Source organism: Burkholderia anthina, assembly GCF_902498995.1.
In the GTDB taxonomy this organism is placed as follows: Bacteria; Pseudomonadota; Gammaproteobacteria; order Burkholderiales; family Burkholderiaceae; genus Burkholderia; species Burkholderia anthina.
The window spans coordinates 55,701-282,873 of sequence record NZ_CABVLY010000001.1; the positions used below are offsets into that span (position 1 = coordinate 55,701).

Below are 227,173 nucleotides of genomic sequence, written 5' to 3' on the forward strand. Positions count from 1 at the left end.
GGTCGAGGTCGTCCGCGAGTACCACCATCGTTTCGAAAACGAGGTGTTCTTTCCGAGCCTGCGCGAGTCGCGCGGTCTGCCGCGCCTGCGGGCGATGCTGGCGCGATGGATCGAGAAGCGCATCCAGGAGGTGACGACTGGCTGCATCTACATCAGCGGCGCCGTCGAGTACGACGACCGGCCCGACAGCCCCGTGCGCGAGCAGTTGATCGCGAGCGTGACCGCCTGGCGTGCCGCGTTGCTGCGCGCCATTTCGCAGGCGAAGGAAGAAGGCCATCTGCGTGCGGATTCCGATCCGGACCTGATGCTCTTCGAGCTGTACAGCTTCACGCTCGGCCTGCATCACGACGCCCGCTTCCTGCATTCGCCGGATGCCGTGCGCCTCACGTGGGCCGCGCTGGAAAAGACGATCGTTTCGTATCAGAGCGAGAGCCGTTAGCGGCGCGGAACCGCCCGCCGGGAGCTCGAGCCGTTTTGCCCACCTTTGGAGAGAGTCATGGGACAGTACGCCGCGCCGCTGCGCGACATGCAATTCGTGTTGCACGAGCTTCTGAACGTCGAAGCCGAGGTCAAGCAAATGCCGCGGCATGCGGACCTCGACGCCGACACGATCAACCAGGTCCTCGAGGAAGCGGGCAAGTTCTGCTCCGAGGTGCTGTTCCCGCTGAACCAGGTCGGCGACCGCGAAGGCTGCACGTATGAAGGCGACGGCGTCGTGAAGACCCCGACCGGCTTCAAGGAAGCGTACCAGCAGTACGTCGAGGCCGGCTGGCCGGCGCTCGGCTGCGATCCGGACTACGGCGGCCAGGGCCTGCCCGCGTTCGTGAACAACGCGCTCTTCGAAATGCTGAACTCGGCGAACCAGGCATGGACGATGTATCCGGGCCTGTCGCACGGCGCCTACGAGTGCCTGCACGCGCACGGCACGCCGGAACTGCAGCAGCAATATCTGCCGAAGCTCGTGTCGGGCGAATGGACGGGCACGATGTGCCTGACCGAGCCGCACTGCGGCACCGACCTCGGCATCCTGCGCACCAAGGCCGAACCGAACGTCGACGGTTCGTACTCGATCAGCGGCACGAAGATCTTCATTTCGAGCGGCGAGCACGACATGTCGAAGAACATCATCCACCTCGTGCTCGCGCGCCTGCCGGACGCGCCGCAAGGCACGAAGGGGATCTCGCTGTTCATCGTGCCGAAATTCATTCCGGACGCCGCGGGCGAGCCGGGCGAGCGCAACGGCATCAAGTGCGGCTCGATCGAACACAAGATGGGCATCCACGGTAACTCGACGTGCGTGATGAACCTCGACGGCGCGAAGGGCTGGATGGTCGGCGAGCCGAACAAGGGTTTGAACGCGATGTTCGTGATGATGAACGCCGCGCGCCTGGGCGTCGGGATGCAGGGCCTGGGCCTCACGGAAGTCGCCTACCAGAACTCGCTGACGTACGCGAAGGAACGTCTGCAGATGCGCTCGCTGACGGGCCCGAAGGCACCGGACAAGCCGGCCGACCCGATCATCGTGCACCCGGACGTGCGTCGCATGCTGCTTACGCAGAAGGCCTACGCGGAAGGCGCGCGCGCGTTCACGTACTGGTCCGCGCTGCAGATCGACAAGGAGCTGTCGCACGGCGACGAAGCGGTGCGCAAGGAAGCGGCCGATCTCGTCGCGCTGCTCACGCCGATCATCAAGGCGTTCCTGACCGACAACGCGTTCGAGTCGACCAACCACGCGATGCAGATCTACGGCGGCCACGGCTTCATCTCCGAGTGGGGCATGGAGCAGTACGTGCGCGACGCGCGGATCAACATGATCTACGAGGGCACGAACTCGATCCAGTCGCTCGACCTGCTGGGCCGCAAGGTGCTCGGCGACATGGGCGCGAAGCTGAAGAAGTTCGGCAAGCTCGTCACGGAATTCGCGGAAGCCGAAGGCGTGAAGCCGGAGATGGCCGAGTTCATCAACCCGCTCGCCGACATCGGCGAGAAGGTGCAGAAGCTGACGATGGAAATCGGCATGAAGGCGATGCAGAACCCGGACGAAGTCGGCGCTGCCGCCGTGCCGTACCTGCGCACCGTCGGCCACCTGGTGTTCTCGTACTTCTGGGCGCGCATGGCACGCCTCGCCCTCGACAACGAAGCGTCGGGCGATCCGTTCTACAAGTCGAAGCTCGCCACCGCGCGCTTCTACTTCGCGCGCCTCCTGCCCGAGACGGCGTCGACGATCCGCGCCGCGCGCGCCGGTTCGAAGACGATGATGGAAGTCGACGAATCGCTGTTCTGACGCGAGTCCGGGCGGTGCGCGCCGCGCGCCGCCCGAACGCAACGGTTCCTGGTACTCACTTCGCCGTGCAGCCTTCACAACCCGCGCTGCACGACACTATCCGGAGACATCCCGTGAGCAATTTCCTGATTCGCAAGGTCGCCGTGCTGGGCGCCGGCGTGATGGGCGCGCAGATCGCCGCGCACCTCGTCAACGCGCGCGTGCCGGTGCTGCTGTTCGACCTGCCGGCCAAGGAAGGCCCGAAAAACGCGATCGCGCTGAAGGCGATCGAGAACCTGAAGAAGCTGTCGCCCGCGCCGTTCGGCGTGAAGGACGACGCGAAATACCTCGAAGCCGCGAACTACGAAGACGACATCGCGAAGCTCGCCGAGTGCGACGTCGTGATCGAAGCGATCGCCGAGCGGATGGACTGGAAGCACGACCTGTACAAGAAGGTCGCGCCGCACATCGCACCGAACGCGATCTTCGCGACCAACACGTCGGGCCTGTCGATCACGACGCTGTCCGAAGGTTTCTCGGACGAGCTGAAGTCGCGCTTCTGCGGCGTGCACTTCTTCAACCCGCCGCGCTACATGCACCTCGTCGAGCTGATCCCGACCGCGCATACGCGCCCGGAGATCCTCGACCAGCTCGAAACCTTCCTGACGAGCATCGTCGGCAAGGGCGTCGTGCGTGCGAAGGACACGCCGAACTTCATCGCGAACCGCGTCGGCATCTTCTCGATCCTCGCGGTGATCACCGAGGCCGCGAAGTTCGGCCTGCGCTTCGACGAAGTCGACGACCTGACGGGCAGCCGCCTCGGCCGCGCGAAGTCGGCGACGTTCCGCACCGCGGACGTGGTCGGCCTCGACACGATGGCGCACGTGATCAAGACGATGCAGGACAACCTCGCCGACGATCCGTTCTTCCCGGTCTACCAGACGCCTGCCGTGCTCGCCGAGCTGGTGAAGCAGGGTGCGCTCGGCCAGAAGACGGGCGGCGGGTTCTACAAGAAGGAAGGCAAGGCGATCAAGGTGCTCGACGCGAAGACGGGCAGCTACGTCGACGCGGGCGCGAAGGCCGACGAGACCGTCGGCCGCATCCTGAAGCGCCCGCCGGCGGAACGCCTGAAGCTGCTGCGCGAGACGGACCATCCGCATGCGCAGTTCCTGTGGTCGATCTTCCGCGACGTGTTCCACTACATCGGCGTGCATCTCGAATCGATCGCCGACAACGCGCGCGACGTCGACCTCGCGATCCGCTGGGGCTTCGGCTGGAACGAAGGCCCGTTCGAAGGCTGGCAGGCCGCCGGCTGGAAGCAGGTCGCCGAGTGGGTGCAGGAAGACATCGCGGCCGGCAAGGCGCTCGCGAACGTGCCGCTGCCGTCGTGGGTGCTCGAAGGCCCGGTCGCCGAGAAGGGCGGCGTGCACACCGCCGAAGGCTCGTGGGCGCCGGCATCGAAGCGCTTCGTGCCGCGTTCGGACCTCGCCGTCTACGACAAGCAGGTATTCCGCGCGCCGCTCATCGGTGAAACGGGCGCCGATCCGAAGACGTACGGCAAGACGCTGTTCGAAACCGACGCGGTGCGCGCGTGGGTCGACGATCGTGCCGGTGAAGACGACGTCGTGATCGTGTCGTTCAAGTCGAAGATGAACACGATCGGACCGAGCGTGATCGACGGCCTCGTGCAGGCGATCGAACTCGCGGAGAAGGATTACAGGGGCGTGGTGATCTGGCAGCCGACGTCGCTGAAGCTCGGCACGCCGGGCGGCCCGTTCTCGGCCGGCGCGAACCTCGAAGAGGCGATGCCCGCGTTCATGATGGGCGGCGCGAAGGGCATCGAGCCGTTCGTGAAGAAGTTCCAGGAAGGCATGCTGCGCGTGAAGTACGCGAACGTGCCGGTCGTCGCGGCCGTGTCGGGCATCGCGCTCGGCGGCGGGTGCGAGCTGATGCTGCACAGCGCGAAGCGCGTCGTGCACGTCGAGAGCTACGTCGGTCTCGTCGAAGTGGGGGTCGGCCTCGTGCCGGCGGGCGGCGGCCTGAAGGAAGCGGCGCTGCGCGCGGCGGATGCCGCAACGGCCGCGAATGCGACCACCGACATTCTGAAGTTCGTCACGAAGTCGTTCGAGAACGCGGCGATGGCGAAGGTGTCGTCGTCGGCGCACGATGCGCGTGCGATGGGCTACCTGAAGCCGTCCGACACGATCGTCTTCAACGTGTTCGAACTGCTCGACACCGCGAAGAAGGAAGCCCGCGCGCTGGCCGCCGTCGGCTATCGTGCGCCGCTGCGTGCGAAGGACGTGCCGGTGGCAGGCCGTTCGGCGATCGCGACGATCAAGGCATCGCTCGTCAACATGCGTGACGGCCGCTTCATCAGCGACCACGACTACCTGATCGCGAGCCGCATCGCCGAAGCCGTGTGCGGCGGCGACGTCGAAGCCGGCAGCCTCGTCGACGAGCAGTGGCTGCTCGCGCTCGAGCGCCGCGCGTTCGTCGAGCTGCTCGGCACGCAGAAGACGCAGGAACGGATCATGGGCATGTTGCAGACCGGCAAGCCGGTGCGTAACTGAGCGAGCAGACAAGGAGTCTGAAATGAGCAAACAACTGCAAGACGCATACATCGTCGCCGCCAGCCGCACCCCGATCGGCAAGGCCCCGCGCGGTGTCTTCAAGAACACGCGCCCCGACGAGCTGCTGGTTCACGCGATCAGGTCGGCGGTCGCGCAGGTGCCGGGCTTCGACACGAAGCTGATCGAGGATGCGATCATCGGCTGCGCGATTCCGGAGGCCGAGCAGGGCCTGAACGTCGCCCGGATGGGCGCGCTGCTCGCCGGCCTGCCGCAGACGGTCGGCGGCGTGACGGTCAACCGCTTCTGCGCGTCGGGCATCACCGCGCTGGCGATGGCGGCCGATCGCATCCGCGTCGGCGAATCGGACGCGATCTTCGCGGGCGGCTGCGAATCGATGAGCATGGTGCCGATGATGGGCAACAAGCCGTCGATGTCGCCGCACATCTTCGATCGCAGCGAAGACTTCGGCATTGCATACGGGATGGGGCTGACCGCCGAGCGCGTCGCCGAGCAGTGGAAGGTGAGCCGCGAAGACCAGGACGCGTTCTCGGTCGAATCGCACCGCAAGGCGCTCGCCGCGCAGCAGGCCGGCGAGTTCGGCGACGAAATCGCTGCCTACACGCTCACCGAGCGTTTCCCGAACCTCGCGACAGGCGAAGTCGACGTGAAGACGCGCGAGATCGCGCTCGACGAAGGTCCGCGCGCGGATACGTCGATCGAAGGCCTCGCGAAGCTGCGCACGGTGTTCGCGAACAAGGGCTCGGTCACGGCCGGCAACAGCTCGCAGACGTCGGACGGCGCGGGCGCGCTGCTCGTCGTGTCGGAGAAGGTGCTCAAGGAATTCAACCTGACGCCGCTCGCGCGCTTCGTGAGCTTCGCGGTGCGCGGCGTGCCGCCGGAAATCATGGGCATCGGTCCGAAGGAAGCGATTCCGGCCGCGCTGAAGGCCGCGGGCCTGAAGCAGGACGACCTCGACTGGATCGAACTGAACGAGGCATTCGCCGCGCAGTCGCTGGCGGTGATCCGCGATCTCGGCCTCGATCCGTCGAAGGTCAACCCGGTCGGCGGCGCGATCGCGCTCGGCCACCCGCTCGGCGCGACCGGCGCGATCCGCGCGGCGACCGTCGTGCACGGCCTGCGTCGCCGCAACCTGAAGTACGGGATGGTCACGATGTGCGTCGGCACCGGCATGGGTGCGGCGGGCATCATCGAACGCCTGTAAGCGGAGCGGGACTGTAGCGATCACGGTGCGCGAGCCACGAGCTTGCGCACCGTTTTTCATTCCGGAAGAGGACAGACCAAGGAGACGGTTGTGGCCGAAATTCAAGTGGAACGCGCCAACGGCGTGATGACGATCACGATCGCGCGTGCGGCGAAGAAGAACGCGCTGACGGCGGCGATGTATCAGACGATGGCCGATGCGTTCGCCGACGCGCAGGAAGACAAGGCAATCCGCGCGATCCTGCTGCGCGGCAGCGACGGCAACTTCAGCGCGGGGAACGATCTCGAGGATTTCCTGAAAACGCCGCCGAAGGACGAAAACGCGTCGGTGTTCCAGTTTCTCGCGCGCATCAGCAGCGCCAGCAAGCCGGTCGTCGCCGCGGTGCCGGGCATCGCGATCGGCGTCGGCGTGACGATGCTGCTGCACTGCGATCTCGTCTACGCGGCCGACACCGCGACGTTCTCGCTGCCGTTCGCGCAGCTCGGGCTGTGCCCGGAAGCGGCGTCGAGCGTGTTGCTGCCGCGTCTGGCCGGCCACCAGGTCGCCGCTGAAAAGCTGCTGCTCGGCGAAGCGTTCGATGCGCTGGAAGCGCACCGGATCGGCATCGTCAATCGCGTGCTGCCGGCGGCCGAACTCGACGCATTCGCGGCGAAGCAGGCTGCGAAGCTCGCGGCGCTGCCGGCGTCGTCGCTGCGCGTGACGAAGGCGCTGCTGAAGGATACGGGCGGCGTGGCGGTTGCCGCGCGGATGGCAGAGGAAGCCGGCCACTTCGCCGCGATGCTTCGTGCGCCGGAAGCGCGCGAGGCGATGACGGCGTTCTTCGAAAAGCGCAAGCCGGATTTCCGTCAGTTCGACTGATATAGCGGGCCGCGCCGGCGATGCGTGGCCGGCGCGCGCGGCCGGCCGGGGTCAGGCCGTCCCGTAATCGACGTGGCCGGTTTCCCGGCAGAAGCTGACCAGCCGCAACCCGGCCGCCTTCGCGATGCCGATCGCGAGCGACGACGGCGCGGAGATCGTCGCGACCATCGGGATGCCGACCCGCGCCGACTTGCGCACGAGCTCGTAGCTCGCGCGGCTCGACAGGAACACGAAGCCGTCGGTCGCGTCGGCGCGCGACAGCACGAGCGCGCCGATCAGCTTGTCCAGCGCGTTGTGGCGGCCGACATCCTCGAACGCCATCCGGATCGCGCCTGTTGCGTCGCACCACGCAGCCGCGTGCAGGCCGCCGGTGAGTCGCGTGAGCGCCTGGTGCGCGGGCAGCCCGTGGGCCGCGCGGGCGAGCGCGTCGGGCGCGAGGCGGGCGAGAAAGCCGGTATCGGGCACGCGTTCGGGCGCGAGGTCGAGCAGGTCGATGCTCTCGATGCCGCACACGCCGCAGCCGGTGCGCCCCGCGAGCGCGCGACGCCGGTCCTTCAGCGCGGCGAACGCCTGCTGGACGACCTCCAGATGCACCTCCGCGTGCGGCAGCGGCGCGTCGGCGTGCAGGATCACCTCGATGTCCTTGATGTCGCTGCCGCGCGCGACGATCCCTTCCGATATCGCGAAGCCGACCGCGAATGCTTCGAGGTCGAGCGGCGTGCACATCATCACCGCATGCGAGATGCCGTTGAAGACGAGCGCGACCGGCCATTCCTGGCCGACATAGTCGTGCGCGGTCTCGACCGCGCTGCCGCGCGTGCGGCGCACGGACAGCTCGATCGCGCCGCTCGGCTCGTCTCGCGGTGCATCTTGCGGTTCGTCGCGCAGTGGGGCGCGCAGTGGGTCGGATTGGGTCGGATTCACGAGCACTCCCGTTGATTCGAAGCAGTGCGGCGGCGATCGCATTCGCCGCTCGCGCGCAGAGGTTCTAAAATACCTCAGGCAGGCCGGCCGCGCCGGCATCCGCCACTCAGGTAACGACCATGGGACTCAGCGACGCTCCGCTGCTATTCAATTTCGAACACGATTCGTCGGAAAACCTGACGTACATCCCGATGATCGTGCGTTTCAATCTCGACCGTTTCGGTCTGCGGATTTCACTGGAGCAGTGGCAACTGCTGCCGCTCGAGGATCGCAAGCTGCTCGCGCGCTTTCCGGCCGACGACGACACCGCGATCGAGCCGAACTTCGATCACGCGTTGTTCGAGATGCTGCGCACGCATGCCGACCTCGAGCCGTCGTGGTTCCAGCCGGACGATCAGCCGGCCTGGCGCGGAACCGACACGGTGCCGGATGCGCTGGTGCAGCAGAGCGCGCTGGCCGGGCTGCCGGCGCCGGCCCTTGCGCAGTGGCAGCGGCTCGCGCCGTTCCAGCGCTACGTGCTGATGAAGCTGTCGCGCAAGCCGAAGCTCAATCACGACTTCCTGCCCGCGATGCGGGAGTTCGGGCTGACGGCCACGCACTGACGGGCCGCGGTGCCGCGCCGCAGCGCGGCGCGCGCATTACAGCGGCGGCAGCGACCGCGGCTTGCGGTCGGCGCCGGTCGCGACGTAGGTGAGCGTCGCTTCGGTGACCTTCACGATTTCGCCCATCAGGCGCATGCGTTGTGCGTACACCTCGACGTCGACCGTCACCGACGTGTTGCCGGTGCGCGTGATGGTGGCGTAGAAGCTCAGCAGGTCGCCGACGAACACCGGCTGCTTGAACACGAACGAATTGACCGCGACCGTCGCGACGCGGCCGTTCGCGCGCTGGCTGGCGGGGATCGAGCCGGCGATGTCGACCTGCGACATGATCCAGCCGCCGAACACGTCGCCGTGGACGTTTGCGTCGTGCGGTTGCGGGACGACGCGCAGCGCGGGCTGCTTGTGCGGGAGCTCGAGGGTCGAATCGGTCATGGCGGGTGCTTTCATCCTGTAATAAATGCGCCGCCACGCGCACGACAGCCGGCGAGGCCGCCGGCAGCGGCGCGAAGCGGCTTCTGCGACAATACAACGTTCGCAAATTGTACGAGAAAGCGCGCCAGTCGGTCGCCGCCGCACGCGCCCGACACACCGCCGATCCTTCCCCCATGCGCCGATTTCCTGCTTCCGGCGAGCCCGCGCCGGCTTCGACCGGGCCTCGCAACGACTGGCAGACCATCCGGTCGTTGCTGCCGTATCTCGCTACCTACAAATGGCGCGTCGCGCTCGCGCTCGGCTGCCTGATCGGCGCGAAGGTCGCGAACCTCGGCATGCCCGTCGTGATGAAGCGCATCGTCGATCATCTGTCCGCCGTGCAGCAGCTCACCGCGCTCGGCCGCGCCGAGCACTCGGCCGGCATCGTGCTCGCGGGCGGCGTGGGCCTGCTCGTCGTCGCGTATGCGTTCGTGCGGCTGTCGACGTCGCTGTTTACCGAGCTGCGCGAAATCCTGTTCTCGAAGGTCACCGAGAGCGCGGTGCGCCAGCTCGCGCTGCAGGTGTTCCGGCATCTGCACGGGTTGTCTTTGCGCTTTCACCTCGAGCGCCAGACGGGCGGCATGTCGCGCGACATCGAGCGCGGCACGCGCGGGATCCAGCAACTGATTTCCTATTCGCTGTACAGCATCCTGCCGACGCTCGTCGAAGTCGGGCTCGTGCTCGGCTTCTTCGTGGTCAAGTACGAGGCGTACTACGCGTACGTGACGTTCGCGGCGCTCGTCACGTACATCGTGTTCACCGTGAAGGTCACGAACTGGCGCACGCACTTTCGCCGCACGATGAACGAGCTCGACTCGCGTGCGAACTCGCGCGCGATCGATTCGCTGATCAACTACGAGACGGTGAAGTACTTCGGCAACGAGGAGTGGGAAGCGCAGCGTTACGACGAGAACCTGAGGCGCTACCGCAAGGCCGCGATCCGCTCGCAGAACTCGCTGTCGGTGCTGAACTTCGGCCAGCAGGCGATCATCGGCACGGGGCTCGTGTTCATCCTGTGGCGGGCGACGCAGGGCGTGCTGGCGGGCAAGCTGACGCTGGGCGATCTCGTGCTGATCAACACGTTCATGCTGCAGCTGTACATTCCGCTGAATTTCCTCGGCGTCGTGTATCGCGAGCTGAAGCAGAGCCTCACCGACATGGACCGGATGTTCGGGCTGCTGTCGGCCGCGAAGGAAGTCGCGGATCTTCCCGATGCGCGGCCGCTCGCGGTGGCCGGCGCGCAGGTGCGCTTCGAGCACGTGAACTTCTCGTATGAAGCGTCGCGCGCGATCCTGCACGACGTGACGTTCACGATCGACGCGGGCACGACGACCGCGGTGGTCGGCCACAGCGGTTCGGGGAAGTCGACGCTGTCGCGGCTGCTGTTCCGCTTCTACGATCTCGACCGCCAGACGGGCGGCGCGATCCGGATCGACGGTCAGGACATTCGCGACGTCACGCAGGATTCGCTGCGCGCGTCGATCGGGATCGTGCCGCAGGACACCGTGCTGTTCAACGACTCGATCTACTACAACATCGCATACGGCCGGCCGACCGCGAGCCGCGACGAAGTAATCGCGGCCGCGCGCGCCGCGCACATCCACGACTTCATCGAAAGCTTGCCGAAGGGCTATGACACGCCGGTCGGCGAGCGCGGACTGAAGCTGTCGGGCGGCGAGAAGCAGCGCGTCGCGATCGCGCGCACGCTGCTGAAGGATCCGCCGGTGCTGCTGTTCGACGAGGCGACGTCGGCGCTCGATTCGCGCTCGGAGCGAGCGATCCAGCACGAGCTCGACCAGATCGCGCGGCATCGCACGACGCTCGTGATCGCGCACCGGCTGTCGACGGTCGTGCATGCGCAGCAGATTCTCGTGATGGACCACGGACGCATCGTCGAGCGCGGCACGCATGACGAACTCGTGCGCGCCGACGGGCTGTATGCGCAGATGTGGGCGCTGCAGCAGCAGCGCGCGGCGGCGGGCGGGGAAGCGGCCGAGGCCGCGTGAGCGTGGGTGCCGCGCGAAGCGGTGCGCGGCGGGAGCGGGTGGTTGGCCGTTCGTTCGCTCGGTAGCGGGTGGCGCAGCGGTGTCGCGGTGTCACGACGTCACGACCGGGTGACCCGGTGGCGCGTTCGCAGCCTGAACCCGGCTCGGCGGGGCCTTCAGCGGCCTGTCGGGCCATCGGCCGGCGAACCGGCGAACCGGCGGCCGGCGCCCGGCCGCGAAACGATCAGCCCGCGGCGGCGCGCAGCCGCGCGTCGAGCTCGCCGAGCTGCGCGGGCGTCCCGACGTTCTCCCAGATACCTTCATACAATTCGCCGGTCGCACGGCCGGCCTCGATCGTCGCCTTGAAGTAGGGCGACAGCGCGCGGTGCGTGCCCGGCACGATGTCGCGGAACATCCGCGTGTCGTACACGCCGATGCTGCCGAACGTCACGCGCGGCGTGCCGGCGAGCGACAGCCGGCCGTCGTCGCGGAGCACGAAATCGCCGGCCGGATGGAACGGCGGGTTCGGCACCATCACGAGATGCATCGCGGGCGCGTCGAGCGCGGCCATCTGCGCGGCGCGCGCGGCGAGCGTCCGGTAGTCGAATGCGCAGTACACGTCGCCGGCAACCGCCGCGAACACCGTCGGCCGGCCGTCGCGTTCGAGCAGCGGCAGCGCCTGCGCGATGCCGCCGGCAGTTTCCAGCGCGTCGCCCTCGGCCGAATACGCGAGCCGCACGCCCCAGCGCGAACCGTCGCCGAGCGTGGCCTCGAGCTGGTCGCCGAGCCATGCGTGGTTGATCACGATCGTCTCGATGCCCGCGCGTGCGAGCGCTTCGATCTGCCAGACGATCAGCGGCTTGCCGCCCGCTTCGAGCAGCGGCTTCGGGCGGGTGTCGGTGAGCGGGCGCATCCGTTCGCCGCGCCCGGCGGCGAAGATCATCGCCGTGGTCAGGGGAGTGCTCATGTTCGGCCGGGTATCAGAACGGTAGAGGGCGGTCAGAACGTATAGCCGACGTCGGGCGCCGCCTTGTCCTCGAGTTCATCGAGCAGCTTCGCGAACGGCACGAGCGGGCGGTAGCGCAGCGCGACCTTGCGCGCATAGGTCAAAAAGCGCGGCAGGTCGTTCAGATAGTGAGGCTTGCCGTCGCGGTAGTTGATGCGCGCGAACAGGCCGAGGATCTTGATGTGGCGCTGCAGCCCCATCCATTCGAGCTGACGGTAGAACTCGCCGAAATCCGGGTCGACCGGCAGGCCGGCCTTTTTCGCCTTCTCCCAGTAGTACGCGAAGCAGTCGAGCTCGAACGCCTCGTCCCAGCTGATGAACGCGTCGCGCAGCAGCGACACGACGTCGTACGTCAGCGGCCCGTACACGGCATCCTGGAAGTCGAGCATGCCCGGGTTCGGCTCGCAGACCATCAGGTTGCGCGGCATGAAGTCGCGCAGCATGAAGCCTTGCGGCTGCGCATGGGCGCTCGCGACCAGCAGCGCGAAGGTGCGGTCGAGCGTGCCGCGCATCGCGTCGGTCACGGGCTTGCCGAGGTGCCGGCCCACGTACCACTCGGGCAGCAGCTCCATCTCGCGGCGCAGGAACGCTTCGTCGAACGGCGGCAGCACGTCGGGCTTCGAGCTCAGCTGGAAGCGGATCAGCGCGTCGAGCGCGTCGCGCATCAGCGGGCGGGCGGCGAGCGGGTCGGCCGGATCGAGCACCGAGATGTACGACGTGCGGCCGAGATCGGTCACGAGCATGAAGCCGGCATCGAAATCGTGCGCCAGCACGTCCGGCACGTGGTCGCCGGCCGCGGCCAGCAACTGCGCGACCTGGACGAACTCGCGGCACTTCTCGGGCGGCGGCGCGTCGACGGCGATCAGCGCGCCGCCGGGGATCGTGGCAGACGCGACACGGAAATAGCGGCGGAAACTGGCGTCCGACGAGGCGGGCGCGAGCGTCGACAGATCGAGGGCGTAGCGCCCGGCGAGCGGGTGCAGCCACGCGGTGAGCGCTTCGAGGCGGGCGTCGGGCTGGGATGCGGCGGATGGGGGCGTCATGAAACTCGGAGGAGGGGGGAACGTCTTGCCATATAATACCCCACGACTTTTTTGACGCGCCCCGCGTCAGCTTCCGCCGTGCAGGTCCGCCGCCTGTCGCGCCGCTCGCCCGATCGCCTCCCTCGTTTGCGCTCAGCCGCAGTCGCGGTTCGACGGTGCGGCCGGCCGCGCGCGAATGTGCCATGTAGGTACGGTTGACAAGGGGCGATTCGCCAAACGATAGATGCCGCCCAAACCGCTATTCCCGAATGTCTTCCCCGGTGACGGGGCGCCGCGCAAACGGCGGCTCGCGCTCGCGCTCCTGGCCGTGCCCGGCCTCGTGCCGGCCGTGTCGTACGCGCAGCTGTCGGGTGCGGCCGCGCAGCCGCAGCCGCTCGATTCGCCGTGGGATCTGCGTCTCGCACCCCAGCTCGAGGATCATCCGCTGAAGGACGGCGCGAAGCCGGCCGCCTTCGTGATCGCCGACCATACGAGCGGCACGGCCGATCAGGACCTGGCCGCGAAGGGCTCGGCCGAGCTGCGGCGCGGCGACGCGGTCGTGAAGGCCGACGCGATCCACTACGATCAGGATACCGACATGGCCGATGCGTACGGCCAGGTCCGGGTGGTCAACAACGGCACATCGTTCGCGGGCCCCGAAGCGCATCTGAAGATCGAGGCGAACCAGGGCTTCATGACGGCGCCGAAGTACCACTTCAACGTGACGGGCGGATCGGGCAGCGCGGAGCGCGTCGACCTGCTCGACAGCGAGCGCTCGGTGTTCGTGAACGGCACCTACACGGCGTGCCAGTGCTCGACGAATCCCGCGTGGTACATCAAGGGCAGCCGTTTCGACTTCGATACGGGTGCCGACGAAGGCACCGTGCGCAACAGCGTGCTGTTCTTCCAGGGCGTGCCGATCTTCGCGAGCCCGTGGATGACGTTCCCGTTGTCGGGCGAGCGGCGCAGCGGCCTGCTGCCGCCGACGTTCTCGATGAACTCGAACAACGGGTTCGAGCTGACGCTGCCGTACTACTTCAACATCGCGCCGAACCGCGACCTGACGCTCACGCCGCGCATCATCTCGCGGCGCGGCGTGCAGACCGAGGCGACGTTCCGCTATCTGTCGCCGACGTATTCGGGCACGTTTACGGCGAATTACCTGCCGGATGACCGGCTCGCGCACCGCGACCGCTACGCGATCTACTGGCAGCACCAGCAGAACTTCGGCGGCGGTTTCGGCGGCTACGTCTACTTCAACAAGGTCTCGGACAACACGTATCCCGAAGACCTTGGGTCGATGAACCAGTTCATCAACGGGACGCAGACGCTGTACCAGCAGGAAGCCGGCCTCACGTACAACAAGGGCCCGTGGTCGGTGCTCGCGCGCTATCAGCACTGGCAGACGCTGCCGCCGTCGATCGCGCCGTACAGCCGCGAGCCGCAGTTGAACGTGAAGTACACGAAGTACAACGTCGGCGGCTTCGACTACGGCGCGGAAGCCGACTATTCGCGGTTCCGCATCACGACCGCCGATTCGACCGAAGGCGACCGCGTCGTCTTCAACCCGTACCTCTCGTACGGCGTGTACGGCCCCGGCTACTTCGTCGTGCCGAAGGTCCAGTACCACTTCGCGTCGTACGACCTGAACTACCTGTCGTCGAGCACGCCGAACAGCCCGAAGCGCTTCACCGAGTCGATCCCGACCGTGAGCTTCGACTCGGGCCTGATCTTCGACCGCTCGGTGCGCCTGTTCGGCCAGGACTTCATCCAGACCCTCGAGCCGCGCCTGTACTACGTGTACACGCCGTATCGCGACCAGTCGAACGCGCCGCTGTTCGACACCGCGGAGTCGGACTTCGGGCTCGCGGAGATCTACCAGCCGAACACGTTCGTCGGCAACGACCGGATCGCGGACGCGAACCGGATCACGGCCGGCCTGACGTCGCGCTTCATCGATCCGCGCACCGGCGACGAACGCGCGCGCTTCGTGATCGCGCAGCAGTACTACTTCGCCGACCAGCGCGTCACGCTGAACTCGGGCCAGACCGCGGTGCAGGCGCGCCACTCGGACCTGATCGTCGGCGCCGCGCTGAAGCTCGGCTCGGGCTTCATGTCCGAGACGGCGTTCCAGTACAACCAGAACAACAACCAGCTCGTGAAATCGAGCGTCGGTTTCGGTTACAGCCCGGGCGAGCGCCGCGTGATCAACGTCGGCTATCGCTACACGCGTGCGAACACGACGCTCGACGGCCAGCCGATCAACCAGTTCCTGGTGTCCGCGCAGTGGCCGCTTACGCGCCGTCTGTACGCGATCGGCCGTTTCAACTACGACCTGGCCGGAGATCGCGTGGTCGACGGTCTGCTCGGCTTACAATACGACGCGGATTGCTGGGCGCTCGGGGTCGGGGTCCAGCGGTTTGCGAACGGCGTGAATACGTCGGGGCAGCAGAACTCGTCGACGCGTTTCATGATGCAGCTGACGCTCAAGGGCCTGTCGACGGTGGACAACGGCCTCGTCTCGGCATTCCGCGCCGGGGTGCCGGGCTACACGCCGCTGCCGTCCGCGCCGCCGCCGATGTCCCGCTTCAGCAACTACGAGTAACGCCGGCTTGTCTGCACCGGTCAGCACGATTTCAATGGAGTATCAGTGGCAATGAAGAAAACCCTTCGTTTCGCGGCAGTCGTGTCCAGCCTCGCCGCGTCCGCCGCGCTGCTCGCCGCTGCGCCGGCCGCGGCGCAGGCGCTCGGTTCGCAAGGCGCGCAGCTCGCCGACGAAGTCGTCGCGGTCGTCAACAACGACGTGATCACGGGCCGCGAACTCGACCAGCGCGTCGGCCTGATCTCGCGCCGGCTGCAGCAGCAGAACGCGCCCGTGCCGCCGGCCGACCAGCTGCGCGCGCAGGTGCTGAACCAGATGGTGCTCGAGCGCATCCAGGTGCAGAAGGCGAAGGACGACGGGATCCGCGTCGACGATGCCACCGTGCAGTCCACGCTGCAGCGCCTCGCGCAGGCGAACGGGATGACGCTCGACCAGTATCGTGCGCGCATCGAGGGGCAAGGCGTGCCCTGGAGCATCTTCACGAACGATGCGCGTACCGAACTGATGCTGTCGAAGCTGCGCGAGCGCGAAGTCGACGGCAAGATCACCGTGTCGGACGCGGAAGTCGCGAACTACATCGCGAGCCAGCGCGGGCCGAGCGCATCGCAGCAGCAGGACCTGCGCCTGGAGCACATCTTCATCAAGGCGCCGACCAACGCGCCGCAGCCGGAGATCGAAGCCGCGCAGAAGAAGGCTGAAGCGTTGCTGCAGCAGGCGACGTCGGGCGCCAATTTCGAGAAGCTCGCGAAGAGCAATTCGGAAGCGGACGACGCGAAGAAGGGCGGCGACCTCGGCTTCAAGGCGCCGGGCGCGCTGCCGCCGGACGTCGTCGCAGCCGCATCGAAGCTGCGCCCGGGCCAGGTCAACCCGACGCTGATCCGCGTGCCGGACGGCTTCGAGGTCGTGCGTCTGGTCGATCGCCGCGAGAGCCAGGGCACCTCGGCCGCGGCGCCGAAGATCGTGCAGACGCACGTGCGCCACATCCTGCTGCGCGTGGGCGAAGGCAAGTCGGAAGGCCAGGCGCGCCAGCAACTGCTCGACATCCGCAAGCAGATCGAGGCCGGCGGCGATTTCGAGAAGTTCGCGCGCACCTACTCGCAGGACGGTTCGGCGTCGCAAGGCGGCGACCTGGGCTGGATCAGCCCGGGCGAGACCGTGCCTGAATTCGAGCGCGCGATGAACAACCTGCAGGACGGCCAGATCAGCCAGCCGGTGCGTACCGAGTACGGCTATCACCTGATCCAGGTGATCGGCCGTCGCGACGCGGAAGGTTCGGTGCAGCAGCAGATGGATATCGCGCGTCAGGCCATCGGCCAGCGCAAGGCCGAGCAGGCGTATGCCGACTGGCTGCGCGAGCTGCGCGATTCGTCGTACGTCCAGTACAAGATCAGCGGCATGGGCCCGGCGAACTGAGCGAGCGCCAGATGACGACACCCGCGCTGCAGATCGCGATCACGACCGGTGAGCCCGCGGGTGTCGGTCCGGAGCTGACCGTGCAGGCATTGCAGGACGCCGCGCGGCGCTGGCCGGATGCACATTTCACCGTGCTCGGCGACGCCGCGCTGCTCGATGCGCGCGCGGCGGCCGTCGGCGCCGACCGGGCGGTGCTTGCCGGTGGCAGTCAGGGCGGCCAGGTGTCGGTCGCGCATCACGCGCTCGCCGCGCCCGCGCAGGCGGGCACGCTCGACGCGGCCAACGGCCGCTACGTGCTCGGGCTGCTCGATGCGGCGATCGACGGGGCGGTGGCGGGGCGGTACGACGCGATCGTCACCGCGCCGCTGCAGAAGAGCACGATCAACGATGCCGGCGTGCCGTTCACCGGCCACACCGAATATCTTGCGGAACGCACGCACACGCCGCGCGTCGTGATGATGCTGGCGGGCACCGGCGAGCGGCCGCTGCGCGTCGCGCTCGCGACGACCCACCTGCCGCTGAAGGACGTATCGGCCGCGCTGACGATCGACGGGCTCGTCGAGACGCTCGCGATCATCGATCACGATCTGCGGCGCGACTTCGGTCTCGCCGCGCCGCGCATCCTCGTCACGGGGCTGAACCCGCACGCGGGCGAGAACGGCTATCTCGGGCGCGAGGAGATCGACGTGATCTCGCCGGCGCTCGCGCGCGCGAAGGCGCAGGGCATCGACGCGCGCGGCCCGTATCCGGCCGACACGCTGTTCCAGCCGCGCTACCTCGCGGATGCCGACTGCGTGCTCGCGATGTTCCACGATCAGGGCTTGCCCGTGCTGAAGTACGCGACGTTCGGCGAGGGCATCAACGTCACGCTCGGGCTGCCGATCGTCCGCACGTCGGTCGATCACGGCACCGCGCTGGATCTGGCCGGCACGGGCCGCGCGGATCCGGGCAGCATGGTCGCCGCGCTCGACACGGCCGTCACGATGGCGCGCCATCGCCGCGCGTCCTGACGCGCCGCCCTTCGCGGCCTGACTTTATTCGTCGTATTTTTCGTTTTTCTCAGTCGATGTCGAACAGCAGACAGCACCAAGGCCACTTCGCGCGCAAGCGCTTCGGGCAGAACTTCCTCGTCGATCACGGCGTGATCGACTCGATCGTCTCGACGATCGGCCCCGCGCGCGGCCAGCGGATGGTCGAGATCGGCCCCGGGCTCGGCGCGTTGACGGGCCCGCTGATCGAGCGGCTCGCGACGCCCGAGTCGCCGCTGCACGCGGTCGAACTCGATCGCGACCTGATCGGCCGCCTGCAGCAGCGCTTCGGTGCATTGCTGGAGCTGCACGCGGGCGATGCGCTCGCATTCGATTTCCGCTCGCTCGCGGCGCCCGGCGACACGCCGTCGCTGCGCATCGTCGGCAACCTGCCGTACAACATTTCGAGCCCGCTGCTGTTTCACCTGATGTCGTTCGCGGACGCGGTCATCGACCAGCATTTCATGCTGCAGAACGAAGTCGTCGAGCGGATGGTTGCGGAGCCGGGCACGAAGGCATTCTCGCGGCTGTCGGTGATGCTGCAGTACCGCTACGTGATGGAGAAGATGCTCGACGTGCCGCCGGAATCGTTCCAGCCGCCGCCGAAGGTCGATTCGGCGATCGTCCGGATGATTCCGTACGCGCCGCACGAACTGCCGGACGTCGATCCCGTGCTGCTCGGCGAAGTCGTTACGGCCGCGTTCTCGCAGCGCCGCAAGATGCTGCGCAATACGCTGGGCGACTATCGCGAGACGATCGATTTCGACGCGCTCGGCTTCGATCTCGCACGGCGTGCGGAGGATGTCAGCGTGGCCGAATACGTCGGCGTCGCGCAGGCGCTTGCGGTGGTGCGCAAGGCCGCCGGCTGATCGCAGCGCGCGGCGCGCGCCACGTCGATGTTCACGAGGCTGCCCCACGGGGCAGCCTTTTTTATTGTCCGGACGTCGCGGCAGGCCGGGCGCGCATCACGCCCGCCGACGCGGCGGCGTGTTGACGAGTGCGATGCCGGTCAGCACCAGCGCGGCCGCGGACATGAAGCGCCAGCCGACCGACTCGCCGAGCAGCAGCACGCCGAACGCGACGCCGAACAGCGGCGACAGGAACGTGAACACGGACAGCCGCGATGCGCTGTAGCGCGTGAGCAGCCAGAACCACGACAGATAGCTGACGAACGCGACGATCACCGACTGGTAAGCGAGGCTCGCGAGCGCAAGCGGCGTGACGCGTGCGAACGACGTTTCGCCGAGCACGGCCGCGAGCCCGACCAGCACGACGGCCGATACCGCGAGCTGGTAGAACAGCGTCTTGCTCGCGCTCGCGCGTGCGAGCGACGTCGAGCGCACGACGACGGTCGTCGCGGCCCACATCGCGCCGCCGAGGATCCCGAGCGCGTCGCCGGCGAGCCCGGCCAGCACCGACGCGCCGGGTGCGCTTGGCTTCAGGAAGCCGTCCGCGAACGCGAGCGCGATGCCGGCGAAGGCGAGCGCGACGCCGGCCCACTGCATGCGCTGCAGCCGCTCGCCCGGCGCGAACAGATGCAGGCCGAGCGCCGTGAAGCACGGCGCCGTATACAGGAAGATCGCCATGTGCGATGCGCTCGTCAGCGTCAGCCCGAAGAACACGCAGATGAACTCGCCGGCGAACAGTGCGCCGGCCGCGATACCCGCGCCGAGCGTGCCGTCCGCGCGAAACAGCGGTGTGTGGCGCGAGCGGGCCCAGCCCCACAGCAGCAGTGCGGCGATCACCGAGCGCAGTCCGGCCTGGAACATCGGCGGGATGGCTGCGTTCGTGCTCTTGATCGCGACCTGCTGGAAGCCCCAGATCGCGCAGAGCAGCAGCATGACGCCGACGGCGCGCGTGTCGAGCGCGCGGCGCACGGGCGAAGCGGCGAGCGCGCTCATCGGCGGGCCTCGGCGCAATGACGGGAAGACGACGGCAGGCGGACGGCGCGGACGGTGCGCTCGAATCGGCGGTTTCGCACGGGAGGCAGTGTGGCTGAATGAAGGGGGTGAGTCGCGTTTCCGCGGCGGGCGGCATGCCCGCTTTTAGTGCGAGGTGGGACGATGTTACCCGATCGGCCGCGGTGCCGGGGCGCGTCGCGCCTGATGGTTTCCACGGGCGTGCGGGCGGCGGTGCCGCGCACCGATGCGCGATATCGGCCGGTGGCGCACGGGGCGTGCGCGGCGAGATTCACGCGACTCCGGTAGAATTTCCGGTTCTGGAAAGGCCCCACAGGAGTACAACACATGCGTTTGCTGCATACGATGCTGCGAGTCGGCGATCTCGACCGCTCGATCAAGTTCTACACCGAATTGCTCGGCATGAAGCTGCTGCGTCGCGAGGATTATCCGGACGGCAAGTTCACGCTTGCGTTCGTCGGCTATGAAGCGGAAAGCACGGGCACCGTGATCGAGCTGACCCACAACTGGGATACGCCGTCCTACGATCTCGGCAACGGCTTCGGTCACCTGGCGCTGGAAGTCGAAGACGCGTACGCGGCCTGCGACAAGATCAAGGCGCAAGGCGGCAAGGTCACGCGCGAAGCGGGCCCGATGAAACACGGCACGACCGTGATCGCGTTCGTCGAGGATCCGGACGGCTACAAGATCGAGTTCATCCAGAAGAAGGCGCACTGAGCGCCGGATGAGCGGTTCGCGGCGCATTGCGCGCCGCGGGCAACGAAAACGGGCGATGCGGGGTTCTCCGCATCGCCCGTTTGGCGTTTACGTCGTACCGATACCGGTAGCGTTACAGCGACGGCAGCAGCTCGGGCGGATGATGCTTGAGCGTGTGCCGCGCTTCGCGGAATTCCGGAAAGATCGATTCGACCGTCTGCCAGAAGGCCGGGCTGTGGTTCATTTCGCGCAGGTGCGACAGTTCGTGCGCGACGACGTAGTCGATGATCGACATCGGGAAATGGATCAGCCGCCAGTTCAGCCGGATCTTGCCGTCGCTCGAGCAACTGCCCCAGCGCGTCGCGGCCGACGACAGCGCAACCATCGAATACGTGACGCCGAGCTTTTCCGCGTAGACGACGAGACGTTCGCCGAAGATCCGCTTCGCTTCGTTCTGCAGCCAGCCCTGCACGCGATCCTTGATCTGTTGCATGTCCGCCTGCACGGGCAGCGGCAGCGACAGTCGCAGTGCATCGGCGTCGAACGCGAGGGCGCCCGCGCCGAGTGCGATCGTCACCGTCTTGCCGAGATACGGGAGTTGCGCGCCGTCGCGCCAGTCGATTTGCGGCAGCGCGCGCTGCTCGGTGCGGGTCTTCCATTCCGCGAGCTTCGCGAAGATCCAGCGCTGCTTCTCGGCGATCGCCGCTTCGATGTCGGCGAGCGTGACCCAGCGCGGCGCGGTGATCGACAGCCCGCTGCCGTCGATCGTGAAGCCGATCGTGCGGCGCGCCGAGCGCTTCAGCCGGTATTCGAGCACGCGGCTGTCGAGCGCGAACGTGCGGACGCGGGAGCGATCGGGCGCGCGGCCCGGGTCGAGCGGGGTGGTGGGCGCGGCGGCCACCGGCGTGGCTTCAGGCTGCGTCGGCGTGGGCGGTGCGGCGGGCGCCGACGGTGCGGCAGCCGGCCCGTCGAAGAGTGGCAGATCCATCTGGCGATGATCGAGAGCCACGACGGCAGGCCGTGGCCGCGGACGCTTTTTCATCAATTCGCTTCGTTTCGTCGTACGCAACGGCGGCAATCCGGGGGATTCAGACGCGCGCGGCATCGCGCGTACCCGCATTGCCCGGCTCGCGATAAGAATCCGGGTCGATGCGGCGCATTTCCGCTTCGATCCATGCTTCGACCTGCGAGTTCAATACGTCGGGCGTTTTGCCTTCGACCGGAATCGGCTTGCCGATCGACACGGTGACCACGCCCGGGAATTTCGTGAATGAATTGCGCGGCCACACGCGACCTGCATTGTGCGCGATCGGCACGACCGGTGCGCCGGTTTCGATCGCGAAGCGCGCGCCGCCCGTCTTGTATTTGCCCTGCTTGCCGACCGGCGTGCGCGTGCCTTCCGGGAACATGATCATCCATGCGCCTTCCGACAGGCGCTTCTTGCCCTGGCGGATCACCGACACGAAGGCGTTCTTGCCTTCCTTGCGGTTGATGTTGACCATGTGCAGCAGCCCGAGCGCCCAGCCGAAGAACGGCACGTACAGCAGCTCGCGCTTGAACACGTAGCAGAGCGGCTTGGGCATCAGCGCCGGAAACGCGAGCGTCTCCCACGCGGACTGGTGCTTCGACAGCAGCACGGCCGGGCCGTCGGGCAGGTTCTCCATCCCTTCGATCCGGTAGCGGATGCCGTTCAGCCAGCGCACGACCCACAGCGTCGACTTGCACCAGCCGGCCGCCATCCAGTAGCGCGCGTCGGGACGCATGAACGGAAACGCGATGAAGCACGCGGTGGCGTACGGCACCGTGTACACGATGAAGTAGAGCAGCAGCAGCAGGGAGCGGACGAAGCGCATCGGCGTGGGTCTGACAGTAAGGAGGATGCGCGCGGCGCCCGCATCACTCGTGTTCGTGTGAAAGGAAATCCAGGGCGAACGCGCGCAGGTCGTCGTGGACCTTCGTGCCGTCGGGCAGGTTGCCCGCGGCGAGCGTCTTCTTGCCCTTGCCGGTCAGCACGAGGTGCGGCTGGAAGCCGACCGCGACGCCGGCCTGCAGGTCGCGCAGCGAATCGCCGACGACCGGCGTGTGATCGGGATCGATCTCGAAGCGCTCGGCGATCATCTGCATCATGCCGGGTTTCGGCTTGCGGCAGTCGCAGTGATCCTCGGCCGTGTGCGGGCAGAAGAACACCGCGTCGATGCGCGCGCCGACCGCGGCCGCCGCGCGATGCATCTTCAGGTGCATCTCGTTGAGCGTGGCCATGTCGAACAGCCCGCGACCGATGCCGGACTGGTTGGTCGCGACGACCACGCGATAGCCTGCGTGGTTGAGCCGTGCGATCGCCTCGAGGCTGCCGGGCAGCGCGATCCACTCGTCGGGCGTCTTGATGAACGCATCCGAATCGACGTTGATCACGCCGTCCCGGTCGAGGACGACGAGCTTGCGGTTGGGGCTGGTCGGCATCGTTCGGCCTTTATGCGGCGAGCTTCGAGATGTCGGCGACGCAGTTCATCTGCTGGTGCAGCGCGAACAGCAGCGCGAGGCGGTTCGCGCGCAGCGCGGGATCCTCGGCATTGACCATTACGTCGTTGAAGAACGTGTCGACCGGTGCGCGCAGCGCGGCGAGCGCGGACAGCGCGCCCGTGTACGCACGTGCTTCGAGCTGCGACTGCACGTGCGGCGTCACGGCCGTGAGCTGTTCGTGCAGCGCCTTTTCGGCCGCTTCGACGAGCAGCGTCGGCTGTACCGCGCCGTTCGCGCCGCCTTCCGACTTCTTCAGGATGTTCGAGATCCGCTTGTTCGCGGCCGCGAGCGCTTCGGCTTCCGCGAGACGCGTGAATTCGCGCACGGCGTCGAGACGCGCGACGAGATCGTCGACGCGGGTCGGGTTCAGGCTCAGCACCGCGTCGACTTCGCCGGCCGTGTAGCCGCGTTCGCGCAGCAGGCCGCGCAGGCGATCCATGAAGAACGCGAAGATCGCATCGGTCGACTCGGCGACGCCCGGCACGCCTTCGAAGCGCGCGTGGGCCGTGCGCAGCAGCGACACGAGATCGAGCGGCAACTGCTTCTCGAGCAGCAGGCGCAGCACGCCGAGCGCGTGACGGCGCAGCGCGAAGGGATCCTTCTCGCCGGTCGGCGCGAGGCCGATGCCCCAGATGCCGACGATCGTCTCGAGCTTGTCGGCGAGCGCGACGGCGGTCGATACCGGCGTGGTCGGCAGCGCGTCGCCGGAGAAGCGCGGCTGATAGTGCTCGGCGCATGCCAGCGCGACGTCGTCGGGTTCGCCGTCGTGACGCGCGTAGTACGTGCCCATCGTGCCCTGCAGTTCCGGGAACTCGCCGACCATGTCGGTCAGCAGGTCGGCCTTCGCGAGGCGCGCGGCGCGCTTCGCGTGCGCGGCATCGGCGCCGATCGCGGGCGCGATTTCACCGGCCAGCGCTTCGAGGCGCTCGACGCGCGCGAGCGCCGAACCGAGCTTGTTGTGATAGACGACGTTCGCGAGCAGCGGCACGCGCTCGGCGAGCGGCTTCTTCTTGTCCTGCTCGAAGAAGAACTTCGCGTCGGCGAGGCGCGGGCGCACGACGCGCTCGTTGCCTTCGATGATCTCGCCCGGCGTCTTCGTCTCGATGTTCGACACGATCAGGAAGCGCGAGCGCAGCTTGCCGCCCACGTCGGTCAGCGCGAAGTACTTCTGGTTCGTCTGCATCGTGAGGATCAGGCATTCCTGCGGAACCTGCAGGAATTCATCCTCGAAGCGGCACGGGTAGACGACCGGCCATTCGACCAGCGACGTCACTTCGTCGAGCAGCGATTCGGGCATCACGACGGTGTCGCCGTTCGCGTGCTCGTTCAGTTGCGTGCGGATCGTTTCGCGGCGATCGGCGAAGTGCGCGATCACGCGGCCCTTGTCGCGCAGCGTGTCGGCATACGCATGCGCATGCTGGATCGCGACGAGGCCGTCGGACAGGAAGCGGTGGCCGAGCGTGGTGTCGCCGGCATCGATGCCGAACGCGGTGACCGGCACGACGCGATCGTCGTGCAGCACCGTCAGGCGGTGCACCGGCCGCACGAATTTCACGTCGGAGCCGTCCGGGCGCTGGTAGGTCATGAACTTCGGGATCGGCAGCTTCGCGAGCGCTTCGTCGAGCGCGGCCTGCAGCCCGTCGGCGAGCGTTGCGCCGGCCGCCGAATAGTTGACGAAGAACGCTTCGGCCTTGCCGTCCTGCGCGCGCTCGAGATCGGCGATCGTCAGGTTCGGGTGGCCGAGCGCCGCGAGCTTCTTCGCGAGCGGGGCGGTCGGCTTGCCTTCGGCGTCGAGCGCGACCGACACGGGCAGGACCTTTTCGCGGACCTGCTTTTCAGGCGCGACGGCGCGCACGTTCTGCACGACGACCGCAAGGCGGCGCGGCGTGGCGTAGCGCTCGAATACGAGTTCGCCTTCGATGAGGTCGCGCGCGGCGAGGCGTTGTGCGACACCTTCGGCGAATGCGTCGCCGAGGCGCGCGAGGGCCTTCGGCGGCAGCTCTTCGGTCAGCAGTTCGACGAGCAGGGGGGCGGGATGATTGTGCGTCATGTCTGGAATAAATCTCGTCTCGTCAGTCCTGATCGATCTTGCGTTCGACCTTCAGCGGCGGCGCCCATGCCGGTTGTGCGGCGTCCTGGGCGTCGGTGGTGAGGCCCGGCACGCCCGGCGGGTTGCCGAGCATCGGGAAGCCGAGCTTCTCGCGCGAGTCGTAGTAAGCCTGCGCGACGAGACGCGACAGCGCGCGGATGCGGCCGATGTACGCCGCACGTTCCGTCACCGAGATCGCGCCGCGCGCGTCGAGCAGGTTGAACGTGTGGCCGGCCTTCAGCACGAGTTCGTACGCGGGCAGCGCGAGCTGCGCGTCGATCATTTTCTTCGCTTCCGCTTCGTAGCTGTTGAAGAACGTGAACAGCAGGTCGACGTTCGCGTGCTCGAAGTTGTAGGTCGACTGCTCGACCTCGTTCTGGTGGTAGACGTCGCCGTACGACAGGCGGCGCAGCTCGGGGCCGTTCGGGCCTTGCTCTTCCCACTCGGTCCAGACCAGGTCGTACACGTTCTCGACCTTCTGCAGATACATCGCGAGGCGCTCGAGGCCGTACGTGATCTCGCCGAGCACCGGCTTGCATTCGAGGCCGCCGACTTCCTGGAAATACGTGAACTGCGTGACTTCCATCCCGTTCAGCCACACTTCCCAGCCGAGGCCCCATGCGCCGAGCGTCGGGTTCTCCCAGTCGTCCTCGACGAAGCGCACGTCGTTCTGCTTCAGGTCGAAGCCGAGTGCCGCGAGCGAGCCGAGGTACAGGTCGAGGATGTTTTCCGGCGCCGGCTTGAGCACGACCTGGTACTGGTAGTAGTGCTGCAGGCGGTTCGGGTTCTCGCCGTAGCGGCCGTCCTTCGGGCGGCGCGACGGTTGCACGTAGGCGGCGCGCCACGGCTCGGGGCCGACCGCGCGCAGGAACGTGTGGACGTGCGACGTACCCGCGCCGACTTCCATGTCGATGGGCTGGAGCAGGGCGCAACCCTGCTTGTCCCAGTAGGACTGCAGCGTCAGGATGATTTGCTGAAACGTAAGCATGAAGAGCCTTCGTGGCGCTGGCGCTCCGTTGCGGGCGGCGCTCCGGGCGGGGCCCGGAGGGTCGGCTCGCGCGGCGGCGCGGCTTGTTAGTGTGCTGAAACGTGCAATTTTACCGGATCGGCGACCGGATGCGGCCGGAACGCGGACGAAGGGGCCGTCGACGGTATTTTCGCCGCATTCGTGCGGGGCGCCGACGCGCCCGGCGCGGCCTCGGGCGCTGCGTCGCGACGGCGTTCGCGATGCGCTTGCGGCAGCGGTTCCCGCGGGCGTTAAGATGCGCGTATCGCGGTGCGCGCGGCCGTTGTCGCGCGACCGATTGCCGATTTCCGGAGCGCATGGACGACTCGAACGACCTCCTCATTCCGCTGCTGCCGCCGCTGCTCGCGCTGCTCGGCCGGGCCGCCGACGCGCACGCGCGCGGCGAGCGCGCCGCGTACGATCTGTGGCTGAGCGCCGCCGGTCATCTGCACGCGACCGACATGACCGCGCTCGCGCGGCTGACCTCGACGCTGGTTGCGCGGCAGCGCAAGGCCGACGCGCTCGCGCTGGCCGAATGCGCGGCGCGCCTTCACCCGGGCGCGGGCGCCGGCTTCAATCACGGCTACGCGCTGCAGATGCTCGACCGTCACGCCGACGCCGTCGCGCCGTACCGCGCGGCGTTCGCGTTCGACCCCGGCTGGCCGTCGCTGCGCAACAACCTCGCGGTCGCGCTGCGTCTGTCGGGCGGCGATCGCCACGAGGAAATCGCGCTGCTCGCCGCGGCCGTGGAGGCCGATCCGCACGACGTGCAGGCGTGGATCAACCTCGTCGTCGCGCGGCTCGCGATGCAGGATCTCGACGGTGCGCTCGTGTGCGCCGCACGGCTCGCGGAGATCGCGCCCGACAACGCGCTCGCGCTGAACAATATCGCGATGACGATGAAGGAGGCGCAGCGCTGGGACGACGCCGAGCGCTACGCGACGCGCGCGTGCGAGCTGGCGCCCGACGACGCGGCGTTCCGTTTCAACCTCGCGATCATCCAGCTCGTGCGCGGCAACTACGCGGACGGCTGGCGCAGTCACGAGGCGCGCTGGGACGGTGCCGGCGAACTGCGCGGCCGCCTGCCGGTGCTGCCCGGCCCGCGCTGGCGCGGCGAGCCGCTCGCGGGCAAGACGCTGCTCGTGTGGGGCGAGCAGGGGCTCGGCGACGTGCTGCAGTTCAGCCGCTACGTCGCGCCGCTCGCCGAGCGCGTGCACCGCGAGGGCGGCCGGCTCGTCTGGAACACGTTCCCGCAGGTCGGCATGCTGATGGCGCGCAGCCTCGGCGCGCACGCGGACGCGTTCAGCGCGGGCGGCGGCGTCGACGCGCTGCCGCCATTCGACTACGAAGTGCCGCTGATCGGCCTGCCGCTGCTGCTCGGGACGCAGGCGTCGACGCTCGATGCATCGGTGCCGTACCTGCACGCCGAGCCGCGCGCGCGCGACGCGTGGCGCGCGCGGCTCGCGGGCGACGGCCGGCTGAAGGTCGGGCTCGTGTGGACGGGCAGCGCGGGGCACCAGCGCAACCCGTTCCGGCGCGTCGGGCTCGAGCGCTATGCGAGCGCGTTTCGCGGCATCGACGGTGTCGCATTCCATTCGCTGCAGCCGGGCGCGGAAGCGGACGTCGCCGCGGCGCGCGCGGCCGGCTTCGCGATCGACGACCACACGGCCGAACTGAAGAGTTTCGACGATACGGCCGCGTTCATCGGCGCGCTGGATCTGGTGATCACGGTGTGCACGTCGGTTGCGCACCTGGCGGGCGCGCTCGGCGCGCGCACGTGGGTGCTGCTCGACGTGAATCCGCACTGGCCGTGGCTGCTCGAACGCACGGACAGCCCGTGGTATCCGACTGCCACGCTGTACCGGCAGCCGGCGTTCGGCGCATGGGCGCCGGTGATGGACGCGCTTGCACGGGATTTGCGCGGGGTGGTGGAGGAGGCGAAGCGCAAGCGTTGACCGGCGCTTCGAAGGAATCACGCCGAGGCTTCGGCACCCGGGGCCGAACCGCAGGCCGGGGCAGCGGCCGCCGCGCAGCGCGCGACGGCCGCCCGATGCGTCAGGCGTTGCGGTCGTCGCCGGCCTTCGCGCCGTTGCGGCGGCGCAGGCCGGGCCCGAACGTGAAGCCGAACGCGAGCAGCACCAGCGACACCGCGAGCACGATGTTGTTGCCGCTCGTCACGTACGGCGTGAAGCCGCTCGTGCCTTCGATCCGCACGTCGAGCGAGCCGATCGTGAACGGCTTCAACTGGCCGAGCACGCGGCCGTGCGCGTCGATCGCGGCCGTCATCCCGGTGTTGGTCGAGCGCAGCATCGGCCGGCCCGTTTCGAGCGCGCGCATCCGCGCGATCTGCAGGTGCTGGTCGAGCGCGATCGTGTCGCCGAACCACGCGAGGTTCGTCACGTTGACGAGCACGCCGGGCGGTTGCGGATTGTCGCGGATCGTCGCGGCGATTTCCTCGCCGAACAAGTCCTCGTAGCAGATGTCGGCCATCACCGGCTGGTTGTGCACGAAGAACGGCTTCTGCACCGGCGCGCCGCGCGCGAAATCGCCGAGCGGCATCTTCATCAGGTCGACGAACCACCGGAAGCCCCACGGGATGAATTCGCCGAACGGCACGAGATGGTGCTTGTCGTAGTGATAGATGTCGCGCGAGTGCGGCGTCACGCCGTACAGGCTGTTCGTATAGTCGACGTAGCGGCCGTCCGGCGTCACCGACGCGCCGACCGCGCCGAACAGCACGGCCGAGCCCGTCGTGTCGCTGAACTTGCGGATCGCGACGGCGAACGGCTCGGGCAGTTCCTGGATCATCACCGCGATCGCGGTCTCCGGCGTGACGATCAGGTCGGCCGGCTTCTCGACGATCATCTGCTGGTACATCTTGATCGCCGCGTCGATGCCCGCTTCCTCGAACTTGATGTCCTGCTTCACGTTGCCCTGCAGCAGCCGCACGGTGAGCGGCGCGTTCGCGGGCACGGTCCACGTGGCCTGCGACAGCCCGAGGCCGGCGGCGACCAGCGCGACGGCGATGGTGGCCGGCGCGGCAATCCGCACGCGCGCGTTGCCGCCGGCGCCTTGTTCGTCCGCATTCGCGGGCGCGCGGCGCGCGGCGACGAGCGCCTGCACGACCAGCGCGGCGAACAGCGCGAGCACCCAGCCGATCCCGTACACGCCGACGACCGGCGCGAAGCCCGCGAACGGGCCGTCGACCTGCGGGTAGCCGCTCGCGAGCCACGGGAAGCCGGTAAACACGGTGCCGCGCAGCCATTCGCCGAGCGCCCACGCGCTGGCGAACGCGAATGCGCCGTGCCAGGTCGGCGAGAACGGCCGCGGATCGGGGGTACGGCGATGCCACGCATGGCCCGCGCAGAACGACCACAGCCCGGCCGAGAACGCGGGGTACAGCGACAGGTACAGCGAAAACAGCACCAGCGCGCCGCCCGCGAGCGGCGCCGCCATTTCGCCGTATACGTGCATGCTGATGTAGAGCCACCAGATGCCGCTGATGAAGTTGCCGAAGCCGAACGCGCCGCCGGTGAGCGCGGCGCCGCGCCAGCTCGACGTGCGTGTCAGCTGCGCGAAAAACCAGACGAATACGACGAGCTGCAGCCAGCCGCCATGCGGCGTCGGCGCGAAGCCGAGCGTATTGGCCGCGCCGGCGAGCAGCGCGGCCGGGTAGTGCCAGCGCGGCAGCGCGCGGCCGGGCGCCGGCGCGAGAAGACCGCCAGCCGGGCGGGACGGGATCGGATCGTCCATGTGAAGCGGAAGGGGGCGAGCGGTTGAAGGAGGCGCGGCCGGCGCGAGACGGTCAGTCCTCGTGCGAGGCTTCGGCGCGGCGGCTCGCGAGCGGGTTGCGGCGCACCAGCAGCACGTGGACCTGGCGCGCATCGCCGCGCTGGATCTCGAACACGAGGTTGCCGAGCTGCAGCTTCTCGCCGCGATGCGGCACGCGGCCGAAATGATGGGTGATCAGGCCGCCGATCGTGTCGACTTCGTCGTCGGGGAAATCGGTGCCGAACGTCTCGTTGAACTGCTGGATCTCGGTCAGCGCGCGCACGCGGTAGCGGCCGTCCGGCCCCGAGATGATGTTGCCGGCTTCTTCGTCGAAGTCGTATTCGTCCTCGATGTCGCCGACGATCTGTTCGAGCACGTCCTCGATCGTGATCAGGCCCGCGACGCCGCCGTATTCGTCGACGACGATCGCGAGGTGGTTGCGGTTCACGCGGAAGTCGTGCAGCAGCACGTTCAGGCGCTTCGATTCGGGGATGAACACGGCGGGACGCAGCATCCCGCGCACGTCGAATTCCTCTTCGGCATAGAAACGCAGCAGGTCTTTGGCGAGCAGCACGCCGATCACGTTGTCGCGGTTCTCCTCGTACACCGGGTAGCGCGAGTGCGCCTTCTCGAGGACGAACGGGATGAAGTCTTCAGGCTTGTCCGCGATGTTGATCGCGTCCATCTGTGCGCGCGGCACCATGATGTCGCGGGCGCACAGGTCGGACACCTGGAACACGCCTTCGATCATCGACAGCGAATCGGCGTCGATCAGGTTGCGTTCGTGGGCGTCCTGGAGGATTTCCAGCAGCTCGGTCCGGGATTCCGGCTCGGGCGAGATGAAGTCGGTCAGGCGCTCGAGCAGCGAGCGCTTTTCTTGCGGTTTGTCGGTTAGCTTACGACTGGGATACGAATCGTTCATGGTGGTGCGCCCGGGTCATGCCGGGGCGCGCTGTCACGGAGTAGGCAAGGATACACCAAGGGCATGGCGCGGCCGTGTCACACCGGCCGTCCGGCCGGGCTCAGGCGGCTCGCGCGAGCCCCGCTCGGGGACGGCCATGCCGCGCACGGCGCCGTCCTTCGTCTCCATCCTATCTCAGAAAGGGGCGCCGGGGCAGCGGCGGCAAAAATGCGTGCACCGGCGGTGGCCGGCCGCTCGGGCGGCAGCGCGGCACGGCGGCATTTCGTCGCGCCGCGCCGGCGCGGCTTCAGAAGCGCATGCCGGCCGAGCAGCCGCCGGCGGCCGCGCCGTTGGTCGCGGCGCCGCCGCAGCCGAACAGGCCGCAGCCGGACAGCGCGACGCTCGCGGCGACGATCAGCGCGGCGAGCCTGCAGCGCGAACGGCGTGACGGTTGCCGCGGAGCGGTTTGGGGTCCGGATGCGCGTCCCGCGCCGACGACCGCCGGCGGGACGCCGATGTGCCGGTCGGACGTTACCGGCATCGCGCGAGCAGCCCTTCGAGCGCGCGGTCGGGGATGCCGCTCGCGCGCAGCGCGTCCACGGTGCGGCTCACGTAGTCGAGCGTCGTCCCGTAGCGGCCGGCCGCGCAGTCGAACACCTCCTTCACGACCGGGTCGGTCAGCTTGCCGGTGTAGGTCGGCACGTCGCGGCGCATCACGAACGCGAGCGCGTTCACGCGTTCGCCGGTCTCGAGCGAGCACGGCAGCCATGCGGGCCGGTACGAGCCCATCGGCATTTCGCGCTTCCACAAGGTTTCGAGATGCGGCTGCGCGGTGGGGCCCGCGAGCCGGAATGCGATGCCCGAGCACGAGCCGCCGCGATCGAGCGCGAGCACGAGCCCCGGACGTTCGGGCGTGCCGCGGTTCACGCGCGACCACAGGTAGAGCCCGCGATGGTAGCCGTGCACCTTGCCGCGCACGGCGGCGACGGTCGGCAGCCCGGGGTTCCAGATCAGCGAGCCGTAACCGAACAGCCACAGATCCTGCTGGCCGTCCCAGTCGCGCATCGTGTGCGCGAGCGACGCCGTGAGCTCGTCTTCCGTCAGCAGCCGTCCGTCGCCGATCGACGGCGGGTAGGCGGGCGGCAGTATCGCGGCGTGGTGCATGGTGCAGGCGGTGCTTACTGGTACGGGTTCGGGAAGCCCAGTTTCGCGAGGATGTCGACTTCGAGCGCTTCCATTTCGGCCGCGTCCTCGTCGCTCGTCTCGTGATCGTAGCCCTGCGCGTGCAGCGCGCCGTGCACCAGCAGGTGCGCGTAGTGGGCCGTGAGCGGCTTGCCCTGTTCGTGCGCTTCCTTCTCGACGACCGGGCAGCACAGCACGAGGTCGCCGATCACGGTGCCGTCGGGCGCCGCGTCGTACGCGAAGGTCAGCACGTTGGTCGGATAGTCCTTGTGGCGGTAGCCGGCGTTCAGCGTGCGGCCTTCTTCCTCGCCGACGAAGCGCACGGTCAGCTGCGCGCTGGCGAACAGCGCCGGCTCGATCCACTCGGCGATCAGCTTGCGCTTGGGGAGCGCCTTGCGCACGTCGCCGGCGATCTCGTCGCCGTACTGCACGGACAGGTCGAGTTCCGGTTCGCGCAGTTCGGCTTCCAGTTCCTCTTCGCGCGGCGCGAGCTCGGCGCCCACGTGCAGCGTCACGCTGTCGTAGTGCTCGGGCTGCAGCGCGAGCTTCGCGCGCATCGCCGGGTCGTTGTGCTGCGCGACGATCGCGACGGCCGCCTCGCCCGAGCTGCCCGACAGGTCGAACATCAGGCTGCGGCCGTCCGGGAAGTCGATTCGCAGTCCTTGTGCGCTGATGGTCCGGGCTTTGCCCTTCGCATCGAACAGCGAAACACGGGGGGAATCGGGCGCGGCGGACTGGTCGCGACCGGACTTGCGGGAGCGGGAAGATTTCATGACGGGTGAGGCGATTGGGACGCGTTGAGGATACACCAAACGGCCGATCGCACCCGAATTCGAACCGGCCGCGCGCGGGCGAAAAAAAGCCCGGCGCGCCGTCGGGCGGGCCGGGCCGTTGGCCGGTGCTTCACGCGTCCTTGTGCTGAGCGTGGAAGTCGTCGTAAGCCTCGACGATGCGCGCGACGAGCGGGTGGCGCACGACGTCCGCGCTCGTGAAGCGCGTGAGCGCGATGCCGCGCACGCCGCCGAGCACCTGCTGCGCCTCGACGAGGCCGCTCTTGTGTCCGCGCGGCAGGTCGACCTGGCTGGTGTCGCCGGTCACGACGGCCTTCGAGCCGAAGCCGATCCGCGTGAGGAACATCTTCATCTGCTCGGGCGTGGTGTTTTGCGCCTCGTCGAGGATGATGAACGCGTGGTTCAGCGTGCGGCCGCGCATGTACGCGAGCGGCGCGATCTCGATCATCTGGCGCTCGAACATCTTCGCGGTCTTGTCGAAGCCGAGCAGGTCGTACAGCGCGTCGTACAGCGGGCGCAGGTACGGGTCGACCTTCTGCGCGAGATCGCCCGGCAGGAAGCCGAGCCGCTCGCCGGCCTCGACGGCCGGGCGCGTCAGCACGATCCGCTTGACCTGGTCGCGCTCGAGCGCGTCGACCGCGCATGCAACCGCGAGGTAGGTCTTGCCGGTGCCGGCCGGCCCGATGCCGAACGTCACGTCGTGCTGCAGGATCTGCTTCAGGTATTCGCGCTGCGCGGGCGTGCGGCCGCGCAGGTCGGCGCGCCGCGTGTAGAGCTTCGGCGCCGGTTCCTCGTCGGGATTGTCGTCGTCGATCTGCACGCCCGGTTCGTCGAACGGATGATCGGGATCGCCGCGGAAACGCACGTCGAGCGTGTCCTGGCGGCCGTTGCCGGCGGTGTGACGCACTTCGACCAGCGCGAGCTGGATGTCGTCGACCGACAGCGGATCGCGCGAACGGTTGTAGAAGTTCTCGAGTGCGGCGAGCGCGAGCTTTGCGCCGCGCCCGCGGATCGTGATCCGGTGGCCGCGCCGCGCGAGCGTGACGTCGAGCGCCTGTTCGATCTGCCGCAGGTTCTCGTCGAGCGGGCCGCAGAGATTGGCGAGGCGCGCGTTGTCGTCGCGCGGCGCGGTGAATTCCAGTGCTTGGACGGTCTTCAAAGTAGCGTCGGGCTCCTGTTGAGCGTCAATCGGTCAGTGGGTGGCCGCGCTCGCGTCGTCGCTCACGAGCAGCAGCTCGCCGCGCAGCGAGTGCGGGTACGCATGGTTGATCCTCACGTCGATCATCTGGCCGATCAGGCGCGGGTGCGACGCGAGCGGCGCCGGGAAATTCACGACCCGGTTGTTCTCGGTGCGGCCCGACAGTTCGTTCGGGTCCTTGCGCGACGGACCCTCGACGAGGATCCGCTCGACCTTCCCGACCATCGACTGGCTGATGCGTGCGACGTTTTCCTCGATGGTCGCCTGCAGATGTTGCAGGCGTTTGAGCTTCACTTCGCGCGGCGTGTCGTCGGCGAGGTTCGCGGCCGGCGTGCCGGGGCGCGGGCTGTAGATGAACGAGAAGCTGGTGTCGTAGCTCATGTCGTGCACGAGCGCCATCATCTTGTCGAAATCGTCCTCGGTCTCGCCGGGGAAGCCGACGATCATGTCGGTCGACAGCGACAGGTCCGGGCGGATCGCGCGCAGCTTGCGGATCACCGACTTGTATTCCAGCACCGTGTAGCCGCGCTTCATTGCCATCAGGATGCGGTCGGAGCCGTGCTGGACGGGCAGGTGCAGGTGGCTCACGAGCTTCGGCACCTTCGCGTACGTGTCGATCAGGCGCTGCGTGAATTCCTTCGGATGCGACGTCGTGTAGCGGATCCGCTCGATGCCGGGGATGTCGGCTACGTATTCGATCAGCGTCGCGAAATCGGCGATCTCGGCGGAGCCTGCCGTCAGCGCGCCGCGGTAGGCGTTCACGTTCTGGCCGAGCAGCGTGACTTCGCGCACGCCCTGGTCGGCGAGGCCGGCCACTTCGGTCAGCACGTCGTCGAGCGGGCGCGACACTTCATCGCCGCGCGTGTACGGCACGACGCAATAGCTGCAGTATTTCGAGCAGCCTTCCATGATCGACACGAACGCGCTCGGCCCCTCGACGCGCGCGGGCGGCAGGTGGTCGAACTTCTCGATCTCGGGGAACGTGATGTCGACCTGGGCACGGCCGCTCGCGCGGCGCTGGTCGATCATCTGCGGCAGGCGGTGCAAGGTTTGCGGGCCGAACACGAGGTCGACGTACGGTGCACGCGACACGATCGACGCGCCTTCCTGGCTGGCGACGCAGCCGCCGACGCCGATCAGCAGGCCCGGTTTCGCTTCCTTCAGCTCGCGCACGCGGCCGAGGTCGGAGAACACCTTTTCCTGCGCCTTCTCACGCACCGAGCACGTGTTGAACAGGATGATGTCCGCGTCTTCCGGGGTATCGGTCTTTTCGAGGCCTTCGGCCGCATTGAGCACGTCCACCATCTTGTCCGAGTCGTACTCGTTCATCTGGCAGCCGAAGGTCTTTACGTAAACTTTCTTGGTCATGGGGATTCGCCGTTCGCAGTGGTTGACCTGGGGGCGTCGTCAAGGGTGAATCGGGACGGCTGCTGCCGGAGCAGCGGCTCGGGCCGGCGCCTGCCGGCGCCGAAGGGCGGACCGGGGCGCGCAGCGCGCGTCGAGCCTGTCGTGAACTGCGGTGAAAAGCCGTCGGGAAAGCCTTCCATTATAGCTTTACGCGCTGCCTGGAGCGGCCGGCGGGTTGCAGCCGCGCGACGCCGTTCGTCATGCTCCGACCCCGAAACGGCACGTGGCCAGCCGCGGCGGCGGTCGTCAGCGGAGCAGGTCGTCGTGCGCCGCTTCCTCGCGCGCGAAGCGTTCGACGAGGAAGTCGAGCAGCACGCGCACGCGCGGCGCCATGTAGCGCTTGCCGGGATAGATCGCGTGCAGCGGCGCGCTCTGGTGCCGCCAGTCGGGCAGCAGGACCTTGAGCCGCCCGGCGCGGATGTCGTCGGCGACATCCCAGATCGAGTTCAGCACGATGCCGCGCCCGCGCAGCGCCCACTCGCGGGCGAGGCCGCCGTCGTTGGTCTCGAACGCGGTGGCGAGCGGCACCGTGCAGGTCTGCGTGTCGTCGCCGCGCGTGAAGCGCCACGCGTTCATCGGCCCGGACGCTACCGTGATCACGTTGCAGGGAAAGCGGGCCAGATCGTGCGGATCGCGCGGCTCGCCGTGGCGTTCGACGAACGACGGCGCCGCGCACGGCACGCGCCGGTCCGCGGCGAGCCGGCGGGCGATCAGCGCGCCGTCGGGCGGCGCGGCGAAACGGATCGCGAGGTCGATTTCGTCCTGCCACAGGTTCACCGTCGAGTCGGACGCCGTCAGCGAGAACGTCACGTCCGGGTAGCGCGCGGTGAATTCGTCGAGCCAGTCGAGCAGCCGGCGGCGGCCGAAATCGGACGTCGCCGACAGCCGCACCCGGCCGCCGACGACGTTGCGGCCGGCCTGCAGCAGCGCGTTTGCGTCGTCGAGCGCCTGCAACGCCTGCCGGCAGCCGTTCAGGTACAGGCGGCCCTCGTCGGTGAGCCGCAACCGCCGGGTCGAACGGTCGAACAGCCGGGTGGCGACCGCCGCCTCCAGCTTCGCGAGGCGCGCGCTCGCGGCGGCCGGCGTGAGGTTCAGCTTGCGCCCGGCGGCGGACAGGCTGCCCAGTTCCGCCGCCTCGACGAACAGCCGGATATCGCCCAGTCGATCCATCGGATTTTTCACTGTTTTTTGAAAATGGTTCAAATGCCACGCCAATTATCAAAGATAGGCGTATTCGGGACAATGCGCGCACATCCTCTTTTTGTGCGGTGCGGCACCGATCCGACGCCGCATCCGCCGCCTTCCGGAGAACGTCATGCCCATCCCGTTACTGGCGCTCGCGATCAGCGCGTTTGCCATCGGCACCACCGAATTCATCATCATGGGGCTCCTGCCCGAAGTCGCGCACGACCTCGCCGTGTCGCTGCCGTCGGCCGGGCTGCTGGTCACCGGCTACGCGCTCGGCGTCGCGGTCGGCGCGCCGCTGCTCGCCGTGCTGACGAGCCGCATGCCGCGCAAGGCCGCGCTGCAACTGCTGATGGCGATCTTCATCGTCGGCAACGTGCTGTGCGCGACCGCGTCCGGCTACGCGATGCTGATGGTCGCGCGCGTCGTCACGTCGTTCGCGCACGGCTCGTTCTTCGGGATCGGCGCGGTGGTCGCCGCGTCGCTCGTGCCGGCCGACAAGCGTGCGAGCGCGATCGCGCTGATGTTCACCGGCCTCACGCTGTCGAACGTGCTCGGCGTGCCGTTCGGCACGTTCGTCGGCCAGTTGCTCGGCTGGCGCGCGTCGTTCTGGATCGTCGCCGCGCTCGGCGTGCTGTCGCTCGGCGGCGTCGCGCTGCTGGTGCCGAACCGGCACGACAGCGGGCCGGTCGGCCTTGGCCGCGAGGTGCGCGTGCTGAAGGAGCCGCAGGTGTGGCTCGCACTGCTGATGACCGTGCTCGGCTTCGGCGGCGTGTTCGTGGTGTTCACGTACATCGCGCCGATTCTCGAGAGCGTGTCCGGCTATTCGCCGCGCGCGGTCGCGCTGATCCTCGTGCTGTTCGGCGCGGGGCTGACGATCGGCAACATGCTCGGCGGCAAGCTCGCCGACCGCGCGCTGATGCCGTCGCTGCTCGCGATCCTCGTCGCGCTGATGGCGGTGATGGCCGTGTTCGCGAAGACGAGCCACCTGCCGGTCGCGGCCGCCGTGACCGTGTTCGTGTGGGGGATCGCCGCGTTCGCGACGGTGCCGCCGCTGCAGGCGCGCGTGGTCGAGAAGGCCGCGAGCGCGCCGCATCTCGCGTCGACGCTGAACATCGGTGCGTTCAACGTCGGCAACGCGGGCGGCGCGTGGCTGGGCGGGCTCGCGCTGGAACACGGCTTCGCACTCGACGCGTTGCCGTGGGTCGCCGTCGCGGTGACGTTCGCGGCGCTCGTCGTCACGTGGATCGCGATGCGGCTCGATGCGCGCACACCGGCGTGCGGTGCGGCACCGGCGGCGCATTGAGCGGTGTGACGACCGGCGCATCGACCGGCGCCTCCTTCGGTGCCGGATCGACGCCGCAGCGGCAGGAAAAGGTTCGCGAGAAACGCATTCCTCCGCGATGCTGATAACGGTGTGAAGATAACTTCGTTTGCCGGCCGGGGGGCGGGTGATAGCGTCTCGATACGCGCTGTTCGTGGCGCAACCCGATTCCGGTTTACCCCATTTGCAGGGCCGCGCGGCGGCCCGGAGGCAATGCTATGTCTTCACCCCTGGCGCTGGTGCGCGGCGTGTCTTCCTTCGAGTCCGGCGATGCCGCCGACGCGCGGACGTCCGCGTCGCTCGATGTCCTCGAGCAGGTCGTCGGCGTGAACCTCGCGCGCTTGCGCGCCGAGCGGCAACTGTCGCTCGATGCGCTCGCGCGGCTGTCCGGTGTATCGCGTGCGATGCTCGCGCAGATCGAGTCGGCGCGCAGCGTGCCGTCGATCAAGGTGCTCTGCAAGATCGCCGCGGCGCTGAAGGTGTCGGTCGCCGCGTTTCTGCGCCGGCACGCGGTGAACGGCTTCGAGCACCTGGCGGCCGAGCGTGCGTCGCGCGTCGTCAGTTCGAACGGCCGTTTTTCGGCACGTGCGCTGTATCCGGAAGGCGAACCGGCCGCCGCCGAGTTCCACGAGCTGCGGATCGCGCCGTTGCATACGGAGCCCGGCGCGCGCCGCGCGCCCGGCACGACGGTGAACCTGGTCGTCAGCGAGGGGACGCTCGAAGTCAGCGTGCACGATCGCCGCCAGTTGCTCGCGACCGGCGACGCAATCGTGTTCGACGCCGACCAGCCGTACAGCCTGCGCAACCCGGGCGACAGCGAAGCGCGCGCGTTTCGCGTGACGGTGAGCCCCGAGGTGCCGCCGCGCTGGCTCGTGCCCGACGCCGCACACGCGGCCGGCTGATGTTTCGGCCGAAGCCGGGCTCGCGCCTGTCGCGTTCCGGACGGGCGCCCGGCGCCCGGTATCGGTCGTTTGGACGATGCCGTTAGACGGCGTCGTCAGTAAGGTTTTAGGTGTGGTTCGCTGCGCGGTGCGCGCAGCTGATGTATGCTTGGCCCGCCGGTCACGGGTAGCCCCCGGCCGGCATCAGTGCGTCTTCAGGGCGGGGCGAAATTCCCCACCGGCGGTAGGCTGGCGAAAGCCGGCGAGCCCGCGAGCGCCCGCGCATCCGCGCGGGGTCAGCAGATCTGGTCGAATGCCAGAGCCGACGGTCACAGTCCGGATGAGAGAAGATGTGCAGATAGTCATGTCCGTCAGGGCCGCTTTGCCATCCGTGCGAAGCGGGTTGTCGTTCTGTCTGTTTGCAATGCCCTGAAACGTTTTTCGCCCAAATCGTCTTTGCGAGGAGCGTTTCACATGTCCTTGATGTCCGTTTCGTCGGCACCGTCCGACGCCTTTGCCGATCTTCCGTTGCTCGATTCCGAACCGGTGCCGCCGCGCATCGCCGCCGCGCTCGACGCGATGCGCGCGGGCCGTGCCGTCGTGTTGCAGGACGATCACGACCGCGAAAACGAGGCCGACCTGATCGTCGCCGCCGAGCGCATCACGCCCGAGACGATGGCGCTGCTGATCCGCGAATGCAGCGGCATCGTGTGCCTGTGCCTGACCGACGACCAGGTGCGCGCGCTCGAGCTGCCGCCGATGGTGCAGACCAACGAGAGCCGTAACGGCACCGCATTCACCGTCTCGATCGAGGCGCGCGAAGGCGTGCACACCGGCGTGTCCGCGGCCGACCGCGTGACGACGATTCGCGCGGCGATCGCCGACGATGCGAAGCCGTACGACATCGTGCGCCCCGGCCACGTATTCCCGTTGCGTGCGCAGCCGGGCGGCGTGCTGGCGCGCCGCGGCCATACCGAAGGCACGGTCGACCTGTCGATTCTCGCGGGCCTGAAGCCGGCGGGTGTGCTGTGCGAGCTGATGAATCCGGACGGCACGATGACGCGCGGCGACGACGTCGAGCGTTTCGCGCAGCAGCACGGTCTGCCGATGCTGACGATCGCCGAGCTGGTCGAATTCCGCGAGGCGCTGGCGGCTGCGCGCGAGCGTTGCTGCGAACCGGCCTGACGGGGAGGGCAGCGGGGGAAGACAGCGGGCGCATCGATGCGCCCGCGACAGACACGGCGTGCGCGCATCGGCGCACGCGCGCCGGCCGTCAGGACTGCACGTCGCCGAATTCGCCACGCTGGCCGGCCGCGACGAGCGCCGGCAGTTCATCCATCTTGCGCATGATCCGCGTGATGCCCATCGCGTGCAGCGCGTCCGCGTAGTTGTCGGGGATGTGGCTCGCGCCGACGAACGCGATCGTCTTCATCCCGGCCGCGCGTGCGGCGTTCAGGCCCGATACGCTGTCCTCGACGACGATGCAGCGCGCCGGCGCGACGCCAAGTGTTTGCGCTGCATGCAGGTACACGTCGGGGTAGGGCTTCGGCCGCGCGACCTGCTCGGAGCTGAACACGCGCTCGCCGAAGATTTCGGTCAGCGACGCGCGCTTCAGCGAGTTGCGTACGCGCACGAGCCGACTGTTCGAGACCACCGCGGCCGGCAGGCCGACCTTCAGCAACGCATCGCGCACGCCGGTGATCGGCGCGAGCGACTGAGCGAGCGCGATCTCGATGTTGTGCTCGATGGTTTCGATGAAGTTCTCGGGCATCCGGATCGCGAAGTGCGCTTCGAGTCCGGCGAGAAAGCGGGATGTCTGCTGGCCGAACGCGGATTTTGCGGCGGCTTCGAAATCGATGTGCGGGAACGTGGCGGACAGCGTTTCGAGCAGGACGCGGTCGGCGATGACTTCGCTGTCGACGAGGACGCCGTCGCAGTCGCAGATGAGGTGATCGAGCATGATGGTGAAGAAGCGGGGTGTCGGCGACGCCGATCATGCCGCCATGATACGTGCTTTCGCCGATGCGCCGCGAGCCGTTCGGCCGGCCGCTTTCACCGTCGCGTCGATCCCGTGCCGCTCACGCGTGGCGCGGATGCGGGTCGAGCGCGCGATCGACGCGACGCCGGCGGCGGTTGCTGTCCGGGTGCGAAGCGGAAGCCTTTGGTGCCGGCCGCGGGCGATCGGTGGCGGCGAAGGTGCGAGGGCAGGAGAATGCGGGTCGCGCGCGGCAACCGATGCCGCGCGCCGAATGTGGCGAATGTGAAGAATCGCAGCGCGATCAGGCCATCGCGTGCAGATGCAGATACAGGCCGGCGGCCGCGGCGCCGCCGAGCAGCGGGCCGATCACCGGCACCCACGCATAGCGCCAGTCGCTGTCGCGCTTGCCGGGGATCGGCAGCAGCGCATGCATGATGCGCGGCGACAGGTCGCGCGCCGGGCTCATCGCATAGCCGGTCGGGCCGCCGAGCGAGATGCCGATGCCGAGCACCAGAAGGCCGACGGGCAGCGCGTCGAGCGCGCCGAGGCCGACTTGCGGCGAGGCCAGATACAGCACGCCGAGGATCAGCACGAACGTACAGATCGCTTCGGTCAGCACGTTGTGCGTGACGCTGCGGATCGCGGGCGCCGTGCAGAACACCGCGAGCTTCAGGTCGGCGTCGACTTCCTTCGCGAAGTGCTGACGATACGCGAGCCACACGAGCAGCGAGCCGGCCATCCCGCCGAGCATTTGCGCGAGGATGTAGCCGCCGACTTTCGACCACGCGAACTTGCCCGCGAGCGCAAGGCTGATCGTCACGATCGGGTTCAGGTGCGCGCCGCTGAACGACGCGGTCACGTAGACGGCGACGAATACGGCCATCGCCCAGCCCATCACGATCACGATCAGGTCCGCGCCTTTGCCCTTGGTCTTCGCCAGCAGCACGTTTGCGACCGCGCCGTTGCCGAGCAGCACGAGGATTGCAGTGCCGATGAATTCCGCAATATAAGGTGACATGATTTGTCTCTCGTAAGTCGCGGCGGACTCGCGCGCTGCGCGGTCCGCCGATGTTGTTGTATTTCTCTGGATTGTTTGCGATTACTGTGCGTCGTCGGCCCACGCCTTGGCGGCGCGCACCGCGCGCTGCCAGCCGGCCATGCAGCGTTCGACCTGCTCCTTCGGCATCGACGGCGAGAAGCGGCGATCGAGCTGCCACTGGCTGCGCACTTCGTCGAGGTTCTTCCAGTAGCCGATCGCGAGGCCCGCGAGGTAGGCCGCGCCGAGCGCGGTCGTCTCGGTGATCTGCGGACGCACCGCGTCGACGCCGAGCAGGTCGGCCTGGAACTGCATCAGCAGGTTGTTCGCGCTTGCGCCGCCGTCCACGCGCAGCTCGCCGATGCTGATGCCCGAGTCGGCTTCCATCGCGGCCAGCACGTCGAGCGACTGGTAGGCGATCGCGTCGAGCGCCGCGCGTGCGAGGTGCGCGGACGTCGTGCCGCGCGTGACGCCGAACACCGAGCCGCGCGCCCGTGCGTTCCAGTGCGGCGCGCCGAGGCCCGCGAACGCCGGCACGAGATAGACGCCGTCGGTGTGCGGCACGCTCGCGGCGAGCGCTTCGATTTCGGCGGCCGTCTTGATGATGCCGACGCCGTCGCGCAGCCACTGCACGACCGCGCCCGCGATGAAGATGCTGCCCTCGAGCGCGTACTGCACGTCGTCGCCGATCTGCCATGCGATCGTCGTCACGAGGTTGTTCTTCGACTCGATCGGCTTGTTGCCGGTGTTCATCATCAGGAAGCAGCCGGTGCCGTAGGTGTTCTTCACCATGCCCGAGGTCGTGCACATCTGGCCGAACAGCGCCGCGTGCTGGTCGCCGGCGATGCCCGCGAGCGGGATCTTCGACGCGAACACCGTGGTCTTCGTGTGGCCGTAGATTTCCGACGACGCCTTCACTTCCGGCAGCATGCTGCGCGGGATGTCGAGCAGTTCGAGCAGCTCGCCGTCCCACTCGCGCGTGTGGATGTTGAACAGCATCGTGCGCGACGCGTTCGTCACGTCGGTCACGTGCAGCTCGTGCTTCGTGAAGTTCCACACGAGCCAGCTGTCGACGGTGCCGAAGGCGAGCTTGCCCTGGCGCGCCTTCTCGCGCGCGCCCGGCACGTTGTCGAGGATCCAGCGGATCTTGGTCGCGGAGAAGTACGAGTCGATCGGCAGGCCGGTCTTCGCGCGCACCTTCGCTTCGAGGCCCTGCTTCTTCAGCGAATCGCAGAAGTCGGCGGTGCGGCGATCCTGCCAGACGATCGCGTTGTACACGGGCTGGCCCGTCTCGCGATCCCAGACGATGGTCGTCTCGCGCTGGTTGGTGATGCCGATCGCGGCGATCGACGTGCCGTTCAGGCCGGTGCGCGTGACCGCCTCGGCGGCGACACCCGCTTGCGTCGACCAGATTTCCTGCGGGTCGTGCTCGACCCAGCCGGGTTGCGGGTAGATCTGTTCGAATTCCTTCTGGGCGATCGATACGATGTTGCCCTGGCGATCGAACAGCATTGCGCGGGAGCTCGTCGTGCCCTGGTCAAGCGCGAGGATGTACTGATCCTGCATGTCTCTCATCTCCATCCGTGGATTGGCGTAGTTGTGATGCGCGCCGCGTGTGGCGGCGCGTCGGTGAATCAACGTCGGTAACGCAACTGCTACTGCAATCGGAATCAGGCGTGCGGCGCGTGCGCGGCGGCGAACCAGGCGTCGACCGCGGCCGTCACGGCGTCGAGCGTGCCCGGCGTGACGTGCAGGCCGAGCTTCGAGCGGCGCCACAGCACGTCCTGCGCGCAGGTCGCCCATTCGACGTCGCGCAGGTAGCGCAGTTCGGCGTCGTGAATGCCCGGTGCGATTTCCGCGCCGAGGTCGGCGAGCGACTTCGCGCCGTCGATCACGCGCTCCGCACGCGTGCCGTACGCACGCGCATACCGGCGCGCAAGCGCGGCAGGCAGCCACGGATGGCGTTTCGCGAACGCGGTGGCGAAGGCGTCGAACTTCGCGTTCGCGATGTCGCCGCCCGGCAGCGGGGCGCCGGCCGTCCACGTCTTCGCGTCGCGGCCGAGCGCGCGGCACAGCATGTCGCCGGCTTCTTCGGCGAGCTTGCGGAACGTCGTGATCTTGCCGCCGAACACCGACAGCAGCGGCGCGCCGGCGCCGTCGTCCATCTCGAGGCGGTAGTCGCGCGTGACGGCCGATGCGTTCGCCGCGTTCTCGTCCTCGAGCAGCGGGCGCACGCCCGAATAGGTCCAGTGCACGTCGGCCGGAGAGATCTTGCGCTTGAAGTAGCGGTTGATCGACTCGCACAGATACTGCGTCTCGTCGCGGTCGATCGCGACCTTCGCGGGATCGCTCGTGTACTCGACGTCGGTCGTGCCGATCAGCGTGAAGTCGTGTTCGTACGGAATCGCGAAGATGATCCGCTTGTCCGGGTTCTGGAAGATGTAGGCGTGGTCGTGATCGAACAGGCGCCGCGTGATGATGTGGCTGCCCTTCACGAGCCGCACGCTGTGATGCGCGCCGCGGCCGAGCGCGCCGTGCAGCACGTCGCCGACCCACGGGCCGGCCGCGTTCGCGACCGCACGCGCGTGCACGACGCGGATCGAACCGTCCGCGTGCTGCAGCCGGGCTTCCCATTCGTCGCCGTGGCGTTCGGCGGATACGAGCTTCGTGCGCGTCAGGATCTCGGCGCCGCGCTCCTGCGCATCGAGCGCGTTCAGCACGACGAGGCGCGCGTCGTCGACCCAGCCGTCCGAATACACGAAGCCGCGCTTGATCGAGTCGATCAGCGGCGCGCCGGCCGCATGGCGGCGCATGTCGATGCCGCGCGAGCCCGGCAGCAGTTCGCGTTTCGCGAGGTGATCGTAGAGGAACAGGCCGATGCGGATCAGCCACGCCGGCCGCAGGTTCGGCATGTGCGGCATCACGAAGCGCAGCGGCCACATGATGTGCGGCGCCGCGCGCAGCAGCGTCTCGCGTTCCTGCAGCGCTTTGCGCACCAGTCCGAACTCGTTGTATTCGAGATAGCGCAGGCCGCCGTGAATCAGCTTCGTGCTGCACGACGACGTGTGCGACGCGAGGTCGTCCTGCTCGCAGAGCAGGACCGACAGGCCGCGGCCGGCCGCATCGCGCGCGATGCCCGCGCCGTTGATGCCGCCGCCGACGACGAGCAGATCGTAGCGATTCGGTTGGGTCACCCTGCTGTCCTTATCGTTTGATGGAAATTGGCGAACATGAAATGTTCGAATTCGAAATTTAACGAACGAAATCGAAAAAGTAAAGTTCGAAAAAGCGGGGCCAGTAGCGCGCGACGCGATCCCGGACGATACTGGCGGAATCGACCGTTTCGCGAGGTGAATCATGCGTATTGGGATGTGGGCCGGCGCGTGCGCCGTCGTTCTGGCAGGCTGCACCACCGGCACGCCGCCGCTGGCCGGCAACTGGCGTGCGCCGTCGTTCGTCGACCTGCAGACGTCGTGCGGCGGCGCCGCGCGCGACTGGGGCGCGGACGCGCAGCCGGTCTATTCGACGCTGTACGACGCGTACGTCGCGAAACGGTATCGCGGGCTGACGCAAGCGAACTATTGTGCGTTCGTAAACGAACTTTCGACGCGCTATGCGGCGCCGGACGCGGCGGGGCGCGCCGGCTGGGTCGCGTATTTCAACGGCGCGCGTGCGCAGGCGGTGAGCTGGCGGGCCGCGGTCGATCCGACGCTGCGCGGCGGCTGACGCGGGAAAGCTGCGGGAGGCGGAACGAGCGGGGAACGCGGCACGGCCGGGAATCCGGCCGGCGCGCCCGGGTCAGGAACAGCGGGACTTCACGAATAGCGGCATTTGATCGATCGCAACGCGGCGTCGCCGGTTTCGGTCACGCAGTACTTGCGTCCCGATCCCAGCCCTTCCAGTCGCACGAGCTGCTGTTCGAGCAGCGCGTCGAGTTCATCGCGATCCATGTCGCCGTGATCGGGGGCGTCCTTCACTAGCAGTAGCGTGGCGAATTCATGCGGACTCAGCATCGTTCTCTCCATGGCAACCGGTTTGCCCGCGCGGCCGGCGCAAACGCCGGTGCGCGATACCCCGCGGGGTATGGCTTGGGGGGAAAGCTGTATTCGCCGGCCTTGAGATTCGCACACGCCTTGGCACAGGCGGATCGGGCGAACGGGCCGGGGAACTGGAGTCTAGTCGAGCGCGCGGGCAACGACAAATCGTGCCCCGTTAATTTTCAGTTTGACAGGCACGCCTGCTGCAAGCGGTTCGGCTGGCGCGCCAACTTCTTGATTTCACTTGAGGTTTTGGGTGCGGTGCAGCATCGCAACCGTCATTCGGCGACGTACACCTGGGTGCCGGCGGCCGCGATCGCGTCGGCCATCTCGGGCGGCAGCGGCTTGTCGGTGAAGAGCGCATGCACCTGGCTCAGATGCCCCTGGCGCACCAGCGCGGGGCGGCCGACCTTCGAATGGTCGGCGACGAGATAGACGGTGCGCGCATGCTGCATGATCGCTTCGGCGACGCGCACCTCGCGCGTGTCGAAGTCGCGCAGCGTGCCGTCGGCCTCGATCGCCGACGTGCCGATGATCGCGTAGTCGACCTTGAACTGGCGGATGAAGTCGATCGCGAGTTCGCCGACGATGCCCTTGTCCCACGGCCGCACGATGCCGCCCGTGATCAGCACCTCGCAATCGGGGTAGCCGCTCATCATCGACGCGACATTCAGGTTGTTCGTGATCACGTGCAGCCCGTGATGGCGGTTCAGCGCGCGCGCGACTTCCTCGGTCGTCGTGCCGAGGTTGATGAACAGCGATGCCTGGTCGGGGATGTGCGACGCCGCGAGCGCCGCGATGCGCCGCTTCTCGTCGTGGAACATCCGCTGGCGCGCGGTGTACGACACGTTCTCCGAGCTGGTCGGCAGGCTCGCGCCGCCATGGTAGCGGCGCAGCAGGTTCAGGTCGGCGAGCCAGTTCACGTCGCGGCGGATCGTCTGCGGCGTGACCGCGAAGTGCGCGGCGAGATCGTCGACGGTCACGAAGCCGTCGCGCTGCACCCATTCGAGCAATTCCTGCTGGCGCGCGTTGAGGGTGAGGCGAGGATCTCGGGTCATGGCTCGGCGGTCGGATCGTAAGGCGGAGCGGCTATTGTAAGGGCGGGAAGGGCGTTCGACCGGCCTGCCGCGCACGGTTGCCGGCGATTCATGCGCAAATCGCATGGATTGATGTGACAAATGAATTTGCATGATTGCCCGGATCGCGCTGCAATGGCGGATTGCCCGCACGCGCGGGCGCGCGTTCATTTCAGCTTTCGACGAGGTAGAACCGATGACTGGCTTCAACTGGCAGAACCCGTATCCGACGACCCGCATCCCGGTGTTCGCACGCAACGTCGTGTCGACGTCGCACCCGCTTGCCGCGCAGGCCGGGCTGCGGATGCTGTGGAAGGGCGGCAACGCCGTCGACGCGGCGCTGGCCGCCGCGGCCGCGATCACGGTGGTCGAGCCCGTATCGTGCGGGCTGGGCGGCGATGCGTTCGCGCTGGTGTGGGACGGCGAGCGGCTGTCGGGGCTGAATGCGTCGGGCGTCGCGCCTGCCGCGTGGAACCCCGACTATTTCCGCAAGCGCCACGGCGAGGGCGCGAACGGCATCGCGAACAAGCCGACGCGCGGCTGGGATACCGTCACGGTGCCGGGCGTGATCGCGGGCTGGGAAGCGCTGCATGCGAAGTTCGGCTCGCTGCCGTTCGCGGATCTCCTCGAGCCGGCGATCGAGATCGCCGAGCGCGGCTATGCGGTGTCGCCGATCGTCGCGCACAAGTGGGCGGCCGCGGTGCCCGAGTTGCAGGGGCTGCCGGGCTTCGCCGAGACCTTCATGCCGCGCGGGCGCGCGCCGCTCGTCGGCGAACGCATGTGCCTGCCGGGCCATGCGCGGACGCTGCGCACGCTCGCGAAGGAAGGTGCGCGCGCATTCTACGAGGGCGCACTCGCCGAGCAGATCGCGGCGTTCTCGCGCGAAGGCGGCGGCGCGCTGACCGAAGCCGACTTGCGCGCGTACCGGCCGGAATGGGTCGAGCCGATCGGTAAGCGCTTCGGCCGCCATACGATTCACGAGATTCCACCGAACGGGCAGGGCATTGCCGCGCTGATCGCGCTCGGCATCGCCGAGCAGGCGGGCGTGACCGAATGGCCCGTCGATTCTGCCGACTCGCAGCACCTGCAGATCGAGGCGATGAAGCTCGCGTTCGCGGACGTCTATCGCTATGTCGCCGATCCGCGCGCGATGGAAGTGACGCCCGAGCAGATGCTCGACGACGCGTATCTCGCGGCGCGCGCGAAGCTGATCGACCGCTCGCGCGCGACGCACTTCGCGGCCGGCCGGCCGCATTCGGGCGGCACGATCTATCTGTCGGCCGCGGACGAGCGCGGGATGATGGTGAGCTTCATCCAGTCGAACTACATGGGCTTCGGTTCGGGCCTCGTCGTGCCCGGCGCCGGCATTGCATTGCAGAACCGCGGGCACGGCTTCTCGATGGACCCGGCGTCGCCGAACGTCGTCGCGGGCGGCAAGCGGCCGTTCCACACGATCATCCCGGCGTTCGTCACCGAGGAAGCGAACGGCCGCACCGAGGCCGTGATGAGCTTCGGCGTGATGGGCGGCGACATGCAGCCGCAGGGCCATCTGCAGACCATCGTGCGGATGCTCGGCTACGGGCAGCAGCCGCAGGCCGCATGTTGCGCGCCGCGCTGGAAGGTCAATCGCGACTTCACGCTCGACGTCGAGGCGACGATGAACCGCGACACGGTCGATGCGCTCGCCGCGCGCGGCCATACGATCAAGTCGATCGACGACCCTTACATGGATTTCGGTTCGGGGCAGTTCGTGTGGCGCCTCGATCCGGACGATCCCGAGCGCGGCTACGTGGCCGCGAGCGACAGCCGTCGCGACGGGCTGGCGGCCGGTTTCTGACGGAACGCTTCCAGTCTCGTGGCACGACGGGCGGCCGGATGGCCGCCCGTTTCGTTTGGTGCGCCCCGCGGCGCGCACGTCAACGGGGCGGCGTCGAAGGACTCGTCTAACGAACGGCAACACGGGGCGTGGAACTGCGCTTCCCGGGCATGGTCAGTGCTTGAAGCACGAACATCAAAGTCCGGCTAAGATGCCTGAATGGTTCGGCCGGACCAACTCACTATAAACGCAAGCAAGACGCCGCCTGCAGGATGGCCGGCGCCCGTGCCGGAGGCATGGGCGGCCCGAGCGCGCGACGACTGGGAGCGAACCACCATGCACACCGAAACGACACATGTCATGCCGTGGCGAATCGAGGACATCGACCTGAACCGGATCGATCGTCAGCGCGCCGCCGCGAACGAGGATCTGCTGCTGCTGTTGTGCGCATCGTCGTTCATCGAGAGCGGCTCGGATCTCTACACGAGCAATCTGAGCCAGTTCTTCAACGACGATCCGGAAGTCTCCGCATGGCTCAACAATGCATGGGAGCACGAAGAATTGCAGCATGGCCGCGCGCTGAAGGCGTACATCGCGCACGTGTGGCCCGAGTTTGACTGGGACACGGCCTTCGCGAATTTCTTCGAAGAGTATTCGAAGACCTGCTCGGTCGAGGCATTCGAGAAGACGCGCGCGCTCGAGATGGTCGCGCGCTGCGTCGTCGAGACGGGCACGGCCACGCTCTATCGCGCGATCAACGAATGCTCCGACGAGCCCGTGCTGAAGGAAATCACCGACAACATCCGCACGGATGAAGTGCGCCACTACAAGCACTTCTTCAAGTTCTTCAAGAAGTACAACCAGGTCGAAGGCAACGGCCGGCTCGCGGTCCTGGGCGCGCTGGCGCGTCGCGTGATGGAAATCAAGAACGAGGATTCGGAGATCGCGCTGCGCCACGTGTTCGCGATGCGCTACCCGGATCGCGTCGGCGACAGCGAATACAACCGCGAACGCGCGGCGCGCATCAGTTCGCTCGTGCGGCGCAACGTGTCGGCCGACATGTGCGTGAAGATGCTGTTGAAGCCGCTCGACCTGCCCGCGAAGATCCAGCCGAGCATCCACTATCCGCTCGCGAAGATCACGCGGCACGTGTTCCTGCGCTGATCGCCCGATTGCCACGGCGCGGTTCATCGCGGCCAGGCTGCCGCATCTATCTGCTCCGACCGAGGCCCCCCATCATGACCGACTCCGATCGCCACGCGCTGGAGCAATGGACGTTCGACGCGTGGCCGCCGGCCGTCGTCGAACTATTCGACGGCAGCGCGCCCGAGCGCCATGCCGATGTCGCCGCGTCGCTGATCGTCGCAACCGGCGACGGCCAGCTGCGCACCACGCTGCTGAGCGTCGGCGAAGTCTATGCGCGCGACGCGCACACGCTGCTGCTCGCGCTGTGGCCGCAATCGCGGGCGGCGCGTGCGCTCGTGCAACGGCGCGCGGCGGCGCTCACGCTCGTCGTGGACGGCGCGTTCCTGCAGGCTCAGTTGAAAATCGATCCGCTCGAAGGAGACTTCGGCGGACTGGCCGGATTCGCTGCGATGATCGCGCACGGCGATGCGCAGCGGGTCGGCTATGCGCGTCTCGCGACGGGCGTCACGTTTGCGCTGGAAGGGGCGCGCACCGAGGTGCTCGCACGCTGGCAGCGCCAGGTCGAGCACCTGCGGCGCGCGGCCGCGCGGCTTCAGTGGCCGCGCTGACCGCTGCGCGACGAACGATTGCGGTTCGCGTGCGCGGCATTGCCGTTCGCGGGACGGGCACCGTTGCCGGCGGCCGGGCGACCGCTGCCGTTACCACCGTTACCGCTCGCGCCGCCTGCCGCGCGCGGCTTCGCCGCCTTCGCGGCCTTCGGCTGCGCGTTGCCGTCGCGCTTCGCGGCCGGCTGGCCTGAGCCGCCTGCACGCGGCTGGCGATTGCCGCCACCGCCACCACCGCTGTTGCCGCCGCGTGGCTGCTGGCCGCGGCGCTGCTGGATCGGCTCCGGCTTCGCGGTCGGATCGGGTTCGAAGCCCGCGATCACTTCCTGCGGAATCTCGCGCTTGATGAGCCGCTCGATGTCGCGCAGCAGTTGCTTCTCGTCGACGCATACGAGCGACACGGCTTCGCCGGTCGCGCCCGCGCGGCCCGTACGGCCGATCCGGTGCACGTAATCTTCCGGCACGTTCGGCAGGTCGAAGTTGACGACGTGCGGCAGTTGATCGATGTCGATCCCGCGTGCGGCGATGTCGGTCGCGACCAGCACCTGCAGCGTGCTGCTCTTGAATTCGGCGAGTGCGCGCGTGCGCGCCGACTGGCTCTTGTTGCCGTGGATCGCCATCGCGCTGATGCCGTCCTTCGTCAGTTGTTCGGCGAGCCGGTTCGCGCCGTGCTTCGTACGCGTGAACACGAGCACCTGGAACCAGTTGTGTTCGCGGATCAGGTGCGTGAGCAGCTCGCGCTTGCGATCGCGGTCGACCGGATGGATCTTCTGCGCGACGCTTTCCGCGGTGGTGTTGCGGCGTGCGACTTCGATCAGCGCGGGCGAATCGAGCAGGCTGTCGGCGAGCGACTTGATCTCGTCGGAGAAGGTGGCCGAGAACAGCAGGTTCTGGCGCTGCGGCGGCAGCTTCGCGAGCACGCGCTTGATGTCGTGGATGAAGCCCATGTCGAGCATCCGGTCGGCTTCGTCGAGCACGAGGATGTCGAGATCCGACAGGTCGATCGTCTTTTGCTGCATGTGATCGAGCAGGCGGCCCGGCGTCGCGACGACGATGTCGACGCCGCGCTTGAGCGCATCGATCTGCGGATTGATGCTGACGCCGCCGAACATCACGGTCGAGCGCAGCTTCAGGTATTTGCCGTATGCACGCACGCTTTCCTCGACCTGCGCGGCGAGTTCGCGCGTCGGCGTGAGGATCAGCGCGCGCACCGCGCGCTTCGCGCCGCGGTGCTCGGCGTAGAACGTGTGCAGGCGCTGCAGGATCGGCAGAGTGAAGCCGGCGGTCTTGCCGGTGCCGGTCTGTGCGCCGGCGAGCAGGTCGCCGCCGCCGAGGACGGCCGGGATCGCCTGTTGCTGGATGGGGGTCGGCGATGTGTAGCCGAGCTCGTTGACCGCCTTGACGAGCGGTTCGGCCAAGCCGAGAGATTCGAAAGACATAGATACCACTCTTGAGTTTTATGATCGGCGACGCCTCGCGCGGCCCGCGCGGGGAACTGGCGTCGCAAAAAGCAAAGGGGCGCGGCTGCGGTTTCCCGCAGCCGCGCCCCCGTCTGTGTCGCGCGTTATTTAGTCAAGCGGCGCGGAACGCAGGTCGCTCACCTGTTGCGGCGAGATCGGCGTACCGTTGTTGCCCCACGACATCCGGATATACGTGACGACTGCCGCGACTTCCTGGTTCGACAGCGACTGTGCGAACGGCGGCATCCCGTACGGACGCGGATTCTTGAACGTGCTCGGCGGATAGCCGCCATTCAGCACCATGCGGATCGGGTTGACTGCCGATTCCATCACGATCGAATGGTTGCCTGCCAGCGGCGGATAGGCCGGCGGCTTGCCCGAGCCCGTTGCCGCGTGACAGGTCGCGCAGTTGTCCGCGTAGATCTTCTTGCCCTGGTCGAACAATGCATTGCCGAACTGCTTCGACGGCTCGTACTGCATATTTTTCGGCGCTTCAGCCTTCTGCGGGATCGACTTCAGGTACGTCGACATGGCGCGCGTATCTTCGTCGCTCATGTACTGCAGGCTGTTGTGCACGACGTCGGCCATCGGGCCGAACACCGCGCCCTTGTTCGACACGCCGGCCTGCAGCAGGTCGGACAGCTCCTGCACGTGCCAGTCGCCGAGGCCGAGTTCCTTGTCGTTCGTCAGCGACGGCGCATACCAGTTCTGCAGCGGAATCAGGCCGCCGGCGAACGCCGACCCCGTCACCGGGCCGCCCATCATGTTGATCGACGTGTGGCACATCGAGCAGTGGCCGAGGCCTTCGACGAGGTACGCGCCGCGGTTCCATTCGACCGACTTCGTCGGATCCGGCTTGTACTCGCCTTCCTTGAAGAACAGCGTGCGCCAGCCGATCAGCAGGTTGCGGTTGTTGAACGGGAACTTCAGTTCGTGCGGGCGGCTCGGCACCGACACCGGCGCGACCGAACGCAGGTATGCGTAGATCGCGTCCGAATCGGCGCGCGTGACCTTCGTGTAGCTCGCGAACGGGAAGCCCGGGTAGAGCAGGCTGCCGTCCTTCGAACGGCCGGTGTGCATCGCGCGGTAGAAGTCGTCCGATGTCCACTTGCCGATACCGTCGGTGTCGTCCGGCGTGATGTTCGGCGTGTACATCGTGCCGAACGGCGTCGCCATCGGCAGGCCGCCCGCGAACGACTTGCCGCCGCGCACGGTGTGGCACGCGATACAGTCGCCGACGCGCGCGAGGTATTCGCCCTTCTTGATCAGCGCGGCCTGGTCGGCCGGCGTGGCCGCGACGGCAGCAGCGCCGTGCAGCGTGTCGTTGCCCGGCCACAGGACCGGGACGAGAGCGGCGGCCGCGACGATGGCGGCAGCCGAGAGTGCAAACAGGGACTTGCGTTTCATTGTGTCTGTCTCCCTTGCCTTATTGCGGTTCGCTGCCGCAGGCGAGCGGAGTCTTCATCGAACGCGCCGGAGCCGGCACGGGGTTGGCGGGCGCCGGCTGAGCCGCAAGCCATGCGGTCACTGCCGTCACGTCTTCGTCGGACAGCTTCGACGCGATCTCGTGCATGCAATCGGGTGCCTTCGCGTGGCGGTTGCCCGAGCGCCATGCGCCGAGCTGTGCGCTCAGGTAGTCGGCGTGCAGGCCGACGAGGCCCGGGATCGCCGGCTGCATGCCGGTCAGCCCTGCGCCGTGGCAGGCCACGCAGGCCGGCAGCTTGCGGGACGGGTCGCCTTGCGTGACGAGCTGCTTGCCGCGCGCGAGCGTGGCGGCCGGCAGCGTCGGCTTGGCCGGCGCCGGGTACGGCGGACGCTCGGCCGAGAAGTGCTCGGCGATTTCCTTCAGGTAATCGTCGTTCAGGTACGTCAGCAGGTAGTTCATCGGCGGGTACTTGCGCCGGCCGTCACGGAAATTGACGAGCTGGTTGTACAGGTACTCGGCGGGCTTGCCGGCAAGCCGCGGGAAATAGTCGTTGTCCGTGCCCTGGCCGTGAACGCCGTGACATGCGGTACAGCCGCGCACACGCTCGGCCATCGTATCGGGTGCCTTGAGCGGCGCCTGCTGGGCGTGCGCTTGCTCGGGCTTGGTCTGCGCTTGGGCAGCGCTCATAAGGCCCGCGCTGCCGATCAAGAGAACGGCGAGCAACGGACGGAAGAGGCGTCTTGAAGACACACGAGACTCCATGTTTATTCGTCGGGGACCTGTCCGGGCTACGATCGGCTCGGCGCGTGGACGGCAGGACAGCCGGGCTGCTGCGACGCGGCATTCTATCATCGATGGGTAATGACGGCTATTTGGCAAAAGGACGTCAGTTCCTGTCTGTTTGCGACTTGCGACAATTTGACGCGGTTTGGGCGCCGGCAGTGTGAACCGGCGTGCGCTTTGACCATCGAAGACCGTACACTCGCGGGTCGCGCGGCGCCGCCTCCGCCGCAGATCCAGTCATTTCTCCCGTTTCCGGAATCATCGATGACGTTTTTTACCATGCCGTTGCCGTCTTCCCGCCGTTGTTCCGCCTGCCGCCGCATCGCCGGCCAGCCGTTCTCGGGAGGGCGCGCACGATGAGGATCGACAGCTTGTGGATCGGGCAGGTCGCGCTCGCGGCGCTGATGGACGCAACGTTCGCGATGGCGGTCGGCTCGGCGCTGCTCAAGGCGTGGCTCGGCAAGGACGGCGCGCGGCCGGTCGTCGCGCCGTCGCACCCCGCATGGCTGCGCGCGCAACATTCGCTGGTCGCGGCGGCGCTGGCGCTCGTGCTCGCCGATCTCGGCTGGCTGGTGTACGAGGCGGCGTCGATGAGCGGCGCGGGGCTCGGCGGCGCGTTCGCCGCGATTCCCGTCGTGCTCATGCAGACCCATGCGGGCTTCGCCTGGAGCGTCGCGTTCGCCGGCGCCGTGGTGCTCGCGATCGTCGCGCTGGCCAAGCCCGACAGCCCGCTCGCGCATGCGGTGCTGTGGCTCGCGGTGATCGTGGTCGCGGGCGGCAAGGCGTCGCTCGGCCATGCGGCCGACACGGGCCCGCTGTCCGCGGCGGTCGGCGTGCAGACGCTGCACCTGCTCGCCACCGCGGTGTGGGGCGGCCTCGTGCTCGCGGGCGGGCTCGCGGTGCTGCCGGCGCTCGGCTCGTCGGTCGCGCGCGGCGCGCTGATCCGCGTCGGCCAGCACCTGTCGCGCACGTCGATGATCGCGGTCGTGTTCGTGCTCGCCACCGGCGTGCTCAATGCGCTGCGCGGGCTCGGCGGCTCGCTCGCGCCGCTCGACGGCAGCACGTGGGGCCGCGTGCTGTTGCTCAAGCTGCTGCTCGTCGTGCTCGCGCTCGTGCTCGGCGGGCTGAACCGCTTCTCCGCGCTGCCGCGCCTGCGTCGCACCGCGTCGACCGAGGATGCGCACACGTTCCGCAACATCCTGCATCTCGAAGCGCTGACGATGATCGGCGTGTTCGTCGCGGCCGCCGTGCTGTCGTTCAGCGTGCCGGGCTTCGCGGCGCTCGGCTGACGGTACGTCCGGCGCGGTGCGCGGCGGCGTGGCCCGCGCGTGCCGCGCACGCAAAAACGGCCGCCTGGTCGGGCGGCCATCTCGAAACCGGCGGCGCGGCATGACGGCCGCGCAATCCGGCTTGTCTCGCCACTTTCACCGCTTTCACCATTCGGCGACGCTGCCGTCCGCGTGACGCCACACCGGGTTGCGCCAGCGGTGGCCCGTCTTCGCCATCTCGCGCACCTTCTCCTCGTTGACGTCGATGCCGAGCCCCGGGCCCTGCGGGATCGCGACGAAGCCGTCTTCGTAGCGGAACACCTCCGGGTTGCGCAGGTAGTCGAGCAGGTCGTTGCCCTGGTTGTAGTGGATGCCGAGGCTCTGCTCCTGGATGAACGCGTTGTAGCTGACCGCATCGAGCTGCAGGCACGCGGCGAGCGCGATGGGCCCAAGCGGGCAGTGCAGCGCGAGCGCGACGTCGTAGCTTTCCGCGAGCGTCGCGATCTTGCGGCACTCGGTGATGCCGCCCGCATGCGATGCGTCGGGCTGGATGATGTCGACGTAGCCGCCGGCGAGGATGTGCTTGAAGTCCCAGCGCGAGTAGAGCCGCTCGCCCAGCGCGATCGGCGTGCTGGTCTGGTTGACGATGTCGCGCAGCGCCTCGGCGTTCTCCGACAGCACCGGTTCCTCGATGAACATCAGCTTGTACGGGTCCAGTTCCTTCGCGAGCACCTTCGCCATCGGCTTGTGCACGCGGCCGTGGAAATCCACGCCGATCCCGACGTGCGGGCCGACCGCGTCGCGCACCGCCGAGACGTTCGCGATCACCTGCTCGACCTTGTCGTAGGTGTCGACGATCTGCAGCTCCTCGGAGCCGTTCATCTTCACGGCCTTGAAGCCGCGCTCGACCACCGCGCGCGCATTGTTCGCGACGTCGCTCGGGCGATCGCCGCCGATCCACGAATACACCTTGATCCGGTCGCGTACCTGGCCGCCCAGCAGCGCGTGCACGGGCACGCCGTGATGCTTGCCCTTGATGTCCCACAATGCCTGGTCGACGCCCGCGATCGCGCTCATCATGATCGGGCCGCCGCGGTAGAAGCCGGCGCGATACATGACCTGCCAGTGATCCTCGATCAGCAGCGGGTCGCGGCCGACGAGGTAGTCGGCGAGCTCTTGCACGGCGGCCTCGACCGTGTGCGCGCGACCCTCGACGACCGGCTCGCCCCAGCCGACGATCCCTTCGTCCGTTTCGATCTTGAGGAACAGCCAGCGCGGCGGGACGACGAAGGTTTCGAGGCGGGTGATTTTCATGTCGGGAGTCTCCAGGAGTGACCGGCGCGGACGTGCGGGTACCGCGCCGGTCGCGTACGTTGCGGTTATCCTAGCGTAGGCGGATAAAAAATAGTATTAATAGCATTATTGCGCAGATAGTGGGCAACCGGCGGCACGTCCGCCAACGGAGAACGATCATTCAACGCGACCTGCATGGACAGACGGCTTTCCAGCTTGCGACCGCGATCTTGCGCGGCGACTATCCGCCCGAATCGCTGCTGCCGAGGGAACCCGAGCTGATGGAGATGTTCGGTGTGAGCCGCACGGTGCTGCGCGAGGCGCTGCGCACGCTGACGTCGAAGGGGCTCGTCGAATCGCGGCCGAAGGTCGGCACGCGCGTGCGGCCGCGCCGCGCGTGGAACCTGCTCGATGCCGACCTGCTCGACTGGTATGCGCGCGTCGCGCCGCCGCTCACGTTCGCGCTGAAGCTGCAGGAGATGCGCGAGATGATCGAGCCGCACGCGGCCGCGCTGGCCGCGCGCGCACATGGCCCGGGCGGCTTCGATGCGATCGAGGACGCGGTGCGTGCGATGGCCGCCGCACGCAACATCGACGAATGGGTGCGCGCCGACCTGCGCTTTCACCTGAGCGTGCTGGAGGCCGGCGGCAACGAACTGCTGGTGCCGCTTGGCGCGCTGATCGACCGCACGCTGGAAGCGCAACTGCATCTGAATGCGCGGCGCGCGCACGTGTTCAACGCGTCGCTCGCCGAGCACACGGCCGTCAGCGATGCGATCCGCGTGCGTGACGAGGACGGCGCGCGCCGCGCGATGACGACGCTGCTCGCGGTGACGCGCGCGCGGATCGAGATGTCGTGACGGGCGCGGCGCCGGCGCGCCGTCAGGCGTTCGCGCAGCCGCCGGGCTTCAGCACGCGTTGCGTCGACGCCGGGTATTTCGCGAGCAGGCTCGCCGGCCGGCGCGGGCGCGCGACCAGATCGCCGCCGCAGTTCGGGCAGCGGCCCTTCAGCACGTCGTCGGCGCAGCTCGCGCAAAAAGGCTGGCCGCCCGCGTACACTCAAACGTACAAATACGTGCCTCCGCCGAATCGGGCGGCAGATCCTTGTCGCAGCATTCGCAGCCGGGGCGCAGTTCGAGCATGGCGGTTTCCTCGTGATCGGAGCGGTTCGGGACGGCCGTCGCCGGACATTGCGCACGGTGCGGCTGCGCGCTACTGTACGCGCTTGAGTCGGCCCGGCCAACGGTGTCCCGCCGGGGTGCCGTCGACGCGCACGGGCTGCCTCGGGAGACGACCATGCTTTATCGCGGAAGCTGTCACTGCGGCGACGTGAAGTTCGAGGCGGAAGGCGACCTGCAGGGCGTGATGGCCTGCAACTGCTCGATCTGCCAGCGCAAGGGTGCGTTGATGTGGTTCGTGCCGCGCGAGCACCTGAAGCTGCTCACGCCCGACGAGAACCTCGCGACCTACATGTTCAACAAGCACGTGATCCGGCATCGCTTCTGCAAGCGCTGCGGGATTCACCCGTTCGGCGAGGGCACTCATCCGAACGGCACCGCAATGGCCGCGATCAACGTGCGATGCCTCGAGGATGTCGATATCGACGCGCTGCCTGTCACGCACTTCGACGGCCGCTCGCACTAGCGCCGGCAGCAGCGTGAGCCGGCCTCGGACGGCGCGTCGTCGCGCGAGTGCCCGTTGCCGTCAGGACGGCTCGACCGGCGCCGGCATTTCGGCCTGCGGCGCCGGGCCTGTCGTGCGCGTGCCGGCCTCGGCCGGGCGCTCGATCAGCGGCGCGAGCGCCGGCGCCATCGACTTCAGCAACTGCACGGCCATCGCGCTCGTGAAGTCGTAGCGGGCCGCGTACGGCTCGTGCGCGGTCGCCGTCAGCACGCCGAAGAAGCGGTCGCCGAGCACGAACACGAACGTGCCGCTGCGATTGACCTTGCGCGACTCGATCAGCCGCGCGCCGCGCGCATACACGTTGAAGCGCTGGTCGCCCGTCCCCGTCTTGCCGTACACCGCCAGCGTCTTGCCGTCGGGCAGCGTGAGGCCGCCCGCAAGCCGCCGCCCGGTGCCGCTGAGCACGACGTCGCGCAATAGCGTGCGCGACACGTTGACGATCTCCGGCGACAGCGTCGGTTGCGGTTGCGCGGCCGCGCGCACGAAGCGCGTTTCGTACGGCGTGCCCTTCGCGAAGTCCAGGCGCGTGATCGTCTCGGTCGGTGCCTTCTCGCCGTGGTCCGCGATCAGGCCGATCAGTTTGGCGAGCGCGTCGGGCTGGTCGCCCGATGCGCCGATCGCGGCCGCATACGACGGCGTGACGTTCGCGAACGGATAGCCGAGCGCGCGCCACGCCTTCGTGATTTCCGCGTACGCCCGCAGCTCGACCATGCGGCGGATGCGGCGATCCTGGGTCGCGTGGTAGCGCGTCTTGTACAGCCACGAATACGTGTAGAAGCGCGCGTCGTGGCTGTCGCGCTGCACGTCGGCGAGCGGTGCGTCCGGGTGCGCGCGCAGGTAGTTCAGCGTCCACAGCGCGAGCGGGTGGACGCTCGCGATATAGCCGCGGTCGTTCAGGTTGAAGCGGTCGATCGCGTATTTCGCGTAGAGCGCGGCGAGATCGTCGTCCGACAGCGACGCGGCCGGCGTGCCCTTCAGTTGCGCGCGCATCTGCGCATCGAACCACGCGAGCGATTCGTTCGGCGCGACGCTGCGCAGCACCGTCGCGATCTTCGGCGGCGACTTGCGCACGTCCTGCAGCATCAGCGCGAGCGCGTCGTCGGGGGCCTTGCCCGCATAGCGCGTGTAGTAGCGCTTCACGTAGACCTGGCTTTCGCCGTCGACGAACTGCGCGAGGTAATGCCGGCGCTGTTCGGGATCGTCGAGCCATGACGACGACGGGCCGGCCGCCTTCAGCATTTCGTAATGGACGATGTCGCGCATCAGCCGCACGAACACGAGGTTGACCGAATGCTCGAACGCGGCGTGCAGCGTCATGATGCGGCCGTTGTCCGACTTGTCGAAGTTCGAGAACACCTGCGCGCCGCCGCCTGTGTAGAACACGTCGGGGCTCGCCGAGTACTTGCGCTCGACCGCCGCGTCGAGCATCGCCTGCAGCGAGCGGTCGCGCGTATGCGACAGGTAGTCGAGCGCCCAGCGCGACAGCGCGTCGACCGGATCGGGCTTCACCTGCGCGAGCTGCGCGTTCGACAGGCCGGCGTAGCGTGCGTGCAGGTCGGACATGATCTGCAGGTAGGTGATCAGCGTGCGCAGCTTCGCGGTCGAGCCGAGGTTGATGCGCCCGCCGCGATTCACGTCGAACGGCTCGTTCACGCTGTCGGTCTGTACGCGCAGCATGTTCGCGCCGTTGCGATGCTCGTACAGCGTGAAGCTGTACGTCAGGTGCGACGGATCGTCCTTCGGCGCGAGCATCTCGAAGCCGTACAGGCCGGCCGCCTGCGCGCCGTCGCGGGTCGACGCCTGCGCGAGCCGTTGGGCGACGGCCTGCTGCACGCCGTTGTCGAGCGTGCTGGTCGCCTGCAGGTCGAGCTGGTCGAGCTGATACAGGTCGCTGATGCCGAGCACCGACAACAGCGATGCGCGCGCCGACGTCACGGCCTTGCGCGACACGAACGACTGCACGTGCGCGGCGGCCGGCGGCGCGCTGCGCTCGATTTGCGCGGCGAGCGCCGCATCGCGCAGCGCGGGCGAGATCACGCCGCCGCTCGACAGCAGCCGCAGATAGCTGTCCGTCAGCTTCTGCAGCGCCGGATAGCCGCGATTCAGGAAGTACGACGGCGCGCGCTGCGCGATGATCAGCGACAGCACCTCGCGGAACGTCTTGCCCTGTTCGTCGACGTTGTCGCCGGAGGTCGGCGCGGACAGGATGCGGTTCACGTCGTTGAAGTCGCGCCCGTACCAGGCGGCCAGGCCGTCGCCGATACCGGTGATTTCGCCGATGTGCGGACGCGCGGCGAGCGGCACCGAGTTCAGGTAGCGCACCAGGACCGTGCGGCGCGCGAGCATCGTCTGCGGGCCGTTCATGTACGCGAGGATCGACGCGGACGCGATCTGCCGCAGCTTCTCGGGCGGCGTCGCGGTGCGCCCGTTCGGCGAATGGCGGAATTTCTCGATCTGCGTGGCGAGCGTGCTGCCGCCCGGGCGCGCCTGGTGATGGTTGACGACGTGCATCGCCTGGTCGGCGAGCGCGCGGCTGAAGCGGCCCCAGTCGATTGCCGGATTGCGGTTCGGCTGGGTCGGGTCGAGCAGGTAGCGATCCTCGATGAACATCAGCGAGTTGGCGACCACGGGCGGCACCGTGTCGAAATCCGCGTACACGCGCTGCGGGAACACCGTCGCGAACAGCGGCGAGCCGGTCGAGTCGAACAGCATCAGCCCGGTCTGGTCTTTCTCGTCGTAAGGCAGGAACAGGCCGCGATCGGCGAGCGACAGCATCCGGTCGGAGTCGCGCGCCTGCTGGCCGACGACGAAGCCGCGCGCGAGCAGGCGCTGCTGGAATACCGGAATCATCGAATAGCCGAGCCGCGCGTCGTACGGGCCGTTCGCCGGGAAGCGGATATGGTCGCTCGGCCCCGGCTCGACGGTGTAGCCGATGTCGCGGGTGAGTTCGGACAGGTAGTGCGCCTGCAGGCGCGACGTCTCGATCTCGGTCTGTACGACGCGCGCAATGATCGCGATCGCGATCACCAGCGCGGCCAGCAAAGACCATTTGATCCACGTCCAGACCGATGCACTACCGGTCACGCGCGGCAGGATGCGATTCAGCGGCCGATTCATGGCGGCGTCTCCCTGAAGGCGCGGGCTCCGGCCGCGCCCCTCATTAAGGATTAGTTTAGTCCTCAACCGCGGGCTGCCAAGAGCGGTTCACTACGGAGATGCACCGACGCAACACGTGTGCCCGAGCCGCGCGAAGCAGGGGGCGGGAGCCGCCGGCGCCCCGGTTGGCGTGCCGTTGCGGCCGTGCGGGGAGGTGCGCAACGGGCCGGATCGATGCCGGGAAATGGTGCGCGATTACACCCTTCATTCACCTGACGAAATGGTCGATCAGGTGATCGGCGAAGAGCCGGCCTTGCGCGGAAAACGGCGCGGGCCCGGGTGCGCGATATTCATCCCGGGTGCGTCGAGCCCTCCGATACGAGGTCGACGTGGCGACCCACGATCGTGACTTCCGACACGATGGCCGGATGCCGCGTCTTGAACGCATCGATCGCGGGGGCGGGCACGTGCATGCCGAACATGACGGGGGCGGCGATTGTCAGCGACCCGGTCGGCTCGCGGCGCAGCGACGCGATCGTTTCCTCGACGCGGTCGAAATTATCGACAAATTTTCGCGGAATGCAGGTGCGATTCGATCCGGCTCGATTCGATTCGAACGGAACGCGTCGCTATCGCCACAGCAGCTTCGCGGGATCGTACCGGCGCACGGCTTCGACGAAGCAGTGGATCAGGTAGTCGCATGCGAGCGTGTTCAGCGCATCGCGCCGCGTGAGCACGCCGGCCGACACGGCCGGAATCGTCTCCTCCACGTCGATCGTGACCATCCGCTCGCGTATCCAGTCGACTTCCATGAAGTGCTTCGGCACGCACGACACGGTGTCGGTGTGCACCGACAGCGAGAACGCCGCGCTGAACGACGTGCATTCGACGATCGGCTGCGGCGCCGGGTAGCCGTGCGCGACGAACACGTTCTGCAGCAACCGGCCGATGCTTTCCGGCGACGTGTTGAGCACCCACTGCGCATCCTGCAGCTGCGCGAGCGACGTGCAGTGGCGCAGCGGATTGCTCGCGCGCGTCATCAGGATCAGCTCCGATTCGAGCAGCGGCCGGAACGTGAATTCGGGCGACAGCCGCGTCGCATCGACGATCGCGATCACGAAATCGAGCGAGCCGTCGCGCAGGCGCGGCAGTGCCGTGTCGAGAAAGCCTTCGCGCACGTCCAGGCGGATCGTCGGCATCCGCTGGCGGAATGCGTCGAGCGCGGCCGGCAGGAAGCCGAGCGACATCAGCGGCGTCAACGCGCACGCGAGCGCGCCTTCCGTGCCGCCCGACAACTGGATCACGTCGTCGCGCGCATGCTGCATTTCCGCGAGGATCAGCCGCGCGCGTGCATGGACGGCCTGCCCGAAGCGCGTGAGCTGCGCGCCGCGCGCGTTGCGCGTGACGAGCGGCACGCCGAGGTCTTGCTCGAGTTCGCGGATCGCCTTCGTGAGCGCGGGCTGCGACAAATGGATGGCGCGCGCGGCGGCGCGCAGGCTGCCGTGTTCGGCGATGGCGGCAAGCGCGCGGAGCTGGTGATGTTTCACGGCGTGGCGGGGCGCGGCAGCAGTGGCGACGTTCGTATCCTACACCGCGCCGGCGCGGGAAAAACACGTGATAACCATGCGTTATCACGATCGAAAAATGTCGCTCCGGGCTGCGTATTTTGAATGCCTAGACTGCATGCGCAGGCCGTCGAACGGGCCGCGCACCAGACACGCACAACCAGTACGGAGACACACCTTCATGAAGGCGCCCCGAGCGGACAGCATGTTCGGCGGGCATGTCGGCGACGCTGCCGCATCCCCGTCCAATCGCCAGCTGATCGTCGCAATCACGATCGGCAACGGCCTCGAATTCTTCGATCTCACCGTGTTCAGCTTCTTCGCGGTGCTGCTCGGCAAACTGTTTTTTCCGGCCGCGTCCGCGCAGCAGCAATTGCTGATGTCGGTCGCGACGTTCGGCGTCGGCTTCATCGCGCGGCCGCTCGGCGGCGTCGCGATCGGGCTCGTGGCCGACCGCTTCGGCCGCGTGCCGGCCATGAACCTCACGCTCGTCACGATGGCGCTCGGCACAGGGATGATCGGCATTCTGCCGACCTATGCGCAGATCGGCGTCGCGGCGCCCGTGCTCGTCGTGCTCGCGCGGCTGCTGCAGGGTTTTTCGGCCGGCGGCGAAGTCGGCGTATCGACGTCGCTGCTCGCCGAGCGTGCGCCGCCCGGCGAACGCGGCTACTACACGAGCTGGCAATTCGCGAGCCAGGGCGCCGCGGCGCTGGCCGGCTCGTTCGTCGGCTTCCTGCTGTCGTATTTCCTCGAGCCGGCCGCGCTCGAATCGTGGGGCTGGCGCGTGCCGTTTCTCGCCGGTGTGCTGATCGCGCCGGTCGGCCTGTATCTGCGCGCACGCTTCAATGCGATCGAGCAGCATGCGCCGGCCGCCGCTGCGCGACGCTCGTCCGCGGTGCTCGGCACCGTGCTGCGGCGCGACGGCGGCGCGGTGCTGACCGCGCTCGGCCTCGTGGTCGGCGGCACGGCCGCGCACTTCATCGTCCTCTATTACATGTCGACGTACGCGATCCGGGTGCTGCACCTGCCGATGGATACCGCGCTGTGGTGCGGGATCCTGTCCGGTGCGGTGATGTTCGTCGCCGCGCCGATCGGCGGACGCCTGTCGGACCGCGTCGGCAGCAAGCGTGTCGCACTGTGGACGCGCGTGGCGCTGACCGTGCTGATCCTTCCGGGCTTCTGGCTGATCCGCGCGGTGCCGTCGATCGCGACGATGTACGCCGTCGTGATGCTGCTCGCCGCGCTGCATTCGATCAACGCCGGCGCGAACGGCGTGATCCTCGCGGAGCTGTTTCCGAAGGGCACGCGTGCGACCGCGCTGTCGATCGCGTATGCCGGCGGCGTATCGATCTTCGGCGGCTTTGCGCAGTTCATCGTCACCTGGCTGATCGGCACGACCGGCAATCCGGCCGCGCCGGCGTGGTACGTGATCGTCTGCGGTGTGCTGTCGCTCGTCGCACTCGTGTTTGCGTCGGACCGAAGCGATCAGGATGACTGATCGTTATTCTTATTCTTCCATTCGCCCCATGACTACTACCGTTCCGTTTTCGTCGTCGCCTGCCGACGTCGCCGCCGGCGACCTGTGCGACCTGCCCGCACGCACGATGCTCGAGCTGCTGAAGTCCCGGCAGATCGGCGCGTGCGACCTGCTCGATGCGCATCTCGCGCGAATCGCGACGGTCAATCCGCGCGTGAATGCGCTTGTCACCCTCGTCGATCCCGATGCGCTGCGCGCCCGGGCGCGCGAGCTCGATGCGCGCTGGATGCGCGGCGAATGGCAGGGGCCGCTGCACGGGCTGCCGGTGTCGCAGAAGGATCTGACCGCGACGCGCGGCGTGCGCACGACCTTCGGTTCGCCGTTGTTCGCCGATCACGTGCCGCAGCATGACGCGCTGATCGTGCGCCGCTGCGCGAGCGCCGGCGCGCTGATGATCGGCAAGTCGAACACGCCGGAATTCGGCGCCGGCTCGCATACGTTCAACGAGGTGTTCGGCACCACGCGCAATCCGTGGGACCTGACGCGCTCCGCGGGCGGCAGCAGCGGCGGCGCGGCGGCCGCGCTCGCATGCGGGATGAATCCGCTCGCGTGCGGCAGCGACATGGGCGGCTCGCTGCGCAACCCGGCCGCGTGGAACAACGTCGTCGGGCTGCGGCCGTCGTCCGGCCGCGTGCCGCGTGCACCGGACCTCAACGGCTGGGCGACGCTCGGCGTCGACGGGCCGATGGCGCGCGATGTCGCCGATACCGCGTTGCTGCTGTCGGCGATCGCCGGGCCGAGCGGCGAAACGGCGACCGAAATCGCGGAGCCGGGCGCGCGCTTCGCGCAGCCGCTCGAACGCGATTTCCGCGGCACGCGGATCGCGATGTCGCGCGGTCTGCCCGGCGTGCCGGTCGATCCCGAGATCCGGCGCGCGGTGGACGCGCAGGCGCGCGTATTCGCGTCGCTCGGCTGCGAAGTCGAATTCGACGACCCCGATCTCGCCGAAGCCGAGGACGTGTTCCGGATCGAGCGCGCGTGGATGATCGGCACGCTGGTCGACGGTTTCGACGAGCGGCAGCGCGCGGCGCTGAAACCCGAGCTCCTCGACGAATACCGGCTGCATCGCTCGCTCACGGCCGCGGATCTCGGCCGCATGTTCGTGACGAAGACGCGCCTGTTCGAACGGATGCGCGCGTTCATGCGGCGCCATGCGTTCTACGTGCTGCCGACGACCCAGGTGATGCCGTTCGACGCCGCGCTGCGCGCGCCCGCCGATGTGCTCGGCATCGCGAATACCTCCTACATCGACTGGATGCGCGTGTGCTGGCTGCTGTCGTCGACCGAGGCGCCGATCCTGTCGGTGCCGTGCGGCTTCTCCGCGACCGGCTTGCCGATCGGCATGCAGATCGTCGGCCGCTACCGCGACGACTGGGGCGTGCTGCAACTCGGCCATGCGTACGAAGTCGCGGCCGGCCGTTGCTGGACGCCGCCGCCCGTCGTCATCGACGCACTGCGCTGACCATTTTTCCCGGCTGACACCGGACCGTTCCGGTTCGTGCCGGCAGGCCGCGCGCCTGCGGGGGGCGCGCACGCCTGCGTTTGGCCATTCGACCCGCGCAATGGAGATCTCTCGATGAAAAAACGGCTGTTGGCAGGCGCGGGCGTCGCGCTGATCGCGGGTGCGGCGCACGCACAGAGCAGCGTCACGCTGTACGGCATTATCGATGAAGGGCTGACCTACACGAGCAATGTCGCGTCGACCGGTGCGAACGGCACGGTAAGCGGCAAGCCCGCGCTGCGGTTGCTGGGCGGCGTGCAGCAGGCAAGCCGCTGGGGGCTGCGCGGCAGCGAGGATCTCGGCGGCGGACTGGCGGCGGTCTTCACGCTCGAGAACGGGTTCGATCCGAGCACCGGCAAGCTCGGGCAGGGCGGGCTGATCTTCGGCAAGAAGGCGTTCGTCGGGTTGTCGGGGCCGTTCGGCACCGTGACGCTCGGCCGGCAGTACGACACCAACGTCGACTTCCTCGGCCCGCTCGAGGCCGCCGCGCTGTTCGGCGGCTACATGGTTGCGCACCCCGGCGACCTCGACAACGTGAACAACGCGAACTCGACCAACAACGCGATCAAGTTCACGAGCAACGACTACGGCGGGTTCCGCTTTGCGGCGATGGTCGGGATCGGCGGCGTGGCGGGCGCGGCGACGCGCGACCAAGTGTGGTCGGCGACCGTCGGCTATACGCGCGGGCCGCTCGCGGTGGCGGCCGGCTACCTGAATGCGCGCAACCCCAACGTGTCGTTCTTCGGCACGACCGGCAGCCCCGCGCCGACCGTGGGCGGCGTGCCCGGCAACAACATGCTGTCGCCGGTGTATTCGGGCTATGCATCGGCGCGCGCGCTGCAGGTCGCGGCGGTGGGCGGCACCTACGCGATTGGCGCGGTGACGCTCGGCGCGATGTATACGAACACGTCGTTCCGCCAGCTCGGCGACCTGTCGTCCGGACCGAACCCGGGCGGCGTGTCCGGCAACGCGGTGTTCAACAACGCCGAAGCGAGCGTGCGCTACCAGTTCACGCCCTATCTGTTCGGCGGCGTCGCGTACGACTACACGCGCGGCGGCGGCGTGAACGGACGTGACGGCGCGACATATCATCAGGTCGCGGCCGGGCTCGATTATTTCCTGTCGAAGCGTACGGACGTCTATGTGACCGCCGTCTATCAGCACGCGTCGGGCACCGATTCGACGGGGTATGCGGCCGTCGCGGCGATCAACGGCCCGGGCGCGTCCGCGAACGACCGGCAGCTGGAGGCGCGCATCGGCATGCGGCACAAGTTCTGACGTGCCGAGCCGGACGGTGGAGATCGGCCGCACGGTGATATCCTCGCGAAACGCCCGCGACCGACGGGCGGATACCGATTGCCCGCACGCGGCCCGATGCTGCGTTGCGCGGCGTTTCCGAGGGAGAGCCGAACATGAGCCGAAAATTCATTCTGAAGGGCGACACGACCGACCATGGCGGCGTCGTGCTCGACGGAATCGCCAATTCGTCGTTCGACGGCCGCGAGCTTGCCTATCTCGGCGCGCCGGTGTTCTGCGCCACGTGCAAGACCCAGGGCGTGATCGTGTCGGACGGCGGCGAGCGGACGATGACCGTGATGGGCAAGGTCGTCGCGCTCGAACACGACCTGTGCCAGTGCCTGTGCACGCCGCAACCGAAGCTGATCCCGTCGCAGGGCACGGGGACCATCTCGGGCTGAAGCCCGTCGTCAGACGCTGCCTTCGGTCTCGATCACGAGGATGCGCGCTTCGCCGAGCGGGTGCGCGACGTGTTCGGTGCCGACCGTCGCATGGAAAACGTCTCCCGTTTCGAGCACCGCCGCATGCTCGATGCCCGCTTCTCGATAGCGCATCTCGACACGGCCGTCGAGCACCGCGAACACTTCCTCGCCGTCGTTCACGTGCCATCGGTACGGCTGATCGGTCCAGTGCAGACGGACCGTGATGCCGTTCAGGTTCGCAATGTCCAGTGCACCCCATGGGCGCTGCGCGGTGAACGCGCGACTGCGGACGATGTTCATCGATGGATCCTTGCGTGCTGATACGTCGACAGGCAGGCGGACGGACGGTGCCCGCCTGCGGGATGCCGTTTGCTCGGGATCAGCGCGACATCGCACGCAACGCGGCGTCGACGATCTGCCTGCGCTTCTCCAGACCGGCCGCCGAGCGTTCCGTCACGCGCTTCAGGACCGATGCCGGTGCGGTATCCGGCGAGCCTGCATTGAACGGTGGCGCCGGCGCGTATTCGAGCGCGAGCTGGATCGACTGCGCCTCTTCGTCGCCGGCCAGCTCGGCGGCGATCGTCAATGCGAAGTCGATGCCGGCCGTCACGCCGCCGCCGGTGATCAGGTTGCCGTCGCGCACCACGCGTTCGCGCACGGGCACCGCGCCGAGCGGCTCCAGCAGCGAATGAAAGGTCCAGTGCGTCGTTGCGCGGCGTCCGCGCAGCAGGCCGGCCACGCCGAGCAGCAGCGCGCCCGTGCAGACCGACGTCACGTAGCGCGCCGTGGCCGCGCGCTGCTGCACGAACGCGATCGTTTCGGCATCGAGCAGCAACGCGTTGATTCCGATTCCGCCGGGCACGCAGATCACGTCGAGCGGCGGGCAGTCGTCGAACGTGCAGGTCGGCGCGAGCGCGAGGCCGCTGCTCGACGCGACCGTGTCGCGCGATTTCCAGACGAGATGGACGGCCGCGTCGGGCAGCGACGCGAGCACGTCGTGCGGGCCGGTGAGATCGAGTTGCTGGACGCCCGGAAACACGAGAAGGCCGATATGCAGGGTCATGCGAACACTCCGGATGGAAGGGGAACGCGCCGCGGCCGGCGCACGATGGACAGATCGATTCTAGGCGCGTAGTGTCTGGCGAAATTGCCATATCGCCCACGTTTTCAGCCAATCGCCATGTCCGCTGCGCCACGCTCGATCCTGGTCCTCGCGTTTCCCCGTGCGCAACTGCTCGACGTGACCGGGCCGCTGCAGGTGTTCGCTTCCGTCAACGAGCTCGCGCAGGAGCGCGGCCAGCCCGCACCGTATGCGCCGCGCGTCGTCGCCGCCGACGCGGGGCCGATCGAGACGTCGTCCGGCCTCGTCGTGATGGCCGATTCGCTGCGCTCGGCCGGACGGCCCGATACGGTGATCGTGGCCGGCGGCAAGGGTGTGCAGGCGGCGTCGCGGGATGCGCGGATGGTGCGCTGGGTCCGGCAGCAGGCGCAGCGCGCACGACGTGTCGCGTCGGTCTGCACCGGCGCGTTCCTGCTTGCCGAGGCCGGCTTGCTCGACGGGCGGCGCGCGGTCACGCACTGGGCGCGCTGCGACGAATTCGCGGCGCGCTACCCGAACGTGCGCGTCGAAGCCGATCCGATCTTCATCCGCGAAGGCGCGTTGTGGACGTCGGCCGGCGTGACGGCCGGCATCGATCTCGCGCTCGCGCTCGTCGAGGAGGATCTCGGGCGGGCGGTCGCACTCGACGCCGCGCGTGAACTCGTCGTGTTCCTGAAGCGGCCGGGCGGACAGGCGCAGTTCAGCGCGATGCTGTCGATGCAGCGCACCGACGATCGCTTCGGCGAACTGCATGCGTGGATCGCCGAGCATCTGGCGGCCGACCTGTCGGTGCCGGCGCTGGCCGAGCGCGTCAGCATGAGCGAGCGCAGCTTCGTGCGCCACTATCGCGCCGAAACCGGCCGCACGCCGGCGCGCGCGGTCGAGCAGATCCGCGTCGAGGCTGCGCAGCGTCTGCTCGGTGAAACCACGTGGCCCATCAAGCGAATTGCCACGCGCTGCGGCTTTGGTTCCGAAGAGACGCTGCGGCGCAGTTTCGTGCGCGTGCTTGGCGTGTCGCCGCAGGGCTATCGCGAGCGGTTCGTGCGGTAACGGCACCGATGCGCCGTTGGCGGCCGCGTGCGATTGCCGGGGGCGGAACGATTGCGGTGTCGAACTGAACGCAGGTCGATCACTTTCGAGTCCGAAACGCTGCGACTATTCAGAAGTGGAGAACAATAGGCGGGGGCTTGTGCCGTGCCCGCGGCGCGCTCTATTCTGTTTCGTTGGCGATTCGAAGGGGGCGCAGCATGGACCGCATCCAGGCAATGGAAGTTTTCACCCGCGTGGTCGACGCGAACAGCTTTACGCGCGCGGCCGACACGCTCGCGATGCCGCGCGCGTCGGTAACGACCATCATCCAGAATCTCGAGGCGCTGCTCGGCGTGCGCCTGATGCACCGGACGACGCGCCGGCTGTCGCTGACGCCGGAGGGCGCCGCGTACTACGAGCATTGCATGAAGATCATTTCGGAGATCGCGGAAGCCGACGCGAGTTTCCAGACCGGCAACCGCAAGCCGAGCGGCGTGCTGCGCGTACACATGCCGAGCTCGCTCGGGCGGCGCGTCGTGCTGCCCGAGTTGTCGCGCTTCCGGCAGCGCTATCCGGACATCACGCTCGATCTCGGCTTGTCGGACCGCTACGTCGATCCGGTCGAGGAGGGCATCGACTGCATGATCCGGGTCGGGCCGCTCGAGGATTCGTCGATGGTCGCGCGGCGGATCGGGATGCTCAAGCGCGTGACCTGCGCGTCGCCCGACTATCTGGCGCGCCATGGCGAACCGCAGGAGATCGCCGATCTCGCCGATCACCATGCGGTGAATTTCCGGGCGAGCCACGGCGCGCGCGCGATTCCGTGGGTGTTCATGATCGAGGGCAAGCCGGTCGAGGTGCGGATGAACGGCAGCGTGACCGTCAACGATTCGGATGCGTACGTGACGTGCGGGCTCGAAGGGTTCGGGATGATCCAGCCGACGCTGTTCATGGTGCTGCCGAACCTGCTCGATGGTTCGCTCGTCGAAGTGCTGCCCGACTGCAATCCGAAACCCAAGCCGATCTCGATCGTGTATCCGCACAACCGGCATCTGTCGCAGAAGGTGCGCGTGTTCGCGGACTGGATCGCGGAGTTGTTCGAATCGACGCCGGCGCTGGAAGGCGGGGAGAACTGGCGAGGGAAGGTGCGGGCGGAGGTGCCTGAGTCGCAGCGCGGGGCGGTGGTGGCATAGCGCGCAACATGCGCGTGACCTGAAAGACGGGTGACGCGCGATACCCGCTTGCGCCGGATGAGACAATGAAAAAAGCCGCTGATCCTTGCGGAACAGCGGCTTTTCGCATTTGGTGGCGAATCAGGGACTCGAACCCCGGACCTGCGGATTATGATTCCGTCGCTCTAACCGACTGAGCTAATTCGCCGAAGACTTGAATTATGTAGATGTGCCGCCCGGCTGTCAACACCTTTTTCCATCTTCCCTGAAAAAAAGTGCCGGCGGCCCGTTCGGGCCAGGATAGCGGGCGGGGTGCCGCCCGCTATCCTGCCTCAATCCTGCGCGTAGATATTGGAGTCCTTCGTCTCCTTGACGAACAGCAGGCCGATCACGAACGTGACCAGCGCGATCACGATCGGATACCAGAGCCCCGAGTAGATGTCGCCCTTCGCCGCGACGATCGCGAACGCGGTCGCCGGCAGGAAACCGCCGAACCAGCCGTTGCCGATGTGGTACGGCAGCGACATCGACGTATAGCGGATCCGCGTCGGGAACATCTCGACCAGCATCGCGGCGATCGGGCCGTAGACCATCGTCACGTAGATCACGAGGATCGTCAGGATCACGATCGTCATCGGCCAGTTGAGCTGCGCCGGATCGGCCTTGGCCGGATAGCCTGCCGCCTTCAGCGTCGACGCGAGTGTCTTGTCGAACGCCGCGCCCTGCGCCTTCGCATCGGCCGCCTTGCCGTCATAGGCCGGGATCACCGTGTCGCCCACCTTGATCTCGGCGGTCGCGCCCGCCGGCGCCGCGACGTTCTCGTAGTTCAGGCCGGCCTTCGCAAGCGCGCCCTTCGCGATGTCGCACGAGTTCGTGAACTTCGACGTGCCCACCGGGTTGAACTGGAACGAGCAGGTGGCCGGGTCGGCGACGACCGTGATCGGCGACTTCTGCGTCGCGAGCTCGAGCTGCGGGTTCGCGTAGTGCGTGAGCGCCTTGAACAGCGGGAAGTAGGTGAGCGCCGCGATCAGGCAGCCGGCGAGAATGATCGGCTTGCGGCCGATCCGGTCCGACAGCGAGCCGAAGAACAGGAAGAACGGCGTGCCGATCAGGAGCGCGAGCGCGATCAGGATGTTCGCGCTGGAGCCGTCGACCTTCAGCGTCTGCGTGAGGAAGAACAGCGCGTAGAACTGGCCCGTGTACCAGACGACGGCCTGGCCGGCGGTCAGGCCGACGAGCGCGAGGATCACGATCTTCAGGTTCTTCCACTGGCCGAATGCTTCGGTCAGCGGCGCCTTCGACGTCTTGCCTTCCGCCTTGATGCGCAGGAACACCGGCGATTCGTTCAGCTGCATCCGGATCCACACCGACACCGCGAGCAGCAGGATCGACGCGATGAACGGCACGCGCCAGCCCCAGTTGCCGAACGCTTCCTCGCCGATGAAGGTGCGCACGCCGAGGATCACGAGCAGCGACAGGAACAGGCCGAGCGTCGCGGTCGTCTGGATCCACGCGGTGTAGAAGCCGCGCCGGTTCGCCGGTGCATGTTCGGCGACGTAGGTTGCCGCGCCGCCGTACTCGCCGCCGAGCGCGAGGCCCTGCAGCAGCCGCATCGCGATGAAGATCACCGGAGCGGCGATGCCGATCGACGTGTAGCCGGGCAGGAAGCCGACCACGAACGTCGAGATGCCCATGATCACGATCGTCACGAGGAACGTGTGCTTGCGGCCGACGAGGTCGCCGAGCCGGCCGAACACGATCGCGCCGAACGGTCGTACGGCGAAGCCGGCCGCGAAGCCGAGCAGCGTGAAGATGAACGCGGCGGTCGGATTGACCCCGGAGAAGAAGCTCTTGCTGATGTAGGCCGCGAGCGAGCCGGCCAGGTAAAAGTCGTACCACTCGAACACGGTGCCGAGCGACGATGCGAAGATCACCTTCTTTTCTTCGCCCGTCATCGGCGAGTGCGAAATTTGCCCGCCTAACGTTGCCATGAATCGTCTCCAAGTCCCTTGATATAGATATGCGGCCGCCTTGGGTGGGCGGGCCTGTCGACGATTATTGGCAGGGAAACTTACGGCGCACTGACTCGCGCATGCAAAACGACTGCGCGTTAACCCGCGAAGAACCGGCTGCTTCGCGTCCCGATCGTGTCGCGAACGGGCGATAAAACGGCGGTTTCGAAGCGATCGCGCCGGCCGGGCGGGATGGGCCCGGCGCGCGTGTCAGGATGGATCGGGCGCGGCGCCCGACAGCGGCAGGCTGATGCGCACGAGCGTGCCGGCGAGGCGCGGCGCGTGCTGATAGACGTGATCGTCGAGCGTCAGCGTGCCGCCATGCTGCGCGGCGATTTCGCGCACGATCGCGAGCCCCAGCCCGCTGCCGTCGCCTTCGCGGCCGAGGATCCGGTAGAAGCGCTCGACGACGCGCTCGCGTTCGCCGGCCGGGATGCCGGGCCCGGTATCCTCGACTTCGAGATGCACGCGCCGCGCCGCATGGTCGGCGCGCACGCGCACGGTGATTTGACCGCCTTCGGGCGTGTAGCGGATCGCGTTGTCGACGAGGTTGCCGAGCATCTCGCGCAGCATCACGGGATGGCCGTCGACGTCGAGCGGCGCGTCGTCCTCGGGGCCTTCGTAGCCGAGGTCCATCCGTTTCGCGAGCGCGGCCTGCACCCAGTCGCGCACCGTGCGCCGCGCGAGCGAGCCGATCTCGACCGGCTCGAACGTCAGCCCGCTCGCACGGTTCTCGGCGCGTGCGAGCGCAAGCAGTTGCGTGACGAGCCGTGCGGCCTGCTCGGAGCTCGTCGCGATCTGCTCGAGCGAGCGCTGCACGTCGGGCGGCACGGGGTGGCGCAGCGCGAATTCGGCCTGCGTGCGCAAGCCGGCGAGCGGCGTCTTCATCTGGTGCGCGGCGTCGGCGATGAAGCGCTTTTGCAGCGCCATGTTCTGTTCGAGGCGCGCAAGCAGGTCGTTGAACGACGTGACGAGCGGCTCGATCTCGGGCGGCGCGCGCTGCGCCTCGACGGGCGACAGGTCGTCGGGCCGCCGCGCGCGGATGTGCGCCTGCAGCGCGTTGAGCGGCGCGAGCCCGCGCGACAGCCCGAACCACACGAGCAGGATCGCGAGCGGCAGGATCACGAACTGCGGCAGGATCACGCCCTTGATGATGTCGTTCGCGAGTGCATTGCGCTTGTCGAGCGTCTCGCCGACCTGCACGAGCACCGGTTGCGTGTCGCTCGACTGCGGCAGCGCGACGGTCGTATACGCGACGCGCACGTCGTTGCCGCGCAGCAGGTCGTCGCGGAACACGACGACGCCCGGCGGCGGGCGATCCTCGTCGCGCGGCAGCGGCATGTCGGCTTCGCCCGCGACCAGTTCGCCGCGCGTGCCGAGTACCTGGAAGTAGACGCTGTCGACGTTGTCCGCGCGCAGGAAGTCGCGTGTCTGCTGCGGCAGCGTCAGCTCGGCGACGCCGTTGACCGGATGGATCTGCCGCGCGAGCACATATGCATTGGTTTCGAGCGCGCGGTCGAACGGGCCGTTCGCGATCGTCTTCGCGACGAGATAGGTGACGGCGATGCTCATCGGCCACAGCAGCAGGAGCGGCGCGAGCATCCAGTCGAGGATTTCGCCGAACAGCGAGCGGGGGCGCGCGGCTTCGGGCGTGTCGATTTCGTCGGGTGGCGCGAACGGGTTCTCGTAGCGCGCGTCGCGCGCCACGTCGGCGGCGGACGGCTGCTCGCCGCTCGGATGACGGGAATGGGACGGCGTGGCCATCGCGGCGACGGCCGGGGTCAGCGCAGCGGCGTGCCGGCCGCCGTGGGCTGGGGCGCTGCCGTGTCGGCCGGCGCCGCGGGTGCGACTTTCTCGAGGCAGTAGCCGAGGCCGCGCACGGTGGAGATCCGCACGCCGCTCGGCTCGATCTTCTTGCGCAGCCGGTGCACGTACACTTCGATCGCGTTGTTGCTGACTTCCTCGCCCCATTCGCACAGATGGTCGACGAGCTGCTCCTTCGACACGAGCCGGCCGATGCGCTGCAGCAGCACTTCGAGCAGGCCGAGTTCGCGCGCGGACAGGTCGAGCACGCGCTCGTTCGCATACGCGATGCGGCCGACCTGGTCGAACGCGAGCGAGCCGTGGCGCACGACGGTCGGGCCGCCGCCCGCGCCGCGCCGGGTCAGCGCGCGCACGCGCGCCTCGAGCTCGTTGAGCGCGAACGGCTTGGCCATGTAATCGTCCGCGCCGAGATCGAGCCCCTTCACGCGCTCGTCGACGCTGTCGGCGGCGGTGAGGATCAGCACGGGGAGGTTGGAGTTGCGCGCGCGCAGGCGCCTCAGCACGTCGAGCCCGGACATTTTGGGCAGCCCGAGATCGAGGATCAGCAGGTCGAAAGCCTGCATCGACAGCGCGGTATCGGCGTCGACGCCGCTCTTCACGTGGTCGACCGCATAGCCCGATTGGCGGAGTGACCGGGTGAGGCCGTCCGCGAGTATGCTGTCGTCTTCGGCGATGAGAATTCGCATGTTGCTGACCGGTGGCCGGCGGGGCGTTCGCGCCGGCGCGGCTGTCTCCGAAGTTATTCGTGTACGACGCAACCCGCATTGCGGGCTTGCATAAAACACTGTTTTTTTATACAGTGTCTGCATTCGTGGGCGGCGCTTGAAAGCGGGCGCGCCTCTAACAGACGCTGCTCATCATAGCAAAGGACGATTCATGGAAGATAGCAAGAAGGGCTCCGGGATGACCGCCGAGAAGAGCAAGGCGCTGGCGGCCGCACTCGCGCAGATCGAGAAGCAGTTCGGCAAAGGGTCGATCATGCGGATGGGCGACGGTGAAGCGACCGAAGACATCCAGGTCGTCTCCACGGGCTCGCTGGGTCTCGACATCGCGCTCGGCGTCGGCGGCCTGCCGCGCGGCCGGGTGGTCGAGATCTACGGTCCGGAATCGTCGGGTAAAACCACGCTCACGCTGCAGGTCATCGCCGAACTGCAGAAGCTGGGCGGCACGGCAGCCTTCATCGACGCCGAGCACGCGCTCGACGTCCAGTACGCGTCGAAGCTCGGCGTGAACGTGCCGGAGCTGCTGATCTCGCAGCCGGACACCGGCGAGCAGGCGCTCGAAATCACCGATGCGCTGGTGCGCTCGGGCTCGATCGACATGATCGTCATCGACTCGGTCGCGGCGCTCGTGCCGAAGGCCGAAATCGAAGGCGAGATGGGCGATTCGCTGCCGGGCCTGCAGGCTCGCCTGATGTCGCAGGCGCTGCGCAAGCTGACGGGTACGATCAAGCGCACGAACTGCCTCGTGATCTTCATCAACCAGATCCGGATGAAGATCGGCGTGATGTTCGGCAACCCGGAAACCACGACGGGCGGCAACGCGCTGAAATTCTATGCGTCGGTGCGTCTCGATATCCGCCGGATCGGCTCGATCAAGAAGAACGACGAGGTGATCGGCAACGAAACCCGCGTGAAGGTCGTCAAGAACAAGGTGTCGCCGCCGTTCCGCGAAGCGATCTTCGACATCCTGTACGGTGAAGGCATTTCGCGTCAGGGCGAGATCATCGATCTCGGCGTGCAGGCGAAGATCGTCGACAAGGCAGGCGCCTGGTACAGCTACAACGGCGAGAAGATCGGTCAGGGCAAGGACAACGCGCGTGAATTCCTGCGCGAGAATCCGGAAATCGCCCGCGAGATCGAAAACCGCATTCGTGAATCGCTCGGTGTCGTCGCAATGCCGGATGGCGCAGGCAACGAAGCCGAGGCGATGGACGAAGAAGAGTGATGGTCGGGCGCCGAGGTCAGGCTGGCGAACCGGAGCAGAGCGACGCGCCCGAAACGGCGGGCCGTTCCGGCCGGCGAACCGGGTCCTCGGGCACCAACCGGCGGGTCGCGGGCAGTCAGGCCGCGAACCGCACCGCGACGAGGGCATCCGACGATGCCCTCGTTTCGTTTCAGATTGCCGCGCCGGTCGACCCGTTCGACGACGACGAATCGTTCGACGCGCACGACCGGCCGCGCCGTCGCGTGTCCGGCGTCAGCTTCCCGGGCGAGCGCGCAGCCGGTGCCGCGGCGCCGGTTGCGGAAGACGTCTATACCCGCAGCAGCCAGCATCCCCGTCGCACGCGCCGCGCGTCCGGTGCTTCTTCCGGCGATGAGCCGGGCGCGAGCGCGCGCAAGTCGTCGAAGCCGCCGCGTTCGCTGAAGGGCCGTGCACTCGGCTATCTGTCCCGGCGCGAGTACAGCCGCGCTGAACTCGCACGCAAGCTCGCGCCGTACGTCGGCGAGGACGAATCGGTCGAACCGGTGCTCGATGCGCTGGAAAAGGACGGCTGGTTGTCCGATGCGCGCTTTGCCGAGAGCCTCGTGCATCGCCGTGCATCGCGTGTCGGGGTCGCGCGCATCGTCAGCGAACTGAAGCGCCATGCGGTCGGCGACAGTCTCGTCGAGGAAGTGAATGCACAATTGCGCGAGACCGAGTTGACACGCGCGCAGGCCGTCTGGCGCAAGAAATTCGGTGCACTGCCGCAAACGCCGGCCGAGCGTGCGAAGCAGGCGCGCTTTCTTGCCGCGCGCGGCTTCTCGAGCGCGACCATCGTGAAATTGCTGAAAGTCGGCGACGATTTCCCGATCGACGACTGACCGGTCCAGTCACGCGCGCGGCGCGCGATTTTGCTGCAATGCAACCATCGATGGACAGCGGGGAATACCCGCCGTCGCGGCAGGCTGCCTCAAATACCCAATATGCTAAAATCCATGGGTTTTCCTCTTCGGCCTCAACCTCCAGCATGCCGCTATCCGAGCCCGTGCCCCGTCAGTTGCGACATCGACGCGCAATCCGAGCGGAAGCTTACGAGCGCGGCGACGGCTTGTGGGACATCGAAGCCTGCCTGACCGACCACAAGCCGCGCGATGTCGCGCTTGCGTCGGGCATCCGGCCCCAGGGCCTGCCGATCCACGAACTCTGGCTGCGCGTGACTATCGATCGTGACCTCAATGTCGTCGACGCCGAAGCGTCTTCGGAATGGGTTCCCTATCCCGGTCACTGTCAATCCGCCCCGCCTGCCTATCGGGCCCTCATCGGGCTCAATCTCTTCCGCAATTTCCGCCGCAACGCGAACCGGCTGCTCGCCGGCGTCGCAGGCTGCTCCCATCTCACCGAACTGTGCGCCGTGCTGCCGACCGCAGCGATCCAGGCGTTCGCCGGTGACGTATGGAACGTGCGCGAAGAGGGCGGCGAAGGGCCGGATCACGACGCCGCGCACGCCGAACCGCCTTTCCAGCTCGGCCGCTGCCGGGCGTTGCGGTTCGACGGCGAGGTCGTGCGGCAGTACTACCCGCGCTGGTATGGCGCGGGCCGGCCGGACGTGCCCGGTGATGGCAGCACGAAGGAATGAACGGAAATCATTCGAAGAAGCGTCTTAAGCGACATTTCATCCAACTCTCAGACTGAAGGGAATCACGCATGAAGATTCACGAGTACCAGGGTAAGGAAATCCTGCGGAAATTCGGCGTCGCGGTACCGCGCGGCAAGCCGGCGTTCTCGGTTGACGAGGCCGTCAAGGTGGCAGAAGAGCTCGGCGGCCCGGTATGGGTCGTGAAGGCTCAGATTCACGCGGGTGGCCGTGGCAAGGGCGGCGGCGTGAAGGTGGCGAAGTCGATCGAGCAGGTTCGCGAATACGCGAACCAGATTCTCGGCATGCAACTCGTCACGCACCAGACCGGTCCGGAAGGCCAGAAGGTCAACCGTCTGATGATCGAAGAAGGCGCCGACATCAAGCAGGAACTGTATGTCAGCCTCGTCGTCGATCGCGTGTCGCAGAAGATCGTTCTGATGGGTTCGAGCGAAGGCGGCATGGACATCGAAGAAGTCGCCGAAAAGCACCCGGAACTGATCCACAAGGTCATCGTGGAACCGTCGACCGGCCTGCTCGACGCGCAAGCCGACGACCTCGCCGCGAAGATCGGCGTGCCGGCTGCTTCGATCCCGCAAGCGCGCGCGATCCTGCAAGGCCTGTACAAGGCATTCTGGGAAACCGACGCGTCGCTGGCTGAAATCAACCCGCTGAACGTTTCCGGCGACGGCAAGGTCACCGCACTCGACGCGAAGTTCAACTTCGACTCGAACGCGCTGTTCCGCCATCCGGAAATCGTCGCGTACCGCGATCTGGACGAAGAAGATCCGGCTGAAATCGAAGCGTCGAAGTTCGACCTCGCGTACATCTCGCTCGACGGCAACATCGGCTGTCTCGTGAACGGCGCAGGCCTCGCGATGGCGACGATGGACACCATCAAGCTGTTCGGCGGCGAGCCGGCGAACTTCCTGGACGTCGGCGGTGGCGCGACGACCGAGAAGGTCACCGAAGCGTTCAAGCTGATGCTGAAGAACCCGGGCCTGAAGGCGATCCTCGTGAACATCTTCGGCGGCATCATGCGCTGCGACGTGATCGCCGAAGGCGTGATCGCCGGTTCGAAGGCCGTGAACCTGAACGTGCCGCTCGTCGTGCGCATGAAGGGCACGAACGAGGACCTCGGCAAGAAGATGCTGGCCGATTCGGGCCTGCCGATCATCTCGGCGGACAGCATGGAAGAGGCTGCGCAGAAGGTTGTCGCGGCTGCCGCAGGTAAGTAAGCGGGCGCTAATGAACACGCATGGCGGCGCGGTTTGCACGCGACGCCAATCGAACAGAGGTCAAAATACATGTCGATTCTGATCAACAAGGACACGAAGGTCATCACGCAGGGCATTACCGGCAAAACCGGTCAGTTCCATACGCGCGCCTGCCGTGAATACGCAAACGGCCGCGAAGCATTCGTCGCGGGCGTGAACCCGAAGAAGGCCGGCGAAGATTTCGAAGGCATTCCGATCTACGCAAGCGTCAAGGAAGCGAAGGCAGAAACCGGCGCAACCGTGTCGGTCATCTACGTTCCGCCGGCAGGCGCAGCGGCTGCGATCTGGGAAGCGGTCGAAGCCGACCTGGATCTCGCGATCTGCATCACGGAAGGCATTCCCGTCCGTGACATGATCGAAGTGAAGGACCGCATGCGTCGCGAAGGCCGCAAGACGCTGCTGCTCGGGCCGAACTGCCCGGGCACGATCACGCCGGACGAACTGAAGATCGGCATCATGCCGGGTCACATCCACCGCAAGGGCCGCATCGGCGTCGTGTCGCGTTCGGGCACGCTGACGTATGAAGCCGTTGCACAGCTGACGGCGCTGGGCCTCGGCCAGTCGTCGGCAGTCGGTATCGGCGGCGACCCGATCAACGGTCTGAAGCACATCGACGTGATGAAGATGTTCAACGACGATCCGGATACGGACGCGGTCGTGATGATCGGCGAAATCGGCGGTCCGGACGAAGCCAACGCCGCCGAGTGGATCAAGGACAACATGAAGAAGCCGGTCGTCGGCTTCATCGCGGGTGTCACGGCGCCTCCGGGCAAGCGCATGGGCCACGCCGGCGCGCTGATCTCGGGCGGTGCGGATACGGCCGAAGCGAAGCTGGAAATCATGGAAGCGTGCGGCATCACCGTCACGCGCAACCCGTCGGAAATGGGCCGTCTGCTGAAGAAGGCGCTGTAATTTCCGTCTGGTTCACCCCGCAGAAAACGCCGGCCATGCCGGCGTTTTTTGTTATGCTCGACGAAATGATTTTGTAAGGACCGGGCAGGCTCGATGCGTGTCTCGGCGATGAACCGGGTCGCCTGTCCGACAGTCGTTGCCCCGCACCGGATACCGCTCATGCTTGAATTCCTGACGTCGCTGCACTGGGGCGCCGTGCTTCAGATCGTCATCATCGACATTCTGCTCGGCGGCGACAACGCGGTCGTGATCGCGCTCGCGTGCCGCAACCTGCCGGCCAGCCAGCGGCTGCGCGGCATCGTGTGGGGTACGGCCGGCGCGATCCTGCTGCGTGTCGCGCTGATCGCATTCGCGGTCGTGCTGCTCGACGTCCCGTTCCTGAAATTCGGCGGCGGCCTGCTGCTGCTGTGGATCGGCGTCAAGCTGATGGTGCCGGACGCCGACGCGCACGACAACGTGAAGCCGGCCGACCGGCTGTGGGACGCGGTGAAGACGATCGTGATCGCCGATGCGGTGATGAGCCTCGACAACGTCGTCGCGATCGCGGGCGCGGCCGAACAGGCCGATCCGTCGCACCGGCTTGCGCTCGTGATCTTCGGGCTCGTCGTCAGCGTGCCGATCATCGTGTGGGGCAGCACGCTGGTGCTGAAGCTGCTCGACCGCTTTCCGATCGTCGTCACGTTCGGCGCGGGGTTGCTCGGCTGGATCGCGGGCGGGCTGATCGTGCACGACCCGGTGGCTGATCGCTGGCCCGTCCTCGATACGCCGGCCGCGATCTACGGCGCGAGCGTCGCCGGCGCATTGTTCGTCGTGGCGACCGGTTACGCGCTCAGGCGCCGTCGCGGCGTTCCGCACGCGCACTGACGTTGGCCGTCCGGCCGAGTGCCGGATTCGCAGCCCGCTGGCTACGATCGAAACGCCTGCCTGGATCGGCAGGCGTTTTTCGTTTCCGGAGCCTGTCATGTTCGAAGCCTTTTCCGTTTCCCTGTTTCGTCGTCTTGCCGCCGATCTGCGGCGCGCCCATCGGACGGTGCCGCGCTGGCGGCCGGCCGGCTTCACGCTGATCGAACTGATGATCGTGCTTGCGATCGTCGGCGTGATCGCGGCCTATGCGATTCCCGCGTACCAGGATTACCTGGCGCGTTCGCGTGTCGGCGAAGGGCTCGCGCTCGCGTCGTCCGCGCGGCTCGCGGTCGCCGACAACGCCGCGAGCGGCGCGAGCCTCGACGGCGGCTACAGCCCGCCAGCGGCCACCCGCAACGTCGAATCCGTCGTCATCGACAGCGAGACGGGCCAGATCACAGTGGCATTCACGACGCGCGTCGCCGCGGCCGGTGTGAATACGCTGGTGCTGGTGCCGTCCGCGCCCGACAAGGCCGATACGCCGACCGCGCGCGTGCCGCTTAAAAAGGGCGCGATGCAGGCCGGCGCGATCGCATGGGAATGTTTTGCCGCCGGAAAGGACGCGTCGTCGCTGCCGGCGCCGGGTGCCGGCCCGTTGCCTGCGGAGGCTGCGACGTTGCCCGCGAAATATGCGCCGGCGGAGTGCCGCGCGTAGCATCGGCGGCGATGCGGGCCGGCGCAGCCCGGCGGGCATGGTGCGGCCTTTGCCGCGCCTGCCGGCCGCGCGGGTCGTGTGCCTGTCGTGCGATGGCGCGACAGGCCCGCACAGAGCAGGGAAAGTTTTGTATAGTGCGCCGGTTGCTGACATCCGGTTCGCTCATGCCCACTACTTTTTCCCGTTCGTTGCCGCTCGTTGCACTGGCTGTCGCCCTGATCGTGCCGTACGCGATCACGAATCACACGTATCCGATCCCGACCTTCTATTCAGAGTTTGCCGCGCTGGTGCTGTATATGCTGGTGGGCGTCTCCGTCGTGCTGCTCGCGGGCACGGGCCGCCCGGCCCAGCCGTTTGCCGCGCCGGCTGCTTTCGGCGCGCCGCTCGGGTTTGCGGCGGTGCTGATCGCGCAGGTTGCGCTGATGTCGCTGAAGGTGCCGTCGATGAACTGGCTGGCGGTCGGCTATCTCGCCGCGGCGCTGGTCGCGATGCAGGCCGGCTACACGCTCGCGCGCGAGGGGCTCGCGGAAGCCGTCGCGCGGATGATGGCCGGCGCGCTGCTGATCGGCGGGGTGTTCGCCGTTGCCAGCCAGATCGTGCAGTTGTTCCATCTCGAGTCCGTGGTGGCACCGTTCGTCGTCTCGTACAACATCACGGTCGATCGCCGCCCGTACGGCAACATGGCGCAGGCGAACCACCTGGCGACCTACATCGCGTTCGCGCTGGCGGGGGCGCTGTATCTGGTACAGACGCGCCGGCTTGCCGTCTGGGCGTGGCTTGCGTTGTCGATCGTACTGTCGGTCGGTCTCGCGCTGACCGTGTCGCGCGGGCCGTGGCTGCAGGTCGCGGTGATGGTGGTCGCGGGTTTCTGGATGGCGTGGCTCGAATCGCGCCGCGAGCCGGGCAACCGGCGCGCATGGCTGATGCCGGTCGTGCTCGCGGTGGCGTTCGTCGCGGTGAACGTCGCGGTGCGCTGGGCCAACGTGCATTTTCATCTGGGGCTCGCCGAGTCGGCGGCCGACCGGATGCGCGACGCCGGGCAGATCGCGCCGCGCCTCGCGCTGTGGAAGTACGGTCTCGCGATGTTCCGCGAGCACCCGCTGCTCGGCGTCGGCTGGGGCGAGTTCCCGTCGTACCAGTTCGCGCTCGTGCGCACGCTCGGCGGCGTCGAGATCGCGAACAACTCGCACGACATCTTCATCGACCTGCTCGCGAAGTCCGGGGTCGTCGGCCTCGGCGTGCTCGTCGTCGCGCTCGTGACGTGGTTCGTGCGTGCGGTGCGCGCGCCGCAGTCGAGCACGCGCGTGTTCGGCCTCGCGCTGATCGGTGTCCTGCTGATGCATGCGCTCGTCGAGTACCCGCAGCAATACATGTTCTTCCTGCTGCCCGCGATGTTCGTGATCGGTCTGCTCGAAGCGAAGCCGCTGCGAATCCTGCCGGGCCGCGCGGCGTTCGGGCTGTTCGCGGTGCTGTCGGTCGGCGGCGTGCTGGCGGCGGTGCCCGTCCTGCGCGACTACCAGCGTGCGGAAGTGCTGTATTACGGCAACGATCCGGCCGCGCAGTACCGCGACGCGCCGTCGCGGCTGTTCGGCGCGTGGGGCGACTACGGAGCGGCGACGCTGCTGCCCATTTCGCCGGACAACCTGCCGCTCAAGCTTGTCGCGCACGAGCGTGCGATCGCACTGCTGCCCGGCGAGACGGTGCTGCGTCGCTATGCAGTGCTGCAGGCGATGGCCGGTCGCGAAGCCGATGCGCTCGACACGGTTGCGCGCCTGCACGTGTTCGCGAAGGAATTGAAGGACTGGCCGCAGCAACTCGCGTCGCTGTACAAGCTGTGCGATCAGCAGCCGTCGTTGAGCGCGTTCAAGGCCGCCGTCGTCGCGAAGTACGGGGAAGTGCCGCCCGACGCGGACGACGACGACTCGGACGACGATTCCGACTGAAGCAGGTCGGCGCCGGGCGGGGCATCCCGGCGTGTTTCGTCTCGCGATGAAACAGGGAAGCGGTGACGCGCCGAAGCGATGCGGCGATTGCTTCTCGTCGCGAATGGATGCGGGCCGGAACTGGCCTGATTCGCGTCAACCATTGTCAAATCGCCGCCATGGGCGGGGCGGTGCGTGCACAATGCGCGAAAGCGGTCGCGTGCATGGTTGCCCGTTGCGGGCCGCCGACGCGAAAGCAGCCCCGAGACATATCAGGGGAACCCGCCGAGCAGGATCGCGACCGATGCAACCATCGGTCGTGCGGCCGTAACGGGGCGCCGGTCCGATGGCCGCGGCGCAGGGCGATGCAGGCGATGCGGCCAAGTGCGGCCCGCCGGCGCGGCATTCGTCCGCAACAGTGCTGAAGAACGATATTCGACCATGGCTCTCCGCTCTACCTACCTGATCCTGCCTGCCGTCGCGGTGCTGTTTTCCGGCTGCGCGATGCTGTCGTCGTCGCAGGAAAGCAAGCTCACCTGCCACATCCCGCGTGCCGTCTACCCGGATGCCGCGAAGCCGCTCACGCGCCCGGTGACGGTGCTGGTGCGCGCGCTGATGACGACGTCGGGCGAAGCGCAGAACGTCACCGTGACGACGAGCAGCCGCAATGCGGCGGCCGACCGCGCCGCCGTCGATGCGATGACGCATGCGACCTGCGTGCAGACGGGCGCTACCGCGAATCCGTTCCTGCTGACCCAGCCGTTCGTATTCGAACCGCGACACGCCGATTGATGCGAGGGCGGTGCGGACAATCAGGCCGCATCGCCCTTGTTTCGAACGAACCTCAGTGCTGCGGCATCGGGTTCGCGCCGTGTGACACGTCGGCTCGGCTGCATTGCGCAGCCCGAGCATCGTGAATCCGTTGTGTTCCTGTCGAATCAGCACGTAGCGCCGCGCGACCGCATTTCCGTCCTTGCCCGTCAGGTCCAGTTCGACCTGGAAGCGGTCCTTGCTGTCCGAGCAACCGCGCACCGGGCCGTAGGCGAAACCGATATCGGGCGTGTTGCTTTCCGCGTTGAACGCCCTGCGTGCGATCAGAAGGTCCGCTTCTTCAGCGTGAATGCGTGCAGCCAGTACAGCGTGTTGGTCTGTGCGTCGAAGTAGCCGCCTTGTGCGACCTTGTCGGTCGCCTGATCCCACGACTTGCCGGCGTCGGTGCTGCTGAACGTCAGGTCGATCGGCGCGCCGCCGCGGCCTCCCGAGTTCGGGTCGGTTGCGTAGACGAGCAGGAGACCGCCGCGACCGACGCTCAGGCTGTCGAGCCTGAGCGTCTCGTCGAACGTGCGCAGTTGATGCACGGACTCGGGATGGTCGTTCGTCCACGTGGAAATGGCGCCCGTGCGGCGGCCGTTGTCGCGCACCTCGCCGTTCTGCGGCTTGTCGAGACGCGACAGCGCGTACAGCGAATAGCGTGCCGCCGGTCCCGGCGTCGTATCGAGCGCGGTGACGACCTGGCCCGGCAGCTCGGTATCGGTCACGAATGCGTGTTGTTCCCAGTCGAGCCGGTCGATCATGCTGCGCGCCGGCGTTTCCGCCGTCGGCGCGACGGAGTAGGCGATGCGCAGCACACCGTCAGGGCCGAGACTGACCGCATTGAAATTCTTGCGCGTCTTGCCGGCGACGTGCGCATCGGCCGGCACGTCGATTGCCTGCCATGTGGTTCCGCCGTCCGCCGTTCGCCATACGCGAGGCCCCCAGCCGATCGCGTAGCCGCGCTGCGGATCGAGGAAGAGCAATTGGCCGATGTTCTGGCTGTCGGGCCATTGCAGCTGCGACCACGTTTGGCCGCCGTTGAGCGACTTCCACAGCTTCGTCGTTTGCGGCGCATCCCCGCCGCGTGCCTCGGGGGCCTTGTAGTTCATCCATGACGTGCTGAGGAACTGAACCGACCAGTCCGGCGAATACCACCACGCGGCATTCTGGCCGACCTGCTGGAACTGGCGCTTCATCCCGCCGTCGATGGTTCCGCGGAAGAAGCTGATCGTCATGCGGTTCAGCAGCTCGCCGGTGTCGTTCATCCATGCTTCGGTCGGCTCGGGCCGCTGCGGTTCGTTCGATTCCGCCGTGGGCTTGAACGTCACCTCGGGATTGGCGAGCTTGACGCTCATCACGTCGTTGCCCTTGATGCGGAAGTTGCCGCCGCCATACGGCGTGTCGTTCCGCATGAAGTTTGTCGAAATCGTTTCCCAGCCCGTCGCCATGTTTACGTACCCGTATGTTCCAATGGCCAGGGCAACGAGACCCCCGGCGATCCATTTCCAGCGCTTGTGTTTTTGCATGTCACTTTTTCAGCAAGCGATCCAGTGCGCGGCTGACTTCGTCGGCCGTGTCCGAACCCCATTCGCGTGCCTTGTCGGCCGCGTCCGAGCCCCACTTGTGGACCTGATCGACCGCTTCCGCGCTCCAGTCGTGCGCTTTTTGCTTGGCGACAGGGATACCCGCATCCCACGCTTGCTTGATCGTCCGTCCATCGCCCCATTCCTGCATGTTTGGCCGCCTGCCAATCTTCACGAGGTCCTGGACCGGCAGACCGGCCAGCCCTCCATCCAGATAGGCGAGCGGGTGTGTGACGAAGGCGAAGGTCTTGAACGTTTCACCATTCTGGTCCACCTCCAGCTCGTATCGCTCCACCTGCATCGAAAGATTGCCATTTCCGGGCTTCGCGCTATTGAATGCGATCTGGTCTCCCTGCATGTTCTGCTGCAACCCGATCTCGATGTACCGCTGAAGCCACCACCGGGCGTTTTCCAGCCATTTCTTCCCTTTTGCCGTGAGCGTGGGATAAAGATTCTGGCCGTAGTCCGAACAATAGTAATAGCCGTAACTCACGTAGTAATCGGGCGGTTTGTGCCCGCACCCGATATGACGCATCATGAAATTGCCGTGGCGCGACCAGTCGGAATCCTTGCTTCCCAGTTCGATCAGCTTCTCCCGCCGATGCAGCAGGCGGCGAGCGACTTCCTTGTCTTTCCACGGATCCCATGACGTCGCGAACTTCTTGACGGTCTCCCATGTGCTCGACGTGCTGACTTTCTCGACCGTCTCCCAGTACTCGCCGTGCAGCGGCTGATAGTAGAACGGGCAGGTGCCGACGATGGAATCGGCGGCCGGCGGCGCGTACTTGTCGCAGATATGGATATCCACCTTCGGCCGATCCTTGTACCCCGTCGGCGTCAGCATCCCCGAGCCGGCGCCCAGTACGTTCTTGTCCTGTTGTCCGTCAGCCATTCGATTTCCCCAGAAACTTGACGACGACGTCGTGCGGCACGTGGCTCTGCGTGAGCCCCGTCTCGCCTGCCGCATTGGTGACGCCTTCCGAGAGCAGCGTGCCGTTCGAGAACATCTGGTAGCGCGTGTTCGCGACCGGAATGTCCGTGCCGGCCCAGTGCGCAATGAATGCCTGATCGTAGTTGCCGCTGGAGTTCGGCAGCGTCGGCATCGTTTGCGACAGGTGCGTGGGGCCGTTGAACGCGTGTTGCGCACCCTTGATGTCGATCTTGCCGGGTGCGTGTACTTCGATGTTGCCGTCCGCGATGCGGATGTACGCACCGCCGGACGTCAGCAGAATTTCCTTCGCGGCGGCGCCTTCGATCGACTGCGTGACCGCCACCAGCTTCAACGCCTTCTGCGCGGTCAGTTCGATGTTGTCCGCGTGCGCCTGGATCTCGACCTTGCCCTTGCCGGCGAACAGCTTCATCCCCGCGTTCTGCGCGAACAGGCTGATCCGGTCGAGGACACTCGCGATCAGCGACTTCCCGGCCGCGACGTGCGTGCTCTGCCCGCTGACGAGGTTGACGTGCTGGTCCGCGGCGAGATGCGCGGACTGTTGCGTCGACATCCCGATGCCGGCCGGGCTGCCGAACAGCATCACGGGCTCCTTGAACGCATTGGCGCTGCCGGTTCCGCCGCCGGCGGTCCGGCCGCCCGACGCGCTGCCGCTCACGCTGTTCTGCGTCGCATCGGTGAACTGTTTCAGCGCCGCATGGCCGGTATCGAGCGATTCGGCCTGATGCTGCGTGCCGACATCCGACATGGCCTCCATCAGGCCTTCCGCGCGGACGAGCTGCTGTTGCGTTTCCTGAACGTCGAGCGGCTGGCTGGCCGGCTGCTTCGGGTGCGTCGTGACGTACAGCCCGCGGTTCGCGCGCACGGCGCCGTAGGCATCCGAGCGCAGGTCGAAACCGCTGCCGAGATAGCTGCCGCGATTGTTGCCGGTGTGATCGATCAGGTAGCCGAGGTGCAGGTGCGCATGGGTCTGGCTGCTGTACAGATGCACGCGGTTCTGCGACGTCGCGTCGTCGAGTACCAATTGGTTGTAGCCGGCGCCCGCATATTCCTTCGACCGGTATCCGGACAGGATTCCGTTGCTATGCCATTGCGGACTCGTCGCGCCGTTGTAGACCTTGCCGACGATGATCGGACGATCGCAGTCGCCGCCGAGGAAGTCGACCAGCACTTCCTCGCCGCTGCGGTGCGGGTGAACGGCGCCATAGCCGTTGCCCGAATCGGACGCGGTGGCACGCAGCCAGCACGACGCCGTTTCGTCGCCGTCGTTCAGGCGGTCCCAGTGGAAGCGGACCTTGACCCGGTTGAGCTCGTCCGTGTGGACCTCTTCACCCTGCGGGGCGACGACGATCGCCGATTGCAGGTGCATGGGCGGTTTCGCATGCTCGAACGGGCTGCGGAACGGCACCGTCGTGCGCTGCGCTTCGACGCGGATCTGAAAGAAGCCCTCGCTGCCGTCGGGATGACGCACGCGCGACAGGTCCGTATCGGCTGCCTGCACGATGCCGCCGATCTCGGCTTGCAGGCTGTGCGGGAAAACGGCCGGCTCGTCGGCCACCGGCAGGTTGTTGACGATGACCCACGCCGTCTCGATCACGGCGAATTCGCGCTGCGCGACATCGTCCTTGTCGTGTTCGGGGTGATCCGCCAGCTCGAACGTGCGTCCGGCATCCATGCGCCGCACGCCGCCGACGCCATGAAAGCGCTTCGCGTGCGACTCCTGTTCCTCCATCCACGTCTTCGACAGATGGTCGCCGCGGGACTGCTCGAGGTACGTGTACGCACCGGTGTATTCGTAGACTTCGAGCTGCTGCGGCAGGTCGCCCTGATTCGCGATCGTCGGCGTATGGGTGGCTTTCGGATTCGACGCGGTCGGCGGCTGCTTGTAGTCGAACGTGCGGGTGGCGTGCGCGACGCTTCGCAGCGTGCGCGTACCGGAGAACTGGACGAGCGTGTCGGCCTCGTCGCCGGTACCCGCATGATGAAAGCGCACCGTTCGCGGCGCCAGTGCGGGCAACGCGTCGATGCGATCGACGACGACGAGCCGGTGCGACTTGCCGTCCTGGTCCTGCTGCCAGAAGCCGTACAGGCCTTCGGATTCCATCAGGCGGTGGACGAAATTCCAGTCGTCCTCGTATTGCATGCAAAACGAGCGGGACGGCAGCGGCCGGGAGAGTGTGAAGGTGAAGCGCCCCTTGGCCTGCGGATGCTGGTTCAGCACGTCGGCGATGATGTCGTCCGCGGACCGGTCCTGCCAGATGCGCTGGTCGCGGCGGAACTTCAGGAAGTGCAGGAACGAAGCGAAGACGATCTGGTAGTGCGTGACACCGCTGTCCGAGCCGAGCCGGCGGGCCGAATGCACGTAGCCGTGGTGGGGCGCGTACGACAGGTCGGCCTGCTGGATCCACAGCGTCACCGGCTGTGCGATCAGCTTCTTGAGTTCGAGGTTGTCGGATACCGAAACGGCGTCGACCGTGAACTCGAAATGACGGCCGAGTCGTGACCGTCCCGCGACGCGGTGCGGCAGGAGGACGTCGGTGCCGAGCGGCGTATCCAGTTTGACTAGGCGCTCATGCTGAACCGGGCCGGCCAGCAATGCGCTTCTTAACGCTTGCGAATTCATCACCAGTGCTCACTCTTTTTTGTGCTGGTCGCACGCTCTCTCGTGCGGAATCCGGTCATTGTATGAGATAACCGCGCGCTATCCCGAATTTGCGGGCCGGCGGCGTTCCGGCCGGTCAGCCGGCGGGGTCCTCCGCCTTCCAATCCCCCGACTTCCCGCCGCGCTTCTCCCGCACGCTCACGTCGGTGATCACCATCCCGCGGTCGACCGCCTTGCACATGTCGTACACGGTCAACAACCCGACCTGCACCGCGGTCAGCGCCTCCATCTCGACACCGGTCCGGCCGAACGTCTCGACCTGCACGACGCAGTGCACGCCGGGCAGCGCGTCGTCGAGCTCGAAGTCGACAGCCACGCGCGTCAGCGCGAGCGGGTGACACAGCGGAATGAGGTCGGCGGTGCGTTTGGCACCCTGAATCGCGGCGATGCGCGCGACGCCGAGCACGTCGCCTTTCTTCGCCTTGCCGTCGCGGATCAGCGCGAACGTCGCGGGCAGCATCCTGATCGTGCCGCGCGCGATCGCGATGCGTCGGGTTTCCTGCTTGCCGCCGACGTCGACCATGTGCGCGTGGCCGGCGGCGTCGAAATGGGTGAGTCCTGACATGTCTTGCTCCGATCTCATGCGTCGCGGCCGGTCGATCCACCGCATCCGGCGCCGTGCCGCGGTCGCATGCAACGTTTCAACGGGCGCCTATCATAGCAGCGGCATGCGTGACGCCGGGGGCGCAGAACACCCGTCCGCCGCACGAAACAGTCGTGATCGCACCGTTACAATGACCGGAATCTTCAGACCAAACGCCGTGAAGCGTGCCGGGCGCGCGGGACGGCGTCGCTTTCAACCTGCCATGCGTGTCAAACCGTTGCTTGCCGTGTTGCTGTCGGCGGCGCTCGTGCTACCGCCGAGCAGCCATGCACAGCGCGCGTCCGCGCCGCCGCTCGAGCCGGCGACCGACGCGGCGCCGTCGATTTCCACGGTGCCGTCCGGCATCGCGACCGGCGTATTCGGCACGTACGGCGGCGCGGAAAGCCGCTTCTCGGGCGCCGGCGGCACATCGGCGCCCGCTGCGAACCTGCGTGCACCGCTGCGCGCGCTGGAGCTGCCCGATCTCGGCGACGGCTCCGGCGGCTCGCTGACGCCGCAGGCCGAGCGCCGTCTCGGCGAGCGCGTGATGCGCGAGGTGCGGCGCGACCCGGACTATCTGGACGACTGGCTGGTGCGCGACTACCTGAACGCGATGGCGGCGCGGCTCGCGGCCGCAGCCGCGGCGCGCTTCATCGGCGGCTACACGCCGGACTTCGAACTGTTCCCGGTGCGCGATCCGCAGATCAACGCATTCTCGATGCCGGGCGGCTTCATCGGGATCAACAGCGGGCTGGTGGTGACGACGCAGACGGAGTCGGAGCTCGCATCGGTGGTCGGCCACGAGATGGGGCACGTGCTGCAGCGGCACATCGCCCGGATGATCGGCGCGAACGAGAAGACCGGCTACACCGCGCTCGCGACGATGCTGCTCGGCGTGCTGGCTGGCGTGCTCGCGAGAAGCGGCGATCTCGGCAGCGCGATCGCGGTGGGCGGGCAGGCGTATGCGGTCGACAACCAGCTGCGTTTTTCGCGTTCGGCCGAGCGCGAGGCCGATCGCGTCGGCTTCCAGCTGCTCGCGGGCGCAGGCTATGACCCGTACGGCATGCCGGGCTTCTTCGAGCGGCTCGATCGCGCGTCGATGGGCGACGCGGGGGTGCCGGCCTATGCCCGCACGCACCCGCTGACGGGCGAACGGATCGCCGACATGGAGGATCGCGCGCGCCGCGCGCCGTACCGGCAGCCGCGCCAGTCGGCCGAATACGGCTTCGTGCGGGCGCGGCTGCGGATCCTGCAGAACCGCGCGCCGACCGACATCGCGGCCGAGGCGCACCGGATGCAGCTCGAGATCGACGAGCGCACCGCGCCGAACGTCGCGGCGAACGAGTACGGCATCGCGCTCGCGAACACGCTGCTCGGCCAGTACGACGCGGCCGACAAGGCGCTCGCATCGGCACGCAGTGCGTTCGATGCGCGCGAGCGGCGCGAGGACGATCCGGACGCGAGCTCGCCGAGCCTCGACGTGCTGGCCGCCGACATCGCCCGCGGCGCGGGCCGGACCGACGACGCGGTGCGGCTCGCGGCGCTCGCGCAGCACCGCTGGCCGGCGTCGCACGCGGCGATCGTCGCGCATCTGCAGGCGCTGCTGGCCGCCCGCCGCTTCGCCGAAGCGCAGGCGCTCGCGCGCACGCAGGCGAAAGCGGACCCGGAGCAGCCGGACTGGTGGAACTACCTCGCGAAGGCGAGCGACGGCAAGGGCGACGTGCTCGCGCGGCGCCGCGCGCTTGCGGAGAAACTGGCGCTCGACGGTGCGTGGCCGTCGGCGATCCGGCAGTTGAAGGAAGCGCGCGACGCGAAGGACGTGTCGTTCTACGACCAGTCGATCATCGGCGCGCGGCTGCTGGAATTCGAGGCGCGCTACAAGGAAGAGCGCGAGGACGAGAAGAACGGCCGCGGGTAGCGGCCGTCAAGCGGGCAGTGGCGGTGGCAGGGCGGGGCGCGCTTCAGCTTTCGCTGCCGCCATCGGCTGCGTCGCGCGCCCGCTGCGCGGGACTTGCGACGAAGCCGAACGCCGCAGGCACGTCGGCGCACGCGAGACTGCCGAGCGGCAGCGTGCGCCCGTCGCGCCAGCGCAGCACGGGCGGTGTCGCGTCGAAGTCCGCATGATCGGCGAACAGGCCGAGGTCATGGTCGTGCAGTGCCGCGACGCGCGGCGGCGTGCCCGCGTCGCGAAACAGCACGCCGCCTGCATCGTCGAGCCACGCGGCGTCCGGTTCGAACGGCGTACCCGTCTGGTCGGCGAGCGTGAGCTGTCCGTCGCGCTCGGCGAGGCGCACGACCCACGGCGTATAGGCGAGCTCGACGTACACGCGCTGCGGCCCGTTCTGGAAGAACCACTGGCCGTGCGCATCGCATTCGTAATTGCGTCCGATGAACGCGTTCAGCGCCGCGTGCCGGATCGGCGAGCCGAGTTCGCCGGCGGCCTGCGCGGCGTCGTCGCGCAGCCGCCATTCGCCGCGCCGGTCGAGCAGCAACCAGCCGGTGCAGTGCGGCACGTTCGGCCATTTGGCGAGTGACTGCCTGACGATGTCATCCATGGTCGACGAATTTCGAGCAATAGCCGAACACCCGCGCCGACAGCCAGTCGAGGCGGCCGGGGAACGGCCCGGTCATGAATCCCGCATGGCCGCCGTGCGCGGGCTGGTCGAGTTCGACGGCCGGCGAGACGTCGGCGGTGCTCGGCAGCGCGGATTCGGGCAGGAACGGATCGTTGCGGGCGTTGAGAATCAGCGTCGGGACGTCGATCGCGGGCAGCAGCGGGCGGGTCGTCGCCTGTGTCCAGTAATCGTCTGCATCCGCGAAGCCGTGCAGCGGCGCAGTCACGACTTCGTCGAAGTCGCGCATCGTCACGGCGCGCAGCATCGCGTCGCGATCGAACAGCCCCGGATACTGATCGAGTTTCGTGAGCGCCTTGCGCTTGAGCGTCTTCAGGAAGCTGCGCGTATAGACCATCGCGAAGCCCTGCGACAGCGCGCGGCCGCCCGCATGCACGTCGATCGGCGTCGAGATCGCGGCGGCGGCGTGCACGATCGACGTGTCGCTGCGGTGCTCGCCGAGCCAGCGCAGCAGCACGTTGCCGCCGAGCGACACGCCGGCCGCGACGATCGGCCCGCGATGCTGCGCGGCGAGCCGGCGCAGGATCCAGTCGACCTCGGCGCTGTCGGCGAGATGGTAGAACCGCGGCTGCCGGTTGATCTCGCCGCTGCAACTGCGAAAGTGCGGGACGACCGCATGCCAGCCCTTCGCGCGCGCGGCGGCCATCATCGCAAGCGCGTAGTGCGAGCCGGAACTGCCTTCGAGGCCGTGGAACAGCACGAACAGCGGCGCATCGGGCGGCGGTGCCGCGCTGTCGAGATGCGCGACCCAGTCGAGATCGATGAAGTCGTGGTCGGGTGTTTCCCAGCGCTCGCGCCGGTATGCGACGGCCGGGCGCCGCGCGAACAGGGCGGGCACGATGGTTTGCGCATGGCTGTTCGGCAGCCAGCGTGGTGCGCGATAGCGCAGTGAATCGTCGTCGGGGGCCGGGGCCCCGGTCAGCGGCGAGGTGGGCGGAGAAGCCGTACTCATGATCGCCCCGCTAATGCGTTGCTTCGTTCTTCGTCAGTGCAGCGGACCCTGCCCGTGACGGATCTTCGCGGCGAATTGTCCGGCCGCTTGTTCGGGAATCGGGCTCGCGTGGATGTGCGCGATGCGCCACTCGCCGCGTTCGTGGATCATCACGTACGTGGCGAAAACCATGTCGGGGTCGGCCGTCAGGTCGGCCTGCTGATGCGCTTCGGCGATCGTGTAGACGACGGTGCCGAGGCTGTCGTACACGCGGATGTCGAGCGGTTCGATCGTCACCGGACGCGTCGCGAGCCGGTTGGCCAGCCCGCTGCGGATCTGGTCGAGGCCGTGCAGATGCTCGCCGTCGGCCCAGACGCAACTGGCGAAATCCTCGTCGATCCACAACCCCAGCAGCGCGTCGAGATTGGCATCGGCGACGGCCTGGTAGTAGGCGTTCAGCGTATCGGCAGCGGCTTCGAAGAGGCGGGCAAAACGTGGCATCGGGGTTATCTCTCGCGCGCGTCGCGCGCCGTATTCAGCACGGCGGCCCGCGTGAGGCCGCCGTACACCGGTGAATCGGATTGCCCGGCGCGTCGTGCGACGCTGCCGGCCAGGGTCAGCGCTGCCCGACGAGCATGCCGCGCAAATCGCCGAATACCTGCTCGGGACCGAGTTCGCGCAGGCAGTTCAGATGGCCAAGCGGGCACTCGCGTTCGAAGCAGGGACTGCATTCGAGATGCAGCCATTGTACCTTCGCCAGCTCCGACAGCGGAGGGGTGTGGCGCGGATCGGTCGATCCGTACAACGCGACGAGCGGCCGGCGCAGCGCGGCGGCGACGTGCATCAGCCCCGAATCGTTGGTGACGACTCCGTTCGCACGCGCGATCAGCGCGCAGGCCTCGGACAGCGACGTCTGCCCGCACAGGTTCCGCACGTTCGGCGCGTGGTCGGCGATCGCCTGCGCGGCGGCCGAATCCTTCGGCGAGCCGAGCGCGACGATCTGCGTGTACGGGAACGACTGGTGGACGATCGTCGCGAGCGTCGCGAAGTGCTCGGGCGGCCAGCGCTTGGCCGGGCCGTATTCCGCGCCGGGGCAGAACACGACGAGCGGCTTGCGCGTATCGAGATTGAAGCGCGCGGAGACGCGCGCCGTCTCGTTCAGGTCGGCGTCGAGGCGCGGCGGCGGCAGCGTCTTCATCGACTCGGGCAGCTTCGCGCCCGGCGCGTATGCGAGCGCCGCGTAGTGGGTCGTCATCGGCGGACGCTCGCCCGACTTGTCGGGGTTCGCGTGCCGCACGTTCAACAGTCCGTAGCGGTGCTCGCCCGTGTAGCCGATCCGCAGCGGAATGTTCGCGAGCCACGGGATCACCGCCGACTTCAGCGAATTCGGCAGCACGTACGCCGCGTCGTAGCCGACGTCGCGCAGGTCGCTCGCGAGCTGCCAGCGACGCAGCAACTGCAGCTTGCCGTGCGCGAGATCGGTCGCGTAGACATCGTGGATCTCGGGCATCCGCTCGAGTACGGGCGCGACCCAGGTGGGCGCGACGGCATCGATCGCGATACGGGGATGGAGTTTCTTCAGCAGCGCAAAAAGCGGCTGCGCCATCAATGCGTCACCGATCCAGTTCGGTGCGATAACCAGCGCTCGACGCATCAGGTCGACTTCCGATGTCGTAATGAAGCACGGCGCGCGGGCGCCGCGTTCGGGTTGTCAGAACAGGAAAAGGGCGGCGCGCCGGATGTCCGGCGGCGCCGCCTCGCGAGCGGCGGGCCCGCAGGCCCGGCCGACCGGGCTCAGTGGCCCTTGACCACCTCGCCGTCGCGCAGCTTGTAGCGCGTGCCGCAATACGGGCAGCGCGCTTCGCCGTGCGAGACGTCGATGAACACGCGCGGATGCGCGTTCCAGCGCGTCATGGCCGGGTTCGGGCAGTAGGCGGGAAGATCCTTGGCCGTCAGCTCGACCAGCGGCATTTCCTTGATTTCACTCATGAGACGTTCTCTTATCACTCTTTTGTGGGGGCGGTCGGTGCGGTAGCGCGCTCAGACCTTCGTCAGCCAGTGCGCGTATTTCGCGTTCTTGCCCGACACGATATCGAAGAATGCCGACTGGAGCTTTTCGGTGACCGGGCCGCGTGCGCCGCTGCCGATCGTGCGGTTGTCGAGTTCGCGGATCGGCGTGACTTCGGCGGCCGTGCCCGTGAAGAACGCTTCGTCGGCCGTGTAGACCTCGTCGCGCGTGATGCGCTTCTCGATCACCTCGATGCCGGCGTCCTTCGCGAGCGTGATGACCGTGTCGCGCGTGATGCCGTCGAGGCACGACGCCAGGTCGGGCGTGTACAGCTTGCCGTTGTTGACCAGGAAGAAGTTCTCGCCCGAGCCTTCCGACACGTAGCCGTCGACGTCGAGCAGCAGTGCTTCGTCGTAGCCGTCGGCGGTCGCTTCCTGGTTCGCGAGGATCGAGTTCACGTACCAGCCCGACGCCTTCGCGCGCACCATCGACACGTTCACGTGGTGGCGCGTGAACGACGACGTCTTCACACGGATGCCTTTCGCGAGGCCGTCCTCGCCGAGGTACGCGCCCCACGGCCATGCGGCGATCGCGACGTGGATCGTGTTGCCCTTCGCCGACACGCCGAGCTTTTCCGAGCCGACCCAGATGATCGGGCGCAGGTAGCACGACTCGAGCTTGTTCTCGCGCACGACTTCGAGCTGCGCGGCTTCGAGCGTCTCGCGATCGAACGGCACGTCCATCTGGAAGATCTTCGCCGAATTCTGCAGACGTTTCGTGTGCTCGGGCAGGCGGAAGATCGCGGTGGCGCCGTCGGCCGTCTTGTATGCACGCACGCCTTCGAAGACGCCCATGCCGTAGTGCAGCGTATGGGTCAGGACGTGGATCTTGGCGTCGCGCCAGTCGATCAGCTTGCCGTCCATCCAGATCTTGCCGTCGCGGTCGGCCATTGACATAGGATTCTCCTGGAAGCAGTGGGTGCTGCGGGTGGTGTGCGGCGTTGAGCCGGAAAGACGCTTATTTTAGCGTCATTTGGGGTTGAGCCGGTCGGTCGGCGCGGGGCCGGCGCTATAATCGTCCGGCACCGATTCCAATAACGACGGGCCGTGCCGGCAGGAGACGCCGGAGCCCGGACGAACCGCCCGCTGCGGCCCGCTTTCCCATGCTCGCTCGATTGTCCGCCACCGACCGCTTCGCGCTGATCCAGGGCGCGCGCGACTATTCCCCGACGTTGATGGCGATCCTGTCCTGGGGGCTCGTCACCGGCATCGCGATGAGCAAATCGGTGATGACGCTCGGCCAGGCGAGCGCGATGTCGATCTTCGTCTACGCGGGCTCGTCGCAACTCGCGGTGCTGCCGCTCCTCGTCGCGAAGCTGCCGATCTGGACGGTCCTGCTCACGGCCGCGATGGTCAACATGCGGTTCGTGATCTTCAGCGCCGGGCTTGCTCCCCATTTTTCCTACCTGCCGCTGTGGCGGCGCCTCGCGATCGGCTATTTCAACGGCGACGTGATCTACCTGCTGTTCCAGAAACAGGGCTTCGCATACGGCCACGTGCCGGGCAAGGAAGCGTACTTCTGGGGGATGGCGCTCGCGAGCTGGGTGTCGTGGCAGGTGTCGTCGCTCGCCGGCATCCTCCTCGCGAGCTTCTTTCCCGCGAGCTGGGGGCTGGAGCTGGCCGGCACGCTCGCGCTGATTCCGATCATGGTGGCGGCGGTCGCGAACCGCTCGACGCTCGCGGCCGTCGCGGTCGCGGGCATCGTGTCGCTGATCGCGTTCGACCTGCCGTACCGGCTCGCGCTGCCGCTCGCGGTGCTCGCCGCGCTCGCCGCCGGCTGCACGGCCGATTTCTTCGTCGAACGCGCCGACTGGCGGCGCATCCGCACCGAAACCGTGCACGAAAAGGAAATCGAATGAGCGCGACCGACATCTGGATCGTCATCGTCGGGATGACGATCGTCACGGCGGTCACGCGCGCGCTGTTCCTGATCGGCGGCGAACGCACCGTGCTGCCCGAGCGCGCGCAACGCGCGCTGCGCTATGCGCCGGCCGCCGCGCTCGTCGCGGTCGTGCTGCCGGACGTGCTCGAAACGCCCGCCGGAATCTCGTTCGCGCTGTCCAACCATCCGTTCTATGCGGCGCTCGCCGGCCTCGGATGGTTTTTGTGGCGGCGCAGCATGCTCGGCACGATCATCATCGGGATGCTCGTCTTCACCGTGCTGCGGTTGATCTTCTGACGCTTCGCCGTGCCGGCCCGCCGTGCGCGGGCCGCCCGGATGCCTGCATTGTTGCGTTGCGGCAATGTGTCGGACATCGCACACGATCCCAAATAGGCGGAATTCGCCGCCGCGCGGGTCAGTCTGCCGGGTGGATCGGCTAGAATGCCCGTTCGAGATTTTTTACCCGTGCGCGTCATGCGAACCGCCAGCCACGGCCGCATCCGGCGCCCTTTCGCGGCAGCCCGCGCACGTTTCAGCGTGAACCCCCTTTCCCCATCCACTACTTCAATCTGTTCAACATGAGCCAAGTCAAGCGTCTTACCGACCTGATCGCCGCCGGCCAGCTTGCCGGCAAGCGGGTGTTCATCCGCGCCGACCTGAACGTCCCGCAGGACGATCACGGCAACATCACCGAGGACACGCGCGTACGCGCGTCCGTGCCGGCCATCCAGGCCGCGCTCGACGCCGGCGCGGCCGTGATGGTCACGTCGCACCTCGGCCGTCCGACCGAAGGCGAATTCAAGCCGGAAGACTCGCTCGCGCCGGTCGCGAAGCGCCTCGCCGAACTGCTCGGCCGCGATGTGCCGCTCGTCTCCAACTGGGTCGAGAACGGCGTGAACGTCGCGCCGGGCCAGGTCGTGCTGCTCGAGAACTGCCGCGTGAACAAGGGCGAGAAGAAGAATTCCGACGAGCTCGCGCAGAAGATGGCGAAGCTCTGCGACGTGTACGTGAACGACGCGTTCGGCACCGCGCACCGCGCGGAAGCGACCACCCACGGGATCGCGAAGTACGCGCCGGTCGCGTGCGCGGGCCCGCTGCTGGCCGCCGAACTCGACGCGCTCGGCAAGGCGCTCGGCAACCCGGCGCGTCCGCTGGTCGCGATCGTCGCGGGTTCGAAGGTGTCGACCAAGCTGACCATCCTCAAGTCGCTGGCCGGGAAGGTCGACCAGCTGATCGTCGGCGGCGGCATCGCCAACACGTTCATGCTCGCGGCCGGCCTGCCGATCGGCAAGTCGCTCGCGGAAGCCGATCTCGTCGCCGAGGCGAAGGCGATCATCGACGAAGCGCGCGAGCGCGGCGCGTCGGTGCCGATCCCGACCGACGTCGTGACGGCCAAGGAATTCTCGCCGACGGCTGCGGCCACGGTGAAGCAGGTCGCCGACATCGAAGCGGACGACATGATCCTCGACATCGGCCCGGATACGGCCAAGGCGCTCGCCAGCCAGCTCGAGAAGGCCGGCACGATCGTGTGGAACGGTCCGGTCGGCGTATTCGAATTCGACCAGTTCGGCAACGGCACCAAGACGCTCGCCGAAGCGATCGCCAAATCGTCCGCGTTCTCGATCGCGGGCGGCGGCGACACGCTCGCGGCCATCGCGAAGTACGGCATCCACGACCAGGTCAGCTACATCTCGACGGGCGGCGGCGCCTTCCTCGAGTTCCTCGAGGGGAAGAAGCTGCCGGCGGTGGAAGTGCTCGAAACGCGGGCGGCCTGAGCGTGGCGGCGCGCGCAGGGTTGACCAAGGCCGCGCGCTCCGCGAAAGCGGAGCAGCCGGCCGGCGCGGGCAAGCGCAAACGCGCGCCCGCGCGGGCGAACTCAGCCCCGCGCGCACCGGCGGCCGCCGGCGACGCGGCCGTGCAGCACCACGAGATTCAGAACAAAGCGATGCCGGACGCAAGTACCGGCACGCCCCCCGGAACGGCCGCCGCTGGGCCTGCCGACTCCGGCTCTCGCAGCGTTTCACCCAGCGCATCCACCTTGATCCAGATGAGGAGTTTCATGCAGCGCGCCACCAAGATAGTCGCCACGATCGGCCCGGCTTCCAGTTCGCCGGAGATTCTGCTGCAGATGATGCAGGCGGGCCTCGACGTCGTGCGGCTCAATTTTTCGCACGGCACGGCCGACGATCACCGCCAGCGCGCCGACATGGTGCGCGAGGCCGCCCGCAAGGTCGGCCGCGAGATCGCGATCATGGCCGACCTCCAGGGCCCGAAGATTCGCGTCGGCAAGTTCGAGAACGGCAAGACGACGCTCGTGCCGGGCCAGGCCTTCATCCTCGACGCGGGCTGCGAGCTCGGCAACGACGAGCGGGTCGGCCTCGACTACAAGGAGCTGCCGCGTGACCTGAAGCCGGGCGACCTGCTGCTGCTGAACGACGGCCTGATCGTGCTGACCGTCGAGCGCGTGCTCGGCGAAGAGATCCATACGATCGTCAAGGTGGGCGGCGAGCTGTCGAACAACAAGGGGATCAACCGCCAGGGCGGCGGCCTGTCGGCGCCCGCGCTGACCGCGAAGGACATGGAAGACATCCGCACGGCGATGTCGCTCGGCGCGGATCTGGTCGCGGTGTCGTTCCCGAAGAACGCGACCGACATGGAAATGGCGCGCCAGCTCGCGAACATCGCGGGCGCGCCGTACGGCATCAAGCCGAAGATGATCGCGAAGATCGAGCGCGCGGAAGCGATTCCGGCGCTGCAGAGCATTCTCGACGCGTCCGACGGCATCATGGTCGCGCGCGGCGACCTCGCGGTGGAAGTGGGCAACGCGGCGGTGCCGGCGCTGCAGAAGCGGATGATCCGGATGGCGCGCGAGTCGAACAAGCTCGTGATCACCGCGACGCAGATGATGGAATCGATGATCCACGCGCCCGTGCCGACCCGCGCGGAAGTGTCGGACGTCGCGAACGCGGTGCTCGACGGCACCGACGCGGTGATGCTGTCGGCCGAGACGGCCGCCGGCAAGTACCCGGTCGTCACGATCGAAACGATGGCGGCCGTGTGCGTCGAGGCGGAAAAGTCCGAAGAGGTCGAGCTGGACAAGGATTTCCTCGACCGAACGTTCACGCGGATCGACCAGTCGATCGCGATGGGCGCGCTGTTCACCGCCTACCACCTGGGCGCGAAGGCGATCATCGCGCTGACCGAATCGGGCGCGACCGCGCTGTGGATGTCGCGTCACTACACGCACGTGCCGATCTTCGCGCTGACGCCGCGCGTCGGCAGCGAGCGCACGATGGCGCTGTACCGCAACGTGACGCCGCTGCACGTCGACTTCAACAGCGACCGCGACTCGGCGCTGCAGGCCGCGCTCGAGATCGTCGTCAAGCAGGGCTACGTCCAGCACGGCGACATGGTCGTGCTGACCGTCGGCGAGCCGATGGGGCAGGCGGGCGGCACCAACACGCTGAAGATCGTGCGCGTCGGCGAGCATTATTGAACGTCGGCGTGCCACCGGCCGGTCGATCGGCCGGCCGCCCGAACTGATCGGGCACCGTTTTTGACGAAAGCCGCGCGGGGTACGATGCCCCGCGCGGCTTTTTTTCTGTTTTTTGCCCGGATTGTGCCGTGCGAAGGTAACAAATTGCGAGCACGCGCCGCCTGGCGGTCGGAATCGGAGGCGCTTCGCGATAAAATGCGGCTATTCGACGCTCAGCCGCGCCGCGCCACCCCGGTTTTGCCGGGAGCGAGCGCCGCGCCGGCGTCAGGGCGCACCGGTTTTCATTCCAAGGAGTTCCACAATGCCTCTCGTATCAATGCGTCAATTGCTGGACCACGCGGCAGAGCACGGTTACGGCCTGCCGGCCTTCAACGTGAACAACCTGGAGCAAGTCCAGGCGATCATGGCGGCGGCGGACCAGGTCGGCGCGCCCGTGATCATGCAGGCATCGGCCGGCGCGCGTAAGTACGCGGGCGAGCCGTTCCTGCGCCACCTGATCGAAGCGGCGGTCGAGTCGTATCCGCACATCCCGGTCGTGATGCACCAGGATCACGGCCAGTCGCCGGCGGTCTGCATGGGCGCGATCCGCAGCGGCTTCACGAGCGTGATGATGGACGGCTCGCTCGAAGCCGACGGCAAGACGGTTGCGTCGTACGAGTACAACGTCGACGTGTCGCGCAAGGTCGTCGAAATGGCGCACTCGATCGGCGTGACGGTCGAAGCCGAACTCGGCGTGCTCGGCTCGCTCGAGACGATGAAGGGCGACAAGGAAGACGGCCACGGCGCGGAAGGCACGATGACCCGCGAGCAGCTGCTGACCGATCCGGAGCAGGCCGCCGACTTCGTGAAGCTCACGCAGTGCGATGCGCTCGCGATCGCGATCGGTACGTCGCACGGCGCGTACAAGTTCTCGAAGAAGCCGACGGGCGACATCCTGTCGATCCAGCGCATCAAGGAAATCCACGCGCGCATCCCGAACACGCACCTGGTGATGCACGGTTCGTCGTCGGTGCCGCAGGAACTGCTGGCCGAGATCCGCGAATTCGGCGGCGACATGAAGGAAACCTACGGCGTGCCGGTCGAGGAAATCCAGGAAGGCATCAAGCACGGCGTGCGCAAGATCAACATCGACACCGACCTGCGTCTCGCGATCACCGGTGCGATCCGCCGCTACATGTTCGAGAACCCGGGCAAGTTCGATCCGCGCGACTACCTGAAGCCCGCGCGCGAAGCGGCGAAGAAGGTTTGCGTCGACCGCTACCTCGCGTTCGGTTGCGAAGGCCAGGCCGGCAAGATCAAGCCGGTGTCGCTCGACAAGATCGCCGAACAGTACAAGTCCGGCGCGCTCGCGCAGGTCGTGCGCTGAGACTGTAGTACGATTGCCCCGCCCGATGCTGCCCGGTTCCGTCATCGGGCAGGGGCGGGCAGCCCGGTTGCCGGATCCGATCCGGCCCCGGGCAGCCGTTCCGTCCGGCCGAACGAGGGCCGGCCGGCAACCGCCCGGGCGCCGTCCCGGCCGGTTCGCCGACGTATTGCAAGACCGCCGTTCCCGCCTGCCGCGGGGAACGGCGTTTCCCTTTTTGTTTGGCTCCTTATCTGCGAAAAGACGATGTCTACCCTCTACGAATCCACGCTCCGCTCGCTGCCGCTCCTCGGTCGCGGCAAGGTCCGCGACAACTACGCGGTCGGCAACGACAAGCTCCTGATCGTCACGACCGACCGTCTGTCGGCATTCGACGTGATCATGGGCGAGCCGATTCCGAACAAGGGCCGCGTGCTGAACCAGATGGCGAACTTCTGGTTCGACAAGCTCGCGCACATCGTGCCGAACCACCTGACGGGCGACGCGCCGGAAGCGGTCGTCGCGGCCGACGAGGTCGAGCAGGTCAAGGGCCGCGCGGCGGTCGTCAAGCGCCTCGAGCCGATCATGATCGAAGCGGTCGTGCGCGGCTACCTGGCCGGCAGCGGCTGGAAGGAATACCAGGCGTCGGGCTCGGTGTGCGGCGTGCAACTGCCGGCAGGGCTGCAGAACGCGCAGAAGCTGCCGGAGCCGATCTTCACGCCGGCCGCGAAGGCCGAGCTCGGCGAGCATGACGAGAACATCACGTTCGAGGAAACCGAGCGCCGCATCGGCACCGAGCTGGCCGCGACGATCCGCGACATCTCGATCAAGCTGTACAAGGAAGCGGCCGACTACGCGGCGACGCGCGGCATCATCATCGCCGACACGAAGTTCGAATTCGGTCTCGACAACCACGGCAAGCTGTACCTGATGGACGAAGTGCTGACGGCCGATTCGTCGCGCTTCTGGCCGGCCGACCAGTATCAGGTCGGCACGAACCCGCCGTCGTTCGACAAGCAGTTCGTGCGCGACTGGCTCGAGGCGCAGCCGTGGGGCAAGACCGCGCCGGCGCCGGCGCTGCCGGCCGACGTCGTCGAGAAGACGGCCGCGAAGTATCAGGAAGCGCTCGAGCGCATCACCGGCCAGCCGCTTGCCTGACAGAAGGAACGTACGAAATGAGTGAAGTCCAGACCGCCCACACGCACAGCGCGCCGCTCGTCGGCGTGCTGATGGGCTCGAGCTCCGACTGGGACGTGATGAAGAACGCGGTCGCGATCCTGCAGGAATTCGGCGTGCCGTACGAAGCGAAGGTCGTGTCCGCGCACCGGATGCCCGACGAGATGTTCGACTACGCGGAGAAGGCGCGCGAGCGCGGGCTGCGCGCGATCATCGCGGGCGCCGGCGGCGCCGCGCACCTGCCCGGCATGCTGGCCGCGAAGACCACGGTGCCGGTGCTCGGCGTGCCGGTCGCGAGCAAGTACCTGAAGGGCGTCGATTCGCTGCACTCGATCGTTCAGATGCCGAAGGGCGTGCCGGTCGCGACGTTCGCGATCGGCGAGGCCGGCGCGGCGAATGCGGCGCTGTTCGCGGTGTCGATCCTGTCCGTCACGTCGGTCGACTACGCGAACCGGCTTGCCGCGTTCCGCGTGCGCCAGAACGAAGCCGCGCACGCGATGGTGCTGCCGCCGCTGGCATGACGGCACCGGCGGCCGCCCTGCCATTCCAGCGGCCGCTTGACCCTCCTACTGCGGCGGGCAGCGCCCGCCGCGACCGATCACTGACATGACCGCAACTCCTGATTCCGTTTCCCCGATCCTGCCCGGCGCGTGGCTTGGCATGGTCGGCGGTGGCCAGCTCGGCCGCATGTTCTGCTTTGCCGCCCAGTCGATGGGCTATCGCGTCGCCGTGCTCGATCCCGATCCGACGAGCCCGGCCGGCGCGGTCGCCGACCGTCACCTGCGCGCAGCCTACGACGACGAAGCCGCACTCGCCGAGCTGGCGGAACTGTGCGATGCCGTGTCGACGGAATTCGAGAACGTGCCGGCCGCGAGCCTCGATTTCCTCGCGCGCACGACGTTCGTCGCGCCGGCGGGCCGCTGCGTCGCGGTCGCGCAGGACCGGATCGCGGAGAAGCGGTTCATCGAAGCCTCGGGCGTGCCGGTCGCACCGCACGTCGTGATCGAATCGGCCGCGGCGCTCGCCGCGCTCGACGATGCCGCGCTCGACGCGGTGCTGCCGGGCATCCTGAAGACGGCACGGCTCGGCTACGACGGCAAGGGCCAGGTGCGCGTGAGCACCGCGCGGGAAGCGCGCGATGCGCATGCAGCGTTCGGCGGCGTGGCATGCGTGCTCGAAAAACGCCTGCCGCTGAAATACGAAGTGTCGGCGCTGATCGCGCGTGGCGCTGACGGCCGCTCGGCCGCGTTCCCGCTCGCGCAGAACGTGCACCACAACGGCATCCTCGCGCTGACGATCGTGCCGGCGCCGGCCGCCGATGCCGCGCGCGTCGCAGAAGCGCAGCAGGCCGCCGTGCGGATCGCCGATACGCTCGGCTACGTCGGCGTGCTGTGCGTCGAATTCTTCGTGCTGGAAGACGGCTCGTTCGTCGCGAACGAGATGGCGCCGCGCCCGCACAATTCCGGCCACTACACGGTCGATGCGTGCGCAACGAGCCAGTTCGAGCAGCAGGTGCGCGCGATGACGCGCATGCCGCTCGGCAATCCGCGCCAGCATTCGCCGGCCGCGATGCTGAACATCCTCGGCGACGTGTGGTTCCCGAACGGTGCGGCCGAGGCCGTCACGCCGCCGTGGGACACCGTCGCCGCGATGCCGGCCGCGCACCTGCATCTGTACGGCAAGGAAGACGCGCGCGTCGGCCGCAAGATGGGCCACGTGAACTTCACGGCCGAGACGCGCGACGAAGCCGCCGCCGCGGCCACCGCGTGCGCGCAGCTGCTGCACGTGCCGCTCGACTGAGGCGCCGGCCGATGTCCATCGATCTCCCGAATGGCGTGACGCCTGCACAGATCGACGCGGCCGCCGCGCTGCTCGACGCGGGGCAACTCGTCGCGTTCCCGACCGAAACCGTCTACGGGCTCGGCGGCGATGCGGCGAACCCCGAGGCCGTCGCGCGCATCTACGCGGCGAAAGGGCGCCCCGCGAACCATCCGGTGATCGTGCATCTGCCGCCCGGTGGCGATCCGGGCTACTGGGCCGCCGACCTGCCCGCCGATGCGCGGGCGCTGATCGCTGCGTTCTGGCCGGGCCCGCTGACGCTGATCCTGAAGCGCCATGCGCGCATTCCGGACGCCGTGAGCGGCGGGCAGGATTCGGTCGGGTTGCGCTGCCCGTCGCATCCGGTCGCGCAGGCGCTGCTGGCCGCGTTCAGCGCGCGGCGCGGCGGCCACGGCGGGGTGGCCGCGCCGTCCGCGAACCGGTTCGGGCATGTGAGCCCGACCACGGCGCAGCACGTGCGCGACGAATTCGGCGACACGGTGCACGTGCTCGACGGCGGCGCATCCGAAGTCGGCATCGAGTCGACGATTCTCGATCTGTCGCGCGGCTTCCCGGCGCTGCTGCGCCCGGGCCACGTGACGCCGCGGCAGATTGCCGACGTGCTCGGCCGCGCGCCGCAACTGCCCGACGGCAGCGACGCGACCGCACCGCGCGCGTCCGGCACGCTGAAGGCGCATTACGCGCCGCGCACGCCGCTCGCGCTGCTGCCGTTCGACGCGCTCGAGGCGCTGCTCGCGGCCGCGCAGACCGATGGCGAACGCGTCGCGCTGGTCGCACGCGCATCGCGCGCGGGGCATTGGGCGCAGGCCGACGGCGTGCATTTCGTCGCGGCGCCGGAAGATCCGCGGGCCTATGCGCGCGATCTGTACGGCATGCTGCGTGCGCTCGATCGTGCGCAGGTCGCGCGCATTCTCGTCGAGAAGCTGCCCGAGACCGTCGAGTGGATCGCCGTCAACGATCGCCTCGGCCGTGCGGCCGCGGCATTCGAAGCGCGCGACTGACGCAGCCGGCCTCGACCGGCCACGAACAAAAAACGCCCGACCGGTTCACGAACCGGTCGGGCGTTTTCGTTTGCGCGCGCGGCGGGTCGCTTACTTGCCGACGCCCGATGCCGCGATCTGCTTCTCGACGTACTGCGCGAACAGCGCGTGCAGATGCGTCGTCGGGTGGACCGTATCGGCGAACATGTAGGTCTGGTCCGCGTTGGCGGTCGTGTAGGTCTGCGGCGAGCAGAACAGCGACGAGCCGAAAGCGCTCGCGTCCGCGACGCCGTATTGCGTTGCCGCCGCGACCATCGCCTTCAGGTTGCACGCGGTGTCGGTGTTCGACACGGTGAAGCCGTTCGCCTGGTAGTTGGCCGCGATGCCGTCCTGCCACGTGAACGAATCGACCACCGCATACTTCGTCGCGTCGACCTTCAGCGCGGCCAGCGTGCCGACCAGCGTCTGGTTGAACAGCCCCGACAGTTGCGTGAACGCGGCCTGCGTGCCGCCCTGCAGCGCGAGCGGCGTGCCGCCGATGTCCGGCACGTTCGCGACGAACACGTGCGTCGCGCCGGACGCGACGATCTGCTGGACGAGGGCGGCGAGCTGCTGCGCGGCCAGGCCGATCGCCTGGGCGGCCGCGAGTTGGGCTGCCGGCGTGTTGCCTTGCGCCTGCGCGACTTGCGCCTGATAGAAGATGTCGTTCGCGCCGCCGTTGATCAGCACGATCTGGCCTGCGTTGAAGCTGCCGTGCTGCGACAGGTATTGCTTGACCTGGTCGGCGATCGGCGTCGTGGTGGCCTGCGCGTAGTCCGCGTTCGGCACGCTCGCATCCGCGTGGCCGATGCCCGGCTGCAGCGTCACGCGCGAGCCGCCCTGTGCATAGCCGAGGCCGCCCGTGGCCTGCAGCGGAATGCCGAAGCCGCCCTGGTTCGCGGGCTGCAGCGTGTCGCCGTAGTACTGCGCGACGTCCTGCGTCCATACCTGGCCGGGGTTGGTCGTGAAGCGGCCGCCGCCGAAGCCGAGCTTGATCTGCGAGTAGGTGCCGGTGTCCGACAGGCTGTCGCCGAACGAGACGATCTGCATCTGTACGCCGGACGGCGGCGTGTTCGATGCGCTGCTGTTGTTGTCGTCGCCGCCGCCGCATGCGGCGAGCAATGCGAGCGCGGCGCCCGCGATCGCGACCTGCGCGGTGCGCAGCAGGCGTTGCCGGTTGCGCGACGGGGTGCGTTGTTGTGATTGCATCGATGGATCTCCTCGTAGATATGGCCCATCTGCCGCGTGTCTCCTCGGGTAAAGGCTGCGCGGCGGCCGTTGGCTGAAGCGGTTTATTGGTCGCGCACGGCCGCAAGCGGCGTGGTGCGCGGATCGTGGTTTGCGGCCTCGGCGATCTGCGCATGATAAGCGCTCGCCCATTCGGGCGGGCCGAAAATCGCGCGCAGCTTGTTGCGCCATCCTTCGACGTGCAACGCGTCGGCCGCCATCGACACCCACTCGTGAAACGTCGCGACGAGCGGGTTGTTCGAGCCCAGCGGCTCGACGATTCCGTATTGCGGCGGGTCGTCGGGCGATTCCTCGACGTAGCTGCCGAACAGGCGATCCCAGATCACGAGTACACCTGCGTAATTGCGGTCGATGTAGCGCGGATTGCGCGCGTGATGCGCGCGATGGATCGACGGCGTGTTGAGCACGTATTCGAGCCAGCCGAGCTTGCCGATCGCCTGCGTGTGCACGAAGAACTGGAACGCGAGATTGATCAGCACGACGCCGACGATCTGCTGCGGCGGAAAGCCGAGCAGCGCCAGCGGCAGCCAGAACACCCACATGCCGGCGACGGGATACATCAGGCTCTGCCGGAACGCGGTCGAGAAATTCATTCGCTCGGACGAGTGGTGCACGACGTGCGCGGCCCACAGCCAGCGCACGCGATGGCTCGCGCGATGGAACACGTAGTAGAGCAGGTCCTGCCCGACGAACAGCACGGCGAACGACAGCCAGCCGTCGTGCCACGTGAACAGCCGGAAATGCGTGTAGCAGTACGCATAAACGGGAATCACGAACAGCCACGCGAGCTTGTCGGCGCCCTGGTGCATCAGCGCGAGCGCCGCGTTGCACAGCGTGTCGCGCCACGCATAGACAGGGTCCTGCGCACGTGTGCGGGCGAGGTGCCAGGCTTCCCAGCCGATGCAAAGCAGGAAGACGGGCGCCAGCGCGAGCAGAAGCAATTCGACGTCGAATCGCATGGACGTGTCTCCTCCTTTCCCCTGCAAGCCGTGAGGCCGGGCGCGTGGCCCGTTGTAGATATCGGTCAGGCCAACAGCCTACGCAATCGCCACGCGCTAGGCGAGGGGGCAGCGTAGAGGGTTCCCTCTGAGGACAGGGTTTCTACGGAAGCCGCGCGGCACGGGCGCGGGCGGTGTGGCCCCGTTTTGTGCGCAGGGCCTGCGCGGGGGCTGCGACGCATCGGCGACGGCGGCCGTTTCAAACCGCGCGCGGCGATTCAGGGGGGGCGGGGCGGCGGCTGATTGCCTGCCGGGCCCCGGGGTGAGGTGCCGCGCCGTCGCCGGCGCGAGCCGATGACGCGGCGTCAGTGCGCGCCTGCGTAGATCCATTCGAGCAGCGTGTCGTGTGCGGCGCGCGCGGCTTCGGCGTGATCGTCGTTGATGAAGCTGACGACGATGTAGCTCTGGCCGTCGGCGCCTGCCACGTAGCCCGCGATCGCGCGCACGTCGCGCAGCGTGCCGGTCTTGATGTGCGCGTTGCCGAGCACGCCGGCGTTGGTCAGGCGGTTCTTCATCGTGCCGTCGATGCCGGCGATCGGCAGCGAATCGACGAACGCCTGCGCGACGGGGCTCGCGTTCGCGGCCTGCAGCAGCGCGGCGAGCGACAGCGCGCTCACGTGCTCGTCGCGCGACAGGCCCGAGCCGTTCCGGAGCTCGAGGTCGGGCATCGCGATGCCGTTCTTCTGCAGGAACGCGTGCACCACGCGGCTCGACTGTTCCGGCGTCGCGGGCGGCCTGCCGGCGACCGCGCCGATCGTCAGGAACAGGTTGCGCGCCATCACGTTGTTGCTGAACTTGTTGATGTCGTAGACGATGTTGCCGAGCACGGGGCTTTGATGCACGGCGAGCGGACGCGCGTTGCCCGGCACCTTGCCTTCGCTGACCGGCCCCGCGATCGTGCCGCCGTCCTGCTGCCACAGCGCGAGGAAGCCGCGCGCGAAGAACGTCGTGTGATCGAGGATCGCGAGGTTGGTCGTATGCGCGCCGCAGCGCAGCGGATAGTCGCCGGCGAACGATGCCGTCATGATCCCGCCGGTGCCGGTCGACAGCGTCGGGCGCGCGGCGTCGGCGGCCGCATCGCACGAGCCCTTGCCTTCGTGCAACTGGTTGTCGATCGACAGGTCCGCGAGCGGCGGCAGCACGTCGACGGCCACCTTGCCGTCGTCGCCCGGCGTGACCGTGAACGACACAGCCTTGAACGCATACAGCAGCGGATCGGGGCCGACGTTGTACGGCGCGCTCACGTCGTCGTCGAACGACGGCAGGTCGCGCGTCGACGCCGCGAAATAGCTCTTGTCGAGCACGAGGCCGCCGGCCACGCGCTTGATGCCGGCCTTGCGGATCTTGTCGACGAGGTCGATCAGCTCCTCGGGCACGAGCTTCGGATCGCCGGTGCCCTTGATGTACAGGTTGCCCTGCAGCGTGCCGTCCGGATCGACCGGGCCGTCCGCATACGCGGTGGTGCGCCAGCGGAAGTCGGGGCCGAGGATCGACAGGCCGGAGAAGGTCGTGACGAGCTTCATCGTCGACGCCGGCAGCATCGGCCGGCTGGCGTTCCACGCGATCAGCGGCTCGGGGTTGCCGACCTGCTCGACGACAACGCTCATCGCGGACGCCGGCACCTTCGCGCGCTGCAGCGCGACGAGCACGGACGCCGGCAGGCCGGCCGCGCGCGCGGCCGGCGACACGACGACGCTCTTGTGGGCTTCCTTGTGTGACTTCTTGCGGGCTTGCGCGGACGGTGCGAAGGCAAGGGCCGCGCAGGTGGCGACGACGGCAGCGGTGCGCAGGCAGAGGCGGGCGCGGGGCGCGAGCCGGGCGGAAAGATCGGAAATCGGCATGGGCGAATACGGGAAAAGCACGAAACTCGGGCGGGGCGCGCGCGGCGCCGGAGCGCACATTGTAGAGACAAGTCCGCACACGTCCCTTGCAATCCGCCTTTCTGTTGCATTGCAAGGAGCGCCGGCAATTCGCGGCGCTACAATGGACGCCATGTTTCACTCGTCCCATGGACTCCTGTTCCGATGCGCATTCTGCTTGTCGAAGACGACCGGATGATCGCGGAGGGCGTGCGCAAGGCGCTGCGCTCCGACGGCTTCGCGGTCGACTGGGTGCAGGACGGCGACGCGGCGCTCACCGCGCTCGGCGGCGAGACGTACGACCTGCTGCTGCTCGATCTCGGCCTGCCCAAGCGCGACGGCATCGACGTGCTGCGCACGCTGCGCGCGCGCGGGCTGTCGCTGCCGGTGCTGATCGTTACCGCGCGTGACGCGGTCGCCGATCGCGTGAAGGGGCTCGACGCCGGTGCCGACGATTACCTCGTCAAGCCGTTCGATCTCGACGAGCTCGGCGCGCGCATGCGTGCGCTGATCCGTCGCCAGGCGGGGCGCAGCGAGTCGCTGATCCGCCACGGCGCGCTCACGCTCGATCCCGCGTCGCACCAGGTGACGCTCGACGGCGCGCCCGTCGCGCTGTCCGCGCGCGAGTTCGCGCTGCTCGAGGCGCTGCTCGCGCGGCCCGGTGCGGTGCTGTCGAAGAGCCAGCTCGAGGAGAAGATGTACGGCTGGGGCGAGGAGATCGGCAGCAACACGGTCGAGGTCTACATCCACGCGCTGCGCAAGAAGCTCGGTTCGGACCTGATCCGCAACGTGCGCGGGCTCGGCTACATGGTCGTCAAGGAAAGCTGACGCGTGCGGTCGATTCGTCATCAATTGCTGATCTGGCTGCTCGCGATCGTCGTCGCGGGCGTGGGCATCGCGGGCTGGCTGATCTATCGGCAGGCGCTCGCCGAAGCGAACGAGCTGTTCGACTACCAGCTGCAGGAAATCGCGGCGGCGCTGCCGTCCGAGCCGTTCTCGCAGGTGTTCGGCTCGCGCACCAACGGCGACGAAGGCATCGTGATCCAGATCTGGAATCGCAACGGCGTGCTGATGTACTTCTCGCATCCGCGCGCGCCGATCGCGCCGCGCGCGGAGCTGGGCTTCTCGACCGAGCGCACCGATCGCGGCGAATGGCGCGTGTACGGTGCGATCGTCGGCGACAACGTCGTGCAGCTCGCGCAGCCGCTGTCGGTGCGCAACCGGCTCGCGGCGAACGTCGCGCTGCGTACGCTGTGGCCGCTGATCGTGCTGCTGCCATTCCTCGGCGCGGCCGTCTGGATGATCGTCGGGCGCGGGCTCGCGCCGCTCGCCCGCGTGACGCGCGCGGTCGAGGCGCGCCGGCCGGAGGCGCTCGATCCGTTGCCCGACGCGCGCCTGCCGCTCGAGGTGCAGCCGCTCGTGCGCGCGTTGAACGGGCTGCTCGCGCGGCTGTCGGCGGCGCTCGACACGCAGAAGGCATTCGTCGCCGATGCCGCGCACGAACTGCGCACGCCGCTCGCGGCCGTGCAGATCCAGGCGCAGCTCGTCGCGCGTGCGAAGGACGACGCGTCGCGCCGCGAGGCGGTCGCCGATCTGCAGGACGGCGTCACGCGTGCGACGCGTCTCGCGGAGCAGTTGCTCGCGCTGGCGCGCGCCGAACCCGACGGCGCCACGATGCGCGAGCCGGTCGACCTGCAGGCGCTGCTCGCCGAATGCGTGGCCGCGCATGCGCCGCTCGCGCAGCGGCACGACATCGATCTCGGCTTCGAGGAGACGCGCGCGGCGACCGTCGTCGCGGACGTCGGCGCGCTGCGCGTGATGTTCGGCAACCTGCTCGACAACGCGGTGAAGTACACGCCCGACGGCGGCCGCATCGATGTTTCGCTGATGCGCGACGCGGCCGGCCGCGCCTGCGTGCAGATCGGCGACAGCGGGCCCGGCATCCCGGCCGACGAGCGCGAGCGCGTGTTCGACCGGTTCTACCGCGACAGCTCGGCGCGCTCGCGCGCCGACGTGTCGGGCAGCGGGCTCGGGCTCGCGATCGTCAAGCGCGTGGCGGCACAGCAAGGCGCAACGGTGTCGCTCGGCGACGCGGCCGCGGGCGGCCTGCTCGTGAGCGTCGTGTTCCGCGACGCCGGGATCCCGGCGCCGGCGCCCGAATCCGTCTGAAGAACGGCGCCGGTGGTCCGGCGCCGACCGGCTTAAGCCCCGCTTGAGGCCGATTAAGCCTCCTTTAAGTCAGGGTCGTTACGCTGCGTCCTAACAAAGAGGAGGTCCTACGATGAATACCCGATTCCTTGCGCGCGGTGCCGTCGCGGTCGCCGTGGCGGCCGCCCTGTCCGCCGGCTATGTCGCAGGCACCCGCCGTGCCGATCCGCAGATCATCACGCCCGCGCAGGCGGCCGCGCTGATGCCGGCCGAGGCCGCGGCGAAGACCGGCATTCCCGATTTCTCCGGGCTGGTCGAAACCTACGGCCCGGCCGTCGTGAACATCAGCGCGAAGCATGTCGTGAAGCAGGTGTCGCGACGCGTGCAGCAGCCGCAGCTGCCGATGGATCCGAGCGATCCGTTCTACCAGTTCTTCAAGCACTTCTACGGCCAGGTGCCGGGCATGGGCGGCGACGCGCAGCCGGACGACCAGCCGAGCGCGAGCCTCGGCTCGGGTTTCATCATCAGCCCCGACGGGTACATTCTCACCAACGCGCACGTGATCGACGGCGCGAACGTCGTGACGGTCAAGCTGACCGACAAGCGCGAGTACAAGGCGAAGGTCGTCGGCTCCGACAAGCAGTCCGACGTCGCGGTGCTGAAGATCGACGCGAGCGGCCTGCCGATCGTGAAGATCGGCGACCCGGCGCAGAGCAAGGTCGGCCAGTGGGTCGTCGCGATCGGTTCGCCGTACGGCTTCGACAACACGGTCACGTCGGGCATCATCAGCGCGAAGTCGCGCGCGCTGCCCGACGAGAACTACACGCCGTTCATCCAGACCGACGTGCCGGTGAATCCCGGCAACTCGGGCGGCCCGCTGTTCAACCTGCAGGGCGAGGTGATCGGCATCAACTCGATGATCTACTCGCAGACGGGCGGTTTCCAGGGCCTGTCGTTCGCGATCCCGATCAATGAGGCGATCAAGGTCAAGGACGAGCTCGTGAAGACGGGCCACGTGAGCCGCGGCCGCCTCGGCGTCGCCGTGCAGGGCCTCAACCAGACGCTCGCGAGCTCGTTCGGGCTGCAGAAGCCGGACGGCGCGCTCGTCAGCTCGGTCGACCCGAACGGCCCGGCCGCGAAGGCCGGCCTGCAGCCGGGCGACGTGATCCTGGCGGTGAACGGCTCGCCGGTTGCCGATTCCACGTCGCTGCCCGCGCAGATCGCGAACCTGAAGCCCGGCTCGAAGGCCGACCTGCAGGTGTGGCGCGACAAGGCGAAGAAGTCGATCGCCGTGACGCTCGGCGCGATGACCGACGCGAAGCTGGCGTCGAACGACGGCAGCCCGGTCGAACAGGGGCGCCTCGGCGTCGCGGTGCGTCCGCTCACGCCGCAGGAGCGCAGCGCCGACAACCTGTCGCACGGGCTGATCGTGCAGCAGGCCGGCGGTCCGGCTGCCAGCGCGGGCATCCAGCCCGGCGACGTGATCCTCGCGGTCAACGGCCGCCCGGTCACGAGCCCCGAGCAGTTGCGCGATGCGGTCAAGGGAGCAGGCAACAGTCTTGCTCTGTTGATTCAGCGCGATAATGCACAGATCTTCGTGCCGGTCGACCTGAGCTGACCGGCGGCCGTTGCGGGCCGGCCTGGCCGGCCCCGGCGGGCGCCGCCGTCGTTCGGCCCCGTGGTGCTGTGTTCCGACCCAAAAGGAGAGAGCCATGCAATATCTACGCAACGTGTCCCGATTTGCCGTCGCCGCGGCGCTGGCCGCGGGCCTCGCAGCCGCCGCGACCGGCGCGTACGCGCAGTCGGACGGCTTGCCCGCAGCGAGCCAGCAGGGCGATGTGAGCTACGTGTCAGGCGGCATCGGCAAGGATCAATCGACGGCATTCGAGCGCAACGAGGCGGCGTGGCCGCTCGCGCTGCGCTTCACCGGCAAGGGCGGTGAATATCTGGCCGACGTCCACGTGCGGATCGTCGACGGCAAGAGCAACGAAGTGCTGAAGACGGACGCACGCGGGCCGTACATGCTCGTGAAGCTGCCGCCGGGGCACTACACCGTCCATGCGTCGTACCAGGGCAGCGACGAGTCGCGCGCGGTCACGGTCGGTTCGAAGGGCGGCGCGAAAGCGGCGTTCCAGTGGAGCGCCCAGTAAATTGTCGGCGCGGCCCCGTCCGGGGTCGCGCAATCGGACGAAGTTTCGCCCATAATGAAAGCCACGGCTGCGTGCCGTGGCTTTTTCGTTTCCAGCGCCCGGCCTGCCCGCCGGGGCCGCCCGAAGGAGAAACGATGTCCGATTCCCCTCGCCTCGAAATCGTGCCGAACCGCCATCGCGTGCGGGTGATTCATCGCGGCATCACGTATGCCGATTCGCAGGGTGCGCTGACGGTGCGCGAAGCGGGTTTGCCGGACATTCACTATCTGCCGCGCGACGACGTCAATATGCGCCGGCTGGTGAAGTCGGGCGTCACGACGGCCTGTCCGTTGAAGGGTGAGGCCGTGCATTTCGATTTGCAGACCGAAGACGGCGTGATCGAGAACGCCGCATGGAGTTACGAGGAACCGCGGGAGGCCGCGTCCGCGCTTGCGCACTACGTTGCCTTCGACGCCGCACGGATCGACAGTCTCGTCGAGACATCCTGATGCGGCACGCGTTCATCGGGGAGGCATCATGGAACTGAACGACACGTTACGCGTACCGCTCGCGCCGGCGATCGTGCGGGACGCGCTCGAGGATCTCGCGCTGCTGCGGGCGAGCTTCGACCATTGCGAATCGTTCGTGAAGCTGCCGCACGGCGAGTTCGCGCTGACGATCACGGTGCCGCTCGGTCCGCTGCGCGCGCGCTACGACGTGCGCGCGCATTCGGCCGGCGAGCAGGGCGATGCGGAAGGGCGGCCGCGCCGCGTGCTCAACTTCAAGGCGCGGGCCGACGGCCTCGGGGCGCTGCGCGGTCAGGTCGAGCTCATGCTGCTGCCGGACGACGATGACGCCGATGCGACGCGCATCGACTACGTGGTGTGGGCGACCGCGAGCGGGCCGCTCGCCGAATTGCCGGCGCGGCAGATCGAGAACGCGCTGCGCGAATGGACCGACGATTTCTTCCGCGAATTCTGCGCGGTCGTGCAGGCGAAGCACGGACTCGTGCCGAACCGTGCGCGCCCGGGCCCGCAGCGTCGCCAGCACGTGTTCCTGCGGCCCGCGTCGATCATGGCCGCGACGAAGCGTCCGCTGCCGCCGCACGTGGGCGGCGCGCTGAGCGGTCGCGCCGCCAGTGCGCTCCATCATCGCGAATCCGGCCCGTTGCCCGTGTGGGTATGGGCGGCGATCATCGTGTTCGTCGCGCTGCTGCTTTACGCGGCGCGCTGGATCAACGGCGCCTGAACGCGCAGGCTGGTGGCCGGCCGCCGGCGGTTGCCGCGGCGGCCGCTACCGTCGCGCGTCGGTCCCGGCGCCGCGAAATTCCTTCCGATAGGCCGACGGCGACGTGCCGAGCGCGCCGGCGAAATGCTGGCGCAGCGACACGCTCGACCCGTACCCGGCCGCCTGCGCGATCGCATCGATCGATTGTCCGGTGGTTTCCAGCAGATGCTGCGCGCGCGTGAGCCGCTCCGCCTGCAGCCACGCGGTGACGGTCGTGCCGGTGGCCTGGCGGAAATGGCGCGTGAACGTGCGCCGGCTCATCAGCGCGCGGTCGGCGAGCGAATCGACGCTGTGCGCGACGTCCAGATGCGCGCGCACCCAGTCGAGCAGCGCCGCGAGCCGCGCGTCGCGCGGATGCGCGGCGACCGGCTGCGGCACGTATTGCGCCTGCCCGCCCTGGCGGTGCGGCGGGATCACGAGGCGGCGGGCGATCTGGTTCGCCGCGTCCGAGCCGAAGCGGCGGCGCACGACGTGCAGGCAGCAGTCGAGCCCCGCGGCCGTGCCGGCCGACGTCATCAGGTTGCCGTCGTCGACGTACAACACGTCGGGATCGAGCTTCACGCGCGGAAAGCGCTGCGCGAAATCGTCGGCCCACGCCCAGTGCGTCGTGGCCGGCCGCCCGTCGAGCAGCCCGGCCGCGGCGAGCACGTACGCGCCGAGGCACAGGCCGACGAGCTGCGCGCCGCGCGCGGCGGCTGCACGCACCGCGTCCAGCATCGCGTCGGGCGGCGCTTCGTCCGGGTCGCGCCATGCCGGCACGATCACGATGTCCGCGTCGTCGAGCGCATCGAGCCCGTACGGCGCGGTGATCGTGAAGCCGCCAGTCGTCGACAGCGGCCCGCGCTCGGCCGAGCACACGCGAAACTCGAACGCGGGCGTCGCGGCCGCATCGCGTTCCTTGCCGAACACGACGGACGGCACCGACAGGTGGAACGGGCTGATGCCGTCGTACGCGATCACGGCGACGACGGTCGGGGCAGGGGCAACGGGCGACGCAACGGCGCTCATGGCGGGCTCCGGGAGGGTGATGGCCCGATTCTATCGAAGAATGGCAATCGGGCCACTGTCCGCGTGCGCGGCACGATCCGACAATGCATCGCATCGCGCCGCCGGCCGCACCGTTCCGGAGCGGGGCGGCGCCGCCGAACCTGGAGCCAGCCATGTCGAATGCCGCGTCGTCTTCCGCTTCCCGCCGTGCCCTTGTCGTGATCGATGTCCAGAACGAATACGTGACGGGCAACCTGCCGATCGAGTATCCGCCCGTCGACGTATCGCTCGCGAACATCGGCCGCGCGATCGACGCCGCGCATGCGGCCGGCGTGCCCGTGATCGTGGTCCGGCACGTCGCGCCGGCCGGCGCGCCGATCTTCGCGCCCGGCACGGACGGCGTCGCGCTGCACCCGGTCGTCGCCGGGCGGCCGTACGCGCACCTGATCGAGAAGGCGCAGGCCAGCGCGTTCGCCGGCACCGACCTCGCCGCGTGGCTCGCGGCGCACGGCGTCGACACGCTCGCGGTCGCCGGCTACATGACGCACAACTGCAACGCATCGACCGTCTATCACGCGGCGCACGCGGGGTTGAACGTCGAGTATCTGGCGGACGCAACCGGCGCGTTGCCTTACGGGAATGAAGCGGGCACGGTGAGCGCCGAGGAGATTCACCGCGCGTACACGGTGGTGTTCCAGTCGAATTTCGCGGCGGTGATGTCGACCGATGCGTGGATCGCCGGACTCGCCGGTGCGGCGATGCCCGGGCGCGATTCGGTGGCCGCGTCGAACCGGCGGGCCCGCGCGCAACGCGTGAAGGCGGCCTGAGCGAATCGGGGAGGGCAGGGGAAGCGAGCGGGCGGCGCGGTGCCGCCGCCCGTGCGCGGCCGGGACGATCGGCCGCCGATGACGATGAAACGGCGCGCATCGCGCCGTCGGCGGGCGGGCGTCAGTCGCCCATTTTCAGCATCGCGGGGCTGTAGCGCAGCATGTCGAAGCAGCCGTCGACGAGCTTTTCCGCATGCTGCTCGGCATCGATCTCGTCGGGCAGCATCAGCATGTCGCGCACGAAGCCGCTCACGAGCGTGTGCAGCATCAGCGTCGCGCGCCACGTGTCGAGCCGCTCGGGCAGCAGCTTGAGCCGCACGGCCACGGCGAGATCGGCGTCGATCGCATGCAGCGCCTCGCTCATCCCCGCGCGGTTGCGCTGCAATAATGGTTCCATATCGGCGACGTACTCGCACTTCATGAACAGGATGCTGAACACGCGCCGCAGCTGCGAGTCGCGCTGCACGCCGAGCAGGCACCAGATCAGGATCTTGCGGATCTTGTCGAGCGGGTTGCCGCCGGGCGCGTCGAGCGGCATCGTCTTCAGTTCGTCGATCGGCAGAAACACGCGGTCGAACATCGCGTCGAACAGTTCGCTCTTGTTCGCGAAATGCCAGTAGATCGCGCCGCGCGTCACGCCGGCGTGATGGGCGATGTCCGCGAGCGACGTGTGCGACACGCCTTTCTCGAAGAACACATGTTCGGCGGCATCGAGAATGCGGTTGCGCGTCTCGAGTGCCTCCTCCTTGGTGCGTCTGACCATGTGCAGGCCTGAATGGGTCGATCGTAGGTGAATATAGGGTCTGCAACCCTCGTCGCTATTGCGTGGAGCGGCTATGCTTGCGACTGGTAATAGTTCGTAAGACTGCGCAGTTGGCGGCGGGCGAGCGGGCTTTTTACATACATTCGTGAATGTATATACAATACCACCCTACGATCGAATGACCCAAGTGGCAATCAGTTAATATCCCACTCTGCTGATTCCCGCCCAAGTAACCGTCCGCAGTTCGCGGCATCTCGTCGGCACGGAGGTTTCGTGCCGACGTGCTGTATCCAGCAGTCCAGTAATTCAGGTGTTCGATCTGCGCCGCAAGGCGCATCCGTGTGGCGTTCCGCTCGGGCGCCGCACTTATTCCAATGGTTATACACAGAGGTCGCTCCATGCGCGTCGAACGGGTTCCATACCGCTTACTCACTGTCGCGACGGCCGCCGTTTTCCTGGCCGCGTGCGGGAAAAAAGAATCGGCACCGCCGCCGCAAACGCCGGAAGTCGGCGTCGTCACAGTCCAGCCGCAAAACGTACCGGTCTTCACCGAACTGCCGGGCCGCACCAGCGCATTCCTCGTCGCGCAGGTCCGCGCGCGGGTCGACGGCATCGTGCTGCGCCGTGAATTCACCGAAGGCAGCGACGTGAAGGCCGGCCAGCGCCTCTACAAGATCGATCCGGCCCCGTACATCGCCGCGCTGAACAGCGCGAAGGCGACGCTGGCGAAGGCGCAGGCGAACCTCGTCACGCAGAACGCGCTGGTCGCGCGCTACAAGGTGCTGGTGGCCGCGAACGCGGTCAGCAAGCAGGACTACGACAACGCGGTGGCCACGCAGGGCCAGGCCGCGGCGGACGTCGCGGCCGGCAAGGCGGCGGTCGACACCGCGCAGATCAACCTCGGCTATACGGATGTCGTGTCGCCGATCACCGGCCGCGTCGGCATTTCGCAGGTCACGCCAGGCGCTTACGTGCAGGCGAGCCAGGCGACGCTGATGTCGACGGTGCAGCAGCTCGACCCGGTATATGTCGACCTGACGCAGTCGAGCCTCGACGGGCTGAAGCTGCGCCAGGACGTGCAGAGCGGCAAGCTGAAGACGAGCGGCCCGGGCGCGGCGAAGGTGTCGCTGATCCTGGAAGACGGCAAGACGTATTCGGAAGCCGGCAAGCTGCAGTTCTCGGACGTGACGGTCGACCAGACCACCGGTTCGGTGACCATCCGCGCGGTGTTCCCGAACCCGGGCCGCGTGCTGCTGCCGGGGATGTTCGTGCGGGCACGGATCGAGGAAGGCGTGAACGAGAACGCGTTCCTGGTGCCGCAGATCGGCGTCACGCATGACCAGAAGGGCCAGGCGATCGCGATGGTCGTGAACGCGAGCGACAAGGTCGAGTCGCATCCGCTGAAGACGAGCGGCATGCAGGGTCAGAACTGGATCGTCGAAGGCGGTCTGGAAGCGGGCGACCGCGTGATCGTGCAGGGTATCGACAAGGTGCGTCCGGGTGCGGCCGTGAAGGCTGTGCCGGCGCAGTTGCCGGCACCGGACGCAGCATCGGGTGCTGCCGCATCCGCCGCGCCGGCCGCCGCCGGTTCCGGTGCCGCCGCCGCATCGGGCGCTGCACCGGCGAGCGCCGCCGCTGCGTCGAGCGCGCAATAACAGGGAGCCTGTTTCATGGCAAAGTTTTTTATCGATCGCCCGATCTTCGCGTGGGTGATCGCCATCATCCTGATGCTGGCCGGGGTTGCGGCGATCTTCACGCTGCCGATCTCGCAGTATCCGACGATCGCGCCGCCATCGATCCAGATCACCGCGAACTACCCGGGCGCTTCCGCGAAGACGGTGGAAGACACGGTGACGCAGGTGATCGAGCAGCAGATGAGCGGTCTCGACAACTTCCTGTACATGTCGTCGACGAGTGACGACTCGGGCAACGCCACGATCACGCTGACGTTCGCACCGGGCACCAACGCCGACATCGCACAGGTTCAGGTCCAGAACAAGCTGTCGCTCGCGACGCCGATTCTGCCGCAGGTCGTGCAGCAGCTCGGCCTCAAGGTGACGAAGTCGAGCAGCAGCTTCCTGCTGGTGCTCGCCTTCAACTCCGAAGACGGCAGCATGAACAAGTACGACCTCGCGAACTTCGTGGCGTCGCACGTGCAGGATCCGATCAGCCGGTTGAACGGCGTCGGTACCGTCACGCTGTTCGGCTCGCAGTACGCGATGCGGATCTGGCTCGACCCGAACCGCCTGACGAACTACGGCCTCACGCCGGTCGACGTCAGCTCGGCGATCACAGCGCAGAACGTGCAGATCGCGGGCGGCCAGATCGGCGGCACGCCGGCCAAGCCGGGCACCGTGCTGCAGGCGACGATCACCGAATCGACGCTGCTGCAGACGCCCGAGCAGTTCGGCAACATCCTGCTGAAGGTCAACCAGGACGGCTCGCAGGTTCGCCTGAAGGACGTCGCGCAGATCGGCCTCGGCGGTGAGAACTACAACTTCGACACGAAGTACAACGGTCAGCCGACGGCCGGCCTCGGTATCCAGCTCGCGACCAACGCGAACGCGCTCGCGACCGCGAAGGCCGTGCGCGCGAAGATCGACGAGCTCGCACCGTTCTTCCCGCACGGCCTCGTCGTGAAGTATCCGTACGACACGACGCCGTTCGTGAAGCTGTCGATCGAGGAAGTGGTCAAGACGCTGCTCGAAGGGATCGTGCTCGTGTTCCTCGTGATGTATCTGTTCCTGCAGAACCTGCGGGCGACGATCATCCCGACGATCGCGGTGCCGGTGGTGCTGCTCGGCACGTTCGCGATCATGTCGATGGTGGGCTTCTCGATCAACACGCTGTCGATGTTCGGCCTCGTGCTCGCGATCGGCCTGCTGGTGGACGATGCGATCGTGGTGGTGGAGAACGTCGAGCGCGTGATGGCGGAAGAGGGGCTGTCTCCAAGGGAGGCGACCCGCAAGGCGATGGGCCAGATCACCGGCGCGCTCGTCGGCGTGGCGCTCGTGCTGTCGGCGGTGTTCGTGCCGGTCGCGTTCTCCGGCGGTTCGGTCGGCGCGATCTATCGCCAGTTCTCGCTGACGATCGTGTCGGCGATGGTGCTGTCCGTGCTGGTCGCGCTGATTCTGACGCCCGCATTGTGCGCGACGATCCTCAAGCCGATCCCGGAAGGCCATCACGAAGAGAAGAAGGGCTTCTTCGGCTGGTTCAACCGCACGTTCAACAACAGCCGCGACAAGTACCACGTCGGCGTGCACCACGTGATCAAGCGCTCGGGCCGCTGGCTCATCATCTATCTGGTCGTGATCGTCGCGGTCGGGCTGCTGTTCGTGCGCCTGCCGAAGTCGTTCCTGCCCGATGAAGACCAGGGCCTGATGTTCGTGATCGTGCAGACGCCGTCGGGGTCGACGCAGGAAACGACCGCGAAGACGCTCGCGAACATTTCCGACTACCTGCTGAAGGACGAGAAGAACATCGTCGAATCGACGTTCACGGTCAACGGCTTCAGCTTCGCCGGCCGCGGCCAGAACTCGGGTCTCGTGTTCGTGAAGCTGAAGGACTTCTCGGAGCGCCAGCATGCGAACGAGAAGGTCCAGGCGCTGATCGGCCGGATGTTCGGTCGCTACGCGGGCTACAAGGACGCGGTCGTGATTCCGTTCAACCCGCCGTCGATTCCGGAACTCGGCACCGCCGCCGGCTTCGACTTCGAGCTGACGGACAACGCGGGTCTCGGCCACGACGCGCTGATGGCCGCGCGTAACCAGCTGCTCGGGATGGCCTCGAAGGATCCGACGCTGCAGGGCGTGCGTCCGAACGGGCTGAACGATACGCCGCAGTACAAGGTCGACATCGATCGCGAGAAGGCGAACGCGCTCGGCGTGACGGCGGATGCGATCGACCAGACGTTCTCGATCGCGTGGGCGTCGAAGTACGTGAACAACTTCCTCGACACCGACGGCCGGATCAAGAAGGTGTACGTGCAGTCGGACGCACCGTTCCGGATGACGCCGGAGGACATGAACATCTGGTACGTGCGCAACGGGTCGGGCGGGATGGTGCCGTTCAGCGCGTTCGCGACCGGTCACTGGACGTACGGTTCGCCGAAGCTCGAGCGTTACAACGGCGTGTCGGCGATGGAAATCCAGGGTCAGGCCGCACCGGGCAAGTCGACCGGTCAGGCGATGACGGCGATGGAAGGGATCGCGAAGAAACTGCCGGTGGGTATCGGCTATTCGTGGACCGGCCTGTCGTTCCAGGAAATCCAGTCGGGCTCGCAGGCGCCGATCCTGTACGCGATCTCGATCCTGGTCGTGTTCCTGTGTCTCGCGGCACTGTATGAAAGCTGGTCGATCCCGTTCTCGGTGATCATGGTGGTGCCGCTCGGCGTGATCGGCGCACTGCTCGCGGCGACGATGCGCGGCCTCGAGAACGACGTGTTCTTCCAGGTCGGCCTGTTGACCACGGTGGGCTTGTCCGCGAAGAACGCGATCCTGATCGTCGAGTTCGCGCGCGAGTTGCAGCAGACGGAGAAGATGGGGCCGATCGAGGCCGCGCTGGAAGCGGCGCGCCTGCGGCTGCGTCCGATCCTGATGACGTCGCTCGCGTTCATTCTCGGCGTGCTGCCGCTCGCGATCAGCAACGGCGCGGGTTCGGCGAGCCAGCACGCGATCGGTACCGGCGTGATCGGCGGGATGATCACGGCGACGTTCCTCGCGATCTTCATGATCCCGATGTTCTTCGTGAAGATTCGTTCGATCTTCAGCGGCGAGAAGGAAGACGTCGACGAGGCGCTGCGCCTGGCTCAGGAGCACTCGCACCACGAAGAGGAGCCGGGCAACGGCGACGAAGGCAACAAGGGACAGTGATGATGCAAAAACACGCTTTGACTGCAATCGCGGTCGCGCTCTTTGCCACGGGCTGCACGATGGCGCCGCATTACAAGCGGCCCGACGCGCCCGTCGCGCAGGCGTACCCGGCCGAAGGCGTCTATGCGACGCAGCCGGGTGCTTCCGGTGCACGCAGCGCGAACGGCCAGGCGGCCACCGCCATCGGCTGGCGCGAATTCTTCGTCGATCCGCGCCTGCAGCGGCTGATCGAGATCGCGCTGAAGAACAATCGCGACCTGCGCGTGTCGGTGCTGAACATCGAGGCGGCGCGCGCGCAGTACCAGATCACGCGCGCGGGCCTGTTCCCGACGCTCGACGGCACGGGCACGGGCAATATCCAGCGCGTGCCGCAGGGCCTGTCGACGACGGGCGCGCCGTACATCTCGCGCGCCTACAACGTCGGGCTCTCGGCGTCGTGGGAGCTCGACCTGTTCGGCCGCGTGCAGAGCCTGAAGGACCAGGCCCTCGCGCAGTACCTGTCGACGTCCTATGCGCGCCAGGCGCAGGAAATCTCGCTGGTGTCGCAGGTGGCTGACCAGTACCTGACGCTGCTGTCGACCGACGATCTGCTGCAGGTCACGGAAAACACGCTGAAGACGGCACAGGACTCGTACAACCTGACGAAGCTGCAGTTCGACAACGGCACGGGCTCCGAGCTCGACCTGCGTCAGGCGCAGACGGTCGTCGAGACGGCACTCGCGAACCAGCAGTCGCAGGCACGCGCACGCGCTCAGGCGCTGAACGCGCTGGTGCTGCTGATCGGCGAGCCGCTGCCGGACGACCTGCCGGCAGGCATGCCGCTCGACGCGCAGAACCTGCTGACGGACGTGCCGGCCGGCCTGCCGTCGGACCTGCTCACGCGCCGTCCGGACGTGATGCAGGCCGAGCAGACGCTGCTGGCCGCGAACGCGAACATCGGTGCGGCACGCGCGGCATTCTTCCCGCGCATTTCGCTGACGGGCGCGTTCGGCACCGGCAGCCCGACGCTCGGCGGCCTCTTCAAGGCCGGCACGGCGGCGTGGTCGTTCGCGCCGCAGATCACGATGCCGATCTTCGAAGGCGGGCAGAACATCGCGAACCTGAACCTCGCGAACGTGCAGAAGCGCATCGAGATCGCCAACTACGAGAAGGCGATCCAGTCGGCCTTCCGCGAAGTGTCGGACGGGCTGGCCGCACGCGGCACGTACGACCAGCAGATCGCCGCGCTCGAGCGCAACGAGCACGCGCAGCAGCGCCGCTTCGACCTGTCGGACCTGCGTTACAAGAACGGTGTCGACAGCTACCTGTCGGTGCTGACCGCGCAGACGGACCTGTACTCCGCACAGCAGACGCTGATCAGCGCGCGCCTGGCGCGCTGGACGAATCTCGTCGATCTGTATCGCGCGCTGGGCGGCGGCTGGATCCAGCACGCGGGCGAGACGCCGCGCGCGCCGGATCAGACGGTCGACTACGACAAGGCAGCCGCACCGGCGCCTGCGTCGGCAGCGACGACGAACGGGTAAGCACGACGGCGGGCAGGGGCGGGCGACCGCTCCGGTTCGCCGAAGCGCTGGACCGTACATGCAAAACGCCACGGACGAGCGTCCGTGGCGTTTTCTTTTTGGGCGGCGGGTTTGCGGTGAGGGCGGGGAAGGCGGGGCGGGGGGCGCGCGTGCTGTCGTTGCGTTGAGCGGTGGAGCCGAGCGACGTTGCATGGCACGCTGTCGCCAGCCGCCAGCCGCCAGCCGCCAGCCGCCAGCCGCCAGCCGCCAGCTCCCCATCGCCAGAACGCTCCCGCCCTCGCAGCCACCCCCGCCTCTGCGCCCCGCACAAAGCAAAACGCCACGGCATGCCGTGGCGTTTTTCCTTTACCGCGTCGCGCCGCGATCCGGCGCGTCCGGGTCGGGCCGATCAGTGATGCACGTCGGCCGGGCGTCCGTCGAAGTCGTGTCCGGCGCGGCGGATGTCGCAACGTGCGTCCTTCTCGCCTTTCACGCCGTTGAACACGACGTTCAGGATCACCGAGGTCACCGACGCCAGCAGGATGCCGCTATGCAGGATCGGTGCGAGTGCCGGCGGCAGCTTCGAGAAGAAGTGCGGCGACACGACCGGCACGAGGCCCATGCCGATGCTCACGGCGACGATGAACAGGTTGTGCGTGTTGTTCACGAAGTCGACCTTCGACAGCACCTTGATGCCGTTCGCGGCCACCATCCCGAACATCACGATGCCCGCGCCGCCCAGCACGAACGGCGGCACCGATGCGACGACCTGCGCCATCTTCGGGAACAGGCCGAGCAGCACCAGGATCACGCCGCCCGTCGCGCAGACGAACCGGCTCTTCACGCCCGTCACGCCGATCAGGCCGACGTTCTGCGAGAACGACGTATGCGGGAACGAGTTGAAGATGCCGCCGATCAGCGTGCCGAGACCGTCGACGCGCAGGCCGCGCACGAGACGCTCCTGGTTGACCGGACGGTCGACCATGTCGCCGACGGCGAGGAACATCCCGGTCGATTCGATGAACGTCACGAACATCACCGTGACCATCGTCGCGATCGACAGCGGGTCGAAGTGCGGCCAGCCGAAGTGGAACGGCATCACGATGCCGACCCAGGCGGCGTGCGCCACGCCGTCGGTATTCACGCGGCCGATGGCGAACGCGATCACGAAGCCGGCGACGATGCCGAGCAGCACCGAGATGTTCGCGAGGAAACCGCGGCCGTACTTGTTGATCAGCAGGATCAGCGTGAGCACGAGCAGCGACAGGCCGAGGTAGACGGGGCTGCCGTACTCGGGGTTGCCGACGCCGCCGGCCGCCCAGTTGATGCCGACTTCCATCAGCGACAGTCCGATCACCGCGATTACAGTGCCGACGACGACCGGCGGGAAGAACCGCAACAGCTTGCCGATCATCGGCGCGAGCACGATGCCGATGATGCCGGCCGCGATCGTCGAACCGAAGATGTCGAGAATGCCGAGGCCGGGGTTGGTGCCGATCGCGATCATCGGGCCGACTGCCGCGAACGTGCAGCCCATGATGACGGGCAGGCGGATCCCGAAGATCCACAGGCCGAGCGTCTGGATCAGCGTTGCGATGCCGCACGAAAACAGATCGGCGCTGATCAGAAACGCGATCTGGTCTTTCGGCAGCTTCAGCGCGCCGCCGATGATGAGCGGCACGGCGACAGCGCCGGCGTACATGACGAGGACGTGCTGGAGACCAAGCGTTACAAGCTTGCCGGTCGGCAGCACCTCATCGCACGGATGGACCGTGTTCGATTGCATCTGTCTCACTCCATGATCTTGTTTTCGGGGTGATACGAAGTTATGCGGAATGCACCATCGCAACAAGAGCGCTGGGTTCTATTCCGTTCTTTGCTGGTTCGATATGCCATTTCGGCATGAAACGGGGTGTCGATCATCGGGAAACTGCCGCAGGAGTGAGGTTCCCCGGTTTTATAGCCCTCCAAAATAGCGCGGACCCCCGAGTCAAATATAGGTGGCTTTATGGTGTGTATCGCGCGTGCGGCATAGTGGCAAAAACGACCTGCGAAAAATCGTGCCGGGTTAACCCGCGAGCGGCCGTTTTTGCCGTCAAGGTGCACCCGGGTGCCACCGGCCGGTCGCGGCCGCGTTTTGGCGTCGTCGATGCGCAAATCCGCCGCGTAAATCGGGGCGCGTATCGCGATCCCGCTATCATCGATATCCGTTCATTCGAATATCGCCCCCCGTCATGCGCCTGCTCGGAATCGACCTCGGCACCGGCTCCGTCAAACTCGTCACGCTCGATGCCGACGGCATCGAGCGTGCGGTCGCGAGCGAACCCTATGCGTTGTCGTCGCAGCAGCCGGGCTGGGCGGAAATCTCGCCGCACGTCTGGTGGGATGCGCTGGTGCGCGCCGCCGCGAAATTGCCGGACGGCGAGCGCGAGCAGGTTGTCGCGATCGGTTTCTCCGGCCAGATGCATGGCGTCGTGCTGATCGACGCGGCCGGGCAGCCGGTGCGGCCCGCGCTGCTGTGGCCCGATACGCGCGCGGTGCGCGAAGCCGATGCGGCCGGCCGGCCCGTCGCCGGTTTGCCCGTCGCACCGAACCCCGTCGCGCCCGGCATGGCGGGGCCGCTGCTGCGCTGGCTGGCCGAACACGAGCCGCAGGCATTGCGTGCCGCGCGCTGGGCCGTGCAGCCGAAGGACTGGCTGCGCATCGCGCTGGGCGGCGACGTCGCGGCCGATCCGAGCGACGCGTGCGCGACCGCGCTCGCGACGCCGGACGGCGCGTGGGACACGCCGCGGATCGCCGCGCTCGGCCTGCCGGCCGACCGCTTCGCGCCGGTGCGCGCGTCGGGCATGCGCTGCGGCGCGCTCGGTGCGCAGGCCGCCGCGGCACTCGGGTTGCCGGCCGGCGTGCCGCTCGCGACGGGCGCCGCCGATACCGCATGCGCGGCGCTCGGCAGCGGGCTCGTCGCGGCTGGCGACGCCCTGCTGACCACCGGCAGCGGCGGCCAGATCGTCGTGCTCGCGGATACGTTGCCGCCTGCGCGGCGCGGACTGCATCGCTATCGCACGGCGGCGGGCGGCGGCTATTACACGATGGCCGCGATGCAGAACGTCGGGCTTGCGCTTGAAGCCGTGCGCGGCTGGCTCGGCTATGCGAACTGGCCCGATGCATACGACGACGCGTTCGCGCAGCCGGCGTCCGGGCGGGTGTGTTTTCTGCCGTATCTGACGGGCGAGCGCTCGCCCTGGATGAACCCCGATGCGCGCGGCGGCTGGCTCGGTCTCGGGCTTGGCGACACGCGCGGCGCGATGATGCGCGCGGCATTCGAAGGCGTCGCGTTCGCTTTGCGCGCGGGGCTCGATGCGATTCGCGATGCGAACCATGCGGATCCGGTGACGACGCTGCGCCTCGCGGGCGGCGGCTCGGTCGATCCGCGCTGGCGACAGTTGCTCGCGGACGCGCTCGGCGCGTCGCTCGACGCGGTCGACTGCCCGAATGCCGCGACGCGCGGTGCCGGGCTGCTCGCGGGTGTCGCAATCGGGCACTGGCGCGAAGACGCGTTGCACACGCTGGCGCCGGCCGCATCGCCGGTCGCCGCGCCGCGCGACGATCGTGCGCTGGCCGCACGTCACGCACGCTTCGTCGACCTGTATGCGCGAACGGATGCATGGTTCACGGCGGGTGTTTAAACTCGGGCACTTGTCCGGTTGCGTCAGCGATGACGTATCGTGGCAAGCCGACGGCCGTTTCCGGCACACGATGCGTGCCGGGATCGACGATCATGCCCGGCACGATAGGGGCCGCATGTGCCGGGCGGTTTGGCTCGACAAGGGGCCGGTCGCTCGGGGCAGCACCGGGCGCTGGCTTCGCGACGCGGACGCAAGTCGATGATCTGATTACACGCGCGCTGCCGCCCGGGAAGATCGACGGCGGCCGCGACCTGATGAACGGGAGCGAATCGTTTCGCTCGATCGTGCTGTATTGAACGGAAGGGAAACCCCATGCTCGAACTCGTTTCTTCGCATGCTTGCCACGGCGGCGAGCAACGCTTCTATCGCCACGACTCGAAGGCGATCGGCCTGCCGATGAAGTTCTCGGTGTACCTGCCGCCGCAGGCCGCGCACGGCCGCGTGCCGGCGCTGTTCTATCTCGCGGGGCTCACGTGCACCGAAGAGACGTTCGCGATCAAGGGCGGCGCGCAGCAATACGCGGCGCAGCACGGTATCGCGCTCGTGATGCCCGATACGAGCCCCCGCGGTGCGGGCGTGGCGGGCGAGACCGATGCGTGGGATTTCGGCGTCGGCGCGGGCTTCTACGTCGACGCGACGCAAGCGCCTTGGTCGACGCATTACCGGATGGAGTCGTACGTGACGGACGAGTTGCGCGAGCTCGTCGCGGCCGAGCTGCCGATCGACGGCGCGCGGCTCGGGATCTTCGGTCACTCGATGGGCGGGCATGGCGCGCTGACGCTCGCGCTGCGTCACCCGGGCCTGTACCGGTCGGTGTCGGCGTTCGCGCCGATCGCCGCGCCGACGCGCTGCCCGTGGGGCGAGAAGGCGTTCTCCGGTTATCTCGGCGCCGACCGCGAAGCGTGGAAGCAGCACGATGCGAGCGAACTCGTCGCGCGCGCGGATGCGCCGAAGTTCGCGGACGGCATCCTCGTCGACCAGGGCCTAGCCGACCAGTTCCTCCCGAACCAGCTGAACCCCGACGTGTTCGAAGCCGCATGCGCGAAGGCCGGGCAGCCGCTGACGCTGCGCCGTCATGCGGGCTACGACCACGGGTATTACTTCATCTCGACGTTCATCGCCGATCACCTCGCGCATCACGCGCGCGTGCTGGCACGGTGAGCGCGGCGCGCTGCATCGCGCGCGCATGAAAAAACGCCGGCGCTGCCTTCGGGCATGCCGGCGTTTTCGTTTTCGCCGCTAGACGATCAGTGGCGCCGTAACAGACTCGCCCCATACACCAGCGCCGACAGCGCGGTGATCCAGAAGCTCGTCGGCCAGTCGGTGTGATACGCGAGCGCGATCCCGACCCACGCTTCGAACAGGGCGAACAGCGCGGCGAGCAGCACGCCCGTCGACAGCCGCGTCGCCACGTTCTGCGCGGCCGCGGCCGGCCCGACCAGCAGCGTGAACACCAGCAGCACGCCGACGATCTGCGTGGCCGCGGCGACCGCAAGCGCGCACACCGCGAGGAACAGCACCGACACCGTGCGCAGCGACACGCCCTTGGCCTCGGCGAGTTCGGGCTGCAGCGACGCGAACAGCAGCGGCCGCGCGATCAGCGCGAGCGCGACGAGGCTCACCGCGCCGATGCCGGCCAGCACCGCGAGCGTGTCATGGCTGACCGCGAGCACGTTGCCGAACAGCAGCGCGGTGACCTGCGTCGCGAACGACGTATAGAAATGCAGGAACAACAACCCGAAGCCGAGCGCGCCCGACAGGATCACGCCGATCGCGACGTCGCGGCCCGCAAGCCGTTCGCCGAGCGCGCCCATCCCGATCCCGGCCGCGAGCGTGAAGCCGACCATCCCCCAGATCGGCGAGATGCCGAGCAGCACCGCGCCCGTCGCGCCGGTGAAGCCGACGTGCGACAGCGCATGGCCGGCGAAGGTTTGTCCGCGCAGCACCAGGAAGTAGCCGACGATGCCCGCGAGCACCGCGACGATCCCCGACGCGGCGAACGCGTTGATCATGAAGTCGTATTCAAACATCGTGCGATTGCCCGGGATGAGCGTGTCCGTGGTGGTGATGGCCGTGGCCGCCGCCACCGCCGTGCGAGTGACCGTCGTCGTCCTCGTGTTCGTGATCGTGCTTTTCGATTTCGACGTCGCCGGACATCACGAAGATCTTGCCGTTCACGCGCATCACGTCGATCGGCGAGCCGTAGAGCCGCGACAGCACGGGCCGGGTGATCACCTCGTCGACGGTGCCGAGCGCGGCGACGCCGTTACCCAGATACAGCACGCGGTCGAGCGCGTTCAGGAGCGGGTTCAGCTCGTGCGCGGAGAACAGCACGGTGATGCCGAGCTCGCGCTGCACGTTGCGCACGAGTTCGACGACGCCGCGCTGATGGTTCGGATCGAGGCTGATCAGCGGTTCGTCGAGCAGCAGCAGCTTCGGGCTGCCGAGCAGGCATTGCGCGAGCAGCAGGCGCTGGCGCTCGCCGCCCGACAGTTCCGACAGCGGCCGGCGCGCGAGCGTCGGGGCGCCGACGAGATCGAGCACGCGGTCGACGTCGCGCCGCGTCGCGGCGTTCGTGTGCGGCAGCCCCCAGCGGTGCCCGTCGGCGGCCATCGCGACGAAGTCGTAGCCGCGCATCCGGCGATTCGCGAGGCCGCTGCGGATCTGCGGCATGTAGCCGATCGACGCGTTGCCGCGCACGACCGGCACGCCGCCGACCGACAGCGTGCCGCCCGACACGGGAACGAGGCCGAGCACCGCGCGCATCAGCGTCGTCTTGCCCGCGCCGTTCGGCCCGAGCACGCCGACGAATTCGCCGGGTTCGATCGAGAAGCTGACGTCGCGCAGGATCGTGCGTCCGCCCAGTTCGAGCGTGACGCGATCGACGGCGAGTGCGTGGGGAGTGTCGGTCATGTCGTTGCAGGGGTCATTTCTTGCCGGCGGCCAGCGCGGCGGCGAGTGCGTCGAGCTGGCCGGCCATCCATTGCTGGAAGGTCTTGCCGGCCGGCTGCGTCTCGGTGACGCTGAAGCTCGGCACGCCGGCGTCGCGCGCGATCTTCAGCATCCGCTTCGTCATCGGTTCTTCGGCCTGGCTGTTGTAGATCAGCACGCGCACCTGCTTCTTGCGCAGATCGTTCTCGAACGCGGCGACGTCCTGCGCGCTGGCTTCGGTGTCGTTCATCGTCGCGAGCTGGAAGCGCTGGTTGCGCATGTCGAGGCCGATCGCATCCGACATGTAGCCGAACACGGGCTCGGTGGCCGTCACCGGCACGCCCTTGTACTGCGCGCGCAGCGCGGCGACCTTGTCGTCGACGGGCTTCAGCGACGCGACGAACTTCTGCAGGTTCGCATCGTACTCGGCCTTGTTCGCGGGGTCGGCGCGGCCGAGCTCGGTGGCGATCGCGCGTGCGGCGGCCGGCATCGTGGCCGGGTCGTACCACAGGTGCGGGTTGTCGCCCGGCTTCTTGCCGACCAGGTCGGCGACGACGATCGTCGCGCGCCGGGCCTGCTTCGATGCGGACAGCAGCTTGCCCATCCACGGATCGTAGTCGGTGCCGTTGTAGATCACGACCTGCGCGTGCTGCAGCGCGCGCGCGGTTTTCGGGCTCGCTTCGAACAGGTGCGGATCCTGGTCGGGATTGCTGAGGATGCTGGTTACCGCGACGTGGTGGCCGCCGATCTGCGACGCGACGTCGCCATAGAAATTCTCCGCGGCGACGACGTTGACGGTCGCGGCCTGCGCGAAGCCGGGCGCCGCGAACGACAGCGCGGCGGCCGTGGCGGCGAACAGGCGTGCAAGCGACAAGGCGCGCCGCGGCGCGCGCTTCAGGGCAATGGACATGAAACTCCTCGTTGGAAAGGGCGCCGGCACGGCGCCGTGCGACGCGGCGTCAGCGCTGCGCGGGCTTACCCTTGCAGTGCCCGCACAGGCCGTTGAGCTCGACCACCTGATGGTGGACTTCGAAACCGTGCGCGGGCTCGCTCGCGGACAACTGCTTCGCGAGGTCGCTGCCCGGGATCTCGACGGTATCGCCGCACGAATCGCAGATCAGGAACTGACCTTCATGCGGCACGCCGATCTCGCAGCACGCGAAGAACGCGTTTCTGGATTCGATCCGGTGGATGAAGCCGTGTTCGACGAGGAAATCCAGCGCGCGATAGACGGTCGTGGGCGGCACGCGGCCGCGTTGCGGTTCGAGCTCGGCGAGCAGGTCGTATGCGCCGATCGGGCGCTGCGCGGCGAGCACGTGTTCGTAGACCTGCCGGCGCAGCGGCGTCCACGCGAGCCCGTGCTCGGCGGCGAATGCGTCGGCCCGGGACAGCCGGGCGTCAATGGACGATGAGGTAGCCATGGCGTGAAGCACGCGAATGAAACGAAGTATCGCGATGATATAACGTATCTATTCCCCGTGCAGCCCGAATTCTCGGTTCCGCCTGTACTCCGTCCCCTTCATCGCCGTTTCAGCCGCGCCGCACCCAGCGCGCCGCGCGTTGCCGGGCGTGCGTCCCCGGCCCGCGGCCCATGCCGCCGTGCCGCAGCGCATCATCGAAAGCCGCCGTGTCGCCTTGACAGCGCGAATCGCGTATCCGATCATTCGACCAACGATAGAGCAATTGATCGGTCAGCGAGCGTTCGCTCACCTCGCGGCCTTCGTGCAGCAGAACGAACCGGAGACAACCAGTGAGACTGGACAACAAGGTCGCGATCCTGACGGGCGCGGCAAGCGGCATCGGCGAAGCGGTCGCGCAACGCTATCTGGACGAGGGCGCGCGCTGCGTGCTGGTCGACGTGAAACCGCCGAGCGGGTCGCTCGCGCGGCTGATCGAAGCGAATCCCGGCCGCGCGGTGGCGGTCACCGCGGACGTCACGCGCCGCGACGACATCGAACGGATCGTCGCCACGGCCGTCGAGCGTTTCGGCGGCGTCGACATCCTGTTCAACAACGCGGCGCTGTTCGACATGCGCCCGCTCCTCGACGAATCGTGGGACGTGTTCGACCGGCTGTTCTCGGTCAACGTGAAAGGGCTGTTCTTTCTGATGCAGGCCGTCGCGCAGCGGATGGTCGAGCAGGGCCGCGGCGGCAAGATCGTCAACATGTCGTCGCAGGCCGGGCGTCGCGGCGAGGCACTCGTTTCGCACTACTGCGCGACCAAGGCCGCGGTGATCAGTTACACGCAGTCGGCCGCGCTCGCGCTCGCGCCGCACCGGATCAACGTGAACGGCATCGCGCCGGGCGTGGTCGACACGCCGATGTGGGAGCAGGTCGATGCGCTGTTCGCGCGCTACGAGAACCGGCCGCTCGGCGAGAAGAAGCGGCTTGTCGGCGAAGCCGTGCCGCTCGGCCGCATGGGCGTGCCCGGCGACCTGACGGGTGCCGCGCTGTTCCTCGCGTCGGCCGACGCCGACTACATCACCGCCCAGACGCTGAACGTCGACGGCGGCAACTGGATGAGCTGAGACATGGCGCCGCTCGCACGCGCAACCGCCGAACCACGAGGGCACGCATGATGGCCGAGATCGTCGTCGCCGGCGAACTGCTGGCCGAATTCGTCGCCGCCGAACGCGGCCAGGGTTTCGACGCGCCGGGCCTGTTCGCCGGGCCGTTCCCGAGCGGCGCGCCGGCGATCTTTGCCGATCAGGCCGCGCGGCTGGGCGCGCGCGTCGCGTACGCGGGCTGCGTTGGTCGCGATGCGTTCGGCGACGCGATCGTCGCACGGCTCGAACGCGACGGCGTCGACGTGGCGCGCATCCGCCGCGTGGCCCGCCCGACCGGCACCGCGTTCGTCGCGTATCGCGACGACGGGTCGCGCAGCTTCGTGTTTGCGCTGTCCACCAGCGCGGCCGCCTGCGTCGATGCATCCGACGTCGATGCCGCGATGTTCGACGGCTGCCGCTACTTCCACGTGATGGGCTCGTCGCTGACGAGCGAATCGGCGATCGCGGCGGTGCAGCGCGGCGTGTTCGAGGCGGCGCGCGTCGGCGCGAAGGTGTCGTTCGATCCGAACGTGCGGCCCGAGATGCTGAGCTTCCGCCCGATGCGCGCGGCGCTCGACGCGATGCTCGCCGCGTGCCACCTGTTCCTGCCGAGCGAGGCCGACCTGCCGTTCTTTTGCGGGCCGCAGCCGGCCGAACGCGCGATCGCGGGCCTGCTCGCGACGCATCCGTTGCTCGAGCGCGTCGTGCTCAAGCGCGGCGCGGCCGGCAGCGTCGCGTTCGATCGCGCGAGCCGTGTCGAGGCGCAGGCCTGCGCGGTCGACGAACTCGATCCGACGGGCGCCGGCGACTGCTTCGGCGGCACGCTGGTCGCGAGTCTCGTCGCCGGCCTGCCGATCGACGTGGCATTGCGCCGTGCGAACGCGGCCGGTGCGATCGCGGTTACGCGGCGCGGCCCGATGGAGGGCAACAGCGGCGCCGCCGAGATCGACCGTTTCCTGACCGAACGAGGTATCGCATGTCCGGCCTGACTCCCACCGCCGAGCGCACGCGCACCGCGCATGCCGACGCCGTGCTGCGGATGATCTTCGACGCGAATCGCGCGGATGCGCAGCGCGGCATCTATTCGATCTGCAGCGCGCACCGGCTCGTGCTGGAAGCCGCATGCGAAGCCGCGCGTGCGGACGGCTCGCCGCTGCTGATCGAGGCCACCTGCAACCAGGTGAATCATCTCGGCGGCTATACGGGCATGACGCCCGCCGATTTCCGGCGCGACGTCGATGCGATCGCGCAGCGCTGCGGGCTCGCGCCGTCGGCCCTCGTGCTCGGCGGCGATCATCTGGGGCCGAACCCGTGGCGGCACCGCCGCGCGGCCGACGCGATGCGCGAAGCGGCCGCGATGGTCGAGGCCTACGTCGAAGCCGGTTTCGAAAAGATCCACCTCGATGCGAGCATGGCCTGTGCGGACGATCCCGCGCGGCTCGACGATCGCGCGATCGCCGCGCGCGCGGCCGAGCTGTGCCGCGCGGCGGAAGCGGCAGCCGCGCGCGCCGGCACCGCGCCCGTCTACGTGATCGGCACCGAGGTGCCGACGCCGGGCGGCGAAGTGGCGGGCGACGGCGGCGCGGGCGGCGCGGCGATGGCGCACATCGCGGTCACGCGCAGCGACAGCATCGCCGCGACGCTCGACGCGCACCGCAGCGCCTTCGCCGCGGCCGGGCTCGACGACGCATGGACGCGCGTGGTCGCGATCGTCGCGCAGCCGGGCGTCGACTTCGACGATCGCCACGTGCTCGACTACGACAGCACGAAGGCCGCATCGCTCGGCGCGAGCATCCTGCGCACGCCGCGCCTCGTGTTCGAAGCGCATTCGACCGACTACCAGACCGAAGGCGCGCTCGCCGCGCTCGTGCGCGACCACTTCGCGGTGCTGAAAGTCGGCCCCGCGCTGACCTTCGCGCTGCGCGAGGCGCTGTTCGCGCTGACCTTCATCGAGGATGCGCTGATCGACGACGCCGCGCAGCGCTCGCGGCTGCGCGACGTGGTCGACGCCGCGATGCGCGCGCAGCCCGAGCACTGGGCGCCGTACTACCGCGGCGACGAGACCGAGCAGCGGCTCGCGCGCCAGTTCAGCTACAGCGACCGGATCCGTTACTACTGGCTGCAGCCGGCCGTCGCGGCGGCGGTCGAGCAGCTGTTCGACAACCTCGCGCGGCAACCGGTGCCCGAAACGCTCGTCGCGCAGTGGCTGCCGGACGTGTACGCGGCGTGCCGCGCGGGCGGCCTCGCGAAAGCGCCGCGCGCATGGGTGCGCCACCGGATACGCGACGTGATCGCGCACTATGCGCGCGCGTGCGGAATGCAGCGGCCGGCGTGACGGGCCGCGAAGGAAACGACGCAATAACGATGCAATAACGACGCAGTTCGAACAATCACAGGAGACATGCCATGCAACGAAAGATGCTCGACGCCGCCGTACGCTGCTTCGCCGGCGCCGCGTTCGCGACGGCCGCCTGCGCCGCATCCGCCGGCACGCTGACGATCGCGACGCTGAACAACCCCGACATGATCGAGCTGAAGAAGCTGTCGCCGGCGTTCGAGAAGGCGAACCCCGACATCAAGCTGAACTGGGTGATCCTCGAGGAGAACGTGCTGCGCCAGCGCGCGACCACCGACATCACGACCGGCAGCGGCCAGTTCGACGTGATGGCGATCGGCACCTACGAGACGCCGCAGTGGGGCAAGCGCGGCTGGCTCGCGCCGATGACGGGGCTGCCCGCCGATTACGACCTGAACGACATCGTGAAGACCGCGCGCGACAGCCTGTCGTACAACGGCCAGCTCTACGCGCTGCCGTTCTACGTCGAAAGCTCGATGACGTTCTACCGGAAAGACCTGTTCGCGGCGAAGGGGCTCAAGATGCCCGACCAGCCGACCTACGACCAGATCGCCGAATTCGCGGACAAGCTCACCGACAAGGCGAAGGGCACCTACGGCATCTGCCTGCGCGGCAAGGCCGGCTGGGGCGAGAACATGGCGTACGTGTCGACGGTCGTGAACACGTTCGGCGGGCGCTGGTTCGACGAGAACTGGAACGCGCAACTCACGTCGCCCGAGTGGAAGAAGGCGATCACGTTCTACGTGAATCTGCTGAAGAAAGACGGCCCGCCGGGAGCGAGCTCGAACGGCTTCAACGAGAACCTGACGCTGACCGCATCGGGCAAGTGCGCGATGTGGATCGACGCGACGGTCGCGGCCGGGATGCTCTATAACAAACAGCAGTCGCAGGTTGCCGACAAGATCGGCTTCGCGGCCGCGCCGGTCGCCGTCACGCCGAAGGGCTCGCACTGGCTGTGGGCGTGGGCGCTGGCCGTGCCGAAGACGTCGAAGCAGCAGGACGCCGCGCGCAAGTTCATCGCGTGGGCGACCTCCAAGCAGTACGTCGAGATGGTCGGCAAGGACGAAGGCTGGGCGTCGGTGCCGCCGGGCACGCGCACGTCGACCTACCAGCGCCCCGAGTACAAGGCCGCCGCGCCGTTCTCGGACTTCGTGCTGAAGGCGATCGAGACGGCCGATCCGAACGATCCGTCGCTGAAGAAGGTGCCGTACACGGGCGTGCAGTACGTCGGGATTCCTGAATTCCAGTCGTTCGGCACGGTGGTCGGCCAGGCGATCGCCGGTGCGGTTGCCGGCCAGATGACGGTCGACCAGGCGCTCGCCGCCGGACAGGCCGCGGCGGACCGCGCGGTGCGCCAGGCCGGCTACAAGAAGTAACGCGTCCCGCACCGTGCGCGTCGTCGCGCGCGGTGCGGGTCGCGCCAGCAGAAAGGCGGGCAGGCCGTTCGCACCCGCGCCTCAACCGGAGGGACTCCGATCATGCGTCATTTACGTCTTCCCCTGAGCCACGCGCCGTCGGTCGGCGATGCGGCGTCGCCGCCGGGCGCACCGCGCCGCGCGCGCGGCGGCGCACGCTGGCTCGTCTCGCCGTCCGTCGCGGTGCTGCTGCTGTGGATGTCGATTCCGCTCGCGATGACGATCTGGTATTCGTTCTCGCGCTACAACCTGCTGAACCCGGACGTGAAGGGCTTCGCCGGGCTCGACAACTACCGCTTCCTCGCGACCGATCCGTCGTTCCTGCCGGCGATCTGGCACACGCTCGTGCTGATCGGCGCGGTGCTCGCGATCACGGTGGTCGGCGGCGTGCTGATGGCCGTGCTGTTCGATCGCAAGTTCTACGGGCAGGGCGTGGCGCGCCTGCTCGCGATCGCGCCGTTCTTCGTGATGCCGACGGTGGCCGCGCTGATCTGGAAGAACATGATCCTGCATCCGGTGTACGGGCTCGTCGCGACCGCGATGCGCGCGCTCGGGATGACACCGATCGACTGGTTCGCCGATTACCCGCTCACCGCCGTGATCATGATCGTCGCGTGGCAGTGGCTGCCGTTCGCGTTCCTGATCCTGTTCACCGCGATCCAGTCGCTCGACCAGGAGCAGAAGGAAGCCGCGCGCATCGACGGCGCCGGCCCGATCGCGATGTTCTTCTACATCACGCTGCCGCACCTGAAGCGCGCGATCGCCGTGGTCGTGATGATGGAGACCATCTTCCTGCTGTCGATCTTCGCGGAGATCTACACGACGACGGGCGGCGGCCCGGGCGACGCGACCACCAACCTGTCGTACCTGATCTACGCGCTCGGCCTGCAGCAGTTCGACGTCGGCCTCGCGTCCGCGGGCGGGATCATCGCCGTCGTGGTTGCGAACGTCGTGTCGTTCTTCCTCGTGCGGATGCTCGCGCGCAACCTGAAGGGAGAGTACGAGAAATGAGCGACCTCACTTTCGAAGGCCGGCGCACGCCGGCCGCGTTCGACCTCGTGCGGCGTGCGCTGCCCGGCGCGCTCGCTTGGCTCATCGCGCTGCTGCTGTTCTTCCCGATCTTCTGGATGGCGATCACCGCATTCAAGACCGAGCAGCAGGCGTATGCATCGACGCTGTTCTTCGTGCCGACGCTCGACAGCTTCCGCGAGGTGTTCGCACGCAGCAACTACTTCGCGTTCGCGTGGAATTCGGTGCTGATCTCGGCGGGCGTCACGGTGATCTCGCTGCTGCTCGCGGTGCCGGCCGCCTACGCGATGGCGTTCTTCCCGAACCACCGCACGCAGAAGGTGCTGCTGTGGATGCTGTCGACCAAGATGATGCCGTCGGTCGGCGTGCTGGTGCCGATCTACCTGCTGTGGAAGAACGCGGGGCTGCTCGATACCGTGTCGGGCCTCGTGATCGTCTACACGCTGATCAACCTGCCGATCGCGGTGTGGATGACCTTCACGTACTTCAACGAAATCCCGAAGGACATCCTCGAAGCCGGCCGCATCGACGGCGCATCGACGTGGCAGGAGATCGTCTACCTGCTGATGCCGATGGCGCTGCCGGGGCTTGCGTCCACCGCGCTGCTGCTCGTGATCCTGTCGTGGAACGAGGCGTTCTGGAGCATCAACCTGTCGAGCTCGAACGCCGCGCCGCTGACCGTGTTCATCGCGTCGTACTCGAGCCCCGAGGGCCTGTTCTGGGCGAAGCTGTCCGCAGCTTCCCTGCTCGCGGTCGCGCCGATCCTGATCGTCGGCTGGCTGTCGCAGAAGCAGCTCGTGCGCGGTCTCACGTTCGGAGCGGTCAAATGAGCGCGGCCGGCGAAGGGACGAACGTGCTGATCTGCGACTGCGACGGCGTGCTGATCGACAGCGAGGCCGTGGCCGCCGACGTGATCGTGCGCGAGCTCGATGCGCGCTGGCCGGGTGTCGATGCGCGGCCGGCGGTGATGCCGCTGCTCGGGCTGCGCATCGAGCGCGTGCTGGCCGGCGCGGGCGAAGCGGCCGGACGCGCGCTGTCGGCCGACGACGTCGACGCGATTCGCCGCGCGGTCGAGACGGCGGCCGTCAATGCGCCGATGGTCGACGGCATCGACGCGGCGCTGGCCGCGATCCGGCTGACCACGGCATGCGCGAGCAACAGCTACCGCGCATACGTCGAGGCGGCGCTCGCGCGCACCGGCCTCGCGCGCTTCTTCGGCGACCGGCTGTTCTGCGCGGACGCCGTCGCGCGCCCGAAGCCGGCGCCCGACGTGTATCTCGCGGCCGCGCACGCGCTCGGCGTCGTGCCCGCGCAATGCCTCGTCGTCGAGGACAGCGCGACCGGCATCACCGCGGCCGCCGCGGCCGGCATGACCGTGCTCGGCTTCGTCGGCGGCGGGCATGCGTCGGCCGCGCAGATCGACGCGCTGCGCGGGATCGGCGCGCGTCACGTATTCGACGACATGCACGAGCTGCCCGGCTACGTCGCGCGCTGGCAGGCGACGGGCGCGGTGCTGCCGAACTAGCAACCACGAACGATTGCGCGCCGCGCTTGAACGACGCGGCGCATCACGAACGAACGGAGACAGACCATGGCAAGCGTGCTCCTGCGCAACATCGCGAAGCGCTACGACGACACCGAAGTGCTGCGCAACGTGAACCTCGACATCGCCGACGGCGAATTCGTCGTGTTCGTCGGGCCGAGCGGCTGCGGCAAATCCACGTTGATGCGGATGATCGCCGGGCTCGAGGACATCTCGAGCGGCGACCTGCTGATCGACGGCGCGAAGGTCAACGACGTGCCGAGCGCGAAGCGCGGCATCGCGATGGTGTTCCAGTCGTATGCGCTGTATCCGCACATGACGCTGTACGACAACATGGCGTTCGGCCTGAAGCTCGCCGGCGCGAAGAAGCCCGAGATCGACCAGGCGGTGAAGCAGGCCGCGAAGATCCTGCACATCGATCATCTGCTCGACCGCAAGCCGAAGCAGCTGTCGGGCGGCCAGCGGCAGCGCGTCGCGATCGGCCGCGCGATCACGCGCAAGCCGAAGGTGTTCCTGTTCGACGAGCCGCTGTCGAACCTCGACGCCGCGCTGCGCGTGAAGATGCGGCTGGAGTTCGCGCGGCTGCACGACGAGCTGAAGACGACGATGATCTACGTGACGCACGACCAGGTCGAGGCGATGACGCTCGCGGACAAGATCGTCGTGCTGTCGGGCGGCGCGGTGCAGCAGGTCGGCACGCCGAACGCGCTGTATCACGCGCCGGCGAACCAGTTCGTCGCGGGCTTCATCGGCTCGCCGAAGATGAATTTCCTGAAGGGCACGGTCGAGTCGGCCGATGCGACGGGCGTGCTGGTGCGCTTCGGCAGCGGCGAGACGCAGCGCGTCGCGGTCGAAGCGGCGGGGCTGCAGCGCGGTGCGGCGGTGACGGTCGGCGTGCGGCCCGAGCACCTGATCGTGGGGCAGGCCGCGACCGGTGTGGCCGCGCGGACGATGGCCGTCGAATCGCTCGGCGATGCCGCGTATCTGTACGCGGAGTCGGCCGTCGCACCGGACGGACTGATCGCGCGGATTCCGCCGCTCGACACGTACCGCACCGGCGAGGCGCTGCACGTGCATGCGCAGGCCGAGCACTGCCACCTGTTCGACGAAAACGGGCAGGCGTTCCGGCGGCTCAGCGTGCACGCGAAGGCGGCGTGAGGGCGCGCGCCGGTCAGAGGCGCAGGTGCGCGGCCAGGTGGTCGACGAACGCGCGCAGCTTCGGCGTCGGATGGCGGCCTGACGGCCACAGCACGTAGACCGGCGTGCGGCTCGCGACGTGCTCGGCGAGCACCGCGCGCAGCGTGCCGTCGTCGAGCGCGTCGCGCACGAAGAACTCGGGCAGGCACGCGATGCCGAGCCCGCGCAGCGTGAAGCACAGGCGTGTTTCCGCGTTGTTGCTGACCATCGATACCGGCACCTCCGGCGGCGTGCCGGCGCGCGGCGCGCGCAACGGCCAGATCTCGAGCTTGCCGCTGCTCGGGAAGCGGAAGTGCAGGCAGCGGTGCTGCGCGAGATCGGCCGGCGTGCGCGGCGTGCCGTGCCGCTCGAGGTAGTCGGGCGACGCGACGAGGTGCTGGCGGAAGTAGCCGAGCAGCCGCGACGACAGCCGCGAATCCGTCGGCCGGCCGGTGCGCAGCACCACGTCGAAGCCTTCGTCGACCACGTCGACGATCCGGTCGTTGAAGTCGATGTCGAGCTCGATCTCCGGATACGCGGCCATGAAATCGGCGAGCACCGGCAGCAGCAGCGTGCCGATCGTCGGCAGGCTCATGCGCAGTCGCCCGCGCGGCGCTTCGGCGCTGTGCGTCAATTCCTGCTCGGCCGCGTCGATCTCCGCGATCACGCGCCGGCATCGTTCGAGAAAGCGCGCGCCTTCCGCGGTCAGCGTGATGCTGCGCGTGCTGCGGTGAAAGAGCCGCACGTTCAGCCGGGCCTCGAGCCGCGCGATGCGCTTGCCGATCGCGGACGCCGACAGCCCGAGCGCGCGGCCGGCCGCGACGAAGCTGCGCGTTTCCGCGACCTGGACGAACACGACGAAGCCGCCAAGATTTTCCATGGAGGTTCCCGATTGCGGACACCGATGTCCGGAGTGTCCGGAACTCTAACCCGGTTTTTCTTCCCGCGCCGGCTCCCTACGATGGGCGTTCCTTCATCGTTCGAGGTCACGCCATGTCATCCCTGCCTGTCACTGCCCATCGCGGCGAACCGGACGCCGCGCCCGATCGTGCGCGGGCCGAGATGCGGTACGAAGGAATGCACGGGCGCGCCGTCGCCGACGTGCGCGATGCGGGGCATCGCGTCGACGACCGGAGCGCGGCATGAGCGAATGCGTATCCGTTTCCGACTCCGCGTCCGTCTCCGACCGGGCGGCCGATCCGGCATCGGGTTCGTCTGCCCCGGTGCGCGCGCGCCTGCCGGTCGCGAACCTGCTGGCGCTGGCGACCGCCGGCTTCATCACGATCCTCACCGAAGCGTTGCCGGCCGGCCTGCTGCCGTTGATGAGCGTCGACCTGCACGTGACCGAGGCGCTGATCGGCCAGCTCGTGACCGTCTATGCGCTCGGCTCGATCGTCGCGGCGATTCCGCTCGTCGCCGCGACGCGCGCGATGCGCCGGCGCCCGCTGCTGATCGCGGCGCTGGCCGGCTTCGTCGTGTCGAATGCGCTGACGGCCGCGTCGCCGTACTACGCGCTCACGCTTGCCGCGCGCTTCGTCGCGGGCATGTCGGCCGGGCTGCTGTGGGCGCTGCTGGCCGGCTATGCGAGCCGGATGGTCGACGCGTCGGCGCGCGGCCGCGCGATCGCGGTCGCGATGCTCGGTGCGCCGGTCGCGATGTCGATCGGCATCCCGGCCGGGACCGCGCTCGGCGCGATGTTCGGCTGGCGCATCGCGTTCGCGGGCATCACGGTCGCGGCGCTCGCGCTGATCGGCTGGATCCGGCTGCGCGTGCCCGACTATCCGGGGCAGCAGGCCGGCACACGCGAGCCGGTGCTCGGCGTGCTCACGCTGCCGGGCGTGCGGCCGGTGCTGGTCGTGATGTTCGCGTACGTGCTCGCGCACAACATGCTGTACACGTACATCGCACCGTTTCTCGCGGGCGTGCGGATGGGCGCGCAGGTCGATGCGGTGCTGTTCGTGTTCGGCGTCGCGTCGCTGGTCGGCATCGCCCTGACGGGCGCATGGATCGGCGCCGCGCAGCGGCGGCTGACGCTCGCGAGCATCGCGCTGTTCGCGCTTGCTGCGGCGATGCTCGGTGCGGGTGCCGGGATGACGATCGTCTATGCGGGTGTCGCGTTGTGGGGGCTCGCGTTCGGCGGCGCGCCGACGCTGTTCCAGACGGCCACCGCGAACGCGGCCGGCGACGCGGCCGATGTCGCGCAGTCGATGCTGGTGACGGTGTGGAACCTCGCGATCGCGGGCGGCGGCATCGCGGGCGGCATGCTGCTCGGCGCGACGGGCGCGGGGTCGATTCCGTGGGTGCTCGTCGCGCTGCTGGCGGCGGCGTGGCTCGGCGCATGGCGCGCGCACCGGCATGCGTTTCCGGCACCGGCCGTTGCCGCGTGAGCCTGCGGCGGCGTCAGGCCGCCTTCGCTTCGAGCGCCGCGCGTGCGCAGGTTTCGTCGGTGACGAGCCCCGACAGCCAGCCGCCGCGCAGCGCGGCGATCACCGCGTCGCGCTTCTTCGGGCCGCCGGCGAATGCGATCGTCGGGCGCCTGGGCGGCGTGCCGAGCGCGACGCTCGTCACGCGTCCGCTTGTCGAGACGTCGATCCGCTTGCCCTGCGCATCGATCGGCACGCCGAGCAGTTCGGCCACCGCGCCGAGCGCGGTCATCTCGTCGCGCTCCTGCTCGGTGATGAAGCCGTCTTCGTAGAGCGGGCAGTGCGGGCCGATGTTGCCGACCCCGACGAACGCGACGTCGGCCTGGCCCGACAGCGCATCGACGATCCGGTACAGCCGGTGATTGCACCATTGCGCGCGCTCGGCGGCGCTGTCGGCGAACAGCGGCGCGGGCAGCAGGAAGTGCTTGCTGCCGGTTTTTTCGGAGATGTACTGCGCGACGTCGTAGCGGTTCGACGAGCCGTCGGCCGCGATCGCGCCGACCATCGATACGAGGCGGTGCTGCGGCCGGTCGATCTGCGCGATCTGTGCGACTGCGGCCTTCAGCGTCCGGCCGCTGCTCACGGCGATCACCATCGGCCGCGTCTCGTTCAGGTAGCGCTCCATCACCTGCGCGCCGGCGACCGCGAGCTTGCGGTCGATCGCTTCGGGCGCGTCGGCATCGACGGGCACGACTTCGCACATCGCGAGGCCATAGCGTTTCGACAACTGCGCGCCGAGGTCGAGACAGTCGGCGAGCTGATGATCGACGCGCACGCGGATCAAATTCTTCTCGACCGCGAACGCGACGAGGCGCTGCGCGACCGGGCGCGACACCTGCAGCTTCTCGGCGATTTCGTTCTGCGTGTCGCCCGCGACGTAGTAGAGCCACGCGGCACGCGTGGCGAGATCGAGTTTTTCTGAGGACTTGGACACGATAGCGGTTCGGTTCGGATCTGGGGGCCGCCCCCGCGGGCCGGCCGTCAGGCGGCGCAACGGCATCCACTGTAACGCATGCCGGGTGCGCGGCCGACGGGCGCGGCGCGTCGCCGCGGCGGCGCTTACGCGAGCCGTGCGCGCGATGGTTCGTAAAGCGGGCGCACGTGACGGTACAGCGAGCGGAACGCGTCGAGGCGCTCGCGCAGCAGCGCATGACGCGCGGCGTCGGGCGCGTATTCGGCGCGCACCGGCGGCTTGGTCAGCACCGCATGCGGATCGCCGCCGACGGCGAGCCAGCCGAGTCGTGCCGCACCGAGCGCCGCGCCCGTTTCGCCGCCGCCGTGCTGGCGCGTATGCACGTTCAGCGCATCGGCGATCAGTTGCGCCCAGAACGCGCTGCGTGCGCCGCCGCCGATCAGCGACAGCCGGTCGGTTTCCACGCCGGCCGTATGCAGCGCATCGAGGCCGTCGGCGAGGCCGAGCGTCACGCCTTCGAGCACCGCGTAGCCGAGATGCGCGCGTTCGGTCGCATGCGTCATCCCGAAGAACACGCCCTGCGCATACGGATCGTTGTGCGGCGTGCGCTCGCCCGACAGGTAGGGCAGGAACAGCGGCGCCGTCGCGAGCGCATCGGCGTCGAGCGCTTCGATTTCGGCGAGCAGCGCGGGCTCGTCGGTGCCGGTCAGCTTGCAGACCCAGCGCAGGCAGCTCGCGGCCGACAGCACGACGCTCATCAATTGCCAGCGATCGGGAATCGCGTGACAGAACGCATGCACGGCCGACGCCGGATTCGGCATGAAGCGGTCGCCGACCACGCTCAGCACGCCCGACGTGCCGAGCGACACGAAGCCGTCGCCCGCATGGATCGCGCCGATGCCGAGCGCGCTCGTCGCGTTGTCGCCGCCGCCGCCCGCCACGACGACGGCCTCCGACAGCCCGAGTTCGCGCGCGACATCCGCGCGCAGCGTGCCGGACGGCGCGTTGCCTTCGACGATGCGCGGCATCTGGTCGCGCGTCATGTCGCATGCGGCGAGCAGCGCGTCGGACCAATCGCGGCGCGCGACGTCGAGCCACAGCGTGCCGGCCGCGTCGGACGGGTCGGACACCTTCGCGCCCGTGAGCCGGAAGCGCAGGTAATCCTTCGGCATCAGCACGCACGCGGTGGCGGCGAACACGTCGGGTTCGTGCTTCGCGACCCACAGCAGCTTCGGCGCGGTGAAGCCGGGCATCGCCAGGTTGCCGGCCAGCGCGTGCAGATCGGGCGCGCGTTCGGTGAGCAGCGCGCATTCGTCGGCGCTGCGCATGTCGTTCCACAGGATCGCCGGGCGCAGCACGCGGTCGTCGCGGCCGAGCAGCACCGCGCCGTGCATCTGGCCCGACAGGCCGATCCCGCGCACCTGCGCGAATGCGTGAGGATGCCGTTCGCGCAGCGCCGCGAGCGCGGCGAGCGTGCCCTGCCACCAGTCGTCCGGATGCTGTTCCGCCCAGCGCGGATGCGGCCGCGACACGCTGAACGGCGTGCCCGCGGTGCCGACCACCGTGCCGTCGGGGGCCAGCAGCAGCACCTTCACTTCCGAGGTGCCGAGGTCGATGCCGAGATACATGAGCGATCCGTTCCGTCAGTGAGGAGCCGCTACTTTAGCCGCACGCACGCGTGCATGCCAACGCAGGTTCGCCCGGATGCGAGGCCGCTTGCCAGTGGCCGGCTGCCGGGTATCGGGCCGCGTCAGCGCTGCGCGAGCCATGCGTCCACGCGTGCGAGCCCCGCGCGCAGCGCGTCGAACAGCGCGGCGTTGCCGGCGAGCGAGCCCCACAGCGCGCGGCTCGCGCACAGCGCGACGACCGGGTCGTCGGCTTCCACGATCGCGCGCGCGGCGCCTTCGTCCATTACGCCGTCCTGGTAGGCATACGGCAATAGGCCGCGTGCCCGGCGTTCGAGAAAGCACAGGAACAGCGCCGGCAATACGGCGGTGGCGACCGGCGCCGCGCCGCGCGCGAACGACTCGACGAGCGTCGGCGCGATGAAGCCGGGAATCTTCGAGAAACCGTCGGCCGCGACGCGCTGGTTCGTGTCGAGCACGTACGGGTTGCCGAAGCGTTCGAGCACGACGTCGCGATAGCGTTCGAGGTCGAGCGGGCTCGGGGTGAGGCACGGGATCACGTCCTGCGTCACGTAGTCGTGCGCGAAGCGGCGGATCGCCGCGTCGTGCGTGCCTTCGTGGATATACGTGTGGCCGGCGAGCGTGCCGGCCCATGCGATGCAGCTGTGCGTCGCGTTGAGGATGCGGATCTTCGCTTCCTCGTACGGATGCACGTCGTCGACCAGTTCCGCGCCGGCCAGCTCCCAGCGCGGCCGGCCGGCCGCGAAGCGGTCCTCGATCACCCACTGGATGAACGATTCGCCCATCACCGGGCACGCATCGTCGACGCCGGTTGCCGCGCGCACGCGTTCGCGCACGTCGTCGGTCGGGCGCGGCGTGATGCGGTCGACCATCGCGCTCGGCGTCGCGACATGGGCGTCGAACCATGCGAGCAGGTCGGTCTGGCCACGCCGTTCGAGGAATTCGCGCATGCCCGCGCGAAAGCGCGCGCCGTTGTTGCGCAGGTTGTCGCAGCTTTGCAGCGTGAGCGGGCCCGCGTCGCGCTTCACGCGTTCGGCGAGCAGCGCCGCGAGCGCGCCGTACAGCGTCGTGCGCGCGCCCTGCAGATCGGCCGCGAGATCCGCGTTCGCGAGGTCGAGCCGGTTGTGTTCGTCGAGGTAGTAGCCGCCTTCGGTGACGGTGAACGACACGATCCGGCACGCCGGGTCGGCGCCGGCGTCGACCAGCGCGGCGAGGTCGATCGACCACGGCAGCACGCGCGAGATCGCGCGGATCGTCTCGTACGCGCGCTCGCCTTGCGGCGTGACGGTTTCCAGCGTGTATTCGCCGTGTTGCGCGGCGAGCGCATCCATCGTCGCGCGCATGTCGTCGCGGATGTTGCCGACGGTCAGCGACCAGCGTTCGTCGGCCGGCACGGCCGCGTTCACACGGTGCAGATACCACGCCTGGTGCGCGCGGTGGAACGAGCCGGCACCGATGTGCAGCAGCACGGGCGGGCGGGCGGAGGGCGATGCGGTCATCAGGTGTCTCCTGTCGCGAGCGGATCGCGCTCGGCCTGGCTGCCGCCGCGATCCATGCTGACGAATACGATCATTTGCTCTTAATGTGAGCGAATGATCGTATTCGGGCAAGCGAAAGTCAAGGCAACGGCGTGGCATTTCGATGGTGCGCTGCGGCGGCCGGCGATTCGCGGGCGCCGCGCGGCAGCAGCGGGGTGGGCGTCAGCGCCCGTCGGCGCGCGTCAATGCGACGAGTTCGTCGAGCAGCTTGCCGGCCGGGCCGGGCAGGATGCCGTGGCGGCGACGGAATGCGGTGAGCGTGCGTACCGCGACGACTTCGCGCACGGGCAGCGTGTCGATCGTGCCGGCGCGCCGTTCGGCGCCGTACATCGGCTCGGCCATCCAGCTCAGGAAGCCCGCATGCGCGACGAGGCTCTTCAGCGTCGTGACCGAGCGCGTCTCGACCGCGATGTCGGGCAGCGCCAGCCCGTGGGCGTCGAAGGTCGCGCGCATGTGGTCGAACGGCGCGGTGCCGCGCGGCGGAATCGCCCAGCGCGCGTGCAGCGTGTCGGTGAGCGTCGGCGCGCGGCCGAGCGCGCGCAGCGGATGGTGCGGCGCCGCAACGATATGGCTGCGATCTTCCCAGCGGCACTCGGGAATCGCGACGATCTCGTCGGTGTCGGGCCCGTGCGCGGATAGCGCGAGATCGATCTCGTGCTTGTTCAGCCCTTCCGCGAGCCGGTCCCATACGCCTTCGAGGATCTCGACGCGCAGGTTCGGCCAGCGGTCGAGCACGCGGCCGACCGCGACCGGCAGCACGAGGCTCGCGATGCTGCCCACCGCGCCGACCTTGATCGTGCCCTTCGCGAAGCCGCGCATCGCGTCGAGCTCCTCGCGCGCGTGCTCGGCCTCGTGCTGCAGCAGCGTCGCGTGCGGCAGCAGCGCGTCGCCGAACGCGGTGAGCTGCACGCCTTTCGAATGGCGCTCGAACAGCGGCGCGCCGACCTGGTCCTCGAGCCGCTTCAGGATCCGGCTCAGCGCCGGCTGCGTGACGTGCAGCGCGTCGGCCGCGCGGCCGAGGCTGCCGCACGCGACGATGGTCGTGAATGCCCGCAATTGTCGAAGATCGAAAGTCATGCCGAAACGTAATGGCTTTTCGCAAAAAATACAGTATCCGCGAATGACCCGCGCTTCGATACTGTGGAAACCGCCAAGCCACCGAGGAGACGCCCGAGCATGTCCGGCACCCCGTCCCATTCCGCCGCACCGATCACCGTCCGCGACGCCGTCATCGACCTGTTCCGCCAGTTCGGCATCGACCGCGTGTTCGGCAATCCCGGCTCGACCGAGCTGCCGATGTTCCGCGATTTCCCCGCCGATTTCAGCTACGTGCTCGGCCTGCAGGAGGCCGTCGTGGTCGGGATGGCGGACGGCCATGCGCAGGCCACCGGCAACGCGGCCGTCGTGAACCTGCATTCGGCGGCCGGTGTCGGCAACGCGATGGGCAACCTGTTCACCGCGTTCAAGAACCGTACGCCGCTGATCGTCACCGCCGGCCAGCAGGCGCGCGCGATCCTGCCGTTCGATCCGTTTCTCGGCGCGACGCAGGCCGCCGAGCTGCCGAAGCCGTACGTGAAGTGGAGCATCGAGCCCGCCCGGGCGCAGGACGTGCCGGCGGCGATCGCGCGTGCGTACCGGATCGCGATGCAGGAGCCGCGCGGGCCGGTGTTCGTGTCGATTCCGGTCGACGACTGGGACCAGCCGGCCGCGTTGCTGCTGCCCCGCGCCGTGAGCAGCATCGTGCGGCCCGATCCCGACGCGCTCGCGCGGCTCGCCGACGCGCTCGATGCCGCGCGGCGTCCCGCGCTGGTGGTCGGCGCGGCCGTCGATCGCGCCGGCGCGTGGGACGACGTCGTGCGGCTCGCCGAGCGGCACCGTGCGCGCGTGTACGTCGCGCCGATGTCGGGGCGCTGCAGTTTTCCCGAGGACCATCCGCTGTTCGCCGGCTTCCTGCCCGCGATCCGCGAGAAGATCGTCGCGCGGCTCGACGGGCACGACCTCGTGTTCGCGTTCGGCGCGCCCGCGTTCACCTATCACATCGAGGGATTCGGCCCGCACGTGCCGCCGGGCGCCGCGCTCGTGCAGCTCGTCGACGATCCCGGCATCGCGGCGTGGACGCCGTCGGGCGACGCGGTGGTCGGCAACCTGCGGCTCGCGGCGCGCGACCTGCTGGCGCGACCGGCGCCGCCGGAGCGGCCGATGCCGGCGCCGAGTCCGGCGCGCCCGCGCGTCGCTATGCCGTCCGCCGGCGAACGGATGTCGGTGGCGTTCGCGTTGCAGACGCTCGCCGACGTACGCGACGCACACGACATCGTCGTCGAGGAGGCGCCGAGCGCGCGGCCCGTGATGCAGGCGCATCTGCCGTTCACGCGCAGCGGCACGTTCTACACGATGGACAGCGGCGGGCTCGGCTACGGGACGCCGGCGGCGGTCGGCGTCGCGCTCGCGCGGCCGGGGCAGCGCGTGATCGCGCTGATCGGCGACGGGTCGAGCCTGTATTCGATCCAGGCGCTGTGGAGCGCCGCGCAGCTGAAGCTGCCGATCACGTTCGTGATCCTGAACAATCGTCGCTATGCGGCGCTGCAGGATTTCGCGCCGGTATTCGGCTTCGGCCCCGACGATCCGGTGCAGGGCACCGATCTGCCCGACCTGAATTTCGTCGCGCTGGCGCAAGGGATGGGCTGCCGCGGCATTCGCGTGGCCGACGCCGCGCGCCTGCACGACACGTTGACCGACGCGCTGCGCGCCGCCGCGCCCGTCGTCGTCGAAATCGAAGTGGCCTGACGCGCAGCGCGCGTCGTTCCGGAGACTCCATGCAAACCGTATCGATGCTGATCGGCGGCGTACGCCGCGATTCGTCCACCGGCGCGACGTTCGTGCGCCGCAACCCGCTCGACGGCGAAATTGCGTCGACCGCACCCGCGTGCACGGTCGACGATGCACGCGCGGCGGCCGACGCGGCGGCTCGCGCGTTTCCCGACTGGGCGGCACTTGGCCCCGGCGCGCGCCGCGCGCTGCTGCTCAAGGCCGCCGCCGCACTCGAAGCGAAGCACGACCAGTTTGTCGCCGCGATGGCGGCCGAAACCGGCGCGTCGGCGCTGTGGGCCGGCTTCAACGTGCACCTTGCCGCGAGCGGGCTCGTCGAGGCCGCGTCGCTGACCACGCAGATCGGCGGCGAGCTGATTCCGTCCGACGTGCCCGGCTCGCTCGCGATGGGCGTACGGCAGCCGGCCGGCGTCGTGCTCGGCATCGCGCCGTGGAACGCGCCGGTGATCCTCGCGACGCGCGCGCTCGCGCTGCCGCTCGCGTGCGGCAACACGGTCGTGCTGAAGGGCTCGGAGTTGTGTCCCGTCACGCACGGGCTGATCGTCGAGGCGTTGCAGGAGGCCGGTTTGCCGCCGGGTGTCGTGAACTTCGTGACGAATGCGCCCGACGATGCGGGTGCCGTCGTCGATGCATTGATCGCGCATCCGGCCGTGCGCCGCGTGAACTTCACCGGATCGACGCGCGTCGGGCGGATCGTCGCCGAAGCGTGCGCGCGCCACCTGAAACCGTCGGTGCTCGAACTCGGCGGCAAGGCGCCGTTCGTCGTGCTCGACGATGCCGATCTCGACGCGGCGGTGGCAGCGGCCGCATTCGGCGCGTTCGCGAATTCCGGGCAGATCTGCATGTCGACCGAACGGCTCGTCGTCGACGCATCGATCGCCGATGCGTTCGTCGCGAAGCTCGCCGACAAGGCGGCCTCGCTGCCGCTCGGCGATCCGCGCCACGGGCCCGTCGTGCTCGGCTCGCTGATCGACATGAAGGCCGTCGAGCGTTGCAACGCGCTGATCGACGATGCGCTCGCGCACGGCGCGACGCTCGCGTGCGGCGGCAAGTCCGGCAGCACGCTGTTCCCGGCGACGCTCATCGATCGCGTGACGCCCGCGATGCGGATCTATGCGGAGGAATCGTTCGGGCCGGTAAAGGGCATCGTGCGCGTCGACGGCGAAGAGGCGGCGATCCGCTGCGCGAACGACAACGCGTTCGGGCTGTCGTCGGCCGTGTTCAGCCGCGACGTCGCGCGCGCGATGCGCGTCGCGGCGCGCATCGAATCGGGCATCTGCCACGTGAACGGCCCGACCGTGCACGACGAGGCGCAGATGCCGTTCGGCGGCGTGAAGGACAGCGGCTTCGGCCATTTCGGCGGCAAGGCCGGAATCGCCGCGTTCACGGACCTGCGCTGGATCACCGTGCAGACCGCGCCGCGTCACTATCCGTTCTGAGAGGCCGCCGACGATGAAGATTGCGATTCTCGGCGCGGGCGCGATGGGCTCGCTGTTCGGCGGCTTGCTGGCCGAGCGGGGCGAGGCCGTCACGTTGATCGACGTGAACGACGCACATCTCGACGCGATTCGTCGCGACGGTTTGCGCATCGACGACGATCGCGGCGAACGCCGCATCCGCACGCTGCATGCCGTGCGACCCGAAGCCGCGCATGCGGCGGCGCTTGCATCGCCCGGCACACCGTTCGATCTGCTGATCGTTTTCACCAAATCGACGCATACGCGCGCGGCGCTCGACGGCGTGCGCGCATTGCTGGGCCCGCGGACGTCCGTGCTGACGCTGCAGAACGGGCTCGGCAACGTCGAGACGCTGAACGCGTTCGTGCCGCTCGAACGCATTCTGGTCGGCGTCACGACGTGGCCGGCCGACGTCGCCGGGCCCGGGCATGTGCGCTCGCATGGCGCCGGCACGATCCGCATGATGACGGCCGACGGCGCGGCGCGCCCGTTCGCGGCGGCGGTGGCTGCCGCATTGTCGGATGCCGGGCTCGCGTGTTCGCTCGATGCCGACGTGTGGGCCGCGATCTGGGAGAAGGTCGCGTTCAACGCCGCGCTCAACACGCTGTGCGCGACGACGCGCTGCACGGTCGACCAGCTCGGCCGCCATGACGACGGGCCGCGGCTCGCGCTGGCGATCGCGGCCGAGACGGCCGCCGTCGCGCGCGCGAAAGGCATCGGCGTCGACGGCGAGCGCATCGCGCGCAACGTCGGGCATGCGATCCGCGAACATCGCGGCCACCGGCCGTCGATGCTGCAGGACGTGCTCGTGGGCCGCCGCACGGAGATCGACGCGATCAGCGGCAGGGTCGTCGCGGCCGCGCGCGAGACGGGCGTCGCGGTCCCGCATACCGACACGCTGCTCGCGCTGGTCAGGCTGATCGACGCGCGGAGCGACTGAGCATCGGGCCGGTCGCGGGTTCGCGGCGCGCGGCAGCACGGATGCGCCGCACGCGGGCGGACGGCGCGCGGCCGACACGGACTGGACAGGAAAGCTGAACGAGCCGGCGCATCGACGCCGGCCGCGCAGCACGAGATTCGGGCACGCGCCTGCGCGCCAGCCCGGGCAACTGGAGACGCCATGAAAGTCATCGAATGCCGTTGTCTTGCCGCGCGCCGTTCGCGCACATCGCCGCCGCCGCGTGGCACACGGGAGGCCGCATGAGCACGCGCGACGGATTGCCGCCGCCGTCGGTCGACATCGGCGCGACACTCGACGACGGGCCGTTTACGGCGATGCAGCGCGGCGTGGTGCTGCTCGCCGCGCTCGCGATCGTGCTCGACGGTTTCGACGGCCAGTTGATCGGCTTCGCGATTCCGGTGCTGATCCGCGAATGGGGAATCACGCGCGGCGCGTTCGCGCCCGCGGTGGCGGCCGGCCTGATCGGCATGGGCATCGGCAGCGCGTGCGCGGGGCTCGTCGCGGACCGCTTCGGCCGCCGCCAGGCCGTGATCGGCAGCGTGTTCCTGTTCGGTGTCGCGACCTGCGCGATCGGCTTCGCGCCGGACGTCGCCGCGATCGCGATGCTGCGCTTCTGCGCGGGGCTCGGGATCGGCGGCGCGCTGCCGACGGCCACGACGATGACGGCCGAATACACGCCCGCGCGGCGCCGCACGATGATGGTCACGGCGACGATCGTGTGCGTGCCGCTCGGCGGCATGCTGGCCGGGTTGTTCGCGCACGAGGTGCTGCCGCGCTACGGCTGGCGCGGGCTGTTCTTCGCGGGCGGCGCGCTGCCGCTCGTGCTCGGCTTCGTGCTCGTGCGCGCGCTGCCCGAATCGCCGCGCTATCTGGCGCGCCGCCCCGCGCGCTGGCCGGAACTCGGCGCGCTGCTCGCACGCATGCAGCGGCCGGTCGCGCCCGGCACCGTGTTCACCGATTTGCGCGATGCGCGTGCGCCCGGTGCGCGGGGCGGCTTCGGCGCGCTGTTCGCCGGCGGCCAGGCGCGCGACACGATCGCGCTGTGGTGTGCGTTCTTCATGTGTCTGCTCGCGGTGTACGCGGCATTCAGCTGGCTGCCGACGATGCTGGCCGCGAGCGGGCTCAGCGTGGCGGTCGCAGGCGCGGGGCTCACCGCGTACAACCTCGGCGGCGTGATCGGCGCGCTGCTGTGCGCGTGGGCGATCGCGCATGCCGGTTCGCGCTGGCCGCTCGCGCTGTGCAGCATCGGCGGCGCGGCGAGCGCGGCCTGGCTGATGGGCGTCGATGCGGGGCGTCACACGGGCTGGCTGATCGCCGGGCTCGGCCTGCACGGCCTGTTCGTCAACGCGGTGCAGTCGACGATGTATGCGCTCTGCGCGTACATCTATCCCACGGCGGTGCGCGCGACCGGCACCGCGAGCGCGCTCGCGTTCGGCCGGCTCGGCGCGATCCTCAGCGCGTTCGCCGGGGCGATCGTGATCACCACGGGCGGCGCGAATGCGTACCTGGCGATGCTGGCCGCCGCGATGGGCGTGGTCTGCGTCGCGCTGCTCGCGATGCGGCGGCACATTCCGCGATTGACGCGCGAACGGGCGTTGCCGCGCGAAGGAGAGGAGCTGGCCCGCACGTCGTCGTGACGCGCGGGCGCACGGCGTGCGTTACAGTGTGGTCCGAACGTGCCACAGCTCGGGGAACAGCACGACGTCGAGCATCTTGCGCAGATACGGCGCGCCGCTCGTGCCGCCCGTGCCTTGCTTGAAGCCGATGATGCGCTCGACGGTCGTCACGTGACGGAAACGCCACTGGCGGAACGCATCCTCGAGATCGACGAGCTCTTCGGCCATTTCGTACAGCTCCCAGTGCTGCTGCGGATGACGATAGACCTCGAGCCATGCGGCCTCGACCGTTTCGTCGTGACGCATCGGCTGCGTCCAGTCGCGTTCGAGCCGCCCGGGCGCGATCGCGAAGCCGCGGCGCGCGAGCAGGCGCACGACCTCGTCGTAGAACGACGGCGCCTCGAGCGTCGCGCGCACCTGTTCGAGGATGTCGGCCCGGTGTGCATGCGGCTGCAGCATCTGCGCGTTCTTGTTGCCGAGCAGGAATTCGAGCTGACGATACTGGTACGACTGGAAGCCCGACGACTGGCCGAGATACGGCCGCATCGCCGAATATTCGGACGGCGTCATCGTCGACAGTACGTTCCACGCCTGCACGAGCTGCTCGAGAATGCGCGACACGCGCGCGAGCATCTTGAACGCGGGCGGCAGCGCATCGTCGCGCACGGCATCGAGCGCACCGCGCAGCTCGAACAGCGCGAGCTTCATCCACAGCTCGCTCGTCTGATGCTGGATGATGAACAGCATCTCGTTGTGATCGGGCGACAGCGGATGCTGCGCATCGAGGATCGAATTCAGCGACAGGTAGTCGCCGTAGCTCATCGACTTCGAAAAATCCAGCTGCGCGTCGTGCCAGCCGGCTTGCGCGGCGGCATCGCCCGGTACGTGCGGCGCTTCGTGGGCCTGAGCGGCTTGCGGCGATTGCGCGGCGCGTGCGCCCGAGAACGGGCAGCCCGCCGGCGCATCGTCGCCGGGTGGCTGCATATGACCAGAATTCACGACTTTCTCCAGGATTGAATGACGGGGGGCGCGGCGCGCGGCCTGCGCGCGCCGGGCGACGCCGATCAGGTCACCGCGCCGCGCTCGGCGAACTCGGGTGCCTTCCACGCTTCGGTGGCGAGGATGTCGCGCAGCGTCTCGACCGCATCCCACACGTCGGCGAAGCGCGTGTAGAGCGGCGTGAAGCCGAAGCGCAGCACGTACGGCTCGCGATAGTCGCCGATCACGCCGCGCGCGATCAGCGCCTGCATCACCTCGTAGCCGTGCGGATGCTCGAAGCTCGCCTGCGAGCCGCGCTGGTGATGCGCGCGCGGCGTGACGAGCTTCAGCGACAGGCCGGCGCAGCGCGCTTCGACGAGCGCGATGAACGCGTCGGTCAGCGCGAGCGACTTGCGGCGGATCGTCTGCATGTCGGTCTGCAGGAACACGTCGAGCCCGCATTCGACCATCGACATCGACACGATCGGCTGCGTGCCGCACAGGAAGCGCGCGATGCCCGGATCGGGCGCGAAGCCCGGCTGCATCGCGAACGGCGCGCGGTGGCCCCACCAGCCCGACAGCGGCTGCGAGAAATGCGGGAGATGGCGTTGCGGCACCCACACGAACGCCGGCGAACCGGGGCCGCCGTTCAGGTACTTGTACGTGCAGCCGACCGCGCCGTCCGCATGCGCGCCGTTCAGGTCGACCGGCACCGCGCCGGCCGAGTGCGCGAGATCCCACAGCATCAGCGCGCCCGCGTCGTGCACGAGCTGCGTGACGGCCGGCATGTCGTGCATGTAGCCGGTGCGGTAGTTCACGTGCGTGATCATCGCGACGGCCGTGTCCGCGCCGAGCGCGGCGGGCAGGTCTGCCGGATCGTCGATCAGGCGCAGCTCGTAGCCGCCGCCGAGCTGCTCGATCAGCCCTTGCGCGATGTACAGGTCGGTCGGGAAGTTCGAGCGCTCCGACACGATCACGCGGCGCTCCGGCGCGCGCTCGGCCTGATGGCGCAGCATCGCCGACAGCAGCTTGAACAGGTTGATCGAAATGGTGTCGGTTACGACGGTTTCGCCGGGCGCGCCGCCGATCAGCGTCGCGAGCTTGTCGCCGAGGCGGCGCGGCAGCGCGAACCAGCCGGCGGTGTTCCAGCTGCGGATCAGGCCTTCGCCCCATTCGGCGCCGATCACCTGTTGCGCGCGGGCGGCCGATGCGCGCGGCTGCGCGCCGAGCGAGTTGCCGTCGAGGTAGATCACGCCGTCGGGCAGCGCGAACTGGTCGCGCAGCGCGGCGAGCGGGTCGTCGCGGTCGAGGACGAGCGCGTCTTCACGGGTCTTGATCATGATGTCGGGTAGAGGGTTCGGGTAATCAGGAGGCGCGGCCGGGCAACGCGCGCAGCACCGCGCGCACCGGGCTCGCGTCGAGCGTCGCGAACTTCAGCGGCAGCGCGATCAGTTCGTAGTCGCCGGGCGGCACGTCGTCGAGCACGATCCCTTCGAGGATCGCCATCCGGTGCGCCCGCACGCGGTGATGCGCATCCATCGTCTTCGATTCCTGCGGGTCGAGCGACGGCGTGTCGATGCCGATCAGCTTCACGCCGTGCGCGGCGAGCAGGTCGACGGTGGCGGGCGCGACCGCGCAGAAGCCGCTGTCCCAGTGTTCGACGCTCGCGCGTGCATAGGTGCGCAGCAGCACGCGCGGCGGCACGCCGTCGAGCGCGGCCGCGACGTCGGCCGGCTGCACGACCGGCGCTGCACCGATGCAGTGGATCACGCGGCACGGGCCGAGGTAGGTGTCGAGCGGCACCGCGCCGATCGGCGCGCCGTTTGCGTCGTAGTGCAGCGGCGCGTCGCAGTGCGCGCCGGTATGCGGCGACAGCGTCAGGCGGGCGACGTTGACCGGCGAGCCGGCCTCCATCCGCCACACGCGTTCGACGGAAACCGGCGTGTCGCCCGGCCACACGGGGGTGGCGGGGCTGATCGGCGGCGAAATGTCCCAGAGTGTGTCCATGGCATGACGAATCGGTGAATCGATCCTTCGAATGATAGGTGGACGCTCGCAGAAAGTGCTTGCGAAATAAACATGGACAATCCGCCCGATTGGCAGATAATTCGAATCAGAGGGAAAACGGGGACCAAAAATGCACGCGATCACGCTCGATGCCACCGACTGCCGGATTCTGGCAGTTCTGCAGGAAGAGGGCAGAATCAGCAATCTCGATCTGGCGGAGCGGATCTCGCTGTCGCCGTCCGCCTGTTTGCGCCGGATGCGCCTGCTGGAGGAGCAGGGCGTGATCGAGCACTACCGCGCATGCCTGAGCCGCGAGAAGCTCGGCTTCGAGCTCGAGGCATTCGTGCAGGTATCGATGCGCAACGAGGAAAACCAGTGGCACGAGCGCTTCGCGGAAGCGCTGCGCGAGTGGCCGGAGGTGGTCGGCGCGTTCGTCGTGACCGGCGAGAGCCACTATCTGCTGCGCGTGCTCGCGCACAACCTCAAGCACTATTCGGATTTCGTGCTGAACCGGCTCTACAAGGCGCCGGGCGTGATGGACATCCGTTCGAACATCGTGCTGCAGACGCTGAAGGACGAGGCGGGCGCGCCGGTCGGGCTGGCGCGCACCGGGGCGATCAAAGCGGTGTGAGGCCGTGGAAGCCGCCGCCGTGGAACACGAGCGGCGGCGCGCCGTCGGTTGCGGCCCGCACGCCGCAGCGCTCCACTTCGCCGACGAAGATCACGTGGTCGCCTTCGTCGTAGCGGCTGCGGTTATGGCATTCGAACCACGCGAGCGCGCCGTCGAGCACCGGCATGCCCGAGTTGCCGGCCGCGTGCGCAATCCCTTCGAAACGATCGCCCTTGTAGGTCGAGAAACGCTTGCACAGGTCGAGTTGCGACGCCGCGAGCACGTTCACCACGTAATGGCTGTTGCTGCGAAACACCGGCGTCGACGCCGATTTGTGCGCGAGGCTCCACAGCACGAGCGGCGGATCGAGCGACACCGAGTTGAACGAGCTCGCGGTGATGCCGATCAGCTGTCCGGACGGCGCGCGCGTCGTGATGACCGTGACGCCGGTCGCGAACTGGCCGAGCGCCTGGCGAAATGCGGCCGAGTCGAAATCCGGCGGAGTGGGGTGGTTCATCGGGCGGCCATCCGGGACGAAACGGGCGGGCGCGGCGCACGGCGAATCCGGGGGGCGCGGCGGACGAGAGGCGGCAAGGCCGGGGCGGTCGATTGGGAAGTGGTGCGCATGCCCGGATTTTAGCGGAATCAAGGCCGCCGGGCCCGTGCGGGCGGCGCATTGCGGCGCGAGCGTGAGGTAGCGAACACTGCCGCGCGGCGCCGAAATCGCGTTCGAACGCCTGTTCCGCCGCGTTTTATTGCGCGCGGCAGGCAGCGCTGTTGCGAGGGGGCCGCGCCGCGTTGCTACCGTGCCGCCGCCAGCCCGAGCGACAGCGCACCCGTCACGATCAGGCTCGATGCCCACACGGCATCGAGGTTGAACCAGCTCCGCGCGACGAATTTCAGCCCGAGATACCGATAGACGAGCCACGCCAGCACGCCGCCCGTCGCGATCATCGCGGCCGCATGCACGGCCGCGACGACGAGCGCCATGCCGAGATGTGCATCGATGAGCGTTGCGGCCGCGCGATGGCCGGCGTCCCCGGCGTTCCCTTCGAGCCCGCAGAGGCCGAGGTAGATCGGCACCAGCATCAGGCCGGCGCCGTGCGCGATCGCGACCGCGAACGACCACAGCCCGAGCCGCGCCGGCGCGATCCGCGCGAGCGCCCGCGGGTGGCGGCGGCGGATCAGCAACAGCGCGCCGAAGCCGATCACGAGCGCGCTCGCGCCGATCCGGATCGCCGACTGCCACGCGAGCAGCGCGGCGAGCAGCCCGAACGGCAGCATCACCATGAACACCGCGAGCGCGTGGCCGAGCGCGAGATAGCCGAGCGCCGCGACGAGCGCGCCGCCGCGGCGCGTCATCAGCGCGTTAGACACGGCCAGCGGCCAGCCCATCGCCGGATTGAGCCCGTGATAGACGCCGCTCGCGAGCACGGCCGCCCACAGCGCGAGCGGCGCGGAGAGCCCCGTGTTCAACGCTTGACCGACGGATAGCAGAACGAGTCGGTCGAGCAGTCGCCGCCTTCCAGCCGGATCTGGTGCGCGCGATAGCCTTCGGGGAAGTCGACCCAGTAGTCGTCGGCGAGCGTGAGCCCGCCGTCCGGCCCTGCATGCGCGAGCACCTGCGCGGCCGGCACGCCGTCCGGGTAGAACTGGTCGTCCCACGTCGAGTACAGCGAGTTGGTCCAGTACACGCGCCGGCCGTCGCGGCTGATTTCCACCATCTGCGGGCCGCCCGCGAACGCGCGGCCGTTCGTGTGCGGCGCCCGGCGCACGATCCCGCCGATCCGGACCGACCCCGCGAGCACCGGCCGATGCGGATCCGACACGTCGTACTGGCGCATCTCGCCGGTGCCCCAGCACGATACGTACAGGAAGCGGTCGTCGAGCGACAGGTCGATGTCGGTCACGAGCGGCGGCACCGCGCCGAACCCCTTGAGCAGCGGCGGCAGCTCGTCGGCCGCGGCCGGCTCGGCCGGGATCGTCGCGGTCTTCTTCACATGGAACTCGCCGCCTTCGCGCCACCAGGTCCAGATCGATCCTTCCAGATTGGTCGTGTCGACCACGACGCCGACGAACCCGTATTCGCGCACCGGATCGTGGGCGGGCCGCACTTCCAGCGCCATCTGGTGGTGCGCGCCGAGATCGATCGTCTGCACGTTGCGGCGCGCGCGCAGGTCCCAGAAATGCAGACGGTGACCGTACCGGTTCGCGAGCAGGTCGTCCGGCACGATGCCGTGTTCGAATTGCGGCGGCAGCGCCCATTCGCTCGACACCATGTAGTCGCGCGGCAGGTTCCACCAGAAGTCGTAATGCTTGTCCTGCGGGCCGCGATCGATTTCCCAGCGGCCGAGCACGTCGAAGGTCTCGCAGTCCATGATGAAGATGCCGGGCGCGCCGTCGGTGCCGTCCTTGCCCGCGCCGCCGAGCGTGCTCACGTAGATGCCCTCGGGGCCGCAGTGGACCGTGTGCGGCCGCGAATAGCCGGTCTTCGCGAAGATCTCGTCGGGCTCGATGATCTTGTGGATGCACGCCTGCGTCGGATGCGGCTTCGTGTCGATCACGTAGATACGTGACGAGCGCAGGCCGGGGATGATCAGGAAGCGTCGCTCGAGAAAGGCGTGACCGGTGAGCGGCGACAGCGACGACGAACACGCATTCCAGCCGAAGTGATGAAACTCGTCGCCGGTGTTCGGCATCGTCACCGTATGGACGATTTTTCCGTAGGTCGCGGAGCCGGGTTTCACGTCGATCACGGCGAGCGCGTCGGGTCTGGAAAAATCGGGGCTCAGCAACAACGTATAGGCAAACGCTTCCGCCGGCGCCTGCATTGCAAGTTCCGGCGAAGCGTGAAAGGTCGGGTCGGGCCGCATGCTCATCGGGGTGCCTCTCTCGGTTGTATCGGATCGTTGGCGTACGGCCGTTCGCTGCGGGGTGCGGGCGAAGGCGTTGCGCGGCGCGCGTGTCGGCGGGACGCGCGATGCCGTGCATCAGGTCGGGAAAGCGGGCGGGTGCGCGGGCCCGGATCGCTGCGCACGGCGGCGCGAGGATGCCGGTGAAGCGGCGGCGCGCGGTGCGCCGGTGGTCGGGCCCGCGCTGCGGGCGATATCTGCTAAGGCGTGCATATCGATGTTCCGGCGGATGATGGGTACATCAGGAGCGGGCATGCATCGGACGCTGCGTGCAGCCGGACGGTGTGCCGTCGCGGCGAAGCGTGCCTAAGTGTAGACGAGAAACGTGCGGCGGGTGGTGTGCGGCGTGCATGCGGTTCTGCCGGATTCGCACGCGAGTGAGATACTTGAACGCGTGCCGCTTCGCCCGAGCAAACGGGCGGCGGCGAGACGAACGGGCGGCGGTACGCATGCACGCGTGCGGGCCGCCGCTGTCATCAACGAGGGACTGATTTCATGGTGAACGACATGCTTGAAACCGCGACTGTGGGCGGCGGGTGCTTCTGGTGCACGGAGGCCGTGTTTCTCGACGTCGACGGCGTGACGGCCGTTCAGTCGGGCTATGCGGGCGGCCATACGCGCAACCCCGGCTATCGCGACGTGTGCGAAGGCGACACCGGGCACGCGGAAGTCGTGAACGTGACGTTCGATCCGGCCCGCATCGGCTATCGCGAGATCCTCGAGATCTTCTTCGCGACGCACGATCCGACCCAGCTGAACCGGCAGGGCAACGACGTCGGCACGCAGTACCGTTCGGTCGTGTTCACGCATTCGGATGCGCAGCGCGACACCGCGCTCGACGTGATCCGCGAACTGGAGCGCGAACAGGTATTCGGGCAGCCGATCGTCACGCAGGTCGTGCCGCTCGACGACAACAACTACTGGCCGGCCGAGGACTATCATCAGAACTATTACGCGCGCAATCCGGGGCAGGGCTACTGCTCGGTCGTGATCGGGCCGAAGCTCGCGAAATTCCGTCAGAAATTTTCGCACCGGCTGAAGTCGCTGCGCGGTGCGTGAGCGGCTGGCCGGTGAGCGGCGGCTAAATGGCGACCGAGCGGCACCGAGCGGCCACCCGGCCACCGAGCGGCCAGCGTCCGCTAAGCGGCGCCTGATGCCTGCGCCGCGTCGTTGCGCCAGTGCGCGCACGCGGCGGCGATCTCGCGCGCGAGCGCGATGCACGACAGCGGCGCGGAGCCTTCCGCCTTGTTGTTGATCGTGATGATCACCGGCTGCCCGGCCAGCGCGTAGCGCGCGGCCAGTTCGGCGAGCGCCGAGCGCGTGGCCGGATCCTCGTCGACGAGCTTGTCGAACGGCTCGTACTTCGCCTTCGCCTGTTCGTACTTGAACCCGCCGTGCAGGCTCCAGCGCACGATCAGCGGCCCCGGCGCATCGCCGTCGAGCAGCGCGAGCGCGGCCGCCTGGCGCAGCGGGTCGGGCATCCGCGCATGCAGGCCGACGCAGTAGCGCACCCCGAGCGCCGCGAGCGCGCGGATGAAGCGCGGCGTCAGCAGGCTCGCGTCGCGAATCTCGATCGCGTAGCGCGTGCCGTCGGCCTCCGGTGCCAGCGGCGGCAGCGCCGCGAAGAACGCCGACAGCCGGTCGATCAGCGCGGCCGGGTCGGCGAGCAGCTGATCGGGCATCGGCGAGAACTGGAACACGAGCACGCCGGCCTTCTTGCCGAGCCCGTCGAGGCACGGCTGCACGAACTCCGCCGTTGCAAGCCGCGCGTCGAGAAAGGTCGGGTTCGGCCCGGACGGCTCGCCGCGCCGGCCCCGCACCACCGCGTCGGTCACGGATGCCGGCGCCTTTACGATGAAGCGGAAATCGTCCGGCACCTGCTGCGCGTAGCGCAGGTAGTCGGCTACCGACAGCGGGCCGTAGAACGACCGGTCCAGGCTCACGCTTCTCAGCAGCGGATGCGCGCCGTACGCCGAGAGCCCTTCGCGCGACAGCTTCGTCTGCGCGAAGTCGCCGTCGTAGACGATGCCGTCCCAGCCGGGGAAATACCACGACGACGTACCGAGCCGCACGTTCGGCGGCAGCGCGGCCGCCGCGTCGGCGACTTCCGCGGAGACCGGCGCGGGCGCCACGCCGCGCGGGCGCCGGCTTTTCTTCGGCGGCGCGGCCGGCGGGGACGGCTCGTCCCACAGCATGCCGGAGGCGGGGGCGGGTTCTTCGTCCGGGGCGGACGGGCGGGGCGATGCGCGGCGGGCGCGGGCTGGCGATGGCCCGTCGTCGCCTTCGTTGGGCGTCATGGGTTCGCCGCGGCTTGCAGCGTCGTCGTCGGGCGCAGCCGCGCGCGCGTCGTCGGGCGGCGCGCCGAACAGGTCGAATTGCCCTTCGGCGTGCGGCCCGTCCGTGTCGTCGCGCTGCTGTCGTTGCGGCGGCGTGTTGCGCCGCGTCCTGCCGTCACCCATGCATGCCCAGCGTCAAGTGCCACCTAGCGCGGCAGCGGGTTTTCGTACATGTAGCGCCGCGACCACGGCAGCGTTTTCGCGCTGCGGCCGGCCTTGCGGCACACGATCTGGAAGATCGACACGTCGTCGTGCTCGAACGCATACGCGCAGCCGGCAAGATACACGCGCCAGATGCGGAATTTTTCGTCGTCGACGAGCGCGCGCGCCTGGTCCGCCTTCGCCTCGAAGTTCTCGGTCCAGATCTCGAGCGTGCGCGCATAGTGTCGCCGCAGGCTCTCGATGTCAATCGCCTCGAGCCCGCCGCGCTGCGCCGATTCGAGCGCGAGGCTGATGTGCGGCAGCTCGCCGTCCGGGAACACGTAGCGGTCGATGAACTCGCCGCCGCCGAGCGCCGTTTCGCCGCTTTCCGCGTCGGTCGACGTGATCCCGTGGTTCATCGCGATGCCGTCGTCGGTCAGCAGGTCGTGCACGCGCGAGAAATAGAGCGGCAGGTTCTTGCGGCCGACGTGCTCGAACATCCCGACGCTCGTGATCCGGTCGAACTGGCCCTCGATCTCGCGGTAGTCCTGCAGCCGGATCTCGATCTTGTCCTCGAGCCCGGCGGCCTTCACGCGCGCGGTGGCGAGATCGAACTGGTTCTGCGACAGCGTCACGCCCAGACACGTCGCGCCGAACTTCTGCGCGGCGCGCAGCACGAGCGCACCCCAGCCGCAGCCGATGTCGAGCAGGCGCTGGCCGGGCTGGAGCTGGATCTTGGTCAGGATGTGGTCGATCTTCTTGATCTGCGCGGTCGCGAGATCTTCGTCGCCGTTCTCGAAGTAAGCACACGAGTACACCATGTTCTCGTCGAGCCAGAGCTGGTAGAACTCGTTCGACACGTCGTAGTGATACTGGATCGCTTTCTTGTCGGTGTTCTTCGTATGATTGAAGTAGCGCTTCACGCGCGCGAGCTTGCTGGCGCTGGTGACCGTGCTGCGCGCCAGCGAATAGCTGATGTTGATGATGTCCGACAGCCTGCCTTCGATGTCGATCTTGCCCTTCACGTACGCCTCGCCGAGATTGTCGAGGCTTGGTTCGAGCAAGAGCGGCAACGCCGACGCGCTGTTGACCTTCAGCGTGACCTGCGGCGCGCTGAAGGTGCCGAAATCGAGTTGTTCGCCGTTCCACAGCACCAGGCGCGCGGGGATGTTCGCCTTTGCCCGTACTTCGTCCGCCCACTGTGCCAGCTTCTTTTCCCAGAACATTTGGATTCTCCGTTTGTTCGTTGAATCGAATACAGCCAAGTATCTTGACCGGCGCCCGCCCTTCGCGAGGCGGGCGCCCGAATGCAATACGAGATACGACCGGCCCGTGCCGGCGCTGCGGCGCCTTTACGGCGACAGGCGCGAGATCGTCCAGCCCGGCGCCGCCGTGGCGTCGCGGGTATAGAGCAACCGGTCGTGCAGCCGGGACGGGCGGCCCTGCCAGAACTCGATCGCGTCGGGCACGACCCGATAGCCGCCCCAGTGCGGCGGGCGCGGCGGGTTCTCGCCGTAGCGTTCGGCCACGTCCTTCTCGCGCGCTTCGAGCGTCGCGCGGCTGTCGATCACGGCGCTCTGCTCGGAGGCCCACGCACCGATGCGCGAGCCGAGCGGGCGCGACGCGAAATAGCGGTCGCTTTCGTCGGCGCTGGTTTTCTCGATGCGGCCTTCGATGCGCACCTGGCGCTCGAGCTCGATCCAGTAGAACAGCAGCGCCGCCTGCGGATGCGCGGCGAGTTCGCGGCCTTTGCGGCTTTCGTAATTGGTAAAGAAGACGAACCCGCGTTCGTCGACGCCCTTGATGAGCACGATCCGGGCCGACGGCCGGCCGTCGTCGCCGACGGTGGCGAGCGTCATCGTGTTGGGCTCGGGAAGTTTGGCGGCGAGCGCCTCCTTGAACCAGCGATCGAACTGGGCGAAGGGGTCGGGGGCGGCATCGGCTTCGTCGAGCGAAGCACGCGAATAGTTGATGCGAAGATCAGCGAGAGTCGTCATGTTATGCAAACGCTTCAATCCGGGGTCAGTATAGCGAACGCTGAAGAATCGTGCGTGCACAGTGGCGCGTACGAACGGGGATATCAGGCAAAATAGAGGGCTGCACGACTTACGTTTTCCTTGCTGCCATGTCCGCTGCCGACGCTGCCCCGCCCAGTTCTTCTGATCTTACCCCGACCCCGACAATCCAGCTTGACGTGGATCGTGACCGCCGTTTCGGCGGCATCGCGCGGCTGTACGGCGTGCCCGCGCTCGCCGCGTTCGAGCGCGCGCACGTCGCCGTGATCGGGATCGGCGGCGTCGGTTCGTGGACGGCCGAAGCGCTCGCCCGCAGCGCGATCGGCACGCTGACGCTGGTCGATCTCGACAACGTCGCGGAAAGCAATACGAACCGGCAGATCCACGCGCTCGACGGCAATTACGGCAAGCCGAAGGTCGACGCGATGGCCGAGCGGATCGCGCTGATCGATCCCGCCTGCCGCGTGAACCGGATCGAGGATTTCGCGGAACCCGACAACTTCGATGCGCTGCTCGGCGGCGGTTTCGACTACGTGATCGACGCGATCGACAGCGTGCGCACGAAGGTCGCGCTGATCGCATGGTGCGTCGCGAAAGGGCAGCCGCTCGTCACGGTCGGCGGCGCGGGCGGCCAGCTCGACCCGACGCGCATCCGCATCGACGATCTCGCACTGACGATCCAGGATCCGCTGCTGTCGAAGGTGCGCGCGCAGTTGCGCAAGCAGCACGGCTTTCCGCGCGGGCCGAAGGCGCGCTTCAAGGTGAGCGCCGTGTATTCCGACGAGCCGCTGATCTATCCGGAAGCCGCCGCGTGCGACATCGAGGACGGTGCGGAGCCGTCCGCGGCCGCGCATGTCGCGGGGCTCAACTGCGCGGGGTTCGGTTCGAGCGTGTGCGTGACCGCGAGCTTCGGCTTCGCGGCCGCCGCGCATGCGCTGCGCGCGATCGCCGCGCGGGCCGCCGGCTGAGCGGCTGAGCGTCGAATCGTTCGACGCGGAGGAATGCTGCGGCGCGTCACGCGCGCCGCGAGCGATGCGAAGCGTTAGCCGGGCCATTGCAGCCCGGCCGGTCGCGCGTCAGTTGAGCGCCATGCTCAGCTTGCGTCGCCATGCCGCGACGAGCTCGGGGTGATCGCCCGCCAGTTCGAACACCGAAATCATCGTGCGGCGGCCGAGATCGTCGCCGTACGCGCGGTCGCGCATCACGATTTCCAGCAATTGCTCGAGTGCGCCTTCGTACGCCCGCCGTGCGATCAGGCTCTGCGCGAGGTCGAAGCGCGCATCGAGATCGGCGGGGTTCGCGGCGATACGTGCTTCGAGCGCGTCGGTCGGCGGCAGGTCGGCCGTCGCGTCGAGCGCATCGAAACGGGTCTTGACCGCCTGGTAGCGCGGATCGCCGCCCTGCACGGTCTGCGGCGACAGGCGTTCGGTTTCGGCACGCGCGAGGTCCACCTGGTTGTTCGCGAGCAGCAGCTCGATCAGGTCGAGCCGTGCGTCGTCGAAGCCGGGGTTCAGCGCGAGCGCTGCTTCGAGGTGCGTGACCGCATCGTCGTAGCGCGACTCGGCGATCGCGTATTGTGCGGCGCGGCGTTCGGCTTCGTCGGGCGCCGGCAGCAGCCGGTCGAGGAATGCGCGCAACTGGCCTTCCGGCAGCACGCCGACGAACTGGTCGACCGGGCGCCCGTCGGCGAACGCGATCACGTGCGGGATGCTGCGCGTCTGGAAGTGCGCGGCGAGCTCCTGGTTCTCGTCGACGTTCACCTTCACGAGCTTCCAGCGGCCTTCGTAGTCGGCTTCGAGCTTCTCGAGCAGCGGGCCGAGCGTCTTGCAGGGGCCGCACCACGGCGCCCAGAAGTCGACCAGCACGGGCGTGTCCAGCGACGCCTCGATGACGTCTTTCTCGAAAGTGGCAAGCGTGGTGTCCATGTCGTTCTCTTCCGTTCGAATGTCGTCAGGATGGGGGCGGCACGCCCCTTTTTCAACGCGGCTTCGATTCGGGCAGCGGAATCCACTCGGTTTCGCCCGGCACCTTGCCCATTTCCTGGTTCGTCCACGCCTGTTTCGCGCGCTCGATCGCGTCGCGGCTGCTGGCGACGAAATTCCATTCGATGAAGCGTTCGCCGTCGATCTTGTCGCCGCCGAGCAGCATCGCGCGTGCGCCGTTGCCGCTCGCGAGCGTGACCGACGCGCCGGGCGCGAGCACGGCCATCTGCTCGGCCGGCACCGGCGTGCCGTCGATCGTCAGGCCGCCGTCGACCACGTAGATCGCGCGCTCCTCGTGCGACGCGTCGAGCTCGACGCGGCCGCCGGCCGCGAACTCGGCGGCGACATACAGCGTGCGCGAGAACGTCGTGACGGGCGAGCGCAGGCCGAACGCGTCGCCGGCGATCACCGTCAGCGCCACGCCGTTCTCGTCGCGCTTGGGCAGCGTGTCGGCCGCATGGTGTTCGAACGACGGCTCGGTGGTCTCGTGGGCGGCCGGCAGCGCGACCCAGGTCTGGATCCCGTGCACCGTGTGGCCGCTGGCGCGCTGCGCGTCGGGCGTGCGCTCCGAGTGGACGATGCCGCGGCCGGCCGTCATCCAGTTCACGTCGCCCGGCACGATTTCCTGCAGCGAGCCGAGGCTGTCGCGATGCAGGATCGCGCCGTCGAACAGGTAGGTGACGGTGGCGAGCCCGATATGCGGATGCGGGCGCACGTCGAGGCCGGTACCGGCCGGCAGCGTCGCGGGGCCCATGTGATCGAAGAAGATGAACGGGCCGACGAGGCGCGCGGCGAGCGCGGGCAGCGTGCGGCGCACCTGCAGGTTGCCGATGTCGCGGATGTGCGGCTTCAACAGGGCTTTGATCGGATCGGTCATGGCGGTCTCGTGAGGGCGGCGGGGATGCCGGTCATTGTACTGGCCGAGCGGCAACGACGCGCGCAACGGTGCGGGGCACGCGCGGGCCGGCGAGCCCGGCCCGCGCGGCGCGAACGTCGGGTCGCGGCACTGCCGCGCGTGCCGCCGATTCCATGCGCGCGGCGCAGGTATCGGGCGGGCCGCGCGGCGAAACCCGGTAGACTGACCGGCTTCAGAACAATCATTCGACAATCGAGGAGACGCCGATGATGGCCCCGAAGGACTTGCTGCTCGCGCTGATCGTGATCCTGGCGTGGGGCGTGAACTTCGTCGTGATCAAGGTCGGCCTGCACGGCATGCCGCCGATGCTGCTCGGCGCGCTGCGCTTCACGCTCGCCGCGGTGCCCGCGGTGTTCTTCGTGCGCCGCCCGCAGATTCCATGGCGCATGCTGATCCTGTACGGCGCGACGATCCAGCTCGGCCAGTTCGTGTTTCTGTTCACCGGCATGTACGTCGGCATGCCGGCCGGCCTCGCGTCGCTCGTGCTGCAGTCGCAGGCGTTCTTCACGCTCGTGTTCGCGATGCTGTTCCTCGGCGAGCGGCTGCGCGTGCAGAACCTGATCGGCCTCGCGATCGCCGCGGCCGGCCTCGTCGTGATTGCGGTGCAGGGCGGTGGCGCGATGACGCTCGCGGGCTTCCTGCTGACCATCTGCTCGGCCGCGATGTGGGCATTCGGCAATATCGTCACGAAGAAGGTCGGCCGCGCGAACCTCGTGTCGCTCGTCGTGTGGGCCAGCCTCGTGCCGCCCGTGCCGTTCTTCCTGCTGTCGCTGTGGTTCGAGGGGCCGCAGCGGATCGAAGCCGCGCTCGTCGGCCTGAACGGCGCGTCGATCTTCGCGGTCGTTTATCTCGCGTTCGTCGCGACGCTCATCGGCTACGGCTTGTGGAGCCGCCTGATGTCGCGTTATCCGGCCGCGCAGGTCGCGCAATTCTCGCTGCTGGTGCCGATCGTCGGGCTCGCGTCGTCGGCGCTGTTTCTCGACGAGCACCTGACGCGCGCGCAACTGATCGGCGCCGCGCTCGTGATGGGCGGGCTCGCGGTGAACGTGTTCGGCGGGAAGCTGATGCGCCGTTTCGCGGCGTCGTGACGCGCCGGCACGCAGCGCGTGCCGGCGGCGGGGGAAGCGCGGCCGTCAGGCCATCCGGCTCTTCGCGAGCGGCGGATTCGCGGCGAAGTAGCGCTTGATGCCGCGGAAGATCGCGTCGGCCATCTCGTCGCGATAGCTGTCGTCGTTGAGCCTGCGCTCTTCGTCCGGGTTACTGATGAATGCGGTTTCGACGAGGATCGACGGAATGTCCGGCGCCTTCAGCACCGCGAACCCGGCCTGCTCGACCGAGCCCTTGTGCAGCTTGTTGATGCCGCCGACTTCCTTCAGCACGTAGCCGCCGTAGCGCAGCGAATCGCGGATCTGCGCGGTCGTCGACATGTCGAACAGCGCGCGGTTCACGGCCGCGTCCTGCGTCTTGATGTTGATGCCGCCGATCAGGTCCGACGAGTTTTCCTTGTTCGCCATCCAGCGGGCCGCGGCGCTCGTCGCGCCGTGGTCGGACAGCGCGAACACCGACGAGCCGCGCGCGGACGGCGTCGTGAACGCATCCGCGTGGATCGACACGAACAGGTCCGCGCCGACCCGGCGCGCCTTCTGCACGCGCACGTTCAGCGGTACGAAGAAGTCGGCGTCGCGCGTCATCATCGCGCGCATGTTCGGCGCGCCGTCGATCTTCGCGCGCAGCTTCTTCGCGATGTCGAGCGCGATGTGCTTCTCGTATGTGCCGCCGCCGCCGATCGCGCCCGGATCCTCGCCGCCGTGGCCCGGATCGATCGCGACCGTCAGCAGGCGCACGGTGCCGCCCTTGCCGGATTTCGGCGCGGTGAACTTGTAGGTGTCGCCGTCGTCGTCGCTGTCGTCGCGGCGCGCGATGACGGGCGGCGGCTTGACGGCCGGCTTCGCGGGCGCCGAAGGCGCGGCGGCGGCCGGCGGCGTGCGCGGCGTGGCCGGCGTGTTCTGCGCGAAACGCTGGAAGAACGCGTCGCTGTTGTCGTTGCCGGCCATGGGCGGCGGCGGGGGCGCGCCCGGACCGTTCAGCGCGGTCGGCGGCTGCATCTGCTGCGCGCGCGCGGCGTCGTTGAGCGCCTGTTCCTTGCGTTCGGTCTGCGCGATCAGGTCGGTCAGCGGATCGGGGGCGACGGCCGGATACAGGTCGAACACGAGCCGGTACTTGTAGGTGCCCACCGGCGGCAGCGTGAACACCTGCGGCTTCACCGAACCTTTCAGGTCGAACACCATCCGCACGACGTGCGGCTGATACTGGCCGACGCGCACCGACTGGATCTGCGGATCGTTCGGCGCGATCTTCGACACGAGGTCGCGCAGCGCCTGGTCGAGATCGAGGCCGCTCAGGTCGACGACGAGCCGGTCGGGACCCTGCAACAGCTGTTGGGTATTCTGCAGCGGCTGATCGGATTCGATCGTGACGCGCGTGTAATCGCGCGCGGGCCACACACGCACGCCGAGCACCGACGACGCATGCGCGAGCCGCGGGGCGACGAGACCGAGCACCAGCGTCGACGCACCCGCGCACAGAATCTGGCGGCGGCGCCAGTTGTGCGTCGCGGTGGCCGCCGATTCGATCGAGCGGAACGGTTTGATCAACATCTTTCGAGACATGCCTTTCCTGAAGCGCTGAACGCCCGGACGGTGAGGGCGCGGCCGTCGCCATCCACGTCGAGCGAGAAAACCAGATCGGGCACGCCGAGCAGTGTGCCCGCCTGTTGCGGCCATTCGACGAGGCAGATCGCGCTGGAATTGAAATATTCGCGAAAGCCTGCGTCGGACCATTCGGCCGGATCGTTGAATCGATACAGATCGAAGTGATAGACCTCAAGTTCCCCATCGTCGCGTGCGAATGCGTACGGTTCGACGAGCGTGTAGGTCGGGCTGCGTACGCGTCCGGTGTGGCCGAGGCCGCGCAGGAGCGCGCGCACGAGGGTCGTCTTGCCCGCGCCGAGGTCGCCGATCAGCTGGATCTGCAGCCCGTCGAACACATGGGCGCGGGCGAGTTCGCTGCGCGCCGCGTCGAGTGCGTGCGCGAAGCGGGCGCCGAAGGCCTCGGTCGCCGCTTCGTCGGCGAGTGCGATCACGCGCTCCGCGAGCGGGGCGGGCAGCGTGTCTGCATGAGGCGTATGGGACGTGGCTGGCATTCTCGTAAAATAGTGCGATGAACCGATTACCGGAACTCGCCGCATCCGACAGGCCTTCGACTCGTGCCGAAGGCGCGGCGCCGTGCGCGCTCGATGATGCGACGTTGACTGCGCTCGCCGCTCGCATCAGGGCGTGGGGGCGCGAATTGGGTTTCGGGGCGATCGGCATCAGCGATACCGATCTCTCGGATGCCGAAGCAGGCCTCGCCGCCTGGCTGGAAGCCGGGTACCACGGCGAAATGGATTATATGGCGAAACACGGGATGAAACGTGCACGTCCGGCCGAACTTGTGGCCGGTACGCGACGCGTGATCTCCGTGCGGCTCGCCTATCTGCCGGCCGAAACGCTCGTCGCCGACCCGCCCGATGCGTCGTCCGGCACGCTCGTGCCGCACGACTGGCGCGCACGCGAGCGAGCGCGGCTCGACGATCCGCAGGCGGCCGTCGTGTCGATCTATGCGCGCGGCCGCGACTATCACAAGGTGCTGCGCAACCGGCTGCAGACGCTCGCGGAGCGCATCGAGCGCGAGATCGGCGCGTTCGGCTATCGCGTGTTCACCGATTCGGCGCCGGTGCTCGAGGTCGAGCTCGCGCAGAAGGCCGGCGTCGGCTGGCGCGGCAAGCACACGCTGTTGCTGCAGCGCGACGCCGGTTCGCTGTTCTTCCTCGGCGAGATCTACGTCGACGTTGCATTGCCGACCGACGCGCAAGTGCTGCCCGACACCGCGCCCGAGACGCCCGGCGCGCACTGCGGCAGTTGCACGCGCTGCATCGGCGCATGCCCGACCGGTGCGATCGTCGAGCCGTATCGCGTCGACGCGCGCCGCTGCATCTCGTACCTGACGATCGAATTGAAAGGCAGCATTCCCGAGCCGTTGCGGCCGCTGATCGGCAATCGCGTGTACGGCTGCGACGACTGCCAGCTCGTGTGCCCGTGGAACAAGTTCGCGCAGGCCGCGCCCGTCGCCGATTTCGACGTGCGGCACGGCCTCGATCGCGCGACGCTCGTCGATCTGTTCGGCTGGGATGCCGATACCTTCGATACGCGGATGCAAGGCAGCGCAATCCGGCGTATCGGTTATGAAAGCTGGCTGCGCAATCTCGCGGTCGGGCTCGGCAATGCGCTGCGCGCGCCGGCGGATCGGCTCGCATCGCATGCGCGCGACGCGATCGTCGCCGCGCTGCGGGCCCGTGCCGACGATCCGTCACCCGTCGTGCGCGAGCATGTCGAATGGGCGCTGCGTGCCGCATGAAGGCGGCGTAAAGTGTCGTCGGCGCGCGAGGGCGCCGCGCGTGTCACAGGTGAGGAGAGGGTCATGTTCAACGCAGTCATCGACGCACCGTTCGGCAAGGTCGGCATTCGTACCGATGCCGCGGTGGTGCGCGAGATCGTCTATCTGCCCGAGTCGATGAAGTCGGTCGACCCGGACTCGCCGCTCGCGAAGCGCGCGGTCAAGCAGATCGAACGTTACTTCGAGCGTGCGTCGGCGCGCTTCGACCTGCCGCTCGCGGAAGTCGGCAGCGCGTTCCAGCATCGCGTGTGGAACGTGATCAGCGACATTCCGCCGGGCACGGTGCTGACCTACGGGCAGGTCGCGAAGCGCATCGGCAGCGCGCCGCGCGCGGTCGGCCAGGCGTGCGGCGCGAACTATTTTCCGCTCGTGATTCCGTGCCACCGCGTCGTCGCGGCGGGCGGTCTCGGCGGCTTCGCGAATCACGACGACAACGGCTATTATCAGCAAGTGAAGCGCTGGCTGCTGGCGCACGAAGGCGTGCCGTACCGATGAGCGAACCGCTGCTTTCTTCCGACGCAGGGGCCGGCGACGACGCGGCCGCGGCATCGCCCGCGCTGCGTGCGAGCCGCGCGTCGATCGACGTGTTCTGCGATGCGCTGTGGCTCGAGCACGGGCTCGCGCGCAATACGCTCGACGCCTACCGGCGCGATCTGGTGCTGTTTTCCCAATGGCTCGCCGCGACGCACGACGCGCCGCTCGACGCGGCCGACGAAGCGATGGTGACGGGCTATATCTCCGCGCGCAGCGACGGCAAGGCGACGTCGTCGAACCGCCGTTTGTCGGTGTTCCGGCGCTATTACGGCTGGGCCGTGCGCGAACATCGCGCGAGCGCCGATCCGACGCTGCGGATCACGTCGGCGAAGCAGGCCGCGCGCTTTCCGTCGACGTTGTCCGAGGCGCAGGTCGAGGCGCTGCTCGGCGCGCCCGACATCGACACGCCGCTTGGCCTGCGCGATCGCACGATGCTCGAGCTGATGTACGCGAGCGGGCTGCGCGTGAGCGAGCTCGTCACGCTGAAGACGGTCGAGGTCGGGCTCAACGAAGGCGTCGTGCGCGTGATGGGCAAGGGCTCGAAGGAGCGGCTCGTGCCGTTCGGCGAAGTCGCGCACGGCTGGATCGAGCGCTATCTGCGCGAGGCGCGGCCGGCGCTGCTCGGTGCGCGCGCGGCCGACGCGCTGTTCGTGACCGCGCGCGGCGACGGGATGACGCGCCAGCAGTTCTGGAACATCATCAAGCGCCACGCGCAGCACGCCGACGTGCGCGCGCACCTGTCGCCGCACACGCTGCGGCACGCGTTCGCGACGCACCTGCTGAACCACGGCGCCGACCTGCGCGTCGTGCAGCTGCTGCTCGGCCACAGCGACATCTCGACCACGCAGATCTACACGCACGTCGCGCGCGAGCGGCTGAAGACGTTGCACGCGCAACACCATCCGCGCGGCTGATTCGGCGCGTACCGGGCGGTTCACGCGCCGGCACGCGGCTGCGCGTTACGCGAGTTCGCGCAGCCTGTGCTTGAGCACCTTGCCGGTCGATGCGGCCGGCAGCGCATCGAGCACGCGAATGTGCGCCGGGCGCTTGTAAGGCGCGAGCCGTTCCGCGCACCATGCGTGCAGCGCGGCCTCGGTCGCTGCCGCGCCCGGCATCAGTTCGACGAACGCGAGCACTTCCTCGTTGCCCTCGACCGCGCGGCCGATGACCGCCGCCTGCACGACGTCCGGATGCGCGTTCAGCACCTGTTCGACTTCGACCGGATACACGTTGAAGCCCGAACGGATGATCAACTCCTTGCTGCGGCCCGCGATCGTCACCGCGCCGTCCGCTTCCTGCCGCGCGAGATCGCCGGTGCTCAGCCAGCCGTCGGGCGACACGGCGGCACGCGTGGCGTCCGCGTTGCGGTAGTAGCCGAGCATCACGTTCGGCCCGCGCACGCGGATTTCGCCGACTTCGCCGGGCGGCACGCCGGTGCCGTCGGGTGCGACGATCCGCATCTCGACGCCGGGAATCGGCACGCCGACCGAGCAATCGGTGCGCGGCGCGTCGAGCGGCGTCTGCGTGATCGTCGGGCTGCTTTCGGTCATCCCGTAGCCGTTGTGCAGCGGCACGCCGTAGCGGCGCTCGACGCGCGCCTTCAGGTCGGCATCGAGCGGCGAGCCGCCCGAATACGCGAAGCGCAGCCGCGGCGCGTGCCACGCGTGAGCGTGCGTATGCAGGTGCTCGAGCAGCTTCGCGTGCATCGCGGGCACGCCCTGGAAGATCGTCACGCCTTCGTCGGCCAGCGCGACGCGCACGGCCTCCGGCGAGAAGCGCGGCGCGAGCCGCAGCGTCGCGCCGGCATACAGGCTGCCGAGGCAGACCGACGCGAGCCCGTACACGTGCGACACGGGCAGCACTGTGTACACCACGTCGTCGGGCGACACGCGGCGCAGCGTGCTCGAGGTTGCCGCGATGAACAGCAGGTTGCGATGCGACAGCATCACGCCTTTCGGCGCGCCGGTGGTGCCGGTCGTGTAGATCAGCGCCGCGCATTGGGCGGCGCCGTCGGCCGCGACGGGTTCGTCGGGGGCGTTCGCGTCGAGCCGATGCGACCACGCGCCGATGTCGACCGGCAGCGCGCCGGCCGGCGTCGCGTCGTGGCGCGCCGCGTGCGCGCGCGCATCGGGCGACGTCTCCGTCGCGAAGGCGATCAGTTTCGGCCGCGCGTGCGCGGCGATCGCATCGAGTTCGCCGGCCGACAGCCGCGCGTTCGTCATCAGCGCCCAGGCGTCGACGCGCGCGACCGCGAACAGCAGCACGATCTGCGCGACGCTGTTTTCGGCCACGATCATCACGCGATCGCCGCCGCGCACGCCGAGGCTCGCGAGCCGCTCGGCGGCCGCGTCGACGGCGCGTGCCAGCTCGCCGTACGACAGGCGGCGCGCGTCCTCGATCAACGCCGGGTGCGCGGGTGCGCGCGCGGCCCAGCGGGCGGGCACGTCGGCGATACGATCGGGCAACGCGGCGAGCAGGGCCGCGACGTCGAGCGGCGCGGATGAGCGGTCAGACGAGGTCATGGCGTCTCCTGTGAAGGGGCCGGGCGGCGGCGCGGCGATATTTGCGAACGATCGTGCCATGGCGGCGCATGCGCCACAATCGGCCAATCGGGCAATAACGCTTCGCACGCGCCGCAATGATGGCGCGTCGCGGGGCGATGGTTTCGGCCGGTGCCCGAGGGGGCCGCGAGTATACCGCCGGCGCGGCGCGCATTCGCGCGAGCCCGTGACGGACGATCGTGCAATGGCGCCCGCCGGCCGGTCGTTCGCCATTAAAATGCGGCCATGAGCAAATCCAGACACGTATCCGAGACACCCGCGACCCAGCTGCTGCGCCGCCACGCCGTCGCGTTCGGCGAGCATCCGTACGAATATGTCGAGCACGGCGGCACCGGCGAATCGGCGCGCCAGCTCGGCGTCGACGAACACAGCGTCGTGAAGACGCTCGTGATGGAGGACGAGCACGCGAAGCCGCTGATCGTGCTGATGCACGGCGACCGCACGGTGTCGACCAAGAACCTCGCGCGGCAGATCGGCGCGAAGCGCATCGAGCCGTGCAAGCCCGAGGTCGCGAACCGCCACTCCGGCTACCTGGTCGGCGGCACGTCGCCGTTCGGCACGCGCAAGACGATGCCCGTGTACGTCGAATCGACGATCCTCGAATTGCCGACGATCTACCTGAACGGCGGCCGCCGCGGCTATCTCGTGAGCCTCGCGCCCGCGGTGCTCGCGACGCTGCTCGGCGCGACGCCCGTGCAGTGCGCGAGCGTCGACTGAGGGTTTCACCTTCGTGGCAGGCCGTGCTCGTTCGGTAGAATGGGCGCCGTTTCGGCTGGTCGGCCCGTGTGGCCGGCCGCCACAGCCTGCCGGCGGTTCGTCGCGACGGCGCCTGCCGCCTCCGGCCGGCACGCCGCGCCCGGCCGTCCCTTCACCGATACGTTGAAAGAAGAGTTCTCCGCATGCAGATCCTGCTCGCCGCACTTGTTGCCTACCTGATCGGTTCGGTGTCGTTCGCCGTCGTCGTCAGCGCCGCAATGGGCCTGGCCGATCCCCGTTCGTACGGGTCGAAGAATCCCGGCGCGACCAACGTGCTGCGCAGCGGCAACAAGAAGGCCGCAATCCTGACGCTCGTCGGCGACGCGTTCAAGGGCTGGATCGCCGTCTGGCTCGCGCGGCGCTTCGGGCTGCCCGACGTCGCGGTCGCCTGGGTCGCGATCGCCGTGTTCCTCGGCCACCTGTATCCGGTGTTCTTCCGCTTCCAGGGCGGCAAGGGCGTCGCGACCGCGGCCGGCGTGCTGCTCGCCGTGCACCCGGCGCTCGGGCTCGCGACCGCGCTGACCTGGCTGATCATCGCGTTCTTCTTCCGCTATTCGTCGCTCGCGGCGCTGGTGGCGGCCGTGTTCGCGCCGCTGTTCGACGTGTTCCTGTTCGGCATGCCGGGCCATAACCCGGTCGCATGGGCCGTGCTCGCGATGAGCGTGCTGCTCGTGTGGCGTCACCGCGGCAACATCTCGAAGCTGCTGGCGGGGCAGGAAAGCCGGATCGGCGACAAGAAGAAGGCAGCGGCCGACGGCGGCGCGCAGGACGGCGGGAAAGCCTGAAGGAAGGCGTGACTGCGGCCGCCCGCCGGGGCGCGCGGGGCCCGGCGGCGCGGCATGACTGGCCGACGGCGTCGATCAGTCGCGGAAGTTGTTGAAGTCGAGCGGGGTGTCGGTCACGTCCTTGCGCAGCATCGCGATCACGTTCTGCAGATCGTCGCGCTTCGTGCCGGCCACGCGCACCGCGTCGCCCTGGATGCTCGCCTGCACCTTGATCTTGCTGTCTTTCACGAGCCTGACGATCTTCTTCGCGAGATCGCCCGTCACGCCTTTCTTCACGGTGACGATCTGCTTGACCTTGTCGCCGCCGATCTTCTCGACCTTGCCGTAGTCGAGGAAGCGCACGTCGACGTTGCGCTTGGCCAGCTTGTTGATCAGCACGTCCTTGACCTGGCCGAGCTTGAAATCGTCGTCGGCGAACAGCGTGAGCTCGCGCTCCTTGTGCTCGACGCGTGCGTCGGAGCCCTTGAAGTCGAAGCGCGTCGAAATTTCCTTGTTCGACTGCTCGATGGCGTTCTTCACTTCGATCATGTTCGCTTCGGAAACGACGTCGAACGATGGCATGGCATTCTCCCTTGAGATGCGGGCGCCCGGCTCGCGCGCGGGCACTCGCTATAATTGCGGACTGTTTGCCATTTTACCGATGCCCCTTCGTTTGCCCAAGGCCGGCCGTGCGCCTGCCGGGCGGACGTGACCGCGAATGCCGATGCCTCCTGACGATTCCGCCCTGTCGCTGCTCCCCGACCATCCGCTCGCCGCGCACAACACGTTCGGCATCGGCGCGCGCGCGCGCTTCGCCGCACGCATCACGGATGCGGCGCAGTTCGCGGCGCTGCATCGCGACCCGCGCATCGCGAACCTGCCGCAACTCGTGCTCGGCGGCGGCAGCAATGTTGTGTTCACGCGCGATTTCGACGGCGTCGTGCTGCTCGACGAGATCGCCGGCCGCCGCGTCGTGCGCGAAGACGACGACGCATGGTACGTCGAGGCCGGCGGCGGCGAGACGTGGCACGCGTTCGTCGCATGGACGCTCGAGCACGGGATGCCGGGCCTCGAGAACCTCGCGCTGATTCCGGGCACCGTCGGCGCCGCGCCGATCCAGAACATCGGCGCGTACGGCCTCGAGATGAAGACGTATTTCGACTCGCTGGTCGCCGTCGAGCTCGCGACGGGGCGCAGCGAGCGCTTCGACGCCGCGCGCTGCGCATTCGGTTATCGGGACAGCTTCTTCAAGCGGGAAGGGCGCGGGCGCTTCGCGATCGTGGCGGTGACGTTCCGGCTGCCCAAGCGCTGGACGCCGCGGCTCGGCTATGCGGACGTCACGCGCGAGCTCGACGCGCGCGGCATCGCGGCCGATGCGGCGACGCCGCGCGACGTGTTCGACGCGGTCGTCGCGATCCGCCGCGCGAAGCTGCCCGATCCGCTCGTGCTCGGCAACGCGGGCAGCTTCTTCAAGAATCCGGTGATCGACGCCGCGCAGTTCGATGCGCTGCGCGCACGCGCGCCGGACGTCGTGTCGTATCCGCAGCCGGACGGGCACGTGAAGCTCGCGGCCGGCTGGCTGATCGATCGCTGCGGCTGGAAAGGGCGCGCGCTCGGCGCCGCGGCCGTGCACGACCGGCAGGCGCTCGTGCTGGTCAACCGCGGCGGCGCGACGGGCGCCGACGTGCTCGCGCTGGCGCGCGCGATCCAGGACGACGTGCGCACGCGCTTCGGCGTCGAGCTCGAACCGGAACCGGTCTGCCTGTAACGCGGCGCGCGTTCCCGGCTTTCAATTCCGTTTCGCCGGCACAAACAAAAAGCGCCGATCGACGATCGGCGCTTTTTGTTGCTTGCCGCCGGAGTGCGGCGGCGCGCGCGTGCTGCGCTCAGTGCTTGAGGCGGCCGAGCAGCAGGAACTCCATCAGCGCCTTCTGCACGTGCAGGCGGTTTTCCGCTTCGTCCCACACGACGCTTTGCGGGCCGTCGATCACGCCGGCCGTCACTTCCTCGCCGCGATGCGCGGGCAGGCAATGCATGAAGAGCGCATCGGCGTTCGCATGGCCTATCATTTCCTCGTCGACGCACCAGTCGGCAAACGCCTGCTTGCGTGCTTCGTTCTCGGCTTCGAAACCCATGCTCGTCCACACGTCGGTCGTCACGAGATCGGCGCCCTTGCATGCTTCGTTCGGATCGTCGAACACTTCGTAGAACGGCGCGCTGTCCGGCGACACGAGCTTCATGTCGAGCGCATAGCCCGGCGGCGTCGACAGGCGCAGCTTGAAGCCGAGGATCTGCGCGGCTTCGATCCACGTGTACAGCATGTTGTTCGCGTCGCCGACCCACGCGACCGTCTTGCCGGCGATCGGGCCGCGGTGCTCGTAGTACGTGAAGATGTCGGCGAGCACCTGGCACGGATGGTATTCGTTGGTCAGGCCGTTGATCACCGGCACGCGGGAGTTCTGCGCGAAGCGCGTGATCACGTCCTGCTCGAACGTGCGGATCATGATGATGTCGACCATCCGCGAGATGACCTGCGCGGAATCCTCGACGGGCTCGCCGCGGCCGAGTTGCGTGTCGCGTGTGCTCATGAAGACCGCGTGGCCGCCGAGCTGGAAGATGCCGGCTTCGAACGACAGCCGCGTGCGCGTCGAGCTCTTCTCGAAGATCATCGCGAGCGTGCGGTCGTGCAGCGGGTGATAGGTCTCGTAGTTCTTGAACTTGCGTTTCAGGATACCCGTGCGTTCGAGCACGTACTCGTAGTCTTCCAGCGAGAAATCCTTGAACTGCAGGTAGTGACGAATGGTTTTGGCGGTCATGAAACGAAATACGGCGGGTCTCACCCGGCAGCGAGGCCGGACGGCGCCGCCGTCGGGTGTGGATAACTCAAAGCAGCATAAAGGATTTTCTGTGCTTTGACGAGCCACGACGAAAGCCGGGGCGCGATCGAAGCGGGGCCCGGTCGGGTGCCGGAGGGTGTCGGAAGAGGGCCCGCGAGACGGCGCGCGATGGCGCACTGCGGTATAATTCAAAAGTTTTCTCCAGCCCGGCAGGCAAGCCGTTTCGCGCGCTGCCGGACACAAGCCATGCGCTGCACAAAACCGGTGCGGCGCGCCGGTGGCGCGCATCGAAGGCCTGTTTTTCAGGACGTCGGAGCGCTTGCGCCGCCGTCCACTCCAGCTTTGTGTTCGCGTATCCAGGCGCCGTCGCCTGGGCATCGCCGGGCCGTCACTTGGGTAACCACATGGCTGAAACCCCTCCGACCGAATTCTTCATCCAGGGCATCACGAAAGACGGGAAAAAATTTCGCCCGAGCGACTGGTCGGAGCGTCTGGCCGGCGTGATGGCCTGCTTCGGGCCCGGTGCGAGCGGGCGGAATGCGCGCCTGAAATATTCGCTGTACGTGCGCCCGACGATGATCGGCGACCTGAAATGCGTGATCCTCGATTCCCGGCTGCGCGACATCGAGCCGATGGCATTCGATTTCGTGCTGAATTTCGCGAAGGACAACAACCTCGTCGTCACCGAGGCGTGCGAACTGCCGGATCACGGCGAAAAGAAGTGAGTGCGATGGGCGAGGGTGCTTCGCGCGTGCGGCGCGCGCCCGATGCCCGGCCGGCATGATGTCCGGACGACGCGCAGCAAAAAAGCCCGCCTAGGCGGGCTTTTTTGCGATCGCAGGAAACAGGAGCGCCCGCCGAAGCGGGGCGCACCGGATTACGCTGCTGCCTGCAGACCCTTGACGGCTGCGGCCAGGCGGCTCTTGCTGCGAGCGGCCTTGTTCTTGTGAACGATCTTCTTGTCGGCGATCGTGTCGATCGTCTTCACGGCAGCCTTGAACAGCTCGGCAGCCTTTGCCTGGTCGCCGGCTTCAACAGCCTTGCGAACCGACTTGATCGCGGTACGGAATTTCGAGCGCAGCGCCGAGTTGTGCGAATTTGCCTTCGCGGCTTGGCGGGCGCGCTTGCGTGCTTGTGCGGAGTTAGCCATGACGGTTCCTTATCCTGTCCTGTTTCCAGAGCTTGGAGCCTGACGGCCAAGCGCTGCTTTTCGATCCGTCCCCTGAGAACGATTGCCCAGGGGCGCATAAAAAACGGTGATTTTAACCGAGGCCGAGACATGAAAACGACAGGCGCCGTGCATGTACAGGCTCAGAAACCGGCAATTGTAGCAACAGAATCAAGCACGTGGCAAGTTCAACGTGACATCGGCCGGACGGGGCGCTGGCGGCACGCGTGCTTTTCGGCATCCGTCCGTGCCGGGTCACGCAACGTCCGTATAATAAGCGCCCCATGAATCTATTCCGAGCCCTGCTGACGGTCAGCGGCTTCACGCTGCTGTCGCGCGTGACCGGACTGGCCCGCGAAACGCTGATCGCCCGTGCGTTCGGCGCCAGTCAATACACCGACGCGTTCTACGTCGCCTTCCGCATTCCGAACCTGCTGCGCCGCCTGTCCGCCGAAGGCGCGTTCTCCCAGGCGTTCGTGCCGATCCTTGCCGAGTTCAAGAACCAGCAAGGGCACGATGCGACCAAGGCGCTCGTCGATGCGATGTCGACCGTGCTCGCATGGGCGCTCGCCGTGCTGTCGGTCCTCGGGATCGCCGGTGCGTCGTGGGTCGTGTTCGCGGTCGCGTCCGGCCTGCACACCGACGGGCAGGCGTTTCCGCTCGCGGTCACGATGACGCGGATCATGTTCCCGTACATCGTGTTCATTTCGCTGACGACGCTCGCGTCCGGCGTGCTGAACACCTACAAGCGCTTCTCGCTGCCGGCTTTCGCGCCGGTGCTGCTGAACGTCGCGTTCATCGCCGCCGCCGTGTTCGTCGCGCCGCACATGAAGGTGCCCGTCTTCGCGCTCGCGTGGGCCGTGATCGTGGGCGGCGTGCTGCAGTTCCTCGTGCAGCTGCCGGCCCTGAAGAAGATCGACATGGTGCCGCTGATCGGGCTCAACCCGGTGCGTGCGCTGCGTCACCGCGGCGTGAAGCGCGTGCTCGCGAAGATGGTGCCCGCGACGTTCGCGGTGTCGGTCGCGCAACTGTCGCTGATCATCAACACCAACATCGCGTCGCGGCTCGGGCAGGGCGCGGTGTCGTGGATCAACTACGCCGACCGCCTGATGGAGTTCCCGACGGCGCTGCTTGGCGTCGCGCTCGGCACGATCCTGCTGCCGAGCCTGTCGAAGGCGCACGTCGACGCCGATACGCACGAATACTCGGCGCTGCTCGACTGGGGACTGCGCGTCACGTTCCTGCTCGCGGCGCCGAGCGCGCTCGCGCTGTTCTTCTTCGCGACGCCGCTCACCGCGACCCTGTTCAACTACGGCAAGTTCGACGCGCATACCGTCACGATGGTCGCGCGCGCGCTCGCGACTTACGGGATCGGCCTCGTCGGCATCATCCTGATCAAGATCCTCGCGCCGGGCTTCTACGCGAAGCAGGACATCAAGACGCCGGTGAAGATCGCGATCGGCGTGCTGATCGTCACACAGATCTCGAACTACGTGTTCGTGCCGCTGATCGGCCATGCGGGCCTCACGCTGAGCATCGGCGTCGGCGCGTGCCTGAACTCGCTGCTGCTGTTCATCGGGCTGCGCAAGCGCGGCATCTACCAGCCGTCGCCGGGCTGGCTGCGCTTCTTCGTGCAACTGATCGGCGCGACGCTCGTGCTCGCGGGCCTGATGCACTGGTGCGCGATCAGCTTCGACTGGACCGGCATGCGCGCGCAGCCGCTCGACCGGATCGCGCTGATGGCCGCGTGCCTCGTGCTGTTCGCTGCACTATATTTCGGTATGTTGTGGGTAATGGGCTTCAAATACGCTTACTTCAGAAGGCGCGCCAAGTGACGACCGCAATGACCCGCGTCCTCGACTACTTCAGCACGCTCGTGGCGGACGACGACAGTCTGCCCGTCACGGAAACCGCGCTGTCGCTCGCGCAGGACGCGTATCCCGACCTCGACCTGCAGGGCACGCTGGCCGAACTCGACATGCTGGCCGCGCGGCTGCGCCGCCGGCTCGCCGACGACGCGGACCTGAAGGACCGCGTCGCCGCGCTCAACGAGTTCTTCTTTCGCGAACTCGGCTTCGCGTGCAATCACAACGATTACTACGACCCCGATAACAGCCACCTGAACGCGGTGCTGAAGCGGCGGCGCGGGATTCCGATCTCGCTGTCGGTGCTGTATCTGGAGCTCGCCGAGCAGGTCGGCGTGCCGGCGCGCGGCGTATCGTTCCCCGGTCATTTCCTGCTGCGCGTGACGCTGCCGGACGGCGACCTGATCATCGACCCGACCAACGGCCATTCGCTGTCCGAAGCCGAGATGGTCGAGATGCTCGAGCCGTACGTCGCGCGTGCGGCCGGCGCGGTCGACAGCGCGTTGCGCGCGCTGCTGCAGCCGGCCACGAGCCGCGAGATCATCGCGCGGATGCTGCGCAACCTGAAGACGATCTATCTGCAGACGGAACGCTGGCAGCGGCTGCTCGCGGTGCAGCAGCGGCTCGTGATCCTGCTGCCCGAGCAGCTCGACGAAGTGCGCGATCGCGGTTTCGCGTATGCGCGGCTCGACTACCTGCGCCCCGCGCTCGAGGATCTCGAGCAGTATCTCGGCGAACGGCCCGATGCGGACGACGCAACCGTCGTCGAATCGCAGGTGTCGGAGCTGCGCCAGCGGATGCAGCGCGACGACGAGGACTGAGCCGCCCGCGGCCGTGCCGCAACCGGCAGCCGGAACGAAAACGCCCGCAATGCGGGCGTTTTGCATTTGCGTCGTCCAGCGCTTACTTCGGCTGCATCCGGATCGCGCCGTCGAGGCGGATCACTTCACCGTTGAGCATCGGATTCTCGATGATCTGACGCACCAGCATCGCGTATTCGTCCGGCTTGCCGAGCCGTGGCGGGAACGGCACCATCGCGCCGAGCGCGTCCTGCACGTCCTTGGGCATGCCGAGCAGCATCGGCGTCTCGAACAGCCCCGGCGCGATCGTCATCACGCGGACGCCGCTGCGCGACAGGTCGCGCGCGATCGGCAGCGTCATGCCCGCGACGCCGGCCTTCGATGCGGCATACGCAGCCTGGCCGATCTGCCCGTCGTACGCGGCGACCGATGCGGTGCTGACGATCACGCCGCGCTCGCCTGCGTCGTTCGGCGCGGTCGCGGCCATCGCGGCGGCCGCGAGCCGGATCATGTTGAAGGTGCCGACCAGATTCACGCTGATCGTCTTCGCGAACACGTCGAGCGGATGCGGGCCGTCCTTGCCGACGGTTTTCGCGGCGGGCGCGATGCCCGCGCAGTTCACGAGGCCGCGCAGCGTGCCCGCGCGCGTCGCGGCGTCGACGGCCGCCTGCGCGTCGGTCTCGCTCGACACGTCGCAGCGCACGAAGACGCCGCCCAGTTCGTTCGCGAGCGCCGTGCCGGCCGTCTCGTTCAGGTCGGCGAGCACGACGTTGCCGCCTGCCTGCGCGAGCATGCGGGCCGTTCCCGCGCCGAGGCCCGATGCGCCGCCGGTGATCAGAAAGACGTTGCCGCGAATCTCCATGACTGTCTCCTTGGTGGGGCCGATGCCGGTCGATCGGCTGAAAGCCGGTGCGCGCCGCTGTCCAGCGCGCACGTATCCGGACGATTGTACGGGGCGTCATCGCGCGGCGGCCGGACAAGCACGGTCGTGCGAATCGCGGCCGGGCGAAAAAAAAGCCGCCCGGGAAGGGCGGCTTGCGGGTGCGCGACGCAGCGCTTACTTCAGTGCGTCGAATGCGCGCGCGCGGATTTCGTCGACGCTGCCGAGGCCCGAGATCTTGCGATACTGCGGCGCCTTCAGGCCGTTTTCCTCGCCGCGTTGCGCCCAGTCGCCGTAGTACGTGATCAGCGGCTTGGTTTGCGCTTCGTACACTTCGAGACGCTTCTTGACGGTTTCTTCCTTGTCGTCGTCGCGCTGGATCAGCGGTTCGCCCGTCACGTCGTCCTTGCCCTCGACCTTCGGCGGGTTGAACTTCACGTGATACGTGCGGCCCGATGCCGGGTGCGTGCGGCGGCCGCTCATGCGTTCGACGATTTCCGAGAACGGCACGTCGATCTCGAGCACGTAGTCGATCGCGACGCCCGCTTCCTTCATCGCGTCAGCCTGCGCGATCGTGCGCGGGAAGCCGTCGAACAGGTAGCCGTTCGCGCAATCCGATTCCTTCAGGCGCTCTTTCACGAGGCCGATGATCAGCGCGTCCGGCACGAGCTTGCCGGCGTCCATGTAGCCCTTCGCCTCGACGCCGAGCGGCGAGCCGGCCTTGACGGCCGCGCGCAGCATGTCACCCGTCGAGATTTGCGGGATGCCGAACTTTTCCTTGATGAAGTTTGCCTGGGTGCCCTTTCCCGCGCCGGGCGCGCCCAACAGGATCAAACGCATGGTGATATCTCCGGTATGTAGATTCGTGTGGCGAGACGCAAAAGCGTCGACGACGTGCGCGGGGCTTGCCTGGCGCGCGGTGAACCGGTCTGATGCGACGCGTCGTCGATGGCGACGCGTGGCTGCCGGAAAGGACCGCGGCGGGGGGCAAGCGAAGGCGCGCGGGTCGCGGACGGCTCGCACAATCGCCTGATTATGCCATGGGTTATTTTGAAGTCGGCTGAAAAAGGGCCTGCACGCGCGCGAGATCGGCCGGCGTGTCGACTCCGGCGGCGGGCGCCTGATCGGTGATGAGCACGGCGATGCGCTCGCCGTGCCACATCGCGCGCAGCTGTTCGAGCTGCTCGGCCTGCTCGATCGGCGCCTGTGCGAGCGACGGATACGTGCGCAGGAAACGCGCGCGATACGCATACAGGCCGATGTGGCGATAGACCGGGAAGGCCGGTGCCGGCATGGCCGCGACGTCCGGCCAGTGCGACGCGTACGCATCGCGGCTCCACGGAATCGGCGCGCGCGAGAAGTACATCGCGACGTTGCGCGCGTCGAGCGCGACCTTCACGACGTTCGGGTTGAACACGTCGGCTGCGTCGTGGATCGGATGGGCCGCGGTCGCGATCGCGCAGTCCGCATGAGCGGCGAGGTGCGACGCTACGTCGCGCACCAGCGCCGGGTCGATCAGCGGCTCGTCGCCCTGTACGTTGACGATGACGGTGTCGTCGCTCCAGCCGAACGCCGCCGCGACTTCCGCGAGCCGGTCGGTGCCCGACGGGTGATCGGCGCGCGTCAGCACCGCTTCGAAGCCGTGATCGCGGGCCGCGTCGAGCACGCCCTGCGCGTCGGAGGCGACGAGCACCTGCTGCGCGCCGGCTTCGCGCGCGCGCTCGGCGACGCGCACGACCATCGGCTTGCCGCCGAGATCGGCGAGCGGCTTGTTCGGCAGGCGCGTCGACGCGAGCCGGGCAGGAATGACGGCGATGAAGGGCTGCGGATGAGTCATCGGGGTTCAGCGGTGAGAAGGGCGGGGCGGGCGGCGCGTGGGAAGCGGGCCGCCCGGAAAAGCCCGGCGCGCGGCCGCGGACGGGCCGTGATCGTGCGCCGGTTCAGCGGCGCGGCGGTTTAGCTGCCGGCGGGGCCGGCCGGATCGACCGGCGTGCCCTCGACGGTCTGGCGCGCTTCGTCGACGAGCATCACGGGGATGCCGTCGCGGATCGGGTAGGCGAGCTTGTCCGCGTTGCAGATCAGCTCCTGCGCGGCGCGGTCATAGTGGAGCGGGCCTTTGCAGATAGGGCACACAAGAATTTCAAGCAGGCGAGCGTCCACGGAGTTTCTCCACAACGAGGGCAATGAGGCGAGGATCGAGCGCGGCTTCGACGGGGACGACCCACAGCCGAGCGTCGCGCCAGGAAGCGCCCAATTTTACTGCATCCTTCTCGGTGATCAGGATCGCATCGACCGCGTCGTCGACGAATGGATTGTCGGCGAACGCGTAATGGTCGGGCAGCGCGCGCGTCGCCGGCGCGAGGCCGGCCGCGCGCAGGGTCGCGAAGAAGCGCTCCGGCGCGCCGATGCCGGCCGCGGCGAGCACGCGCTCGTTCGCGAACTGCGACAGCGGGCGGCGCCGCGCCGGCTGGTCGAGGTGCCACGCGGCGCCCGGCGTCAGCGCGAGCGCATACGTGTCGGGCCACGGCGGCAGCGCGCCGCTGTACGGATCGTTGACGAGCGTCGCGTCGCGGCGGCGCGACAGCGGCTCGCGCAGCGGGCCGGCCGGCAGCAGGAAGCCGTTGCCGCCGAGCCGGTGGTCGAACACGACGAGCTCGACCGTGCGGGCGAGGCGATAGTGCTGCAGGCCGTCGTCGCTGACGATCACGTCGACGTCCGGGTGCGCGGCGCGCAGCGCCTGCGCGGCCGCGACGCGGTCGGGGCAGACCCAGACCGGCGCGCCGGTGCGGCGCGCGATCAGCAGCGGTTCGTCGCCGGCCGCGCCCGGGCGCGACGCGGGCGTGACGGCGGTCGGCGCCTTCACGTTCGCGCCGTAGCCGCGTGACACGACGCCCGGCGTGAAGCCGGCCGCGCGCAGCGCATCGACGAGCGCGATCACGGTCGGCGTCTTGCCGGTGCCGCCGACGGTCACGTTGCCGACCACGACGACGGGCACGCCGACGTCGACCGGCTGTTTCCAGCCCTGCGCATAGGCGGTGCGCCGCAGCGCCGCGCACAGACCGAATACGCATGCGAACGGCGTGAGCGCCCAGGCGAGCGCACCGCGTCGCTGCCATTCGCGTGTCAGGTGCGCTTCGAGCCGCGCGAGCGGGCCGCCGGGCGCGCTCATCGGGCCGGGCGCGGCGCGTCGTGCGCCGCGGCGTGGGACGGATTCGTCAAGGCGGATTCTCCGTTGGGCGGCGCATGCCGCAAGGTCTTCGGAAGGCGGCACTCTAGCGCGTCGCACGCGGGCGCGGCAAGCGCGGCCGGGCGGTGGCCTCGATGGGGCCGGATCGGCACGGCTTGTGGATAACTCTGTGAAAAACTCCCCGCCCGTTCGCGTCAAACGCCCGCCCGGCGGGCATCGAATCGGATGCGTATCTTTCCGTAAGGTTTAAAAATTCATAAAAATCAATGTGTTACATCAAATCGTCTGTTTTTTGGCGCGGTTTTTAAGCGTTTTGAGTGGACGATTGCCAGAGTGTGGACACATTCCGCGCCGCGCGGCGCAGACGGCCGGTGCTGGACGTCGCGCGCGTGTCGGACTATCGTGTCGCCGCCAGCATTCATCCGACCGCCCATGTCTTTCGACTCTCCTTTTTCCGCTCCCGGCGCGACTCGCGGCGGCGACGAAGTGATTCCCGTTTCGGCGCTCAACCGTGCAATTTCGACGATGCTCGAGCGCTCGTTTCCGCTGCTGTGGATTTCGGGCGAAGTGTCGAACTTCATGCGCGCCGCGAGCGGCCACTGGTATTTCTCGATCAAGGACCAGCAGGCGCAGATGCGCTGCGTGATGTTCCGCGGCCGCGCGCAGTACGCGGAATTCACGCCGCGCGAAGGCGACCGGATCGAGGTGCGCGCGGTCGTCACGATGTACGAGCCGCGCGGCGAGGTGCAGCTCAACGTCGAGGCGGTGCGGCGCACCGGGCAGGGGCGCCTGTACGAGGCGTTCCTGCGCCTGAAGGCCCAGCTCGAAGCCGAAGGGCTGTTCGCGCCGGAGCGCAAGCGTCAGTTGCCGACCCATCCTCGCGCGATCGGCATCGTCACGTCGCTGCAGGCAGCCGCCTTGCGCGACGTGCTGACCACGCTCGCGCGCCGCGCGCCGCACATTCCGGTGATCGTCTATCCGGCGCCCGTGCAGGGCGCGGGCTCGGCCGAGAAGCTCGTGGCGGCCGTGCAGGCGGCGAACGCGCGGCGCGAGGTCGACGTGCTGCTCGTCTGCCGCGGCGGCGGCTCGATCGAGGATCTGTGGTCGTTCAACGACGAAGCGCTCGCGCGTGCGATTGCCGCGAGCGAGTTGCCGGTCGTCAGCGGCGTCGGCCACGAAACCGATTTCACGATCGCGGACTTCGCGGCCGACCTGCGCGCGCCGACGCCGACCGGCGCGGCCGAGCTCGCGAGTCCGCAGCGCGCATTGCTGCTGCGCGAGGTCGCCGACCGGCAACGCGCGCTGGCGCGCAGCCTCGAGCGCGGGCTCGAGCAACGCGCGCAGCAGCTCGACTGGCTCGCGCGGCGGCTCGTCAGCCCGGCCGAACGGTTGAAGCGGCAGCGCACGCATGTCGAGCAGCTCGCCGTGCGGCTTGCGTCGGCGGCGTCGCGGCCGGTGCGCGACGCACGGGCGCGGTTCGCGCTCGCGCAGCTGCGCTGGCAGCGCGCGCGGCCCGATCCGGCGCTCGCGCGTCACGCGCTCGCGGGGCTGTCGCAACGTCTCGCGGTCGCGCTGCAGCGTCGTTACGAGCGCGATACCGCGCGGGTGTCGGCATGTGCGGCGCGGCTCGAGGTGCTGAGCCCGCAGCGCACGCTGGAGCGCGGCTATGCGGCGCTGATCGACGCGCAGACCGGCCGCGCGGTGCGTGCGCCGAGCGCGTTGAAGCCGCAGCGCCGCCTGACCGTGCATCTCGCCGAAGGCTCGGCCGACGTGTCGCTCGCCGACGTGCAACCGCGACTCACCGACACGATCTGACGGCCACCGCGTAAGCGAAACGAAGGTTGCCTGCCGGGTGCGCCCGCCGCATCCGGCGCGGGAACGCATGCTGCGCGACGTCGTCTCGTCCTGCCGGACGAAGCGCCAGCGTCGATTTTCGGCATACCGCGGATAAATGCCCGTGAGTTTGCGGGGATATTCGGACTCGCCTACAATCGGACGCTCGGCAGCATTCAACACAGCCTCCCCACATACTCAACGAAGGAATCGCCATGGCTCATACGCTCCCGCCGCTCCCGTACGCTGAAGACGCACTCGCGCCGACCATCTCGCTCGAGACGATCCAGTACCACTACGGCAAGCACCACCAGGCTTATGTGACGAACCTGAACAATCTGATTCCGGGCACGGAATTCGAAAACCTGTCGCTGGAAGAGATCGTCAAGAAGTCGTCGGGCGGCATCTTCAACAACGCCGCGCAAATCTGGAACCACACGTTCTTCTGGAACAGCCTGTCGCCGAACGGCGGCGGCGCACCGACGGGCGCGCTGGGCGACGCGATCAACGCGAAGTGGGGTTCGTACGACGCGTTCAAGGAAGCGTTCACGAAGGCCGCAGTCGGCACGTTCGGTTCGGGCTGGGCATGGCTCGTGAAGAAGGCCGACGGTTCGCTCGACATCGTGTCGACGAGCAACGCCGCGACGCCGCTGACGACCGCCGACAAGGCGCTGCTGACGATCGACGTGTGGGAACACGCGTACTACATCGACTACCGCAACGCGCGTCCGAAGTTCGTCGAAGCGTTCTGGAACATCGTGAACTGGGACTTCGCGGCGAAGAACTTCGCGTAAGCTCCCGGCGTCCGCGCGCCATCGCGGCGCGCGACACTGCAAAAAGCCCTCGTCACGAGGGCTTTTTTGTTTCTGCCGGATGCCGATGAATCGGCGGCATCCAGCGGATCACGCAATCATCCCCGACGCCCAGCCGAGCGCGGCACTCGCGATCACGACGGCCCACGGCGGCACGCGCCAGAACACGAGCGCGACGAACGCGACGAGCGCGGCCGCGAAATCGCGCGGCGACCCGATCGTGTCGTTCCACACCGGGTGATAGAGCGCGGCGACCAGCAGCCCGACCACGGCCGCATTCACGCCCGCGAGCGCGGCCTGCATCCGCGTGCTGCGGCGCAGGCGCTCCCAGAACGGCGCGGTGCCCGCGACGAGCAGGAACGACGGCGCGAAGATCGACACGAGTGCGATCGCCCCGCCGAGCCAGCCGTTCGGTGCGTCGCGCAGCGACGCGCCGAGGAACGCCGAGAACGTGAAAAGCGGCCCCGGCACGGCCTGCGCGGCGCCGTAGCCGGCGAGGAAAGCCGAATCGCCGACCCAGCCCGGCGCGACCACGGCCGCCTGCAGCAGCGGCAGCACGACGTGCCCGCCGCCGAACACCAGCGCGCCGGTGCGAAAGAACGCGTCGACGACCGCGAGCGTGCGCGAATCGAGTGCGCGAGCCATGAACGGCAGCACGACGAGCAGCGCGGCGAACAGCACGAGCCATAGCACGCCCGCGCGATGCGACACATGCAGCGGCAACGGATCGTGCGCGCCGCGCTCGGGTTGCGGCAACAGCACGAGGCCGGCCGCGCCCGCCGCGACGATCACCGCGACCTGCAGCCAGGCGGCCGGCACGAGCAGCGCGATGCAGGCCGCGGCCGCCATCAGCGTGACGCGGCGCGCATCCGGGCACAGCGTGCGCGCCATGCCCCACACCGCCTGCGCGATCACCGCGACCGACACGATGCGCAGCCCGTGCAGCGCGCCGGCCGCGACCGGCATGCCCGTCGCATGCACGCCTAGCGCGAACAGCATCATCAGCAGCGCCGACGGCAGCGTGAAGCCGAGCCACGCGGCGAACATCCCCGCATAGCCCGCGCGCGACAGCCCGATCGCCATTCCGACCTGGCTGCTGGCCGGCCCCGGCAGGAACTGGCACAGCCCGACGAGATCCGCGTAGGCGCGCTCGGTCAGCCAGCCGCGCCGCGTGACGAATGCATCGCGGAAGTAGCCGAGATGCGCGACGGGGCCGCCGAACGACGTGAGGCCGAGCCGCAGGAACGCGACGAACACGGGCCATACGTGGCGGGAAGGAGCGGAGACGGTCGACGTGTTCAAGGGGGCAGTGGGGACGAGCAAGGGCGAGCGAGCCGCCACGATAGCGCAACGGCGTGACGCCGGGAATGCGACGTTGCGGCGTTGCGGCGTTGCGGCGTTGCGGCGATTGCGCGGGCGTCAGGCCATGCCGTCGGGCAGCCCGCTCGCGCGGCGCAGCGCGTCGACGTCGACCAGTTCGATCTCGCCGACATGCAGCCGCACGATGCCGTCGGCCTGCAGCGCCTTCAGCAACTGGTTGGTGGTCTGCCGCGTCAGCGACAGCATCGACGCGAGCTTTTCCTGCGACAGCCGGATGCGCGTGCGGCCGGCGCTGATCCCGCCGTAGCCGTTGGCGATCATCAGCAGCCGCGTCGCGAGCCGCTGCGCGGCCGGCATCACGCTCATCGCCTCGACGGTCAGGAAGCTCAGCCGGAGTTTTTGCGCCATCAGCAGCGCGAATTGCCGCCAGTATTGCGGCGTCGCGTCGAGGATCCCGAGCAGGGCGGCTTGCGGGACGTGCAGCAGCAGCGTGTCGTCGAGCGCGATCGCATCGTGCGTGCGCGGCTGGCCGTCGAACAGGGCGATCTCGCCGAACCACGTGACCGGCTCGGCGACCGTCAGCAGCGCCTCCTTGCCGTGCGAATCCACCGCGCCTATCGTGAGGGAACCGGCCAGTACCGCATACAGCCCGCACGGCGGGTCGCCGCGCCGGAACAGCGCTTGGCCGGCCGGCAGGCGCCGCAATGCGGCGTGCTCGAGCAACTGCGCGCGCAATTCGGGCGGCAGCGCGGCGAACCACGGGTGCGCTTCGATCTGCGGCAGGTAGGGGGCGAGCGACGAGGGCATGGGCACGCGATGTCGGGTAGCTGACAGAGGTTCTCGGGCGTGACGCGCATCATAGCGCTCAATGATCGTTCTGGAGACACCATGAAGACGCTCGAAGACCACCTTTCCCAGTATGCGGCCTACCACCGCGACGCGCGCAACATCGCGACGCACCTGGTCGGCATTCCGATGATCGTGTTCGCGGTCGAGGTACTGCTGTCGCGGCCGGCGTTCGGGATGCTAGCCGGCGTCGCGCTGTCGCCGGCGTTGCTGCTCGCCGTGGCGTTCGCGGTGTTCTACCTGCGCCTCGACCTGCGCTTCGGGGTCGTCATGACCGCGCTGTTCGCGCTCGGACTGTGGGCCGCGCAGACGCTCGCGTTGCTGCCGACCGCGCAGTGGCTCGGCGTCGGCATCGGCGCGTTCGTGGTCGGCTGGATCGTGCAGTTCGTCGGGCACTGGTTCGAAGGGCGCAAGCCCGCGTTCGTGGACGATCTCGTCGGCCTGATGGTCGGGCCGCTGTTCGTCGTCGCCGAAGTCGCGTTCTTCGCGGGGCTGCGCAACGAGGTGCGCCGTGAAGTCGAGCGGCGCTCGGGGCCCGTGCACGGCGGCGCGCACTCGCATGTCTGACGCGTCGGCCGCGGCGGTCTGCGTGTTCGGCGCGGGGGCGATCGGCTGCTATCTCGGCGGCCGGCTTGCGGCGGTGGGCACGCGCGTGACGTTCGTCGGTCGTGCGCGGATCGCCGACGCGATTCGCGCGCACGGGCTGACCCTGACCGACCGGCGCGGCTATCGCGCGCAGCTCGCGCCGGCGGACGTCGCGTTTTCGACCGATCCGGCCGCGGCGGCGGCGGCGCGGCTCGTGCTGGTCGCGGTGAAGTCGGCCGCGACGCGGGACGCGGCGGCGCAACTGGCCGGCGTGCTGCGGCCCGGCACGGTCGTGATCAGTTTCCAGAACGGCCTGCACAACGCCGACGTGCTGCGCGACGCGCTGCCGCAAGCCACCGTGCTGACCGGCATGGTGCCGTTCAACGTGATCGAGCGCGGGCCCGGCGCGTTCCACCAGGGCTCGGCCGGCATGCTCGCGGCCGATGCGTCGCCCGCGCTGCGGCCGTTTGCACGCGTATTTGCCCGCGCGGGCCTGCCGCTCGCGCTGCACCGCGACATGCGCGCGGTGCAATGGGCGAAGCTGCTGCTGAACCTGAACAACGCCGTCAATGCGCTGGCGAACCTGCCGTTGCGCGACGAACTCTCGCAACGCGCGTACCGGCGCTGCGTCGCGCTTGCGCAGCGCGAAGCCCTGCACTGGCTCGCGCATGCCGCGATCCGGCCGGCACGGCTGACGCCGTTGCCGACCGCGTGGCTCCCCGCGGTGCTGGGGTTGCCCGATCCCGTGTTTCGCGCGCTCTGCGGCCGGATGCTCGCAATCGATCCGCTCGCGCGCTCGTCGATGTCCGACGATCTCGCCGCGCGTCGCGCCACCGAAGTCGAGTGGATCAATGGCGAGATCGTCCGGCTGGCCGCGCGCTTCGGCGCGCAGGCGCCGGTCAATGCGCGGCTGTGCGCGCTCGTTCACGCCGCCGAAGCGGCGGCAGCGCGCCCGGCCTGGCATGGCGAAGCGCTGCGGGCGGAGCTGTCCGCGCATACGCCGCACGTGAGCACGGTGCGGGCGGCGTAACGGCGCGGGCACGTTCCCGGAGGGCCCGCGCCCGCGCATGCCGCGCGCCACGCCGCGCACGATGCGCAACGGCTAAGATGCGGAGTGCGTCACCAGACCGGACGCGTACGCGGAGCAATCGCCATGGTGGATCGCCCGACTCTCGATGCCTATGAAGCCCATGCCGCGCAATATGCGCAGGACTGGCTCGACCAGGCCGCGCCCGACGACATGTACGCGCTGCTCGAGCAGCATTTCTCGCCGGGGCTGACCGCGGACGTCGGCTGCGGCGCCGGGCGCGACACCGCGTGGCTCGCTTCGTGCGGATTCGATGTGCGCGGCTACGACGCAAGCGCCGCGCTGCTCGACGAGGCGCGCCGGCGCCATCCCGATCTGACATTCGAACTCGCCGCGCTGCCGGCGCTGGCCGGTGTGCCGTCCGGCGTGTTTCGCAACGTGCTGTGCGAAACGGTCGTGATGCACCTCGAACAGGCGGATGCGGCCGCGGCCGCTGCACGGCTGGCCGCGCTGCTGGGGCCCGGCGGCACGCTGTATCTCAGTTGGCGGGTGGCCGGAAACGGCGCGCTGCGCGACGAGCGCGGCCGTCTGTACACGCCGCTCGATTCGGCGCGGATGCATGCGGCGCTCGGCGCCGGCATGCGGGTGATCGACGAGCACGAGGTGGTCAGTGCGTCGTCCGGCAAGCGCGTGCACCGGCTGATCGCGCGCAGGGCCGATGGCGGCCCCGCTGCCGATGGCGCCGCATGAGCGCGGCGCGCACCTTCATTCGCGGTTGAGCGCCGCTTCCCAGTTGATGTCGGCGCAGAGCACCTGCATGCCGGTCGCGGCCGGCGCGGCGACCGAGCCGGTCACGCACAGGTGCGCCTCGTTGATCGACAGGTACGGCGGCGTTACGTGCACGCGGCCTGGCGCGCGCATCGCGTGGATGAAGTACGGGCGGCGCTCCCAGCTCGCGCCTTCCGAATGCAGCAGCGGCCGGAAGCGTTTGGCCCGCTGCGAGACGCTGCCGCGCGCGAGCACGTTGTCGCCGATCTGGCGGCCGGACGCGTCGAGCAGGAAGCAGCGTGCGGTTTCGGGCAGCCCGAGCACCGCCGCGGCGGCGTCGAGCAGCGGCTCGCCCGCGGCAAGCTTGCGGCTCGCTTCCTCCAGCGCGGCGATGTATGGCGCCAGGCGTTCCGCCTGTGTGCGCTCGCGCTGCGCGACGCGCAGCCGCAACGCGGCCGACAGCGTATCCATGCAGCCGGCCGCGGCCTGCGGTTGTACCGGGTCGACGCTCGGCCCGGCGAAATACTGCCCTTGCACGAAATCCACGTCGCATTCGAGCGCGATCAACGCGTCGCGCTCGGTCGCGAGCCCGCCCATCAGCACGAGCTGGCCGGATTCGTGCAGCAGCGACACGAGCCCGGGCAGCACGCGCTCGAGGTGCGAGTGTTCGCTCGCCTGCGCGAGGATCCCGCGGTCGAGCGAGACGATGTCGGGATGCAGGTGCCACACGCGGTCGATGTTCGAATGCTTCGCGCCGAAGCCGCCGAGCGCGATCAGGAAGCCGGCCTTGCGCAGCCCGTCGACGATCGCCGCATAGCGCGGCGTCTCGCCGCCCGCCTGTTCGGGCACTTCGAGCACCACGCGGTGCGGCGGCAGGCCGAGCGCCTTCAGGTTCGCGAGCAGCGCGTCGCCGTAGATCGTGTCCATCAGCGCAGCCGGATGCAGGCTCAGGAAGAGCCATTCGTCATGGCTGTCGAACGCGTGGAAATTGCCCAGATGCAGCGATTCGGCGAGCCGGCCGAGCTCCAGCAGGTCGCCGCGCCGCGCCGCCTGCGTGAATACCTCGTGCGACGCGACCTGGCGGCTTTCCTCGTCGTGCGCGCGCAGCGACGCGTGATAGCCGATCGCGCGGCGGTGCGATACCGAGAAAACGGGCTGGAACACGCTGAACACGGTGTACGCGCCGTACAGCACGGTGCGCCGCTTGCCGTCGTCGCCGGCGACGGGGCGGGGCGGCTGGAAGCCGGGGGGATCGATGTCGATCATGCTCATGATGTCGGCCGAAGGAAGACTGCCAGTTTACCTACAGAATAGGCGAGCAAGAAGCATGCGCGACATCGGGCCCCGTGCGGCGGCCCGTCGCGGCCGCCGGCGGCTGCGCGCGGCCGGCGTGCTGCACCGCCGTGGTGCGTGGCGCGCCGGCGTGGCGTTTGCCGCGGTGCGCGCCGTGCATCATGCGCGTTCGGACGGGTCGGTCTTTTTGTGCGCGCGGCCGCGGATTTCCGGCGCGAGCTGCGCGAAGATCCACGCGGATGCGGCCGTGATGATCCCGACGCAGATGAACGTCGCATGGAACGCGGGCAGCGTGTTGCTCGGCGTCACCGTGCGCAGCATGCCGGTGAAGGTCGCGAGCAGCGCGCCCGCGACCGTGACGCCGAGGCTCATCGACAGCATCTGCACGAGCGAGAACAGGCTGTTGCCGCTGCTTGCGCCGCCGGTGCCGAGATCCTTCAGCGTCAGCGTGTTCATCGCGGTGAACTGCATCGAGTTGAAGCCGCCGAACAGCGCGAGATGGACGACCTTCACCCATACCGGCACCGTGTCGCGCATCAGCGCAAAGCTCGCCATCATCACGCCGACCATGATCGTGTTCACGAGCAGCACCTTGCGGTAGCCGTGCTGCGTGATCAGCCGCGTGATGAGCTGCTTCGAGAACATCCCGGCTGCCGCGACCGGCAGCATCATCAGCCCGGCCTCGAACGCCGAATAGCCGAGGCTCACCTGCAGCAGCAGCGGAATCAGGTACGGCATCGCGCCGCTGCCGATCCGCGCGAACAGGTTGCCGAGCAGGCCGACGCTGAACGTATGGATCTTGAACAGTTCGAGCGAGAAGATCGGCTGCGGCGCACGTACCGCGTACAGCCCGTATGCGACGAAGCACGCGAGGCTCAGGATCAGCAGCACCAGCACGGCCGCGTGCTGCATCCCGAGATCGGCCAGCCCGTCGAGCGACAGCGAGATCGCGACCATCCCGATCGTCAGCAGCAGATAGCCCTTCAGGTCGAAGCGGCCGACGGCCGGGTTGCGCGAATCGGGCATCGAGTAGAAGGTCGCGATGCAGCCGACGATGCCGACCGGCACGTTGATCAGGAAGATCCAGTGCCACGACGCGATCTTCACGAGCCAGCCGCCGAGCGTCGGCCCGATCAGCGGGCCGATCAGCCCGGGAATCGCAACGAACGACAGCGCGGGCAGGTAGCGTTCGGCCGGGAACGTGCGCAGCACCGCGAGCCGTCCGACCGGCAGCAGCATCGCGCCGCCGACACCCTGGACGACGCGGAACACGACGAGCTGCTGCAGCGTATGCGCGTTCGCGCACAGCAGCGAACCGAGCGAGAACACCAGGATCGCGCTGAAGAACACGCGCCGCGTGCCGAACGTGTCCGCGAGCCAGCCCGATACGGGAATCATCACCGCCATCGTCAGCGAGTACGCGATCACGACCGACTGCATCCGCAGCGGCGATTCGCCGAGACTCACTGCCATCGACGGCAGCGCCGTATTGACGATCGTCGCATCGAGCGTTTGCATGAAGAAGCCCGTTGCAACGAGCCAGAGCATCACGGTGAGGTTCTTTTCGCCAGGAGCGGCGACGGGCGGGCGTTGGAACATGGGGACGGACCGGTGGCGCGGGACAGCCGACATTGTAGGCAAAGCCGCCGCGGCACGCAGGATCGGCCCCCATCGCGGGGCGCGCCCGATCGCCCGACCGCGGCTTCGGCCGGATACTGGTTCGCCGACAGACCAGTACAGTTCAGCCGAAACTGTCTGCATGCGTACCTGTCCGTGTGCTGCCGCCGTCCGAAATACTGGTGCCATCGAACCCACGCGATCCGGAGGCGGCCATGCGCGAACTGCGACTCTACGAGATGGACGGCAACGAGCCGGCCGGGCGGTGGCGCATCGTCGATCGCACCGCGCTGGCGGTCGCGGACGGCGGCCTGTGGGTGACGGTCGAAGGTCGCCTCGACGATCACTGGCTGCACGCCGGCGAATCGCTGGCACTGCTGCCCGGCATGCGCGTGTGGATCAGTGCGGCGGCGGGCGGGGCGGTGTTTTCGTTCGGGCCGCAGCCGGCGCCGGCCGTGCAGGCGGCGCCTGGATGGCGGCGCGCGTTCGCCGCCTGGCGCGGCGGCCGGGCTCAGGCCGGCGCGTCGCTGCCGACGTAGCGCGCGCGGGGCCGGATCAGCTTGCCGTCCGCATACTGTTCGAGCGCGTGCGCGATCCAGCCCGCGGTGCGGCCGGCCGCGAACAGCGTGAAGGCGGCGCCGCCCGGCAGCGCGAGCGTGCGCTCCAGTACCGCGAGCGCGAAATCGATCGCCGGCCGCAAGCCGGTCGCCGCTTCGACGCGCGCGGCGAGCGCACGGGCCGCGCGCAACGCCGGTCGCTCGGGCGCCGCGGCATGCAGGGCGTCGAGCAACGCGCACGCGCGCGGATCGCCGTCGGGATAGAGCGGATGGCCGAAACCGGACAGCATCGTGCGCGAGCCATCCGCGCGCTCGTCGTGTGCGAGGCGCAGCGCAAGGTAGCGGTCGAGATCGGCGGCGCGCGCCGCTTCGTCGAGCAGTGCGCCCGCGCGGAACGTCTCGCCGCCGTGGCGCGGGCCGGACAGCGCGGCGAGCCCGCCCGCGATCGCGCCGAACAGGTGCGTGCCGGTGGACGCGATGCAGCGCACCGCGAAGGTCGACGGATTCAGCTCGTGATCGGCGCACAGCACGAGCGCGCGGCGCAGCAGGTCGGCTTCGTCGCGCCGCCGGATGCGCCACGCGCTCGCGAGTTGTCGATGCACGGGCGCGTCGTGCGGCGCGATGCCGGCCAGCGCGGCCGTCGCGATGCGCAGCAGCAGCGAGGCCGCTTCGATCTGCGCGTCGCGCCCCTGCGCCCACAGGCGCGGCAGCGATGCGGCCGCGGCCGGAAGCAGCACGAGCGTGCGCTCGAGCGGCGCGAGATGTGCCCAGCGGCGTGCCCACTCGTCCCACTGCACGGTATCGAAACCTGCCGTCGCCAGCGATGCGGCTGCAAGCCGCGCAGGCGGGCAATCCCATAACCGCGCGGCCGTTTCCTCGAGCGTCGCGTCGCGGGCGAGCGCGATCGCATCGGCGCCGCGATAGCGCAGGCAGCCGTCGGCGATCTGCGTGATCCGCGATTCGAGCACCGGCACTCCCCAGTCGAGCGAGCGTTCGGCCACGCCGCCCGCGCGCTTCGCATCGGCGCGGCGGCGCGCGAGCAGGCGCACTTCGTCGGCGTCGTAGCGGCGGCGCTTGCTCGCGCCGTCGGGCAGCGAGCGCAGCAGGCCGCGGCTCACATACGCGTAGAGGGTACTCACGCTGACACCGAGGATGCCGGCCGCTTCGGGCGCGCTGAGGGACGTCATGCCGATCGCTCCTGTCGGGGCGCATGAAGCGCGGCCCGGTTACAACTATTCGTTATGTATTGATTCGCGCTATCAAGATTGATCGCACCTGTTGCGAATTCTAGACTCGATTCCGTCTCCTCAACGGCCCGCTTGCACCATGACACCCGAACTCGCATTGACCCATCTGTGGCAACTCGCGCACGGCGAGCCTGGCGCGCTTGCCCGCGCGACCGTGACAGGGCAGGACCCGACGTTGCCGTCGACGTTCCAGGTCGGCACGCTGGCCGCATCGACGATCGCGGCGGTCGGGCTCGCGGCGGCCGAATGCCACCGGCTGCGCACGGGCGTCGCGCAGCGCGTCGACGTGTCGGTGCGCGACGCGCTCGTCGCGTTTCGCAGCGAACGCTATCTGCGCGTGGACGACGGCCCGGCGCCGGATCCGCGTCATCCGGTGACGGGTTTCTACGACACGCGCGACGGTCGCTGGATCCAGCTGCACGCGAACTTTCCGCATCATCTGCACGGGATTCTCGACGTGCTCGGCTGCGGCCCGCAGCGCGACGATGTCGCCGCGGCGATCCGCACGCGGGACGGCGCGGCGCTCGATACCGCGCTGGCCGAGGCCGGCCTCTGCGCGGCATTGATCAGAACACCTGAGGAATGGGCGGCGCACGACCAGGCGCACGCGATCGCGTCGTTGCCGCTGTTCGAGATCGAACGGATCGGCGATGCGCCGGTCGAGGCGATCGGTCGCGGCGCGCCCGATCAACCGCTCGCGGGCGTACGCGTGCTCGACCTCACGCGCATCATCGCGGGGCCGGTCGCGGGCCGCACGCTCGCGTCGCACGGCGCACAGACGCTGCTCGTCAACGGTCCGCACCTGCCGAACATCGCATCGCTCGTGATCGACAACGGGCGCGGCAAGCGCTCGACGTGGATCGACCTGCGCGAGACGGCGGGCGTCGCCGCGCTGCGCGATCTCGCACGCGACGCCGACGTATTCCTGCAAGCCTATCGCCCGGGCGCGCTCGCGGCGCGCGGGTTCTCGCCGCAGGCGCTGGCCGAGTTGCGGCCCGGCATCGTCTGCGTGTCGGTGTCGGCGTACGGCCATGCGGGGCCGTGGTCGAAGCGGCGCGGCTTCGACAGCCTCGTGCAGTCGGCGAGCGGCATCGCATGGCAGGAGCAGCACGCCGCGCGCGAGAACGGGCCGCGCCACCTGCCGTGCCAGGCGCTCGATCATGCGACGGGTTATCTCGCGGCGTTCGGCGCGATGATCGCGCTCGCGCGCCGTGCGACGGAAGGAGGAAGCTGGCACGTGCGGCTGTCGCTCGCGCAGACGGGCCGCTGGCTGCAATCGCTCGGCGCGGTACCGGACGGCCTGCGCGCGCCGGATCTGACGCTGGACGACGTACGCGACCGGCTGGACAGGACGGCGTCTCCGTTCGGCACGCTCGATGCCGTGCGTCCTGCCGAGCATCTGTCGGCGACGCCGCCGCGATTTGCGCGGCCGCCGGTGCCGCTCGGCACGGACGAAGCTCGCTGGCTGTGAGCGCCGGCGATGCAGCCGGCATGACGGTCGTTACTTGCGCAGCTCGACGACGAAGTCGTAGTAGTCGTTGCGGCAGTAGGTATCGGTCAGCTCGATCGCGCGCTGGTCGGCCGTATAGCCGATCCGCGTGATCAGCAGCAGCGCGTCGTGCGGCGCGATGCCCATCTGCTGAGCGATCTCGTCGGTCGCGTTGACGGCGCGAAAGTGCTGCAGCGCGCGCACGATCGGCGTGCCGCGCGCTTCGAGATAGCTGTACAGCGAACCGCCGATCGCCTGCGGATCGGGAATCAGCGTGGCGGGGAACGTCGAGTTCTCGACGGCCATCACGATGCCGTCGGCCAGGCGCAGGCGCTTGAGCCGCGTGACCGACGCGGCCGGCGACAGGCCGAGCTGGATCACTTCGTCGCGGTTGGCCGGCTGGATTTCGCGCTCGAGCCATTGCGAGCTCGGTTTGAAGCCGCGGCGCTCGAGCATTTCGCTGAAGCTCGACAGCCGCGACAGCGGATCCTCGTAGCGAGGCTGGATGAAATTGCCCGCGCCCTGCGTGCGGCGAATCAGCCCCTGCTCGACGAGCAGCGCGATCGCCTTGCGCGCGGTGATGCGCGACACGCCGAGCGCTTCGGACAGCACGCGTTCGGACGGCAGCGCTTCGCCGGCTGCCCAGCGATTGTCGTGGATCGCGTCGCCGAGCTTGCGGGTGAGCTGCAGGTAGAGCGGCGTGTCGTTGTCGGGGTCGGGGCGCAGGTCCTGCCAGCGGTCGTCCGTGGGTGCCTTCATGGGATGCGTATCGATCAGGTTGCCGGCCATTCTAAGTCATCATGCTGCGCCGTTAATAGCCGGTTTTTGCCGTGTAACAGGTGGGCCGCGCGCCGATTGACTACACTAGGGCTCTGTTTATCCAAGTAACGCGCATGCGTTGTCACGAGAACGGCCGGCCGCCGCGTTGCGCGCGTAGCCGGTTGTCGTGGCAACGCCGGATTCAAGAACTATCCACGGCCATGCCCGAAATCGCCGCGCATGGCGGCGCGGTACGTCGCCGGTCCCGTTCGACGGCGAGCGATTTCGCGCATTCGTCCGCGCGTGACATCGATAGAGAGAACCCGGCGTCGTATTCGATGCTTCGGCCGCGATGCGGCCACGAACCCGCAACGAGGAGCGCATGACAGACACGACCGCCACGGTCGTCTTGCCGGACGGCGAGACGATCCCGAAGCTTGGCCTGGGCACCTGGGAAATGGGCGAGCGGCCGGGCCGCCGCGCGGACGAGATCGCCGCATTGCGAGAAGGTATCGATCTCGGGATGACGCTGGTCGACACCGCCGAGATGTACGGCGAAGGCGCGACCGAGGAACTCGTCGGCGAAGCGTTGAGCGGCCTGCGCGACGACGTGTTTCTCGTCAGCAAGGTGTACCCGCATCACGCGGGCCGGCGCGGTGTCGCCGCCGCGTGCGACGCGAGCCTGAAGCGGCTGCGTACCGATCGCCTCGATTTGTACCTGCTGCACTGGCGCGGCTCGGTGCCGCTCGAGGAGACGGTCGAAGGTTTCGAGGCGCTGCGGCGCGCGGGCAAGATCCGCCACTGGGGCGTGAGCAACTTCGATACGTCCGACATGGCCGAGCTCGTCGACGAGGCGGGCGGCGGCGCGTGCGCGACCAACCAGATCCTCTACAACATCGCGCGGCGCGGCCCGGAATTCGACTTGCTGCCGTGGCTCGCCGAGCGTCGGATGCCGGCGATGGCCTACAGCCCGGTCGATCACGGGCGGCTGCCGAAGCACTCGCCGCTCGACGAGATCGCGCGGCAGCGCGGCGTGTCGGTGATGCGCGTCGCGCTTGCGTGGGCGCTCGCGCAGCCGGGCGTGTTCGCGATCCCGAAGGCGTCGCGGATCGAACACGTGCGCGACAACCGCGCGGCGCTCGATCTCGTGCTGAGCGGCGACGAACGCGCGCAGCTCGACGCGTATTTCCGTCCGCCGCGCAGCAAGCGCGCGCTCGAAATGCTCTGAACGATGCGGCGCGCCGGTCAGCGCGCCGGCGCGTCGGCCGCGCGCTGCCAGCGATGGAACAGGATCGACGCGATCCAGCAGACGAGAAACAGCGCGACGATGCCGTAGCCGATCGTGCCGAAGCGCTCGCCGAGCGCGTCGAGCGCATCGCGCACGGGGCCGGTCAGCGACAGCTTGTCGGCGAGCAGGCCGGCGGCCTCGATCCCGCCGATCGCCAGCGCGACGATGGCCGACACCAGCGTGATGCTCGCGTTGTAGAGCAGCTTGCGATGCGGGTCGTCCATCGCCCATCCATATGCATGAATCATCAGCACGTTGTCGGTCGAATCGATCAGCGTCATGCCGGCCGTAAACAACGCGGGAAACAGCATGACCGCGTAGATCGGCAGCCCCTGGCTCGCCTGCGCGGCGGCGATCGCGAGCAGGCCGATTTCGGTGGCGGTATCGAAGCCGAGCCCGAACAGCACGCCGACCGGATACATGTGCCAGCTCTTCGACACGAAGCGAAACAGCGGCCGCAGCAGCCGCGACACGAGGCCGGCCGGGCGATGCGCGTGCGCGGCATCGTGCGCATGCTCCGGCGCGCCGCGATAGCGCCGCCACACGTCGCGCAGGATCATCAGGTTCAGGCACGCGAGCAGCAGCAGGAACGTTGCCGACACCGCCGTGCCGATCGTGCCGCCGATGTCGCGGAATGCATCGAACCGGTCGCGCAGCGCGAACGCGGTCGCCGCGACGCCGAGCGTGGCGGCGATCACGATCGTCGAATGGCCGAGCGAGAAGAACAGCCCGACGGTCACCGGACGCTGGCCGTCCTGCATCAGCTTGCGCGTCGCGACGTCGATCGCCGCGATGTGATCGGCGTCCACCGCGTGGCGCAGCCCGAGGCCGTATGCGATCGCCGCGGTGCCGAGCAGCAGCGGATGGTCGTGCAGCACCGCGAGCGCCCATAGCCACACGGCGACGTTCGCGGCGATCAGGCCGGCATACAGCATCAGCAGGCGGCGCAGGGCAGGGGTCGGGGGCATCGGGACGGTTCCATCGGACGAATCGCGATGTATTGTGGCATGCGAAAAAAATGCCAGGCGTGCCGATCGGGCGCGATGCCGGCAGCGTGCGTCGATTCGTTCGGCAGACGAAAAAAAGCCCGTCCGGAACCGGACGGGCTTCGATGTGCCGCGGCAGCGGCGCGCTTATTTCACTTTTGCGTTGATCACGCCTTCCGACACGTTCGCCGGCGTTTCCGCATACTGCTTGAACTCCATCGTGTACGTCGCGCGACCCTGCGTCGCCGAGCGCAGCGACGTCGAATAGCCGAACATTTCGGCGAGCGGCACTTCGGCGCGCACGAGCTTGCCGCCGCCGCCCGCAATGTCCTCCATCCCCTGCACGATGCCGCGCCGGCTCGACAGGTCGCCCATCACGTTGCCCATGAACTCTTCGGGCGTCTCGACTTCGACCGCCATCATCGGTTCGAGCAGCACCGGTTTCGCGCGGCGCATCGCTTCCTTGAACGCCATCGAGCCGGCCATCCGGAACGCGTTTTCGTTCGAGTCGACGTCGTGGTACGAACCGAACGTCAGGTGCACCTTCACGTCGACGACCGGATAGCCCGCGAGCACGCCGCTCTTCAGCGTTTCGGTGATGCCCTTGTCGACGGCCGGGATGAATTCGCGCGGAATCACGCCGCCCTTGATCTCGTCGAGGAACTCGTAGCCCTTGCCGGGGTTCGGCTCCAGCGTGATCACGGCATGCCCGTACTGGCCGCGCCCGCCCGACTGTTTGACGAACTTGCCTTCGACGTCGGACGCCGTCGTGCGCACCGTTTCGCGATACGCGACCTGCGGCTTGCCGACCGTCGCCTCGACGCCGAACTCGCGCTTCATCCGGTCGACCAGGATTTCGAGGTGCAGCTCGCCCATCCCCGAAATGATCGTCTGGCCGGATTCCTCGTCGGTCTGCACGCGGAACGACGGATCTTCCTGTGCGAGGCGGTTCAGCGCGAGGCCCATCTTTTCCTGGTCGGCCTTCGTCTTCGGCTCGACGGCCTGCGAGATTACCGGCTCCGGGAATTCCATCTTCTCGAGGATGATCGGCTTGGCCGGATCGCACAGCGTGTCGCCCGTCGTCGCTTCCTTGAGACCCACCGCCGCCGCGATGTCGCCCGCGCGCACTTCCTTGATTTCCTTGCGCTCGTTCGCGTGCATCTGCAGGATCCGGCCGAGCCGTTCCTTCTTGTCCTTCGTCGCGTTCAGCACCGTGTCGCCGGATTCGACGACGCCCGAATACACGCGGAAGAAGATCAGCTGGCCGACGAACGGGTCGGTCATGATCTTGAACGCGAGCGCGGAGAACGGCTCGTCGTCGCTCGGATGACGTTCCGCCGGTTTTTCCGGATCCGCGAAGTCGTGGCCGAGAATCGCCGGCACGTCGACCGGCGACGGCAGATAGTCGATCACCGCGTCGAGCATCGCCTGCACGCCCTTGTTCTTGAATGCGCTGCCGCACAGCATCGGCACGATCTCGTTGGCGATCGTGCGCTGGCGCAGCGCGGCCTTGATCTCGTCCTCGGTCAGCGATTCATGGTCGTGCAGATACTTCTCGAGCAGCTCCTCGCTGGCTTCGGCCGCGGCCTCGACCATCTTTTCGCGCCATTCGTTCGCGAGCTCGACGAGATTCGCCGGGATGTCTTCGTACGTGAACTTCACGCCCTGGCTTTCGTCGTCCCAGACGATCGCCTTCATTTTCACGAGATCGACGACGCCCTGGAAATGATCCTCCGCGCCGATCGGAATCTGGATCGGCACCGCGACGCCCTTCAGGCGCTCGCCGATCTGACGCTGCACGCGGAAGAAGTCCGCGCCGATGCGGTCCATCTTGTTGACGAACGCGATGCGCGGCACCTTGTACTTGTTCGCCTGGCGCCACACGGTTTCGGACTGCGGCTGCACGCCGCCGACCGAGTCGTAGACCATGCACGCGCCGTCGAGCACGCGCATCGAGCGCTCGACCTCGATCGTGAAGTCGACGTGCCCGGGGGTGTCGATGATGTTGATGCGGTGTTCCGGATAGTTGCCGGCCATGCCCTTCCAGAAGGCCGTGGTCGCGGCCGACGTGATCGTGATGCCGCGTTCCTGCTCCTGCTCCATCCAGTCCATCGTGGCCGCGCCGTCGTGCACTTCACCGATCTTGTGGCTCACACCGGTGTAAAACAGGATGCGCTCGGTCGTCGTGGTTTTGCCGGCATCGATGTGAGCGCTGATCCCGATGTTGCGATAGCGCTCGATGGGGGTTTTGCGGGGCACGTGAACCTCCTGGTGGTTCGGATCGTAAGCGGGTCGACTGCGCCGGCCCGGACTGGAAACAAGCGAGATTTAAAGCATAGCGCTTGTCCGTGGCTTTTGCAGATGCGGGCAGCGTTTGCCGAATCAAGGCGGGCGCGGCCGCCCGCAGGCGAAAAAAAAGCCGGCGCGCAACGGGCGGCCGGCTTCGGTCGACGCGCGGCGGAGCCGCCGCGAAGGCCGTTACTGGGGCTTCGGCAGGCCGTCGAGCTTCATGCCCGGCTTGATGCCTTTCGCCGCGAACCAGCCCTTGCTCATTTCGAGCGCATAGACGCCGTTGTTGCGCGGGCAGTGGTTGTCGGTCGTTTCGGCCTGCATTTCGTCGATGTCGGTGATCGTGCCGTCCGCGCGGACGAACGCGATCGACAACGGGATCAGCGTGTTCTTCATCCAGAAGCAGTGCACGGCGTTTTCGTTGAACACGAACAGCATGCCTTCGTTCGGCGCGAGCTGCGACCGGTACATCAGCCCCTGTTCGCGGTCGGCGTCGTTCGCGGCGACGGCCGCGTCGATCACGTACATGCCGGCGCGCAGTTTCACGCGCGGGAATTCGCTCGGCTGCTTGGCGCCGGGCGGCATTTGCGCGCTGGCGGCCTGCATGCCGAGTGCGAGCACGGCGAGCGCGGCGGGAAACACGGCGGCGCGCGCAAGGCGGCCGAGCGACGAGCGCAGGGAGAATCGCACAGCAGGGCTCCTATCGGGAAAACGAGACCCGCATGGTACGCGAAGCGCGCGGGCGGGCACAAAAAGAAAAAGGCAGATCGCCTTGCGGTGATCTGCCTTTCAACGCCGTAAGAACGGCAAGACTGCGTGTTCTTGACTGCGTTATTACAGCAAGCTTGCTTAGTTCGAAGCAGCTGCCGGAGCTGCTGCGTCGCTTGCTGCAGCCTTCTTCGCTGCCTTGTGGTGTGCCTTCTTGTGAGCGTGCTTCTTGGCAGCGTGCTTTGCCGGTGCCGAAGCAGCTTCAGCAGCAGCCGGAGCAGCTTCCGGAGCCGATGCTTGTGCGAAAGCAGCCGTTGCGAAGAGGCCAGCGACCAGAGCGGCGATCAGTTTGTTCATGTTGTGTTCCTCAGCTTTAGTTAATTAACCAAATGACCCGGCAATAGGAGTCATGTCGTCTAACGGTGCCATCCACCTTTCGGTTGACAGACGCTTCGAGAAATTTCTCTGTGCGCTGCGGGCGCCGAATCGTATTCGAAGAAAGCGTCGCTTTCGTGACGCAAACACGCCAATACCGGTTCGGCTGCCAATGCCGGATAGCTAAGGGTGGCATCTGCGTGGTTTAACGCGCGATCTTCGCCGGCGGTTGACGAAAAAGATGACGAAAAAAATCGAAAGTTGCCGGCGCGGTTACGAACCGTGCGCGAAACCGTCCCACGGCGCCCGTGGCGGCAGCACAATTGTTTCGCCCGGTGCAATGCCGAGCGCGAATATGTCGAGCGCGCCGATGCCGACGCGCACGAGACGCAACGTCGGGAAGCCGATCGCGGCCGTCATCCGGCGCACCTGTCGGTTCTTGCCTTCGGTGATCGCGAGCTCGATCCACGTGGTCGGGATCGCGGCGCGGTAGCGGATCGGCGGATTGCGCGGCCACAGCGCGCCGGGCGGCTCGATGAATTCGGCACGGCACGGGCGCGTCACATAGTCGCCGAGATCGACGCCGCGCGCGAGCGCCTTCAGGTCGGCCGGGCCCGGCGCGCCGTCCACCTGCGCCCAGTAGCGCTTGACGAGCTTGTGGCGCGGTTCCGCGATGCGCGCCTGCAATGCGCCGTCGTCGGTGAGCAGCAGCAGGCCCTCGCTGTCCGCATCGAGCCGGCCGGCCGGGTAGACGCCGGGCGTTTTTACCCAGTCGCCGAGCGACGGCCGCGTCTCGTGCGCGGAAAACTGGCAAATCGTGCCGAACGGCTTGTTGAGGGCGATCAGGGTCATGGCGAGGCGGCGTGCCCGGCGTGCCGCAAGGGGAAGCGGGGCGGGCGGTCTATGGCAAATGGCGGAATCTTAATGCATAATACGGAACGGCAAGTCCTCTGTCTTATATAAGACATAAGGGGGAAACTTGATACGCAGCGCCGCGCTTCGTGCCGCCGGCCCCGGTTGGGGCGCTAGAATAGCGGCTCGCTGTCGCCGTCGCGGGGTGGCAAGGCCGCCTCGCCGCGTGCGCAGTTTCGACCAGCATCACCTGCTCAGCCACGTCACTGGAGTCGATCATGCCGTATCAGCACATCAAGGTACCGGAGGGCGGTGACAAGATCACCGTCAACAAGGACTTTACGCTCAACGTTTCCGATCAGCCGATCATTCCCTATATCGAAGGCGACGGCACCGGCTTCGATATCACGCCGGTCATGATCAAGGTCGTCGACGCGGCGGTCGCGCACGCGTACAAGGGCAAGCGCAAGATCCACTGGATGGAGATCTTCGCGGGCGAGAAGGCGACGAAGGTGTACGGCCCGGACGTGTGGCTGCCGGACGAAACGCTGCAGGTGCTGAAGGAATACGTGGTGTCGATCAAGGGGCCGCTCACGACCCCGGTCGGCGGCGGGATCCGTTCGCTGAACGTCGCGCTGCGCCAGGAACTCGACCTGTACGTGTGTCTGCGCCCGGTCCAGTATTTCAAGGGCGTGCCGTCGCCGGTGCGCGAGCCGCAAAAGATCGACATGGTGATCTTCCGCGAGAACTCGGAAGACATCTACGCGGGCATCGAATGGGCCGCGGGTTCCGAGCAGGCGAAGAAGGTCATCAAGTTCCTGCAGGACGAGATGGGCGTGAAGAAGATCCGCTTCCCGGAAACCTCGGGGATCGGCGTGAAGCCCGTGTCGACCGAAGGCACCGAGCGTCTCGTGCGCAAGGCGATCCAGTACGCGATCGACAACGATCGCAAGTCGGTCACGCTGGTGCACAAGGGCAACATCATGAAGTTCACGGAAGGCCTGTTCCGTGACGCCGGCTACGCGCTCGCGCAGAAGGAGTTCGGCGGCGAGCTGATCGACGGCGGCCCGTGGATGCGCGTGAAGAACCCGAAGACGGGCAACGAGATCGTCATCAAGGATTCGATCGCCGACGCGTTCCTGCAGCAGATCCTGCTGCGCCCGGCCGAATACGACGTGATCGCGACGCTGAACCTGAACGGCGACTACATCTCCGACGCACTGGCCGCGCAGGTCGGCGGCATCGGGATCGCGCCGGGCGCGAACCTGTCGGATTCGGTCGCGATGTTCGAGGCGACCCACGGCACGGCGCCGAAGTACGCGGGCAAGGATTACGTGAACCCCGGTTCGGAAATCCTGTCGGCGGAAATGATGCTGCGCCACCTCGGCTGGACGGAAGCAGCCGACACGATCATCGCCGCGATGGAGAAGTCCATCCTGCAGAAGCGCGTCACGTACGACTTCGCGCGCCTGATGGAAGGCGCGACGCAGGTGTCGTGCTCCGGCTTCGGCGAAGTGCTGATCGAGAACATGTAAGACCCCTTCCGGGGTGGGCCGGCCGATGGCCGGCCGCCCCGGCGCTGACTGCCGGCGCCGGAGCGTTTCATGGATGGCAGGTTTGTTGGCAGGGCGGTCCGGCATGCGGGCCGCGGCGCCGCGATGCGGCCCGGATGCCCTGCAAGGTAGAACATGACGGCCCTCGCAACATCACCGCCCGGTTGAGCCGGCGCGCTCCTTTCGCGACCCACCCGGTCGCTCCCCGCCGGTTACCGCCGGCGCTCCCCAGTCCCCATTTTCACGTAGCAACGCATCGACCATGTCCACTTCGCCCAAGATCATCTATACCCTCACCGACGAAGCGCCCGCGCTCGCGACCTATTCGCTGCTGCCGATCGTCAAGGCCTTCACGCGCTCGTCCGGCGTCGCCGTCGAAACGCGTGACATCTCGCTCGCCGGCCGTATCATCGCGGCGTTCGCCGACGTCCTGCCGCCGGAGCAGAAGGGTTCCGACGATCTGGCCGAACTGGGCCAGCTCACGCTGAAGCCTGAAGCGAACATCGTCAAGCTGCCGAACATCAGCGCATCGGTGCCGCAGCTCAAGGCCGCGATCGCCGAACTGCAGGCGCAGGGCTACTCGCTGCCGGCGTATCCGGAAGATCCGTCGACCGACGAAGAGAAGGCCGTCAAGGCCCGTTACGACAAGATCAAGGGCAGCGCGGTGAACCCGGTGCTGCGCGAAGGCAACTCCGACCGCCGCGCGCCGCTGTCGGTCAAGAACTACGCACGCAAGCACCCGCACAAGATGGGCGCATGGAAGTCGACGTCGAAGGCGCACGTCTCGCACATGAGCGAAGGCGACTTCTACGGCAGCGAAAAGTCGGCGCTGATCGCCGATGCCGGCAGCGTGAAGATCGAACTCACGACCGCCGACGGCGTGAAGAAGGTGCTGAAGGAAAAGACGGCCGTGAAGGCCGGTGAACTCATCGACGCATCGGTGATGAGCCGCAAGGCGCTGCGCAGCTTCATCGAAGCGCAGATCGCCGACGCGAAGGCGCAGGACGTGCTGTTCTCGGTGCACCTGAAGGCGACCATGATGAAGGTCTCCGACCCGATCATGTTCGGTCACTTCGTGTCGGTGTTCTACCGCGACGCGCTCGCGAAGCACGCGGACGTGCTGGCGCAGGCCGGCTTCAACCCGAACAATGGTATCGGCGACCTGTACGCACGCCTGAAGGAACTGCCGGCCGACACGCGCGAAGCGATCGAAGCCGACATCAAGGCCGAATACGCGCTGCGCCCGAGCCTCGCGATGGTCAACTCGGACAAGGGCATCACCAACCTGCACGTGCCGAGCGACGTGATCGTCGACGCATCGATGCCGGCGATGATCCGCGAGTCGGGCTGCATGTGGGGCCCGGACGGCGAACTGTACGACGCGAAGGCCGTGATCCCGGACCGTTGCTACGCGGGCGTCTACCAGGCCGTGATCGAAGACTGCAAGCAGCACGGCGCGTTCGACCCGGTCACGATGGGCAGCGTGCCGAACGTCGGCCTGATGGCGCAGGCGGCTGAAGAATACGGTTCGCACGACAAGACGTTCCTGATCCCGGCCGACGGCGTCGTGCGCGTCACCGACGAAGCGGGCAACGTGCTGCTCGAGCACGCGGTCGAGTCGGGCGACATCTGGCGCATGTGCCAGACGAAGGACGCACCGGTGCAGGACTGGGTCAAGCTCGCGGTGAACCGCGCACGCGCGACCGGCGTGCCGGCCGTGTTCTGGCTCGATCCGGTGCGTGCGCACGACGCGCAGGTCATCGCGAAGGTCGAACGCTACCTGAAGGATCACGACACGAACGGCCTCGACATCCGCATCATGACGCCGGTCGACGCGACGCGTTTCTCGCTCGAGCGCATCCGCGCGGGCAAGGACACGATCTCGGTCACGGGTAACGTGCTGCGCGACTACCTGACCGACCTGTTCCCGATCATGGAACTCGGCACCAGCGCGAAGATGCTGTCGATCGTGCCGCTGATGGCAGGCGGCGGGATGTTCGAAACGGGTGCGGGCGGTTCGGCGCCGAAGCACGTGCAGCAGTTCGTCGAGGAAGGCTTCCTGCGCTGGGATTCGCTCGGCGAATTCCTCGCGCTCGCCGCGTCGCTCGAACACCTTGGCCACGCTTACCAGAACCCGAAGGCGCTCGTGCTTGCGAAGACGCTCGACCAGGCGACCGGCAAGTTCCTGGACGAGAACAAGTCGCCGGCACGCAAGGTCGGCGGTCTCGACAACCGCGGCAGCCATTTCTACCTGTGCCTGTACTGGGCGCAGGCGCTGGCCGAGCAGACCGAAGATGCGGCGCTGAAGGCGCAGTTCGAAGGCGTCGCCAAGTCGCTGTCCGACAGCGAAGCGCGCATTCTGGAAGAACTGTCGGCCGCGCAGGGCACGGCACAGGCGATCGGCGGCTACTACCGTCCGAACGTCGAGCTGACGAGCCAGGCGATGCGCCCGAGCGCAACGCTGAACGGCATCGTCGACGCAGTCGCCTGACGCCGGCCGCGCAGTCGCGCGTGCCACGGCAACGGCGACAGCCGACACGGCGGGCCTCGCGGCTCGCCGTCCCGCCGAACATGAAAACGCCCCGGTCGCCCGGGGCGTTTTTCGTTGCAGGCGCGTCATTCAGACGTGAACGATTTCCCATTCGGCGATTTCGTGCGGCACTTCCAGCGTGGCCGTGTCCAGTTCGGACGGCTGTTCGCAGTCGCCGCGAGAGATGTGGTCGGCCGCCACTTCCGGGCACGAGAACGCGCCGAGCAGTGCGTTGCCGAACGTCGCTTCCCAGCCGCCGTTACCCGGCAGGATGTAGAACGACCCGAGCGCTGAACCAAAGCGAAATCCCTTCATTTCCGTTCTCCCTTTCTGATCACAAGCGATTCTGTTGTGCCGCCCGCCGGCTCATCCGGCTATGGCCCGACTGGCTGCTTGCGCCGGTTCCGTATCGAACCGGGTGGCGAAGCGTCAGTGCATGGAACAAAGTCTACGTCCGCGGCCGTATCCGATGGTGCGCGTAGAACGCTTTCTCGAAACAAAAATTTCCATTTAAAAACAGTGTGTTATTTCATTCGTTTTGTATTGCGGAATGATTTTTGGCATCGCGAAACGGCAAATTTGTGCCTCGCACCACGAATTTTTATAAGGCAGAGACTTGTTCCACATCGTGAAAAATAGACGGATTCGCGAATCGACCGAATGTGGCGTGCGGATCGCGGGGCGAGCGATGGGGGCTGACGGGCCCGGGCAAGGGGTTGGAAGGCGGGCAGGGGCGGTGGGCTGACGGGTTCGGCGCATGGCGATACAGCGCATGCAAATAGCGGCGCGCGCAGGCGCTCGACGGCGTCGCGCGACCGCACCCGGTTGGTCCGACGAGCCTGCGTGCTGCGGCGTATCGCCGCTCGTCCGGTGTCGCGGCGTTTCGCCCGGGGGCTGCGGTTATGATGACGCGGGCATCGGGTTTCGCGTCGCGGCGGCCGCGCGATGCAGTACCCATAATGAACAACGAGGAACGATTGATGATACGGAGAACCTTCCTGTCGCACGCCATCGGCATCGCGGCCGCATCGCTGTTCACGCGCACCGCGTGGGCGCAGCATGCCGGTCACGCGGGCATGGCCGGCATGGATCAGATGGACGACATGCCCGGGATGTCGGGCATGGCGGGCCACGCGCAGCACGGCAAGCCGGCGCCGGCCGCGCTCGCGGCCCCCGACGCGCTGCCGGCCGGCGCGCCGCTCGCATCGCTGCGCACGCTCGCGAACGAAAGCCGCGAAGCCGGCACGTTCCGCGCCACGCTGGTCGCGCAGCCGGTCGCGCGTTCGATGCTGCACGGCGCGCGGCCGACGACGTTCTGGCAGTTCGGCACGGGCACGCAGGGGCCGGTCGTCGGCCCGCTGATCGACGTGCGCGAGGGCGACACCGTCGAAATCCGCTTCGTGAACAAGCTGCCGCAGCCGTCGACCATCCACTGGCACGGGCTGCCCGTGCCGCCGGATCAGGACGGCAATCCGTCCGATCCCGTGGCGCCGGGCGCATCGCGCGTGTACCGCTTCACGCTGCCGAAGGGCAGCGCCGGCACTTACTGGTATCACCCGCATCCGCACATGATGACGGCCGAGCAGGTGTTCCGCGGGCTGGCCGGCCCGTTCGTCGTGCGCGCTGCCGACGACCCGCTCGCCGGCTGGCCCGAGCGCAACCTGTTCGTGTCCGATCTGAAGCTCGCCCGTGACGGCACGATTCCGCCGAACGACATGATGGACTGGATGAACGGCCGCGAGGGCCAGTTCGTGCTGGTGAACGGCGCGCGCCGGCCGCGGATCGACGTGGCCGGCGACGAGCGCTGGCGCGTGTGGAATGCCTGCAGCGCGCGCTATCTGCGCGTCGCATTCGACGACGGCCGCACGTTCGAGCATGCGGGCACCGACGGCGGGCTGATCGATGCCCCGCGCCACGTCACGTCGCTGTTGCTTGCGCCCGGCGAGCGCGCGGAGCTGCTGGTGCGTGCCGGCGACCGTGCGTCGCGCGCGGTGCTGCAGGCGGCCGAATACGACCGCCGCAAGATGGCGATGTCGCACGACGACGGCCACGGCAGCCTGCCGCCCGACCCGGCGCTGGCACTTGCCGACGTCACCTTCGCGCCGGCGGCCGCCCGCGCGCTGCCCGCGACGCTGCGCGCGGTGCCGGCCCTAGGCGAGCCGGTTGCGCGCAAGACGGTCGAGTTCGGCGAAGAGATGGACATGGACGCGATGATGAGCGGCCCGGCGCACGGCCGCCCGGCAGGCATGCGCTTCACGATCAACGGTGCGACTTACGCGCCGCACCGCGCGACGTTGACGAGCCGCCGCGGCGACATCGAGCGCTGGGACATCCGCAACGCGACCGACATGGATCACCCGTTCCATTTGCATGGCACGCAATTCCAGGTGATCGAGCGTGCATCGGATGGGGTGCGCACGAGCGAACCGTTCCGCGCGTGGCGCGATACCGTGAACGTGCGCAGCGGCGAAACCGTGACGATACGCGTGTCGCAGGACATGTCCGGCGAGCGCATGTTTCACTGCCACATTCTCGAACACGAGGATCTCGGCATGATGGGCACGCTGAAGGTCGTGTAACGAGACGTCGAATATGTTTCACGCGAATGACAGGCATTCGATCCGGGCGTGCAACAAGACAATATGTGTTCAATTATCGGGATTGAACGAAAAGGCCGGCCAATCGAATTAACGAATGGCCGGCCTGAAAAAAAAGAAACCCGGCGCAATGCCGGGTTTCTTCGTCCGATATCCGGTGCCTTTATGCGGCCTGGATGTTCGACGCTTGCTTGCCCTTCGGGCCTTGAACGACCTCGAAGCTCACCTTCTGGCCTTCCTTCAGGGTCTTGAAGCCCTGCATGTTGATGGCCGAGAAGTGCGCAAACAGATCCTCACCGCCCTCGTCGGGAGTGATGAAACCGAAGCCCTTCGCGTCGTTGAACCATTTAACGATACCAGTTGCCATTTCCTACTTCCCCTGTCACACAGTCGCTGCTACTTACCACGAGCACGCTCGAAAAGCTAAACGACCGGAAAATGCAGCCGTTCCCCCCTCACAAGCTCACCTTCGGCCTCTTTCATTTCACCGGCTGGCGAATTGAAAAAAGTGCCAGCTTGATTGTTGGCGCTCTTTATTTAAGTGTCAAGAGGAATTTTTAGACGGTTGGAGGGACGTTGTAAAGAACCCATTTTCAGGGTTTTTCCGGCTTTGCTTTGCAGCATGCCGCCAAGCGCGCGGACTTGAAAAGTCGCATAATCGGCTCATATACCAGGCTCGAGTGACACGCGATCGAGTCGTCCCGGCTTGTGGGATACTGGACACGGATGCAATGGTCCGGTGCGGTTTCCCCCCTGACGGTTCGTGTTCCGCGCCATGCGTGAAAGCCGGCACCGCAGCCGGCTTTCGTATGGCACGAAGACGATTGCGTGTCGTCGGGAACCAGGGAGGGCGCCGGCCGGTCGGTCGGGTAATGGCAGGATTGCGGGCCTGTCCGAGTTGTTTAGAATGGGTGTATGGCGATTATCCCGGACAAGCAGGACAGCACCGTCCTGGAACGCAAGCAGCAGAAGCTCAAGCCGCCTTCGATGTACAAGGTGGTGCTGCTGAACGACGACTTCACGCCGATGGAGTTCGTCGTGATGGTCGTACAGGAGTATTTCAAGAAGGATCGCGAGACGGCCACGCAGATCATGCTGAAGGTTCATCGCGAAGGGCGAGGGGTTTGTGGGGTCTATACGCGGGACATCGCGTCGACCAAGGTTGAGCAAGTCGTTACCCATGCGCGGCAGGCCGGGCATCCGCTGCAGTGCGTGATGGAGGAAGCATGATTGCCCAGGAATTGGAAGTCAGCCTGCACATGGCGTTCATGGAAGCACGCCAGGCGCGCCATGAGTTCATTACGGTCGAGCATCTGCTGCTGGCCCTGCTGGATAATCCGACGGCAGCCGAGGTGTTGCGCGCGTGCGCGGCAAACATCGAGGACTTGCGTCAGAACCTGCGCAATTTCATCCACGACAACACGCCGACCGTCCCGGGCACCGACGATGTCGATACCCAGCCGACGCTCGGATTCCAGCGCGTGATCCAGCGCGCGATCATGCACGTCCAGTCGACGTCGAACGGCAAGAAGGAAGTCACCGGCGCGAACGTGCTGGTGGCGATCTTCGGCGAGAAGGATTCGCACGCGGTCTACTATCTGCAGCAGCAGGGCGTGACGCGCCTGGACGTCGTGAACTTCATTTCGCACGGCATCGCGAAGACGAACGGCGGCGAAGCCGCGAAGTCGACCGACGCGAGCGCGGAAAGCGACGACGCGAATGCGCAGAAGGAAACGCCGCTCGCGCAGTTCACGCAGAACCTGAACCAGATGGCGAAGGACGGCCGCATCGATCCGCTGATCGGGCGCGAGCCCGAGGTCGAGCGCGTCGTGCAGGTGCTGTGCCGTCGCCGCAAGAACAATCCGCTGCTCGTCGGCGAAGCCGGCGTCGGCAAGACCGCGATCGCGGAAGGGCTCGCCTATCGCATCACGCGCGGCGAAGTGCCGGACATCCTCGCGAACGCGCAGGTCTACTCGCTCGACATGGGCGCGCTGCTCGCGGGCACCAAGTACCGCGGCGACTTCGAGCAGCGTCTGAAGACGGTGCTGAAGGAGTTGAAGGAGCGTCCGCACGCGATCCTGTTCATCGACGAGATCCATACGCTGATCGGCGCGGGCGCCGCATCGGGCGGCACGCTCGACGCGTCGAACCTGCTGAAGCCGGCGCTGTCGTCGGGCACGCTCAAGTGCATCGGCGCGACCACCTTCACCGAATATCGCGGCATCTTCGAGAAGGACGCGGCATTGTCGCGGCGCTTCCAGAAGGTCGACGTGACGGAGCCGACCGTCGAGCAGACGGTCGCGATCCTGCGCGGCCTGAAGTCGCGCTTCGAGGAGCACCACGGCGTCAAGTATTCGTCGGGCGCACTGTCGGCCGCGGCCGAGCTGTCGGCACGCTTCATCACCGACCGTCACCTGCCGGACAAGGCGATCGACGTGATCGACGAAGCGGGCGCCGCGCAGCGCATCCTGCCGAAGTCGAAGCAGAAGAAGACGATCGGCAAGAGCGAGATCGAGGAAATCATCTCGAAGATCGCGCGCGTGCCGGCGCAGAGCGTGTCGCAGGACGATCGCAGCAAGCTGCAGACGCTCGATCGCGACCTGAAGAGCGTCGTGTTCGGCCAGGATCCGGCGATCGACGCGCTTGCCGCATCGATCAAGATGGCGCGCGCGGGCCTGGGCAAGATGGACAAGCCGATCGGCGCATTCCTGTTCTCCGGCCCGACGGGCGTCGGCAAGACCGAAGTGGCACGCCAGCTCGCGTTCACGCTCGGCATCGAGCTGATCCGCTTCGACATGTCGGAATACATGGAGCGTCACGCGGTGAGCCGGCTGATCGGCGCGCCGCCGGGCTACGTCGGGTTCGACCAGGGCGGCCTGCTGACGGAAGCCGTCACGAAGAAGCCGCATTGCGTGCTGCTGCTCGACGAAATCGAGAAGGCGCATCCGGACATCTTCAACGTGCTGCTGCAGGTGATGGATCACGGCACGCTGACGGACAACAACGGCCGCAAGGCGGATTTCCGCAACGTCATCATCATCATGACGACGAACGCGGGCGCCGAGTCGATGCAGAAGGCGACGATCGGCTTCACGACGCGCCGCGAAACGGGCGACGAGATGACCGACATCAAGCGCCTGTTCACGCCGGAGTTCCGCAACCGGCTGGACTCGATCATCAGCTTCCGCTCGCTCGATGAGGAAATCATCATGCGCGTGGTCGACAAGTTCCTGATCCAGCTGGAGGAACAACTGCACGAGAAGAAGGTCGACGCGCTCTTTACCGACGCGTTGCGCAAGCATCTCGCGAAGCACGGCTTCGACCCGCTGATGGGCGCGCGGCCGATGCAGCGGCTGATCCAGGACACGATCCGTCGCGCGCTGGCCGACGAGCTGCTGTTCGGCAAGCTCGTCAACGGCGGCCACGTGACGGTCGACGTCGACGAAAGCGACAAGGTGCAGTTGTCGTTCGACAAGCTGGCGAATCCGCCGCACAAGCCGAACGAAGAGACGGTCGAGGTCGAGTAAGCGATAATTCGTTGTTCATGCGAACGGCGCGGGAAGTTCTCCGCGCCGTTTCGTTTTATCTGGCGCCAGTGGCGCCGTGGTGGTGCAGGGGAGTGGTAACGCAGTGACACAACAACAACGGTCGTTCGACAACATCGTCGCGCGCGAACAAGGGTTGCGCCATGCGCTGACGTCCGGGCAGATGGCGATGATCGCGATCGGCGGAGCGATCGGCACGGGCCTGTTCCTCGGCAGCGGCTTCGCGATCGGGCTCGCCGGCCCGAGCGTGCTCGTTTCGTATGCGATCGGCGCGCTGATCGCGCTGCTGCTGATGGGCGCGCTCGCGGAAATGACGGTCGCGCATCCGACGGCCGGCTCGTTCGGCGCGTATGCCGAGCACTACGTCGGCCCGCTCGCGGGCTTTCTCGTGCGCTACGCGTACTGGTTCGCGGTCGTGTTCGCGATCGGCACCGAAATCAGCGCGATCACCGTGTTCATGAAGTACTGGTTTCCAGCCGTGCCCGGCTGGTATTGGGTGATCGGCTTCTCCGCGCTGCTGATCGCGGTGAACCTCGCGAGCGTCACGCTGTACGGTTCCGTCGAATATGCATTCTCGCTGCTGAAGATCGCGGCGATCATCGTGTTCATCGTGCTCGGCGCATATCTCGTGTGGTCGGCGCCGGCGGCGTCGGGCATCGGTTTCGCGAACTACACCGCGCACGGCGGCTTCATGCCGAAAGGGCCGTGGGGAACGTGGGTCGCGGTGATCGTCGCGATCTTCAGCTACATGAGCATCGAGGCGGTCGCGATCGCGGCCGGCGAGGCGCGCGATCCGCAGCACGCGGTCACGCGCGCGTTCCGCTCGACGGTGTTCCGGCTCGTGCTGTTCTATCTGCTGACGCTGTCGCTGATGCTCGCGATCGTGCCGTGGACGCAGGCCGGCACCGACGAAAGCCCGTTCGTGAAGGTGATGGCCGCGACGCACGTGCCGTATGCCGCAGGCGTGATCAACTTCGTGCTGCTGATCGCGGCGCTGTCGGCGATGAACAGCCAGCTCTACGTGACGACGCGCATGATGTTCAGCCTGTCGCGCGCGCGGCTCGCGCCGGCGGTGTTCGGCCGGCTCGGCGCGAACGGCGTGCCGCGTGCGGCGCTGTGGATCTCGACGAGCGGCGTCGCGGTCGCGGCGGTGCTCGTCGCGCTGTCCCCCGACACCGCGTTTACCGTGATGATGGCGATCGCGATGTTCGGCGCGCTGTTCACGTGGCTGATGATCTTCGTCACGCATCTGCGCTTTCGCGCGCAGTATCGCGGCCCGGCGCTCGCGTTCCGGATGTGGGGGCACCCGTTCGGCAGCCTGCTCGGCGCGGGCCTCGTCGCGGCGATCCTGTTCACGACCGCGTTCACGCGTGAATTCCGGATGACGATGATGGTCGGCGTCGTGTTCGTCGTGCTGCTGACGCTTGCATACGCGCTGCACTACCGGCACCGCCACGCGCGCTGACGCGTGCCTTCGGCGCTGCAGGTTGCACAGCGAGGTTGCTAAGGTTCCGTTAAGCCGGCAGCCGCTACATTCGAACCTGTCCGCGATGCGCGCCGGCCCGTGCCGGCGCGCCGCTTTCCTGCCAAGGGGTTCGAATGAACAAACTTCCCGAAATCACGCTCGCGTTCTGGATCATGAAGATCTGCGCGACGACGCTCGGCGAAACCGGTGGCGACCTGCTGTCGATGACGCTGAACGTCGGCTACGCGGTGAGCTCGATCCTGCTGTTCGGTTTCTTTCTCGTCACGCTCGGCGCGCAGCTCAGGGCGACCGGCTATCGCCCGGCGATCTACTGGGCCGTGATCGTCGCGACCAGCACGGCCGGCACGACGATGTCCGATTTCATGGACCGCACGCTCGGCCTCGGTTACGCGGCCGGCTCGTCGATCCTCGTCGCGATCCTGCTGGCGATCTTCGCGGTGTGGCGCCTGAGCGGCGAATCGCTGTCGGTCGACCTGATCCGCACGCGCAAGGTCGAACTGCTGTACTGGATCGCGATCCTGTTCTCGAACACGCTCGGCACCGCGCTCGGCGATTTCCTCGCGGACAGCTCGGGCCTCGGCTTTGGCGGCGGCGCGCTGCTGATCGGCGGGCTGCTCGTGCTGATCGTGCTCGCGCACTATTTCACGCGGATCTCGGGTGTGCTGCTGTTCTGGGCCGCGTTCGTGCTCACGCGTCCGTTCGGCGCGACGGTCGGCGACCTGCTGACGAAGCCGGTGGCGAAGGGCGGTCTCGCGCTCGGCACGGTCGGTTCGTCGGCGGTGCTGCTCGGCGTGCTGGTTGCGATGGTGAGTTATGCGAGCATCGCGCAGGCGCGGCGACGCGAACGGATGCCCATACGGATCGCGCAGACGGCAGACCGTTGAGCGGAAACGAACAAAGGGGCCGCGCGGCCCCTTTGTTTATTGCGCCGTGCGTTCAGTGACGGCCGGTGCTGCCGAAGCCGCCCTCGCCACGATCGCTTTCGGCGAAGTCGTCGACGATGTTGAACTGCGCCTGCACGACCGGCACGATCACGAGCTGCGCGAGGCGCTCGAACGGGTTCAGCACGAACTCGGTCTGGCCGCGGTTCCACGTCGAGATCATCAACTGGCCCTGGTAGTCGGAATCGATCAGGCCGACGAGGTTGCCGAGCACGATGCCGTGCTTGTGGCCCAGCCCCGAGCGCGGCAGGATCAGCGCCGCATAGCCGGGATCCGCGAGATGGATCGCGAGGCCGGTCGGCACGAGCGCCGTTTCGCCCGGCTTCAGCGTCAGCGGCGCGTCGAGGCACGCACGCAGGTCGAGGCCCGCGCTGCCGGTGGTCGCGTAGGCAGGCAGGTAGTCGCGCATGCGCGCGTCGAGAATCTTCAGGTCGAGTTTCATGCGGTCGTCGGATGGGTCGGGAAGGGCGCGGCAGCGACGGCCGCCGCGCGGGAGATCAGATCAGGCGGTTGTCGGGCAGGCGCTTCGCGATTTCGGCCACGAGCGTGTGCGCGAGCTCGTCTTTCGGCGCGCGCGGCAGGCGCGTGAGGCCGCCCGCTTCGAACAGCACGACTTCGTTGTCGTCGCGACCGAACGTCAGCGGGCCGAGGTTGCCGACCAGCAGCGGCACGTTCTTGCGCTTGCGTTTCTCGTCGCCGTGCACGTCGAGGTCGCCGCTTTCGGCCGCGAAGCCGACGCAGAACGGCGGAGCGGGCAGTGCCGCGACCGACGCGAGGATGTCGGGGTTCTCGACGAACGCGAGCTCGGGCATCTTGCGGTCGGCCGTCTTCTTCATCTTGTGCTCGGCGGGCTGGGCGACGCGCCAGTCGGCGACCGCGGCCACCGCGATGAAGATGTCGGCGTCGTTCACGGCATGCATGACGGCGTCGTACATCTGCTGGGCGGTCTGCACGTCCTGGCGATAGACGCCCCACGGCGTGTCGAGCGCGACCGGCCCCGCGACGAGGTGTACGTCGGCACCGGCCTGCTGCGCGGCACGCGCGAGCGCGAAGCCCATCTTGCCGCTCGAGCGGTTGGTCAGGCCGCGCACCGGATCGAGCGGCTCGAACGTCGGGCCGGCCGTGATCAGCACGCGGCGGTGCGCGAGCACCTTCGGCGCGAAGTGCGCGACGATCGCTTCATAGATCGCTTCGGGCTCGAGCATGCGGCCGTCGCCGACTTCGCCGCATGCCTGCGCGCCGGAATCGGGGCCGAGCACCGACACGCCGTCGGCACGCAACTGTGCGGCATTGCGTTGCGTGGCCGGGTTCTGCCACATCTGGCGGTTCATCGCGGGCACGACGAGCAGCGGACAGTCGCGCGCGACGCACAGCGTCGACAGCAGATCGTCCGCGAACCCGTGCGCGAGCTTCGCGAGGAAGTCGGTCGACGCGGGCGCGATCACGATCGCGTCGGCTTCGCGCGACAGGTCGATGTGCGCCATGTTGTTGTCGATGCGCGCGTCCCACTGGCTCGTGTACACGGGCCGGCCGGACAGCGCCTGCATCGTGACGGGCGTGATGAACTGGGTCGCGGCTTCCGTCATCGCGACCTGCACGGTCGCGCCTGCCTTCACGAGCAGCCGGGTGAGCTCGGCGATCTTGTAGCAGGCGATGCCGCCCGTCAGGCCGAGAACGAGGTGCTTTCCTGCGAGTTCTGCGTGTGCCAACTCAGGCCTCCAAGGATCAAACGGAACGGCCGGCGCGAAGCCGGCCGTCGACACGGAGTATGCGCGCTCAGCGCGTGCCGCGCACGCGACGCAACTCGTCGTAGATCAGCAGCACTGCGCCGACCGTGATCGCGGAGTCGGCGAGATTGAACGCCGGGAAGTGCCACGCACCGAGGTGGAAGTCGAGAAAGTCGATCACGTGACCGTAGATGAGCCGGTCGATCACGTTGCCGAGCGCGCCGCCGAGGATCATCGCGAGCGACAGGCTGAACAGTCGCTGCTGGCCGTGGCGGCGCAGCAGGAAGCAGATCACGAGCGTCGCGCCGATGCCGAGCGCGGTGAACGCCCAGCGCTGCCAGCCGCTCGCGGTCGACAGGAAGCCGAACGCGGCGCCGCGGTTGTACACCAGCACGAGGTTGAAGAACGACGTCAGCGCGTGCTGCGCGCCGTACGCGAACGTTTTCAGGATCGCGATCTTCGACAGCTGGTCGAACAGGATCACGATCAGCGAAATGCCGAGCCAGGGCGCGAGCGCGCCGCTGGCCGGTTTCGACACGGTTTTTGCCATGGTTTAAGCAGCGCTCCGGATTTCGCCGTTTTCAAACAGGTTCGAGAAGCAGCGGCCGCACAGCGTCGGATGGTCGGCGTGCGCGCCGACGTCTTCGCGGTAATGCCAGCAGCGTTCGCATTTCTGGTACTTCGAAGCCGCCACGTCGATGCTTTCCTGCGCGTCGTCGTCGACCTTCACGACCGTCGCCGCCGACGTGATCAGCACGAACTTCAGGTCGTCGCCGAGGCTCGTGAGCGCGTCGTAGCGCGCGCCGCTCGCATGCACGGCCACTTCGGCCTGCAGCGACGAACCGATGCGGTTCGCGGTGCGGGCTTCCTCGAGCGCCTTCGTCACGTTGCCGCGCACGTCGCGCAGCAGCGCCCACTTCTCGATCAGCGCGGCCGAGCCGGCGACTTCCGGATACGCGTAGTACGTTTCCGTGAACACGGTGTCGCTCGCCTGCTGGAACACCTTCCACGCTTCTTCCGCCGTGAACGACAGGAACGGCGCGAGCACGCGCAGCAGGCCATGCGCCAGGTGGTACAGCGCGGTCTGCGCGGAGCGGCGCGCACGCGAATCGGGCGCGCTCGTGTACAGGCGATCCTTCAGCACGTCGAGATAGAAGCCGCCGAGATCCTCCGAGCAGTACGTCTGCAGCTTCGCGACGACCGGGTGGAATTCGTACTTCTCGTAGTGGCCGAGCAGTTCCGTCTGGAGTTGCGCGGAGAAGGCGACCGCGTAACGGTCGATCTCGAGCCATTCTTCCACCGGCACCGCGTGCTGCGCGAAGTCGAAATCCGACAGGTTCGCGAGCAGGAAGCGCAGCGTGTTGCGGATGCGGCGATAGCCTTCCGTCACGCGCTTCAGGATTTCCTCGGAGATCGCGAGCTCGCCCGAGTAGTCGGTCGATGCGATCCACAGGCGGATGATTTCCGCGCCGAGACGGTTCGCGACTTCATGCGGGTCGACGCCGTTGCCGAGCGACTTGCTCATCTTGCGGCCTTCGCCGTCGACGGTGAAGCCGTGCGTGAGCAGGCCCTTGTACGGCGCGCGGCCGTCGATCATCGATGCGGTCAGGAGCGACGAGTGGAACCAGCCGCGGTGCTGGTCCGAGCCTTCGAGGTACAGATCGGCCGGGAACTGGAGTTGATCCTTGTGCGAGCCGCGCAGCACGTGCCAGTGCGTCGTACCCGAGTCGAACCATACGTCGAGCGTGTCGCGGTTCTTCTCGTACAGGTTCGCGTCGTCGCCGATCAGCTCGCGCGGGTCCAGCGACTGCCACGCCTCGATGCCCGACTGCTCGACGCGCTTCGCGATTTCCTCGAGCAACTCCAGCGTGCGCGGATGCAGCTCGCCGGTTTCCTTGTGCACGAAGAACGCCATCGGCACGCCCCACTGGCGCTGGCGCGACAGCGTCCAGTCGGGACGGTTCGCGATCATGCTGAACAGGCGCTGCTTGCCCCACGACGGGTAGAACGCGGTCGCATCGACACCTTCGAGCGCCGTTTCGCGCAGCGTCTTGCCGCCGTCGCGCGGCGTCACGTCCATGCCGGCGAACCACTGCGACGTCGCGCGGTAGATGATCGGCGTCTTGTGGCGCCAGCAGTGCATGTAGCTGTGCGTGTACTTCTCGCTGCGCAGCAGCGAGCCGGCCGCGTTCAGCGCCTCGACGATCTTCGGGTTCGCGTCCCAGATCGACAGGCCGCCGAACAGCGGCAGCGATTCGATGTAGCGGCCGTCGCCCATCACCGGGTTGATGAAGTCCGAATCGGTCATTCCGTGCGCCTTGCACGACATGAAGTCTTCGATGCCGTAGGCGGGCGACGAGTGCACGACGCCGGTGCCGGTGTCGGTCGTCACGTAGTCGCCGAGGTAGACGGGCGCGGTGCGCTTGTAGCCGGGGTGGGCCGACGCGAGCGGGTGGTGGAAGCGCAGGTTCGCGAGCTTCACGCCCGGCGCGGTCGCGACGACGCGGCCGGTCAGCTTGAAGTC

Annotated in this window: 204 protein-coding genes, 1 tRNA gene, 3 pseudogenes and 1 riboswitch (2 of these 209 only partly in view); of the genes and pseudogenes, 103 read left to right on the forward strand and 105 right to left on the reverse strand. The window is 68.1% G+C overall.

Translation table 11 applies throughout. The annotated features are described in order from the left end of the window. The 5 genes from BME24068_RS00270 to BME24068_RS00290 form a co-directional block, all read left to right on the forward strand. A protein-coding gene (locus BME24068_RS00270) for a TetR/AcrR family transcriptional regulator (RefSeq protein WP_096507094.1) crosses the window boundary here: on the forward strand, positions 1-439 show its 3' portion. The gene continues 161 nt to the left of window position 1, outside the view; the window shows 439 of its 600 coding nt (coding positions 162-600); its start codon lies beyond the left edge, outside the window; its stop codon occupies positions 437-439. A 57-nt stretch (positions 440-496) separates the two neighbouring features. Further along, complete coding sequence (locus tag BME24068_RS00275; RefSeq protein WP_174924836.1) at positions 497-2,284, forward strand: acyl-CoA dehydrogenase C-terminal domain-containing protein; 1,788 nt, start codon at positions 497-499, stop codon at positions 2,282-2,284. Positions 2,285-2,397: 113 nt separating this feature from the next. Then, entirely contained in the window at positions 2,398-4,833 is a 2,436-nt protein-coding gene (locus BME24068_RS00280) for a 3-hydroxyacyl-CoA dehydrogenase/enoyl-CoA hydratase family protein (protein ID WP_174924837.1), read from the forward strand. 22 nt (positions 4,834-4,855) lie between these two features. After that, entirely contained in the window at positions 4,856-6,055 is a 1,200-nt protein-coding gene (locus BME24068_RS00285) for an acetyl-CoA C-acyltransferase (protein WP_174924838.1), read from the forward strand. Positions 6,056-6,145: 90 nt separating this feature from the next. After that, positions 6,146-6,913, forward strand: a complete 768-nt coding sequence (locus tag BME24068_RS00290) for an enoyl-CoA hydratase (protein ID WP_174924839.1) — start codon at positions 6,146-6,148, stop codon at positions 6,911-6,913. A gap of 51 nt (positions 6,914-6,964) precedes the next feature. Here BME24068_RS00290 and fdhD read toward each other — a convergent pair whose 3' ends face one another. Continuing rightward, positions 6,965-7,843: a formate dehydrogenase accessory sulfurtransferase FdhD gene (gene fdhD, locus BME24068_RS00295; protein WP_244110679.1), complete on the reverse strand. Its 879-nt coding sequence runs from the start codon at positions 7,841-7,843 to the stop codon at positions 6,965-6,967. Between the two features lie 113 nt (positions 7,844-7,956). Here fdhD and BME24068_RS00300 point away from each other — a divergent pair, with 113 nt between their 5' ends. Further along, on the forward strand, positions 7,957-8,439 hold the full coding sequence (locus BME24068_RS00300) for a nitrate reductase associated protein (RefSeq protein WP_096507099.1): 483 nt from the start codon (positions 7,957-7,959) through the stop codon (positions 8,437-8,439). 36 nt (positions 8,440-8,475) lie between these two features. Here BME24068_RS00300 and BME24068_RS00305 read toward each other — a convergent pair whose 3' ends face one another. After that, positions 8,476-8,871 (reverse strand): acyl-CoA thioesterase, encoded by a 396-nt coding sequence (locus BME24068_RS00305; protein ID WP_096507100.1) that lies wholly within the window; start codon positions 8,869-8,871, stop codon positions 8,476-8,478. A 173-nt stretch (positions 8,872-9,044) separates the two neighbouring features. Here BME24068_RS00305 and BME24068_RS00310 point away from each other — a divergent pair, with 173 nt between their 5' ends. Next, on the forward strand, positions 9,045-10,916 hold the full coding sequence (locus BME24068_RS00310; protein WP_174924840.1) for an ABCB family ABC transporter ATP-binding protein/permease: 1,872 nt from the start codon (positions 9,045-9,047) through the stop codon (positions 10,914-10,916). A gap of 223 nt (positions 10,917-11,139) precedes the next feature. Here BME24068_RS00310 and murU read toward each other — a convergent pair whose 3' ends face one another. After that, on the reverse strand, positions 11,140-11,862 hold the full coding sequence (gene murU, locus BME24068_RS00315; protein WP_096507103.1) for an N-acetylmuramate alpha-1-phosphate uridylyltransferase MurU: 723 nt from the start codon (positions 11,860-11,862) through the stop codon (positions 11,140-11,142). 32 nt (positions 11,863-11,894) lie between these two features. Beyond that, positions 11,895-12,944, reverse strand: a complete 1,050-nt coding sequence (locus BME24068_RS00320; RefSeq protein WP_174924841.1) for an aminoglycoside phosphotransferase family protein — start codon at positions 12,942-12,944, stop codon at positions 11,895-11,897. A gap of 223 nt (positions 12,945-13,167) precedes the next feature. Here BME24068_RS00320 and BME24068_RS00325 point away from each other — a divergent pair, with 223 nt between their 5' ends. The 4 genes from BME24068_RS00325 to rsmA are packed head-to-tail and all read left to right on the forward strand — an operon-like array spanning position 13,168 to position 18,835. Further along, on the forward strand, positions 13,168-15,528 hold the full coding sequence (locus BME24068_RS00325; RefSeq protein ID WP_096507105.1) for an LPS-assembly protein LptD: 2,361 nt from the start codon (positions 13,168-13,170) through the stop codon (positions 15,526-15,528). A 51-nt stretch (positions 15,529-15,579) separates the two neighbouring features. Beyond that, positions 15,580-16,938, forward strand: coding sequence for a peptidylprolyl isomerase (locus BME24068_RS00330; RefSeq protein ID WP_096507106.1), 1,359 nt, complete (start codon positions 15,580-15,582; stop codon positions 16,936-16,938). A gap of 11 nt (positions 16,939-16,949) precedes the next feature. After that, positions 16,950-17,948, forward strand: coding sequence for a 4-hydroxythreonine-4-phosphate dehydrogenase PdxA (gene pdxA, locus BME24068_RS00335; RefSeq protein ID WP_096507107.1), 999 nt, complete (start codon positions 16,950-16,952; stop codon positions 17,946-17,948). A 56-nt stretch (positions 17,949-18,004) separates the two neighbouring features. Continuing rightward, positions 18,005-18,835, forward strand: coding sequence for a 16S rRNA (adenine(1518)-N(6)/adenine(1519)-N(6))-dimethyltransferase RsmA (gene rsmA, locus BME24068_RS00340; protein WP_174924842.1), 831 nt, complete (start codon positions 18,005-18,007; stop codon positions 18,833-18,835). Between the two features lie 96 nt (positions 18,836-18,931). Here the strand turns inward: rsmA and BME24068_RS00345 are convergent, their stop codons facing one another. After that, positions 18,932-19,867, reverse strand: a complete 936-nt coding sequence (locus BME24068_RS00345; protein ID WP_174924843.1) for a DMT family transporter — start codon at positions 19,865-19,867, stop codon at positions 18,932-18,934. Between the two features lie 345 nt (positions 19,868-20,212). On the opposite strand from BME24068_RS00345, the gene gloA reads away from it, so the two are divergent. Beyond that, complete coding sequence (gloA, locus tag BME24068_RS00350; protein ID WP_096507110.1) at positions 20,213-20,602, forward strand: lactoylglutathione lyase; 390 nt, start codon at positions 20,213-20,215, stop codon at positions 20,600-20,602. Positions 20,603-20,714: 112 nt separating this feature from the next. Here gloA and BME24068_RS00355 read toward each other — a convergent pair whose 3' ends face one another. The 5 genes from BME24068_RS00355 to glyQ are packed head-to-tail and all read right to left on the reverse strand — an operon-like array spanning position 20,715 to position 26,178. Further along, on the reverse strand, positions 20,715-21,623 hold the full coding sequence (locus tag BME24068_RS00355; RefSeq protein WP_174924844.1) for a M48 family metallopeptidase: 909 nt from the start codon (positions 21,621-21,623) through the stop codon (positions 20,715-20,717). 46 nt (positions 21,624-21,669) lie between these two features. After that, positions 21,670-22,434, reverse strand: a complete 765-nt coding sequence (locus BME24068_RS00360; protein WP_096507112.1) for a lysophospholipid acyltransferase family protein — start codon at positions 22,432-22,434, stop codon at positions 21,670-21,672. A gap of 43 nt (positions 22,435-22,477) precedes the next feature. Continuing rightward, positions 22,478-23,041, reverse strand: a complete 564-nt coding sequence (gene gmhB, locus BME24068_RS00365; protein ID WP_174924845.1) for a D-glycero-beta-D-manno-heptose 1,7-bisphosphate 7-phosphatase — start codon at positions 23,039-23,041, stop codon at positions 22,478-22,480. Positions 23,042-23,051: 10 nt separating this feature from the next. Continuing rightward, a complete protein-coding gene (gene glyS, locus BME24068_RS00370) occupies positions 23,052-25,151 on the reverse strand; it encodes a glycine--tRNA ligase subunit beta (protein WP_096507114.1) in 2,100 nt (699 codons plus the stop codon). A gap of 22 nt (positions 25,152-25,173) precedes the next feature. Continuing rightward, positions 25,174-26,178 (reverse strand): glycine--tRNA ligase subunit alpha, encoded by a 1,005-nt coding sequence (glyQ, locus tag BME24068_RS00375; RefSeq protein ID WP_080681364.1) that lies wholly within the window; start codon positions 26,176-26,178, stop codon positions 25,174-25,176. Between the two features lie 335 nt (positions 26,179-26,513). Here glyQ and BME24068_RS00380 point away from each other — a divergent pair, with 335 nt between their 5' ends. Then, positions 26,514-28,151 (forward strand): tetratricopeptide repeat protein, encoded by a 1,638-nt coding sequence (locus tag BME24068_RS00380; RefSeq protein WP_174924846.1) that lies wholly within the window; start codon positions 26,514-26,516, stop codon positions 28,149-28,151. A 100-nt stretch (positions 28,152-28,251) separates the two neighbouring features. Here the strand turns inward: BME24068_RS00380 and lnt are convergent, their stop codons facing one another. The 8 genes from lnt to BME24068_RS00420 form a co-directional block, all read right to left on the reverse strand. Then, positions 28,252-29,949, reverse strand: coding sequence for an apolipoprotein N-acyltransferase (lnt, locus tag BME24068_RS00385; RefSeq protein WP_174924847.1), 1,698 nt, complete (start codon positions 29,947-29,949; stop codon positions 28,252-28,254). A gap of 52 nt (positions 29,950-30,001) precedes the next feature. Further along, complete coding sequence (locus BME24068_RS00390; RefSeq protein ID WP_174924848.1) at positions 30,002-30,889, reverse strand: CorC family transporter; 888 nt, start codon at positions 30,887-30,889, stop codon at positions 30,002-30,004. 286 nt (positions 30,890-31,175) lie between these two features. After that, entirely contained in the window at positions 31,176-31,409 is a 234-nt protein-coding gene (locus BME24068_RS00395) for a hypothetical protein (protein ID WP_174924803.1), read from the reverse strand. After that, positions 31,400-32,032 carry a gamma-glutamylcyclotransferase gene (locus BME24068_RS00400; protein WP_096507119.1) on the reverse strand — a complete coding sequence of 211 codons (633 nt, stop codon included), beginning with the start codon at positions 32,030-32,032 and terminating at the stop codon, positions 31,400-31,402. Before BME24068_RS00400 ends, BME24068_RS00395 begins: the two co-directional genes overlap by 10 nt. 14 nt (positions 32,033-32,046) lie before the next feature. Further along, positions 32,047-32,823: an rRNA maturation RNase YbeY gene (gene ybeY, locus BME24068_RS00405; RefSeq protein WP_096507120.1), complete on the reverse strand. Its 777-nt coding sequence runs from the start codon at positions 32,821-32,823 to the stop codon at positions 32,047-32,049. A gap of 130 nt (positions 32,824-32,953) precedes the next feature. Next, a complete protein-coding gene (locus BME24068_RS00410; protein WP_096507121.1) occupies positions 32,954-34,000 on the reverse strand; it encodes a PhoH family protein in 1,047 nt (348 codons plus the stop codon). Between the two features lie 33 nt (positions 34,001-34,033). Continuing rightward, positions 34,034-35,407: a tRNA (N6-isopentenyl adenosine(37)-C2)-methylthiotransferase MiaB gene (gene miaB / locus BME24068_RS00415; protein WP_174924849.1), complete on the reverse strand. Its 1,374-nt coding sequence runs from the start codon at positions 35,405-35,407 to the stop codon at positions 34,034-34,036. Between the two features lie 285 nt (positions 35,408-35,692). Then, positions 35,693-36,616 carry a LysR family transcriptional regulator gene (locus BME24068_RS00420; protein WP_174924850.1) on the reverse strand — a complete coding sequence of 308 codons (924 nt, stop codon included), beginning with the start codon at positions 36,614-36,616 and terminating at the stop codon, positions 35,693-35,695. Between the two features lie 145 nt (positions 36,617-36,761). On the opposite strand from BME24068_RS00420, the gene BME24068_RS00425 reads away from it, so the two are divergent. From BME24068_RS00425 to ribB, 3 genes are all read left to right on the forward strand, one after another. After that, positions 36,762-37,937, forward strand: a complete 1,176-nt coding sequence (locus tag BME24068_RS00425; protein WP_174924851.1) for an MFS transporter — start codon at positions 36,762-36,764, stop codon at positions 37,935-37,937. A gap of 236 nt (positions 37,938-38,173) precedes the next feature. Further along, entirely contained in the window at positions 38,174-38,857 is a 684-nt protein-coding gene (locus BME24068_RS00430; protein ID WP_096507125.1) for a helix-turn-helix domain-containing protein, read from the forward strand. A gap of 186 nt (positions 38,858-39,043) precedes the next feature. Further along, positions 39,044-39,192: riboswitch (FMN riboswitch) on the forward strand. A 118-nt stretch (positions 39,193-39,310) separates the two neighbouring features. Next, positions 39,311-40,021 (forward strand): 3,4-dihydroxy-2-butanone-4-phosphate synthase, encoded by a 711-nt coding sequence (ribB, locus tag BME24068_RS00435; RefSeq protein WP_096507126.1) that lies wholly within the window; start codon positions 39,311-39,313, stop codon positions 40,019-40,021. A gap of 88 nt (positions 40,022-40,109) precedes the next feature. Here ribB and BME24068_RS00440 read toward each other — a convergent pair whose 3' ends face one another. Next, positions 40,110-40,796 carry an HAD family hydrolase gene (locus BME24068_RS00440; protein WP_174924852.1) on the reverse strand — a complete coding sequence of 229 codons (687 nt, stop codon included), beginning with the start codon at positions 40,794-40,796 and terminating at the stop codon, positions 40,110-40,112. Here BME24068_RS00440 and BME24068_RS00445 point away from each other — a divergent pair. Next, positions 40,795-41,100, forward strand: coding sequence for a hypothetical protein (locus BME24068_RS00445; RefSeq protein ID WP_143331703.1), 306 nt, complete (start codon positions 40,795-40,797; stop codon positions 41,098-41,100). The two genes, BME24068_RS00440 and BME24068_RS00445, sit on opposite strands and share 2 nt — an antisense overlap. A 15-nt stretch (positions 41,101-41,115) precedes the next feature. Here the strand turns inward: BME24068_RS00445 and BME24068_RS00450 are convergent, their stop codons facing one another. The 3 genes from BME24068_RS00450 to glpD all read right to left on the reverse strand — a co-directional run bounded on the left by BME24068_RS00450 (position 41,116) and on the right by glpD (position 45,044). Then, positions 41,116-41,832, reverse strand: coding sequence for an MIP/aquaporin family protein (locus tag BME24068_RS00450; protein WP_096507128.1), 717 nt, complete (start codon positions 41,830-41,832; stop codon positions 41,116-41,118). An 81-nt stretch (positions 41,833-41,913) separates the two neighbouring features. Continuing rightward, positions 41,914-43,416 carry a glycerol kinase GlpK gene (gene glpK, locus BME24068_RS00455; protein ID WP_096507129.1) on the reverse strand — a complete coding sequence of 501 codons (1,503 nt, stop codon included), beginning with the start codon at positions 43,414-43,416 and terminating at the stop codon, positions 41,914-41,916. Positions 43,417-43,520: 104 nt separating this feature from the next. Continuing rightward, positions 43,521-45,044: a glycerol-3-phosphate dehydrogenase gene (glpD, locus tag BME24068_RS00460; RefSeq protein ID WP_174924853.1), complete on the reverse strand. Its 1,524-nt coding sequence runs from the start codon at positions 45,042-45,044 to the stop codon at positions 43,521-43,523. A gap of 163 nt (positions 45,045-45,207) precedes the next feature. Here glpD and BME24068_RS00465 point away from each other — a divergent pair, with 163 nt between their 5' ends. Then, entirely contained in the window at positions 45,208-45,576 is a 369-nt protein-coding gene (locus BME24068_RS00465; RefSeq protein WP_174924854.1) for a hypothetical protein, read from the forward strand. A gap of 89 nt (positions 45,577-45,665) precedes the next feature. Here BME24068_RS00465 and BME24068_RS00470 read toward each other — a convergent pair whose 3' ends face one another. Further along, a complete protein-coding gene (locus tag BME24068_RS00470) occupies positions 45,666-45,863 on the reverse strand; it encodes a hypothetical protein (protein ID WP_044846784.1) in 198 nt (65 codons plus the stop codon). Between the two features lie 302 nt (positions 45,864-46,165). Continuing rightward, positions 46,166-46,945 carry a DeoR/GlpR family DNA-binding transcription regulator gene (locus BME24068_RS00475; RefSeq protein WP_096507133.1) on the reverse strand — a complete coding sequence of 260 codons (780 nt, stop codon included), beginning with the start codon at positions 46,943-46,945 and terminating at the stop codon, positions 46,166-46,168. Between the two features lie 214 nt (positions 46,946-47,159). On the opposite strand from BME24068_RS00475, the gene BME24068_RS00480 reads away from it, so the two are divergent. The 3 genes from BME24068_RS00480 to BME24068_RS00490 all read left to right on the forward strand — a co-directional run bounded on the left by BME24068_RS00480 (position 47,160) and on the right by BME24068_RS00490 (position 50,533). Beyond that, on the forward strand, positions 47,160-48,800 hold the full coding sequence (locus BME24068_RS00480) for a gamma-glutamyltransferase family protein (protein ID WP_174924855.1): 1,641 nt from the start codon (positions 47,160-47,162) through the stop codon (positions 48,798-48,800). A 315-nt stretch (positions 48,801-49,115) separates the two neighbouring features. Further along, positions 49,116-49,943, forward strand: coding sequence for a ferritin-like domain-containing protein (locus tag BME24068_RS00485; RefSeq protein WP_096507134.1), 828 nt, complete (start codon positions 49,116-49,118; stop codon positions 49,941-49,943). Between the two features lie 74 nt (positions 49,944-50,017). Beyond that, the gene (locus tag BME24068_RS00490) at positions 50,018-50,533 is read left to right on the forward strand and encodes a hypothetical protein (RefSeq protein ID WP_174924856.1); all 516 of its coding nucleotides are present in this window, start codon (positions 50,018-50,020) and stop codon (positions 50,531-50,533) included. Here the strand turns inward: BME24068_RS00490 and BME24068_RS00495 are convergent. The 3 genes from BME24068_RS00495 to BME24068_RS00505 all read right to left on the reverse strand — a co-directional run bounded on the left by BME24068_RS00495 (position 50,518) and on the right by BME24068_RS00505 (position 54,178). After that, a complete protein-coding gene (locus BME24068_RS00495; RefSeq protein WP_174924857.1) occupies positions 50,518-51,969 on the reverse strand; it encodes a DEAD/DEAH box helicase in 1,452 nt (483 codons plus the stop codon). The two genes, BME24068_RS00490 and BME24068_RS00495, sit on opposite strands and share 16 nt — an antisense overlap. A 129-nt stretch (positions 51,970-52,098) precedes the next feature. Further along, positions 52,099-53,397, reverse strand: coding sequence for a c-type cytochrome (locus BME24068_RS00500; protein ID WP_174924858.1), 1,299 nt, complete (start codon positions 53,395-53,397; stop codon positions 52,099-52,101). A gap of 19 nt (positions 53,398-53,416) precedes the next feature. Further along, positions 53,417-54,178 carry a c-type cytochrome gene (locus BME24068_RS00505; protein WP_096507137.1) on the reverse strand — a complete coding sequence of 254 codons (762 nt, stop codon included), beginning with the start codon at positions 54,176-54,178 and terminating at the stop codon, positions 53,417-53,419. 377 nt (positions 54,179-54,555) lie between these two features. Here BME24068_RS00505 and BME24068_RS00510 point away from each other — a divergent pair, with 377 nt between their 5' ends. Next, positions 54,556-55,488 carry a CopD family protein gene (locus BME24068_RS00510; protein ID WP_096507138.1) on the forward strand — a complete coding sequence of 311 codons (933 nt, stop codon included), beginning with the start codon at positions 54,556-54,558 and terminating at the stop codon, positions 55,486-55,488. Positions 55,489-55,632: 144 nt separating this feature from the next. Here the strand turns inward: BME24068_RS00510 and dgoD are convergent, their stop codons facing one another. After that, positions 55,633-56,781: a galactonate dehydratase gene (dgoD, locus tag BME24068_RS00515; RefSeq protein ID WP_096507139.1), complete on the reverse strand. Its 1,149-nt coding sequence runs from the start codon at positions 56,779-56,781 to the stop codon at positions 55,633-55,635. A gap of 155 nt (positions 56,782-56,936) precedes the next feature. Here dgoD and BME24068_RS00520 point away from each other — a divergent pair, with 155 nt between their 5' ends. Next, a complete protein-coding gene (locus BME24068_RS00520; RefSeq protein ID WP_420887555.1) occupies positions 56,937-57,620 on the forward strand; it encodes a FadR/GntR family transcriptional regulator in 684 nt (227 codons plus the stop codon). Between the two features lie 22 nt (positions 57,621-57,642). On the opposite strand, the pseudogene BME24068_RS00525 reads toward BME24068_RS00520, so the two are convergent. Then, positions 57,643-57,902: pseudogene (locus BME24068_RS00525) on the reverse strand (DUF1272 domain-containing protein). A 154-nt stretch (positions 57,903-58,056) separates the two neighbouring features. On the opposite strand from BME24068_RS00525, the gene BME24068_RS00530 reads away from it, so the two are divergent. Continuing rightward, positions 58,057-58,404, forward strand: a complete 348-nt coding sequence (locus tag BME24068_RS00530; RefSeq protein ID WP_096507141.1) for a GFA family protein — start codon at positions 58,057-58,059, stop codon at positions 58,402-58,404. 60 nt (positions 58,405-58,464) lie between these two features. On the opposite strand, the gene BME24068_RS00535 is transcribed toward BME24068_RS00530, so the two are convergent. The 3 genes and pseudogenes from BME24068_RS00535 to BME24068_RS00545 all read right to left on the reverse strand — a co-directional run bounded on the left by BME24068_RS00535 (position 58,465) and on the right by BME24068_RS00545 (position 63,086). Further along, on the reverse strand, positions 58,465-61,560 hold the full coding sequence (locus BME24068_RS00535) for a biosynthetic peptidoglycan transglycosylase (protein WP_174924859.1): 3,096 nt from the start codon (positions 61,558-61,560) through the stop codon (positions 58,465-58,467). Positions 61,561-61,907: 347 nt separating this feature from the next. Further along, a pseudogene (locus BME24068_RS35465) lies at positions 61,908-62,102 on the reverse strand (LysR family transcriptional regulator); the annotation flags it as partial. A 66-nt stretch (positions 62,103-62,168) separates the two neighbouring features. Further along, positions 62,169-63,086, reverse strand: a complete 918-nt coding sequence (locus BME24068_RS00545) for a LysR substrate-binding domain-containing protein (protein WP_096507143.1) — start codon at positions 63,084-63,086, stop codon at positions 62,169-62,171. A gap of 199 nt (positions 63,087-63,285) precedes the next feature. Here BME24068_RS00545 and BME24068_RS00550 point away from each other — a divergent pair, with 199 nt between their 5' ends. From BME24068_RS00550 to BME24068_RS00565, 4 genes are all read left to right on the forward strand, one after another. After that, positions 63,286-64,602, forward strand: a complete 1,317-nt coding sequence (locus BME24068_RS00550) for an MFS transporter (RefSeq protein WP_174924860.1) — start codon at positions 63,286-63,288, stop codon at positions 64,600-64,602. A gap of 28 nt (positions 64,603-64,630) precedes the next feature. Next, on the forward strand, positions 64,631-66,103 hold the full coding sequence (locus BME24068_RS00555; RefSeq protein ID WP_174924861.1) for an amidase: 1,473 nt from the start codon (positions 64,631-64,633) through the stop codon (positions 66,101-66,103). A 114-nt stretch (positions 66,104-66,217) separates the two neighbouring features. After that, positions 66,218-67,420 carry a porin gene (locus BME24068_RS00560; RefSeq protein WP_174924862.1) on the forward strand — a complete coding sequence of 401 codons (1,203 nt, stop codon included), beginning with the start codon at positions 66,218-66,220 and terminating at the stop codon, positions 67,418-67,420. Between the two features lie 134 nt (positions 67,421-67,554). After that, positions 67,555-67,839, forward strand: coding sequence for a PAAR domain-containing protein (locus BME24068_RS00565; RefSeq protein WP_096507147.1), 285 nt, complete (start codon positions 67,555-67,557; stop codon positions 67,837-67,839). Positions 67,840-67,848: 9 nt separating this feature from the next. On the opposite strand, the gene BME24068_RS00570 is transcribed toward BME24068_RS00565, so the two are convergent. Next, positions 67,849-68,160, reverse strand: a complete 312-nt coding sequence (locus BME24068_RS00570; protein ID WP_096507148.1) for a cupin domain-containing protein — start codon at positions 68,158-68,160, stop codon at positions 67,849-67,851. Positions 68,161-68,239: 79 nt separating this feature from the next. Beyond that, positions 68,240-68,923: a DJ-1/PfpI family protein gene (locus BME24068_RS00575; protein ID WP_096507149.1), complete on the reverse strand. Its 684-nt coding sequence runs from the start codon at positions 68,921-68,923 to the stop codon at positions 68,240-68,242. A 117-nt stretch (positions 68,924-69,040) separates the two neighbouring features. On the opposite strand from BME24068_RS00575, the gene BME24068_RS00580 reads away from it, so the two are divergent. After that, positions 69,041-70,009, forward strand: coding sequence for a GlxA family transcriptional regulator (locus BME24068_RS00580; protein ID WP_174924863.1), 969 nt, complete (start codon positions 69,041-69,043; stop codon positions 70,007-70,009). Positions 70,010-70,206: 197 nt separating this feature from the next. After that, a complete protein-coding gene (locus tag BME24068_RS00585) occupies positions 70,207-71,181 on the forward strand; it encodes a LysR family transcriptional regulator (RefSeq protein WP_096507151.1) in 975 nt (324 codons plus the stop codon). A 110-nt stretch (positions 71,182-71,291) separates the two neighbouring features. Here the strand turns inward: BME24068_RS00585 and BME24068_RS00590 are convergent. The 4 genes from BME24068_RS00590 to BME24068_RS00605 form a co-directional block, all read right to left on the reverse strand. Continuing rightward, positions 71,292-71,368: transfer RNA gene (locus tag BME24068_RS00590), tRNA-Met, on the reverse strand. 124 nt (positions 71,369-71,492) lie between these two features. Further along, a complete protein-coding gene (locus tag BME24068_RS00595; RefSeq protein WP_174924864.1) occupies positions 71,493-73,151 on the reverse strand; it encodes an MFS transporter in 1,659 nt (552 codons plus the stop codon). Positions 73,152-73,382: 231 nt separating this feature from the next. Continuing rightward, the gene (locus BME24068_RS00600; RefSeq protein ID WP_174924865.1) at positions 73,383-74,936 is read right to left on the reverse strand and encodes a sensor histidine kinase; all 1,554 of its coding nucleotides are present in this window, start codon (positions 74,934-74,936) and stop codon (positions 73,383-73,385) included. A gap of 17 nt (positions 74,937-74,953) precedes the next feature. Then, positions 74,954-75,682, reverse strand: a complete 729-nt coding sequence (locus BME24068_RS00605) for a response regulator transcription factor (protein ID WP_096507170.1) — start codon at positions 75,680-75,682, stop codon at positions 74,954-74,956. A 190-nt stretch (positions 75,683-75,872) separates the two neighbouring features. Here BME24068_RS00605 and recA point away from each other — a divergent pair, with 190 nt between their 5' ends. The 9 genes from recA to BME24068_RS00650 all read left to right on the forward strand — a co-directional run bounded on the left by recA (position 75,873) and on the right by BME24068_RS00650 (position 85,013). Then, on the forward strand, positions 75,873-76,943 hold the full coding sequence (gene recA, locus BME24068_RS00610) for a recombinase RecA (RefSeq protein ID WP_096507171.1): 1,071 nt from the start codon (positions 75,873-75,875) through the stop codon (positions 76,941-76,943). Continuing rightward, the gene (recX, locus tag BME24068_RS00615; RefSeq protein WP_174924866.1) at positions 76,943-77,800 is read left to right on the forward strand and encodes a recombination regulator RecX; all 858 of its coding nucleotides are present in this window, start codon (positions 76,943-76,945) and stop codon (positions 77,798-77,800) included. Before recA ends, recX begins: the two co-directional genes overlap by 1 nt. A gap of 146 nt (positions 77,801-77,946) precedes the next feature. Beyond that, positions 77,947-78,555 carry a DUF2889 domain-containing protein gene (locus tag BME24068_RS00620; RefSeq protein WP_096507173.1) on the forward strand — a complete coding sequence of 203 codons (609 nt, stop codon included), beginning with the start codon at positions 77,947-77,949 and terminating at the stop codon, positions 78,553-78,555. Positions 78,556-78,623: 68 nt separating this feature from the next. Beyond that, a complete protein-coding gene (gene sucC, locus BME24068_RS00625) occupies positions 78,624-79,790 on the forward strand; it encodes an ADP-forming succinate--CoA ligase subunit beta (protein ID WP_006491644.1) in 1,167 nt (388 codons plus the stop codon). A gap of 69 nt (positions 79,791-79,859) precedes the next feature. Beyond that, positions 79,860-80,741 carry a succinate--CoA ligase subunit alpha gene (gene sucD, locus BME24068_RS00630; RefSeq protein ID WP_006477916.1) on the forward strand — a complete coding sequence of 294 codons (882 nt, stop codon included), beginning with the start codon at positions 79,860-79,862 and terminating at the stop codon, positions 80,739-80,741. A gap of 159 nt (positions 80,742-80,900) precedes the next feature. Continuing rightward, positions 80,901-81,605 (forward strand): TerC family protein, encoded by a 705-nt coding sequence (locus tag BME24068_RS00635; RefSeq protein ID WP_174924867.1) that lies wholly within the window; start codon positions 80,901-80,903, stop codon positions 81,603-81,605. A gap of 97 nt (positions 81,606-81,702) precedes the next feature. Further along, positions 81,703-82,299 carry a pilin gene (locus BME24068_RS00640; protein ID WP_174924868.1) on the forward strand — a complete coding sequence of 199 codons (597 nt, stop codon included), beginning with the start codon at positions 81,703-81,705 and terminating at the stop codon, positions 82,297-82,299. 164 nt (positions 82,300-82,463) lie between these two features. Next, on the forward strand, positions 82,464-84,242 hold the full coding sequence (locus BME24068_RS00645; RefSeq protein ID WP_174924869.1) for a PglL family O-oligosaccharyltransferase: 1,779 nt from the start codon (positions 82,464-82,466) through the stop codon (positions 84,240-84,242). Positions 84,243-84,662: 420 nt separating this feature from the next. After that, positions 84,663-85,013 carry a TonB family protein gene (locus BME24068_RS00650; RefSeq protein ID WP_174924870.1) on the forward strand — a complete coding sequence of 117 codons (351 nt, stop codon included), beginning with the start codon at positions 84,663-84,665 and terminating at the stop codon, positions 85,011-85,013. Positions 85,014-85,065: 52 nt separating this feature from the next. Here the strand turns inward: BME24068_RS00650 and BME24068_RS34850 are convergent. The 5 genes and pseudogenes from BME24068_RS34850 to moaC all read right to left on the reverse strand — a co-directional run. Then, a pseudogene (locus BME24068_RS34850) lies at positions 85,066-85,319 on the reverse strand (hypothetical protein); the annotation flags it as partial. Then, complete coding sequence (locus BME24068_RS00655) at positions 85,316-86,482, reverse strand: WD40/YVTN/BNR-like repeat-containing protein (protein WP_174925072.1); 1,167 nt, start codon at positions 86,480-86,482, stop codon at positions 85,316-85,318. The pseudogene BME24068_RS34850 and the gene BME24068_RS00655, both read right to left, overlap by 4 nt. A gap of 79 nt (positions 86,483-86,561) precedes the next feature. Next, entirely contained in the window at positions 86,562-87,509 is a 948-nt protein-coding gene (locus tag BME24068_RS00660) for a hypothetical protein (protein ID WP_096507178.1), read from the reverse strand. Continuing rightward, positions 87,502-90,189, reverse strand: a complete 2,688-nt coding sequence (locus BME24068_RS00665; RefSeq protein WP_174925073.1) for a type VI secretion system Vgr family protein — start codon at positions 90,187-90,189, stop codon at positions 87,502-87,504. Before BME24068_RS00665 ends, BME24068_RS00660 begins: the two co-directional genes overlap by 8 nt. 115 nt (positions 90,190-90,304) lie before the next feature. Further along, positions 90,305-90,793, reverse strand: a complete 489-nt coding sequence (moaC, locus tag BME24068_RS00670; RefSeq protein WP_096507180.1) for a cyclic pyranopterin monophosphate synthase MoaC — start codon at positions 90,791-90,793, stop codon at positions 90,305-90,307. A 241-nt stretch (positions 90,794-91,034) separates the two neighbouring features. Between moaC and BME24068_RS00675 the strand changes: the two genes are divergently transcribed. Further along, positions 91,035-92,729 (forward strand): M48 family metalloprotease, encoded by a 1,695-nt coding sequence (locus BME24068_RS00675; protein ID WP_174924871.1) that lies wholly within the window; start codon positions 91,035-91,037, stop codon positions 92,727-92,729. 43 nt (positions 92,730-92,772) lie between these two features. Here the strand turns inward: BME24068_RS00675 and BME24068_RS00680 are convergent, their stop codons facing one another. The 6 genes from BME24068_RS00680 to BME24068_RS00705 all read right to left on the reverse strand — a co-directional run bounded on the left by BME24068_RS00680 (position 92,773) and on the right by BME24068_RS00705 (position 97,339). Continuing rightward, on the reverse strand, positions 92,773-93,366 hold the full coding sequence (locus BME24068_RS00680) for a DUF2946 family protein (RefSeq protein ID WP_096507182.1): 594 nt from the start codon (positions 93,364-93,366) through the stop codon (positions 92,773-92,775). Further along, positions 93,359-94,396 (reverse strand): hydrolase, encoded by a 1,038-nt coding sequence (locus BME24068_RS00685; protein ID WP_096507183.1) that lies wholly within the window; start codon positions 94,394-94,396, stop codon positions 93,359-93,361. Before BME24068_RS00685 ends, BME24068_RS00680 begins: the two co-directional genes overlap by 8 nt. Positions 94,397-94,429: 33 nt before the next feature. Further along, positions 94,430-94,876, reverse strand: coding sequence for a nuclear transport factor 2 family protein (locus tag BME24068_RS00690; RefSeq protein ID WP_096507184.1), 447 nt, complete (start codon positions 94,874-94,876; stop codon positions 94,430-94,432). Between the two features lie 115 nt (positions 94,877-94,991). After that, a complete protein-coding gene (gene waaF, locus BME24068_RS00695) occupies positions 94,992-96,029 on the reverse strand; it encodes a lipopolysaccharide heptosyltransferase II (protein ID WP_096507185.1) in 1,038 nt (345 codons plus the stop codon). A 140-nt stretch (positions 96,030-96,169) separates the two neighbouring features. Next, the gene (locus BME24068_RS00700) at positions 96,170-96,364 is read right to left on the reverse strand and encodes a zinc-finger domain-containing protein (protein ID WP_006482499.1); all 195 of its coding nucleotides are present in this window, start codon (positions 96,362-96,364) and stop codon (positions 96,170-96,172) included. Between the two features lie 51 nt (positions 96,365-96,415). Further along, positions 96,416-97,339, reverse strand: a complete 924-nt coding sequence (locus BME24068_RS00705) for a branched-chain amino acid transaminase (RefSeq protein WP_096507186.1) — start codon at positions 97,337-97,339, stop codon at positions 96,416-96,418. 206 nt (positions 97,340-97,545) lie between these two features. Here BME24068_RS00705 and BME24068_RS00710 point away from each other — a divergent pair, with 206 nt between their 5' ends. The 3 genes from BME24068_RS00710 (at position 97,546) to BME24068_RS00720 (ending at position 100,099) form a co-directional block, all read left to right on the forward strand. Continuing rightward, positions 97,546-98,301 carry an AzlC family ABC transporter permease gene (locus tag BME24068_RS00710; RefSeq protein WP_174924872.1) on the forward strand — a complete coding sequence of 252 codons (756 nt, stop codon included), beginning with the start codon at positions 97,546-97,548 and terminating at the stop codon, positions 98,299-98,301. Further along, positions 98,298-98,621, forward strand: a complete 324-nt coding sequence (locus BME24068_RS00715; RefSeq protein WP_174924873.1) for an AzlD domain-containing protein — start codon at positions 98,298-98,300, stop codon at positions 98,619-98,621. The genes BME24068_RS00710 and BME24068_RS00715 overlap by 4 nt, the downstream gene beginning before the upstream one ends. 281 nt (positions 98,622-98,902) lie before the next feature. Next, positions 98,903-100,099: a phosphoglycerate kinase gene (locus BME24068_RS00720; RefSeq protein ID WP_096507189.1), complete on the forward strand. Its 1,197-nt coding sequence runs from the start codon at positions 98,903-98,905 to the stop codon at positions 100,097-100,099. 157 nt (positions 100,100-100,256) lie between these two features. On the opposite strand, the gene BME24068_RS35235 is transcribed toward BME24068_RS00720, so the two are convergent. After that, a complete protein-coding gene (locus BME24068_RS35235; RefSeq protein WP_257785637.1) occupies positions 100,257-100,385 on the reverse strand; it encodes a hypothetical protein in 129 nt (42 codons plus the stop codon). On the opposite strand from BME24068_RS35235, the gene pyk reads away from it, so the two are divergent. The 6 genes from pyk (at position 100,384) to BME24068_RS00750 (ending at position 107,178) form a co-directional block, all read left to right on the forward strand. Then, complete coding sequence (gene pyk, locus BME24068_RS00725) at positions 100,384-101,820, forward strand: pyruvate kinase (protein WP_096507190.1); 1,437 nt, start codon at positions 100,384-100,386, stop codon at positions 101,818-101,820. The genes BME24068_RS35235 and pyk overlap by 2 nt on opposite strands. 301 nt (positions 101,821-102,121) lie before the next feature. Beyond that, positions 102,122-103,186, forward strand: a complete 1,065-nt coding sequence (gene fba / locus BME24068_RS00730) for a class II fructose-bisphosphate aldolase (RefSeq protein WP_174924874.1) — start codon at positions 102,122-102,124, stop codon at positions 103,184-103,186. Between the two features lie 243 nt (positions 103,187-103,429). Further along, positions 103,430-104,320 (forward strand): phosphoribosylaminoimidazolesuccinocarboxamide synthase, encoded by an 891-nt coding sequence (locus tag BME24068_RS00735; protein WP_174924875.1) that lies wholly within the window; start codon positions 103,430-103,432, stop codon positions 104,318-104,320. A 17-nt stretch (positions 104,321-104,337) separates the two neighbouring features. After that, a complete protein-coding gene (gene purE, locus BME24068_RS00740; RefSeq protein WP_096507193.1) occupies positions 104,338-104,859 on the forward strand; it encodes a 5-(carboxyamino)imidazole ribonucleotide mutase in 522 nt (173 codons plus the stop codon). Positions 104,860-104,944: 85 nt separating this feature from the next. Next, positions 104,945-106,138 carry a 5-(carboxyamino)imidazole ribonucleotide synthase gene (locus tag BME24068_RS00745; RefSeq protein WP_174924876.1) on the forward strand — a complete coding sequence of 398 codons (1,194 nt, stop codon included), beginning with the start codon at positions 104,945-104,947 and terminating at the stop codon, positions 106,136-106,138. Between the two features lie 11 nt (positions 106,139-106,149). Beyond that, the gene (locus BME24068_RS00750; protein WP_174924877.1) at positions 106,150-107,178 is read left to right on the forward strand and encodes an L-threonylcarbamoyladenylate synthase; all 1,029 of its coding nucleotides are present in this window, start codon (positions 106,150-106,152) and stop codon (positions 107,176-107,178) included. A gap of 90 nt (positions 107,179-107,268) precedes the next feature. Here the strand turns inward: BME24068_RS00750 and BME24068_RS00755 are convergent, their stop codons facing one another. The 3 genes from BME24068_RS00755 to dacB form a co-directional block, all read right to left on the reverse strand. Next, entirely contained in the window at positions 107,269-108,405 is a 1,137-nt protein-coding gene (locus BME24068_RS00755) for an SGNH/GDSL hydrolase family protein (RefSeq protein ID WP_174924878.1), read from the reverse strand. A gap of 83 nt (positions 108,406-108,488) precedes the next feature. After that, complete coding sequence (locus BME24068_RS00760; protein ID WP_174924879.1) at positions 108,489-109,403, reverse strand: sterol desaturase family protein; 915 nt, start codon at positions 109,401-109,403, stop codon at positions 108,489-108,491. A gap of 344 nt (positions 109,404-109,747) precedes the next feature. Continuing rightward, complete coding sequence (gene dacB / locus BME24068_RS00765) at positions 109,748-111,283, reverse strand: D-alanyl-D-alanine carboxypeptidase/D-alanyl-D-alanine endopeptidase (RefSeq protein ID WP_174924880.1); 1,536 nt, start codon at positions 111,281-111,283, stop codon at positions 109,748-109,750. A gap of 183 nt (positions 111,284-111,466) precedes the next feature. On the opposite strand from dacB, the gene BME24068_RS00770 reads away from it, so the two are divergent. The 6 genes from BME24068_RS00770 (at position 111,467) to BME24068_RS00795 (ending at position 116,826) form a co-directional block, all read left to right on the forward strand. Beyond that, positions 111,467-112,129 carry a response regulator gene (locus tag BME24068_RS00770; RefSeq protein ID WP_041490448.1) on the forward strand — a complete coding sequence of 221 codons (663 nt, stop codon included), beginning with the start codon at positions 111,467-111,469 and terminating at the stop codon, positions 112,127-112,129. Positions 112,130-112,132: 3 nt separating this feature from the next. Beyond that, entirely contained in the window at positions 112,133-113,470 is a 1,338-nt protein-coding gene (locus BME24068_RS00775) for an ATP-binding protein (protein ID WP_174924881.1), read from the forward strand. A 112-nt stretch (positions 113,471-113,582) separates the two neighbouring features. Continuing rightward, positions 113,583-115,067, forward strand: a complete 1,485-nt coding sequence (locus BME24068_RS00780) for a DegQ family serine endoprotease (RefSeq protein WP_096507200.1) — start codon at positions 113,583-113,585, stop codon at positions 115,065-115,067. Positions 115,068-115,161: 94 nt separating this feature from the next. Beyond that, positions 115,162-115,599 (forward strand): carboxypeptidase-like regulatory domain-containing protein, encoded by a 438-nt coding sequence (locus BME24068_RS00785; protein WP_096507201.1) that lies wholly within the window; start codon positions 115,162-115,164, stop codon positions 115,597-115,599. Between the two features lie 134 nt (positions 115,600-115,733). Beyond that, complete coding sequence (locus BME24068_RS00790) at positions 115,734-116,087, forward strand: DUF427 domain-containing protein (protein ID WP_096507202.1); 354 nt, start codon at positions 115,734-115,736, stop codon at positions 116,085-116,087. Positions 116,088-116,115: 28 nt separating this feature from the next. Continuing rightward, on the forward strand, positions 116,116-116,826 hold the full coding sequence (locus BME24068_RS00795) for an SRPBCC family protein (RefSeq protein WP_096507203.1): 711 nt from the start codon (positions 116,116-116,118) through the stop codon (positions 116,824-116,826). 45 nt (positions 116,827-116,871) lie between these two features. Here the strand turns inward: BME24068_RS00795 and BME24068_RS00800 are convergent, their stop codons facing one another. Continuing rightward, positions 116,872-117,873: a helix-turn-helix domain-containing protein gene (locus BME24068_RS00800; protein ID WP_096507204.1), complete on the reverse strand. Its 1,002-nt coding sequence runs from the start codon at positions 117,871-117,873 to the stop codon at positions 116,872-116,874. 152 nt (positions 117,874-118,025) lie between these two features. Between BME24068_RS00800 and BME24068_RS00805 the strand changes: the two genes are divergently transcribed. Further along, positions 118,026-118,679, forward strand: coding sequence for a cysteine hydrolase family protein (locus BME24068_RS00805; RefSeq protein WP_096507214.1), 654 nt, complete (start codon positions 118,026-118,028; stop codon positions 118,677-118,679). Between the two features lie 121 nt (positions 118,680-118,800). Here the strand turns inward: BME24068_RS00805 and BME24068_RS00810 are convergent, their stop codons facing one another. Beyond that, positions 118,801-119,442 carry a TetR family transcriptional regulator gene (locus BME24068_RS00810; RefSeq protein ID WP_096507205.1) on the reverse strand — a complete coding sequence of 214 codons (642 nt, stop codon included), beginning with the start codon at positions 119,440-119,442 and terminating at the stop codon, positions 118,801-118,803. Between the two features lie 398 nt (positions 119,443-119,840). On the opposite strand from BME24068_RS00810, the gene BME24068_RS00815 reads away from it, so the two are divergent. From BME24068_RS00815 to BME24068_RS00825, 3 genes are read left to right on the forward strand one after another with little or no spacing between them, the layout of a single operon-like run. After that, entirely contained in the window at positions 119,841-121,097 is a 1,257-nt protein-coding gene (locus tag BME24068_RS00815) for an efflux RND transporter periplasmic adaptor subunit (protein WP_096507206.1), read from the forward strand. A 15-nt stretch (positions 121,098-121,112) separates the two neighbouring features. Beyond that, complete coding sequence (gene bpeB / locus BME24068_RS00820) at positions 121,113-124,313, forward strand: efflux RND transporter permease BpeB (protein ID WP_174924882.1); 3,201 nt, start codon at positions 121,113-121,115, stop codon at positions 124,311-124,313. Next, a complete protein-coding gene (locus BME24068_RS00825; protein ID WP_174924883.1) occupies positions 124,313-125,836 on the forward strand; it encodes an efflux transporter outer membrane subunit in 1,524 nt (507 codons plus the stop codon). Before bpeB ends, BME24068_RS00825 begins: the two co-directional genes overlap by 1 nt. 388 nt (positions 125,837-126,224) lie before the next feature. Here BME24068_RS00825 and BME24068_RS00830 read toward each other — a convergent pair whose 3' ends face one another. Then, complete coding sequence (locus BME24068_RS00830; protein ID WP_174924884.1) at positions 126,225-127,601, reverse strand: nucleobase:cation symporter-2 family protein; 1,377 nt, start codon at positions 127,599-127,601, stop codon at positions 126,225-126,227. Positions 127,602-128,049: 448 nt separating this feature from the next. On the opposite strand from BME24068_RS00830, the gene BME24068_RS00835 reads away from it, so the two are divergent. Together BME24068_RS00835 and fghA are read left to right on the forward strand one after the other, a co-directional pair. Next, complete coding sequence (locus BME24068_RS00835; RefSeq protein ID WP_174924885.1) at positions 128,050-129,501, forward strand: xylulokinase; 1,452 nt, start codon at positions 128,050-128,052, stop codon at positions 129,499-129,501. Between the two features lie 312 nt (positions 129,502-129,813). Continuing rightward, entirely contained in the window at positions 129,814-130,662 is an 849-nt protein-coding gene (fghA, locus tag BME24068_RS00840; RefSeq protein ID WP_174924886.1) for an S-formylglutathione hydrolase, read from the forward strand. 86 nt (positions 130,663-130,748) lie between these two features. On the opposite strand, the gene BME24068_RS00845 is transcribed toward fghA, so the two are convergent. The 5 genes from BME24068_RS00845 to BME24068_RS00865 all read right to left on the reverse strand — a co-directional run bounded on the left by BME24068_RS00845 (position 130,749) and on the right by BME24068_RS00865 (position 134,199). Continuing rightward, a complete protein-coding gene (locus tag BME24068_RS00845; RefSeq protein ID WP_098552817.1) occupies positions 130,749-131,531 on the reverse strand; it encodes a metal ABC transporter permease in 783 nt (260 codons plus the stop codon). Further along, complete coding sequence (locus tag BME24068_RS00850) at positions 131,524-132,414, reverse strand: ABC transporter ATP-binding protein (RefSeq protein ID WP_174924887.1); 891 nt, start codon at positions 132,412-132,414, stop codon at positions 131,524-131,526. Before BME24068_RS00850 ends, BME24068_RS00845 begins: the two co-directional genes overlap by 8 nt. A gap of 13 nt (positions 132,415-132,427) precedes the next feature. Next, a complete protein-coding gene (locus BME24068_RS00855) occupies positions 132,428-133,342 on the reverse strand; it encodes a metal ABC transporter solute-binding protein (RefSeq protein ID WP_174924888.1) in 915 nt (304 codons plus the stop codon). A 49-nt stretch (positions 133,343-133,391) separates the two neighbouring features. Beyond that, a complete protein-coding gene (locus BME24068_RS00860; RefSeq protein ID WP_174924889.1) occupies positions 133,392-133,853 on the reverse strand; it encodes a Fur family transcriptional regulator in 462 nt (153 codons plus the stop codon). Between the two features lie 109 nt (positions 133,854-133,962). Then, positions 133,963-134,199 carry a hypothetical protein gene (locus BME24068_RS00865; RefSeq protein WP_174924890.1) on the reverse strand — a complete coding sequence of 79 codons (237 nt, stop codon included), beginning with the start codon at positions 134,197-134,199 and terminating at the stop codon, positions 133,963-133,965. Here BME24068_RS00865 and BME24068_RS00870 point away from each other — a divergent pair. The 8 genes from BME24068_RS00870 to BME24068_RS00905 all read left to right on the forward strand — a co-directional run bounded on the left by BME24068_RS00870 (position 134,183) and on the right by BME24068_RS00905 (position 142,478). Next, positions 134,183-134,959: an L-iditol 2-dehydrogenase gene (locus BME24068_RS00870; protein WP_096502476.1), complete on the forward strand. Its 777-nt coding sequence runs from the start codon at positions 134,183-134,185 to the stop codon at positions 134,957-134,959. The two genes, BME24068_RS00865 and BME24068_RS00870, sit on opposite strands and share 17 nt — an antisense overlap. Before the next feature lie 50 nt (positions 134,960-135,009). After that, complete coding sequence (locus BME24068_RS00875; RefSeq protein WP_174925074.1) at positions 135,010-135,966, forward strand: sugar kinase; 957 nt, start codon at positions 135,010-135,012, stop codon at positions 135,964-135,966. Beyond that, positions 135,954-137,312 (forward strand): D-tagatose-bisphosphate aldolase, class II, non-catalytic subunit, encoded by a 1,359-nt coding sequence (locus tag BME24068_RS00880; protein ID WP_174924891.1) that lies wholly within the window; start codon positions 135,954-135,956, stop codon positions 137,310-137,312. Before BME24068_RS00875 ends, BME24068_RS00880 begins: the two co-directional genes overlap by 13 nt. Before the next feature lie 71 nt (positions 137,313-137,383). Beyond that, entirely contained in the window at positions 137,384-138,709 is a 1,326-nt protein-coding gene (locus BME24068_RS00885; RefSeq protein WP_096502472.1) for an ABC transporter substrate-binding protein, read from the forward strand. Between the two features lie 102 nt (positions 138,710-138,811). Then, positions 138,812-139,759, forward strand: a complete 948-nt coding sequence (locus BME24068_RS00890) for a carbohydrate ABC transporter permease (RefSeq protein WP_174924892.1) — start codon at positions 138,812-138,814, stop codon at positions 139,757-139,759. Continuing rightward, complete coding sequence (locus tag BME24068_RS00895) at positions 139,756-140,607, forward strand: carbohydrate ABC transporter permease (protein ID WP_096502468.1); 852 nt, start codon at positions 139,756-139,758, stop codon at positions 140,605-140,607. Before BME24068_RS00890 ends, BME24068_RS00895 begins: the two co-directional genes overlap by 4 nt. Next, positions 140,604-141,302, forward strand: coding sequence for an HAD family hydrolase (locus tag BME24068_RS00900; RefSeq protein ID WP_174924893.1), 699 nt, complete (start codon positions 140,604-140,606; stop codon positions 141,300-141,302). Before BME24068_RS00895 ends, BME24068_RS00900 begins: the two co-directional genes overlap by 4 nt. 66 nt (positions 141,303-141,368) lie before the next feature. Next, positions 141,369-142,478 carry an ABC transporter ATP-binding protein gene (locus BME24068_RS00905; protein WP_096502464.1) on the forward strand — a complete coding sequence of 370 codons (1,110 nt, stop codon included), beginning with the start codon at positions 141,369-141,371 and terminating at the stop codon, positions 142,476-142,478. A 13-nt stretch (positions 142,479-142,491) separates the two neighbouring features. On the opposite strand, the gene BME24068_RS00910 is transcribed toward BME24068_RS00905, so the two are convergent. Further along, positions 142,492-143,376: a LysR family transcriptional regulator gene (locus BME24068_RS00910; protein WP_096502462.1), complete on the reverse strand. Its 885-nt coding sequence runs from the start codon at positions 143,374-143,376 to the stop codon at positions 142,492-142,494. A gap of 113 nt (positions 143,377-143,489) precedes the next feature. Between BME24068_RS00910 and BME24068_RS00915 the strand changes: the two genes are divergently transcribed. Further along, positions 143,490-143,642, forward strand: a complete 153-nt coding sequence (locus tag BME24068_RS00915) for a hypothetical protein (protein ID WP_174924894.1) — start codon at positions 143,490-143,492, stop codon at positions 143,640-143,642. Beyond that, positions 143,639-144,883 (forward strand): MFS transporter, encoded by a 1,245-nt coding sequence (locus BME24068_RS00920; protein ID WP_174924895.1) that lies wholly within the window; start codon positions 143,639-143,641, stop codon positions 144,881-144,883. The genes BME24068_RS00915 and BME24068_RS00920 overlap by 4 nt, the downstream gene beginning before the upstream one ends. A 13-nt stretch (positions 144,884-144,896) precedes the next feature. On the opposite strand, the gene BME24068_RS00925 is transcribed toward BME24068_RS00920, so the two are convergent. From BME24068_RS00925 to BME24068_RS00940, 4 genes are all read right to left on the reverse strand, one after another. Next, entirely contained in the window at positions 144,897-145,919 is a 1,023-nt protein-coding gene (locus tag BME24068_RS00925) for a sugar-binding transcriptional regulator (protein WP_174924896.1), read from the reverse strand. 59 nt (positions 145,920-145,978) lie between these two features. Continuing rightward, the gene (gene xylB, locus BME24068_RS00930; RefSeq protein WP_174924897.1) at positions 145,979-147,460 is read right to left on the reverse strand and encodes a xylulokinase; all 1,482 of its coding nucleotides are present in this window, start codon (positions 147,458-147,460) and stop codon (positions 145,979-145,981) included. A gap of 122 nt (positions 147,461-147,582) precedes the next feature. After that, complete coding sequence (dalD, locus tag BME24068_RS00935; protein ID WP_174924898.1) at positions 147,583-148,977, reverse strand: D-arabinitol 4-dehydrogenase; 1,395 nt, start codon at positions 148,975-148,977, stop codon at positions 147,583-147,585. 201 nt (positions 148,978-149,178) lie between these two features. Then, entirely contained in the window at positions 149,179-150,093 is a 915-nt protein-coding gene (locus BME24068_RS00940) for a LysR family transcriptional regulator (RefSeq protein WP_174924899.1), read from the reverse strand. Between the two features lie 99 nt (positions 150,094-150,192). Here BME24068_RS00940 and mdlC point away from each other — a divergent pair, with 99 nt between their 5' ends. The 4 genes from mdlC to BME24068_RS00960 all read left to right on the forward strand — a co-directional run bounded on the left by mdlC (position 150,193) and on the right by BME24068_RS00960 (position 155,897). After that, a complete protein-coding gene (mdlC, locus tag BME24068_RS00945) occupies positions 150,193-151,800 on the forward strand; it encodes a benzoylformate decarboxylase (RefSeq protein WP_174924900.1) in 1,608 nt (535 codons plus the stop codon). 29 nt (positions 151,801-151,829) lie between these two features. Next, the gene (locus BME24068_RS00950) at positions 151,830-153,281 is read left to right on the forward strand and encodes an aldehyde dehydrogenase (protein ID WP_174924901.1); all 1,452 of its coding nucleotides are present in this window, start codon (positions 151,830-151,832) and stop codon (positions 153,279-153,281) included. Positions 153,282-153,294: 13 nt separating this feature from the next. After that, complete coding sequence (locus BME24068_RS00955; protein WP_174924902.1) at positions 153,295-154,239, forward strand: ketopantoate reductase family protein; 945 nt, start codon at positions 153,295-153,297, stop codon at positions 154,237-154,239. A gap of 260 nt (positions 154,240-154,499) precedes the next feature. Next, complete coding sequence (locus BME24068_RS00960) at positions 154,500-155,897, forward strand: MFS transporter (RefSeq protein WP_174924903.1); 1,398 nt, start codon at positions 154,500-154,502, stop codon at positions 155,895-155,897. Positions 155,898-155,918: 21 nt separating this feature from the next. Here the strand turns inward: BME24068_RS00960 and kynA are convergent, their stop codons facing one another. The 3 genes from kynA to kynB all read right to left on the reverse strand — a co-directional run bounded on the left by kynA (position 155,919) and on the right by kynB (position 158,861). Further along, positions 155,919-156,860 carry a tryptophan 2,3-dioxygenase gene (gene kynA / locus BME24068_RS00965; RefSeq protein ID WP_174925075.1) on the reverse strand — a complete coding sequence of 314 codons (942 nt, stop codon included), beginning with the start codon at positions 156,858-156,860 and terminating at the stop codon, positions 155,919-155,921. An 80-nt stretch (positions 156,861-156,940) separates the two neighbouring features. Further along, complete coding sequence (gene kynU / locus BME24068_RS00970) at positions 156,941-158,194, reverse strand: kynureninase (RefSeq protein ID WP_162826248.1); 1,254 nt, start codon at positions 158,192-158,194, stop codon at positions 156,941-156,943. Between the two features lie 25 nt (positions 158,195-158,219). After that, positions 158,220-158,861: an arylformamidase gene (kynB, locus tag BME24068_RS00975; protein WP_174924904.1), complete on the reverse strand. Its 642-nt coding sequence runs from the start codon at positions 158,859-158,861 to the stop codon at positions 158,220-158,222. A 130-nt stretch (positions 158,862-158,991) separates the two neighbouring features. On the opposite strand from kynB, the gene BME24068_RS00980 reads away from it, so the two are divergent. After that, complete coding sequence (locus BME24068_RS00980; RefSeq protein WP_006477992.1) at positions 158,992-159,492, forward strand: Lrp/AsnC family transcriptional regulator; 501 nt, start codon at positions 158,992-158,994, stop codon at positions 159,490-159,492. Here BME24068_RS00980 and BME24068_RS00985 read toward each other — a convergent pair. The 3 genes from BME24068_RS00985 to BME24068_RS00995 all read right to left on the reverse strand — a co-directional run bounded on the left by BME24068_RS00985 (position 159,479) and on the right by BME24068_RS00995 (position 162,350). Then, on the reverse strand, positions 159,479-159,988 hold the full coding sequence (locus BME24068_RS00985; protein ID WP_096502441.1) for a flavin reductase family protein: 510 nt from the start codon (positions 159,986-159,988) through the stop codon (positions 159,479-159,481). The two genes, BME24068_RS00980 and BME24068_RS00985, sit on opposite strands and share 14 nt — an antisense overlap. Positions 159,989-160,272: 284 nt before the next feature. Next, positions 160,273-160,947 carry a hypothetical protein gene (locus BME24068_RS00990; RefSeq protein WP_174924905.1) on the reverse strand — a complete coding sequence of 225 codons (675 nt, stop codon included), beginning with the start codon at positions 160,945-160,947 and terminating at the stop codon, positions 160,273-160,275. Next, complete coding sequence (locus tag BME24068_RS00995; RefSeq protein ID WP_174924906.1) at positions 160,944-162,350, reverse strand: selenium-binding family protein; 1,407 nt, start codon at positions 162,348-162,350, stop codon at positions 160,944-160,946. Before BME24068_RS00995 ends, BME24068_RS00990 begins: the two co-directional genes overlap by 4 nt. Before the next feature lie 528 nt (positions 162,351-162,878). Between BME24068_RS00995 and msrA the strand changes: the two genes are divergently transcribed. Further along, the gene (gene msrA / locus BME24068_RS01000; protein WP_096502435.1) at positions 162,879-163,442 is read left to right on the forward strand and encodes a peptide-methionine (S)-S-oxide reductase MsrA; all 564 of its coding nucleotides are present in this window, start codon (positions 162,879-162,881) and stop codon (positions 163,440-163,442) included. Between the two features lie 80 nt (positions 163,443-163,522). On the opposite strand, the gene BME24068_RS01005 is transcribed toward msrA, so the two are convergent. The 3 genes from BME24068_RS01005 to pdxH form a co-directional block, all read right to left on the reverse strand. Beyond that, positions 163,523-164,842, reverse strand: a complete 1,320-nt coding sequence (locus BME24068_RS01005) for a DUF72 domain-containing protein (RefSeq protein ID WP_174924907.1) — start codon at positions 164,840-164,842, stop codon at positions 163,523-163,525. A 23-nt stretch (positions 164,843-164,865) separates the two neighbouring features. Then, complete coding sequence (locus tag BME24068_RS01010) at positions 164,866-166,086, reverse strand: SAM-dependent methyltransferase (protein ID WP_096502431.1); 1,221 nt, start codon at positions 166,084-166,086, stop codon at positions 164,866-164,868. Between the two features lie 126 nt (positions 166,087-166,212). After that, on the reverse strand, positions 166,213-166,857 hold the full coding sequence (gene pdxH, locus BME24068_RS01015) for a pyridoxamine 5'-phosphate oxidase (RefSeq protein ID WP_174924908.1): 645 nt from the start codon (positions 166,855-166,857) through the stop codon (positions 166,213-166,215). Between the two features lie 128 nt (positions 166,858-166,985). Between pdxH and tcdA the strand changes: the two genes are divergently transcribed. Next, on the forward strand, positions 166,986-167,843 hold the full coding sequence (tcdA, locus tag BME24068_RS01020) for a tRNA cyclic N6-threonylcarbamoyladenosine(37) synthase TcdA (protein ID WP_174924909.1): 858 nt from the start codon (positions 166,986-166,988) through the stop codon (positions 167,841-167,843). 108 nt (positions 167,844-167,951) lie between these two features. On the opposite strand, the gene trxA is transcribed toward tcdA, so the two are convergent. Beyond that, the gene (gene trxA, locus BME24068_RS01025) at positions 167,952-168,800 is read right to left on the reverse strand and encodes a thioredoxin (RefSeq protein WP_096502425.1); all 849 of its coding nucleotides are present in this window, start codon (positions 168,798-168,800) and stop codon (positions 167,952-167,954) included. Between the two features lie 52 nt (positions 168,801-168,852). Further along, positions 168,853-169,734 (reverse strand): pirin family protein, encoded by an 882-nt coding sequence (locus BME24068_RS01030; RefSeq protein WP_174924910.1) that lies wholly within the window; start codon positions 169,732-169,734, stop codon positions 168,853-168,855. Positions 169,735-169,982: 248 nt separating this feature from the next. Here BME24068_RS01030 and BME24068_RS01035 point away from each other — a divergent pair, with 248 nt between their 5' ends. Then, a complete protein-coding gene (locus BME24068_RS01035; RefSeq protein WP_174925076.1) occupies positions 169,983-170,861 on the forward strand; it encodes an EamA family transporter in 879 nt (292 codons plus the stop codon). 45 nt (positions 170,862-170,906) lie between these two features. Here BME24068_RS01035 and BME24068_RS01040 read toward each other — a convergent pair whose 3' ends face one another. After that, a complete protein-coding gene (locus tag BME24068_RS01040; RefSeq protein ID WP_096502419.1) occupies positions 170,907-172,442 on the reverse strand; it encodes an N-acetylmuramoyl-L-alanine amidase in 1,536 nt (511 codons plus the stop codon). Then, complete coding sequence (gene tsaE / locus BME24068_RS01045) at positions 172,424-172,975, reverse strand: tRNA (adenosine(37)-N6)-threonylcarbamoyltransferase complex ATPase subunit type 1 TsaE (protein WP_174924911.1); 552 nt, start codon at positions 172,973-172,975, stop codon at positions 172,424-172,426. Before tsaE ends, BME24068_RS01040 begins: the two co-directional genes overlap by 19 nt. Before the next feature lie 17 nt (positions 172,976-172,992). Between tsaE and queG the strand changes: the two genes are divergently transcribed. The 3 genes from queG to xerD all read left to right on the forward strand — a co-directional run bounded on the left by queG (position 172,993) and on the right by xerD (position 175,715). Beyond that, on the forward strand, positions 172,993-174,228 hold the full coding sequence (queG, locus tag BME24068_RS01050) for a tRNA epoxyqueuosine(34) reductase QueG (RefSeq protein ID WP_174924912.1): 1,236 nt from the start codon (positions 172,993-172,995) through the stop codon (positions 174,226-174,228). Between the two features lie 63 nt (positions 174,229-174,291). Further along, positions 174,292-174,762: a methylated-DNA--[protein]-cysteine S-methyltransferase gene (locus tag BME24068_RS01055; protein WP_174924913.1), complete on the forward strand. Its 471-nt coding sequence runs from the start codon at positions 174,292-174,294 to the stop codon at positions 174,760-174,762. Then, positions 174,759-175,715, forward strand: coding sequence for a site-specific tyrosine recombinase XerD (xerD, locus tag BME24068_RS01060; RefSeq protein WP_174924914.1), 957 nt, complete (start codon positions 174,759-174,761; stop codon positions 175,713-175,715). The genes BME24068_RS01055 and xerD overlap by 4 nt, the downstream gene beginning before the upstream one ends. Positions 175,716-175,760: 45 nt before the next feature. Here xerD and BME24068_RS01065 read toward each other — a convergent pair whose 3' ends face one another. Continuing rightward, complete coding sequence (locus tag BME24068_RS01065; protein ID WP_174924915.1) at positions 175,761-177,323, reverse strand: class I adenylate-forming enzyme family protein; 1,563 nt, start codon at positions 177,321-177,323, stop codon at positions 175,761-175,763. 264 nt (positions 177,324-177,587) lie between these two features. On the opposite strand from BME24068_RS01065, the gene ybaK reads away from it, so the two are divergent. Continuing rightward, positions 177,588-178,079 (forward strand): Cys-tRNA(Pro) deacylase, encoded by a 492-nt coding sequence (gene ybaK / locus BME24068_RS01070; RefSeq protein ID WP_174924916.1) that lies wholly within the window; start codon positions 177,588-177,590, stop codon positions 178,077-178,079. A gap of 182 nt (positions 178,080-178,261) precedes the next feature. After that, complete coding sequence (gene plsY / locus BME24068_RS01075) at positions 178,262-178,903, forward strand: glycerol-3-phosphate 1-O-acyltransferase PlsY (protein ID WP_096502405.1); 642 nt, start codon at positions 178,262-178,264, stop codon at positions 178,901-178,903. Positions 178,904-178,978: 75 nt separating this feature from the next. Here the strand turns inward: plsY and BME24068_RS01080 are convergent, their stop codons facing one another. Next, positions 178,979-179,464 carry a YajQ family cyclic di-GMP-binding protein gene (locus BME24068_RS01080; RefSeq protein ID WP_098550818.1) on the reverse strand — a complete coding sequence of 162 codons (486 nt, stop codon included), beginning with the start codon at positions 179,462-179,464 and terminating at the stop codon, positions 178,979-178,981. A gap of 136 nt (positions 179,465-179,600) precedes the next feature. Here BME24068_RS01080 and murB point away from each other — a divergent pair, with 136 nt between their 5' ends. Continuing rightward, positions 179,601-180,650, forward strand: a complete 1,050-nt coding sequence (gene murB / locus BME24068_RS01085) for a UDP-N-acetylmuramate dehydrogenase (protein WP_096502403.1) — start codon at positions 179,601-179,603, stop codon at positions 180,648-180,650. Positions 180,651-180,768: 118 nt separating this feature from the next. Here the strand turns inward: murB and argF are convergent, their stop codons facing one another. Further along, positions 180,769-181,698: an ornithine carbamoyltransferase gene (gene argF / locus BME24068_RS01090; RefSeq protein WP_174924917.1), complete on the reverse strand. Its 930-nt coding sequence runs from the start codon at positions 181,696-181,698 to the stop codon at positions 180,769-180,771. Positions 181,699-182,123: 425 nt separating this feature from the next. Here argF and BME24068_RS01095 point away from each other — a divergent pair, with 425 nt between their 5' ends. Then, positions 182,124-182,444 carry a DUF3579 domain-containing protein gene (locus BME24068_RS01095; protein ID WP_096502399.1) on the forward strand — a complete coding sequence of 107 codons (321 nt, stop codon included), beginning with the start codon at positions 182,124-182,126 and terminating at the stop codon, positions 182,442-182,444. Positions 182,445-182,596: 152 nt separating this feature from the next. Here BME24068_RS01095 and rpsT read toward each other — a convergent pair whose 3' ends face one another. Continuing rightward, positions 182,597-182,869 (reverse strand): 30S ribosomal protein S20, encoded by a 273-nt coding sequence (gene rpsT, locus BME24068_RS01100; protein ID WP_006482211.1) that lies wholly within the window; start codon positions 182,867-182,869, stop codon positions 182,597-182,599. Positions 182,870-183,102: 233 nt separating this feature from the next. Between rpsT and murJ the strand changes: the two genes are divergently transcribed. Next, positions 183,103-184,722, forward strand: coding sequence for a murein biosynthesis integral membrane protein MurJ (gene murJ / locus BME24068_RS01105; protein ID WP_338138570.1), 1,620 nt, complete (start codon positions 183,103-183,105; stop codon positions 184,720-184,722). An 8-nt stretch (positions 184,723-184,730) separates the two neighbouring features. After that, positions 184,731-185,573 carry a SirB1 family protein gene (locus BME24068_RS01110; protein WP_174924919.1) on the forward strand — a complete coding sequence of 281 codons (843 nt, stop codon included), beginning with the start codon at positions 184,731-184,733 and terminating at the stop codon, positions 185,571-185,573. Between the two features lie 82 nt (positions 185,574-185,655). On the opposite strand, the gene BME24068_RS01115 is transcribed toward BME24068_RS01110, so the two are convergent. The 5 genes from BME24068_RS01115 to lpxK all read right to left on the reverse strand — a co-directional run bounded on the left by BME24068_RS01115 (position 185,656) and on the right by lpxK (position 189,601). After that, positions 185,656-186,414 carry a 3-hydroxyacyl-CoA dehydrogenase gene (locus BME24068_RS01115; RefSeq protein WP_174924920.1) on the reverse strand — a complete coding sequence of 253 codons (759 nt, stop codon included), beginning with the start codon at positions 186,412-186,414 and terminating at the stop codon, positions 185,656-185,658. A gap of 195 nt (positions 186,415-186,609) precedes the next feature. Further along, a complete protein-coding gene (gene adk, locus BME24068_RS01120) occupies positions 186,610-187,272 on the reverse strand; it encodes an adenylate kinase (protein ID WP_174924921.1) in 663 nt (220 codons plus the stop codon). 205 nt (positions 187,273-187,477) lie between these two features. Next, positions 187,478-188,269 carry a 3-deoxy-manno-octulosonate cytidylyltransferase gene (gene kdsB / locus BME24068_RS01125; protein WP_096502391.1) on the reverse strand — a complete coding sequence of 264 codons (792 nt, stop codon included), beginning with the start codon at positions 188,267-188,269 and terminating at the stop codon, positions 187,478-187,480. Between the two features lie 119 nt (positions 188,270-188,388). Beyond that, complete coding sequence (locus BME24068_RS01130) at positions 188,389-188,592, reverse strand: Trm112 family protein (RefSeq protein WP_006750935.1); 204 nt, start codon at positions 188,590-188,592, stop codon at positions 188,389-188,391. Then, positions 188,573-189,601 carry a tetraacyldisaccharide 4'-kinase gene (gene lpxK / locus BME24068_RS01135; RefSeq protein WP_096502389.1) on the reverse strand — a complete coding sequence of 343 codons (1,029 nt, stop codon included), beginning with the start codon at positions 189,599-189,601 and terminating at the stop codon, positions 188,573-188,575. Before lpxK ends, BME24068_RS01130 begins: the two co-directional genes overlap by 20 nt. Positions 189,602-190,051: 450 nt before the next feature. Between lpxK and xseA the strand changes: the two genes are divergently transcribed. After that, positions 190,052-191,434 carry an exodeoxyribonuclease VII large subunit gene (xseA, locus tag BME24068_RS01140; protein WP_174924922.1) on the forward strand — a complete coding sequence of 461 codons (1,383 nt, stop codon included), beginning with the start codon at positions 190,052-190,054 and terminating at the stop codon, positions 191,432-191,434. 233 nt (positions 191,435-191,667) lie between these two features. Then, positions 191,668-192,246, forward strand: a complete 579-nt coding sequence (gene sodB, locus BME24068_RS01145; RefSeq protein ID WP_011352986.1) for a superoxide dismutase [Fe] — start codon at positions 191,668-191,670, stop codon at positions 192,244-192,246. 108 nt (positions 192,247-192,354) lie between these two features. Here the strand turns inward: sodB and chrA are convergent, their stop codons facing one another. Together chrA and BME24068_RS01155 are read right to left on the reverse strand one after the other, a co-directional pair. After that, on the reverse strand, positions 192,355-193,566 hold the full coding sequence (chrA, locus tag BME24068_RS01150; protein ID WP_174924923.1) for a chromate efflux transporter: 1,212 nt from the start codon (positions 193,564-193,566) through the stop codon (positions 192,355-192,357). Between the two features lie 117 nt (positions 193,567-193,683). After that, positions 193,684-194,391, reverse strand: a complete 708-nt coding sequence (locus tag BME24068_RS01155; RefSeq protein ID WP_174925077.1) for a Crp/Fnr family transcriptional regulator — start codon at positions 194,389-194,391, stop codon at positions 193,684-193,686. 81 nt (positions 194,392-194,472) lie between these two features. Between BME24068_RS01155 and BME24068_RS01160 the strand changes: the two genes are divergently transcribed. The 3 genes from BME24068_RS01160 to BME24068_RS01170 all read left to right on the forward strand — a co-directional run bounded on the left by BME24068_RS01160 (position 194,473) and on the right by BME24068_RS01170 (position 196,792). Continuing rightward, a complete protein-coding gene (locus tag BME24068_RS01160) occupies positions 194,473-194,997 on the forward strand; it encodes an Mpo1 family 2-hydroxy fatty acid dioxygenase (RefSeq protein WP_174924924.1) in 525 nt (174 codons plus the stop codon). Beyond that, positions 194,990-196,045, forward strand: a complete 1,056-nt coding sequence (locus BME24068_RS01165) for a 2-dehydropantoate 2-reductase (protein ID WP_174924925.1) — start codon at positions 194,990-194,992, stop codon at positions 196,043-196,045. Before BME24068_RS01160 ends, BME24068_RS01165 begins: the two co-directional genes overlap by 8 nt. 123 nt (positions 196,046-196,168) lie before the next feature. Further along, on the forward strand, positions 196,169-196,792 hold the full coding sequence (locus BME24068_RS01170) for a class I SAM-dependent methyltransferase (RefSeq protein WP_174924926.1): 624 nt from the start codon (positions 196,169-196,171) through the stop codon (positions 196,790-196,792). A 15-nt stretch (positions 196,793-196,807) separates the two neighbouring features. Here BME24068_RS01170 and BME24068_RS01175 read toward each other — a convergent pair whose 3' ends face one another. Then, positions 196,808-198,082 carry an EAL domain-containing protein gene (locus tag BME24068_RS01175; RefSeq protein ID WP_096502375.1) on the reverse strand — a complete coding sequence of 425 codons (1,275 nt, stop codon included), beginning with the start codon at positions 198,080-198,082 and terminating at the stop codon, positions 196,808-196,810. A 180-nt stretch (positions 198,083-198,262) separates the two neighbouring features. Then, the gene (gene mdtD, locus BME24068_RS01180) at positions 198,263-199,702 is read right to left on the reverse strand and encodes a multidrug transporter subunit MdtD (protein WP_096502373.1); all 1,440 of its coding nucleotides are present in this window, start codon (positions 199,700-199,702) and stop codon (positions 198,263-198,265) included. Between the two features lie 233 nt (positions 199,703-199,935). Here mdtD and BME24068_RS01185 point away from each other — a divergent pair, with 233 nt between their 5' ends. Then, entirely contained in the window at positions 199,936-200,259 is a 324-nt protein-coding gene (locus tag BME24068_RS01185) for a DUF2917 domain-containing protein (RefSeq protein WP_096502371.1), read from the forward strand. On the opposite strand, the gene BME24068_RS01190 is transcribed toward BME24068_RS01185, so the two are convergent. After that, the gene (locus BME24068_RS01190) at positions 200,232-201,464 is read right to left on the reverse strand and encodes a citrate/2-methylcitrate synthase (RefSeq protein ID WP_174924927.1); all 1,233 of its coding nucleotides are present in this window, start codon (positions 201,462-201,464) and stop codon (positions 200,232-200,234) included. The two genes, BME24068_RS01185 and BME24068_RS01190, sit on opposite strands and share 28 nt — an antisense overlap. A 139-nt stretch (positions 201,465-201,603) precedes the next feature. Between BME24068_RS01190 and BME24068_RS01195 the strand changes: the two genes are divergently transcribed. Beyond that, a complete protein-coding gene (locus tag BME24068_RS01195) occupies positions 201,604-202,995 on the forward strand; it encodes a CoA transferase (protein ID WP_174924928.1) in 1,392 nt (463 codons plus the stop codon). Between the two features lie 30 nt (positions 202,996-203,025). Here BME24068_RS01195 and BME24068_RS01200 read toward each other — a convergent pair whose 3' ends face one another. Next, on the reverse strand, positions 203,026-203,772 hold the full coding sequence (locus BME24068_RS01200) for a GntR family transcriptional regulator (RefSeq protein WP_057926215.1): 747 nt from the start codon (positions 203,770-203,772) through the stop codon (positions 203,026-203,028). Between the two features lie 382 nt (positions 203,773-204,154). On the opposite strand from BME24068_RS01200, the gene BME24068_RS01205 reads away from it, so the two are divergent. Further along, positions 204,155-205,000 (forward strand): aldo/keto reductase, encoded by an 846-nt coding sequence (locus tag BME24068_RS01205; RefSeq protein ID WP_174924929.1) that lies wholly within the window; start codon positions 204,155-204,157, stop codon positions 204,998-205,000. A gap of 17 nt (positions 205,001-205,017) precedes the next feature. On the opposite strand, the gene BME24068_RS01210 is transcribed toward BME24068_RS01205, so the two are convergent. From BME24068_RS01210 to BME24068_RS01230, 5 genes are all read right to left on the reverse strand, one after another. Beyond that, on the reverse strand, positions 205,018-206,028 hold the full coding sequence (locus tag BME24068_RS01210; protein WP_174924930.1) for a HoxN/HupN/NixA family nickel/cobalt transporter: 1,011 nt from the start codon (positions 206,026-206,028) through the stop codon (positions 205,018-205,020). Positions 206,029-206,193: 165 nt separating this feature from the next. Further along, complete coding sequence (gene fusA, locus BME24068_RS01215; RefSeq protein WP_096502361.1) at positions 206,194-208,305, reverse strand: elongation factor G; 2,112 nt, start codon at positions 208,303-208,305, stop codon at positions 206,194-206,196. Between the two features lie 219 nt (positions 208,306-208,524). After that, positions 208,525-209,025: a DUF192 domain-containing protein gene (locus BME24068_RS01220; RefSeq protein ID WP_174924931.1), complete on the reverse strand. Its 501-nt coding sequence runs from the start codon at positions 209,023-209,025 to the stop codon at positions 208,525-208,527. Positions 209,026-209,184: 159 nt separating this feature from the next. Then, positions 209,185-209,400 (reverse strand): hypothetical protein, encoded by a 216-nt coding sequence (locus BME24068_RS01225; protein ID WP_096502357.1) that lies wholly within the window; start codon positions 209,398-209,400, stop codon positions 209,185-209,187. 291 nt (positions 209,401-209,691) lie between these two features. Further along, entirely contained in the window at positions 209,692-210,270 is a 579-nt protein-coding gene (locus BME24068_RS01230; RefSeq protein ID WP_096502355.1) for a pseudouridine synthase, read from the reverse strand. A gap of 278 nt (positions 210,271-210,548) precedes the next feature. On the opposite strand from BME24068_RS01230, the gene icd reads away from it, so the two are divergent. Beyond that, positions 210,549-211,805 carry an NADP-dependent isocitrate dehydrogenase gene (icd, locus tag BME24068_RS01235; protein ID WP_096502353.1) on the forward strand — a complete coding sequence of 419 codons (1,257 nt, stop codon included), beginning with the start codon at positions 210,549-210,551 and terminating at the stop codon, positions 211,803-211,805. 280 nt (positions 211,806-212,085) lie between these two features. Next, positions 212,086-214,314, forward strand: coding sequence for an NADP-dependent isocitrate dehydrogenase (locus tag BME24068_RS01240; protein ID WP_174924932.1), 2,229 nt, complete (start codon positions 212,086-212,088; stop codon positions 214,312-214,314). A 129-nt stretch (positions 214,315-214,443) separates the two neighbouring features. Here the strand turns inward: BME24068_RS01240 and BME24068_RS01245 are convergent, their stop codons facing one another. Continuing rightward, positions 214,444-214,668, reverse strand: a complete 225-nt coding sequence (locus BME24068_RS01245) for a hypothetical protein (protein ID WP_043190017.1) — start codon at positions 214,666-214,668, stop codon at positions 214,444-214,446. 665 nt (positions 214,669-215,333) lie between these two features. On the opposite strand from BME24068_RS01245, the gene BME24068_RS01250 reads away from it, so the two are divergent. Further along, complete coding sequence (locus BME24068_RS01250; RefSeq protein WP_174924933.1) at positions 215,334-216,932, forward strand: multicopper oxidase family protein; 1,599 nt, start codon at positions 215,334-215,336, stop codon at positions 216,930-216,932. 181 nt (positions 216,933-217,113) lie between these two features. On the opposite strand, the gene BME24068_RS01255 is transcribed toward BME24068_RS01250, so the two are convergent. Then, complete coding sequence (locus BME24068_RS01255) at positions 217,114-217,317, reverse strand: cold-shock protein (protein WP_004196460.1); 204 nt, start codon at positions 217,315-217,317, stop codon at positions 217,114-217,116. A 548-nt stretch (positions 217,318-217,865) separates the two neighbouring features. Here BME24068_RS01255 and clpS point away from each other — a divergent pair. The 4 genes from clpS (at position 217,866) to BME24068_RS01275 (ending at position 222,865) form a co-directional block, all read left to right on the forward strand. Continuing rightward, on the forward strand, positions 217,866-218,180 hold the full coding sequence (clpS, locus tag BME24068_RS01260; protein ID WP_006398529.1) for an ATP-dependent Clp protease adapter ClpS: 315 nt from the start codon (positions 217,866-217,868) through the stop codon (positions 218,178-218,180). Next, entirely contained in the window at positions 218,177-220,477 is a 2,301-nt protein-coding gene (gene clpA / locus BME24068_RS01265) for an ATP-dependent Clp protease ATP-binding subunit ClpA (RefSeq protein ID WP_096502347.1), read from the forward strand. Before clpS ends, clpA begins: the two co-directional genes overlap by 4 nt. A gap of 103 nt (positions 220,478-220,580) precedes the next feature. After that, positions 220,581-221,960 (forward strand): amino acid permease, encoded by a 1,380-nt coding sequence (locus BME24068_RS01270; RefSeq protein ID WP_174924934.1) that lies wholly within the window; start codon positions 220,581-220,583, stop codon positions 221,958-221,960. A gap of 134 nt (positions 221,961-222,094) precedes the next feature. Continuing rightward, positions 222,095-222,865, forward strand: a complete 771-nt coding sequence (locus tag BME24068_RS01275) for a COG4705 family protein (protein ID WP_174924935.1) — start codon at positions 222,095-222,097, stop codon at positions 222,863-222,865. Positions 222,866-222,917: 52 nt separating this feature from the next. Here BME24068_RS01275 and dut read toward each other — a convergent pair whose 3' ends face one another. The 4 genes from dut to ileS form a co-directional block, all read right to left on the reverse strand. Continuing rightward, complete coding sequence (dut, locus tag BME24068_RS01280) at positions 222,918-223,364, reverse strand: dUTP diphosphatase (RefSeq protein WP_089451154.1); 447 nt, start codon at positions 223,362-223,364, stop codon at positions 222,918-222,920. A 55-nt stretch (positions 223,365-223,419) separates the two neighbouring features. Then, positions 223,420-224,631 carry a bifunctional phosphopantothenoylcysteine decarboxylase/phosphopantothenate--cysteine ligase CoaBC gene (gene coaBC / locus BME24068_RS01285; RefSeq protein ID WP_096502339.1) on the reverse strand — a complete coding sequence of 404 codons (1,212 nt, stop codon included), beginning with the start codon at positions 224,629-224,631 and terminating at the stop codon, positions 223,420-223,422. 67 nt (positions 224,632-224,698) lie between these two features. After that, positions 224,699-225,199 carry a signal peptidase II gene (gene lspA / locus BME24068_RS01290; RefSeq protein WP_096502337.1) on the reverse strand — a complete coding sequence of 167 codons (501 nt, stop codon included), beginning with the start codon at positions 225,197-225,199 and terminating at the stop codon, positions 224,699-224,701. 3 nt (positions 225,200-225,202) lie between these two features. Next, positions 225,203-227,173, reverse strand: partial view of an isoleucine--tRNA ligase gene (gene ileS / locus BME24068_RS01295; RefSeq protein WP_174924936.1) — the 3' portion only. The gene runs 867 nt beyond the window's last position; only the last 1,971 of its 2,838 coding nucleotides appear in the window; its start codon lies beyond the right edge, outside the window — the gene reads right to left on this strand; the stop codon is at positions 225,203-225,205.

Coding starts and splice junctions, on each gene's coding strand:
- BME24068_RS00575 (WP_096507149.1), bottom strand. CDS start 68,923: ATGACCCTGCATATCGGCCTTCTCGTGTTTCCGGGCGTCCAGCAACTC.
- gmhB (WP_174924845.1), bottom strand. CDS start 23,041: ATGCCGACCAGCCCCAACCGCAAGCTCGTCGTCCTCGACCGGGACGGC.
- clpS (WP_006398529.1), top strand. CDS start 217,866: ATGGCGATTATCCCGGACAAGCAGGACAGCACCGTCCTGGAACGCAAG.
- BME24068_RS00310 (WP_174924840.1), top strand. CDS start 9,045: ATGCGCCGATTTCCTGCTTCCGGCGAGCCCGCGCCGGCTTCGACCGGG.
- BME24068_RS01095 (WP_096502399.1), top strand. CDS start 182,124: ATGGCTGAAACCCCTCCGACCGAATTCTTCATCCAGGGCATCACGAAA.
- BME24068_RS00825 (WP_174924883.1), top strand. CDS start 124,313: ATGATGCAAAAACACGCTTTGACTGCAATCGCGGTCGCGCTCTTTGCC.
- BME24068_RS00580 (WP_174924863.1), top strand. CDS start 69,041: ATGTCCGCTGCGCCACGCTCGATCCTGGTCCTCGCGTTTCCCCGTGCG.
- BME24068_RS00690 (WP_096507184.1), bottom strand. CDS start 94,876: ATGCCACGTTTTGCCCGCCTCTTCGAAGCCGCTGCCGATACGCTGAAC.
- mdlC (WP_174924900.1), top strand. CDS start 150,193: ATGTCCGGCACCCCGTCCCATTCCGCCGCACCGATCACCGTCCGCGAC.
- BME24068_RS00535 (WP_174924859.1), bottom strand. CDS start 61,560: ATGAATCGGCCGCTGAATCGCATCCTGCCGCGCGTGACCGGTAGTGCA.
- BME24068_RS00915 (WP_174924894.1), top strand. CDS start 143,490: ATGTCATCCCTGCCTGTCACTGCCCATCGCGGCGAACCGGACGCCGCG.
- BME24068_RS00595 (WP_174924864.1), bottom strand. CDS start 73,151: ATGGCAACGTTAGGCGGGCAAATTTCGCACTCGCCGATGACGGGCGAA.
- BME24068_RS01230 (WP_096502355.1), bottom strand. CDS start 210,270: ATGACCCTGATCGCCCTCAACAAGCCGTTCGGCACGATTTGCCAGTTT.
- mdtD (WP_096502373.1), bottom strand. CDS start 199,702: ATGTTCCAACGCCCGCCCGTCGCCGCTCCTGGCGAAAAGAACCTCACC.
- BME24068_RS00910 (WP_096502462.1), bottom strand. CDS start 143,376: ATGGAAAATCTTGGCGGCTTCGTCGTGTTCGTCCAGGTCGCGGAAACG.
- BME24068_RS00395 (WP_174924803.1), bottom strand. CDS start 31,409: ATGCCGGTAACGTCCGACCGGCACATCGGCGTCCCGCCGGCGGTCGTC.
- BME24068_RS00490 (WP_174924856.1), top strand. CDS start 50,018: ATGACCGACTCCGATCGCCACGCGCTGGAGCAATGGACGTTCGACGCG.
- clpA (WP_096502347.1), top strand. CDS start 218,177: ATGATTGCCCAGGAATTGGAAGTCAGCCTGCACATGGCGTTCATGGAA.
- BME24068_RS01010 (WP_096502431.1), bottom strand. CDS start 166,086: ATGTTCTGGGAAAAGAAGCTGGCACAGTGGGCGGACGAAGTACGGGCA.
- miaB (WP_174924849.1), bottom strand. CDS start 35,407: ATGACCAAGAAAGTTTACGTAAAGACCTTCGGCTGCCAGATGAACGAG.
- BME24068_RS00850 (WP_174924887.1), bottom strand. CDS start 132,414: ATGACCGACACTCCCCACGCACTCGCCGTCGATCGCGTCACGCTCGAA.
- BME24068_RS00495 (WP_174924857.1), bottom strand. CDS start 51,969: ATGTCTTTCGAATCTCTCGGCTTGGCCGAACCGCTCGTCAAGGCGGTC.
- BME24068_RS01185 (WP_096502371.1), top strand. CDS start 199,936: ATGCGCGAACTGCGACTCTACGAGATGGACGGCAACGAGCCGGCCGGG.
- BME24068_RS00445 (WP_143331703.1), top strand. CDS start 40,795: ATGATGGTGAAGAAGCGGGGTGTCGGCGACGCCGATCATGCCGCCATG.
- BME24068_RS01080 (WP_098550818.1), bottom strand. CDS start 179,464: ATGCCATCGTTCGACGTCGTTTCCGAAGCGAACATGATCGAAGTGAAG.
- BME24068_RS00510 (WP_096507138.1), top strand. CDS start 54,556: ATGAGGATCGACAGCTTGTGGATCGGGCAGGTCGCGCTCGCGGCGCTG.
- BME24068_RS00735 (WP_174924875.1), top strand. CDS start 103,430: ATGTCTACCCTCTACGAATCCACGCTCCGCTCGCTGCCGCTCCTCGGT.
- BME24068_RS00360 (WP_096507112.1), bottom strand. CDS start 22,434: ATGCGCTTCGTCCGCTCCCTGCTGCTGCTGCTCTACTTCATCGTGTAC.
- lpxK (WP_096502389.1), bottom strand. CDS start 189,601: ATGAGCGCGCCCGGCGGCCCGCTCGCGCGGCTCGAAGCGCACCTGACA.
- BME24068_RS00430 (WP_096507125.1), top strand. CDS start 38,174: ATGTCTTCACCCCTGGCGCTGGTGCGCGGCGTGTCTTCCTTCGAGTCC.
- queG (WP_174924912.1), top strand. CDS start 172,993: ATGAACCGATTACCGGAACTCGCCGCATCCGACAGGCCTTCGACTCGT.
- BME24068_RS00485 (WP_096507134.1), top strand. CDS start 49,116: ATGCACACCGAAACGACACATGTCATGCCGTGGCGAATCGAGGACATC.
- BME24068_RS00275 (WP_174924836.1), top strand. CDS start 497: ATGGGACAGTACGCCGCGCCGCTGCGCGACATGCAATTCGTGTTGCAC.
- icd (WP_096502353.1), top strand. CDS start 210,549: ATGCCGTATCAGCACATCAAGGTACCGGAGGGCGGTGACAAGATCACC.
- BME24068_RS00420 (WP_174924850.1), bottom strand. CDS start 36,616: ATGGATCGACTGGGCGATATCCGGCTGTTCGTCGAGGCGGCGGAACTG.
- BME24068_RS00475 (WP_096507133.1), bottom strand. CDS start 46,945: ATGACCCGAGATCCTCGCCTCACCCTCAACGCGCGCCAGCAGGAATTG.
- BME24068_RS00805 (WP_096507214.1), top strand. CDS start 118,026: ATGTCGAATGCCGCGTCGTCTTCCGCTTCCCGCCGTGCCCTTGTCGTG.
- BME24068_RS00745 (WP_174924876.1), top strand. CDS start 104,945: ATGACCGCAACTCCTGATTCCGTTTCCCCGATCCTGCCCGGCGCGTGG.
- waaF (WP_096507185.1), bottom strand. CDS start 96,029: ATGCGTCGAGCGCTGGTTATCGCACCGAACTGGATCGGTGACGCATTG.
- murU (WP_096507103.1), bottom strand. CDS start 11,862: ATGAGCACTCCCCTGACCACGGCGATGATCTTCGCCGCCGGGCGCGGC.
- BME24068_RS00900 (WP_174924893.1), top strand. CDS start 140,604: ATGAGCGCGGCCGGCGAAGGGACGAACGTGCTGATCTGCGACTGCGAC.
- msrA (WP_096502435.1), top strand. CDS start 162,879: ATGGTGAACGACATGCTTGAAACCGCGACTGTGGGCGGCGGGTGCTTC.
- BME24068_RS00605 (WP_096507170.1), bottom strand. CDS start 75,682: ATGCGAATTCTCATCGCCGAAGACGACAGCATACTCGCGGACGGCCTC.
- purE (WP_096507193.1), top strand. CDS start 104,338: ATGAGTGAAGTCCAGACCGCCCACACGCACAGCGCGCCGCTCGTCGGC.
- ybaK (WP_174924916.1), top strand. CDS start 177,588: ATGAGCAAATCCAGACACGTATCCGAGACACCCGCGACCCAGCTGCTG.
- BME24068_RS00330 (WP_096507106.1), top strand. CDS start 15,580: ATGAAGAAAACCCTTCGTTTCGCGGCAGTCGTGTCCAGCCTCGCCGCG.
- pdxH (WP_174924908.1), bottom strand. CDS start 166,857: ATGACGACTCTCGCTGATCTTCGCATCAACTATTCGCGTGCTTCGCTC.
- fghA (WP_174924886.1), top strand. CDS start 129,814: ATGCTCGAACTCGTTTCTTCGCATGCTTGCCACGGCGGCGAGCAACGC.
- BME24068_RS00560 (WP_174924862.1), top strand. CDS start 66,218: ATGAAAAAACGGCTGTTGGCAGGCGCGGGCGTCGCGCTGATCGCGGGT.
- rpsT (WP_006482211.1), bottom strand. CDS start 182,869: ATGGCTAACTCCGCACAAGCACGCAAGCGCGCCCGCCAAGCCGCGAAG.
- xerD (WP_174924914.1), top strand. CDS start 174,759: ATGAGCGAACCGCTGCTTTCTTCCGACGCAGGGGCCGGCGACGACGCG.
- xylB (WP_174924897.1), bottom strand. CDS start 147,460: ATGTATCTCGGCATCGACCTCGGCACCTCGGAAGTGAAGGTGCTGCTG.
- glyS (WP_096507114.1), bottom strand. CDS start 25,151: ATGACGCACAATCATCCCGCCCCCCTGCTCGTCGAACTGCTGACCGAA.
- BME24068_RS01115 (WP_174924920.1), bottom strand. CDS start 186,414: ATGGAGATTCGCGGCAACGTCTTTCTGATCACCGGCGGCGCATCGGGC.
- BME24068_RS00720 (WP_096507189.1), top strand. CDS start 98,903: ATGAGCCAAGTCAAGCGTCTTACCGACCTGATCGCCGCCGGCCAGCTT.
- BME24068_RS00800 (WP_096507204.1), bottom strand. CDS start 117,873: ATGAGCGCCGTTGCGTCGCCCGTTGCCCCTGCCCCGACCGTCGTCGCC.
- BME24068_RS01225 (WP_096502357.1), bottom strand. CDS start 209,400: ATGAACAAACTGATCGCCGCTCTGGTCGCTGGCCTCTTCGCAACGGCT.
- BME24068_RS00320 (WP_174924841.1), bottom strand. CDS start 12,944: ATGACGCCCCCATCCGCCGCATCCCAGCCCGACGCCCGCCTCGAAGCG.
- BME24068_RS00680 (WP_096507182.1), bottom strand. CDS start 93,366: ATGGATGACATCGTCAGGCAGTCACTCGCCAAATGGCCGAACGTGCCG.
- BME24068_RS01255 (WP_004196460.1), bottom strand. CDS start 217,317: ATGGCAACTGGTATCGTTAAATGGTTCAACGACGCGAAGGGCTTCGGT.
- ribB (WP_096507126.1), top strand. CDS start 39,311: ATGTCCTTGATGTCCGTTTCGTCGGCACCGTCCGACGCCTTTGCCGAT.
- BME24068_RS00710 (WP_174924872.1), top strand. CDS start 97,546: ATGCTCGCTCGATTGTCCGCCACCGACCGCTTCGCGCTGATCCAGGGC.
- BME24068_RS00505 (WP_096507137.1), bottom strand. CDS start 54,178: ATGGAGTCTCGTGTGTCTTCAAGACGCCTCTTCCGTCCGTTGCTCGCC.
- sodB (WP_011352986.1), top strand. CDS start 191,668: ATGGCTCATACGCTCCCGCCGCTCCCGTACGCTGAAGACGCACTCGCG.
- BME24068_RS00700 (WP_006482499.1), bottom strand. CDS start 96,364: ATGAGTGAAATCAAGGAAATGCCGCTGGTCGAGCTGACGGCCAAGGAT.
- BME24068_RS00620 (WP_096507173.1), top strand. CDS start 77,947: ATGCCGCTATCCGAGCCCGTGCCCCGTCAGTTGCGACATCGACGCGCA.
- BME24068_RS00675 (WP_174924871.1), top strand. CDS start 91,035: ATGCGTGTCAAACCGTTGCTTGCCGTGTTGCTGTCGGCGGCGCTCGTG.
- BME24068_RS00890 (WP_174924892.1), top strand. CDS start 138,812: ATGCGTCATTTACGTCTTCCCCTGAGCCACGCGCCGTCGGTCGGCGAT.
- BME24068_RS00830 (WP_174924884.1), bottom strand. CDS start 127,601: ATGCAATCGAACACGGTCCATCCGTGCGATGAGGTGCTGCCGACCGGC.
- BME24068_RS01030 (WP_174924910.1), bottom strand. CDS start 169,734: ATGACCGATCCGATCAAAGCCCTGTTGAAGCCGCACATCCGCGACATC.
- dacB (WP_174924880.1), bottom strand. CDS start 111,283: ATGCCGATTTCCGATCTTTCCGCCCGGCTCGCGCCCCGCGCCCGCCTC.
- kdsB (WP_096502391.1), bottom strand. CDS start 188,269: ATGACTCATCCGCAGCCCTTCATCGCCGTCATTCCTGCCCGGCTCGCG.
- BME24068_RS00815 (WP_096507206.1), top strand. CDS start 119,841: ATGCGCGTCGAACGGGTTCCATACCGCTTACTCACTGTCGCGACGGCC.
- plsY (WP_096502405.1), top strand. CDS start 178,262: ATGCAGATCCTGCTCGCCGCACTTGTTGCCTACCTGATCGGTTCGGTG.
- BME24068_RS00500 (WP_174924858.1), bottom strand. CDS start 53,397: ATGAAACGCAAGTCCCTGTTTGCACTCTCGGCTGCCGCCATCGTCGCG.
- BME24068_RS00920 (WP_174924895.1), top strand. CDS start 143,639: ATGAGCGAATGCGTATCCGTTTCCGACTCCGCGTCCGTCTCCGACCGG.
- BME24068_RS00345 (WP_174924843.1), bottom strand. CDS start 19,867: ATGAGCGCGCTCGCCGCTTCGCCCGTGCGCCGCGCGCTCGACACGCGC.
- BME24068_RS00810 (WP_096507205.1), bottom strand. CDS start 119,442: ATGGTCAGACGCACCAAGGAGGAGGCACTCGAGACGCGCAACCGCATT.
- BME24068_RS00770 (WP_041490448.1), top strand. CDS start 111,467: ATGCGCATTCTGCTTGTCGAAGACGACCGGATGATCGCGGAGGGCGTG.
- BME24068_RS00755 (WP_174924878.1), bottom strand. CDS start 108,405: ATGCAATCACAACAACGCACCCCGTCGCGCAACCGGCAACGCCTGCTG.
- tsaE (WP_174924911.1), bottom strand. CDS start 172,975: ATGCCAGCCACGTCCCATACGCCTCATGCAGACACGCTGCCCGCCCCG.
- kynU (WP_162826248.1), bottom strand. CDS start 158,194: ATGATCAAGACCCGTGAAGACGCGCTCGTCCTCGACCGCGACGACCCG.
- glyQ (WP_080681364.1), bottom strand. CDS start 26,178: ATGCTTACGTTTCAGCAAATCATCCTGACGCTGCAGTCCTACTGGGAC.
- BME24068_RS00400 (WP_096507119.1), bottom strand. CDS start 32,032: ATGCACCACGCCGCGATACTGCCGCCCGCCTACCCGCCGTCGATCGGC.
- pdxA (WP_096507107.1), top strand. CDS start 16,950: ATGACGACACCCGCGCTGCAGATCGCGATCACGACCGGTGAGCCCGCG.
- sucC (WP_006491644.1), top strand. CDS start 78,624: ATGAAGATTCACGAGTACCAGGGTAAGGAAATCCTGCGGAAATTCGGC.
- BME24068_RS00645 (WP_174924869.1), top strand. CDS start 82,464: ATGCCCACTACTTTTTCCCGTTCGTTGCCGCTCGTTGCACTGGCTGTC.
- BME24068_RS00655 (WP_174925072.1), bottom strand. CDS start 86,482: ATGGCGACGGGCTGGGAAACGATTTCGACAAACTTCATGCGGAACGAC.
- BME24068_RS01040 (WP_096502419.1), bottom strand. CDS start 172,442: ATGTCTCGAAAGATGTTGATCAAACCGTTCCGCTCGATCGAATCGGCG.
- BME24068_RS00940 (WP_174924899.1), bottom strand. CDS start 150,093: ATGACTTTCGATCTTCGACAATTGCGGGCATTCACGACCATCGTCGCG.
- BME24068_RS00585 (WP_096507151.1), top strand. CDS start 70,207: ATGGACCGCATCCAGGCAATGGAAGTTTTCACCCGCGTGGTCGACGCG.
- BME24068_RS01160 (WP_174924924.1), top strand. CDS start 194,473: ATGAAGACGCTCGAAGACCACCTTTCCCAGTATGCGGCCTACCACCGC.
- BME24068_RS01065 (WP_174924915.1), bottom strand. CDS start 177,323: ATGACCTCGTCTGACCGCTCATCCGCGCCGCTCGACGTCGCGGCCCTG.
- argF (WP_174924917.1), bottom strand. CDS start 181,698: ATGACCGCCAAAACCATTCGTCACTACCTGCAGTTCAAGGATTTCTCG.
- BME24068_RS00570 (WP_096507148.1), bottom strand. CDS start 68,160: ATGAACATCGTCCGCAGTCGCGCGTTCACCGCGCAGCGCCCATGGGGT.
- BME24068_RS00565 (WP_096507147.1), top strand. CDS start 67,555: ATGAGCCGAAAATTCATTCTGAAGGGCGACACGACCGACCATGGCGGC.
- BME24068_RS00640 (WP_174924868.1), top strand. CDS start 81,703: ATGTTCGAAGCCTTTTCCGTTTCCCTGTTTCGTCGTCTTGCCGCCGAT.
- BME24068_RS00465 (WP_174924854.1), top strand. CDS start 45,208: ATGCGTATTGGGATGTGGGCCGGCGCGTGCGCCGTCGTTCTGGCAGGC.
- BME24068_RS00780 (WP_096507200.1), top strand. CDS start 113,583: ATGAATACCCGATTCCTTGCGCGCGGTGCCGTCGCGGTCGCCGTGGCG.
- BME24068_RS01175 (WP_096502375.1), bottom strand. CDS start 198,082: ATGAGCATGATCGACATCGATCCCCCCGGCTTCCAGCCGCCCCGCCCC.
- gloA (WP_096507110.1), top strand. CDS start 20,213: ATGCGTTTGCTGCATACGATGCTGCGAGTCGGCGATCTCGACCGCTCG.
- BME24068_RS00440 (WP_174924852.1), bottom strand. CDS start 40,796: ATGCTCGATCACCTCATCTGCGACTGCGACGGCGTCCTCGTCGACAGC.
- BME24068_RS00635 (WP_174924867.1), top strand. CDS start 80,901: ATGCTTGAATTCCTGACGTCGCTGCACTGGGGCGCCGTGCTTCAGATC.
- BME24068_RS01205 (WP_174924929.1), top strand. CDS start 204,155: ATGACAGACACGACCGCCACGGTCGTCTTGCCGGACGGCGAGACGATC.
- trxA (WP_096502425.1), bottom strand. CDS start 168,800: ATGGACACCACGCTTGCCACTTTCGAGAAAGACGTCATCGAGGCGTCG.
- BME24068_RS00705 (WP_096507186.1), bottom strand. CDS start 97,339: ATGTCAATGGCCGACCGCGACGGCAAGATCTGGATGGACGGCAAGCTG.
- BME24068_RS00760 (WP_174924879.1), bottom strand. CDS start 109,403: ATGCGATTCGACGTCGAATTGCTTCTGCTCGCGCTGGCGCCCGTCTTC.
- BME24068_RS00300 (WP_096507099.1), top strand. CDS start 7,957: ATGGGACTCAGCGACGCTCCGCTGCTATTCAATTTCGAACACGATTCG.
- kynA (WP_174925075.1), bottom strand. CDS start 156,860: ATGCAGCCACCCGGCGACGATGCGCCGGCGGGCTGCCCGTTCTCGGGC.
- BME24068_RS00550 (WP_174924860.1), top strand. CDS start 63,286: ATGAAGGCGCCCCGAGCGGACAGCATGTTCGGCGGGCATGTCGGCGAC.
- bpeB (WP_174924882.1), top strand. CDS start 121,113: ATGGCAAAGTTTTTTATCGATCGCCCGATCTTCGCGTGGGTGATCGCC.
- adk (WP_174924921.1), bottom strand. CDS start 187,272: ATGCGTTTGATCCTGTTGGGCGCGCCCGGCGCGGGAAAGGGCACCCAG.
- dgoD (WP_096507139.1), bottom strand. CDS start 56,781: ATGAAAATCACCCGCCTCGAAACCTTCGTCGTCCCGCCGCGCTGGCTG.
- recX (WP_174924866.1), top strand. CDS start 76,943: ATGGTCGGGCGCCGAGGTCAGGCTGGCGAACCGGAGCAGAGCGACGCG.
- BME24068_RS00980 (WP_006477992.1), top strand. CDS start 158,992: ATGCACGCGATCACGCTCGATGCCACCGACTGCCGGATTCTGGCAGTT.
- BME24068_RS00845 (WP_098552817.1), bottom strand. CDS start 131,531: ATGTTTGAATACGACTTCATGATCAACGCGTTCGCCGCGTCGGGGATC.
- BME24068_RS01275 (WP_174924935.1), top strand. CDS start 222,095: ATGAACAAACTTCCCGAAATCACGCTCGCGTTCTGGATCATGAAGATC.
- BME24068_RS01250 (WP_174924933.1), top strand. CDS start 215,334: ATGATACGGAGAACCTTCCTGTCGCACGCCATCGGCATCGCGGCCGCA.
- BME24068_RS01240 (WP_174924932.1), top strand. CDS start 212,086: ATGTCCACTTCGCCCAAGATCATCTATACCCTCACCGACGAAGCGCCC.
- BME24068_RS00960 (WP_174924903.1), top strand. CDS start 154,500: ATGAGCACGCGCGACGGATTGCCGCCGCCGTCGGTCGACATCGGCGCG.
- BME24068_RS01170 (WP_174924926.1), top strand. CDS start 196,169: ATGGTGGATCGCCCGACTCTCGATGCCTATGAAGCCCATGCCGCGCAA.
- BME24068_RS01200 (WP_057926215.1), bottom strand. CDS start 203,772: ATGAAGGCACCCACGGACGACCGCTGGCAGGACCTGCGCCCCGACCCC.
- glpK (WP_096507129.1), bottom strand. CDS start 43,416: ATGCAGGATCAGTACATCCTCGCGCTTGACCAGGGCACGACGAGCTCC.
- BME24068_RS00425 (WP_174924851.1), top strand. CDS start 36,762: ATGCCCATCCCGTTACTGGCGCTCGCGATCAGCGCGTTTGCCATCGGC.
- dalD (WP_174924898.1), bottom strand. CDS start 148,977: ATGACCGCATCGCCCTCCGCCCGCCCGCCCGTGCTGCTGCACATCGGT.
- BME24068_RS00380 (WP_174924846.1), top strand. CDS start 26,514: ATGGACGACTCGAACGACCTCCTCATTCCGCTGCTGCCGCCGCTGCTC.
- BME24068_RS00325 (WP_096507105.1), top strand. CDS start 13,168: ATGCCGCCCAAACCGCTATTCCCGAATGTCTTCCCCGGTGACGGGGCG.
- BME24068_RS00790 (WP_096507202.1), top strand. CDS start 115,734: ATGTCCGATTCCCCTCGCCTCGAAATCGTGCCGAACCGCCATCGCGTG.
- BME24068_RS35235 (WP_257785637.1), bottom strand. CDS start 100,385: ATGAAACTCCTCATCTGGATCAAGGTGGATGCGCTGGGTGAAACGCTG.
- BME24068_RS00905 (WP_096502464.1), top strand. CDS start 141,369: ATGGCAAGCGTGCTCCTGCGCAACATCGCGAAGCGCTACGACGACACC.
- BME24068_RS01005 (WP_174924907.1), bottom strand. CDS start 164,842: ATGGGTGACGGCAGGACGCGGCGCAACACGCCGCCGCAACGACAGCAG.
- BME24068_RS00835 (WP_174924885.1), top strand. CDS start 128,050: ATGCGCCTGCTCGGAATCGACCTCGGCACCGGCTCCGTCAAACTCGTC.
- BME24068_RS00880 (WP_174924891.1), top strand. CDS start 135,954: ATGTCCGGCCTGACTCCCACCGCCGAGCGCACGCGCACCGCGCATGCC.
- dut (WP_089451154.1), bottom strand. CDS start 223,364: ATGAAACTCGACCTGAAGATTCTCGACGCGCGCATGCGCGACTACCTG.
- BME24068_RS00450 (WP_096507128.1), bottom strand. CDS start 41,832: ATGTCACCTTATATTGCGGAATTCATCGGCACTGCAATCCTCGTGCTG.
- BME24068_RS00685 (WP_096507183.1), bottom strand. CDS start 94,396: ATGAGTACGGCTTCTCCGCCCACCTCGCCGCTGACCGGGGCCCCGGCC.
- BME24068_RS01165 (WP_174924925.1), top strand. CDS start 194,990: ATGTCTGACGCGTCGGCCGCGGCGGTCTGCGTGTTCGGCGCGGGGGCG.
- BME24068_RS00650 (WP_174924870.1), top strand. CDS start 84,663: ATGGCTCTCCGCTCTACCTACCTGATCCTGCCTGCCGTCGCGGTGCTG.
- BME24068_RS01245 (WP_043190017.1), bottom strand. CDS start 214,668: ATGAAGGGATTTCGCTTTGGTTCAGCGCTCGGGTCGTTCTACATCCTG.
- BME24068_RS01055 (WP_174924913.1), top strand. CDS start 174,292: ATGTTCAACGCAGTCATCGACGCACCGTTCGGCAAGGTCGGCATTCGT.
- BME24068_RS00985 (WP_096502441.1), bottom strand. CDS start 159,988: ATGAACCACCCCACTCCGCCGGATTTCGACTCGGCCGCATTTCGCCAG.
- BME24068_RS01190 (WP_174924927.1), bottom strand. CDS start 201,464: ATGACGTCCCTCAGCGCGCCCGAAGCGGCCGGCATCCTCGGTGTCAGC.
- ybeY (WP_096507120.1), bottom strand. CDS start 32,823: ATGAAATCTTCCCGCTCCCGCAAGTCCGGTCGCGACCAGTCCGCCGCG.
- BME24068_RS00785 (WP_096507201.1), top strand. CDS start 115,162: ATGCAATATCTACGCAACGTGTCCCGATTTGCCGTCGCCGCGGCGCTG.
- lspA (WP_096502337.1), bottom strand. CDS start 225,199: ATGGCAAAAACCGTGTCGAAACCGGCCAGCGGCGCGCTCGCGCCCTGG.
- BME24068_RS00855 (WP_174924888.1), bottom strand. CDS start 133,342: ATGTCCATTGCCCTGAAGCGCGCGCCGCGGCGCGCCTTGTCGCTTGCA.
- BME24068_RS00530 (WP_096507141.1), top strand. CDS start 58,057: ATGCTTTATCGCGGAAGCTGTCACTGCGGCGACGTGAAGTTCGAGGCG.
- recA (WP_096507171.1), top strand. CDS start 75,873: ATGGAAGATAGCAAGAAGGGCTCCGGGATGACCGCCGAGAAGAGCAAG.
- lnt (WP_174924847.1), bottom strand. CDS start 29,949: ATGGACGATCCGATCCCGTCCCGCCCGGCTGGCGGTCTTCTCGCGCCG.
- BME24068_RS00480 (WP_174924855.1), top strand. CDS start 47,160: ATGACTGGCTTCAACTGGCAGAACCCGTATCCGACGACCCGCATCCCG.
- BME24068_RS00750 (WP_174924877.1), top strand. CDS start 106,150: ATGTCCATCGATCTCCCGAATGGCGTGACGCCTGCACAGATCGACGCG.
- BME24068_RS00955 (WP_174924902.1), top strand. CDS start 153,295: ATGAAGATTGCGATTCTCGGCGCGGGCGCGATGGGCTCGCTGTTCGGC.
- BME24068_RS00285 (WP_174924838.1), top strand. CDS start 4,856: ATGAGCAAACAACTGCAAGACGCATACATCGTCGCCGCCAGCCGCACC.
- murB (WP_096502403.1), top strand. CDS start 179,601: ATGCCGATGCCTCCTGACGATTCCGCCCTGTCGCTGCTCCCCGACCAT.
- BME24068_RS00995 (WP_174924906.1), bottom strand. CDS start 162,350: ATGAGCATGCGGCCCGACCCGACCTTTCACGCTTCGCCGGAACTTGCA.
- BME24068_RS00665 (WP_174925073.1), bottom strand. CDS start 90,189: ATGAATTCGCAAGCGTTAAGAAGCGCATTGCTGGCCGGCCCGGTTCAG.
- BME24068_RS00895 (WP_096502468.1), top strand. CDS start 139,756: ATGAGCGACCTCACTTTCGAAGGCCGGCGCACGCCGGCCGCGTTCGAC.
- pyk (WP_096507190.1), top strand. CDS start 100,384: ATGCAGCGCGCCACCAAGATAGTCGCCACGATCGGCCCGGCTTCCAGT.
- BME24068_RS00795 (WP_096507203.1), top strand. CDS start 116,116: ATGGAACTGAACGACACGTTACGCGTACCGCTCGCGCCGGCGATCGTG.
- BME24068_RS00660 (WP_096507178.1), bottom strand. CDS start 87,509: ATGGCTGACGGACAACAGGACAAGAACGTACTGGGCGCCGGCTCGGGG.
- tcdA (WP_174924909.1), top strand. CDS start 166,986: ATGTCCGCTGCCGACGCTGCCCCGCCCAGTTCTTCTGATCTTACCCCG.
- kynB (WP_174924904.1), bottom strand. CDS start 158,861: ATGGACACACTCTGGGACATTTCGCCGCCGATCAGCCCCGCCACCCCC.
- BME24068_RS00305 (WP_096507100.1), bottom strand. CDS start 8,871: ATGACCGATTCGACCCTCGAGCTCCCGCACAAGCAGCCCGCGCTGCGC.
- BME24068_RS00355 (WP_174924844.1), bottom strand. CDS start 21,623: ATGAAAAAGCGTCCGCGGCCACGGCCTGCCGTCGTGGCTCTCGATCAT.
- BME24068_RS00950 (WP_174924901.1), top strand. CDS start 151,830: ATGCAAACCGTATCGATGCTGATCGGCGGCGTACGCCGCGATTCGTCC.
- BME24068_RS01035 (WP_174925076.1), top strand. CDS start 169,983: ATGGCCCCGAAGGACTTGCTGCTCGCGCTGATCGTGATCCTGGCGTGG.
- sucD (WP_006477916.1), top strand. CDS start 79,860: ATGTCGATTCTGATCAACAAGGACACGAAGGTCATCACGCAGGGCATT.
- xseA (WP_174924922.1), top strand. CDS start 190,052: ATGTCTTTCGACTCTCCTTTTTCCGCTCCCGGCGCGACTCGCGGCGGC.
- BME24068_RS00470 (WP_044846784.1), bottom strand. CDS start 45,863: ATGCTGAGTCCGCATGAATTCGCCACGCTACTGCTAGTGAAGGACGCC.
- BME24068_RS01195 (WP_174924928.1), top strand. CDS start 201,604: ATGACACCCGAACTCGCATTGACCCATCTGTGGCAACTCGCGCACGGC.
- BME24068_RS00860 (WP_174924889.1), bottom strand. CDS start 133,853: ATGGCTACCTCATCGTCCATTGACGCCCGGCTGTCCCGGGCCGACGCA.
- BME24068_RS00390 (WP_174924848.1), bottom strand. CDS start 30,889: ATGAACGATTCGTATCCCAGTCGTAAGCTAACCGACAAACCGCAAGAA.
- BME24068_RS00885 (WP_096502472.1), top strand. CDS start 137,384: ATGCAACGAAAGATGCTCGACGCCGCCGTACGCTGCTTCGCCGGCGCC.
- BME24068_RS00600 (WP_174924865.1), bottom strand. CDS start 74,936: ATGGCCACGCCGTCCCATTCCCGTCATCCGAGCGGCGAGCAGCCGTCC.
- BME24068_RS00925 (WP_174924896.1), bottom strand. CDS start 145,919: ATGCCGTTGCGCCGCCTGACGGCCGGCCCGCGGGGGCGGCCCCCAGAT.
- BME24068_RS01110 (WP_174924919.1), top strand. CDS start 184,731: ATGACCCGCGTCCTCGACTACTTCAGCACGCTCGTGGCGGACGACGAC.
- BME24068_RS00875 (WP_174925074.1), top strand. CDS start 135,010: ATGGCCGAGATCGTCGTCGCCGGCGAACTGCTGGCCGAATTCGTCGCC.
- fba (WP_174924874.1), top strand. CDS start 102,122: ATGCCTCTCGTATCAATGCGTCAATTGCTGGACCACGCGGCAGAGCAC.
- BME24068_RS01155 (WP_174925077.1), bottom strand. CDS start 194,391: ATGCCCTCGTCGCTCGCCCCCTACCTGCCGCAGATCGAAGCGCACCCG.
- BME24068_RS00555 (WP_174924861.1), top strand. CDS start 64,631: ATGACTACTACCGTTCCGTTTTCGTCGTCGCCTGCCGACGTCGCCGCC.
- moaC (WP_096507180.1), bottom strand. CDS start 90,793: ATGTCAGGACTCACCCATTTCGACGCCGCCGGCCACGCGCACATGGTC.
- BME24068_RS00715 (WP_174924873.1), top strand. CDS start 98,298: ATGAGCGCGACCGACATCTGGATCGTCATCGTCGGGATGACGATCGTC.
- rsmA (WP_174924842.1), top strand. CDS start 18,005: ATGTCGAACAGCAGACAGCACCAAGGCCACTTCGCGCGCAAGCGCTTC.
- BME24068_RS01210 (WP_174924930.1), bottom strand. CDS start 206,028: ATGCCCCCGACCCCTGCCCTGCGCCGCCTGCTGATGCTGTATGCCGGC.